Source organism: Streptomyces hazeniae (assembly GCF_031845485.1).
GTDB lineage: Bacteria > Actinomycetota > Actinomycetes > Streptomycetales > Streptomycetaceae > Streptomyces > Streptomyces hazeniae.
On sequence record NZ_JAVREQ010000013.1, the window covers coordinates 1 to 169,742 of the forward strand.

The 169,742-nt window shown below is 72.4% G+C and carries 155 protein-coding genes, 5 tRNA genes, 1 other RNA gene, 5 pseudogenes and 1 riboswitch; of the genes and pseudogenes, 83 read left to right on the top strand and 83 right to left on the bottom strand.

Annotated elements, in window-relative coordinates; translation table 11 throughout:
* Window positions 1-202: 202 nt before the first annotated feature.
* Window positions 203-1,189 (top strand): ArsR/SmtB family transcription factor, encoded by a 987-nt coding sequence (locus tag RM572_RS15385; RefSeq protein ID WP_311673926.1) that lies wholly within the window; start codon window positions 203-205, stop codon window positions 1,187-1,189.
* A 39-nt stretch (window positions 1,190-1,228) separates the two neighbouring features.
* Here the strand turns inward: RM572_RS15385 and RM572_RS15390 are convergent, their stop codons facing one another.
* The 5 genes from RM572_RS15390 to RM572_RS15410 form a co-directional block, all read right to left on the bottom strand.
* Window positions 1,229-1,675, bottom strand: a complete 447-nt coding sequence (locus RM572_RS15390) for an SRPBCC family protein (protein ID WP_311673927.1) — start codon at window positions 1,673-1,675, stop codon at window positions 1,229-1,231.
* A gap of 203 nt (window positions 1,676-1,878) precedes the next feature.
* The gene (locus RM572_RS15395; protein WP_311673928.1) at window positions 1,879-2,346 is read right to left on the bottom strand and encodes an NUDIX hydrolase; all 468 of its coding nucleotides are present in this window, start codon (window positions 2,344-2,346) and stop codon (window positions 1,879-1,881) included.
* 68 nt (window positions 2,347-2,414) lie between these two features.
* Window positions 2,415-2,999 carry a hypothetical protein gene (locus RM572_RS15400; RefSeq protein ID WP_311673929.1) on the bottom strand — a complete coding sequence of 195 codons (585 nt, stop codon included), beginning with the start codon at window positions 2,997-2,999 and terminating at the stop codon, window positions 2,415-2,417.
* A gap of 101 nt (window positions 3,000-3,100) precedes the next feature.
* Window positions 3,101-3,325, bottom strand: coding sequence for a cytidine/deoxycytidylate deaminase family protein (locus tag RM572_RS15405; protein WP_311673930.1), 225 nt, complete (start codon window positions 3,323-3,325; stop codon window positions 3,101-3,103).
* Between the two features lie 461 nt (window positions 3,326-3,786).
* Complete coding sequence (locus tag RM572_RS15410) at window positions 3,787-4,095, bottom strand: DUF7677 family protein (RefSeq protein ID WP_311673931.1); 309 nt, start codon at window positions 4,093-4,095, stop codon at window positions 3,787-3,789.
* 174 nt (window positions 4,096-4,269) lie between these two features.
* Here RM572_RS15410 and RM572_RS15415 point away from each other — a divergent pair, with 174 nt between their 5' ends.
* From RM572_RS15415 to RM572_RS15425, 3 genes are all read left to right on the top strand, one after another.
* Entirely contained in the window at window positions 4,270-4,680 is a 411-nt protein-coding gene (locus RM572_RS15415; RefSeq protein ID WP_311674054.1) for a VOC family protein, read from the top strand.
* Window positions 4,681-4,958: 278 nt separating this feature from the next.
* A complete protein-coding gene (locus RM572_RS15420; protein ID WP_311673932.1) occupies window positions 4,959-5,201 on the top strand; it encodes a type II toxin-antitoxin system Phd/YefM family antitoxin in 243 nt (80 codons plus the stop codon).
* The gene (locus RM572_RS15425) at window positions 5,198-5,602 is read left to right on the top strand and encodes a PIN domain-containing protein (protein WP_311673933.1); all 405 of its coding nucleotides are present in this window, start codon (window positions 5,198-5,200) and stop codon (window positions 5,600-5,602) included. Before RM572_RS15420 ends, RM572_RS15425 begins: the two co-directional genes overlap by 4 nt.
* A 777-nt stretch (window positions 5,603-6,379) precedes the next feature.
* Here RM572_RS15425 and RM572_RS15430 read toward each other — a convergent pair.
* A tRNA-Gly gene (locus RM572_RS15430) sits at window positions 6,380-6,453 on the bottom strand.
* A gap of 233 nt (window positions 6,454-6,686) precedes the next feature.
* Here RM572_RS15430 and RM572_RS15435 point away from each other — a divergent pair.
* From RM572_RS15435 to RM572_RS15450, 4 genes are all read left to right on the top strand, one after another.
* Window positions 6,687-6,872, top strand: a complete 186-nt coding sequence (locus tag RM572_RS15435; protein WP_078529493.1) for a hypothetical protein — start codon at window positions 6,687-6,689, stop codon at window positions 6,870-6,872.
* Between the two features lie 118 nt (window positions 6,873-6,990).
* Window positions 6,991-7,605 carry a dCTP deaminase gene (gene dcd / locus RM572_RS15440; RefSeq protein ID WP_311673934.1) on the top strand — a complete coding sequence of 205 codons (615 nt, stop codon included), beginning with the start codon at window positions 6,991-6,993 and terminating at the stop codon, window positions 7,603-7,605.
* On the top strand, window positions 7,598-8,095 hold the full coding sequence (locus RM572_RS15445) for a phosphoribosyltransferase (RefSeq protein ID WP_311673935.1): 498 nt from the start codon (window positions 7,598-7,600) through the stop codon (window positions 8,093-8,095). Before dcd ends, RM572_RS15445 begins: the two co-directional genes overlap by 8 nt.
* 384 nt (window positions 8,096-8,479) lie before the next feature.
* Window positions 8,480-10,021 carry a ricin-type beta-trefoil lectin domain protein gene (locus tag RM572_RS15450; RefSeq protein ID WP_311673936.1) on the top strand — a complete coding sequence of 514 codons (1,542 nt, stop codon included), beginning with the start codon at window positions 8,480-8,482 and terminating at the stop codon, window positions 10,019-10,021.
* A gap of 113 nt (window positions 10,022-10,134) precedes the next feature.
* Here the strand turns inward: RM572_RS15450 and RM572_RS15455 are convergent, their stop codons facing one another.
* The 3 genes from RM572_RS15455 to RM572_RS15465 all read right to left on the bottom strand — a co-directional run bounded on the left by RM572_RS15455 (window position 10,135) and on the right by RM572_RS15465 (window position 15,254).
* Window positions 10,135-11,103 (bottom strand): YIP1 family protein, encoded by a 969-nt coding sequence (locus RM572_RS15455; RefSeq protein WP_311673937.1) that lies wholly within the window; start codon window positions 11,101-11,103, stop codon window positions 10,135-10,137.
* A 147-nt stretch (window positions 11,104-11,250) separates the two neighbouring features.
* Window positions 11,251-12,702 (bottom strand): FG-GAP repeat domain-containing protein, encoded by a 1,452-nt coding sequence (locus RM572_RS15460; protein WP_311673938.1) that lies wholly within the window; start codon window positions 12,700-12,702, stop codon window positions 11,251-11,253.
* Window positions 12,703-12,923: 221 nt separating this feature from the next.
* Window positions 12,924-15,254: a (Fe-S)-binding protein gene (locus RM572_RS15465; RefSeq protein WP_311673939.1), complete on the bottom strand. Its 2,331-nt coding sequence runs from the start codon at window positions 15,252-15,254 to the stop codon at window positions 12,924-12,926.
* Between the two features lie 251 nt (window positions 15,255-15,505).
* On the opposite strand from RM572_RS15465, the gene RM572_RS15470 reads away from it, so the two are divergent.
* The 6 genes from RM572_RS15470 to RM572_RS15495 all read left to right on the top strand — a co-directional run bounded on the left by RM572_RS15470 (window position 15,506) and on the right by RM572_RS15495 (window position 21,541).
* A complete protein-coding gene (locus tag RM572_RS15470) occupies window positions 15,506-16,603 on the top strand; it encodes a PP2C family protein-serine/threonine phosphatase (RefSeq protein ID WP_311673940.1) in 1,098 nt (365 codons plus the stop codon).
* A gap of 202 nt (window positions 16,604-16,805) precedes the next feature.
* The gene (gene dnaK / locus RM572_RS15475; RefSeq protein ID WP_027765348.1) at window positions 16,806-18,671 is read left to right on the top strand and encodes a molecular chaperone DnaK; all 1,866 of its coding nucleotides are present in this window, start codon (window positions 16,806-16,808) and stop codon (window positions 18,669-18,671) included.
* A complete protein-coding gene (grpE, locus tag RM572_RS15480; RefSeq protein ID WP_311673941.1) occupies window positions 18,668-19,354 on the top strand; it encodes a nucleotide exchange factor GrpE in 687 nt (228 codons plus the stop codon). The genes dnaK and grpE overlap by 4 nt, the downstream gene beginning before the upstream one ends.
* A 39-nt stretch (window positions 19,355-19,393) precedes the next feature.
* Window positions 19,394-20,581 (top strand): molecular chaperone DnaJ, encoded by a 1,188-nt coding sequence (dnaJ, locus tag RM572_RS15485; RefSeq protein ID WP_311673942.1) that lies wholly within the window; start codon window positions 19,394-19,396, stop codon window positions 20,579-20,581.
* 1 nt (window position 20,582) lies between these two features.
* A complete protein-coding gene (locus RM572_RS15490; RefSeq protein ID WP_027765345.1) occupies window positions 20,583-21,056 on the top strand; it encodes a heat shock protein transcriptional repressor HspR in 474 nt (157 codons plus the stop codon).
* A 179-nt stretch (window positions 21,057-21,235) separates the two neighbouring features.
* Window positions 21,236-21,541, top strand: coding sequence for a hypothetical protein (locus tag RM572_RS15495; RefSeq protein ID WP_027765344.1), 306 nt, complete (start codon window positions 21,236-21,238; stop codon window positions 21,539-21,541).
* 197 nt (window positions 21,542-21,738) lie between these two features.
* Here RM572_RS15495 and RM572_RS15500 read toward each other — a convergent pair whose 3' ends face one another.
* From RM572_RS15500 to RM572_RS15515, 4 genes are all read right to left on the bottom strand, one after another.
* Entirely contained in the window at window positions 21,739-22,176 is a 438-nt protein-coding gene (locus RM572_RS15500) for an SSI family serine proteinase inhibitor (protein WP_311673943.1), read from the bottom strand.
* A gap of 322 nt (window positions 22,177-22,498) precedes the next feature.
* The gene (locus RM572_RS15505; RefSeq protein WP_311673945.1) at window positions 22,499-23,326 is read right to left on the bottom strand and encodes a YceI family protein; all 828 of its coding nucleotides are present in this window, start codon (window positions 23,324-23,326) and stop codon (window positions 22,499-22,501) included.
* A gap of 40 nt (window positions 23,327-23,366) precedes the next feature.
* Window positions 23,367-25,856 carry an MFS transporter gene (locus RM572_RS15510; RefSeq protein ID WP_311673946.1) on the bottom strand — a complete coding sequence of 830 codons (2,490 nt, stop codon included), beginning with the start codon at window positions 25,854-25,856 and terminating at the stop codon, window positions 23,367-23,369.
* A 19-nt stretch (window positions 25,857-25,875) separates the two neighbouring features.
* Window positions 25,876-26,397, bottom strand: coding sequence for a MarR family winged helix-turn-helix transcriptional regulator (locus RM572_RS15515; RefSeq protein WP_311673947.1), 522 nt, complete (start codon window positions 26,395-26,397; stop codon window positions 25,876-25,878).
* Between the two features lie 183 nt (window positions 26,398-26,580).
* Between RM572_RS15515 and RM572_RS15520 the strand changes: the two genes are divergently transcribed.
* Window positions 26,581-26,796: a hypothetical protein gene (locus tag RM572_RS15520; RefSeq protein WP_027765340.1), complete on the top strand. Its 216-nt coding sequence runs from the start codon at window positions 26,581-26,583 to the stop codon at window positions 26,794-26,796.
* Between the two features lie 106 nt (window positions 26,797-26,902).
* On the opposite strand, the gene RM572_RS15525 is transcribed toward RM572_RS15520, so the two are convergent.
* The 7 genes from RM572_RS15525 to RM572_RS15555 all read right to left on the bottom strand — a co-directional run bounded on the left by RM572_RS15525 (window position 26,903) and on the right by RM572_RS15555 (window position 31,355).
* Window positions 26,903-27,781, bottom strand: a complete 879-nt coding sequence (locus RM572_RS15525; protein ID WP_311673949.1) for an RNA polymerase sigma factor SigF — start codon at window positions 27,779-27,781, stop codon at window positions 26,903-26,905.
* Window positions 27,782-27,979: 198 nt separating this feature from the next.
* Complete coding sequence (locus tag RM572_RS15530) at window positions 27,980-28,909, bottom strand: RNA polymerase sigma factor SigF (RefSeq protein WP_311673950.1); 930 nt, start codon at window positions 28,907-28,909, stop codon at window positions 27,980-27,982.
* 212 nt (window positions 28,910-29,121) lie between these two features.
* On the bottom strand, window positions 29,122-29,283 hold the full coding sequence (locus RM572_RS15535) for a hypothetical protein (RefSeq protein ID WP_199779654.1): 162 nt from the start codon (window positions 29,281-29,283) through the stop codon (window positions 29,122-29,124).
* 205 nt (window positions 29,284-29,488) lie between these two features.
* A tRNA-Ser gene (locus RM572_RS15540) sits at window positions 29,489-29,575 on the bottom strand.
* 27 nt (window positions 29,576-29,602) lie between these two features.
* Complete coding sequence (gene tadA, locus RM572_RS15545) at window positions 29,603-30,118, bottom strand: tRNA adenosine(34) deaminase TadA (RefSeq protein WP_311673951.1); 516 nt, start codon at window positions 30,116-30,118, stop codon at window positions 29,603-29,605.
* 316 nt (window positions 30,119-30,434) lie between these two features.
* Window positions 30,435-30,974 (bottom strand): tRNA adenosine deaminase-associated protein, encoded by a 540-nt coding sequence (locus tag RM572_RS15550; protein ID WP_311673952.1) that lies wholly within the window; start codon window positions 30,972-30,974, stop codon window positions 30,435-30,437.
* Window positions 30,975-31,139: 165 nt separating this feature from the next.
* Window positions 31,140-31,355: a hypothetical protein gene (locus RM572_RS15555; RefSeq protein WP_311673953.1), complete on the bottom strand. Its 216-nt coding sequence runs from the start codon at window positions 31,353-31,355 to the stop codon at window positions 31,140-31,142.
* Between the two features lie 93 nt (window positions 31,356-31,448).
* Between RM572_RS15555 and upp the strand changes: the two genes are divergently transcribed.
* Window positions 31,449-32,084: a uracil phosphoribosyltransferase gene (gene upp / locus RM572_RS15560; protein WP_027765336.1), complete on the top strand. Its 636-nt coding sequence runs from the start codon at window positions 31,449-31,451 to the stop codon at window positions 32,082-32,084.
* An 81-nt stretch (window positions 32,085-32,165) separates the two neighbouring features.
* Here the strand turns inward: upp and RM572_RS15565 are convergent, their stop codons facing one another.
* The 5 genes from RM572_RS15565 to RM572_RS15585 all read right to left on the bottom strand — a co-directional run bounded on the left by RM572_RS15565 (window position 32,166) and on the right by RM572_RS15585 (window position 36,531).
* Window positions 32,166-32,879, bottom strand: a complete 714-nt coding sequence (locus tag RM572_RS15565; RefSeq protein WP_311673954.1) for a LytR C-terminal domain-containing protein — start codon at window positions 32,877-32,879, stop codon at window positions 32,166-32,168.
* Window positions 32,880-33,074: 195 nt separating this feature from the next.
* Complete coding sequence (locus RM572_RS15570; protein ID WP_027765334.1) at window positions 33,075-33,371, bottom strand: type II toxin-antitoxin system VapB family antitoxin; 297 nt, start codon at window positions 33,369-33,371, stop codon at window positions 33,075-33,077.
* Window positions 33,372-33,544: 173 nt separating this feature from the next.
* Complete coding sequence (locus tag RM572_RS15575) at window positions 33,545-35,080, bottom strand: M20/M25/M40 family metallo-hydrolase (RefSeq protein ID WP_311674055.1); 1,536 nt, start codon at window positions 35,078-35,080, stop codon at window positions 33,545-33,547.
* Between the two features lie 285 nt (window positions 35,081-35,365).
* Window positions 35,366-35,608 carry a hypothetical protein gene (locus RM572_RS15580; protein WP_037791435.1) on the bottom strand — a complete coding sequence of 81 codons (243 nt, stop codon included), beginning with the start codon at window positions 35,606-35,608 and terminating at the stop codon, window positions 35,366-35,368.
* Window positions 35,609-35,925: 317 nt separating this feature from the next.
* Window positions 35,926-36,531 (bottom strand): HhH-GPD-type base excision DNA repair protein, encoded by a 606-nt coding sequence (locus tag RM572_RS15585; protein WP_311673955.1) that lies wholly within the window; start codon window positions 36,529-36,531, stop codon window positions 35,926-35,928.
* A 224-nt stretch (window positions 36,532-36,755) separates the two neighbouring features.
* Between RM572_RS15585 and RM572_RS15590 the strand changes: the two genes are divergently transcribed.
* Complete coding sequence (locus RM572_RS15590) at window positions 36,756-39,077, top strand: terpene synthase family protein (protein WP_311673956.1); 2,322 nt, start codon at window positions 36,756-36,758, stop codon at window positions 39,075-39,077.
* A gap of 80 nt (window positions 39,078-39,157) precedes the next feature.
* On the opposite strand, the gene RM572_RS15595 is transcribed toward RM572_RS15590, so the two are convergent.
* Window positions 39,158-39,886, bottom strand: coding sequence for a siderophore-interacting protein (locus tag RM572_RS15595; protein ID WP_311674056.1), 729 nt, complete (start codon window positions 39,884-39,886; stop codon window positions 39,158-39,160).
* A 167-nt stretch (window positions 39,887-40,053) separates the two neighbouring features.
* On the opposite strand from RM572_RS15595, the gene RM572_RS15600 reads away from it, so the two are divergent.
* From RM572_RS15600 to RM572_RS15615, 4 genes are all read left to right on the top strand, one after another.
* Window positions 40,054-40,245: a hypothetical protein gene (locus tag RM572_RS15600; protein WP_311673957.1), complete on the top strand. Its 192-nt coding sequence runs from the start codon at window positions 40,054-40,056 to the stop codon at window positions 40,243-40,245.
* Between the two features lie 77 nt (window positions 40,246-40,322).
* On the top strand, window positions 40,323-41,567 hold the full coding sequence (gene cbiE / locus RM572_RS15605; protein ID WP_394813619.1) for a precorrin-6y C5,15-methyltransferase (decarboxylating) subunit CbiE: 1,245 nt from the start codon (window positions 40,323-40,325) through the stop codon (window positions 41,565-41,567).
* A complete protein-coding gene (gene cobM, locus RM572_RS15610) occupies window positions 41,564-42,403 on the top strand; it encodes a precorrin-4 C(11)-methyltransferase (RefSeq protein WP_311673958.1) in 840 nt (279 codons plus the stop codon). The genes cbiE and cobM overlap by 4 nt, the downstream gene beginning before the upstream one ends.
* A 96-nt stretch (window positions 42,404-42,499) precedes the next feature.
* On the top strand, window positions 42,500-42,697 hold the full coding sequence (locus RM572_RS15615; protein ID WP_037791429.1) for a hypothetical protein: 198 nt from the start codon (window positions 42,500-42,502) through the stop codon (window positions 42,695-42,697).
* Window positions 42,698-42,858: 161 nt separating this feature from the next.
* Here the strand turns inward: RM572_RS15615 and RM572_RS15620 are convergent, their stop codons facing one another.
* Complete coding sequence (locus tag RM572_RS15620; RefSeq protein ID WP_311673959.1) at window positions 42,859-43,968, bottom strand: cobalt-precorrin-5B (C(1))-methyltransferase; 1,110 nt, start codon at window positions 43,966-43,968, stop codon at window positions 42,859-42,861.
* Between the two features lie 26 nt (window positions 43,969-43,994).
* On the opposite strand from RM572_RS15620, the gene RM572_RS15625 reads away from it, so the two are divergent.
* Complete coding sequence (locus tag RM572_RS15625) at window positions 43,995-44,756, top strand: cobalt-precorrin-6A reductase (protein ID WP_311673960.1); 762 nt, start codon at window positions 43,995-43,997, stop codon at window positions 44,754-44,756.
* A 98-nt stretch (window positions 44,757-44,854) separates the two neighbouring features.
* Here the strand turns inward: RM572_RS15625 and RM572_RS15630 are convergent, their stop codons facing one another.
* From RM572_RS15630 to cobG, 3 genes are read right to left on the bottom strand one after another with little or no spacing between them, the layout of a single operon-like run.
* Complete coding sequence (locus RM572_RS15630; protein WP_311673961.1) at window positions 44,855-46,456, bottom strand: precorrin-2 C(20)-methyltransferase; 1,602 nt, start codon at window positions 46,454-46,456, stop codon at window positions 44,855-44,857.
* Window positions 46,453-47,121 carry a precorrin-8X methylmutase gene (locus RM572_RS15635; protein WP_311674058.1) on the bottom strand — a complete coding sequence of 223 codons (669 nt, stop codon included), beginning with the start codon at window positions 47,119-47,121 and terminating at the stop codon, window positions 46,453-46,455. The genes RM572_RS15630 and RM572_RS15635 overlap by 4 nt, the downstream gene beginning before the upstream one ends.
* Before the next feature lie 55 nt (window positions 47,122-47,176).
* Complete coding sequence (gene cobG / locus RM572_RS15640) at window positions 47,177-48,583, bottom strand: precorrin-3B synthase (protein ID WP_311673962.1); 1,407 nt, start codon at window positions 48,581-48,583, stop codon at window positions 47,177-47,179.
* Window positions 48,584-48,655: 72 nt separating this feature from the next.
* Window positions 48,656-48,807, top strand: a riboswitch (cobalamin riboswitch).
* Between the two features lie 35 nt (window positions 48,808-48,842).
* On the opposite strand from cobG, the gene cobN reads away from it, so the two are divergent.
* Entirely contained in the window at window positions 48,843-52,544 is a 3,702-nt protein-coding gene (cobN, locus tag RM572_RS15645; RefSeq protein ID WP_311673963.1) for a cobaltochelatase subunit CobN, read from the top strand.
* A 90-nt stretch (window positions 52,545-52,634) separates the two neighbouring features.
* Here the strand turns inward: cobN and RM572_RS15650 are convergent, their stop codons facing one another.
* Window positions 52,635-53,675, bottom strand: coding sequence for a GAF domain-containing protein (locus RM572_RS15650; protein ID WP_311673964.1), 1,041 nt, complete (start codon window positions 53,673-53,675; stop codon window positions 52,635-52,637).
* A gap of 398 nt (window positions 53,676-54,073) precedes the next feature.
* Between RM572_RS15650 and RM572_RS15655 the strand changes: the two genes are divergently transcribed.
* From RM572_RS15655 to RM572_RS15685, 7 genes are all read left to right on the top strand, one after another.
* Window positions 54,074-56,116, top strand: coding sequence for a beta-ketoacyl synthase N-terminal-like domain-containing protein (locus tag RM572_RS15655; protein ID WP_311673965.1), 2,043 nt, complete (start codon window positions 54,074-54,076; stop codon window positions 56,114-56,116).
* The gene (locus RM572_RS15660; protein WP_311673966.1) at window positions 56,113-57,705 is read left to right on the top strand and encodes an amino acid adenylation domain-containing protein; all 1,593 of its coding nucleotides are present in this window, start codon (window positions 56,113-56,115) and stop codon (window positions 57,703-57,705) included. The genes RM572_RS15655 and RM572_RS15660 overlap by 4 nt, the downstream gene beginning before the upstream one ends.
* 80 nt (window positions 57,706-57,785) lie before the next feature.
* Window positions 57,786-58,967 (top strand): NAD(P)/FAD-dependent oxidoreductase, encoded by a 1,182-nt coding sequence (locus RM572_RS15665; RefSeq protein ID WP_311673967.1) that lies wholly within the window; start codon window positions 57,786-57,788, stop codon window positions 58,965-58,967.
* A 337-nt stretch (window positions 58,968-59,304) separates the two neighbouring features.
* Window positions 59,305-61,467 (top strand): sensor histidine kinase, encoded by a 2,163-nt coding sequence (locus tag RM572_RS15670; protein ID WP_311673968.1) that lies wholly within the window; start codon window positions 59,305-59,307, stop codon window positions 61,465-61,467.
* A gap of 16 nt (window positions 61,468-61,483) precedes the next feature.
* A complete protein-coding gene (locus RM572_RS15675; protein WP_027765313.1) occupies window positions 61,484-61,912 on the top strand; it encodes a roadblock/LC7 domain-containing protein in 429 nt (142 codons plus the stop codon).
* Window positions 61,909-62,292, top strand: a complete 384-nt coding sequence (locus tag RM572_RS15680; protein ID WP_027765312.1) for a DUF742 domain-containing protein — start codon at window positions 61,909-61,911, stop codon at window positions 62,290-62,292. The genes RM572_RS15675 and RM572_RS15680 overlap by 4 nt, the downstream gene beginning before the upstream one ends.
* Window positions 62,293-62,296: 4 nt before the next feature.
* Window positions 62,297-62,878, top strand: a complete 582-nt coding sequence (locus RM572_RS15685) for a GTP-binding protein (protein ID WP_078529461.1) — start codon at window positions 62,297-62,299, stop codon at window positions 62,876-62,878.
* A gap of 67 nt (window positions 62,879-62,945) precedes the next feature.
* Here RM572_RS15685 and RM572_RS15690 read toward each other — a convergent pair whose 3' ends face one another.
* The 5 genes from RM572_RS15690 to RM572_RS15710 form a co-directional block, all read right to left on the bottom strand.
* Window positions 62,946-63,911, bottom strand: a complete 966-nt coding sequence (locus tag RM572_RS15690; RefSeq protein ID WP_311673970.1) for an aldo/keto reductase — start codon at window positions 63,909-63,911, stop codon at window positions 62,946-62,948.
* A 148-nt stretch (window positions 63,912-64,059) separates the two neighbouring features.
* Window positions 64,060-64,425: a PH domain-containing protein gene (locus RM572_RS15695; RefSeq protein WP_027765309.1), complete on the bottom strand. Its 366-nt coding sequence runs from the start codon at window positions 64,423-64,425 to the stop codon at window positions 64,060-64,062.
* A 100-nt stretch (window positions 64,426-64,525) separates the two neighbouring features.
* Entirely contained in the window at window positions 64,526-65,293 is a 768-nt protein-coding gene (locus RM572_RS15700) for a DUF72 domain-containing protein (protein ID WP_311674059.1), read from the bottom strand.
* A 41-nt stretch (window positions 65,294-65,334) separates the two neighbouring features.
* Entirely contained in the window at window positions 65,335-66,258 is a 924-nt protein-coding gene (locus RM572_RS15705; RefSeq protein WP_311673972.1) for a phosphorothioated DNA-binding restriction endonuclease, read from the bottom strand.
* Window positions 66,259-66,553: 295 nt separating this feature from the next.
* On the bottom strand, window positions 66,554-69,088 hold the full coding sequence (locus RM572_RS15710) for a SpoIIE family protein phosphatase (protein WP_311673973.1): 2,535 nt from the start codon (window positions 69,086-69,088) through the stop codon (window positions 66,554-66,556).
* Window positions 69,089-69,594: 506 nt separating this feature from the next.
* On the opposite strand from RM572_RS15710, the gene RM572_RS15715 reads away from it, so the two are divergent.
* The 4 genes and pseudogenes from RM572_RS15715 to RM572_RS15730 all read left to right on the top strand — a co-directional run bounded on the left by RM572_RS15715 (window position 69,595) and on the right by RM572_RS15730 (window position 73,025).
* Window positions 69,595-71,034: an FG-GAP and VCBS repeat-containing protein gene (locus RM572_RS15715; RefSeq protein WP_311673974.1), complete on the top strand. Its 1,440-nt coding sequence runs from the start codon at window positions 69,595-69,597 to the stop codon at window positions 71,032-71,034.
* Window positions 71,035-71,212: 178 nt separating this feature from the next.
* Window positions 71,213-71,458, top strand: a pseudogene (locus RM572_RS15720) (hypothetical protein); the annotation flags it as partial.
* A gap of 38 nt (window positions 71,459-71,496) precedes the next feature.
* A pseudogene (locus tag RM572_RS29770) lies at window positions 71,497-71,786 on the top strand (DNA-binding protein).
* Between the two features lie 486 nt (window positions 71,787-72,272).
* Window positions 72,273-73,025, top strand: a complete 753-nt coding sequence (locus RM572_RS15730; RefSeq protein WP_311673975.1) for a DUF6907 domain-containing protein — start codon at window positions 72,273-72,275, stop codon at window positions 73,023-73,025.
* 21 nt (window positions 73,026-73,046) lie between these two features.
* On the opposite strand, the gene RM572_RS15735 is transcribed toward RM572_RS15730, so the two are convergent.
* From RM572_RS15735 to RM572_RS15745, 3 genes are all read right to left on the bottom strand, one after another.
* A complete protein-coding gene (locus RM572_RS15735) occupies window positions 73,047-74,036 on the bottom strand; it encodes a hypothetical protein (RefSeq protein ID WP_311673976.1) in 990 nt (329 codons plus the stop codon).
* A gap of 87 nt (window positions 74,037-74,123) precedes the next feature.
* Entirely contained in the window at window positions 74,124-74,564 is a 441-nt protein-coding gene (locus tag RM572_RS15740) for a hypothetical protein (RefSeq protein ID WP_311673977.1), read from the bottom strand.
* Window positions 74,561-75,517, bottom strand: a complete 957-nt coding sequence (locus RM572_RS15745; protein WP_311673978.1) for a DUF6192 family protein — start codon at window positions 75,515-75,517, stop codon at window positions 74,561-74,563. The genes RM572_RS15740 and RM572_RS15745 overlap by 4 nt, the downstream gene beginning before the upstream one ends.
* Before the next feature lie 370 nt (window positions 75,518-75,887).
* Between RM572_RS15745 and RM572_RS15750 the strand changes: the two genes are divergently transcribed.
* Together RM572_RS15750 and RM572_RS15755 are read left to right on the top strand one after the other, a co-directional pair.
* The gene (locus RM572_RS15750) at window positions 75,888-77,429 is read left to right on the top strand and encodes a restriction endonuclease fold toxin-2 domain-containing protein (protein ID WP_311673979.1); all 1,542 of its coding nucleotides are present in this window, start codon (window positions 75,888-75,890) and stop codon (window positions 77,427-77,429) included.
* A 17-nt stretch (window positions 77,430-77,446) separates the two neighbouring features.
* Window positions 77,447-77,908 (top strand): hypothetical protein, encoded by a 462-nt coding sequence (locus RM572_RS15755; protein WP_311673980.1) that lies wholly within the window; start codon window positions 77,447-77,449, stop codon window positions 77,906-77,908.
* 430 nt (window positions 77,909-78,338) lie between these two features.
* Here RM572_RS15755 and RM572_RS15760 read toward each other — a convergent pair.
* A tRNA-Ser gene (locus RM572_RS15760) sits at window positions 78,339-78,423 on the bottom strand.
* A 119-nt stretch (window positions 78,424-78,542) separates the two neighbouring features.
* Here RM572_RS15760 and ffs point away from each other — a divergent pair.
* The 5 genes from ffs to RM572_RS15785 all read left to right on the top strand — a co-directional run bounded on the left by ffs (window position 78,543) and on the right by RM572_RS15785 (window position 83,374).
* Window positions 78,543-78,637, top strand: an RNA gene (gene ffs, locus RM572_RS15765) — signal recognition particle sRNA small type.
* Between the two features lie 78 nt (window positions 78,638-78,715).
* Window positions 78,716-81,268 (top strand): DNA polymerase III subunit gamma and tau, encoded by a 2,553-nt coding sequence (locus RM572_RS15770; RefSeq protein ID WP_311673981.1) that lies wholly within the window; start codon window positions 78,716-78,718, stop codon window positions 81,266-81,268.
* Between the two features lie 245 nt (window positions 81,269-81,513).
* Window positions 81,514-81,849: a YbaB/EbfC family nucleoid-associated protein gene (locus tag RM572_RS15775; RefSeq protein WP_311673982.1), complete on the top strand. Its 336-nt coding sequence runs from the start codon at window positions 81,514-81,516 to the stop codon at window positions 81,847-81,849.
* Between the two features lie 258 nt (window positions 81,850-82,107).
* Window positions 82,108-82,707: a recombination mediator RecR gene (recR, locus tag RM572_RS15780; RefSeq protein WP_027765302.1), complete on the top strand. Its 600-nt coding sequence runs from the start codon at window positions 82,108-82,110 to the stop codon at window positions 82,705-82,707.
* Entirely contained in the window at window positions 82,700-83,374 is a 675-nt protein-coding gene (locus RM572_RS15785) for a DUF5063 domain-containing protein (protein WP_027765301.1), read from the top strand. The genes recR and RM572_RS15785 overlap by 8 nt, the downstream gene beginning before the upstream one ends.
* Before the next feature lie 93 nt (window positions 83,375-83,467).
* Here RM572_RS15785 and RM572_RS15790 read toward each other — a convergent pair whose 3' ends face one another.
* The 3 genes from RM572_RS15790 to RM572_RS15800 all read right to left on the bottom strand — a co-directional run bounded on the left by RM572_RS15790 (window position 83,468) and on the right by RM572_RS15800 (window position 85,730).
* Window positions 83,468-83,935, bottom strand: a complete 468-nt coding sequence (locus RM572_RS15790; RefSeq protein WP_311673983.1) for a VOC family protein — start codon at window positions 83,933-83,935, stop codon at window positions 83,468-83,470.
* Window positions 83,932-84,867 carry a helix-turn-helix transcriptional regulator gene (locus RM572_RS15795; protein ID WP_311673985.1) on the bottom strand — a complete coding sequence of 312 codons (936 nt, stop codon included), beginning with the start codon at window positions 84,865-84,867 and terminating at the stop codon, window positions 83,932-83,934. Before RM572_RS15795 ends, RM572_RS15790 begins: the two co-directional genes overlap by 4 nt.
* Before the next feature lie 209 nt (window positions 84,868-85,076).
* Window positions 85,077-85,730: a TetR/AcrR family transcriptional regulator gene (locus tag RM572_RS15800; RefSeq protein WP_311673986.1), complete on the bottom strand. Its 654-nt coding sequence runs from the start codon at window positions 85,728-85,730 to the stop codon at window positions 85,077-85,079.
* A 105-nt stretch (window positions 85,731-85,835) separates the two neighbouring features.
* Here RM572_RS15800 and RM572_RS15805 point away from each other — a divergent pair, with 105 nt between their 5' ends.
* The 6 genes from RM572_RS15805 to snpA all read left to right on the top strand — a co-directional run bounded on the left by RM572_RS15805 (window position 85,836) and on the right by snpA (window position 90,435).
* A complete protein-coding gene (locus tag RM572_RS15805; protein WP_311673987.1) occupies window positions 85,836-86,909 on the top strand; it encodes an FAD-dependent monooxygenase in 1,074 nt (357 codons plus the stop codon).
* 112 nt (window positions 86,910-87,021) lie between these two features.
* Window positions 87,022-87,330: a type VII secretion target gene (locus RM572_RS15810; protein WP_311673988.1), complete on the top strand. Its 309-nt coding sequence runs from the start codon at window positions 87,022-87,024 to the stop codon at window positions 87,328-87,330.
* A complete protein-coding gene (locus RM572_RS15815) occupies window positions 87,330-88,280 on the top strand; it encodes a WXG100 family type VII secretion target (RefSeq protein WP_311674060.1) in 951 nt (316 codons plus the stop codon). The genes RM572_RS15810 and RM572_RS15815 overlap by 1 nt, the downstream gene beginning before the upstream one ends.
* A gap of 19 nt (window positions 88,281-88,299) precedes the next feature.
* A complete protein-coding gene (locus RM572_RS15820) occupies window positions 88,300-88,896 on the top strand; it encodes a hypothetical protein (RefSeq protein ID WP_311673989.1) in 597 nt (198 codons plus the stop codon).
* 66 nt (window positions 88,897-88,962) lie between these two features.
* On the top strand, window positions 88,963-89,526 hold the full coding sequence (locus RM572_RS15825) for a hypothetical protein (protein ID WP_311673990.1): 564 nt from the start codon (window positions 88,963-88,965) through the stop codon (window positions 89,524-89,526).
* 213 nt (window positions 89,527-89,739) lie between these two features.
* Window positions 89,740-90,435 (top strand): snapalysin, encoded by a 696-nt coding sequence (snpA, locus tag RM572_RS15830; protein WP_311673991.1) that lies wholly within the window; start codon window positions 89,740-89,742, stop codon window positions 90,433-90,435.
* Window positions 90,436-90,531: 96 nt separating this feature from the next.
* Here snpA and RM572_RS15835 read toward each other — a convergent pair whose 3' ends face one another.
* Window positions 90,532-90,912 carry a VOC family protein gene (locus RM572_RS15835; RefSeq protein ID WP_311673992.1) on the bottom strand — a complete coding sequence of 127 codons (381 nt, stop codon included), beginning with the start codon at window positions 90,910-90,912 and terminating at the stop codon, window positions 90,532-90,534.
* Window positions 90,913-91,038: 126 nt separating this feature from the next.
* The gene (locus RM572_RS15840; protein ID WP_311673993.1) at window positions 91,039-92,343 is read right to left on the bottom strand and encodes an MFS transporter; all 1,305 of its coding nucleotides are present in this window, start codon (window positions 92,341-92,343) and stop codon (window positions 91,039-91,041) included.
* Between the two features lie 191 nt (window positions 92,344-92,534).
* Between RM572_RS15840 and RM572_RS15845 the strand changes: the two genes are divergently transcribed.
* Window positions 92,535-93,353: an ArsR/SmtB family transcription factor gene (locus RM572_RS15845; RefSeq protein WP_311673994.1), complete on the top strand. Its 819-nt coding sequence runs from the start codon at window positions 92,535-92,537 to the stop codon at window positions 93,351-93,353.
* A 141-nt stretch (window positions 93,354-93,494) separates the two neighbouring features.
* Here the strand turns inward: RM572_RS15845 and RM572_RS15850 are convergent, their stop codons facing one another.
* Window positions 93,495-93,941, bottom strand: a complete 447-nt coding sequence (locus RM572_RS15850) for a nitroreductase family deazaflavin-dependent oxidoreductase (protein WP_027765293.1) — start codon at window positions 93,939-93,941, stop codon at window positions 93,495-93,497.
* A gap of 123 nt (window positions 93,942-94,064) precedes the next feature.
* On the opposite strand from RM572_RS15850, the gene RM572_RS15855 reads away from it, so the two are divergent.
* The 6 genes from RM572_RS15855 (at window position 94,065) to RM572_RS15880 (ending at window position 100,539) form a co-directional block, all read left to right on the top strand.
* Window positions 94,065-94,361, top strand: coding sequence for a hypothetical protein (locus RM572_RS15855; protein ID WP_311673995.1), 297 nt, complete (start codon window positions 94,065-94,067; stop codon window positions 94,359-94,361).
* Between the two features lie 293 nt (window positions 94,362-94,654).
* Window positions 94,655-95,944, top strand: coding sequence for an aspartate kinase (locus RM572_RS15860; RefSeq protein ID WP_027765291.1), 1,290 nt, complete (start codon window positions 94,655-94,657; stop codon window positions 95,942-95,944).
* Window positions 95,945-96,001: 57 nt separating this feature from the next.
* A complete protein-coding gene (locus tag RM572_RS15865; RefSeq protein ID WP_311673996.1) occupies window positions 96,002-97,054 on the top strand; it encodes an aspartate-semialdehyde dehydrogenase in 1,053 nt (350 codons plus the stop codon).
* Window positions 97,055-97,461: 407 nt separating this feature from the next.
* A complete protein-coding gene (locus RM572_RS15870) occupies window positions 97,462-98,124 on the top strand; it encodes a SigE family RNA polymerase sigma factor (protein WP_394813615.1) in 663 nt (220 codons plus the stop codon).
* Entirely contained in the window at window positions 98,121-99,590 is a 1,470-nt protein-coding gene (locus RM572_RS15875; protein ID WP_311673997.1) for a hypothetical protein, read from the top strand. The genes RM572_RS15870 and RM572_RS15875 overlap by 4 nt, the downstream gene beginning before the upstream one ends.
* A gap of 19 nt (window positions 99,591-99,609) precedes the next feature.
* Complete coding sequence (locus tag RM572_RS15880; protein ID WP_311673998.1) at window positions 99,610-100,539, top strand: SURF1 family protein; 930 nt, start codon at window positions 99,610-99,612, stop codon at window positions 100,537-100,539.
* Here RM572_RS15880 and RM572_RS15885 read toward each other — a convergent pair.
* Entirely contained in the window at window positions 100,469-102,286 is a 1,818-nt protein-coding gene (locus tag RM572_RS15885; protein WP_311673999.1) for a S9 family peptidase, read from the bottom strand. The two genes, RM572_RS15880 and RM572_RS15885, sit on opposite strands and share 71 nt — an antisense overlap.
* A gap of 170 nt (window positions 102,287-102,456) precedes the next feature.
* Here RM572_RS15885 and RM572_RS15890 point away from each other — a divergent pair, with 170 nt between their 5' ends.
* From RM572_RS15890 to RM572_RS15905, 4 genes are all read left to right on the top strand, one after another.
* The gene (locus RM572_RS15890) at window positions 102,457-102,879 is read left to right on the top strand and encodes a rodlin (RefSeq protein WP_136183073.1); all 423 of its coding nucleotides are present in this window, start codon (window positions 102,457-102,459) and stop codon (window positions 102,877-102,879) included.
* A gap of 46 nt (window positions 102,880-102,925) precedes the next feature.
* The gene (locus RM572_RS15895; RefSeq protein WP_311674000.1) at window positions 102,926-103,351 is read left to right on the top strand and encodes a rodlin; all 426 of its coding nucleotides are present in this window, start codon (window positions 102,926-102,928) and stop codon (window positions 103,349-103,351) included.
* 157 nt (window positions 103,352-103,508) lie between these two features.
* Entirely contained in the window at window positions 103,509-104,348 is an 840-nt protein-coding gene (locus RM572_RS15900) for an ATP-grasp domain-containing protein (protein ID WP_311674001.1), read from the top strand.
* A 215-nt stretch (window positions 104,349-104,563) separates the two neighbouring features.
* Entirely contained in the window at window positions 104,564-105,127 is a 564-nt protein-coding gene (locus RM572_RS15905) for a 2'-5' RNA ligase family protein (protein WP_311674002.1), read from the top strand.
* A 63-nt stretch (window positions 105,128-105,190) separates the two neighbouring features.
* On the opposite strand, the gene RM572_RS15910 is transcribed toward RM572_RS15905, so the two are convergent.
* From RM572_RS15910 to RM572_RS15925, 4 genes are all read right to left on the bottom strand, one after another.
* Window positions 105,191-105,934: a response regulator transcription factor gene (locus RM572_RS15910; protein WP_311674003.1), complete on the bottom strand. Its 744-nt coding sequence runs from the start codon at window positions 105,932-105,934 to the stop codon at window positions 105,191-105,193.
* A complete protein-coding gene (locus tag RM572_RS15915; protein WP_311674004.1) occupies window positions 105,927-107,222 on the bottom strand; it encodes a sensor histidine kinase in 1,296 nt (431 codons plus the stop codon). The genes RM572_RS15910 and RM572_RS15915 overlap by 8 nt, the downstream gene beginning before the upstream one ends.
* Window positions 107,223-107,286: 64 nt before the next feature.
* Window positions 107,287-108,066, bottom strand: a complete 780-nt coding sequence (locus RM572_RS15920; RefSeq protein ID WP_311674005.1) for an ABC transporter permease — start codon at window positions 108,064-108,066, stop codon at window positions 107,287-107,289.
* Window positions 108,063-109,043: an ABC transporter ATP-binding protein gene (locus RM572_RS15925; RefSeq protein ID WP_311674007.1), complete on the bottom strand. Its 981-nt coding sequence runs from the start codon at window positions 109,041-109,043 to the stop codon at window positions 108,063-108,065. The genes RM572_RS15920 and RM572_RS15925 overlap by 4 nt, the downstream gene beginning before the upstream one ends.
* A gap of 203 nt (window positions 109,044-109,246) precedes the next feature.
* Between RM572_RS15925 and RM572_RS15930 the strand changes: the two genes are divergently transcribed.
* Entirely contained in the window at window positions 109,247-109,906 is a 660-nt protein-coding gene (locus RM572_RS15930; protein ID WP_311674009.1) for a DedA family protein, read from the top strand.
* Window positions 109,907-109,990: 84 nt separating this feature from the next.
* Here the strand turns inward: RM572_RS15930 and RM572_RS15935 are convergent, their stop codons facing one another.
* The 3 genes from RM572_RS15935 to RM572_RS15945 all read right to left on the bottom strand — a co-directional run bounded on the left by RM572_RS15935 (window position 109,991) and on the right by RM572_RS15945 (window position 111,739).
* Entirely contained in the window at window positions 109,991-110,440 is a 450-nt protein-coding gene (locus tag RM572_RS15935) for a hypothetical protein (RefSeq protein ID WP_311674010.1), read from the bottom strand.
* A 200-nt stretch (window positions 110,441-110,640) separates the two neighbouring features.
* Window positions 110,641-110,714 (bottom strand) — tRNA-Pro (locus RM572_RS15940).
* 83 nt (window positions 110,715-110,797) lie between these two features.
* Window positions 110,798-111,739, bottom strand: a complete 942-nt coding sequence (locus tag RM572_RS15945; protein WP_311674011.1) for a metallophosphoesterase — start codon at window positions 111,737-111,739, stop codon at window positions 110,798-110,800.
* A gap of 117 nt (window positions 111,740-111,856) precedes the next feature.
* On the opposite strand from RM572_RS15945, the gene RM572_RS15950 reads away from it, so the two are divergent.
* A complete protein-coding gene (locus RM572_RS15950; protein WP_311674012.1) occupies window positions 111,857-112,321 on the top strand; it encodes a GatB/YqeY domain-containing protein in 465 nt (154 codons plus the stop codon).
* 64 nt (window positions 112,322-112,385) lie between these two features.
* Here the strand turns inward: RM572_RS15950 and RM572_RS15955 are convergent, their stop codons facing one another.
* The 4 genes from RM572_RS15955 to nth all read right to left on the bottom strand — a co-directional run bounded on the left by RM572_RS15955 (window position 112,386) and on the right by nth (window position 117,461).
* The gene (locus tag RM572_RS15955) at window positions 112,386-114,602 is read right to left on the bottom strand and encodes a transglycosylase domain-containing protein (RefSeq protein ID WP_311674013.1); all 2,217 of its coding nucleotides are present in this window, start codon (window positions 114,600-114,602) and stop codon (window positions 112,386-112,388) included.
* A gap of 55 nt (window positions 114,603-114,657) precedes the next feature.
* Window positions 114,658-115,860, bottom strand: a complete 1,203-nt coding sequence (locus RM572_RS15960) for a MarP family serine protease (protein WP_311674014.1) — start codon at window positions 115,858-115,860, stop codon at window positions 114,658-114,660.
* Window positions 115,861-115,872: 12 nt separating this feature from the next.
* Complete coding sequence (locus tag RM572_RS15965; RefSeq protein WP_311674061.1) at window positions 115,873-116,544, bottom strand: NUDIX hydrolase; 672 nt, start codon at window positions 116,542-116,544, stop codon at window positions 115,873-115,875.
* Between the two features lie 62 nt (window positions 116,545-116,606).
* Window positions 116,607-117,461 (bottom strand): endonuclease III, encoded by an 855-nt coding sequence (gene nth, locus RM572_RS15970; protein ID WP_311674015.1) that lies wholly within the window; start codon window positions 117,459-117,461, stop codon window positions 116,607-116,609.
* A 384-nt stretch (window positions 117,462-117,845) separates the two neighbouring features.
* Between nth and RM572_RS15975 the strand changes: the two genes are divergently transcribed.
* On the top strand, window positions 117,846-118,520 hold the full coding sequence (locus RM572_RS15975; RefSeq protein WP_027765274.1) for a Crp/Fnr family transcriptional regulator: 675 nt from the start codon (window positions 117,846-117,848) through the stop codon (window positions 118,518-118,520).
* Between the two features lie 44 nt (window positions 118,521-118,564).
* Here the strand turns inward: RM572_RS15975 and RM572_RS15980 are convergent.
* The 4 genes and pseudogenes from RM572_RS15980 to RM572_RS15995 form a co-directional block, all read right to left on the bottom strand.
* Window positions 118,565-119,281 (bottom strand): annotated as a pseudogene (locus RM572_RS15980) (MBL fold metallo-hydrolase); the annotation flags it as partial.
* A complete protein-coding gene (locus tag RM572_RS15985; protein ID WP_311674016.1) occupies window positions 119,278-120,180 on the bottom strand; it encodes an NUDIX hydrolase in 903 nt (300 codons plus the stop codon). The pseudogene RM572_RS15980 and the gene RM572_RS15985, both read right to left, overlap by 4 nt.
* Before the next feature lie 117 nt (window positions 120,181-120,297).
* Window positions 120,298-120,771, bottom strand: a complete 474-nt coding sequence (locus RM572_RS15990; RefSeq protein WP_311674017.1) for a RidA family protein — start codon at window positions 120,769-120,771, stop codon at window positions 120,298-120,300.
* Entirely contained in the window at window positions 120,768-120,923 is a 156-nt protein-coding gene (locus tag RM572_RS15995) for a DUF4177 domain-containing protein (protein WP_106965643.1), read from the bottom strand. The genes RM572_RS15990 and RM572_RS15995 overlap by 4 nt, the downstream gene beginning before the upstream one ends.
* A 90-nt stretch (window positions 120,924-121,013) precedes the next feature.
* Between RM572_RS15995 and RM572_RS16000 the strand changes: the two genes are divergently transcribed.
* Together RM572_RS16000 and RM572_RS16005 are read left to right on the top strand one after the other, a co-directional pair.
* On the top strand, window positions 121,014-122,003 hold the full coding sequence (locus RM572_RS16000) for an ArsA-related P-loop ATPase (RefSeq protein ID WP_311674018.1): 990 nt from the start codon (window positions 121,014-121,016) through the stop codon (window positions 122,001-122,003).
* Window positions 122,000-123,355, top strand: a complete 1,356-nt coding sequence (locus RM572_RS16005; protein ID WP_449657220.1) for an ArsA family ATPase — start codon at window positions 122,000-122,002, stop codon at window positions 123,353-123,355. The genes RM572_RS16000 and RM572_RS16005 overlap by 4 nt, the downstream gene beginning before the upstream one ends.
* Before the next feature lie 98 nt (window positions 123,356-123,453).
* Here the strand turns inward: RM572_RS16005 and RM572_RS16010 are convergent.
* From RM572_RS16010 to RM572_RS16035, 5 genes and pseudogenes are all read right to left on the bottom strand, one after another.
* A pseudogene (locus tag RM572_RS16010) lies at window positions 123,454-123,804 on the bottom strand (WhiB family transcriptional regulator); the annotation flags it as partial.
* Between the two features lie 742 nt (window positions 123,805-124,546).
* Window positions 124,547-125,482 (bottom strand): alpha/beta fold hydrolase, encoded by a 936-nt coding sequence (locus RM572_RS16020; protein WP_311674019.1) that lies wholly within the window; start codon window positions 125,480-125,482, stop codon window positions 124,547-124,549.
* Window positions 125,483-125,494: 12 nt separating this feature from the next.
* Window positions 125,495-125,959 (bottom strand): phage holin family protein, encoded by a 465-nt coding sequence (locus RM572_RS16025; protein WP_311674020.1) that lies wholly within the window; start codon window positions 125,957-125,959, stop codon window positions 125,495-125,497.
* A gap of 211 nt (window positions 125,960-126,170) precedes the next feature.
* On the bottom strand, window positions 126,171-128,135 hold the full coding sequence (gene acs / locus RM572_RS16030; RefSeq protein WP_311674021.1) for an acetate--CoA ligase: 1,965 nt from the start codon (window positions 128,133-128,135) through the stop codon (window positions 126,171-126,173).
* 125 nt (window positions 128,136-128,260) lie between these two features.
* A complete protein-coding gene (locus tag RM572_RS16035) occupies window positions 128,261-130,672 on the bottom strand; it encodes a SulP family inorganic anion transporter (protein WP_311674022.1) in 2,412 nt (803 codons plus the stop codon).
* 291 nt (window positions 130,673-130,963) lie between these two features.
* Here RM572_RS16035 and RM572_RS16040 point away from each other — a divergent pair, with 291 nt between their 5' ends.
* Window positions 130,964-132,235, top strand: a complete 1,272-nt coding sequence (locus RM572_RS16040; protein ID WP_311674023.1) for a polysaccharide deacetylase family protein — start codon at window positions 130,964-130,966, stop codon at window positions 132,233-132,235.
* Window positions 132,236-132,297: 62 nt separating this feature from the next.
* On the opposite strand, the gene RM572_RS16045 is transcribed toward RM572_RS16040, so the two are convergent.
* Window positions 132,298-133,293 carry an ATP-binding protein gene (locus RM572_RS16045; protein WP_311674024.1) on the bottom strand — a complete coding sequence of 332 codons (996 nt, stop codon included), beginning with the start codon at window positions 133,291-133,293 and terminating at the stop codon, window positions 132,298-132,300.
* A 105-nt stretch (window positions 133,294-133,398) separates the two neighbouring features.
* Here RM572_RS16045 and RM572_RS16050 point away from each other — a divergent pair, with 105 nt between their 5' ends.
* The gene (locus RM572_RS16050) at window positions 133,399-134,247 is read left to right on the top strand and encodes a Fic family protein (RefSeq protein ID WP_311674025.1); all 849 of its coding nucleotides are present in this window, start codon (window positions 133,399-133,401) and stop codon (window positions 134,245-134,247) included.
* 357 nt (window positions 134,248-134,604) lie between these two features.
* Here RM572_RS16050 and RM572_RS16055 read toward each other — a convergent pair whose 3' ends face one another.
* Complete coding sequence (locus RM572_RS16055) at window positions 134,605-135,444, bottom strand: HAD family hydrolase (protein ID WP_311674026.1); 840 nt, start codon at window positions 135,442-135,444, stop codon at window positions 134,605-134,607.
* Between the two features lie 431 nt (window positions 135,445-135,875).
* On the opposite strand from RM572_RS16055, the gene ssd reads away from it, so the two are divergent.
* From ssd to RM572_RS29775, 7 genes and pseudogenes are all read left to right on the top strand, one after another.
* Window positions 135,876-137,084: a septum site-determining protein Ssd gene (gene ssd, locus RM572_RS16060; RefSeq protein ID WP_394813616.1), complete on the top strand. Its 1,209-nt coding sequence runs from the start codon at window positions 135,876-135,878 to the stop codon at window positions 137,082-137,084.
* A 65-nt stretch (window positions 137,085-137,149) separates the two neighbouring features.
* On the top strand, window positions 137,150-138,304 hold the full coding sequence (locus tag RM572_RS16065) for a TadA family conjugal transfer-associated ATPase (RefSeq protein WP_311674064.1): 1,155 nt from the start codon (window positions 137,150-137,152) through the stop codon (window positions 138,302-138,304).
* Window positions 138,301-139,224: a type II secretion system F family protein gene (locus RM572_RS16070; RefSeq protein WP_311674028.1), complete on the top strand. Its 924-nt coding sequence runs from the start codon at window positions 138,301-138,303 to the stop codon at window positions 139,222-139,224. The genes RM572_RS16065 and RM572_RS16070 overlap by 4 nt, the downstream gene beginning before the upstream one ends.
* On the top strand, window positions 139,221-140,129 hold the full coding sequence (locus RM572_RS16075; RefSeq protein WP_311674029.1) for a type II secretion system F family protein: 909 nt from the start codon (window positions 139,221-139,223) through the stop codon (window positions 140,127-140,129). Before RM572_RS16070 ends, RM572_RS16075 begins: the two co-directional genes overlap by 4 nt.
* Window positions 140,130-140,203: 74 nt before the next feature.
* Window positions 140,204-140,479 (top strand): DUF4244 domain-containing protein, encoded by a 276-nt coding sequence (locus RM572_RS16080; protein ID WP_394813617.1) that lies wholly within the window; start codon window positions 140,204-140,206, stop codon window positions 140,477-140,479.
* Between the two features lie 46 nt (window positions 140,480-140,525).
* Window positions 140,526-140,954, top strand: coding sequence for a TadE family type IV pilus minor pilin (locus RM572_RS16085; protein ID WP_311674031.1), 429 nt, complete (start codon window positions 140,526-140,528; stop codon window positions 140,952-140,954).
* Between the two features lie 137 nt (window positions 140,955-141,091).
* A pseudogene (locus tag RM572_RS29775) lies at window positions 141,092-141,289 on the top strand (Rv3654c family TadE-like protein); the annotation flags it as partial.
* An 81-nt stretch (window positions 141,290-141,370) separates the two neighbouring features.
* Here RM572_RS29775 and RM572_RS16095 read toward each other — a convergent pair.
* Window positions 141,371-143,746 (bottom strand): DEAD/DEAH box helicase, encoded by a 2,376-nt coding sequence (locus RM572_RS16095; protein WP_311674032.1) that lies wholly within the window; start codon window positions 143,744-143,746, stop codon window positions 141,371-141,373.
* A 196-nt stretch (window positions 143,747-143,942) separates the two neighbouring features.
* Between RM572_RS16095 and bldG the strand changes: the two genes are divergently transcribed.
* The 11 genes from bldG to RM572_RS16150 all read left to right on the top strand — a co-directional run bounded on the left by bldG (window position 143,943) and on the right by RM572_RS16150 (window position 160,318).
* On the top strand, window positions 143,943-144,284 hold the full coding sequence (gene bldG, locus RM572_RS16100; protein ID WP_019547857.1) for an anti-sigma factor antagonist BldG: 342 nt from the start codon (window positions 143,943-143,945) through the stop codon (window positions 144,282-144,284).
* Between the two features lie 131 nt (window positions 144,285-144,415).
* Window positions 144,416-144,868: an ATP-binding protein gene (locus RM572_RS16105; RefSeq protein WP_027764166.1), complete on the top strand. Its 453-nt coding sequence runs from the start codon at window positions 144,416-144,418 to the stop codon at window positions 144,866-144,868.
* A gap of 498 nt (window positions 144,869-145,366) precedes the next feature.
* Complete coding sequence (locus RM572_RS16110) at window positions 145,367-147,766, top strand: sodium-translocating pyrophosphatase (protein ID WP_311674034.1); 2,400 nt, start codon at window positions 145,367-145,369, stop codon at window positions 147,764-147,766.
* A 221-nt stretch (window positions 147,767-147,987) separates the two neighbouring features.
* Entirely contained in the window at window positions 147,988-148,551 is a 564-nt protein-coding gene (locus RM572_RS16115) for a small secreted protein (protein ID WP_311674035.1), read from the top strand.
* Between the two features lie 64 nt (window positions 148,552-148,615).
* The gene (locus RM572_RS16120; protein ID WP_394813618.1) at window positions 148,616-150,175 is read left to right on the top strand and encodes a DUF7059 domain-containing protein; all 1,560 of its coding nucleotides are present in this window, start codon (window positions 148,616-148,618) and stop codon (window positions 150,173-150,175) included.
* Between the two features lie 191 nt (window positions 150,176-150,366).
* Window positions 150,367-150,564: a hypothetical protein gene (locus RM572_RS16125; protein WP_136183039.1), complete on the top strand. Its 198-nt coding sequence runs from the start codon at window positions 150,367-150,369 to the stop codon at window positions 150,562-150,564.
* A 223-nt stretch (window positions 150,565-150,787) separates the two neighbouring features.
* Complete coding sequence (gene topA, locus RM572_RS16130; RefSeq protein WP_311674037.1) at window positions 150,788-153,658, top strand: type I DNA topoisomerase; 2,871 nt, start codon at window positions 150,788-150,790, stop codon at window positions 153,656-153,658.
* Window positions 153,659-153,836: 178 nt separating this feature from the next.
* Entirely contained in the window at window positions 153,837-156,836 is a 3,000-nt protein-coding gene (gene tmk / locus RM572_RS16135) for a dTMP kinase (protein ID WP_311674038.1), read from the top strand.
* A 423-nt stretch (window positions 156,837-157,259) separates the two neighbouring features.
* Window positions 157,260-158,468 carry a DNA polymerase III subunit delta' gene (locus tag RM572_RS16140; protein WP_311674039.1) on the top strand — a complete coding sequence of 403 codons (1,209 nt, stop codon included), beginning with the start codon at window positions 157,260-157,262 and terminating at the stop codon, window positions 158,466-158,468.
* A gap of 83 nt (window positions 158,469-158,551) precedes the next feature.
* Complete coding sequence (locus RM572_RS16145; RefSeq protein WP_311674040.1) at window positions 158,552-160,147, top strand: alpha/beta hydrolase; 1,596 nt, start codon at window positions 158,552-158,554, stop codon at window positions 160,145-160,147.
* Window positions 160,148-160,241: 94 nt separating this feature from the next.
* Window positions 160,242-160,318: transfer RNA gene (locus tag RM572_RS16150), tRNA-Thr, on the top strand.
* Window positions 160,319-160,360: 42 nt separating this feature from the next.
* On the opposite strand, the gene RM572_RS16155 is transcribed toward RM572_RS16150, so the two are convergent.
* The 13 genes from RM572_RS16155 to RM572_RS16215 all read right to left on the bottom strand — a co-directional run.
* Window positions 160,361-161,746 (bottom strand): tyrosine-type recombinase/integrase, encoded by a 1,386-nt coding sequence (locus RM572_RS16155; RefSeq protein WP_311674041.1) that lies wholly within the window; start codon window positions 161,744-161,746, stop codon window positions 160,361-160,363.
* A 64-nt stretch (window positions 161,747-161,810) separates the two neighbouring features.
* On the bottom strand, window positions 161,811-162,014 hold the full coding sequence (locus RM572_RS16160; RefSeq protein ID WP_311674042.1) for a helix-turn-helix domain-containing protein: 204 nt from the start codon (window positions 162,012-162,014) through the stop codon (window positions 161,811-161,813).
* Between the two features lie 105 nt (window positions 162,015-162,119).
* On the bottom strand, window positions 162,120-163,364 hold the full coding sequence (locus RM572_RS16165; RefSeq protein WP_311674043.1) for a DUF3631 domain-containing protein: 1,245 nt from the start codon (window positions 163,362-163,364) through the stop codon (window positions 162,120-162,122).
* Entirely contained in the window at window positions 163,361-163,717 is a 357-nt protein-coding gene (locus RM572_RS16170) for a hypothetical protein (RefSeq protein ID WP_311674044.1), read from the bottom strand. The genes RM572_RS16165 and RM572_RS16170 overlap by 4 nt, the downstream gene beginning before the upstream one ends.
* Window positions 163,714-164,613 (bottom strand): bifunctional DNA primase/polymerase, encoded by a 900-nt coding sequence (locus tag RM572_RS16175; RefSeq protein ID WP_311674045.1) that lies wholly within the window; start codon window positions 164,611-164,613, stop codon window positions 163,714-163,716. The genes RM572_RS16170 and RM572_RS16175 overlap by 4 nt, the downstream gene beginning before the upstream one ends.
* 303 nt (window positions 164,614-164,916) lie before the next feature.
* Window positions 164,917-167,151: an ATP-binding protein gene (locus RM572_RS16180; RefSeq protein ID WP_311674046.1), complete on the bottom strand. Its 2,235-nt coding sequence runs from the start codon at window positions 167,149-167,151 to the stop codon at window positions 164,917-164,919.
* A gap of 89 nt (window positions 167,152-167,240) precedes the next feature.
* On the bottom strand, window positions 167,241-167,552 hold the full coding sequence (locus RM572_RS16185) for a hypothetical protein (protein WP_311674047.1): 312 nt from the start codon (window positions 167,550-167,552) through the stop codon (window positions 167,241-167,243).
* 2 nt (window positions 167,553-167,554) lie between these two features.
* Window positions 167,555-167,710: a hypothetical protein gene (locus RM572_RS16190; RefSeq protein ID WP_311674048.1), complete on the bottom strand. Its 156-nt coding sequence runs from the start codon at window positions 167,708-167,710 to the stop codon at window positions 167,555-167,557.
* Between the two features lie 3 nt (window positions 167,711-167,713).
* Window positions 167,714-167,932 carry a hypothetical protein gene (locus tag RM572_RS16195; RefSeq protein WP_311674049.1) on the bottom strand — a complete coding sequence of 73 codons (219 nt, stop codon included), beginning with the start codon at window positions 167,930-167,932 and terminating at the stop codon, window positions 167,714-167,716.
* A gap of 62 nt (window positions 167,933-167,994) precedes the next feature.
* Complete coding sequence (locus tag RM572_RS16200; protein WP_311674050.1) at window positions 167,995-168,138, bottom strand: pRL2-8; 144 nt, start codon at window positions 168,136-168,138, stop codon at window positions 167,995-167,997.
* Window positions 168,139-168,157: 19 nt separating this feature from the next.
* Complete coding sequence (locus tag RM572_RS16205) at window positions 168,158-168,316, bottom strand: hypothetical protein (RefSeq protein WP_311674051.1); 159 nt, start codon at window positions 168,314-168,316, stop codon at window positions 168,158-168,160.
* 88 nt (window positions 168,317-168,404) lie between these two features.
* Window positions 168,405-168,725, bottom strand: coding sequence for a hypothetical protein (locus tag RM572_RS16210; protein ID WP_311674052.1), 321 nt, complete (start codon window positions 168,723-168,725; stop codon window positions 168,405-168,407).
* Window positions 168,722-169,742 (bottom strand): conjugal transfer protein (locus RM572_RS16215; RefSeq protein ID WP_311674053.1); only part of this gene is annotated, 1,021 nt, incomplete at its 5' end. The genes RM572_RS16215 and RM572_RS16210, both read right to left, overlap by 4 nt.

Here is a 169,742-nt window from a genome sequence, read left to right on the forward strand (position 1 = left end):
CCCCCCCCCCCCCCCCCCGCCCCCCCCCCCCCCCCCCCCCCCCCCCCCCCCCCCCCACGTGCCTCGGTAGCGGCGCTCCGCGCGCGCCGTGCCGGGGCGCCGTGTCAGGACCCGTGAGCCTAGGCACGCGCTGCAACGGCGGCGGCCCCCGATTTCCGTCACAGTCGAAAACCCCAGGTAACCGGCCGCTAGCCTCGGCACCATGGCCGGCATGCTGCGCATCCACTTCAGCGACCGCGACTTCCGGCATGTGCAGCTCACGAAGTCCGCCGACCCGATGTGGGAGGTCGTCCTCGGGCTGCACGTGCTCACCACCCCCCTGTCCCGGCTCCCGGCGCGCCTGCGCCCGTGGCGCCGCCGCGCCGACGAGCGGCTGCAGGGCGACGACCTGCGCGCCGCCTGCCGGCTGCTGCGCGACCTCGCCCCGGCGAACGCCCCCTACTTCCCGGACTTCCTCACCCCGTCCGAGTCCTCGGAGGGACTGTCGGCGGCCCTGGAAGCCCTGCGCGCCACGCCCGGCCCGCGGCTCGTCCGCGAACTCCGCCTGGCCGCCCGGCACCGGCCGCTGCCCGGGTGGATACGCCGCCTGGCCTCCGGCGACCGGGCGCTGCTGGGCGGGGTCGCCGACGCCGCACGGCACTTCCACACCCGGCTGATCCTGCCGGACTGGAGCGAGGTCGAGGCCACCGTCGCCGCCGACCGCGAAGGGCACCTGGACGCGCTGGACGGCGGCCTCCCGGCGGTCCTGGGCACGCTGGAACCGTTCGTGTGGCGGGACTCCGTCCTCACCGCGCCGTATCCGGTGGACCACGACCTGCGCCTCCACGGCCGCGGCGTCCGGCTCGTGCCGTCCTTCTTCTGCCACACCGCGCCCATCGCGATCGCCGACCCCAACCTGCCGCCGGTCGTGGTCTACCCGGTCCGCAGCCACCCGCCGCGGGCGGAGAACCCCTCAGGGGCACCGGCGGCGCTCGCCGCCCTCCTCGGCACCGCACGCTCCCGCGTGCTGCACGCCCTCACCGCCACCGACACCACCGGCGCCATCGCCGCCCGCCTCGGCATGCCTGCCTCCACCGCCAGCGGCCACCTGAAGGTGCTGCGCGCGGCCGGCCTGGTCCACAGCCGACGCTCCGGCCCGCACGTGGTGCACCGCCTCACCGGCCGCGGCCGTCACCTGCTGGGCCGCTGACACCGCCGCCCATCGACGTGCAGGGGGCCGCCCCGGCACTCAACGGGCCTCCTCCACCGCTGCCTTGATGCGCCGCCCGAAGTCCTCGGCCTCCTTCCTCGCCGCCTTGAGCGCGGGGCCGACGATCAGCCTGCCCACCCCGTGGCCCGTCAGGGTGTTGAACAGCCGCACCCGCGTCCTGCCCTCGCCCAGCGGCTCCAGGTCGTAACCGCCCTCGCCGGTGACGAGGTTCTTCGACGTCTCCGTCCAGCGCATGCTGTGAGGCGCGTCGAACCCGGTGATCCGGAACTCCCGGCGGGTCTTCACCCCGGCGTCCTTCACCGTGCTCCGGTACACCGTCCCGACGCCCGTGGGGCCGTCGGTGGTCTTCTTCATCTCCAGCACCCGGGGACTGAACTTCGGGTCGTTCTCCCCGTCCGCGAGAAACGCGAACACCTCCTCGACCGGCCGGTCGACCTCCGTGACCACATCGAACTGTCCAGCCATCACATCTCCGGTGCACGTAGAGAAGAGTCCGAGGGAACAACTCCCACTTTGCGAAGGCTAGCCGCGAGGACCGACAGAGCCGCGTGACGACACCGCGCACCGACACGTGCACCGACGGCCGTCCGACCGGTGGGCACCCCGTCGAGCCGGGTGCACCAGCCCGGGCGGCCGGGCGGCCAGGTGGGCGGGTCCGGTCGGGAACCTCAGTGCTGAATCAGGCCGCCGACCGCGACCGGCGCCACGTGGCCGGTCGCGGGAAGGCTCCGCGCCAGGCCGAGTCCGACGTCCACCAGCGACGACCGGCGCAGGCGCGCGACCTCGGACAGCGGAGTCCAGACCGACCCGGCCGTCGCGCCGTTCGACTCGGCGCGCAGCCGGCCGCCCGTGATGCGGACCCGGTAGTAGATGCCGACGTTCTGGTGCTCGACGCCGGCGCGGGCGACGGCGGCCGGGATCATCCGCGAGTCCACCCCCAGCAGGCGTTCGGCCACCGCCCCGTATCCGGTCTCCTCGGCGACCTCCCTGATCACGGCGTCGACCGGATCCTCACCGTGCTTCACCCCGCCACCGGGAAGACTCCAGACATGCTCCTCTCCGGGCGGCACGCATCGGGTGAGCAAGACCTGCCCGTTCTCGAAGCACAGGGCATACGCCGCCAACCGGAAACTCATCCCTCGCACCTCCGAAAGGGCGGCACGGGCACACCGGCTCCGGCCGCTCCGACGCGTTCCCGTCCGGCTCACCCGGTGGCCGGCAGCTCCTCCACCCGCCCGTCGAACCGTGCGCCGGCGAACGCCAGCCCGGCGAGGGTCAGGTCGACGGAATCCCGCGGAATGGTGGTGGCCTTGACCACCGCCAACGCGCACCCCCCGAGTTCCGCGTCCCAGGCGGGCGTGCTCCCGGGATGGGCGGCCAGGAAGCTCTGCGGGTACAGCGGCCACAGAATCAGCCGCAGCATCTTCAGGCCGAGGAACGTCGAGTGCTGCACCTGCAGCGCCACGCGTCCCACCTCGCCCCAGGACACCGCGAGGGAGACCTCGGAACTGCCCTCCAGGCGGAAGCCGTTCGGGTCGAAGAAGTAGGCCGCGCCGGTCTCCCGAAGGGCCAGCGGTGCGTGGCTCATGGCGTTGACGCCCCGCGACGGATCCCGCCCGGGGTTGAGCACGGCCCGCCGGGAGCGCTTGGTGAAGGCGGATCCGGTGGCACCGCCGACGAACCCCCAGACCGCCTTCGCGAACGCCACGGGCGAGGGCCGCATCATCCGCACCGGCACCCGGACCACCCCGGCCGGGGGCCGCACGTCATCACGCGGAAGGAACGTCATGGCACTCCGATCCTACGGCCGATGAGCGGGCGAACAGGGAGGGACCAGCGCTCTCGGCGGAGCATCACCGTGCGCAAAGGGTCGCCTGGAGGCCCCTGGGGTCAGGCGGTCCAGCCCGGGTCGATCTCCTTGGGGAAGGCAGTCATCCAGTAGTCGGGGAGTATGTCCCTGAGGGGCTTCCACACGACGATGGTCGCATCGTCCCGGTCGGCGACGGCGACCAGGACCTCTGGACCGTGGACCGCCAGTCGTTCCCGGCAGACGCCGCACGGGCTGAGGACGACCATGCGCCCGCCGGGTTCGCGGTGGAGGCAGACAGAGGCCACGAGCGCTGGTTCAGACGGTGCGCACCGCAGTAGGGCTCGATCTCGTGGCACACCTCGACCGACGGGTTGAAGGCATCGGGAGCGGTGCCGGTAAGGATGGTCCCGTCCGTCAGAAGCATGGCCGCAGCGCCGTGACCGCCGTCGTCCGGGTAGCGCCGTTCGATGAGATCCCTGCAGGCGCCAACGGTGGCGGTGAGGACGGTTCGATCCATGGGCGGAGGCTATCCGCGTCCGCCCTCGGCCGGACGGAGTTTCTGCCCGGCGGTCGTCGTCGCCGTCCGCCCGGCGCCGGTTCAGCGGAGGCCGAACCACTCTGCAGAGCGGGCCGGAGGTGCCGCTGAGCTGCGGCGACAGCGCGACGCCGCTGTCACAGCACGTACCCACGTGGCCCGCCTCGACCGCCGTTCACCGTTCCTTCGGGAGCGCATCCGGTGCGGGGCCGCTTCAGCCGGCTGACCTTGTCACGGGCCGTGGAGTTCGGTCTCCCACGGCGCGAAGGGAGGCTCGACCTCGTAGCTCGGGTCGCAGTGAGCACGAATCCACTGCGCCGCACGGTACTCGGCGTCTCCGGCGTTCAGAACCTCACCGTGCTCGTTGACGCACAGGACGTTGGCGTAGAGGGCGAAGACCTGCTCCAGCGTGGAGCCGAACGCCATGAGACGGGGCCGGTAGTCGATTCCGTCCAGGAGATCCAGCTCAAGGGTCCCGTTGGCGAGGTAGAAGGCGAAGAACCGGAGCGAAGCCCGTACATCGACTGGTAGGTGTTCCATGGCGACAGTCTCCGCGCCACGTCGCCCTCCCTGTCGCCCGGCCCTCACCGGCGACCTCCTGGACTTGCCTGTCCGCTGCTCGACTTGGCGCGAGTTGCCCAGAAATCAGTGACCCACGCTGAGCGTGGGCGATAACCACAGGTCTTGAGCGTTGCTCTGTGGCAGGATCGCGGGATGCTGCGCCTCACCGATTTCATTATCGACTGCCCGGACCCGATGAAGCTGGCGGCCTTCTACTCCGAGGTGACGGGTCGTCCCATCAAAGAGGACAGCTCCGAGGACTGGGCCGGCATCCGGTTCGGCGAGATCGAGCTGGCCTTCATCCGGGTGGACGACTACCGCGCTCCGCAGTGGCCCGACAGCAAGCACCCCAAGCAGTTCCACCTTGACTTCGAAGTGGACGAGGTCGAGTCCGAGCAGCGCCGCGTCCTCGACCTCGGTGCGACGCTGAAGCAGGACTTCGTCGGCCCGGAAGGCTACGGATGGCAGGTCTACACCGACCCGATCGGCCACCCCTTCTGCCTGTGCCGTAACAAGGGCGTCATCTGGACCGACCAGGGCCCGATCTGGCCCGAGCGCGACTGATCAACCGCCTCCTTCCGCCCCCACCAGACCCCTCTGTCGACGTTCGCGATCTCCACGAACGTCGGGGCCGTCCAGGGGCAGGACGGGGCGGATCACTCCCGGCCCGGACGCCTGGGCGCGTCCGTGGACCGGGCAGCCGTGGACCTGAGCCGGGAACCGGGCCTGGTGCTCCTTCGTGCACCGGAGCGCAGTCGTCGGACGTCGGTCACCCGAGGGTAGCCATGGCGTCTCACTCTCGCCTACCACTGTGTTTCTGATATTCTGAATCCATGAGGACAATGAGTGCAAGCGAGGCCTCCCGGAGCTTCGCCTCGGTTCTGGACCAGGCGGAACACGGGGAGACCATCGTGATCACTCGCAATGGCAGGCGATTGGCGATCGTCGGGCCCGCGCCGTGCGGGAACGGTGCCGCGCTCGCTGATGTGCTCGAAGCGCACGCTGAAGCTCTGGACGAGGACTTTGCGTCCGATGCGCTGGGGACTCGCGACCTGCTGACTCTGGAGAACCCGTGGGAAGGGTGATCCTCGACACCGGTGTCCTCGTCGCAGTCGATCGCGGCCGGTTCGAACTGGCCAAGCTGCTGCGCGATCGGGATGACGACATCACCATCGCCGCCGTCACGGCAGCCGAACTGCTCCAGGGTGTGGAACTCGCGGCGGACGAGCTGTCCACTCGCCGTCGTCAGGGATTCGTCGACGCGGTCCTGGCCATAGTCCCGGTGGACGACTACACGCTGGATGTGGCGCGTGTGCATGCACGGTTGCTGGCGTACACCCGCAGGCTGGGCAAGCCCCGTGGCGCGCACGACCTGATCATCGCGGCGACAGCAGTCGCAACGAACCGAACTGTGATGACCACCGACACCAAGGCGAGCTTCGACGAACTACCCGGCGTGGCCATGGATATGATCCCAGCCCCGTAGCTCCGAGCTGGTTGTGAGGTTCAGCAGAAGAAAGGCCCAGGTCTGCGACCTGGGCCTTCGGGGTGGAGCGGGCGACGGGAAACGAATCCGCGCTATAAGCTTGGGAATCCCCGGCCGCCCGCGCCGACTCACGCACCGACCTGCACATATGGACGTCTCAGCCCCTCAGGGCTGGTTGACCCCACCGTAATGCCCCGCTGTCCGAGACCGTCAAACTCCGTCTCGCCCGGTGCGTCGTGGACGAGGAGTGGCCGCTGAGACGAGCTGCCGAACGGTTCCACTCCATGATCGGCAGTTCCACCGTTCGTTGTACACGCCGCAGCCTGAGCGCACAGCCGAGCACCCGAGCACCGGCGCCCCGACCGCCCTGGCTCACGTCAAAGCAGCGAGATCGACAGAAACCAGACACACCGCAACCAGACACCGCTCAACTTCGCCCAAACCTGGTACCGCAGCCGCCTCCGTACCTGCCCAGACCAGAAAGATTCACGATCTACAACTGGAGTACTAAATAAGCGAAGGATATCTACCCATATGACGCGCAACTTTATGGCGAGTTGGCTAGTTCTGTGTGGTCAGCCGCACCCTCCGCGATGCCACACCGCGGTCGGCATGACTGCGTTCGTCCGTGAACACGTCCACTGCAGGTCCCGCGAGTGGCTCGCCGCACTGAGAAGTGACGCCATGGGTGTCCCCGGTGAGGCGCGAGTGGCACGCCCGCCCGAATTGGTCTAGATATCGAACAAAGCCCAGGTCTGACGACCTGGGCCTTCGGGATGGAGCGGGCGACGGGAATCGAACCCGCGCTATAAGCTTGGGAAGCTCATGTTCTACCATTAAACTACGCCCGCGAGGAGCGGCTCGAAGAGCCTTCTCGACGCGGGACACTGTACCTCATGGCGGACCCCCGGCGCACAGGCCGGCGGGTCCTTTGTGCTGTTCGGGGGGTGGGTGCGGGGGGTGTGGCGGGGTGCGGAGGAGGGGGCCGCGGGCGTACGGTGGGTTGCGGAGTGCCGGGCTTCGGGTGGTGCGCTTCATCCCCTAACGTGGCTTTCGTCCACCACGTTGCCGTGAGAGGGAGACGATGGAGTCCACCGTCGTTCGGTGTGCCGAGGGGCACGAGTTCAGCACGTCCGTGTTCCCCCTGCAGAATCTCGGACCCGACCGGATCGGTCCCGGTCGGTTGCTGCGGTGTCCGCAGTGCGCGCGGTTGCGGCAGGCCGTGCCGGTGGGTGCCGGCGGGGAGGCCGGTGGCGCCCGTCGGCGCTGAGCAGCCGGAAGCGCGGAGGTTGCGGCTGTCGCGGAGAGCCGTCGACCAGCAGTCGTAGCGCGTGGCGGGGTCCGGTCCGGTTGGGCCGGGCCCCGCTCGTGCGCGTAGGCTCGCAGCCGTGCTTCTCTCAGACAAGGACATCCGGGCCGAGATCGACGCCGGGCGGGTGCGCATCGACCCGTACGAGGCGGGGATGGTCCAGCCGTCCAGCATCGACGTGCGGCTGGACCGCTACTTCCGGGTGTTCGAGAACCACCGCTACCCGCACATCGACCCGTCGGTCGAGCAGCCCGACCTGACGCGGCTGATCGAGTCGGTCGGCGACGAGCCGTTCATCCTGCATCCCGGGGAGTTCGTGCTGGCGTCGACGTACGAGGTCATCACGCTGCCGGAGGACATCGCCTCGCGGCTGGAGGGCAAGTCGAGCCTGGGGCGTCTGGGTCTGCTGACGCACTCGACGGCCGGTTTCATCGACCCGGGTTTCTCGGGGCACGTGACGCTGGAGCTGTCGAACGTGGCGACGCTGCCGATCAAGCTGTGGCCGGGGATGAAGATCGGGCAGCTGTGCATGTTCCGGCTGTCGTCGCCGGCCGAGCACCCGTACGGGTCGAAGCGGTACGGGTCGCGCTACCAGGGGCAGCGCGGGCCGACGCCGTCCCGGTCGTACCTCAACTTCCACCGCACGCCGATCCGGGACGAGGCCCGGGGGGAGGACCGACTCCGGGATGGGTGACGAGCGGGAGCACCTGACGTACGAGCGGTTCGGCGTGGCGGTCCGGGAGTTGGCGCGGGCCGTCGCGGGCGACGGCTTCGAGCCGGACATCATCCTGTCGATCGCGCGCGGCGGCCTCTTCGTGGCCGGCGGGCTCGGTTACGCGCTGGATGTCAAGAACGTGCATCTGGCCAGCGTGGAGTTCTACACCGGGGTCGGTGAGACGTTGCCGATGCCGGTGATGCTGCCGCCGGTGCCGAACGTGGTGGACCTCAGTGAGAAGAAGGTGCTGGTCGCGGACGATGTCGCGGACACCGGCCGGACGTTGAAGCTGGTGCACGACTTCTGCGCGGAGCACGTCGCGGACGTGCGGACCGCGGTGATCTACGAGAAGCCGCAGTCCGTGGTGAAGTGCGCGTACGTGTGGAAGCGGACCGAGGCGTGGATCGAGTTCCCGTGGTCGGTGGAGCCGCCGGTGGTACGGCGGGCGGGGCAGGTGCGGGACGCCTGACCCGGGGCGGAACGCCCGGGGACCCGGGGCTGGGACCGGCCCGTGGGGGGCGCGGACCCTCCAGGGCGGAACTCCGGAGCGCGGTGCGCGAGCGCGACTGCACGCTACTGCGCCGCGGCCCGAGCGGCTACGTGGGACCGCCCACCGCGGCTGGACGGCCGACGTCCACGGCCCGCAGCAGGCGGGTTGCCGCCGGGCGCGGGTGTACGGCGACCTGATGACGTGCCCGCGGACCTGCCGTTGCCGACGCCGAGGCGGGTGCCGGCGGCGACCGGCTCGGAAGCCGTAACTGGCCGGATTCTTGCGCCGGATGGGCTTCCCGAGAGGCGTACCTGCGAGTAAGAACCACGGGTAACACTGATGCCTCCATGACGGGAGCACCCCATGGCACGTGCGAGAAGTGCGGGACGCCTCGGCCGGACGGCGGTGACCGCGGGACTGCTGGCCGCGGTGCTGGCGTTCACCGGCGGCGGGCCCGCTGCGGCGCCGGCCGCCGCCGAGGAGCGGGCGGCCGACGTGGTGCCGCTGTCGGCGGAGTTGGAGGAAGCGCGGGCGGCGCAGGCGGAGACGCTGTACGGCGACGCGGCGATCCGGCCGATGGACGAGCGCAAGACGTCGCTGATCTCGCTGGGCGACAGCGAGATCAGCGGTGAGGGCGTCGGCACCTACGAGCCGGGCACGGACGGGCCGGACAACTGGTGCCACCGTTCGCCCGACGCGGCGATCCACCGCACCGGCATCCCGGCGGACGTTACCTTCAACGTCGCCTGCTCGGGGGCCTCGACGGTGAACATCCGCATCGGCGGCACACCGCAGTACGCGGACGAGCTGGTGCAGAGCGACAACCTGGCGATCAAGGCGCGCAACACCCGCATCCAGCAGATCGTTCTGGTCGCGGGCGCCAACGACGACCTGCGGTTCGGGCCGGTGATCACGGACTGCGTGGTGCGCTGGTTCACGTTCCAGGGCGCCTGCCACCCGAAGTACCGGCCCGGTTGGCAGGCGCGTGTGGACGGTCTGCAGCCCAAGGTCGTCGCGACGGTCGGCGACCTGAGGACCGTGATGCGGCAGGCCGGTTACGCCGACGACGACTACCAGCTGGTCGTGATGGGCTATCCCGGGCCGCTCGGCCCGGACGTGTACGACAACCCCGACTATCCCGGCAAGCTGTTCGGCGGCTGCACCGGCTACGACAGCGACGCCGCCTTCGCCCGGAACTTCGCGGTGCCGGTGTTCGAGAAGGGCATGCGGGAGGCGGCGCGCCAGGCCGGCGCCACGTACCTGGACGCGTCCCGGCTCTTCCACGGCCACGAGGTGTGCATGGAGAACACCTGGGCGCGGGGCCTGTACGTCGACCTCACCAACCCGTTCCCGCCGGACTCCAACTCGGTGCGCCAGTCCTTCCACCCCAACAAGCGCGGCCACGGCGCCTTCGCCGCCTGCTTCACGGCCGTCTACCAGGCCGGGCAGCAGGGCGTGCGGGAGGCGTCCTGCGCCGATCCGAGCGGCGCGGGGCAGCCGCGGCTGTACGAGCTGGCGTGGGACGACGTCTTCGGGCCGCTGCGCAACGAGGCGACCGGCAGCTGCCTGGACGCCGAGGGCGCGAGCAGCCGCAACGGCACGGCCGTCGGCGGCTGGAGCTGCAACGGCGAGCGCAATCAGGGCTGGTGGCTGGACCCGGAGACCCGTCAGCTCTACACGGAGCTGTCCCACGACCGGTGCCTCGACGTGCCGGACGGGGAGTACGAGGCGGGTGCCGGGCTCGCCCTGTGGAACTGCCACGGCGGCGCCAACCAGCAGTTCGTGCGGGACGGTGCCACGCTCCGCCCGGCCGGGGCGACCGCGCTGTGCCTGACGCTGGCCGGGGCCACGGAGCCGGTGCGGCTCCAGGAGTGCGACGGCTCGGCGGCGCAGCGCTTCGCCTGACGCACTGAGCGGCGGGCTCCGGGCGGTGAGTTGCGAGCCGTGAGTTGCGAGCCGTGAGCTGCGAGTGCGGTGCTTCGGGGCGGGGCGGCAGGGCCCGGCCCCGAAGCGCGCCGTCAGAGAGTGCCGAGCTTGACCAGGGCGAGCAGTGCGATCAGCTGAATCGCCGAGGCGCCCAGCGCGCGCGGCCACGGCAGGTCGTGCGAACGGCTGACCATCGAGGTGAACAGCGCGCCGGCGGCGATCCAGGTGATCCAGCCGACGACCTGCACGGCGGTCGCGGTGCCGCCCATGAACATGGCGAGCACCAGGCGGGGTGCGTCGCTGAGCGACATGATCAGCATGGACAGGCCGATGGTCGGCGCCCACATCCCGTTGCCGCCGAACTGGCGCGCCAGGGTGTGCGTGACCGCGCCCAGCATCAGCCCCATGATCACCATGGCGATGCCGGTGCCGGCCACGTACTGGAGAGCGGTGCCGAGGGTCGCGTCGATGACGCTCTCGCGCGTCTCGTCGAGGCCGAAGACGGCGAGCAGGCCGTAGACGAAGGTGACGGTCAGTGCCGGGCCCCACACGGGGTAGTCGCGCATCTGGTAGAAGGTCGCGTTCGGGCGGAGCACGATGCCCTGGAGCAGTTCCTTCCAGTGCAGCCGCGGGCCGGCGGGCGGCGCGTGTCCGGCGGAGTGCACGCTGCCGTCGGAGTAGCCGCTGTCGTAGCCGTGCCCGTCGCCGGGGCCGCCGTCGTGTCCGTACGGCGAGGGGTCGTGGATGCTGAACGCCCTGGTGTGGCCGGGGTTATCCGCGCGCGAGCGGCTGTCGCCGGGGTGGCCGCTCTGCGGGCCTCCGCCCGGGTAGCCGTAGCCGCCACGCTGCGGCTCGCCGAAGTACTCCGGTTCCCCCCGGCCGCCGCCGCCTCCGGCGTGCCAGGTCTGGCCGCCGCGACCGCCCGAGGCCGGTCCCTGGTGCTGTCCCTGTCCGTACGCTCCCGGGCCGGGCCCCGGCTCCGGGGCCTGGCCGTGCGGGGGGTACGGTCCCTGCTGCGCGTTGCGGGAGTTCCTGCCGCGTCCGATCCTGAATCCAGCCACGTCTTCGAACGTACCGTGTCCGCGCGGTTGTGGTGACGCTCCGGCAGCAAACGGCCGGACATCGCGTCTGACCTGTGACATCCCCTAGGGGAACCCGTACGCGTCGCCCCCACCGAGGGGGTGGGGGCGGCCGTCGTGCTTCCGGGGTCAGCCGGCGAAGTTCACGCCGAACAGCGGTCGGCCGGAGGTGGAGACGCCGGCGGAGGTGGTGCTCATCCACTGGGCTCCGCTGGTGGTGATCTTCGCGCCGTCGGAGCGCAGCGCGGTGACGGCGCCGTTGTCGCTGTTCTCACCGCTCGCGCCGATGGTGAGGTCCGCGTTGCCGTCCCCGTCCACGTCGGCGAGGTGGACGTCGCTGCCGAAGAAGTCCTCGTCCTCGTTGCTGCCCGGGACGCCGGGGACGTCCTGGTTGAAGTACTGCGCGCCGGTCGAGGTGATGCCGGTCGGCGAGCCGTAGAGGAGGTGCACGGCGCCGGTGTCGAAGTCCTCGCCGAGGTTCTCCGCCGCCGAGCCGATGACCAGGTCCATGAGGCCGTCGCCGTTGACGTCGCCGAGGTCCAGCTCCGCGCCGAAGGCGTCGTCCTTCTCCGAGCCGCCCGCGATGCCGCCGGAGTCCTGGGTGATCTCCTTCACGACGCCGTTGGGACCGTCGGGCGTTCCGTAGCGGATGCTGACCTTGCCGCCCTTGACCGCGCCGGGCGCGCCCTCGTCCCAGGACTCGCCGATGACGAGGTCGCCGTGGCCGTCGCCGTTGGTGTCGCCGATGCCGGTGATGATGCCGGGGGTCATGCGGTCGGCGGAACCGGCGATGCCCGTGCCGGCGACGCCGCGGTAGTAGAAGTTGGCGTTGTAGTGGTAGCCGTCCTCGATCTCGGAGTCGAAACCGTTGACGACCAGGTCGTCGGCGCCGTTGCCGTCGACGTCTCCGGCGGTCAGGAAGAAGACGCCGCCTTCGCCGTCGAGGATCGGGGTCCGCACCGAGCGGGACTCGGTGGCGTCCCCGGCCCGGTCGATGCCCTGCTGGTAGAAGACCACCGTGCGGGAGGAGCTGCCGGCGGCCAGGTCGGTGACGCCGTCGGCGTCGAAGTCGCCCGCGACGACGGCCTTGCCGAAGAAGTCGCCGTCGAACTTCGTGGGGTTCGCGAGCGTGTCGCCGCTGACCAGGCCGGACGCGGAGCCCCAGAGCACGGTGAGCATCCCGCTGTCCTTGTCGCCCGTCAGGTCCTCGCCCGGTGCACCGACGGCCAGGTCGGTCACGCCGTCGCCGTCGAAGTCCCCGGCGTACGTCATGGCGCCGAAGCCGTCGCCCTCCTCGGGGGAGCCGGGCACGCCGCGCGAGTCCTGGTGGATCGGCGAACGGCGGTCGGGCTGCAGACCGTCGGGGCCGCCCCAGTAGACGACGATCTGGCCCGCGCCGAAGTCGCCGCCGACGCGGGCGTTCGAGGCGGAGACGACCACGTCGCGGTAGCCGTCGGCGTTGAAGTCGCCGTGCAGTGTGGCCTCTTCGGCGACGGCGGGCGCGGCGACGGTGATCAGGCCGCCGGTGACGGCGGCGGCGACGGAGATGGCGAGGGCGGATCTGCGGTAGCGCTTGGGCACTGCGTGAGTCTCCTGGGCACGAGAGCGGATGCCGGGAGCCGTCAGGGCGCCTGGCGGGGACGTTGGGGGAGACCTCCGACGGACACCAAGGGTTGTACGGCCGTTCACGTGCGGTGCATCGCACGTGACGCGCGCGGGCGGAGAGGCGGACGCACGACGACGGCGGGCCCCGGGCAGGGGCCCGCCGTCGAGGGGGCGTCGCGCGGCGCGGGTCCGTACGGCTAGGACGCGGGAGTCGGGTCCGGCTTCGGCTCGGGGTCGCGGTCGGGCTGCGGCTCCGGGTCGGGCTCGCCGGCCGTGTCCTCGCCGCCCGCGGGCGGCGGGTCGGAGGGCGTCCGCACCGAGTCCAGCAGGAGCTGTGCCACGTCGACGACCTGGAGCTCCTCCTTGGCCTTCCCGTCGTTCTTCTTGCCGTTGACCGAGTCGGAGAGCATCACCAGGCAGAACGGGCAGGCGGTGGAGACGATGTCCGGTTCGATGGCGAGGGCCTCGTCCACGCGCTCGTTGTTGATGCGCTTGCCGATCCGCTCCTCCATCCACATCCGGGCGCCGCCGGCGCCGCAGCAGAAGCCGCGCTCCTTGTGGCGGTGCATCTCCTCGTTGCGGAGGCCCGGGACCTTGCCGATGATCTCGCGCGGCGGCGTGTAGACCTTGTTGTGGCGGCCCAGGTAGCACGGGTCGTGGTAGGTGATCAGGCCCTCGACGGGGGTGACGGGCACGAGCCGGCCCTCGTCGACGAGGTGCTGGAGCAGCTGGGTGTGGTGGATCACCTCGTAGTGCCCGCCGAGCTGCGGGTACTCGTTGGCGATGGTGTTGAAGCAGTGCGGGCAGGTGGCGACGATCTTCTTCTTCGCCGCGGGCTTCTTCGTCGCCTCGTCGTCCTCGTCCTCGCCGAACGCGGCGTTGAGGTTGGCGACGTTCTCCTCGCCGAGCTGCTGGAAGAGGAACTCGTTGCCCAGCCGTCGCGCGGAGTCGCCCGTGCACTTCTCGTCGCCGCCCATGATGGCGAACTTCACGCCCGCGATGTGCAGGAGTTCGGCGAACGCCTTGGTGGTCTTCTTCGCCCGGTCCTCCAGGGCGCCGGCGCACCCGACCCAGTACAGGTACTCGACCTCGGTGAGGTCGTCGACGGTCTTGCCGACGACCGGCACCTCGAAATCGACCTCCTGAACCCAGGCCAGGCGCTGCTTCTTGGCCAGGCCCCAGGGGTTGCCCTTCTTCTCCAGGTTCTTGAGCATCGTCCCGGCCTCGCTCGGGAACGCCGACTCGATCATCACCTGGTAGCGGCGCATGTCGACGATGTGGTCGACGTGCTCGATGTCCACGGGACACTGTTCGACGCAGGCGCCGCAGGTGGTGCAGGACCACAGGACGTCGGGGTCGATGACGCCGCCGGCGGCGAGGTCGCCGACCAGCGGGCGTTCGGCCTCGGCCAGCGCGTCGGCGGGGACGCCGCGCAGCTGTTCCTCGGTGGCCTTCTCCTCGCCCTCCATGGACTTGCCGCCACCCGCGAGGAGGTACGGCGCCTTGGCGTGCGCGTGGTCGCGCAGCGACATGATCAGCAGCTTGGGCGAGAGCGGCTTGCCGGTGTTCCAGGCCGGGCACTGCGACTGGCAGCGGCCGCACTCGGTGCAGGTGGAGAAGTCCAGCAGGCCCTTCCAGGAGAAGTCCTCGACCTGGGAGACGCCGAAGCGGACCTCCTCCTCGTTGTCCTCGTCGAGCGCGGTCTCGAAGTCGATCTCCTTGCCGCCGGAGGTCATCGGCTTCAGTTCGCCCAGCGCGGTCGCGCCGTCGGCGTTGCGCTTGAACCAGATGTTGGGGAAGGCGAGGAAGCGGTGCCAGGCGACGCCCATGTCGGTGTTGAGGCCGACGACGATCATCCACACGAACGACGTGCCGATCTTGAGCATCGCGACGAGGTAGACGAGGTTCTGCACGGTCGTGACGCTCAGCCCGTCGAACGCGGCGACCAGCGGGTAGGTGACGAAGTACGCGGCCTCGTAACCGTGCACGTCGTGCAGCACGCCCTCCAGGCCGCGCAGGGTGAGGATGGCCAGGCCGATGACGAGGATGACGGCCTCGACGAAGTACGCCTGCCAGGTGGTGGAGCCGGCGAAGCGGGACTTGCGGCCCGGGCGGTCGGGGCGGCTCAGCTGGCGGATGACGATCAGCGTGGCGATGCCCAGGACCGTCATCAGGCCGATGAACTCGATGAACATCTCGTACGGCAGCCAGGTGCCGATGATCGGCAGTACCCAGTCGGCCTGGAACAGCTGGCCGAAGGCGTTGACGAGGGTCAGCACCAGGGTGAAGAAGCCGACGGCGACGAACCAGTGCGCGAAGCCGACGATGCCCCAGCGGTTCATCCGGGTGTGCCCGAGGAACTCGCGCGCCACCGTGAGCGTGCGTTGCCCGGGGTCGTCGGTGCGGGTGCCGGCGGGCACCGCCTGCCCGAGCTTCACGTGCCGGTAGATCTGGGCGATGGCGCGCGCGAACAGCGCGGTGCCGACCACGGCCAGCACCAGCGAGACGACGATCGCGGCGAGTTGCATGACGGCTCCTCGGACCTGCGGGCGAGCCTGCGCCGGCACGGCGACGGCTCATTTACTAAGCAGTAACTTATCTGGTTCGTACGAGCCTACCCAGTATCACGGGAGTGCTGCACCCGATGCTGCGGTGATCTGCGTCGCCCGACCTCCTGCGATACCGTTTCGGCATAAAAGTGATTCTGGGGGCGAACCGGATGGCGGGCCGAGTGAGCAGCAGGTCACGGGATGTGGTGGGGCGCGGGTTCATGTGGGCCGTGCTCCCCTGGATTCTGCTGGTCGTCGTCGCCCTGATGGAGGTCGGCGACGACATCGGCGACGCGCCGAATCTGCGCGCCGGCTCGCTGCTCTCTCCCGTTCCGGCCCTCGCGGCGATCCGCGGGTCGCCGCGCCGGGTTCTCGCCGTGTCCGTCGTCGCGCTGTTCGTCGGACTGGCTGCCACTCTCATCGACGCCGACGACGGCCCCTTCTACCACGGCACGGTCGTGGGCGCCGTGTTCGTGGTGAGCGTCGCTTCCCTGATGGCTGCCAGCGCCAGAGAGCGTCAGGAGGCCCAGCTCACCCAGGTGCAGCGGGTGGCCGAGGCCGCCCAGCTCGCGCTGCTGCCGCCGATGCCGCGTCAGGCAGGCGGGCTGCGCTTCGAGGCGCGCTACGTCGCCGCCGAGTCCGAGGCCCGGATCGGCGGCGATCTCTACGAGGCGGTGGTCGAGGGCGACCGGATCCGGCTCATCATCGGCGATGTCCGCGGCAAGGGTCTGCCCGCCATTCGTACGGCCTCCGCCGTGCTCGGCGCGTTCCGCGAGGCGGCGCATCACGAGCCGAACGTGTCGCGGGTGGCGCTGCGCTGCTCGGAGGCCGTCGCGCGGCTGGAGAAGGAGCCGGGCGACTCCTACACCGGCACCCAGGACGGCAGTGAGCTGTTCGTGACCGCCGTGCTGCTGGAGATCGACGGGCCGAAGCTGTGCATGGTGAACCTCGGGCACCCGCCGCCGCTGCTGATGAACGGGCGCGCCGCACGCTTCGTCGGCCCCGAGGACGCGCTGCCGCCGCTCGGGCTCGCGCACCTGTTCGCCGGCGACTTCCCCGCGTCCGTCCGGGAATGGGAGCCGGGGGAGCGGCTGCTGCTGTACACCGACGGCATCGACGAGGCGCGGGACGCCGGCGGGCGGTTCTTCCCGTTGCTGCCGGTGGCGGAGACCTTGCTGAGAACGCCGATCGAGGTGCTGCCGGACCGGCTGCTGGCCGCCGTGGACCGGCACACGGGCCGGGAGCTGCGGGACGACGCCGCCGTGGTCGCGGTGGAGTGGTGCGAGGCGTCGGACCGCCTGCCGCACTCGCAGGCCGCTCCGGGCTGACGGGATGCCGCGGGCCCGGCCGAAGTGCGGGGGCTCCCAGCATCGGGAGGACCTGGGGGTGCTCTGAACTGCGGTGATGCCGGTGTGCACATAAGTGCAGCATAAGAGTTGAGCGTGCACGACTCAGGTCCTTTGACAGATCCGTGGGCCTCATGCACTCTTGAGCCATATCCACTCAAGGCATCAGCTGGAGGAACCCGAAATGGCACGAGCGGTCGGCATCGACCTGGGTACGACGAACTCCGTCGTCAGTGTTCTCGAGGGCGGTGAGCCCACCGTCATCACCAATGCCGAGGGCGCCAGGACCACGCCGTCCGTCGTCGCCTTCGCCAAGAACGGCGAGGTGCTCGTCGGTGAGGTGGCCAAGCGCCAGGCCGTCACCAACGTGGACCGTACGGTCCGCTCGGTCAAGCGCCACATGGGCACCGACTGGAAGATCAACCTGGACGGCAAGGACTTCAACCCGCAGCAGATGAGCGCGTTCGTGCTCCAGAAGCTGAAGCGGGACGCCGAGTCCTACCTGGGCGACAAGGTGACCGACGCCGTCATCACCGTCCCCGCCTACTTCAACGACCACGAGCGGCAGGCCACCAAGGAGGCCGGTGAGATCGCGGGCCTCAACGTCCTGCGCATCGTCAACGAGCCGACCGCCGCCGCGCTCGCCTACGGCATGGAGAAGGAGGACCAGACCATCCTGGTCTTCGACCTCGGTGGCGGTACGTTCGACGTCTCGCTGCTGGAGATCGGCGACGGCGTGGTCGAGGTCAAGGCGACCAACGGCGACAACCACCTCGGTGGTGACGACTGGGACCAGCGCGTCGTCGACCACCTGGTCAAGCAGTTCCACTCCGGCCACGGAGTCGACCTGGCCAAGGACAAGATGGCGCTCCAGCGTCTGCGCGAGGCCGCGGAGAAGGCGAAGATCGAGCTGTCCTCCTCCTCGGAGACCACGATCAACCTGCCCTACATCACCGCCTCCGCCGAGGGCCCGCTGCACCTGGACGAGAAGCTCACCCGCGCCCAGTTCCAGCAGCTCACCCAGGACCTGCTGGACCGCTGCAAGACGCCGTTCCACAACGTGATCAAGGACGCCGGCATCCAGCTGTCCGAGATCGACCACGTGGTCCTGGTCGGCGGCTCGACCCGCATGCCCGCCGTCGCCGACATGGTCAAGGAGCTGACCGGCGGCAAGGAGGCCAACAAGGGCGTCAACCCGGACGAGGTCGTCGCCATCGGCGCCAGCCTCCAGGCCGGTGTGCTCAAGGGCGAGGTCAAGGACGTCCTGCTGCTCGACGTCACCCCGCTGTCCCTCGGCATCGAGACCAAGGGCGGCATCATGACCAAGCTGATCGAGCGCAACACCACGATCCCGACCAAGCGTTCGGAGATCTTCACCACGGCCGAGGACAACCAGCCGTCCGTGCAGATCCAGGTCTACCAGGGCGAGCGCGAGATCGCGGCGTACAACAAGAAGCTCGGCATGTTCGAGCTGACCGGCCTGCCCCCGGCCCCGCGCGGTGTGCCGCAGATCGAGGTCACCTTCGACATCGACGCGAACGGCATCATGCACGTCGCGGCGAAGGACCTCGGCACCGGCAAGGAGCAGAAGATGACCGTCACCGGCGGCTCCGCGCTGCCGAAGGACGACATCGAGCGCATGATGCGCGACGCCGAGCAGTACGCCGACGAGGACTCCAAGCGCCGCGAGGCCGCGGAGACCCGCAACCAGGCCGAGCAGCTCGTCTACACGACCGAGAAGTTCCTCAAGGACAACGACGAGAAGGTCCCCGGGGACGTCAAGACCGAGGTCGAGGAAGCACTCACCGACCTCAAGGAGAAGCTGAAGGGCGAGGACACCGCCGCCATCCGCGAGTCCTCCGAGAAGGTCGCGGCCACCAGCCAGAAGCTGGGCCAGGCGCTGTACGCCGACGCGCAGGCCGCCCAGGGCGGCGACGGCGCCGAGGCCGGCGCGGGAGCCGGCGCCGGTGAGGCCAAGGCCGACGGTGACGACGACGTCGTCGACGCCGAGATCGTGGACGACGACAAGCCGAAGGACGGTGCCGCGTGACGGAGGAGACCCCGGGCTTCGCGCAGGAGCCCGACGTCCCCGCCGACGCCGAAACCGACGCCGCGTCCGACGACGCGGCAGCGGCCGCCGGGTCCGCCTCCGAGGAGGAGGCGGCCCCGGCCGGCCCGGCCGGGGACGCGACCGACGGGCAGGGTGCGGCGGCCGGGGGCGCGGCGCTGACCGCGCAGCTCGACCAGACCCGCACCGCGCTGAACGAACGGACGCAGGATCTTCAGCGGCTCCAGGCGGAGTTCCAGAACTACCGCCGCCGGGTCGAGCGGGACCGCGTCTCCGTCAAGGAGATCGCCGTGGCGAACCTCCTGACGGAACTGCTGCCGGTGCTCGACGACATCGGCCGCGCCCGGGACCACGGCGAGCTGGTGGGCGGCTTCAAGTCGGTCGCCGAGTCGCTGGAGATGGTCGCGGCCAAGATGGGCCTGATGCAGTTCGGCAAGGAGGGCGAGCCCTTCGACCCGACCGTGCACGAGGCGCTGATGCACTCGTACTCGCCGGAAGTCACCGAGACGACGTGCGTGCAGATCCTCCAGCCCGGGTATCGCATCGGCGAGCGCACCATCCGTCCCGCGCGGGTGGGTGTCGCCGAACCGCAGCCGGGCGCGCAGGGGGAGCCGGACGAGCAGGCGGCTGACGACGAGGACGACGGTGGCCCGGACGAGGGCTGACGTCGGGTACGGAGACGCAGGAGAGGAGGGACGTCGGGGATGAGCACCAAGGACTTCATCGAGAAGGACTACTACAAGGTCCTCGGCGTCCCGAAGGACGCCACCGAGGCCGAGATCAAGAAGGCCTACCGGAAGCTCGCCCGGGAGAACCACCCGGACGCCAACCGGGGCGACGCGTCCGCCGAGGAGCGCTTCAAGGACGCCTCGGAGGCGTACGACGTCCTCGGTGACGCCAAGCGGCGCAAGGAGTACGACGAGGCGCGCGCCCTCTTCGGGAGCGGCGGCGGATTCCGCCCCGGGCCCGGGGCGGGCGGCGGTTCGTTCAACTTCGACCTGGGCGACCTCTTCGGCGGCACCCAGGGCGGCCCGGCCGGCGGACCCCAGGGCGGCGGCTTCGGCGGCGGTCTGGGCGACGTGTTCGGCGGCCTGTTCAACCGCGGCGGTACGGGCGGCCGTACGCAGCCGCGGCGCGGGCAGGACGTCGAGTCCGAGGTGACGCTCAGCTTCACCGAGGCCGTGGACGGCGCGACGGTGCCGCTGCGGATGTCCTCCTCCGCCGCCTGCAAGGCCTGTTCCGGGACCGGCGACAAGAACGGCACGCCGAGGGTGTGCCCGACCTGTGTCGGCACCGGCCAGGTCAGCCGGGGCGGCGGCGGTGGCTTCTCGCTCACCGACCCGTGCGTGGACTGCAAGGGCCGCGGCCTGATCGCGCAGGACCCGTGCGAGGTCTGCAAGGGCAGCGGGCGGGCGACCTCCTCGCGCACCATGCAGGTCCGCATCCCCGCGGGCGTCACCGACGGGCAGCGCATCCGGCTGCGCGGCAAGGGCGCCCCCGGCGAGCGCGGCGGCCCCAACGGCGACCTGTACGTCGTGGTCCACGTCGACAAGCACCCCGTCTTCGGGCGCAGGGGCGACAACCTCACGGTCACCGTGCCGGTCACCTTCCCGGAGGCCGCGCTCGGCGGCGAGATCAAGGTGCCGACCCTCGGCGGCCCGCCGGTCACGCTCAAGCTGCCGCCGGGCACCCCGAGCGGCCGCACCATGCGGGCCCGCGGCAAGGGCGCCACCCGGAAGGACGGCACCCGCGGCGACCTGCTGGTCACCGTCGACGTGGCGGTGCCGGGTGACTTGGGCGACAAGGCGCGGGACACTCTCGAGGCCTACCGCGACGCCACCGCGGACGAGGACCCGAGAGCGGCGCTGTTCAAGGCAGCGAAGGGAGACTGAGATGCCCGGCCGAGGCGGCAACAGCCAGCGTTTCGGGGGGCGGCAGCCGTACGAGCTGACCGACGACTCCCCGGTCTACGTCATCTCGGTGGCGGCGCAGCTCTCCGGGCTCCACCCGCAGACGCTCCGCCAGTACGACCGTCTCGGCCTGGTCTCCCCGGACCGTACGGCCGGCCGCGGCCGGCGCTACTCGGCCCGGGACATCGAGCTGCTGCGCCAGGTGCAGCAGCTCAGCCAGGACGAGGGCATCAACCTCGCCGGCATCAAGCGCATCATCGAGCTGGAGAACCAGGTCACCGCGCTCCAGTCGCGGGTCGCCGAACTCCAGCAGGCCGTGGAGGGAGCGGCGGTGGCGATGCGTCAGCGCGAGCAGCAGGTGCACGCCTCCTACCGCCGGGACCTCGTGCCGTACAGCGAGGTGCACCAGTCGAGCGCGCTGGTCGTCTGGCGGCCCAAGCGCTCCCGCCGGGACTGAGCGGCCCCGCACACCGACGGCCTCCGTCGCCTCCGCACCTGCGGAGGCGACGGAGGCCGTCGGCGTCCCGCTCGGTCCGGCGTCCCTGCCCGTCCCGCCGTGCCGGTCGCCGCGCGCGGGCGCAGGATGGAAGGAGGGGGCGAGCATCATCGGAACCGGTCTTCGAGAGAGTGATGGCGATGACGTTCATCCAGGTCATCGAGTACGACACGAAGCGGCCCGCGGAGATGGAGCTGCTCTACGACGAGTTCCTCCGGGCGACCGAGGGGAAGCGCACCCTCACGCACGAGTTCCACACCCACGACCGCGAACGCACCGACCACTACGTCGACATCGTGGAGTTCCCCTCCTACGAGGCGGCGATGCGGAACAACGACCTGCCGGAGACGCAGGAGGTCGCGGCCCGCATGCGCGAACTCTGCACGGGCGAGCCCCGCTTCCTCAACCTCGACGTCATGGACGCCCAGACCTACCCCCGCGGCTGAGCGGCCGCCCGCCCGGAGGGCGGGGTGACGCGGGTCCGGAAGGAGCCGGGAAGGGGCCGGGAAAGAGCCGGGAAGGAGCCGGGAAGGAGAAGCCGGGCGGACATGGGGCACGGGGGGACCCCACGTCCGCCCGGTGGGCCGGGTGGCCCGTCCCGCCGCGGGGAGGCGCTCGCGGGACGTCTGGGCGGAGAGCCTGCCTAGAAGGCGAAGACCGCCGTGCCGGAGGCTCCCATCTCGCAGGCGTTGCCGTAGGTGCGTTCGAAGTCGACTCGGCGACCGTCGTACACGCCGGTCGCGGTGACGACGACCGGGTCGTGGACCAGCGGGCAGAAGCGGTCGGAGCCGCCGGTGCCGATCGAGGCGAAGTTCCCGCCGGCCGAGGCGAGTTCACCGCAGGCGGCGGCCGCGGCCGGGTGGGAGCCCGCGGCCTGCGGGCCGCAGGTGAGGGTGACGGCGCGCAGCGGCACCGCGGTGGCGGCGCTCTCGCCGTCTCCCACGGTGAGGACGAGGGCCGAGGGGGCGTAGAGCGAGTCGGGCGCCGTGGGCGCGGCGGTCGCCGTGCCACTGAGGAGACCGACGAGAGCGCCTGCGGCCAGCAACGGGATCGCCGCTGCGGACTTCACGAGGTGACGCATGGTGACAGACCTTCCGCTTGGTGTGACGGACAGCGGTCGAGAGTCTGTCGGGAAGCGGCGCCGGATGCACGTCCGACCATCCGTTTTCAGTAACGTTGAGTGTTGAATCAGCTGCACGTGGTGACGGTGACGCCGGTCACCTTCCGCGCGAGCGGGGGAGGCCCACCAGCGGCGCCGCACCCGTCCGTCACCCGTGCGCCGCCCGCTGTTCGCGGCGGAGGGCCGTCGACCGCCGCGGAACGGGTACGGAACCCGTCCGGAACCCGCCCCCGGAAGGGCGGGTTCCGCCCGAGTCACGTGGGGTGTGCCGGTCCGGGCGCTGCTACTCCGGCGTCGACGGCAGCGACTCGCCCTGCACGGCCTGGATGTCCAGCTCGACCTTCAGCGTGGTGCCGATGGCCGCGATGCCCGCCGCGACGACCTGGTTGTAGGTCATCGCGAAGTCGTGCCGGCGCAGTTCGGTCGTGGCGCGGAACGCCGCCCGCTGCGCGCCTGCGGAGTCCGGGCCGGTGCCCAGGCAGGTCAGGTCGAGGTCCACGTTCCGCACCAGGCCGTGCATGGCCAGCTGCCCGCGCACGGTCCACCGGTCGGCGCCGGCCGCCTCGACTCCGGTGGTGCGGTAGGTGATGTCCGGGTGCTCGGCGACGTTGAGGAAGTCGGCGGAGCGGATGTGCCGGTCGCGCAGCGCGTTGCCGGTGTCGATGCTGTCCGCGCGTATCACCGCCTCCACGCGGGACTTCTCCGGGTCCTCGGCGATGTCGATACGGCCGCCGAACGCGGTGAACCGCCCGTGCACGCTGGAGATCCCCAGGTGCTGGGCGGTGGCGGCGACCCGGGAGTGCGCCGGGTCGATGGTCCACGGGCCCGGCGCGGGCAGCCGGGTGCCGTCCTGCCGGGCCAGCTCCAGGGTGCCGACGTCGGCCCGCCCCGACGCGGTCACCAGGGCGGTGACGGCGGCGGGGGCGTAGCCGACGGCGGTGACGAGGACCGTGTACGAGCCCGCGGGCAGCGGCTCGTCGGTACGGACGGAGCCGTCGTCGTCGACGGGCGCGCGCAGCACCTGCTCGCCCGCCGCGTCCGTGACGGTCAGCACCGCGTGCCGCACCGCCCAGCCGTCACGGGTCCGGATGTCCGCACGTACGCCTGCCATCAGCTCGTGTTCCTTCCTTCCGCGCCTCGTCGCGCGCCGTTCAGGACTCGGGATGGAACAGCTCGACGTCGTAGCCGTCGACGCCGCGGCCGTCCACCTTCAGCGCGCTCGCCGCCGGCGGGTAGCCGCTGGCGACGACGGTGTACTCGCCCTCGGCCAGGTCGGTGAACGCGTAGGCACCATCCTCCCCCGTCGTCGATGTGGCGACGACGCCGCCCGCCTCGTCGACGAGCGTGACCCGCGCGTCGGCCAGCGGACGGCGGTCCGCGCCCGCCCGGACGCTGCCCTGGAGGCGTGCGCCCGGGGCCAGCGCGATCTCGACACAGCGGGCGCCGAGCGCGTCGACGTCGACCGGCCGGGCGGCCGGCCGGTGCCCGGGCGCGTTCACGGCGACGGTGAAGGTGCCGGCCGGCAGCTCGTCGAAGGTGAAGTCGCCCTGCTCACCGGTCTTGCCGGTGGCGAGCACATCGCCGCGCACGTCGGTCACCACGACCCTCGCCTCCGGCACCGGGCGGCCGTCCGTGGCGCTGCGCACCTGGGCGGTGAGGCCCGTGGTGCCCGCCAGCACCGGGTCGTGACGGACCCGGCCCTCGCCGAGGGCGACGGTGGACGCCTGCGGCTGGTGGCCGTCGGCGGCGGCGATCACCACATAGCTGCCGACGCCGGGGGCGTCCAGCGCGTACGAGCCGTCGGCGTGCGTGACGCAGCGGCCGAGCTGCCGTCCGTCCAGGGAGATCAGGGTGACCCGGGAGGCGGGGAGGCCGGTGCCGTCCGCGGCCCGCACCGTGCCCGCGAGCCGCGGCGCGGGCGTGGCCGGGGCGCTCGCGGCGTCGAGCGTCACCGGGGCGGCGGTCACCGGGGCGGCGGTCACCGCGTCGCCGGTCACCGCGTCGCCGGTCACCGGGGCGGCGGGTGTCTTCGTCAGGGACGGCTCTTCCTGCGCGGCGTCCTCCTCCATCGCGGACCTGGTGCGCAGCGGCACCTCCGCGATGAACACCACCAGGAGCAGCGCGACCAGCGCGATCGGCGCCGCGTACAGGTAGATGTCGGCGATGCCGTGTCCGTAGGCGCTCTCCACCACCGCCCGTACGGGGGCGGGGAGTTCGCTCAGGTCGGGGATGCCGCCGGCTGCCCCGCCGGAGCCGCCGGCCGGGGCGCCCAGCTCCGCCATGCCTTCGCGCACGTAGTCCGCGATGCGCTCGGCGAGCACGGCGCCCAGCACGGAGACGCCGACCGCGCCGCCCAGCGAGCGGAAGAAGGTCACGACGGAGCTGGCGGCGCCGAGGTCCCGCGTGTCCACCTGGTTCTGGGTGCACAGGACGAGGTTCTGCATCATCATGCCGACGCCGAGGCCGAGCAGGCCCATGAACACCGCGACCTGCCAGTACGCGGTGTCGTAGCGCACGCCGCCCAGCAGGGCGAGGCCGCCGGTGAGCAGCACGCCGCCCGCGACGAGCCACGCCTTCCAGCGCCCGGTCCGGGTGATGATCTGCCCGGAGACGGTCGAGGAGACGAACAGCCCGCCGATCATCGGTGTGGTCATCAGCCCGGCCATGGTCGGCGACTCGCCGCGGGCCAGCTGGAAGTACTGGGCCAGGAAGACCGTCGCACCGAACATCGCGACGCCGACGAACAGCGACGCGAGCGAGGCGAGCGTGATGGTGCGGTTGCGGAACAGCCGCAGCGGGACGATCGGCTCCTTCGCCCGCGACTCGACGAGGAGGAAGAGCAGCGCGAGCGCCACCGAGCCGCCCACCATGGCGTAGGTCTGCCACGACAGCCAGGCGTACGAGTCGCCGGCCAGGGTCACCCACACCAGCAGCAGCGAGACGGAGGCCGCGAAGACGCCGGAGCCCAGCCAGTCGATCCGGACGCCCTGGCGCTTGACCACGGGCAGGTGCAGGGTCTTCTGGAGGACCAGCAGCGCGATCACGGCGAACGGGACGCCGGCGTAGAAGCACCAGCGCCAGCCGAGCCAGGCGGTGTCGGTGATGACGCCGCCGAGCAGCGGGCCGCCGACGGTCGCGACGGCGAAGGTGGCGCCCAGGTAGCCGTTGTACCGCCCGCGTTCGCGCGGCGAGATCATGGCGGCCAGGATGATCTGCGCCAGGGCGGTCAGGCCGCCCATGCCTATGCCCTGCACCGCGCGGAAGGCGATCAGCGTGCCGGTGTTCTGTGACAGGCCGGCGCCGCAGGACGCCAGCACGAAGACGACCAGCGACGTCTGGACCAGCACCTTCTTGCTGGTGAGGTCGGCGAGTTTGCCCCACAGCGGGGTGGTGGCGGTCATCGTGAGCAGGGTGGCGGTGACCACCCAGGTGTAGGAGCTCTGGCTGCCGTCCAGGTCGGCGATGATCTGCGGCAGTGCGGTGGAGACGATCGTCGACGACAGGATCGCGACGAACATGCCGAGCAGCAGCCCGGACAGGGCCTCCATGATCTGGCGGTGCGTCATGGGCGGCGCGGCCGCGGACCCGTCCGTCCGGGGTCCGCCGGCGCGGTGCGCGTGGGGGCGCGTGCTGGTTGCCATGCGAGGGGTCGCTTCTCTCTTACGTGCGGCTGGTGGCGGGGTCGGGTGCGGCGTCCGTGCCGGGCGGGGGGCTGTGGCCGCCCCGGGCGCGGCAGTCGCCGAAGGTCCGGCCGAGGCGTTCCAGGAGCGAGCTCAGGGTGGCGACATCCTCGGCGCTCCAGTCGCCGAGGAACTCGCGCATGGTCTCGGTGGCCAGCTCGCTCAGCTCGTCGAGACGGCTCTCGCCGCTGTGGGTGAGGCGCAGCAGCCGGGATCTGCCGTCGTGCGGGTCGGGGAGGCGTTCGATCCAGCCGCGGTCGGCGGCGTGCGCGACGTGGCGGCTGGTGACCGAGAGGTCGATGCCGAGCAGTTCGGTGAGCCGGCTCATGCGCATCTCGCCGTGCCGGCGGAGCAGGGTCAGCAGGCCCGCGGACGCCGGCGGGCAGTCGTGCGGCAGGCGCCGGGCGAGCTCGCGGTTGACGACGCCGACGGAGCGCAGCTGGCGGGCCAGCTCGCGGTAGTGGCGGAGGTCCGGCTCCGCGTCCTCCGGTTCCCCGGACACCTTGGTGACCTCCTCCACCCGTCTTTCGTTGCTTAGGGCAACCATAAGACCGATTGGTTGTTGCACGCAAGTTGATCTGCGTGCGGATGACCCCTCCCGACGGGTTCCGGGGGCGCGCGACGGCGTTCTCCGGCGGGGACCGGGGCTGTTTCGGCCGGGCGCGGTTCGCTAGGGTCCTGACCCATGGCTCATAACCCTCACGCACCCCAGGGCCCGAATCCGGGCGGACAGCCCGACCCCGCGGGCAGCACCCAGATGTTCCGCGCCTTCGTCGACGAGGGCGCGCCGCAGCAGCGTGCCGCCGCGACCGGCGGTTCCGGCCCGCGTCTCGGCATGATCCTCGGCATCGTCGTGGTCGTCGCCGTGCTGGCCGGGGTCGCCTGGCTGGCGCTCTCCTGACGTTCCGTCGCGCCGGCGCGGCCGGCCCCGTCACGCCGTCCCGCGGCCGCCGCCCGGCGGACGCGGTCCGTCGGCGCGCGGGCCGGCCGCCCGCGCGCCGGACCGCTCACTCCTCCGAGATCAGGCCCTCGCGCAGCTGCGCCAGCGTCCGGGTCAGCAGCCGGGAGACGTGCATCTGGGAGATGCCGACCTCCTCGCCGATCTGCGACTGCGTCATGTTCGCGAAGAAGCGCAGCATGATGATGCGCCGCTCGCGGGCGGGCAGCCGGGCCAGCAGCGGCTTGAGCGATTCGCGGTACTCCACGCCCTCCAGCGCGGTGTCCTCGTAGCCCAGGCGGTCGGCGAGCGAACCCTCGCCGCCGTCCTCCTCGACCGAGGGCGTGTCCAGCGACGAGGCCGTGTAGGCGTTGCCCACCGCCAGGCCGTCCACCACGTCCTCCTCGGACACCCCGAGGCACGCGGCGAGTTCGGAGACGGTCGGCGAACGGTCCAGGATCTGCGACAGCTCGTCGCCGGCCTTGGTCAGTGCCAGCCGCAGCTCCTGGAGGCGGCGCGGCACCCGCACCGACCACGAGGTGTCGCGGAAGAAGCGCTTGATCTCCCCGACGACGGTGGGCATCGCGAACGTCGGGAACTCGACGCCGCGTTCGCAGTCGAAGCGGTCGATCGCCTTGATGAGCCCGATGGTGCCGACCTGGACGATGTCCTCCATCGGCTCGTTGCGGCTGCGGAAGCGGGCCGCGGCGTACCGCACGAGCGGGAGGTTGAGCTCGATCAGGGTGTCGCGGACGTATCCGCGCTCCGGGCTGTCCGCGTCCAGCGCGGCGAGCCGCAGGAACAGGGAGCGGGAGAGGGTGCGGGTGTCGATCGCCGCGCTGTCGGCGGGGGGTGCCGTCTCCTCGGGCACCGCGGGAAGGCCGTGCAGTGCGTCGTCGTCGGTCGTGGTCTCGGTGAGCACCTTCGAGCTGCCCAGTTCTACGGACATGCCACCCCCTTGAGGTCGCGGACGGGTCGCGGCGGCGCCCTTCGGGTGAGAGGCACCTCCTCTTCCATACCTTCGGGTGCGGCCGCATCAAACGCGCTACTCGCAGAATGTCACAAGTCAGCAACACGACGTAGCGCCAAGTCGACAAAGTTTGCCGATCAGAGACCTGCCGTCCGCTCAGCGGGTCCTTCGAAAGAGTTACGCGTCGATCCGGTTTGCGGCCCTCAGGCGGGCGAAGCTCCGGGACAGCAGCCGTGACACGTGCATCTGCGAGACGCCGAGCTCGGCGCTGATCTGGGACTGCGTCAGGTTGCGGTAGTAGCGCAGCAGCAGGATGCGCTGCTCGCGTTCGGGCAGCTGCACCAGCAGGTGCCGTACCAGGTCGCGGTGTTCCACGCCGTCCAGCTCCGGGTCCTCGTAGCCGAGCCGGTCCAGCAGACCGGGCGGCCCGTCCTCGCGCTCCTGCGCGGCCTCCAGCGACGTCGCCCGGTAGGAGCGTCCGGCCTCGATGCAGGCGAGCACGTCCTCCTCGCTCAGCCGCAGCCGCTCCGCGATCTCCGCGGTGGTCGGCGAGCGGCCGTGCAGCACCGTCAGATCCTCGGTCGCCGCGCTGACCTGCACCCACATCTCGTGCAGTCGGCGCGGCACGTGCACGGTCCGCACGTTGTCCCGGAAGTACCGGCGGATCTCCCCGACGATCGTCGGCATCGCGAACGTGGGGAACTGGACGCCCCGCTCCGGGTCGAAGCGGTCGATGGCGTTGATGAGCCCGATGGTGCCGACCTGGACGACGTCCTCCATCGGCTCGTTGCGGCTGCGGAAGCGGGCGGCGACGTAGCGGACCAGCGGCAGGTTGGCCTCGATCAGCGCGTCCCGCACCCGGTTGTGCGCGGCGCTCCCGGCCTCCAGGCCGGACAGTTCGTCGAAGAGCGCCTGCGTCAGCGCACGGGCCGCCGCGCTCCGGCTGCGGGGTGCGGCACCGGCCCGGCCGGTGGTCCCGGCGGCCGTCCCGCCGGTACCCGCCGGGCCGCTCGGCGCGCCGCCGGCGTCCGCCGCGCCGGTTCCGGCGGCGTCCGCCGCCACGGGATGCCCGGGCGACGCCTGGGGGAGCGTCGGTGACCGGTCCACTCGGCAACCACCCTTCACGCACTCTTCGCGGGTGCGGGTCCGTCCACGGTTCCGGCAAAAGCGGTCATAGCATCACAAGACAGGCGCATGGCGTGCAAGCACCCGAAAGCTCCGTGTTGCTGGGCAGTTGGGCCAGATGCACGACGAACACGGGTCCGGACGGAACCGCGCGCGGGCGGTCCCGGGCCGGGGCCGGCGGCCCGCCGTCGCCGTCAGTCGACCAGTTCGGTCATGAACTCGCCGACACTCTTGGCGGCGGTGGATATGCCCTCGAAGCCGACCCCGACGAACTCCGTGGCCCGTGCGGGCGACGTGATGATCGTCCACAGGACGAAGACGACGACGACGTAAACCACGACCTTCTTGATGTCCACCGCTTGCGCCTCCCGGCCCTGCCGGCCCCGTGTCGATCTCGTGTGCGATCTGCCGTTCGATCGCGCGAGTCTAACCACCCGGGACCGCCCGCGGCCCAGTCCCGGGACGGAAGCGCGCGGAGCGACGCGGGGGAGGGGCCGGGAGTGGAGCGGACACGGCGAAGGGCCGGACCCGTCGGGTCCGGCCCTTCGCCGTACTGCGGAGCGGTAGCGGTGGGATTTGAACCCACGGAGGAGTTGCCCCCTCACTCGCTTTCGAGGCGAGCTCCTTCGGCCGCTCGGACACGCTACCGAGAGGAAGCCTATCCCACCGTCGCCGTCAGCCGAAATCGGTATCCGGGCGGGGGCGTGAGCCGGGGTGCGGCGTCTCCCGGGCCCCGCGGAAGAAGTCCGTGAGGAGCGCGCCGCAGGCATCGGCCAGGACGCCGTGCACCACCTCGGGGCGGTGGTTGAGACGGCGGTCGCGCACCACGTCCCACAGCGAGCCCGCCGCACCCGCCTTGGGATCGAGAGCGCCGAACACCACCCGCTCCACGCGGGAGAGCACCGCGGCGCCCGCGCACATCGTGCACGGCTCCAGGGTGACGACGAGGGTGCAGCCGGGCAGGCGCCACTCGCCGCGGGCGCGGGCCGCGGCGCGGAGCGCGAGGACCTCGGCGTGGGCCGTCGGATCTCCGGTGGCCTCGCGCGCGTTGCGGGCGCGGGCGAGCGGCGCGCCGTCCGGGCCGAGGACGACGGCGCCGACGGGGACGTCGGCGGTCTCCAGGGCGAGGCGCGCCTCGGTGAGCGCCTGGCGCATCGGCTCCGCCCACGGGTCCCGCACGGGGTCGTTCATGAGCCCGTTCTACCGCACCCGCCGGATGCCCCGGCGCGCGGCGACTCCGCAGCCGTCCCCCGGAGCCCGCGCCGCCCGCCGGCCGCGGGTGCGCAGTGCCGGTACCGCTCATCGGGGCCCCGCGCACGGGAGGGCGGGCACGACGATGCCGGCTCCGCCGGGACGGTGGCCGGGACCGCCACGCGCCGAAGCCCGGCCCGAGGGGAGGGGCCGGGGCGGCCCGCGCTCCGTCGCACGGGCGTCGCACCGGAGCCGCACACCGGGCCGGGCGAAGCGCCACCGGCGCGCCCCGGACGTCGGCCGCCCGCGGCGGGGCTCAGCGCACGGCTTCGAGCATGTCCGTGCAGCCGAGGGCGTCGGCGATCTCCGTCAGCGCGTCCTCCGCGGTGAGGGACAGCACCGCCGCCGGGTCCATGCCGAGGTCGGTGAGCAGTTCCGCGTCACCCAGCGGTCCGGCCGGCACCTGCTCGGACCCGGAGTCGTCGGCCGGGCCGTCCGCCGTCGCGGACTCCGGCTCGCCGTCCTCCGTCCCGTCGAGGTCCACGAGCTGCTCGAGGGCGGCGAGGTCCTCCGGTTCACGGCCGAGCAGCTCGTCGGAGAGCAGGATCTCGCCGTAGGCGCTGCGCATGGCGGCCGCGGCGTCGGAGACGAAGACGCGCGGGTCGTCCTCCCCGTCCACCCGGACGACGCCGAACCAGGCGCCGTCCTGTTCGATGCAGACGAGCACCGTCTCCTCGTCGCCCACGGCCTCCCGGGCCAGGTCGGCGAGATCGGTGAGCGTCTCCACGTCGTCGAGTTCTGTGTCGCTCGCTTGCCATCCGTCGTCGGTGCGAGCGAGCAGTGCGGCGAAATACACCTGACTCTCCCACTGGTTTTCCGTGTGCCCGAGTTGGTGACGAGGACCGTGCGATCGCGACCGTGCGGTCCCAGTCGAATCGTGGCAGAAACAGCGGCTTCGCGAAGCCTCTTCGACGTGGCGTCGTGTCGGGTTTCCGGGGGAGGGCGTCCCGACCCGCCGATCTCACCAGCGAAAGGTCCGCATTCGCATCTGGTGCCGCATACGTGCCACCCGGGCGCGCCGCGGCTGGACGCGCTCCCGGAGCTCCTTGGCCTCGTTCAGCTCGCGCAGGAAGCGGGCGCGCCGCCGCAGCCGCTCGTGGTCGATCTCGGGGCTCGCGCCCTCGCCGGCCGTCTCGGCGGCCGGTCCCCGCTCGCGGGCTCTCCCTTTGTCGGGCATATGCACACCTCCGGCGTACACGACCACTGTCTCCCCCGGTGCCGGGCGTACGCCACTGCTGGGCGTGCAGATGCCTCCGTTACTGTCGAGGTCATGCAGACCCACGTCGTCGACCACCCGCTGGTGGCACACAAGCTGACCACCCTGCGCGACGAGCGCACCGATTCCCCCACCTTCCGCCGCCTCGCCGACGAGCTGGTCACGCTCCTCGCGTACGAGGCGACGCGGGACGTGCGCACGGAGGAGGTGGACATCACCACGCCGGTCACGTCGACGAGCGGGGTACGGCTGTCGCACCCGCGCCCGCTCGTGGTGCCGATCCTGCGTGCCGGGCTGGGCATGCTGGAGGGCATGGTGCGGCTGCTGCCGACGGCGGAGGTCGGCTTCCTGGGCATGATCCGCGACGAGGACACCCTCCAGCCGTCGACGTACGCCACCCGGATGCCGGACGACCTGTCCGGCCGGCAGGTGTACGTGCTGGATCCGATGCTGGCGACCGGTGGGACGCTGGTGGCCGCGATCCAGGAGCTGATCCACCGCGGTGCCGACGACGTCACGGCACTCTGCCTGCTGGCCGCGCCGGAGGGCATCGACCTGATGGAGCGGGAGCTGGCGGGGGCGCCGGTCAGGGTCGTCACCGCGGCGATCGACCGGCGGCTGAACGAGCACGGCTACATCGTGCCGGGGCTCGGCGACGCCGGCGACCGCATGTACGGCACCGCGGGCTGAGACCCGCGCGGGGTGCCCGGACCGGTGCCCGTGGCGCCCCGGTGGCCGCACCCGGGCCGTCGGCCGCCTTCGCGGCGGGTGTCAGCAGCTCGGCGACGGCTTCGGGGAGGGCTGCGCCAGCGCGGTCAGCGCGCGGTCGGCGTCCTTCTCCTTCGCCAGCCCCTTGAAGTCGTTGCCGATCACCAGGTCGACGTCGTCGCCCTCACGGGCGTCGTGGCGGGTCTTCGCGTCCTCCAGCTGCGTGCCGAGCACCTTCATCCGGGCGAGGGTCTCGGTGCCCGCGGCGCCGATCAGCAGGCCGGGGGCGTCGACCTTGTGGTCGAGGTGCGCGGGGGCGTTGGCGATCTCCCCGACGGCGAAGCCGCGCTTCTTCAGCTCCTTCGCCGTCTTGGCGGCGAGGCCGCTGCGCGAGGTCGCGTTGAGCACGTTCACGGTGACCTTGCCCGGCTTCGGCACGGCCGTCGGGGCCTTCGCCTCGCCGGCTTTCCCGTTCCGCTGCGCGCCGGGCCGCGCGGAGGCGGACGCCTGCTCGGCGTTGCGCCCGTCGGCGGATGACGTGCCGTCCTGGGCGCGGCACTGGTCCCCGGTGCGGCCGGCGGCCTGGGCGGAGTCGCCGTTGCCCGCGAACACGCCGACGATCTGCAGCGAGCCCCAGCCGACCAGGCCGAGGGTCATCGCCGTCGCCACGCCGGCGAGCACGATCTTGCGGCGGTTGCGCGGGCGCCGCATGCGCGGGTAGCGATCACCCTTGATGCGGTACTGGCCGCCCATGCCGGGGGGAGTGAGCATGCTCATGAGCGCAGGGTAGTGCGCGCCGGGTGCATTGCCTATTGGATGATCAACGGTGTGCCGTAACGAATCGGCCGTACGGCGCAGTACAACCGCTCGTACGGCCGTCGTCGCTGTTGACCCGGACGGGTGGCGCCGTGCGGTGCCGCGCGCCGTGAGGCTGCGGTGGAGCGCTCACAGAGCCGTCACGCGGGCGGGGGCTCAGTCGAGTTCGAGGACGCGCGCGTGGAGGATCTGCCGCTGCTGGAGCGCGGCGCGCACGGCGCGGTGCAGGCCGTCCTCGAGGTACAGGTCGCCCTGCCACTTCACGACGTGGGCGAACAGGTCGCCGTAGAAGGTGGAGTCCTCGGCGAGCAGAGTCTCCAGGTCGAGCTGGCCCTTGGTCGTGACGAGCTGGTCCAGGCGCACCGGACGTGGGGCGACGTCCGCCCACTGGCGGGTGCTTTCCCGGCCGTGGTCCGGGTACGGCCGCCCGTTTCCGATTCGCTTGAAGATCACACGGAAAGCCTACCGGGCGACCGCCGTCGTACGCAGCCTCGGTGCGTGGGCAAGGTGCGAGGAGATCGCGCGCGCGGGGGCGTGCGGTAGGCGTGAACGTGCGCGCGGCGCGGACTGTGCGCCCGCGCCGCGCGCCGTCCCGGGCCGGTGGCCCGTCCGGTCTCCCCGGTCCGTTACTCGGTGACCTGACCGCAGCCGGCGTGGGCGCCACCGTGGGCGTGCTCGCCCTCGGCGCCGTTCTCCGGCGAAGGGGACGTCAGCGACTTCGACTTCGCCTCCGCCTCCGTCGCGCCCTTCGCCACGGCGGCGTCCACGGCGCTGGTGTCCCAGGCGTAGGTGCCGACCGCGTGCGCGATGACGTTCACGTTGGCGTCGAAGGCCGCCATGCTGATGTTGTCCAGGTCGTCGCACGCCGCGTGGTAGCACGGGTCGTACGCGACGCCCGCCTCGCCGCCCCACAGTTCGGCCTGCTCCGGGGACTTGACGCCCTCCGCTCCGGTGAAGGTGCCGCCGGAGGGGATGTCGACCTCGATGAAGGGGCCGTAGTCGCTGCGGCCGGTGAAGTCGGTACCGCGCGGCGCGTACCCGGCCCGGTCCATGAAGCCGTTGATGCCCGCCTCGATCTCGGCGGAACCCGCCGGGCCCGGGCCCGCGCCGACGCCGTCCGAGTCGTCGCCGTCGTAGACGAACAGGCCGTAGTTCGGGGACGCGATCATGTCGAAGTTGAGGTAGAGCGCAATCTCCTCGCGCTGTGCCTCGGACAGTTCGGCGACGTAGTGCTCGGAGCCGATCAGGCCCAGCTCCTCCGCCGACCAGAACGCGAACCGCACCTTGTTCTCATGCTTGCCGTGCCGGTCGGCGCGGGCCAGTTCCAGCGCCGCCTCCAGCAGGCCGGCCGTGCCGGAGCCGTTGTCGTTGATGCCGGGGCCCTCGGACACGCCGTCCAGGTGGGCGCCGAGCATCACCGTGTGCGCCGCGTCGCCGCCGCGGGTCTCGGCGAGCACGTTGGAGGTGGTGCGCTCCTCCTGGAGTTCGCGCACCTCCAGGTTCACCACGACCTCGCCCTCCGCGGCGGCTGCCGCCAGCGCCCGGCCGTCCGCCCGGCTGACGCCGCCGGTCGGGACGCGGGCCGCGTCCGGGCCGCCGAGCGTGCCGTTCAGCTCGCCTTCGGTGTTGTTGTGGATGAGGGCGCCGGACGCGCCGGCGTCCGCGGCGTTCTGCTGCTTCTGCGCGAACGTGCAGGCGCCGCGCTGGATCAGAGCGATCTTCCCGGTGTAGTCGCCGTCGGCGAAGTCCGCGGCCTCGCAGCCGGTGCTGTCGTCCTCCGGCACCGCCGCCACCGGGGCTTCCAGGCCGCCCTCCGGCGTGCTCTCGGTGTACGTCATGAGCCGGACGGGCACCTCGCGGGCGTCCGGCGACACCACGTGCAGCTTCTCGGCGAGCGTCTCCACGTAGGTGAACTCGAACTCCTGGTACGTCACGTCGTAGCCGGCGCCGCGCAGCAGCGTCCCCACGTACCAGGCGGACAGGTCGTGACCCTGCGAACCGGCGGCGCGGTTGCCGTTGCTGATGTCCGCGAGGGCCTGGAAGGCGCGCAGGTGCCACTTGGCGTCGTTGGCCTCGGCCCGCTTCACGAGCGTCCGCGCGAGCTGTTCCCCCTTCTTCGCCGGGGCGGGCGAGGCGCCGGCACCGGTGGAGGAGACCAGCATCAGGGGTGCGGCGAGCGCCGCGGCGGCGAGTGCCGCGACGCCGCGGCGTCTGAGGGATCGGGATACGTGCACAGCCAGGGTCCTTTCGTGGGCGGCGAACCGGACTGTTCGACGTGAGGGGCCGCATGCCCGCGATGCGGTCGCGGCGAGGGAGACCGTAGCCACGGGCGGCGGCCCGCCGGGAACGCCTGCGGCACACATCCGCTTCCCCCGGCCCGCGCCCAACACCGGTGGGACGCCGGAACGTTCGCCTTGCCCGGCTCCCTCCCCGCCCGGGCCGGGACCTCACCAGCGGTTCGGGTCGTCGTAGTACCGGTCGTCCGGCGGCGGGTTGTACGGCGGGTTGCGGTCCCCGTCGTGCCTTCGTTTCGTCCAGGTGAGGAACAGGCCGATGAGCAGACCGGCGGCACCGCCCCAGATGAGGATCGTCCCGAGGATCTGCAGGTCGATGCCCTCCGGGTTCCAGGTGATGGCGTACTTCAGGATCGCGCCGATGATGATCAGCGCGAGCCCGCCGGCTGCGGTCATGGCGGAGGGGCCTCCTTGGCTGCGCGTGCGGGCCGCCGTACGCCTGCCGCAGACGGCCGCTCCCTCCAGTCGAGAGCACACCGGCCCGCGCCGCGACCGCTGCTACTGCACGGGGGTGACGCAGCGTCGGCCACCACTTGCCATCGGCTCCGACACGGAGGAGGTCCGGTCGACGGGCGTCCGGCCGTGCGCGGCGGCCCCCGTCCAGGCCGGGGAGCGGAGAACCCGGTGACGGAGAAGCCCTGCGTAGCGTGGCGAACGCGACCGGTCGGCCGGAGGAGACCGGCGACGCGGCGGTCAAGGGCTGAGCGCCCGGGTCAGGAGTCCTTCGCCCGGGCGGCCTTGGCCGCCTTGGCGGCGGCTTTGGCCTCCTGCTTGGTGGCGCGAACACGGTCGAGGGACTCGGGGCCGGTGACGTCGGCGACGGAGCGGTAGGAGTGCTCCTCGCCGTACGCGCCGGCCGCCTCGCGCCAGCCCTCCGGGGTGACGCCGTACCGCTTGCCCAGCAGCGCGACGCAGATCCGCGCCTTCTGCTCGCCGTAGCCCGGCAGCGCCTTGAGGCGCGTGAACAGTTCGGCACCGCTGCCCGCGCCGGACCACACGGACTCGGCGTCGCCGTCGTAGTGCTCGACCAGGTAGGCGCAGAGCTGCTGCACCCGCTTGGCCATCGAGCCGGGGTAGCGGTGCACGGCCGGCTTCTCGGAGAGCAGCGCGGCGAACGCGTCCGGGTCGTGGGCGGCGATGCGGTGGGCGTCCAGGTCGTCGTCGCCCAGGCGCCGCGCGATGGTCCACGGTCCCTTGAAGGCCCACTCCATCGGCACCTGCTGGTCCAGCAGCAGCCCGACGAGGGCGGCCAGCGGACTGCGGGAGAGCAGCGCATCGGCGTCGGGGTCCTGAGCGAGATGCACGGTGTGGTGGTCCATGGCCCCATGATCTCTGTCGCGCCGGAGGGGTGCGAGTCGGGGCGTGTGCCGGCCGGGGCTTGGGAGCGACGCGGTGGCTCAGGGGCGGATGTCGAACGGTTGTCCCAAACCCGCTCGTACGGCGGCCGCCCCCGCCGGATGCGCGCCGGCCGTGCGGGTAGCTCTCGGCAGGCCGCACCTTCGCGGGCCGCTTTCCGCACGTCGCCGAGGAGTGAACGGGTCCCGTGGATCAGCCCTTCGACCTGCCCGACTTCTACCTCCCCCACCCCGCCCGACTGAACCCGCACGTCGACACGGCGAGAGCGCACTCCACCCGCTGGGCCCGCGAGAGGGGGATGCTGGAGGGCTCGGGCGTCTGGGAGGAGGCCGACCTCCTCGCCCACGACTACGCCCTCCTCTGCGCCTACACCCATCCCGACGCCACCGCCGACGACCTGGCGCTGGTCACCGACTGGTACGTGTGGGTGTTCTTCTTCGACGACCACTTCCTGGAGCTCTACAAGCGGCCACAGGACCGCGAGGCGGGCCGCGCGCACCTGGACCGCCTCGCGCTGTTCATGCCCACGGACCCCGCCGACCCGGCGGCCGGGACGCCCGAGCCGCGCAACCCCGTCGAGGCGGGGCTGGCCGACCTGTGGGCGCGCACGGTCCCCGCGATGTCCGCCGACTGGCGAGAGCGCTTCGCGCTGAGCACCGAGAACCTGCTGCGCGAGTCGCTGTGGGAGCTGTCCAACATCAACGCCGGCCGCGTCCCCAACCCGGTCGAGTACATCGAGATGCGCCGCAAGGTGGGCGGCGCGCCCTGGTCGGCCGGGCTGGTGGAGTTCGCGGCACGGGCCGAGGTCCCGGCGGAGCTGGCCGCCACCCGGCCCCTGTGCGTGCTGCGGGACGCCTTCTCCGACGCGGTGCACCTGCGCAACGACCTGTTCTCCTACGAGCGCGAGACGCGCGACGAGGGCGAGCTGAGCAACGGCGTGCTCGTCCTGGAGACCTTCCTCGGCTGCTCCACCCAGGAGGCCGCCGAGTCGGTCAACGACCTGCTCACCTCCCGGCTCCAGCAGTTCGAGTCGACCGCGCTCACCGAACTCGGCCCGCTGCTCGCCGAGAAGCACGTCCGGCCGGACCAGAGCGCGGCCGTGCTGGCGTACGTGAAGGGGCTCCAGGACTGGCAGTCGGGCGGCCACGAATGGCACCTGCGGTCCAGCCGCTACATGAACGGCGGCGGCGCCGCGGCCCCGTCCACGGCGGCTACGGGCGGGCCGCTGTCGCTGCTCGGCGTCGCCGGGACGGCCGGGCTCGGCGGGCTCGGCGGTCCCGGCGGTCCCGGCGGTCCCGGCGGGCTCGGCATGTCCGCCGCCGCGCTGCCGTCCACCACCCGCCGGGCCGAGGAGGCACGGGCGCGCTCGCGCAGCCACGTGCTGTTCCAGCGGGTCGGGCCGTCCGAGATCCCCGCGCTGGACATGCCGTTCACCGCCCGGCTCAGCCCGCACCTGGACGGCGCCCGGGAGCGCCTGGTCGGCTGGGCGCACCGGACGGGCATCCTCCAGCCGCAGCCGGGCGTCCCGCACTCGCACGTGTGGGACGAGGCGCTGCTCCGCGACATCGACCTGCCGTTGTGCGCGGCAGGCATCCACCCGGACGCGGACGAGGACGGCCTCGACCTTTCGTCCGGCTGGCTCGCCTGGGGCACGTACGGCGACGACTACTATCCCGCCGTCTTCGGCCGGACCCGCGACCTGGCGGGGGCGAAGGCGACCACCGACCGCCTGCCGGCCTTCATGCCGGTGGAGAACGACCTGATGCCGCCGCCCACGAACGCCCTGGAACGCGGGCTGGCCGACCTGTGGTTGCGTACCACGGCGACGATGGACACCGCGGCGCGGCGCACGTTCCGGCGGGCGGTCGAGGTGATGCTGCAGAGCTGGCTGTGGGAGCTGGACAACCAGTTCCACCACCGCATCCCCGACCCGGTGGACTACCTCGAGATGCGGCGGATGACGTTCGGCTCCGACCTGACGATGAGCCTGTGCCGGCTCGGGCACGGGCCGGGCATCCCGCCGGAGGTCTACCGCAGCGGGCCGATGCGTTCACTGGAGAACTCCGCCGCGGACTTCGCGATGCTCGTCAACGACGTGTTCTCCTACCAGAAGGAGATCGAGTTCGAGGGCGAGGTGCACAACCTGGTGCTCGTGGTGCAGGACTTCTTCGACTGCGGACGGGCGCAGGCGGTGGCGGTCACCGGCGATCTGATGAACTCCCGCATGCGGCAGTTCCAGCACGTCGTGGCGCACGAACTGCCCGTGCTGTACGACGACTTCGGGTTGTCCGACGACGCGCGGCGGGTGCTGGACGGGTACGTGACCGACCTGGAGCACTGGCTGTCCGGCATCCTCGTGTGGCACGAGGACTGCCGCCGCTACCGCGAGGAGGACCTGCTCCGCCACGCGGCCCACCCGCCCGGCGCGTCCGCCCTCCCCCTCGCGCCCACCGGGCTGGGCACCTCCGCGGTGCGTCTGGCCCGCACGGCGGCCGCGGCCCGGGGGTGACCGTGCCCGGACCGGCCCTCCCCCCGGCGGGCCGGTCCGCGCCCGGCGGAACGGTCCGGCCGCGCGGCCGGACCGGGGACCTACGCCGCCGCGGACGCGGGGCCGGGGTCCTTCGGGGGCTGCCAGTAGCCGAGGGCGTCGACGCGCTGTCCGGGCACGCCGAGTTCCCTGCGGACGTACGCGCCCAGCGCGCGGGTCGTCGCCGTGTCGCAGGCGATCCACACGTACGCGCCCGCCGGGCCGCCGTGCTCCTCCAGCAGCGCCGGAAGCGCGGCCCTGACCTCGGCCACCAGGCGCCCGCCCGCGTCCTCGCGCGGGACGCGGTGCACCTCGTGCCGGGCCGGGTCGTGGCGCAGCGGCAGGTCGTCGTCGGAGACGTGCTGGGTCTCCAGCCAGAGCGTGGCGGGGGTCTGGGGGAGTGCGTCGAGGAGCGAGTTGACCGCCGGGAGCGAGGCCGTGTCACCGATCACGACCATCCGCTGCGGCAGCGGGTCGGGCGCGGTGAAGCCGGTGCCCTGCACGGTGGCCTCGACGGTGTCCCCGGGCTGGGCCTTGCGCGCCCAGTCGGCGGCGGGGCCGTCGTGCAGTGCGAACTCGACCGTGAACGTGCCGGCTTCGGTGTCCGGGTCGACCAGGGTGTACGCCCGCTGGTGCGGCTTCCCGGCGTCGGTGAACCACATCCGCACCCACATCGTCGGGTGCACGCCGGTGGCGGCGAGCATGCCGCCGTCGGTGAACCCGAGCCGCCGGTAGTGGTCGGTGACGTCCTCGGTCCCGGTCACGGTGAACGTGAAGTCCTTGCCGCGCATCAGTTTGAGGACGACGCCCTCCCAGCCGTGCTTCGCCACGTTCCCCTCCTCGTCTTCCCGGTCTCGCCGCACGTGGCCGGCCTTCAGTCCGTGTGAATTAGGTTAGCCTTACCTTAATCGCCGGGGGAGGGTTTGGCCACGAGGGTCCACGGCCGCCTTTGCCCGTCATGGGGGAGGAAGCACGCAGGACGCTCGTCCTGGGCGGTGGAGCGCTGAACGGCGAAGCCCGGGCCATCGGCATCCTCGCCGGGCTCGCCGACGCCGAGCTCGAACTCGGGGACGCGGACCTGGTGAGCGGCGCCTCGGCTGGGGCCGTCATCGGCACGCAGTTGAGTATGCGGACCCTGGCCCGCGGGTGAGACCGGCCACAGGGGTGGGGGCACGGGGGACGGGCGGGGCTAGAGTCGGCCGTCGTGGCTGGTCGTCGGCGGGAGAGCTGTCCGTGGGTGTGACCGTCGTCGGGATCGGGGCCGACGGGTGGGGCGGGTTGCCCGAGGCGTCGCGGACGGCGCTCCGGGAGGCCGATGCGGTCCTCGGCGGCGTACGCCAGCTGGAGTTGCTGCCCGCGGAGTGCCGCGGCGAGCGGGTGGCGTGGCCGTCGCCGTTGCGGCCCGCGGTGCCGCGGCTGCTCGCTGCGTACGCCGGGCGCCGGCTCGCCGTGCTGGCCAGCGGCGACCCCTTCCACTACGGCGTCGGCCGGGCGCTGGCCGAGGAGGCCGGACCGGGCGGGCTGCGGGTGCTGCCGCACCCGTCGTCGGTGTCGTACGCGTGCGCGCGGCTCGGCTGGCCCCTGGAGGACACCGAAGTGGTGAGCGCCGTGGGCCGGCCCCTCGCGCGGCTGGCCGTCGTCATGCACCCCGGGCGCCGCCTGCTCGTACTCGGCTCGGGAGCCGGCACCCCCGTCGAGGTCGCGGCGCTGCTGCGGGAACGCGGCTACGGCCCCAGCCGGGTGCGTGTGCTGGAGCAGCTCGGCGGCGCCGGTGAGGTCGTCCGTGACGGGACCGCGGACGACTGGCCGCACCCGCCCGGCGACCCGCTGAACGTCGTCGCCGTGGAGTGCCGCCGCGCGCCCGGTGCGTTGCCGCTCGGTGCGGTGCCCGGGCTCCCCGACGAGGCGTACGAGCACGACGGCCAGCTGACGAAGCGCCACGTCCGCGCCGCGACGCTGGCCGCACTGGCACCTGCCCCCGGCGAACTGCTGTGGGACGTGGGCGGAGGTTCCGGTTCCGTCGGGGTGGAGTGGATGCGCGCCCACCCGTCCTGCCGTGCCGTCGCCGTCGAGCGCGACCCGCATCGGGCCGAGCGCATCACCCGCAACGCGCACACGCTCGGCGTCCCCGCCCTGCGGGTGGTGTCCGGCGCCGCGCCGGAGGCGCTGGCCGGACTGCCCACGCCGGACGCGGTGTTCGTCGGCGGCGGGCTGACCGCGCCCGGGCTGCTCGACGCCTGCTGGGACGCCCTGCCGCCCGGCGGCCGTCTCGTCGCCAACACCGTCACCCTCGAGTCCGAGGCGCTGCTCGCCGAGCGCCGCCGCCGGCACGGCGGGGAACTGGTGCGGCTCGCGGTCGCGCACGCCGTCCCGGTGGGCTCGTTCACCGGCTGGGGGCAGGCCATGCCCGTCACCCAGTGGGCGGTACGCAAGCCGCTCACATCCGACTCCCCCTCCGGAGCCCAGAGTTGACCGTCCACTTCATCGGCGCCGGTCCCGGCGCCGCCGACCTGATCACGCTGCGCGGCGCCCGTACCCTCGCCGCCTGCGACGTCTGCCTGTACGCCGGCAGCCTGGTGCCGCGCGAGCTGCTCGACGAGTGCCCGCCGCACGCACGGCTGGTGGACACCGCGCAGCTCGACCTGGACGAGATCACCGCGGAGTTCGTCCGCGCGCACGAGGCCGGACACGACGTGGCACGCCTCCACTCGGGTGACCCGTCCGTGTTCAGCGCCGTCGCGGAACAGATGCGCCGCCTGGACGCGGCGGGCGTGCCGTACGAGGTGGTGCCCGGTGTGCCGGCGTTCGCCGCGGCGGCCGCGGCGCTGCGGCGGGAGCTGACGGTTCCGACGGTCGGTCAGACCGTGATCCTCACTCGTGTCGCGCAGCGCGCCACCGCCATGCCGGAGGGAGAGGACCTGGCGACACTCGGCCGCAGCGGCGCCCTGCTGGTGCTCCACCTCGCAGCGGCGTACGCCGACCGCGTGGTGGAGGAGCTGCTGCCGCACTACGGCGCGGACTGCCCTGCCGCCGTGGTCGCCCTGGCCAGCCGCCCGGACGAGGTGATCCTGCGCGGCACCCTCGCCGACATCGCGGACCAGGTGCGGGCGGCCGGGGTGCGCCGCACCGCCGTCATCCTCGTCGGCCGTACCCTGGCCGCGGAGAACTTCCCTGACAGCCACCTGTATTCACCCGCTCGCGTGCGGCACGCGTGCGCGCCGGAGGGCGGCGCGGGACGGCCGGGGGGCCGTGCGGGAGGGCCGGAGGCCGGTGCTGACGGGCCGCCACCACGGATGGACGCCGGCTGATGACCCGTCCGGAGGCGCAAAACGGGCACCGGCTTCTGCGGGCTGCGTGAATGTTCGTGCGAAGACATTCCGCTTCGCCCGTACAAGGAGGTTCTGATGTCCGTTCGTACCGTTGCCGCTGCTGCGGCCCTCGCCGCCACCGCCCTGTTCGCCGGTGCCGGCACCGCCGCCGCCTGCGCGAACGGCGGCCCGGAAGAGGTCGAGGTCACCGTGGCCTGCAACCAGTGGCTGGAGCAGGAGGAGGGCATCAACACCTCCTTCGCCGGGCCGGTCTGCATCGACTTCGGCGACTGACACGGGCCGACTGCGGTTGAGCGGTCGTCCTCTGCATGCGTGGCCGTCCGGGCTTCCCGGGCGGCCACGCCGCTGGGTGCGGGGCCCGGATCGCACCGGACGCGGCGGACCGCCCAGCCGCGCGGCGGACCGCCCAGCCGCGCGGCGGACCGCCCAGCGGCTCAGCGGACCGTACTGCGGCCCACCACCGTGCCGGCCCGGTCGACGCACACCACGTCCACCGCCACCGGCGCGCCGCGCAGCACGTGCAGCGCCTGGTCACGCGCCGCGACCGCGACCAGGTCGCCCAGCGGAACGCCCGCCGCCGCGCACAGCTGCAGGGCCGCCAGGCCCGTGTTCGCCGAGGCCACCTCGGCGGCCAGGGCCTCCCCGGCACCGCCCTCGCGGGCCAGCGCCGCCAGGAACCCCTTGTCGACCTGGGAACGCGCCGAGTGCAGGTCCAGGTGACCCGCCGCCAGCTTCGACAGCTTGGCGAAGCCGCCGCAGACCGTCAGCCGCTCCACCGGGTGCCGTCGCACGTACTTCAGGACCGCCCCGGCGAAGTCGCCCATGTCCAGCAGCGCGTCCTCCGGCAGCCCGTACTCCGCGACCACGGTCCGCTCCGACGTGGAGCCGGTGCACCCGGCGAGGTGGGTACGCCCGGCCGCGCGGGCGACGTCCACCCCGCGCCGGATCGAGTCGATCCAGGCGGAGCACGAGTACGGCACCACGATCCCGGTAGTCCCGAGGATCGACAGGCCGCCGAGGATGCCCAGGCGCGGGTTCCACGTCGAGCGGGCGATCTCCTCGCCGTGGTCGACGGACAAGGTGAGCTCCACGTCCCCGCCGCCGCCGTGCGCGGCCGCGACCCGCGCCACGTGGTCCCGCATCATCTGCCGCGGCACGGGGTTCACCGCCGGTTCGCCCACCTCCAGCGGCAGGCCCGGCCGGGTGACCGTGCCGACGCCGGGCCCGGCGCGGAAGACGACGCCGGAGCCGGCGGGCAGCGGCCGTACGGTGGCGCGGACCAGCGCGCCGTGCGTGACGTCCGGGTCGTCGCCGGCGTCCTTCACCACCCCGGCGGTGGCCCATCCGTCGCCGGCCTCCTCCACGGCGAGGGCGAACGACGGGGTCTGCCCCTTGGGGAGGGTGATGGTCACCGGGTCCGGGAACTCGCCGGTCAGCAGCGCCGTGTACGCGGCCGTGGCGGACGCCGTCGCGCAGGCGCCGGTCGTCCAGCCGGGGCGGAGACCGGTGTGCTTCAGTTGGGCGTCCCGCCCGCCCTCACTCACGGCGTCACCCACGAGAGGAGCCCCGCGTGCACGTGCTGATCCTGGGCGGCACGACCGAGGCCCGCGGCCTCGCCGAGCTGCTGGCCGACCGGGCGGTCTGGCCCGGGCTGCGGGTGACCTCGTCGCTGGCAGGCCGGGTACGGCGGCCGGTGCCGCCGCCGGGTGAGGTGCGCGTCGGGGGCTTCGGCGGCGCGGAGGGCATGGCGCGGTGGCTGCGCGAGCAACGGGTCGACGCGCTCATCGATGCCACCCATCCCTTCGCCGGCACCATCGGCTTCCACGCGGCCCGGGCGGCCGCCACCACCCATGTTCCCCTGCTGGCGGTGCGCCGGCCCGGCTGGGCCCCGGGTCCCGGAGACGACTGGCACCCGGCTGCCGACCTCCCGGCCGCCGCCGCGCTGCTGCCCACGCTGGGCCGGCGCGTCTTCCTCACCACGGGACGCCTGGGTCTGGCCGCTTTCGCCGGGGTCCGCGACGCCTGGTTCCTGGTGCGTACCGTCGACCCGCCCGAGGGGGCGTGCCCGCCGCGCGCGGAGGTGCTCCTGGATCGCGGCCCCTTCACCCTGGCAGGGGAGCGCGAGCTGCTGCGGAGGCACCGCGTGGAGGTGCTGGTCACCAAGGACAGCGGCGGCTCCGCCACCGCCCCCAAGCTGGCCGCCGCCCGGGAGGCGGGCGTCCCGGTGATCCTCGTGCGCCGCCCGCCCACCCCGGAGGACGTTCCCGAGGTGTCCACCCCCGACGCCGCCGCGGCATGGCTGCGCACCACCCTCCGGGGCGGGGGCGGGTGAGGGGGTGGGGGCGGTACCCGCCCTCCGCAGCTGCCCGCGGCCCGCGACCGGCCACCGCACCGCGACCGGCCACCGCACGGCGACCGGCCACCGGGCCCTCAGCTTTCCGGGTACCGCCGGGGGGTCCAGACGACCTGGTGACCGGTGCCGTCGCCCCTGCCCTCACCGATCCCGTCACCGATCCCGTCACCGATCCCGTGGCCGCGCGTGGCGACGCGGGTCTGGGAGGAGCCGACGATGAGCAGGGTGCGCATGTCCACCGTGGCCGGGTCGAGGTCGGCGAGGCGGACGACGCGGACGCGTTCGCCCTCCCCGCCCACGTCGCGGGCGACGACCACCGGGGTGTCCGGCGCACGGTGCTCCAGCAGCAGTTCGCGGGCCTTGCCGACCTGCCAGGTGCGGCTGCGGGAGCCGGGGTTGTACAGCGCCAGCACGAGGTCGGCGGCGGCTGCGGCGTGCAGCCGCCGGGCGACGACCTCCCACGGCTTGAGCCGGTCGGACAGGGAGAGCGCCGCGTAGTCGTGCCCCAGCGGCGCGCCCGCGCGCGCGGCGGCCGCGTTGGCGGCGGTCAGGCCGGGCAGTACCCGCACCGGCACGTCGCGGTAGGGCTCCTCCGCCGCGGCCTCCAGCACGGCGGTGGCCATGGCGAAGACGCCCGGGTCGCCGCCGGAGACCACCGCCACCCGGCGCCCGCGCCGGGCCAGGTCGAGGGCGAACTCGGCGCGCTCCGCCTCCACCTTGTTGTCCGAGCCGTGGCGGAGCTGACCCGGCCGGACGGGCACCCGGTCCAGGTAGGTGGTGTAGCCGACCAGGTCGTCGGCCCCTGCAAGGGCGCCGCGGGTCTCGGGGGTGAGCCATGAGGGCCCGGCCGGGCCGGTGCCGACGACCACCACCTCGCCGTCCCCGGCGGCGCGTTCGGGCCGCGGCGCGTCCACCCGGCTGGGCAGTACGGCCAGGGAGAAGTAGGGCACCGTGCCGGCGTCGGTGCCGGCCAGCCGCCCGGTGCGTTCGCCGGGCATGGTCGCCCGCTCGACGTACAGGGCCTCGTCCAGCCGGCCGGAGCGTTCCAGCGCGCGGCGCACGTGCGGGAAGGTGCGGCCGAGCTTCATCACCGCCGCCGCGTCGGTGGCGGCGAGCCGTGCCGTCAGCTCTTCCTCCGGCAGGGTGCCGGGCAGGATCGTCAGCACCTCCTCGCCCTCGACCAGCGGGGTCCCCAGGCGGGCGGCCGCCGCGCTGACCGAGGTGACGCCCGGGATGACCTCGGTCGGGTAGCGGTGGGCGAGTCGCTTGTGCATGTGCATGTAGGAGCCGTAGAAGAACGGGTCGCCCTCCGCGAGCACGGCGACCGTCAGACCCGCGTCCAGGTGTGCGGCGAGGCGTGCGGCGGCCTCGGTGTAGAAGTCGTCCAGCGCCCCGCGGTATCCGCCGGGATGGTCGGTCCCCTCCGTCGTGACGGGGTAGACCAGCGCCTCCTCGACGTGGTCCTCCCGGATGTGCCGTGCGGCGATGGAACGCGCGATGGAACGGCCGTGGCGGGCGCTGTGGTAGGCGACCACGTCGGCGGCCGCGAGGGCTTCGACGGCGCGCATCGTCATCAACGACGGGTCGCCGGGGCCGAGTCCGACGCCGTACAGCCGTCCCGTACCGGAGGCGGCGTCCACGGGGACGGGGTAACCGGAGGCGGGGGTGGGGGCGTTCACTCTTCCTCGCTCGCGATCGCGTTGAGCGCGGCCGCGGCGAGCGCGCTGCCGCCGCGCCTGCCGCGCACCACCAGGTGTTCCAGGCCGGCCGGGTGGGCGGCGAGGGCGGCCTTCGACTCGACGGCGCCGACGAAACCGACCGGCACGCCGATGACGGCGGCGGGGCGCGGGGCTCCCGCGTCGATCATCTCCAGCAGCCGGAACAGGGCCGTCGGCGCGTTGCCGACGGCGACGACGCCGCCGTCCAGCCGGTCGCCCCACAGTTCCATCGCGGCGGCGCTGCGGGTGGTGCCCAACTGCGCGGCCAGCTCCGGCACGGACGGGTCGGACAGTGTGCACACCACGTCGTTGCCGGCGGGCAGTCGTTTGCGGGTCACGCCGCTGGCCACCATCTGCACGTCGCAGAGGACGGGCGCACCGGCACGGAGGGCCGTGCGGGCCCGCGCGACGGCGCCGGGGGAGAAGGCGAGATCGCGGACGAGGTCGACCATGCCGCAGGCGTGGATCATGCGCACCGCGACCTGCGCCACGTCCGGGGGGAGCCCGTCGAGGTCCGCCTCCGCCCGGATGGTGGCGAAGGACTGCCGGTAGATGGCCGCGCCGTCCTTCTCGTACGCGTAGGCGCCTGCGTGGCCTGCGCCACGGTGGTCGTCGGTCCCGTGCATGTGGGTGGCCCCGCCCCTCTCGATGGTCCCGGTCGTCTGGTCGCCGCTCATCTGGTCACCCGTCGGCGGTGGTGCGTGCCGCCGCGGTGGCGGTGAGCGCGGCGGCGAACTCCCCCGCGTCGTCCGTGCCGGGCACGGACACCTCGTAGCGGCTGTCGCCGGTGGCGACGGCGTCCACGTGCGGGCCCTTCGGACGTCCGCACCGCCGGGTGCAGCCCGACAGGTACACCGGCAGCGGCGGCCGGGAGTCATGGCCGGCGGCCGCGGCGCGGGCGTCCGCGCGTACGTCGGACAGCGACGCCGCGCAGCCCGGGCGTCCCGCGCAGGCACCGAGGCCGAACCACGGCGAGGCGGCCGAGGTGACCAGGCCGGCCGCTCCGGTCTCCGCGAGCGCGGTGGGCGCTGCGGCCGACGCGAGTCCCGGCACGACGACGCCGCGCCACGGGGTGACGCGGAGTACGCGGGTGCCCCGGGTGAGCGCCAGGTCGGCGAGCAGGCGCGCCTGCGCGGACGTGAGGGTTCCCAGCGGCGCGGTCACGCACAGGGCGGCGTGCACGCCCCCGGGCGCCACGACCACTCCGGGCGCGGGCCCCGCCCCTTCGACGTGCACGCCCGGGGTTGCGCGGCCCGCCCCGGCGGCGTCGCGTACGCGTGGGGCGCCGGCGTCGTGCCCGTCACCCGTGGCGGGGCCCGCGCCCGGTACGGGGGACGGCCGTCCGAAGCGGGTGCGGAGCGCCTCGGTGACGGCGGCGGCCGTGTCCGGGGCGTCGGAGACGCGCCAGGCGCCGGTGCCGAGGGCGAGGAAGGTCTGCGCGGCGTACAGCGCGGCGCCGGGGGCGTCCGCCGCCGGGACGGTGACCGCCGCGCCGGAGGTGCCGACCCGGACCACGGCCGTGCCGGACGCGTCCGCCGTGCCGTCGGCACCCGGCGCGGGCGTCGCCGCCGTCACCGTCACGTCGGCACCCAGGGCGGCGACGTCGCCGCGGCCGTCGTCGAAGGCGAAGAGGAAGCGCCCGGAAAGACCGGTGGCACCCGGGTCGGCGCACAGCAGGCGGTCCAACTCCCGGACCCACGGCCTGACGTCGGCGTGCCCGCGGGCGTCCAGGCCGGACAGGGGGGTGGCCACCACGTTGCGCACCCGTTCGTGCGCGGCGGAGGGCAGCAGCCCCGCCTCCCGCAGCCGGGCGGCGAGTTGGGCGCCGCAGCCGGCGGCGAGTCCGCGGAGCTGGACGTTGCCACGCGAGGTGAGGTGGAGGGCGCCGTCGCCGAGACGGTCCGCCGTGTCGGCGAGCAGGTGTGCCTGCGCGGCGGTGAGCGCACCGCCGGGCACCCGTACCCGTGCCAGGGCGCCGTCGTCCGCGGCGTGCAGCCGCAGCGCGCCCGGGCAGGCGTCGTGACGGCCCCGGACGGGGGCCGTCACGGGGGCAGGGCTCGCTGAGGTGCGGCCACGGGGCGTCGGCATCGCGGCGAGCATACAGACGGACGACGCCCGGACCGTATGCCCCGGATCACGGCCCGGAGCACCCGCGTTGCGCTTACGATGCTGGTCGGCGGGTCGTATGCCCGTCATCGCCGTTGACGGCGACAGGGGAGGAAGCCCGGTGCGACTCCGGCGCGGTCCCGCCACTGTGAGTCCGGTGAAGAGGAACCGGACGAGCCAGGAACTCCCGCCGTCCGACACCGCCCGGGGCGTGGACACCCCGAGGAAGGCTTCACGTCGCATGCCGCTTTCGCCCGCGGAACGAGACCCGCAGCCCGCCGACTCCCCCGGATCCGCACCCGACTCCTCCGACTCCTCCGACCCGTCCGGCTCCCCCGCCGTCCTGCTGCTGTCGACGTCCGACACCGACCTGCTCAGCGCCCGCGCGGCCGGCGGTCCCGTGCGCTACCGCTTCGCCAACCCCTCCCGCCTGGACCTGGACGACCTGCCGGGGCTCCTGGACGGCACCGGCCTGGTCGTCGTCCGGCTGCTGGGCGGGCTGCGGGCCTGGGAGGACGGGCTGGACGCGCTGCTCGCCGGGGACCGGCCGGTGGTGGTGCTGACCGGTGAACAGGCCCCGGACGCCCAGCTGATGGCGGCGTCGACGGTGCCCGTCGGGATCGCCGCCGAGGCGCACCGCTACCTCGCGCACGGCGGTCCCGGCAACCTCGAGCAGCTCGCGCGGTTCCTGTCCGACACGGTGCTGCTCACCGGACACGGCTTCGAGCCGCCCGCCGCCGCGCCGACCTGGGGCCCGCTGGAACGCACGGCCCCCGCACCCGCCGACGGCGCCCCCACGGTCGCCGTCCTCTACTACCGGGCGCATCACATGAGCGGCAACACGGCCTTCGTGGAGGTGTTGTGCGCTGCGCTGGAGGAGGCGGGCGCCCGCGCGCTCCCCCTGTACGTGGCGTCCCTGCGTGCTCCCGAGCCGGAGCTGATCGACGCACTGCGCGCGGCCGACGCGCTCGTCACCACCGTGCTGGCGGCGGGCGGCACCCGCCCCGCCGAGGCGTCGGCGGGCGGCGACGACGAGTCCTGGGACGCGGGCGCGCTCACCTCGCTGGACGTGCCGATCCTCCAGGCGCTGTGCCTGACGGGTTCGCGTGCCGCCTGGGAGGAGAACGACGAGGGCGTGTCCCCGCTGGACGCGGCCGGCCAGATCGCCGTCCCGGAGTTCGACGGGCGGCTGATCACCGTCCCGTTCTCCTTCAAGGAGATCGACCCGGACGGCCTGCCCGCCTACGTGCCCGACCGCGAACGGGCCGCCCGCGTCGCGGGGATCGCCGTCCGGCACGCCCGCCTGCGCCACGTGCCGCCCGCGGACAAGCGGATCGCCCTGGTGCTGTCCGCGTACCCGACGAAGCACTCCCGGATCGGCAACGCGGTCGGCCTCGACACGCCCGCCAGCGCCGTGGCGCTGCTGCGCCGGCTGCGCGCCGAGGGCTACGACTTCGGCGACGCCGAGATTCCGGGGCTGGCATCCGGAGACGGCGACGAGCTGATCCGCGCCCTGATCGACGCGGGCGGCCACGATCAGGACTGGCTGACCGAGGAGCAGTTGGCCCGCAACCCGGTGCGCATCCCGGCGGCCGACTACCGGCGCTGGTTCGCCGAGCTGGACCCGGCGCTGCGGGAGGCCGTGGAGGAGCACTGGGGGCCGCCGCCGGGGGAGATGTTCGTCGACCGCAGCCGCAACGACGAGGGCGACATCGTGCTCGCCGCGCTGCGGTTCGGGAACCTGCTGGTGCTGATCCAGCCGCCGCGCGGCTTCGGGGAGAACCCGGTCGCGATCTACCACGACCCCGACCTGCCCCCGTCGCACCACTACCTGGCCGCGTACCGCTGGATCGCCGCCCCGGACGGGGAGGGGGGTTTCGGCGCGGACGCGATGATCCACCTGGGCAAGCACGGCAACCTGGAGTGGCTGCCCGGCAAGAACGCCGGCCTGTCCGCGGGCTGCGCGCCCGACGCGGCGCTGGGCGACCTGCCGCTGGTGTACCCCTTCCTGGTCAACGACCCGGGCGAGGGCACGCAGGCCAAACGTCGGGTGCACGCCACGCTGATCGACCACCTGGTGCCGCCGATGGCCCGCGCCGACTCCTACGGCGACATCGCGCGCCTGGAGCAGCTCCTCGACGAGTACGCGCAGATCTCCGCGATGGACCCGGCCAAACTGCCCGCCATCCGCGCCCAGATCTGGACGCTGATCCAGGCCGCGAAGCTCGACCACGATCTCGGGATGGCGGACCGTCCGGACGACGACGGCTTCGACGACTTCCTGCTGCACGTGGACGGCTGGCTGTGCGAGGTGAAGGACGCGCAGATCCGCGACGGCCTGCACGTCCTGGGCGGTGCCCCGACCGGACCGGAGCGCGTCAACCTGGTGCTGGCGGTGCTGCGGGCCCGTCAGATCTGGGGCGGCACCTCCGCCCTCCCCGGCCTGCGCGAAGCACTGGGCCTGGACGAGGCCGCGGCGACCCGTACGGCCGCCGACGCGGCGGAGGAGCGGGCGCGGGCGCTGGTGCAGGCCATGGAGGACGCCGGCTGGGAACCGTCCGCGGTCTCCGGGGTGGCCGCGGGGGAGAACGAACAGGTGGCCCGCATCCTGGGGTTCGCCGCCCGCGAGGTGGTGCCCAGGCTGGCCGCCACGACGGACGAGATCGACCACGCGGTGCACGCGCTGGCCGGCGGGTTCGTGCCGGCCGGGCCGTCCGGCTCACCGCTGCGCGGGCTGGTCAACGTGCTGCCGACCGGCCGCAACTTCTACTCCGTGGACCCCAAGGCCGTGCCCTCGCGCCTCGCGTGGGAGACGGGGCAGGCGCTCGCCGACTCGCTGCTGGAGCGCTACCGCACCGACAACGGCGCGTGGCCGGCCTCCGTGGGCCTGTCGCTGTGGGGCACCAGTGCGATGCGCACCGCCGGGGACGACGTGGCCGAGGCGCTGGCGCTGCTGGGCGTACGGCCCGTGTGGGACGACGCGTCCCGGCGCGTCACCGGCCTGGAACCGGTGCCCCTGGAGGAGCTGGGGCGCCCGCGCATCGACGTGACGCTGCGCATCTCGGGCTTCTTCCGGGACGCGTTCCCGCACACCGTCGGCCTGCTGGACGACGCCGTCCGGCTCGCCGCGTCCCTCGACGAGCCGGACCAGGACAACCACGTCCGGGCGCACACCCGCGCCGAGATCGCCGAGCACGGCGACGAACGCCGCGCCACCACCCGCATCTTCGGCTCCCGACCGGGCACGTACGGCGCCGGCCTGCTCCAGCTGATCGACTCCCGCGACTGGCGCACCGACGCCGATCTGGCCGAGGTCTACACGGTGTGGGGCGGATACGCCTACGGCCGCGGGCTGGACGGGGCGCCGGCCCGGGAGGCGATGGAGAGCGCCTACCGGCGCATCGCGGTGGCGGCGAAGAACACCGACACCCGCGAGCACGACATCGCCGACTCGGACGACTACTTCCAGTACCACGGCGGCATGGTGGCCACCGTGCGTGCGCTGCGCGGCAGCGCGCCGGAGGCGTACATCGGGGACTCCACGCGTCCCGAGACCGTACGCACCCGCACCCTGGTGGAGGAGACCTCACGCGTCTTCCGCGCCCGCGTGGTCAACCCCCGCTGGATCGCGGCGATGCGTCGCCACGGGTACAAGGGCGCCTTCGAACTGGCCGCCACGGTCGACTACCTCTTCGGCTACGACGCCACCACGGGCGTGGTCGCCGACTGGATGTACGACAAGCTGGCCGAAACCTACGTACTGGACCCGGAGAACCGGGAGTTCCTCCAGCAGGCCAACCCGTGGGCGCTGCACGGCATCGCGGAGCGGCTGCTGGAGGCCGAGTCGCGCGGCATGTGGGAGAAGCCGGACCCCGCCGCGGTCGCGGCGCTCCGGGAGGTGCTGCTCGAAGCCGAGGGCGACCTCGAGGGCGACGCCGACTGACCCCCGCCGCACCCGCCCGGCGCAGCCGAACGGTTCCGCGCCGGGCACGCGGCCGGGGTGCGGGGCTTCGCCCCGCACCCGAGGACGGCCTTACCGCAGGTACATGCCGCTGGGGCCGCCGTGCTGCTGCGTCCACCCGTCGCCGGTGCCGAACTGCGCGAGCTGCTGGGTGAACTCGGCGGCGACCTGCTGCGGGTCCTCCGTCGCCGGGCGCGAGGTGATGTTCATCGCGACCGTGAGAATGCCGCTGACCGGCGCGTTCGGGGAGAGGCGCACCGGAGTGCAGGTGAAGGAGTACGTCTGCGGGGTGTCGGCGTCCCGCGTGATGAGGCGCGCCTCCGCCAGGGTGGTCGTCTGGCCGGTGCGGTACGCGTCGTCCATCGCCTTGAAGACGCCGACCGTGTCCAGGCCGGGCAGCACCGTACGGCCCTCGCTGAGGCGCTGGACGCGGCCGAACGCGTCGCCCTGGCGGCCGTTGGCGTAGCGCAGCACGTGCTTGGGGCCCTCGGTGAGCATGATGGGCCAGGGGGCGCCGTCGAAGACGGCGAACATCTCCTCCTGCTGCGTGAGCAGGCTGTCGCGCAGGCGGAACTCCGACAGCAGCGTCTCGGCGAGCTGCTGCATGCTCTCCTTCACGCCGCGGTCCCACTCGCGGGGCCGCATGTCGGCGACGCACACCGTGCCCAGGATGACGCCGGTGTGGTCGCGCAGCGGCGTACCGAGGTAGGCCCGCACGCCCATCTCGTTGACCAGCGGGTTGCCCTTGAAACGGGGGTAGTCGAAGACGTCGTCGAGGGCGAGCTGTGCGCCCTGTGCGACGACGTGCGGGCAGAAGCCGTAGTCGGTGGGGGCGGAGCGGGGGATGTCCGGGATGTCGCTGAGGTCGAAGGAGACGGCGCGGCGCTCCTGGCCGTCGTCGTCGCCGGACCGCGGGGCGTACATGCCGCGGAACATCTGCTGCTTGTCGTTGATGAAGTTGACCATGGCGAGCGGAGCCTGGGTCAGGCTTGCGGCGATCCGCGCCGTGCGGTCGAATTCGGCCTCGGGGTCCGGTGCGTTGAGGCCGAGGCGCTGCAGGCGTCGCCGACGCCGCTCGGCGTCATCAGGCTGATCGGGCGTCAGGGGGTCCATGGCCGCCCATGAAACCAGAATATCGTCTTCCGCACCGCCCCCCGGGCAACATCAGGGACAAGCGGTGACTGCTGCCGCAGGCACATGCCGGTATCAGTTGCCGTGTGGTCAATCTCTCAGGCTGTCCACAGTCCTGCGTGTTTAACCGACACCCGGTGACTTTGCGCCAGTTGGCTTCATGTCGATGGGCCTGATTCGTCCTTGCGTAGGACAATCGGCCCCCCAGGTAAAACCGGAGTGTGTGGTTCAGCTCGCGTCCTCCGGGTTCACGTATGCGCTTCCGTCATTGATCATTGGCGGGTTCGCTTGTCGACGGCCGGTCAAGAAACAAGCACACAACGCAGCGAAGGAGAGTTCCGATGGGTGGCAGGTCCGCAGGAGATGTCGATGAGCGCTCCGTGGCTGTCATCGGCCTGGCCTGCCGGTTCCCCGGTGCGGCGGATGCCGATCGGTTGTGGGAACTACTCGAGGCCGGCATCGACGCGACGAGCGAGACCCCGGCGGAACGCTACGACGTCGAAGCCCTCTACTCCGCCGGATCCGAGCCCGGTACCCTCGCCGCCCGCCGGGCGGGCTACGTCGAAGGGGCCGGCGACTTCGACGCCGAGTTCTTCGGCATGTCCCCCACCGAGGCCGCCGAACTCGACCCGCAGGCACGCCTGCTGCTCATGACGTCCTGGGAGGCTCTGGAGGACGCCGGACAGTGCGCCGGCACCCTCGCGGGGAGCCGCACCGGCGTCTACGTCGGCAACACCCGGGCCGACTACCTGGAGAACCAGTTCCGCCAGGGCCTCCAGTCCGTCGCGCCCTCCTACTTCCACAACTTCCGTCCCCTGCTGCCCGGACGCGTCTCCCGCGCCCTCGACCTGCGCGGCCCCAGCATCCTGGTCGACACCGCCTGCTCCTCGTCGCTCTCCGCCGTGCACTCCGCCGTGCAGGCGATGCGCGCCGGGGAGATACCCCTCGCCCTCGCCGCAGGGGTCAACATCCCGCTGCGTCCCGACGAGGGCGTGATGATGACCCAGGCCGGCACCCTCGCCCGCGACGGACGCAGCAAGTTCGGCGACGCGGGCGCCGACGGCTACTCGCCGAGCGACGGTGTCGGCGTGGTCGTCCTCAAGCCGCTGGCCGCCGCGCTCGCCGACGGCGACCGGATACGCGCCGTCATCCGCGGCAGCGCCGTCGGCAACGACGGCGGCACCGGCGACTCGCTTCTGCTGCCCTCCCTCGAGGGGCAACTGGACGTACTGCGGTGGGCGTACGAGGATGCCGGGGTGAATCCGGCGGACATCGACTTCGTGGAGGCGCACGGCACCGGCTCGCCCTCACTCGACCACCTCGAACTCGGCGCGCTCGGCCGCGTCCTGGGCGAGGGCAGGCCCGCGGAGCGGCCCTGCCTGGTCGGATCGGTCAAGACCAATATCGGGCACGCCGAAGCGGCCGGAAGCATCGCCGGCCTCATCAAGACGGTGCTGTGTCTGGAGCACGAGCAGGTCCCCGGAAACCTGCACTTCGACACCCCCAACCCCCTGGTCCCCTGGGACGAACTGCCGCTGGAGCTGCCCGCCAAACCGCAGGACCTCTCCGGCCGTGAACGGCCGCTGCTGGCCGGTGTCTCCGGTCAGGGCGCGTCCTGCCTCAACGCCCACCTGGTGCTCAGCCAGGGCCAGACCCGTGCGATCGACCCGGCGCTGGCTCCCGCACCGGAACACGTCGCCGAGCCGCAGCTGCTCGCCGTGTCCGCGCGCTCGCCGCAGGCGCTCGCGGACCTCGCCGAGGCGTACGTCCGCTACCTGTCCCCCGGCGGGCGCGGCTCGGTCCTTCCGCTGGCCGACGTCTGCTTCAGCGCCGCCACCCGCAGAGAGCACCACCAGCACCGGCTCGCCGTGATCGGGGCCACCCACGAGGAGCTGGCGGAAGCACTTCAGGTCACCGCCGTGCCGGACGCCGTCCCGCCGGCCGAACCGCCCGCCGGCCAGGACCGGCGCAAGGGCGCGCTGGCCAGCATGGCGGAGCGCTACCTGGGCCTGCGGTCCGCCGACGTCAAGCGCCGGGAGCTGCTGGAGGCCGCCGCCGAGCAGTACCGGGCCGGCGTACTCCCGCCCTGGGCCGAGGTGTTCCCGCAGGCCGGGCGCTTCGTGCCGCTGCCGCACTACGCCTGGCAGACGCGCCGCTACTGGGCGGGCGAGACCCCCGATCTGGACGCGGACGGCGAGGCACCGGACCTCGCCGGCCGGGTGCTGCGCGAACACGCCCGTACCGCCTACTCGGACGACTCGCAGCTCGCGGAGATCGGCATCGACTCCCTCGCCCGCCTCGGCATCGTGCTCCAGCTGGCCGAACAGCACGGGCTGGAGGTCGACATCGAAGACCTGGCGGAGCTGCGCACCGTGCGCGCCTTCCGCGCGTGGATCTCCGGCCTGGAGGCGAAGGTCGCATGACCGCCGCGAGCACCACCGCGAACACCACCGCGCCGAGAACGCTCTACGAGGTCTTCTCCCGCGCGGCGGCCGCCCACCCCGACGCCACCGCCCTGGAGATCGGCGACGAGCGCCTGACGTACGCCGAGCTGCGGCATCTCGCCGACCGTGCCGCCGCCCGTCTCACCGCCGCCGCCGGCGGAGCGCCGCCCCGCCGGGTGGGCCTGCTCGCCGGACGTACGGCCGCCGCCTACGTCGGCTACCTCGCGATCCTGCGCACCGGCGCCACCGTGGTGCCGCTCAACCCGGGCTTCCCGCCCGGCCGCAACGCGGCCGTCGCGGGGGCGGCCGGCCTCGACCTGACGATCGCCGAGGACGCCGAGGCCGGGAAGGAGACCGGCGTACCGCTGCTGCTCCTGGACCGGGACGACGTCACTCCGGGCGCCGACCACGCCGCCACCGTCGCCGCCGAGCCCGGACCGGCGGGACCGGACGACGTGGCGTACGTGATCTTCACCTCCGGCTCCACCGGCACTCCGAAGGGCGTGCCGGTCCTGCACCGCAACATCTGCACCCACCTGGCGCACATCGCCCAGCGGTACGCCATCGGTCCCGGCTCCCGGCTCTCCCAGTCCTTCGAGCTCACCTTCGACGGCTCGGTGCACGACCTGTTCGTCGCCTGGGCCTCCGGCGGCACTCTGGTCGTCCCGACCCAGGCGCAGCTCATGGCGCCGGTGAAGTTCGTCAACTCCCGCCGCCTCACGCACTGGTTCTCGGTGCCCGCGATCGCGTCGTTCGCCTCCCGACTGGGAACCCTGCGCCCGGACAGCATGCCGGACCTGCGCTGGAGCATCTTCGGCGGCGAGGCGCTGCCCGCGCCGCTGGCCCGCGCCTGGCAGGCCGCCGCGCCCCGCTCCACCCTCGAAGTGCTGTACGGGCCGACGGAGACCACCATCTCCTGCACCCAGTATCGTCCCGGCCCACGCGTCGAGGACTGGCCGCAGACGCCGAACGGCACCATGCCGATCGGCGAGCCGTACCCCACCACCGAGGTCGTGGTGCTCGACGAGCAGGGCCGGCCGGGCGACGTCGGGGAGCTGTGCGTACGCGGTCCGCAGCGCTTCCCCGGCTACCTGGACGCCGCCGACGACGCCGGACGCTTCCTCGCCATCGACGACGACGGCACCGTCCACCCGTACGACGGCAACGGGCCGCTCACCGAGGCGCACTGGTACCGCACCGGCGACCGGGTGGCCCGGGAGGACTTCGGGCTGGTGCACCTCGGCCGCACCGACCACCAGGTCAAGGTCCGCGGCTACCGCATCGAACTCGGCGAGGTCGAGGGCCCGTTGCGCACCCGGCCCGGTGTGACCGAGGCCGCCGTCGTCGCCGTCCCCGGACCGGACGGCCAGCAGGAACTGGTCGCCGCCGTCAGCGGCACCGGCCTCGACGCGGACACCCTGTTCGCCGGGCTGCGCGACAGGCTGCCGGAGTACATGCTGCCCCGGCGCATCGAGGTGCTGGCCGAGATGCCGCACAACACCAACGGCAAGATCGACCGCCACGCGGTGCTCGCCCGGGTCGGGCAGTCCGCGCCGACGGCCCGGTGAAGCCCGGCCGGACCACGTGAACCGCGAGAGCACTGCGAGCACGCCCCGTGAGCACGCCCCGAAGACCTGTGAGGCCGTACATGTTCGACGCCATCGTGGTCGGCGCCCGCTGCGCGGGCTCCCCGACGGCCATGCTGCTCGCCCGCGCCGGATACCGGGTGCTGCTGATGGACCGGGCGGAGTTTCCGTCCGACACCCTCTCCACCCACCTCATCCACCAGCCCGGAGTCGCCACGCTCGCCCGCTGGGGTCTGCTCGACCGGCTGCGCGCCACCGGCTGCCCGCCGCTGGAACGTGCCGTCTACGAGGTCGCGGACGTCCGCCTGGAGGGCTGCGGCCACGGCGTCGACGGCCAGCGTGCGGGCTACGCCCCGCGCCGCCGCGTGCTCGACGCCCTGCTGGTGGAGGCGGCGGCCGAAGCAGGCGTCGAGGTCCGTGAACGCTGCTCCGTGAACGCCCTCCTGCACGACGAGACCGGACGCGTCGTCGGCGTGCAGGGCACCTACGGCGGCCGGCGCTTCACCGAGCACGCGCCGCTGGTCATCGGCGCGGACGGGATGCGCTCCACCGTCGCCCGGCTCGTCGAGGCCCCCTTCACCGTCGAGGACTCGCGCCTCACCTGCGCCTACTACTCCTACTGGGACGACGTCCCCGCCTGCTTCGAGCTGTACGAGCGCCCCGGCGCCTGGGTGGCCGCCGTCCCCACCAACGACGCCGCGACGCTGGTGCTCGCCTACTTCCCGCAGGACCGCTTCGACGAGGTGCGCACCGACGCGCAGCGCGCCTATCTCGAGCAGATACGCACCACCGCGCCCGCCCTCGCCGACCGGCTGCGCGGCCGGCTGCCGATGGAGCGGCTGCGCGGTACCGGCGACCAGCAGAACTACTTCCGGCAGGCCGCCGGCCCCGGCTGGGCCCTGGTCGGCGACGCCGGTCACCACAAGGACTCCATCACCGCGCGCGGCATCAGCGACGCCTTCTTCCAGGCCGAGTGCCTGGTCCGGCACGTCGGCGCCGACCTCCACGACCCCGCCGGGCTGGACGCCGCGCTCGCCGGGTACGCGCTCGAGCGCGACGAGGCACTGAGCGACGGCTACCAGGGCACGCTGTCCGCCGCCCGGCTGGAGGTGCACGACCAGCGGCTCACCCTGCTGCGCGCCGTCGCCAAGGACGCGGAGCTCACCGCCACCTACTTCGACATCGTCGCCGGAGCCGCCACCATCAAGGCGCTCTACACCCCTCAACTGCTGGCCGCCATGTGAACGGAAGGTGAGCGGACGGCGTCGTTCACGCACACATGCGTCACCGGTCGTGTCCGTGTGGCGTCGCTATCCGGGCGAATGGGACCCCCGTCTACCGAGCTCTCCTCTTACTGTCGAAGGCGCACTACGACCCTGATACGGTTCGGCAGTCAGTCGGTACGCGACGATGACCGGTCAACCGACGCTGCGCGAAAGGCGCTTGGCGTGGGCGGAACCCACTGAAACTCCTTGCTGACACCTTCGCACGAGGACCCAGATGCCAGGTTTGTCAAGTAGGCCTACGGCACACAGAGCCGTGCACGGTAAGTCCCTGACACACTCGCTCGTCCTGCTGACAGTGACACCTGTCATCGTTCTCGTCGGGCTCTGGGCGTTCGCGGCCACCGCGCTGGTCGTCGAACGGCAGACGGAGGAGAACCCGGCGCGCGCCGACGAGCTGGTGATGTGGGTCGCCATCGGCAGCATCATCGCCGGCGCCGTGCTCATCACCACCTGTCTGCTGGTCTGGCGGTACTCCCGCGGGCTCACCGGCCGCCTCCACCGGCTCCACCGGGAGACCGTGGAACTGGCCGGAACCGGACTGCCGCAGCTCGTACGGCAGCTCACCACCGGCGACAAGAAGCTCCCCGAGGAGCCCGCACCGGACCGCAGCCACGGCGACGACGAGGTCGGCGCCATGGCCTACGCGCTGCACCAGCTGCGCAAGTCCGTCGGCGACACCCTCGCCGAACAGGCCCGCGGCCGCGAAGGCTCCGAGCAGGTGTTCCTCGGACTGGCCCGCCGCACCCAGGTGCTGATCTCCCGACTCATCCCCAAGCTGGACGAGCTGGAGCGCAAGCACCACGACTCCGACCTGCTGAAGGACATCTTCGCGGTCGACCACCTCGCCACCCGCGTCCGCCGGCACACCGAGAACCTGGTGATCCTCGGCGGCGCCCCGCCCGTGCGCCGCTGGAGCCGGGCCGTACCGATCTACGAAGTGCTGCGCAGCGCGATATCCGAGACCGAGGACTACCGCCGCGTCGACGCCCAGCCCGCTCCCCAGGTGTCCCTGGTCGGTCCGGCCGTCGCCGACGTCGTGCACCTCCTCGCGGAGCTCATCGAGAACGGCACCGCCTTCTCCCCGCCGGAGACCAAGGTCTCCGTAAGCGCTTCCCACGTCGCCAACGGCCTCGCCCTCGAGGTCGAGGACCGCGGCCTGGGCATGCCGGAAGCCAAGTACGCCCACATCAACCGGCTGCTGTCCGAGCCGCCCCGCCTCGACATGATGTCGCTGGGCGAGACTCCGCGCCTCGGCCTCTTCGTGGTCGCCCGCCTCGCCCGCCGCCACCACCTCGAAGTCTCCCTCCGCCGCTCCCACTACGGCGGCACGCTGGCCATCGTGCTGCTGCCGCACGAGCTGCTGGAGGAGACCAAGTCGCTGCTGTCCAGCATCGTGGACCGGCGCCAGGAGAGCGCCGACCGGCCGATGCCGGCCGGTGCCGGGCTCCTGGGCGCGTCCTCCTCGGTGAGCGAGACCGCGCTGCCCGCCGAACCGGCGGCAGCCTCCGCGCTCCCCGCCGCCGCCGCGGCCCCGGCCTCCCCGGCCCCGGCCGCAGCGGCATCCGTCGGACCGGCACCCGCGGGGGCGGGGAGCGGATCCGGCATGACCATGGCCGCCGTGGCGTCCGCGAGCGACGACAGCGACGGCTTTCCCTCGTACGGAGGTGCAGGTCTTCTGCCAAGCACTGACGAACCGGCCGCGGACGCGGGCCTGTCGGAGGCGGCCGCGCGCTCCGAGCAGCCCCCGGCCGCAGATCCGGCACCCGCACCACACGCCCCGGCCCCCGCCGCCTCGTACGGCTCCGGCCCCTCGCTCGAACCCGCCTACGCCCGGACCCCCGGGCACGCCCCCGGACTCCCGTCCGGGCAGGGCCCCGAGCAGGGTCACGACCGCGCCTACGGCGGTGGCTACGACCACGGTTCCGCCCGCATGTCCGGCGGTGCCGGCCTCTACCCGGGCCCTGAGGACGGACCCGGGCACGGCCCCGGTGCCGCACCCGAATACGGCCGCGACCACGGCCGCGGGCCCGACCACGGCAGCGGTACCTCCGCCGCGCCGCCTCCGCCTCCCCTTCCCCAGCGCACCTCCGCACCGTCGGCCGAGCGGGCTCCCGAGCCCTCCGCCGCCTCTGCCGACAGCCCTCCCGGGCCGGACGGGATCGCCATGCCGAAGACCCTCCCGACCCGGGTCCGGGGCGAGAACCTCGCCGCCCCGCTGCGCCGTTCGCCGAACGAGTCGCCGGAGAGCGCCGGCCCGCCGTCCCCCGACAGGGCGGGCGCGGCCATCGGCGCGATCCAGTCGGCCAACCGGCGTGCACGCAACACGCGGCCCGTTCCGCCCCCTCCGCCCCCATCGCCCGCTTCGTCGTCCACGCCCTCGACGCCGGCACCCCCCGCCGGCGGTCACGAGGCGCCGATGGACAGGCCGGAGTACGGCACCGGTTCCCAGGAATCTTGAGGAAGAACACACGACGATGACCCAGCCCACCGCCAGCGGCGACCTGAACTGGCTTCTCAACAATCTGGTGGCCGGTGTTCCCGAAGTGCACCACGCCATCCTGCTCTCCCAGGACGGTCTGACGCTGGCCTGGTCGGAGGGCATGGCCCGTGACGACGCCGAGCACCTCTCCGCGGTCGCCAGCGGACTGCAGAGCCTTTCGCACGGCGTCGCCCGCCACTTCTCCGGCGGCCAGGTCCGGCAGACCGTGATCGAGATGGACAACGCCTTCCTCTTCGTGACCAATGCCGGATACGGTGCCCGACTGGCCGTCCTGGCATCGGATCAGGTGGACGCGGGGATAGCCGCGTACGAGATGGCGATGATCGTTCAGAAGGTCGGGGAATACCTCAGTGCCGCACCACGCACGGAGGTCGCCTCCCACGGGCACAGCAGGGGGAATTGAGCATTCCGAAGGACAGGCCGTGGTTCGACGAGGGGGCCGGCTACCTCGTCCGGCCCTACACGGTCACCCAGGGACGCACCAGCCACGACCGGTCCGACTTCACCCTGATCACGCTGGTCAGAGCCACCGGACCCTCGATGCTGCCGCCCGGGTACGTGGACCAGTCGGAGTCGGCGGCCATCCTCGAACTCTGCCGGGAGCGGCCGCTGGCGGTCGCCGAGGTCGCCGCCCGTCTGGACCTCCCCCCGAGCGTGGTCAAGGTGCTCTGCGGCGACCTGCTCGACAGATCGATGATCACCATCAAGGTGCCCGGCACGGAGTCCGGCGCACCGAGCGTGGAACTACTGGAAAGGGTCATTCGTGGTATACGCGAACTCTGACCGGATGAATGGCCCCGTCGCGATGCCGACGGCACTGAAGATCCTCATCGCGGGCGGCTTCGGCGTCGGCAAGACCACCATGATCGGCTCGGTCAGCGAAGTGGCGCCGCTGGAGACCGAGGAGTACATGACCACGGCGAGCCTCGGCGTGGACGACCTCGCCGGCACGCCGGACAAGAAGACCACCACGGTCGCCATGGACTTCGGCCGCATCACTTTGGACGCCGACCACGTCCTGTACCTCTTCGGCACCCCCGGCCAGGACCGCTTCTGGTTCATGTGGGACGACCTCTCGCTCGGCGCCATCGGCGCCGTCGTCCTCGCCGACCCCCGCCGGATGAGCGACTGCTTCGCCTCCGTGGACTTCTTCGAGCAGCGCGGCATCCCCTTCGCCGTGGGCGTCAACTGCTTCTACGGACGCCGCGAGTTCAGCACCGACCAGATCCGCACCGCCCTCAACCTGCGCACCCCGGCGCCGGTCATCATGTGCGACGTCCGCCACCGCAGCTCCAGCAAGAACGTACTCCTCGCCCTGCTGGAGTCCGCCAAGGCCGCCGCCGCCAACCGCCTCGTCGCCGGCCCCTGACCACCCTCCCCGGGCGGCGCGGCAGGGGCGCCGCTCAGGGGGCGCGGGCGGCCCCGGGGTCCGCCGCTCAGGAGTAGAAGTTGCGCGGCCACCGGTGCTTCCGGAGCACGGCGAGCTTCCCGGCGGCCAGCGCGCGCCCGTCGCTGACCGCCACGTTGCGCTCGACGTTCCGCACGGTCCGCATGCCGGGGATGACGGTGGACACCGCAGGCGAACTCAGTACGAAGCGCAGCGCGTGCTCGGCCGTCTCGTCCCGTCCGATGCCGAGGTCGGTGGTCAGCGCGTCCACCCGCCGTTCGACCTGCGCCGGCCTGTCGTCACGGAAGTAGCGGCGGCGGAAGTCACCTTCGGGGAACGTGCTGTCCGCCGTGATCCGACCGGTGAGGCCGCCCTCGTCCAGGGCCACCCGCACGACGACGCCCACGCCGTGCTCCACGCAGGCCGGCAGCAGTTCGTCCTCCGGCGACTGGTCGAAGACGTTGTAGATCACCTGCACGCTGTCCACGGCACCGGAGCGCACCAGGCCGACGGCATTGCCCGGCTGGTGGTCGTTGACGGAGATGCCGAACAGGCCGATCTTCCCTTCCTGCTTCAGCGCGGTGACCGTCTCCAGCCAGTCGCCGCGCCCGACCCACTCGTCGCTCCACACGTGGAACTGCAGCAGGTCGAAGTGGTCCAGCCCGCTGCTGCGGAGACTGGTCTCCAGGCTCGCGCGAATGTGCTCCCCGGGGAACGTCTCCGCCGGGTCGAGCCCGTCCGGGGCGGGCCACACCCCGTTCAGCGGCGGCACCTTGGTGGCGACCCGCACCTCGTCGCGTCGCCGCTCCCGGACGACGCGCCCGACGATCCGCTCGCTCTCGCCGTAGCCCCGGGCCGTGTCGACGAAGGTGACGCCGAGGTCGAGGGCGCGGTGCAGCGCGCGCAGCGACTCGTCCTCGGTCGCACCGACCCAGCCGGATTCCCCGATGCCCCAGGCGCCGTACCCGATCTCGGAAACCGTCACTCCGCTCGTGCCCAACCCGCGGTACTGCACGCATCCACCCCTCCGGCCGACGCGCCCCGGCCCCGGCCGCACTCGGCTCTCCGGAACGTCCCCCGCGACCCTAGAGCGGCCCGCGCCCCGCGGCATCCGGTTTTCCCCCAGGCGGCCGCTGCACGCGGGGCGGGCGGGGCGACTGCGGCTACCGGGCCACGAACTGGGTGAGGACGGCCTGCACCTCGTAGATGTCGACGCCCTTGGTGAACGTCTTCTCGATCGGCGCCGGGCTCCCGGACAGCCAGATCTTCAGCTCGGCGTCCAGGTCGAAGGTGCCGGCCGTCTCCACCGAGAAGTGCGTGATGCTCCGGTAGGGCACCGAGTGGTACTCCGTCTTCTTGCCGGTGATCCCCTGCTTGTCGACCAGGATCAGCCGCCGGTCGGTGAAGAGGATGACGTCCCGGACCAACTGGTACGCCACGTGCACCCGTTCGCCGTTCCCCAGCAGCCGCCCGTAGTCCTGCTGCGCCTTCCCCGCGTCGATGGTGTGCGCGTTCCCGAACAGCGCCACGTCCGCCCCCTCTCGTCGAAGTTCACCCGATCTCGGGTAGAGACGCGGACGCGGCGGCCGTGGTTGCCGACGGGGTGACGGGCCCGTTCCGTGGGCCACCTCACGGAACGGACGCGGGAACCGGCGTCGTCGTGCGGCCCGCGGCTGCCGCGCTCCGGGCGAAGTGGACGGCGTCGAGGACCGCCGCGGCGCCGGGATCGTTGTTGAAGTAGACGAACACGTCGTCCCGGTCGGCGTACGCGTCCGCGATCCGTTCCGCCCAGGCGCGAAGCGCCTGCCGGCCGTGCCGCGGCCACGGTCGCGCGGCGCCCTCGTGCAGGCGCACGTACCCCCAGGAAGCCGTCCGCCACAGCGGGGTGACGGGACGCGACAGGCGGTCCGCCCAGCACAGCGGGCTGTCGTGGCGCTCCAGCACCGCCCGCAGGGCATGCCGCTCCTCCCGCCAGGAGGCGTGCCGCAGCTCGACGGCCACCCGCACCCCGCGCGGGAAGCACCGCAGGCACGCGTCGAGCGCGTCCACGTCCGCGCGGAAACCGGGCGGCAACTGCACCAGCACCGGCCCCAGCCGGTCGCCCAGCCCTTCCACGGCCCGGCCCATCAGCCGCGCCACCGGCTCGGACGGCTCCCGCAGCCGCCGGATGTGCGTGAGATACCGGCTGGCCTTGACGGTCATCACGAACCCCTCCGGCGTCCGCTCCCGCCAACCGGCGAACGTCTCCGTGGCGGGCAACCGGTAGAAGGCGGAGTTGTTCTCCACCGTGGCGAACCGCCGCGCGTACTCCTCCAGCCAGAGCCGCTGCGGCACCTGCGCCGGGTACAGCACTCCGCGCCAGTCCCGGTACTGCCACCCGGACGTCCCGACCCACATCACGCGTCGGCGGGTACCCCCGCCCCGGCCGGCGGAACCGGCTACTCGGCGCGGACGGCCTGCCGGGGCGCGCCGCGGAACACGTTGCGCGCGTGCCAGTCGCGGTGGTCCGCCGCGACCGTCGCCGCGCCGCGCTGCGGCCCGATCAGCGGCCGTCCCGCCAGCTCCAGTACCTGTTCCCGTGCCGCCCGTCCCCGTCCGACGAAGTGCTGGGACACCATGACCTCCCGGCTCACGCCGACGCCGAGCACCCCCTTGTCGAACAACCGGTGATGCAGCGAGCACAGGCAGAGACCGTTCTCGACGGCGTCCGGCCCGTCGAACGCCCACCACCGCACGTGCGCCGCCTCCAGCCCGACGGGCACGGCGCCGATGCTGCCGTCGTAGCCGCAGAACGCGCACCGGTACTCGTACGCGGTCAGCACGGCATCCCGCATCCGACGGTCGCGTGTCCGCCGGTCCCGCCGCCCGCGCGCGGACGGCACCACGTCCGTCACCACGTCCGTCACGCCCGCCCCCGTCGCGAGGCCCACCGCATCCAGCAACTCCTCGTGCAGCGACGGAGGGAAGTGCAGATCCAGCAGCACGGCCGCCAGCCGGTCGGCGAGTCCCGCGTCATCCGCCAGCGCCTGCCGCAGCCCGGGGGCCAGCCGCCCGGTCGCCCCCGACTCCCGCAGCGCGCCCACACCCGTGCCCGGGCTGCCCTGCCCGCCGTCGGTGCGCACCTCCCACACCCCGTCGCCGGCCAGATGGTGGAACGGGTACGCCGGCGTCGTCCGGTGCGCGGGGCCGTACTCCGCGAGGAGCCGTTTCAGGTCGTTCTCCACGGCGCTGTACCGCAGCCCCGCGTCCGCGTCCTCCTGGAACCGCCCCAGTGCGTACAGCAGCAGCAACGGCTTGTGCGGCGCCCGCACCCCGTTCGCGCTCCACTGCCGCAACTCCCCGACGCGCCCCACCCAGTCCACGAACGACGATCCTAGGCCCTGTCCGGCGGATCTTTGAGGGTCAGCCCGCGGCGTCGGATGCATGGGGTCTCCCCAGGTCCGCCAGGACCGTGGGGACGCATCGCAAGGCGGAGGATCGCAGCGCGTACGTGTCGTACTCGCGCGATGCGACAACGGTGGGGGCACCCCCGTGCCCGAAGGGCCACGGGGGAGAGGTGCCCGTAGCCGTCGTCGCGGGCCCGAGAAGATCCGTCGGACAGGTCCTAGGCGGAAGCGGAACCTCGAACACCCCGAGCAGCCGCCGCTGGACGGGGTGTCAGGCGTCGCGTGCCTCCGGAGGGACGGGCTGTTCGCACCAGATCGTCTTGCCGTCGCGGCTGTGCCGGCTGCCCCAGCGCTGGGTCAGCTGTGCCACCAGGAGAAGGCCGCGTCCGCCTTCGTCGAAGACCGGGGTGCGGCGCAGATGCGGGGCGGTGCTGCTGGTGTCGGAGACCTCGCAGATGAGGGCGTTGTCCTTGATCAGCCGGAGCTGGATGGGGGGAGTCCCGTAGCGGATGGCGTTGGTGACGAGTTCGCTCACCACCAGTTCGGTGACGCAGGCCATGTCCTCCAGGCCCCACCCGGCCATCCGGCGGGTGGCCCAGGACCGGGCGTCGGCGACGACCGCCGGGTCGGCGGGCACGTCCCACGTGGCGACCCGGTCCTCGTCGAGGGCGTGGGTGCGGGCGATCAGTACCGCCACGTCGTCCTCGGGGTGCTCCGGCAGAAGGGCCCGGACGACCGCGTCGCAGCGGGCGTCCACGGAGGAGGCCGGGCGGGCCAGCGCGCGACGCAGCCGTTCCAGGTTCTCGTCGATCTCGCCGGCGCGGGTGCTGATCAGCCCGTCGGTGTAGAGGACGAGTTCGCTGCCGTCCCGCAGCCGCAGCTCGCTGGTCACGTAGGGCAGGCCGCAACCTCCCAGCGGGGGGCCGCATTCGACCGCCGGGAACGTGACGTCGCCGTCCGGGGTGAGCAGCGCCGGCGGCGGCTGCCCGGCGGAGGCGACGGAACAGTTCCGGGTGACGGGGTCGTACACGGCGTACAGGCAGCTCGCCGTCGCCTCGGAGGTGTCGGACCCTTCCGGTGCGCCCGCCTCACCGGCGTCGAGATGGGTGACCTGGTCGTCGAGGCGGGTCAGCAGTTCGTCGGGGGCGAGGTCCACGTCGGCGAGGGTGCGTACGGCCGTGCGCAGGCGGCCCATGGTGGCGGCGGCGTGGATGCCGTGACCGACCACGTCGCCGATCACCAGGGCGACACGGCCGCCCGACAGGGGTATCACGTCGACCCAGTCGCCGCCGACGCCGAACTGGGAACTCGCGGGCAGGTACCGGAAGGTGGCCTCCAGCGCGGGACGGCGCGGAAGCTCCCGGGGGAGCAGGCTCCGTTGGAGGGCGAGCGCGGCGGTGTGCTCGCGGGTGTAGCTGCGGGCGTTGTCGAGGGAGATGGCCGCACGGGTCACCACCTCCTCGGCGAGGAGCAGGTCGTCGTGCTCGAACGGCTGGTTCGGCCAGGAGCGGCAGAACACCGTCAGACCAAGGGTCACTCCCCGCGCGCGGATGGGGACCAGCAGCCACGAGTGGAAGCCGTACTGCTCGGCGCGCTCGGCCCGCACCGGGTCGTCCGCGAACCACCGGCTGACCCGGGAGTCCCTGCACCTGAGCAGCAGCGGGCGGCCCTCGGCGAGGCAGCGGACCGGGGGCGAGGACGGCGGGTACGTGTCCACGGCGCCGGGCGCGGCCGTGGCCTCCGGGGCGCCTTCGTTCACGGACTGGTGCGCCATGCGGCGCAGCGTGACGCCGGTGACGACGGGGCCGGGTTCGTCGCCGCGGAGCAGCGGCTCCAGCAGGTCGACGCTCACGAAGTCGGCGAGCCGGGGCACGAGCACGTCGGCGAGTTCCTGGGCGGTCACGCTCAGGTCGAGCGTGCTGCCGATGCGTGCGCCGGCTTCGTTCAGGAGGGCCAGCCGCTCCCGGTAGGCGTGCGGCTCGGTCACGTCGTGCACGGTGGCGCACACGCCGAGTATCCGGCCCGCGCTGCCCCGCAGCGGGGAGGCGGTGGCCAGCAGGACGCGGTCGTGGTCGGGGTCGGCCCGCGTGCGCGCGTGCATCGTGCAGGGGGCAGCGTCGGTGCCGCTGCGCATCGCCTCGCGCATGCACGCCTCCCACCGGGCGATGTCCGGGCTGGTCAGGACGTCACCCGGCCGTGTCCCCCGCCGTTCGCACTGGGAGGTGCCGGTCATCCTGCTCATGGCGGTGTTCTGCCAGACGCAGCGCAGGTCGGTGTCGTACACCGTGAGCGGCACGGGGGACGCACTGAACAGCCAGTCCAGCATGGCCGGGCCGTCGGGGAGCGCGAAGACCTCCGCGACGTCGTGGGTGACGTCGTGTGTGACGTGGTGCGTGCCGTGGTGCGGTCCGGCTGCCGTGTCGGCCGCGGTGCCGTGGGCCGTGCCGTCCGCCGCGTCGTCCTCCGGTGCGACGGCCAGCAGTGCCCGCTGACCCGCGCCGCCGTCGGAGAGGCGGCACGCCCGCACCGGAACCGTCAGCAGGCGCCCGCTCGCGTGCCGCAGGGTGACGTCGCCGTCCCATTCCTCGGTGACCGACGACAGGACTCCGGGGTCGGAGGCGATGAGGCGTCCCACCGGCACGCCCACGACCTGGTCGGCGAGGTAGCCCAGGAGGTACCGGGCGCCGGGACTCCAGCCCGTCACCACGTCCGCCTCACCGAGGGTGATCACGGCGACCCGGCGGGTGGTGGGCGGGTCCGCCAGAAGCCGGTGGTGATCGCTCCGGTGCTGGTCGGGTACGTTCATAGCGCCTACCTCGCTCCTGTGGAACGCTTCCGGCGTTCCACCGCAGGCATGCCCTCCAGCGTCCCCCCGGATCGGCTCGCGCACAAGCACAGCGACCCGTTCCGGCGACCCGCACGGCCCGCGGCAGGCCCTCGAAGCCCTCGAACGCCTCACCGATCTCGTCGTCACCCTGCGCGTTCACCGTGTCGTCCTCACCTGCACCCCGGAATGCGGTCTGCCCGGTGCCTCTCGGTGTGTCGGTGATCAGGCGCGCACCGCGGTGGGGGGCCACAGGAAGGCGGCTCTTACGGGGCGGCGGCCTGGGCCGGCCAGGCTCGTTTCGTCTGCCCCGTCCGTACAACTTTTCGCCGCCGCAGTGAGTCTCGTCCCTACGGCCCCGGAGTACTCAGGGGACCTTCAACAGCGGTACACCTCCCTCCGGTTCACCGGCCAGGGTGCTCTCGCCCAGAGACCGTTCCCGCCCTGCGCAACGGAGCGGCACCGGTCCGTCCGTCCGATCCACAGGAATGACAGGAAAGACACGCACGATGCGCAACTTCTCCCGCACGGCTCTCGCCCTTTCCGCTGCGGCTTTCGCCGCAGGGCTGCTCGCCGTGCCCTCCGCCGAGGCCGCCCCCTCCGCCGTGCCCAGCGGGCAGAGCGACGTCAACGGCGATGGCTACGGCGACCTCGTCACCGGGTCGGAGGCCACTGTGTCGGGTGCCGAGCACGCCGGCGCGATCGTCGTGAACACCGGTTCGTCCAGGGGCATATCGTCCGGACGGAATCAGATCGTCTCGCAGAACTCCGCCGGGGTACCCGGCGCCTCGGAGACGAACGACCGCTTCGGATCGGCGCTCGCCACCGGAGACCTGAACGACGACGGTTACACGGACGTCGTCGCCGGGACTCCGAGAGAGAAGGTCGGCGGAGACGTGGACGGCGGCACCGTCGCCGTCCTGTGGGGTTCGACCTCCGGACTCGCCGGCGGCACCACGCTCTCCGACCCGGCACCGACCGCCCACGACCACTTCGGCAACCGCCTCGCCGTCGGTGACTTCGACGGCGACGGGCGCCCCGAACTGGCCGTCGGCACCAGCGACGAGAACGTCTGGATCTTCGACGGTATCTCCAAGGCGGGAGCCGGTTCCCACCGCGAGCTGAGCACGGCGATCGCACCGGGCAGTCCGGACTACTACCGCTCCCTGGCGGTCGGTGACTTCGACGGCGACGGCTCGGACGACCTCGTCGTCGGTGGCCGCTACGACGAGGACGGCAGCTTCGACGGGGCCGCTCTCGTCCATCCGGGGGCGGGCGGCGCGTACACGGTCCTGCCCGATGAGGCACCCGTGGCCACCACGGGCGACTTCGACGGCGACGGCCATGACGATCTGCTGCTCGGCTCCCCCGACGAGAACGCGGTCACGGCCTACCCGGGCGGCACGGAGGGTCTTCGTGCCTCCGTGCGGCGCACGCTCACCCAGGACACCCCGGGCGTTCCCGGCGTCACCGAGCCCTCGGACTACTTCGGAGAAGGAGTCGCGGCAGGCGACGTGGACGGCGACGGATACGACGACGTCGCCGTGGGCGCCGAGTACGAGACCGTCGGGTCGGTGCCCAACGCCGGCTCGGTCGTCGTCCTGCGCGGCTCGGCCGACGGACTCACCGGTACCGCCGCCCAGGCTGTGCACCAGGGCACCAAGGGCGTGCCGGGCGTGAACGAGCCCTACGACCGTTTCGGACCCGACGTACGCCTCACCGACACCAACGGCGACGGCAACGCCGACTTGGCCGTCGGAGCGCCCATGGAGAACACGAGCAACGGCGCGCTGTGGAGTCTGCGCGGCTCCGCCGACGGTGTGACCTCAGCGCACGCCGTGAGCTTCTCGGCGGCCACGGCGGGTCTGTCGAAGGACCCCTACCAGTACTTCGGCCGGTCCATGCCGACCAGCGCACACGGATCCTGACCCCACACGCGGCGCTCTCGCTGAGGCAGGAGCGCCGCACGGGACGGAACGGCTCCGCCCGGCCTCTCGCCGTTTCTCGTCCTTGTCTGTCGCCCGGTGACCTGGACGGCGAGGTCGGTGGACGAGCGGATTCGGACGTGGGAGGTGACGCGCAGCGTGGAGGATCTCGGCTGCCGCTTTGGGCGAGATCCCTTACGGCGTCGGCGAAGGACCCGCCACCAGGGTCAGTCTCTCCCTCCCCGAGGGGACGGCGGAGGCGATCCGTCTACGAGACGGCAAGCGTGAGTTGCATGGTCGGATCTTGATGAGTACCTGGCCGACTACGAGCGCGGTCAGGGGGCGATCTCCGAGCGCGAGCGGGAGCGGGCGCGCCTGGTCTTCGACGAGGTGTTCGCCCGAGGAGGGGCAGTGGCCCGCCGCAAGCCGAGCCACGAAGGCACCCTCGTTCTCGACTGCGAGGGCCTGTCGAAGTTCGTCAGTGATCACGACCCGTCGTCGCCCTCATCGCCGAACCGACAAGGCGCGGCTGGCGTGGGTCCTGTCCGGCATGCGGATCGTGCACATCGGGGACGAGGAAGCCGAGAACGCCTCAGCCATGCTGGTCCATGCCGGAAGGCATGGTCACGCATACGCCATCGACGTCGCCGTGGCCGAGATGGCGCTGCGTCAGCGCCGCCCCGTCGTCATGCTCACCTCGGACATCGACGACATGACCAAGCTCTGTGGCGAGAGTACGCCTCGTCGCCGTGTAGCCCACGTCGAGTCGCGTGCTCGACATGTCATGGGGCATCTGAAGCAAGGCAGACCGAAACTGGGACACCAACTACGTAGGGCCCCACCGCCGGAGCGGTGGGGCCCTACGTTCAGCCCGGTGAGGCTGGGCGGAGGATACGAGATTCGAACTCGTGAGGGGTTGCCCCCAACACGCTTTCCAACTCTCCGCCCGTCGGTCCACGGGTCGCCGCTCACGTCCTGACCTGCACCGCAGCGGGCGCGCTAGCACTGTCCGGACAGGGGTGGACGGGACCGAATGAGACCGGAACTGAGACCATGCATCGGACCTTCTTCCCTCTGTTCCCTCGGGCAGGTGGATTGGTGCTCATCAGGCATGATGGTCGACGGGGATGGCAAGCACCTCTGGCATGACGATCACTGCTGTTGAGTCTGCTGCCACGACTTCGCCGGCTCCCTGCCCCGTTTACCGTTGGTGCAAGGACACCGGCGATCACTCTTCACATATGGGACGCGTCGCCGAGGTCCCGTCGGGCGACTCGCACTGGCCTCACTATCTGGCTGCCTGGGTTCACGATCTTGAGGGCGATGGTGAGTTGACCACCAGCTTCACGCACTACGGCGACAGTGACGACTTTGACGTTGCCGGGCTGCGAGCCCACGCAGCTCGTATCGCTACTTTTGCTCGCCAGGTCTTGCTGACAGCCGACGAACTCGATGCGGGGGGCGGCCGGCTGGGAGCCGACCCCGAATCAGCACAAGAGCGGCGTACGTGGACTATCGCCTTCGAGGAGGGCGGCAACATCTCCGGCTACCTCCCCCCGTGGATCGAGCGGAGCAGCACCGACGACTACACAGAGAAGAAGCTGCGCGCTGACCGACTTGGCCTTCTGGTCGACATCGATCACTGGCTTAGCGTCGAAGGTGTCGAAATGAACGTGACCGGGCCCGGGTTCGATGACCCGGCAGAACCCGAAGAGCTGTTCCGCGGACACCTTCAGGTTCGTCCGTTCGACAAGGAACCAGGGGCACGCGTACCGCACGTGGATCTTGAGGTCGTAGAGGGCCGTTGGATGCAGAACTTGGTGCCTGCCGACCTGGCCGGAATCTCCGACAAGCTCAGGCTACAAGCCGAACGACTCGACAACCTGCGTGCGCAACTCGTTTGCGCCCGGGCCGACTGGGAGGCCAACGCTTGCCCAACCCGGGAGGCTGGGCAAGAAGACCGCTCCTCCTCGGCCCGTTGCGGGGTCCTGTGAGCGGGGTCCGATCGATTCATCTCAATCGAGCGCTGCCGCGATCACGTCCACAGCCCCACCGCCGCTCGCCTCGATGTCTACACAGCGAATCTCCGGTAGGGCAATCGGCGCCGTCTCCTTCACCCGCTGCAAAGCCCGGACGAAGCGCCGGTCCTCGGAGAGGAAGACGTCGCAGTCCGGCAGATAGCAGGCCAGTTGGTTGTCGCGGCCAGTGCTCTTGGTGACCTTGTGCTCGAGCAGCGCGACGCCTGAGACCCAACGCAGCCAGTTGCGGGGCATGCGTGCCTCGATGATGTCCGTAAGCCAAAAGCGGGTGAAGTCCTCCAGGTCGCGCATCACGCGGTCGAGGTAGAGATACGGTGCGAGCCAGTCACCGTAGGTAGTGTCGCGTCCCGCCCATGTCTTGAGGTCGTGCCGGTCGAGGGCGTGCCGGAATACGTCACGCCCCTCGACGCGCCATCCCGGGGCGGGACTTCTGTGTCTCCAGCCCGCGAGGTAGGAGTCCGGGGCCTCTTCTGTGGCCACGTAGGTCACCTTGGCCAGATCCTCCCCGCGCCAATCGGAGTGACGCATCGCGAGACTGTTGTCCTTGAGGATGCCGAATACATGGTCTTCGACTTCGCCCGTGAGGTCCGGTTGGCGGGCGGCCAGCGGAGCGCTGTCCCTTGCCGCCTCCCGCCAAATTTGGCGTGTCCAGAAATCCCGCAGCGCGGCGGGCCGCCCGGGCCGGGGCAGCTGGCGTACCCACTGCGGGCGCAGTCGGCGCGCCTCCGCTACGAACTCCTCACATTCCATGTCGGCTTCGGTACGTAGCCGCACCCAGTGTCTCGACGTCATCGCATCTATGATGCGGTCCCGCTTCTCCGCGTCTTTGGTGCGCAGGACCTCGAGCAGAGTGGCCGGCGGCGTCCGTACGGACAACCGGCGGCTTCGAGCAAGGGATTCGAGCTCGGCCTTGCACCCATCGATGCCTACGTAGGACCACACATTGCTGTCCAGGATCACCCTCATGCACCCATGGTGGCCGTCCGACCGCTGACGTGGACACAGGTTTCCGTCAGACGACGCACCGTGTCGACGATCAAACGGGGTGTTGGGTCAGCGATCCGTGCCGTTCCTGACAGCGGCTTCCGCCGAGAATCCTGCATGGCGCAGCGGGGCGGCGGCTTCGATCATGCTCGCTAGGGTCGTGTGTACCACCCTGAGCTGGGGCACCTGCTGTTCCGCCTCTGTCAGCGGGGCGATGGCGCTACGGTGCAGCCGGACGGCGCGACGGTACAGCAGCTCTATTTCGCGATTGAGGGCGAGGACAGAGAGTTGCGGATCGCGGGAGATCACGTACTGGCCCAGTACGTAGAGGAAGCATTCGCCCTCGCGTGCGCACATCTCGTCGCGGTCCCAGACTTTTGCGACTTCGAACTGCGCGGCGCTCATGTGTCCCAGGGCGGTCTCGCGCGGCATGCCGTCTTCGCCTGCGTCCTTGACAAGGTCCCAGAGCTCGAGGCCGAGGTCGGATGGTGACCTGCGTCGGAAGTTCACTGGTCATCCCCTCCGTTGTCGAGAAGCCGGACGAGCTGCTCGTCCATGTCCGTCTGGCCAGTCGTCACCGCATGCTCGCACCAGTCGCAGACCGCACGGACCTTCTTGATGCTGTCGAGGACGGCTTCCAGTTCCTCGGTGGAGAGGTGCTCCTCCTGGATCAGTACGACGGCACTCTGCATCGAGACGCAGAAGCTGGTGCACTGCCCGAGGATCTTGAGCGCCGCAGTGGGCGTCTCGCGGTAGTTGACCTTCGGCGTCGTGGGCTCGGGATGGCGTTCTTCGGAGTGGCCCTGCAGCTTCGGACCGTCGGCGTAGTCGGTGGTCTCTGGCCACTGCGCTCTGACGCTCTCCTCCAGCCGCCTTGCTCGGTCGCGGTTGGCGTCCCGGACTGCACGCCGGAAGTCCGGGTTCTCGACGGCCCGGTTGATGACTTCCGTTCGGTCGACGAGCTGTGCGACGGCATCAGCTGCATCCTCCGTCGCACGCAGTAGGCGCTTCGCCTGGCCGACTCGTTCCTCTGGGGTGTTCGGGGAATGGGGAATGGAGTGACGCGCTCTCAGCGCTGCGTCCTCGTGCCACACTCCGCGGTCCTGCGGGTCGAGCTCGTCGGAGGGCTCTTCCCGGATCAGAGCGAATCGGTTGGGAACGGCTGCCAACCTTGCGTGCACGCTCCACGGAACGTCCAGGCGTCGCATCTCCGCGGGCCATGCCCGTGCGACGTAGCGGTAGAAGTTGAGTGTGCTCTCCTTCGACCGGATGTGATCCGCGAAGAGTGACACGATGCGGCTCACCTCTCCGTTGCCGCGTGGTCGACCTTCCAGCATCTCGTTGAGGGTGTCGCCCATCTCGAAGTTGCTCGCGCTCTTGGTGCGCATGATGCGCCGGCCGCGCTTGACGTAGTCCAGCCACTCCTCCCGGGCATAGCCGGGAGGTACTTCGATCTTTGCCATGCTGGCCCCTTCTGTCGATCGAAGGCCAGGTGCGCTACGTCCCCAGGCGGCGCTCGTCACGTATACGAGTTCCTGGCCGTATCTTTTCGCCTACGGTGACGCCGTCGGCACAGCGCGGGAAGGCGCGGACACGGGCGCTCGGATGCGCCGGCAGATCTCGAAGCTGTGTTGCGGACTACGGCGCGCGCCCATGCCAGGCGCCTCGCGACTCGGGAGGCGCGGCTTGTACCAGAGGGGCACCTACGTCACTGGTCAAGGGGTAGCGGGCAGGTAGACGACTCGTGGACGGAGAGCCGGTCCGTCGACCGCGGATGAAACAATGGCCCCCAGTTGCGGTACAAGGGGGGCGGGGCGGTTGCGTGTTCATGCAGTGGATCTGATCAACGCTTCGTGGGGGATGCACAGCCTGAACGAGTGGTACACCGAGGCGGTCCATGCGCTGGCGCGCGAGCTCGATGAGCAGGCGGGGATGGCGGGGGATGACGAGGCGGGGCGCGCGTTCGCCACGATGTACGACTCCGCCGCGCGCACCACGGTGAACCAGATGGGCGAGGCGACGTACATCGTCGGGCGGGGCAGCGAAGGGCTCCTGGAGAACGCCAACAACTACATGGCCACCGAGAGCAAGATCGCTTCTGACATGCTGGAGGCCATCGGCCAGTCCGGGGCCGCTCCCTCTCCCGGGACCGCCGGCCAGAGGTGTTCCCCGGCGCCCCTCGGACGTGGCAACTACTTGCCGGACCTCATCGGTGAGACCAGCTTTGTCACGCAGTACCTGGTCGGCGACCGCTTCCGCGGCTCGCCCGAGAAGCTCCGGGACGTCGCCGCGACGTGGCGCAAGGCACGCGGGATCGCACTGCAGATCTTCTACGACGCCCAGGACTGCTGGCGGCGCGCCACGCGGAATGGCGAGGGCGAGACGGCGGACGCCATCGACAATTTCTTCACCAAGTTCGTTGGCCGTGCCGGGCCGCCCAGTCAGGTGTCCGACCAGGACACCCTGCTCGCGAACCTGCCAACCGCGTGTCAGCAGATCGCGACGGCCTGCGAGCACTACGCGGACCACATCGTGACAGCCAGCGAACGCTCCTGGGGTGACACCCTCAGCGACGCATTCTTGAAGGCAGGCGGTGAATCCCTCTGGGACACCCCCGTGTTCGGCGGCAACGGCGAAGACGGAGGGCTGCACGAGGCCATATCCGGCGACGGCAAGATACTCAACCTGGCCAGCCTCGGCCACCACCTGGACTCGTCCCAGAAGCGCGTCCCGGTCCCTCAGCCGAAGGACAAGTGGTGGGTCCCGGACGGACCGCTGATTCCGCCTCTTGTGCCGCTTCCCGTGCCGCGCATCCCGCGTCTGGTGCCAGCCGGGTACACCCCGCCCGACCCCAGCCTGTACCGTCCGGCGATGCCTCCGCCCTCGCCGCCGGACCCTCGCTTCCCACCGCTGACCCCTATGCAGCGGAACAGCTTCGACCGATGGGCGGACAGCCTGCGTGACGGCGGATTCTCCGGCGGCACGAAAGCCGAGCGGGACTACCAGCGGCGCACCGCCGGCTACCCGGAGAAGGAGGTGCCCATCGACCCGCGGAAGTCAGCGCGGGGCACCTTGATGGTGGACGGTCTGCGGCACACCGACGGCATGGCCGTCGAAGCGAAGTTCGTCAAGAAGCCCGGGTGCACCTTCCGAAACCTGGACGACCTGCAGAGCCCCTCCAACTTCCAGGAGAAGGTCCTGCACAAGAAGGACGAGCAGGAGCTGTTCAAGTACAAGTCGGCCATCGAATACCCGGGCAACGCCGACCGACTGCGCGGCGTGGAAGTGGCCACGAACGACCCCGACGCGGTCCCCTACTGGAACGCTCTACTCGTAGCCCATGAAGTCCCCGGCTACGGCCGCTACGCCCCGTAAACCACGGAGAGTCCCAAGTGACGAGCGAGGATGTCGACACCTTCCGCACCATGTTCATGTTCAGCCCGCCTGACGATCAGCCGACAGGTTGGTCCCTGACCTTCGAGGGCTTCGCTGACGCCCTGCGGACCCGCGAGGCCGACGCACCCACCGAGCAGTGGAGCGGCGTTTTCTCCGGCGAGACCCTGTCCTTCATCTACACCACCACTGCCGGCGGTGAAGCGGAGGGAATGGCCAGCGTCGAGCCCAACGGGGTGTCCATCGACGGCTGCACCTGCACCGAAGCGGCCGAGTTTGTGCACTGGCTGCAGGCGGCCGTGATCCCGCCGGACGCCCCCGTGCAGGTCAACATGACCGAGGGCGTGGAGTGGGAACTGCCAGCCATCGAGCTGCCCCGCGACCAGCAAGAGCCTCTTCGAGATGTCCTCACCGGCCGGCTCCGGGAGATCCTCGATCACGAAGAGGAACACTTGGGATAGTCCTCCTGCGCGGTCTCAGCCGCCCCGGGGGTACGGCGGGGGTTATGCTGTGCCGGCTGACTCACCTGCTTCCTGCAGAAGGTCATCCCAATCGGTGCGCGCGAGCCACGCCTTGCCCATGAGATGGGCCGTCCACAGGACGAGGTCTGCCCACCCGCGGCAACGATGAACTTCGATGGCGTACGCGTTGGCGTCCGGAGCCGGATCACACGAGGTGTGGTGAAGTCGGTCCCAGTCCTGACGAAGACGACGGCGAACCACGACACAGATCAGGTGCTACGTGCCTGCCTCGGGTCGTCCTTCTCGGACGACCGTAGTGATCGCCGTGTCTACCGTCCCAGGGTCAACTGAGACCAAACTGAGACCAGTGACGACGTAGGGCCCCACCGCCGGAGCGGTGGGGCCCTACGTTCAGCCCGGTGAGGCTGGGCGGAGGATACGAGATTCGAACTCGTGAGGGGTTGCCCCCAACACGCTTTCCAAGCGTGCGCCCTAGGCCACTAGGCGAATCCTCCGCCGCAAACCATACAAGACATCGAGGGGTGCTCGCGAACCCGCTCCCCGGGGTCGGCCGGTTGGCCGGAGGGGTGGGTGGGCGGTTCGTTCGCAGCTCGGGGCATCGGGTAGGCTGAGCGCAGCCCCTCACGTGGCGCTAACTCTCTGAACTCCCCCAGGGCCGGAAGGCAGCAAGGGTAGGGGGGCTCTGGCGGGTGCGTGAGGGGCGCCTTGCGTTCCGGCCGCGGCGTCCGCGCGCCGCTGTGTCCTCGGGGTTCCTGTGATGTCGGTGGGGGCCGATATCGTCGGGGTGTGTCGTCCCTCGCTCTGTACCGCCGCTACCGCCCGGAGACCTTCGCCGAGGTCATCGGGCAGGAGCATGTCACCGACCCGCTGCAGCAGGCGCTGCGCAACAACCGGGTCAACCACGCGTATCTCTTCAGCGGGCCCCGCGGCTGCGGCAAGACGACCAGTGCGCGCATCCTCGCCCGCTGCCTGAACTGCGAGCAGGGCCCCACGCCGACGCCGTGCGGCGCGTGCCGGTCCTGCCTGGACCTGGCGCGCAACGGGCCCGGGTCGATCGACGTGATCGAGATCGATGCCGCCTCGCACGGCGGTGTGGACGACGCCCGTGAGCTGCGCGAGAAGGCGTTCTTCGGGCCGGCCTCCAGCCGTTACAAGATCTACATCATCGACGAGGCGCACATGGTCACCCCGGCGGGCTTCAACGCCCTGCTGAAGGTGGTCGAGGAGCCGCCGGAGCACCTCAAGTTCATCTTCGCGACGACGGAGCCGGAGAAGGTCATCGGCACCATCCGGTCGCGTACGCACCACTATCCGTTCCGGCTGGTGCCGCCCGGGACGTTGCGGGACTACCTGTCGGCGGTGTGCGAGCGCGAGGCGATCCCGGTGGACGAGGCCGTCCTGCCGCTCGCGGTGCGCGCGGGCGCCGGATCCGTACGTGACTCGATGTCCGTGATGGACCAGCTGCTGGCCGGGGCCGGCGAGGACGGCGTGACGTACGCCATGGCCACCGCGTTGCTCGGCTACACGGACGGCGCGCTGCTGGACGAGGTCGTGGACGCGTTCGCGGGCGGCGACGGCGCGTCGGCTTTCGAGATCGTGGACCGCGTGATCGAGGGCGGCCACGACCCGCGCCGTTTCGTGGCCGACCTCCTGGAGCGTCTGCGTGACCTGGTGATCCTCGCGGCGGTGCCGGACGCGGCGGAGAAGGGGCTGATCGACGCGCCGGTGGACGTGGTGGAGCGGATGCTCGACCAGGCGCGGAAGTTCGGCGCGGCGGAGCTGAGCCGTGCGGCGGACCTGGTGAACAGCGGCCTGACCGAGATGCGGGGGGCGACCTCCCCGCGGCTGCAACTGGAGCTGATCTGCGCCCGCGTGCTGCTGCCCGCGACGTACGCGGACGAGCAGTCGGTGCAGGCGCGCCTGGACCGGCTGGAGCGGGGCGCCACGGTGGCGGGTGCGGGTGGTCCGGTGGCGGGCCTCGCCCCGGCCGGCGCGGGCGGTGTGCCGGGAGCGCCCGGAGTGGCCGGGCCGGCAGCGGCGCGTGCCGCGCTGGGCGGCCCGCCCGCGGCGCCGCCGCAGGCGGAAGCCCCGAGCGGGCAGGCCCCGCAGACGCACGCCCCGCAGACGCACGCCCCGCAGGGACCGGTGGACCAGGGCGGCGGTGCGCCGGGACAGCCCGCCCAGGTGGCCGAAGCGGACGAGGGCGAGGTCGGCCCCGACGGGTGGCCGGTCGGAGCCGCACCCGCCGCAGGCCCGGAGCAGGGGCGCCGCCCCGGCGCGTCCCCCGCGGGGGGCACGGCGCCACAGGAGTCGGCCGGTCGCCCGGGGGCGGGTGGCCCGGGAGCCGAGACGCCGGCACGGCGTCCGGGCGCGTGGCCGACGGGCACCGGGCCCACCGAGGGCGGCCAGGAACCACGGCAGCCACAGCAGCAGAAGCAGCAGGCGGAGCGGCGGCCGGGCGAGTGGCCCGGCGCGGGCGGGGGTGCGGGCTCCGCGGCCCCGTCCGCCGAGGCCGCCCCGGAGCAGGGGCGGGCGGCCGGGCCGCCCGCAGCAGAGCCGCAGCAGCCCCAGGCCCACCCGCAGCCCCAGGCGTCGGCCCAGGACAGCGCGCAGGGCGCGGCTCAGGTGCGGCAGCTGTGGCCGCAGATCCTCGAGGCGGTCAAGAACCGTCGCCGCTTCACCTGGATCCTCCTCAGCCAGAACGCCCAGGTCGTCGGCTTCGACGGCACGACGCTCCAGGTCGGGTTCTCCACCTCCGGCGCGCGGGACAGCTTCGCGAACGGCGGCAGCGTCGAGGTGCTCGTGCAGGCACTGAACGACGCGGTCGGCGTGCAGTGGAAGGTCGAAGCGGTCGTCGATCCGTCCGGCGGCGCCGGTTCGGGACCGGCGGGCGGCGGCGGCCGTGGCCCGGGTCCGGGTCCGGGTCCGGGTCCGGGGCAGGGCGGCCACGGCGGGCCCGGAGGCGCAGGTGGTTCCGGGTGGGGCGGCGGCGGTACGTCGCCGGGCCCCGGCGCGGGAGCGGTCCCGCACCCGTCCCCACCACCCGGCGCCGGTGACGGCGCGGGGCACGGAGGGGGAGGTGGCGCGTCGGCCGCATCCCCGTCGGCGGGCGCGCGCCAGGCCCTGGCGTACGCCCAGACCGCGCCGGGGGGAGCGGAGGCGGGCGCGGCTCCCCGTCCGTCGGCATCGGTGGCGGCACCTGCGGCCAAGCCCTCGTCCATCGAGGACGACCTGCCGGCGGACGACGACGCCGACCTGGACGAGAGCGCCCTCTCCGGCTACGACCTGATCGTGCGGGAACTGGGCGCCACGGTGATCGAGGAGATCCCGCACGACTGACGGGCTCGCGCCGGTCAGCCGGACGAGTCTCCCGGGCGGGCCGTGCAGCGGGTCGTGCGCCACGCCCCTGCGGTCCGGGCCGGGTGCGGGGTCGCGCGGGGGAGCAGGCCCACCGAGCACCGGCCTCCCCGCTCCGTGCGTCGGGGCGCGGTGTCGGCGGGCGGCTGGTGGGGAGGGCCGCGAACGCGGCGCCGAACACGTAGGCTCGGGCGCGTACACACGTCCTCGACGACCAGGAGCCAGTCGTGATTCCCGGTGGTGGCCAGCCCGACATGCAGCAGCTGCTGCAGCAGGCGCAGAAGATGCAGCAGGACCTCGCGGCGGCGCAGGAGGAGCTCGCGCAGACCCACGTCGAGGGGTCCGCGGGCGGTGGCCTGGTCAAGGCGACGGTCAACGGTTCCGGTGAGCTCCAGGGTCTGGTGATCGACCCCGGGGCCGCGGACCCGCAGGACACGGAGACCCTGGCCGACCTGGTGGTCGCCGCCGTGCGGGACGCGAACAACGAGGCCCAGGAGCTGGCGCAGCAGAAGCTCGGCCCGCTGGCACAGGGTCTGGGCGGCATGCCGGGCATGCCCTTCTGACGGACGCACGGGGTGACGTGCGGGCGTCCGCGCCGGCGGTACCGCGGCGTGGGCGCCGCGTCGTCCCGTCCTGGTCCTCCGCTTCGGTGCCACGCCGGGACCCACCCCTGCGTGAAGCGTGCCCCGAACCGCCCGGGCGACCTGCGGCGGTCCGGTACGACAACCGCCGAGGCGGTAGCAGCCGCGCGCTGCGGGCGACTACCGTACGGCGTACGGCAGAGCCGGGATCCGGTTCCCGGGGAGTGAGAGCAGGCATCCGTGTACGAAGGCGTGGTCCAGGACCTCATCGACGAGTTGGGCAGGCTGCCCGGCGTCGGTCCGAAGAGCGCGCAGCGGATCGCCTTCCACATCCTCCAGGCGGAGCCGACCGACGTCCGGCGTCTCGCGGCGGCCCTCACCGAGGTGAAGGAGAAGGTCCGCTTCTGCGCGGTCTGCGGCAACGTCGCGCAGGCCGAGCAGTGCCGGGTCTGCCAGGACCCGCGTCGCGACCCCGCGCTGATCTGCGTGGTGGAGGAGCCGAAGGACGTCGTCGCGATCGAGCGGACCCGGGAGTTCCGCGGCCGGTACCACGTGCTGGGCGGGGCGATCAGCCCGATCGAGGGCGTGGGCCCGGACGATCTGCGTATCCGTGAGCTGATGACCAGGCTCGCGGACGGTTCGGTGACGGAGCTGATCCTGGCCACCGACCCCAATCTGGAGGGCGAGGCCACGGCCACGTACCTCGCGCGCCTGGTCTCCGCGATGGGCCTCAAGGTCACCCGCCTGGCCAGCGGCCTCCCCGTCGGGGGGGATCTCGAATACGCCGACGAGGTCACGCTGGGGCGGGCCTTCGAGGGGAGGCGAACGCTGGATGTCTGACGCCACGCTCAACTCGATCAAGGACGACCCGAACGACTTCGCCGTGCAGATCTCCGACCAGGTCGAGAGCTTCCTCGTCTCGGTCGTGGAGGTCGCCAAGGGCGACGAGCCGGACAGCGCCGTCCCGTACCTGCTGCTGGAGCTGTCCCAACTGCTCCTGGCGGGGGGCCGGTTGGGCGCGCACGAGGACATCGTTCCCGAGGAGCGCTACGAGCCGGACATCGGTCCGGAGGCGGACGTGGACGAGCTGCGCGAGCGCCTCGCGGGCCTGCTGGAGCACGTCGACGTCTACACCGAGGTCTTCGACCCGTACGAGCCGCACAAGGCTCCGGTGGCCTGCCGGATCTCCGACGACGTGGCGAACATCGTGACCGACCTGCGGCACGGCATGGCCCACTACCGCGCGGGTCGCGTCAGCGAGGCCCTGTGGTGGTGGCAGTTCTCCTACCTCACCAACTGGGGTACGGCCGCCTCGGCGTCGCTGCGGGCACTCCAGTCGCTGGTGGCGCACGTACGGCTGAACCAGCCGCTGGGTGCGCTCGACGGGCTGGACACCGACAGCGACACCGAGAGCTACGACGGTGAGCTGGAGGCGGAGGCCGGTGCGGTGATGGCCGCGGAGATCGGCGAACCGCTGGGCATCCGGCCTAACGGCAGCCCGGCCTGACCAGCGGGTGGGCCGGACCGTCCCGAACGGACCGGACCGGCCCGCCGGATCAGCCCGGCCCGCGCTCCCGCCGTCGCCCCCGGCCCCGGCTTCTCAGCCCTGCTCGGCCGGCGGCACGGGCTCGCCGCGGTAGACCCCGAAGCACCAGAGGTTGCCCTCGGGGTCGGTGATCGTGAAGTCGCGGTTGCCGTAGTCCTGGTCGGTGAGGGCGCGCCCGATGGTGACCCCGGCCGCCTTGACCCGTGCGTACAGGCCGTCGACGTCGTCGGTGACCACGTAGGCGCCGAAGGTGCCGGGTGCCACGTTCCACTCGCCGTCGGGCTTGTGGGAACCGAGCATCACGCCGCCGCCCTCGGGCCAGCTGAGCTGGGCGTGCGCGACCCGGTCGCCGTCGGTGTAGACGGCGGTGCGGTGGAAACCGATCTTCTCCACCAGGAAGTCGATCAGGCCGAGCGCGTCACGCGCCGCGAGGGTGGGCCAGACGGTCGGCGCGGGGGCCTGAGGTGTGGGCTCTCCGGTCTGTGGTGTGCCGGTCTCGGTGCCGGTGTGCTGTGCGTTCATGCGTCCCACTCTTCGCCGTTCCGGTGTCCTCCGGCTTGGATATTCCGGTGCTCCTCGCAGATCCACCCGGTCGGGCTCAGCCCGGTGTACTGGCGGAAGTCCCGCACCAGGTGCGAGTGGTCGAAGTAGCCGCAGCGGGCGGCGATCCGCGACAGGTCGGGCGCCCGCCCGGCGGTGACGGCCTCCGTCACGGCGCGCTGCGCCCGTTCGAACCGCATCAGCCGGCTGACCTGCTTGGGCCCGGCTCCCACCTCGCGCTGGAAGAGGGTGGTGAGCTGCCGCCGGCTGAGTGCGACGTGCCGGGCCATGCCGTCGAGCGAGCCCGCGCCGCCGTGCCAGGCCATCCAGCGCCACGCCTCCGCGATCTCCGGGCGCACCTCGGCCCGCCGTCCGGCGTCCTCCGCCTGCCGCCGCAGGTACGCGGTCAGCGTCGCGAAGCGTTCCGCCCAGCCGGCCTGCTCGCCGAGCTGCTCGCGGATCTCCACGGCCCGCACGCCGAGGACGTCTCCGCCGTCGCCCGCCAGTTGCGTGAGCTCGGCCGCCGGCATGCCGAAGAGGGCTCGCGCGGCCAGCGGGTGCACCGCCAGCTGCACGCCCTCCTCGTGGGACGGCTGCACGACGTAGGCCGGCCGCTGGTGCAGGCCGCCGAGCACGATCTCGGTCCGGTACGCGTCCGCCGAGCGCGCGTGCTCGGGAGACTCGCCGGCCACCACCGGGCCGTCGAGGGAGAAGATCAGCGTGAGGTGGGGGGACGGCAGCCCGCGGTGCAGCTGCGGTGTGGCACCACGGCTGCGGTAACCGGTCGTCGAGGCCACCATGGCGCCGAGGGTGCGGGGGGCGCGCGCGAACTCGTACGTGCCCCCCAGCGGCGGGTCCGCCGGGGGCGCGGTCGGTGCGGCAGCGGTCGTGGCGCTGCGACGGCCGGAGCCCATGGGGCCAGTATGCGCGCCGCCGCCGACAGCCGCCGCCGACAGCCGCCGCGCCCGGTGGTCCGTCCGGCTCGGGCGCCGGTACGGCTCCGCGCCGGCACGTCCGCCTGGCCGGCAGCCTGCCGTCGCGCGGCCCTGCGGAAGAGAGGGCCGGCGGCGTGGCCCAGCCACGTGTTCAGGCCGGCGAACGACCCGCCCCGGGACGATCCCGCTCAGGCTGTGGCGGGGGTCGCTCCGGCACGGCCGGCGGGTGCGTCGTCCGCCGTCTCGGGGAGCATGGCGCGCACCGCCGTACGGATGCTCGGCAGCGGGTCGAAGCCGTCCTCCGGCAGGGCCACCTGCTGGAACATCAGCCCTTCGAGCAGGGCGGCCAGGGCCCGGCTGTGCTCCTCGGGCTGGGGGGAGCCCATCGCCTTGAGGATGCGGGCGCCCCAGTCGAGGAGCGAGGCGTGGCCGCGGCGCAGCGCCTCGCCGACCGCGGGCCGCGCGATGGCCTCCAGCGTGAGGGCGTACCGGGCGGTGGTGCGGTGCCTGCCCGGCCCGACCAGGTGCCGGACGAGCCCCTCCAGCGCGGTGGCCAGTTCTTCGGGACCGGACGGGACCGAGGGGTCGTCGGGCGCCGGCGTCCCGGCGGGCGCGGCCGGGAGGGTGCCGACGCCGCGCTCCCAGTCCTCGCGGTCCAGGGCTTCGAGGTGCGCCACGATGCCGTCGAGCAGCGCCTCGCGGTTCCGGAAGTGGTTGGAGGTGGTGCCCGGTGGTACGCCCGCCGTCGTGTCCACCGCCTGGTAGGTGAGCCGACGCAGTCCCCCGGTGGCCAGCACCTCCACGGCTGCGTCCAGGACTTCTCGTCTGCGGCCGCCGCCCATCGTCGCTCGTCTCCCTCCGCGTACCGATCTCCTCCGGAACGGAGAACTCTACGGGTGCGGGCCCGTCGCGAGCCCTCCTACTATAAACGTAGTACGGTGGGGCTCATGACGCGGAGCGCACTGATCATCGGCGGCGGCATCGGCGGGCTGGCCTGCGCGGCACGGCTGGTCCAGGACGGGTGGGACGTGGAGGTGCGGGAACGTGCCGCCGGCCTGCCGCGTACCGGCACCGCGCTGGGCATGTGGCCCAGCGCCCTGAGGGCTCTCGACGCCGTCGGCGCCGGCGACGAGATCCGCGCGCGCGGCCATGTGCAGCGCGGCGGTGCCCTGCTGCGGCCCGACGGCCGCCGCATCGCGTCCGTCGACGTGTCCGCACGCTCGGGCACGCACGACGCGGTCCGCCTCGTCGCCCGGCCGACCCTCCTCCGCACGCTCGCCGGCCGGCTGCCCGACGGCGTCGTCCGCTTCGACTCCGAGGTCCCGGACGTCACCCTCGCCGGCGGCGCCCACGACGTGGTGATCGCCGCCGACGGGCTGGGCAGCCGTGCCCGGCAGGCGCTCTTCGGCGACGCCTACGGCATCCGGTACACGGGCGTCACCTCGTGGCGCGGCACGGTCGACGGCGCGGCCGAACACGCGTCGGAGACCTGGGGCAACGCCTCGCGCTTCGGCATCACCCCGCACGAGGAGGGCCGTACGAACTGGTTCGCCTGCGTCCGGGCGCCCTGGCGGGCCGTCGCCAAGGGCGGCGATCCGGCGGCGCTGCGCACCGCCTTCGGCGGCTGGCACGCGGACGTGCGGCGCGTACTCGACGCGGTGGAGAAGGCGGGCGGCGAGGACGTGCTGCGGCACGACCTGTGCGACCTGGAACGGCCATTGCCGAGCTACGTGCGCGGGCGGGTGGCGCTGATCGGCGACGCGGCCCACGCGATGACGCCCGACCTCGGCCGCGGGGCGTGCGAGGCGCTGGTCGACGGCGTCACGCTGGCCCGCGAACTCGCCGGCCACCGGCACGTCGAGGACGCCCTCGCCGCCTACGACGCGCTGCGCCGTCGCCCCACGCAGCGGATCGCCCGCGCGGCGGCGGTCATGAACCGCGCCGTCCACACCCCGGGCGTCGCACCCTTCCGGAACGCGGCCCTGCGCCTCCTCCTCACCGTCGGCAACCCGCCTGCGTAGGCGCCGTGTTCCGCGGATTGTGACGGTATCCGCACACGACCGTCGCCTCTTCGCCCCGACGGGCCGTCTAGCGTCGGGCGTGACGACCAGAACGGGGCGACGGGGGGCAACGGTGTCTGCGCAGTTCGAGGTGGAGCCTGAGGCTCTGCGGACCTACGCGAGGAACGTGGGCAAGGAAGTCGAGCGGATCCGGCGCATCCGCAACAAGATCAACGGGGTGACGCTGTCGCCCGGGGCCTTCGGGAAGCTCCCCGAGTCGGACGAACTGGCGACCGACTACGAGAAGCAGCGCACCGATGGGCTGGAAGACCTCAAGGACGCGGCCTCCACGCTGGAGGACCTCGTGGATGCGGTGAAGGACACCGCCAAGGCGTACGACCGGACCGAGGACGACGTCGACGTGACCTTCGGCGGCCGGTGATGGACCTTCTCGGCAAGCTCGGGATCAGCATATCCGGGCCGTTCTCCGACGTACTGGACGAAGCCGTGCGCGGGATCATCGCGCAGTTCGGCCTCGAGGACGACCTGGAGAAGGTGTCCGGCGACAACGAACGGCTCATGGAGGTCGCCGGGGACTACCGCGAAGCCGCCCGCGACCTGCGCGGAGTCGTCGACGACCTCAAGTTCGAGCGCAAGCGCCTGAACGGCAAGTGGGCCGGGGAGGCCGCGGACGCCTTCCACGACCAGATGGGCGCCTACGAGGACGCCCTCTCGGGCGAGGCCGACGACATGGACCAGATCGCCGACCTGCTGCAGCTGGCGGCGGAGGCCTGCGCCGAGGCCGAGCAGCTGATGATCGACCTGATCGTGGAGATCGTCCAGGCCGTCATCGCGGCGGCCGCGACGACGGCCGTCCTGTCCTTCCTCACCGCGGGAGCTGCGGCCGTCATCGGCCCCCTGATCACCGCCGCGGGCGTCGCGCACAAGGCGATGAAGGCCGTGCGCATCACGGCCAAGCTGGCCGACACCCTGTCCGACCTGGCGAAGCGCATGCAGGCGCTGCGCAAGATGGCGAAGCTGCGCAGGACGCTCAGGGCCTTCAACGACAAGAAGAACCCGATGAGTCACCGCAACGCGCTCAAGCGCTATCGCGGGAAATTCGACGACATCGAGGGTGGCTCGATGAGCGATCTGCGGGACGCGGGCGCGTACTGGCTGGCGAAGCGCACGGTGAAGAAGGAAGTCGTGTATCCGCTGCTCGGCGTCGAGACCGGCGACGTGATCAAGGAGGGCTATGCGACCTACGGCCCCGAGGGAGCCCCCGGCGTCGCGTCCAAACAACCCCTCCCGCAGGATGAATCGAGCAGGTTCGAAGACCGTATGAACGACGGGCTCTCGCCCAAACAGAAGGTTGAGAACGACTTCGGCTGATGGCTGAGCAGAGAGTGTGATGAGCGAAAAGACCGAGCAGAGCGCGCAGGAGTTCGGCCACCAGATCGAAAAGGCGCTGGCAGGCGTGGACCGGCCGGTGGTCTTCGGCCTCAGCAGTGGTTCCCAGCGCGCGAGAACACCACCGCGCCGCCGATGGCCGAACCCCTCGGTGATCCGCAAGCGGAAGAAGACTTTCGGGGACCGCGTCTTCTCCTTCGTCGTCACGCCCGTCTACTACCTCAGCGACCCCATCGGGACGCTCTACGACTGGCTCGTGAGCAAGTTGTTCTTCTGGCGGAAGCGTGCACTGCGCGGCGGCTGGGGGAGCACTGCCGGCTCGCTGCATGCGGCTCACCACACATCCGCACGGCGCTTCCTCGTAGTCGGGCGAACGGGGCTGCACCTCGTGTACGTCGGCGAGCTGGGCTCGGAGACGGGCTGGTCCGTGACGCGGGAGAAGGTACGCGGTATCGAGCACCTCGAAGGGGAAGGCGGAACGCCGCACAAGGCCACGCTCCGCTTCCACTTCACGGACCGATCCTGGGGCGACCTCGTCGTCATCGGTCCGGCGTGGCAGCAGATGCTTTCCCAGTTTCCCGCGACCACGGACAGGTGAGCCGGGGGCGAGGGCTGTCGAGGCAGGGATCATGCGGGGCGACGAGCCGGAAAAGCAGACCAGAAGGTGGCTGCGCAGGTCGCTGCGGCCCTGTGCCACGTCGATGCACCCGCGGTCGTCGTGCAGGTGTCGTCCGGGACCGACGCGCGGAGGGTGCCGAAGAGGCGGAGGCCCGAGCCGACGGTGGCGGTGAAGCGGCGGAAGCAGGCGCCACCCTGGTGGGGCCGGCTGGTCCTGATCATCATCTGGGCGACGGATGTGCCGCAGGTCCTCTACGACGCGATCGCCGACTCGCTCACCCTCCGCCGCAGGCGCAGGCCGCTTCGCGGTGGCTGGCGCAGCCACGCGGGCGGGCTGCTGGCCGCGTGCGACGCCGACGTGCGGAAGTACCTCGCGGTGGGTCGCTCGGAGGTCCATCTCGTCTACGTCGGCGACCTCGGCTCCGAAGTCGGCTGGTCGCTGCCGCGCAAGCACGTCCGCAGCGCCGAGAGCCTGAAGTGGGCGGAGAAATGGCCCCACATGGCGCATTCCCGCCTCCACTTCGTCGACGGATCCTGGGCCGGCCTCCTCGCCTCCGGTCAGGACCGAGCGCAGCTGCTTTCCCAGGTCCCGTCCGTTTCCGGGCGGTAGAGCGCGCCGTCGGGCGTCGTTCGCCCCAGCGACCCGACGCACCCGCGCCGGGCGGTGATTGCTGCGGGCTATGACCGCATGACATCTCCCCTCGCGGATGTGACCGGCCGCACACTCGCCGGGACATCACGTTCCAGCGCGAGGTTCGGCCGCCGCCCCACAGCCCCACCCACTCGGCGGTCGCGGCTCGCGTTCGACGAGAGGATCCCCCGCATGAGCCGCTACAGACGTTCGGCCCGCACCGCGAAGGCCCTGTCCGCCGCACTCGGACTGGGTCTGGCCGCCGCGACGATGGCCGCCGTCCCCGCCACCTCGGTCGCCGCCGCACCGGCGCCCCAGAGTGAGGGAACCTTCGCCGCCTACACCGGCGAGGGCGTCAGCGCCGAACAGCGCGCGCAGAGCAAGGCCTTCTTCGACGCGATCGCGAAGAAGGCGGAGCAGCGCCAGGCCGCCGAGCCCGGCATCCAGGCCGTCACCGTCACCTACGACGACGACCAGGCCCCCTCGTTCAACTACGAGATCGACCGCAGCGCCCAGATCTGGAACGCGGCGGTCAGCAACGTCACGCTCGTCGAGGTCTCCTCCGGCGCAGACTTCGACTACTACGAGGGCAACGACTCCCGCGGCAGCTACGCCTACACCGACGGGCGCGGCCACGGGTACGTCTTCCTCGACTACCAGCAGAACCAGGTCTACGACGCGCTCCGTGTCGTCACGCACGAGACCGGCCACGTGCTCGGCCTGCCGGACAACTACTCCGGCCCGTGCAGCGAGCTGATGTCCGGCGGCGGCCCCGGCCCGTCGTGCACCAACGCGTACCCGAACGCCAACGAGGCGTACCGGGTCGACCAGAACTTCGCCTTCGGCTTCGCGCCGGCGGCCGACAAGGGCTTCAGGACGGTCCGCTGAACAGCGTGACCTGACCTGACGAGCTCCGGCCGAGGGCCCGTGGGTGCGCACCGGTGCGCACCCACGGGCCCGACGCGTTGCCGGGGGCTGCTGTCCTCAGCCGCCGTAGGGGCGGGTGATGATCTCCATGTTGTGCCGGTCCGGGTCCTCCCAGTAGACGCCGCGGCCGCCGTCGTGGTGGTTGATCTCGTTCACCCGGTGGTGGAACGGGTCGGCGTAGTAGGTGAGGCCCGCGTCCTTGATGCGCGCGAAGATCGCGTCGAACTCGTCCTCCGAGACGAGGAACGCGTAGTGCTGCGGCGTCACGGGACGGTTCCCGGCGTCGGCGTAGTCCAGTGCGACGCCGTTCTCCGTGACGACCGGCAGGAACGGCCCGTACTGCGGCTGCACCTCCAGGCCGAGCAGGTCGGCGAGGAACCGCGCGGACCGCTCCTTGTCGGTGGCGGCGACGATCGTGTGGTTGAGCTGCACGGGCATGACGTGTCCTTCCGGCGGCCGTGGTACGCCTCCAGCGTCGCGCTCCGGTTCCTCCCGGACAATCCGCCACATTGCGTGTCGCACTCCTCCGCTGGGCGTAGGCCTGCGGAGCGCCCGGGCGCTCCGTCAGCGGGACGCGCGCTCGCCACCCGGCTCCGGTGCCGCCGGGGCGTGCCGGTCGCCCCCGCCGCCGCGCAGGTGCCGGGCCCGGCGGCCGACCAGTGCGACGAGGGCGGCGCTCACGATCAGGCAGAGCAGTGCCCGGCGCAGGCCGGCCGCCGCGGAGAGAGCGCCGATCACGGCCGGTGCGGCGACGAAGGAGACGTAGCCGCACGCGGTCACCAGGGACGCGGCCGCCCCGCTCCGGGCGCCGCTGCGCCGGGCGGCGAGTGAGTACGCGATCGGCACGAGCGGCGCCGCGCCGACCCCGGCGAGGAGGAGTCCGGCCACGACCAGCGGTGCGCGGTCCGTGCTCAGTGCGAGGACGAAACCGGCGGCCGCGATCACGCCGCCACCGGTCACCACGCGCCCCTCGCCGAACGCGCCGATCACCCGGTCGGCGACCATGCGCCCGGTCATCGTCGCCAGGTGGAAGGCGGCGATGCCGACTCCGCCGACCAGCGCTCCGGCCTCCAGTACCTGGCGGAGGTAGAGGGAGCTGTAGCCCTCGACGGCGCCGTCGTTGAAGAACTGGAGCGTGACGAGCGCGGCGGCCGCCCCCACGCCCGGCAGGGCGAGGACGGAGAGCAGCCCGCGCCGCGCCGGCCGCTCCTCCCGGCCGTCGGCCTCCTCGGCCGCGCCGGCCTCGGCCGCGCCGGCCTCGGCCGCGCCGGCCTCGGCGTCGTCCGCCGCGGGCGGCGGCGGCAGGGGCACGGCGGTTCCCGCGAGGCCGAGCAGCACCAGCAGCCCGCCCGTGGCGACGAACACCGCTCGGTGGCCGCCGCCGAGGCCGACCGTCGCCGCCGCCGCGAGCGCCCCCGCGGCCCCCGCGCCGCTGAACACCGCGTGGAGGCGCGGCATCATCACCCGCCCGGTGCGGCGCTCGTAGTCGCCGCCGAGCACGTTGACCACCACGTCGTACAGGCTGCACAGCACCCCGAAGAGCAGGAACAGCCCGATCATCGCGCCGTACGAACCGACCGTGCTCAGCGCGGCGAAGGCCAGCCCGGAGCCGGTGCAGCCGACCACGACGCCCGTACGCCGGCCCAGGCGGTCGACGATCCGCCCGGAGACGAGGACGGACGGCACCGCGACGCAGGCCAGCGCGGTCAGCGCGGCGCCGAGGCGGGGCGCATCCGTGCCGGTCACCCGGGCCAGGTCGGCGAGCAGCACCGCCCACACGCCCGCCTGGGCGCCCAGCAGGGCGAAGGCCGCGAAGGCGAGGCGCAGCAACCACCGATCGGCCGTCTCGGCGTGTCCGCTCCGCTTCACGTGCCGTTCCTCCGTCCTCGCGCCGCTCACGTCGGCTCGCCTACGGGGCGCACCATCCCAGTGCGGGGTGTCCAGGAGCCAGCCGTTTTCCCGGCCGCCGCCCGCCGCGGGCTCACCTTGACGTGCAGCCGAGTGGCTGCCTATCGTCAAACATGCAGCCGCACGGTTGCATGAATGGAGGAGCGGTGGGGATGGACGACGAGGTCTTCAAGGCGCTGGCGGACCCCGGCAGGCGCCGGCTGCTCGACAGTCTCAACGCCCGGAACGGGCAGAGCCTGCGCGAACTGTGCGCGGAACTGGACATGACCCGCCAGTCGGTCAGCAAGCACCTGGCCGTGCTCGAGGACGCCCGTCTGATCACCACGCTCCGGCGCGGCAGGGAGAAGCTGCACCACCTCGACGCCGAGCCGATCAACGCCCTCGCCGGCCGCTGGATCAGCCGCTACGACCGCGAGCGGGCGCAGGCGCTCGCCGACCTGAAGACCGCACTGGAGGCCCCCGGCATGAACCGCGACGACACCGGCGACGCGTTCGTCTACACCACCTACATCGCCACCACGCCCGAGAAGCTCTGGCAGGCCCTGACCGACCCGGCGTTCACCCGCCGCTACTGGGGCGTCGAGTTCGGCACGGACTGGAAGCCCGGCTCGCAGATGACCTGGGCGGAACGCGGCCACGCCACCGCCGACCCGGAGCAGGTCGTGCTGGAGTCCGAGCCGTACCGGCGGCTGTCGTACACCTGGCACACGTTCACGCCCGAGTGGGCACGGGCCGTGGGCGGGACCCAGGCCCTGGAACGGCTCACCGCCGAGCAGCGCTCGAAGGTGACCTTCGAGCTCACCCCCATGGACGGCCTGGTCCGGCTCACCGTCGTCCACGACGGCTTCGAGCCCGGCAGCACCGTCCGCGGGATGGTCCAGGAGGGCTGGCCCGCCCTCCTCGCGGCCCTCAAGTCCCTCCTCGAGACGGGCGACGTCCCCCCGGCCCTCGCCCCGGGCGCACCGGACTGAATCCGCCGCGTCCCGCCTGCACCCGCCCTACGTGCCTTCGGCCGTGCTCTCCGGCACTGCCGAACGCCGCGGCCTGCGGGGGCCTGCGGGGGGAACGGCAGGCGGCCCGCCGTTCCCCCGCAGGCCACGGGACGGCAGGCGTCAGTGCGGGGCGTCGGCGCGCTCGAGGAGGAAAAGGGGGATCTCGCGGTCGGTCTTCTCCTGGTACTCGGCGTAGGGCGGGAACGCCTCGACCGCGCGGCGCCACCAGACGGCCTTCTCCTCGCCGGTGACCTCGCGGGCGTGCATGTCCTGGAGGACGGCGCCGTCCTGGAGCTCGACGCGCGGGTCGGCGACGATGTTGTGGTACCAGCGCGGGTGGTCGGGGGCGCCCCCGACGGAGGCGACGGCCGCGTAGGCACCCTCGTGCTCGACCTTCATCAGCGGGGTCTTGCGGATCTTGCCGCTCTTCGCGCCGCGCGTGGTCAGGACGATGACCGGCAGGCCCTTCATCGTGGTGCCCTTGGTGCCGCCGGAACTCTCGTACAGCTCGACCTGGTCCCGCACCCACTTCGCCGGGCTCGGCTCGTACTCACCCTTCAGGGGCATGCCGTCCGTCCTCTCGTCGATGATGGTCCGCCGTGTGGAACGTGCGACGCGCTGTCACTGTTCCCCACCGCGAGGTTACGGAACGTGTGCGCCGGGGGATGTACAGCGGGGGAGGGGGAGCGGATGGAGCGGAAGAAGGACCACACCGCGACGGCACAGGTCGTCGGTGCTGCGGGGACGCTGCAGGTCTGGGCCGCGTGGGGGCTGCAGGTCGCCGAGCCTGCGTCGGCGCTCACTCTGTTCGTCACCGGGGTGCTCACCTGGGGCGGATGCGTGTACTTCGCGGTGAAGGCGTCCCGGGAGGCGTCGAAGTCGCCGTTCGAGGCGGAGCGCGAGCGCGAGCGGAAGCAGGCCCGGGTCCCGGCCGACGTGCGCGGTGCGGCGGCGGCCTCGGACCCGCCCCGTGATCGCGTTCCGTGAGGAGGGGAGCGACCTTCACCCGTTCGGCGCAGCGCCCCGACGCCGGGTCCACATGTGAGGTGCCGCACGTTTCCGTGTGCGGGCGGGGGCATCGGGCAGGTGAACCTTCGCTGGGCGGGTCAGACACGAGCACTCGTCCAGTTCGCTGTGTGCGCGGCCGCCTGCCGACGGCGGGCCGGGCGCGGTCTCACAGCGTGAGAGCGGACGGTCGGATCCCGGCTGCTCGGTAAAATGGGCCGAACGCGGGGCTCCGGCCGAAATGAGCCCCGGTGAGACTCGAGGAGCGAGCACACGTGGGCCTTGTCGTGCAGAAGTACGGCGGCTCCTCCGTTGCCGACGCCGAGGGCGTCAAGCGCGTTGCCAAGCGGATCGTCGAAGCCAAGAAGAACGGCAACCAGGTTGTCGTGGTGGTTTCTGCGATGGGCGACACGACGGACGAGCTGATCGATCTCGCTGGAGAGGTGTCCCCGGTAGCGGACGGGCGCGAGTTCGACATGCTGCTGACCGCCGGAGAGCGCATCTCCATGGCTCTGCTGGCCATGGCGATCAAATCCCTCGGCCACGAGGCGCAGTCCTTCACCGGAAGCCAGGCGGGTCTGATCACGGACTCCGCGCACAACAAGGCGCGGATTCTCGACGTGACCCCGGGACGCATCCAGGCGTCCGTCGACGAGGGCAACATCGCGATCGTCGCCGGCTTCCAGGGTGTGTCCCAGGAGAGCAAGGACATCACCACCCTGGGCCGCGGCGGTTCGGACACCACCGCGGTGGCGCTGGCCGCCGCCCTGGACGCCGAGGTCTGCGAGATCTACACCGACGTGGACGGCGTGTTCACGGCCGACCCCCGGGTCGTCAAGTCGGCGAAGAAGATCGACTGGATCAACTACGAGGACATGCTGGAGCTGGCCAGCTCCGGTTCCAAGGTCCTGCTGCACCGCTGCGTCGAGTACGCGCGGCGCTACAACATCCCGATCCATGTACGGTCGTCCTTCTCCGGCCTGGAGGGCACATGGGTCAGCAGCGAGCCGCAGGGCGGCTACAGCGGACAAGGGGAAATGCCAGTGGAACAGGCCCTCATCTCGGGTGTCGCGCATGACACCTCGGAGGCCAAGGTCACCGTCGTCGGGGTGCCCGACAAGCCGGGTGAGGCCGCGGCCATCTTCCGGGTGATCGCAGAGGCCGAGATCAACGTCGACATGGTCGTGCAGAACGTGTCCGCCGCGACCACCGGCCTGACCGACATCTCCTTCACCCTCCCCAAGGCCGACGGCAAGAAGGCCATCTCCGCGCTGGAGAAGGCCAAGACCAGCATCGGCTACGCCTCGCTCCGCTACGACGACCAGATCGCCAAGATCTCCCTCGTCGGCGCGGGCATGAAGACCAACCCCGGCGTCACCGCGACCTTCTTCGAGGCGCTGTCCAACGCCGGCGTGAACATCGAGCTGATCTCCACCTCCGAGATCCGTATCTCCGTGGTCACCCGCGAGGACGACGTCAACGACTCGGTCGTCGCGGTGCACACGGCGTTCGGTCTCGACAGCGAGACCGACGAGGCCGTGGTCTACGGCGGCACCGGTCGCTGAGGCAGGTGCACGGCAGGTCCGGCACGTGAGGCGGACGTGGACGACCGGGAGGTCCCGGTGAAGACAGGCGGGGAACCGACCCTGGCGGTGCTCGGCGCGACCGGGGCCGTCGGGTCGGTGCTGCGCGGACTGCTGTCCGAACGGCGGGACGTGTGGGGCGAGATCAGGCTCCTCGCGTCCCCGCGGTCCGCGGGCCGCAAGCTCCCCGTTCGCGGCGAGGAGGTCGAGGTCCTGGCGCTGGACGAGGAGGCGCTGGAGGGCGTCGACGTGGCGCTGTTCCACCTCCCGGACGACGCCGCCGCGCAGTGGGCGCCGGTCGCCGCCGCCAAGGGCGCGGTGGTGATCGACTCCTCCGCGGTGTTCCGGGCCGAGGACGACGTGCCGCTGGTGGTGCCCGAGATCAACGCGCACGCCGCCCGCGTGCGGCCGCGCGGCATCGTCGCCTCCCCCGACTGCACGACGCTGGCGCTGATCGTCGCGGTCGGCGCACTGCACTCCGCGTGGGGCCTGGAGTCTCTCGTGCTGTCGACCTACCAGGCCGTCTCCGGGTCCGGCCGGGAGGGCGTGGACACCCTGCGCAGGCAACTCGCCGAGGTCGCCGGCACCGACCTGGGCACCAAGCCCGGCGACGTGCGCCGCGCCGTGACCGGCGCCGGCCCCTACCCTGCGCCGATCGCCCTCAACGTCGTCCCGTTCGCGGGCGCCGGGACGACCGACGGCTGGACCACCGACGAGATGGCCGTACGCGCCGAGACGCGCAAGATCCTGGGGATGCCGCAGCTCCCGGTGAGCGTCACCTGCGTCCGCGTGCCGGTGGTCACCGGGCACTCCGTCGCGGTGCACGCGCGGTTCGAGAACGAGGTGACCGTCCCCCAGGCGCACGAGATCCTCGCCGCCGCACCCGGTGTCGTGCTGTGCGACGCCCCCGGCGAGGGCGAGTTCCCCACCCCGGCGGACGCGGTCGGCACCGACCCGACGTGGGCCGGCCGGGTGCGCCGCGCGCTGGACGACCCGCAGGCGCTGGAGTTCTTCGTCTGCGGCGACAACCTCCGCAAGGGCGCCGCGCTCAACTCGGTACAGATCGCGGAACTCGTCGCATCTCCGGGCTGACGGCACCTACCGGACCAGCCGTACCCGACCGGGCCGATGAGGCTGATCGGGGCGAACAGCCTTGATACGGCACGGATTTACCCCGCCGTGTGGTCCCGAGCGCGCCGTTCCGGTTTCTGTGAAGAAATTGTGATCGGTTGATGGTCCAGGCCACTAGCTAGCAGCCGTTGGTTGAAAGAGAATCGACCCCCCGGCCACCGCAACCGACTGTGGGCGGGGAGCGTCTCTGTGTGCATCGCCGACCCGGACGACCGGGCGCCGGAGCCCTGGGTCGCTTGGAGATCGGGACGACGGCGGACTTGAGGGATGGGGCTGGTACGCATGGGACTTCACCGAGCATGCACACTCCGCCCCGACGCCTGGGAATCCGCGTACAACCCTGACGGGGGGATGCGTGTCCAACCAGCGTGGCAGAGGCACTCGGAATCGCGACAGCACCCGGCCCCGGCGTCCGCAGCCTGCGGCGCCCCGGCTCGGCAGGCATGCCCGTGATGGCGCCCTGGTCGGCGCCGCAGACGGCGACGACCCCCGCGCGGGTCGCGTCCGGATGCGGAGGCGCTGACGAGGCGATGACCCTGGGCACCACCGTCGATCAGCTCACCGAGACCTACCGCACGCACTACCGCTCCCTGCTCGGCCTCGCCGCGCTCCTGCTGGACGACACCGCCTCCTGCGAGGACGTCGTCCAGGAGGCGTTCATCCGCGTGCACTCCGCCCGCAAACGCGTACGCGAGCCGGAGAAGACCCTGGCCTACCTGCGGCAGACCGTGGTGAACCTCTCCCGGTCCACGCTGCGCCGCCGCATTCTCGGCATGAAGCTGCTGTCCAAGCCCATGCCGGACATGGCCAGCGCCGAGGAGGGCGCCTACGACCGCATGGAGCGGGACGAGTTGAAGCAGGCGCTGCGCGGGCTCCAGCGGCGCCAGCGCGAGGTCCTGGTGCTGCGGTATTTTGCCGACATGACAGAGGCGCAGGTCGCCGAGGTCCTCGGCCTCTCGCTCGGTTCCGTGAAGGCGTACGGCTCGCGCGGCATCGCCGCGCTCAGGGTCGCCATGGAGGCGACCGCATGAGCACGTCGCACGACCGGCACGACCCGTTCGACCCGCACGAACCGCTCGACGGTGCCGGGCGGGCGGCGGACGACGCCGCCCCCGGGGGCGCGGCGGAGCACGCCGAGCCCTCCCCCGAGCAGTGCGCCGGAGAAGAGCGGTCCGAGCGGCCCGACGAGCAACCGCCCGCCGTGAACGAGGGCCCGGCGGACGACGCTTCGTTCCCGGAAGCCGGCCGCACCGACGGCGGCCCCGACAGCGAGGGTCACGCAGAGGCAGAGGCAGAGGCAGAGGCAGAGGCAGACTCCGGCGCCGCGCTCGACCTCGAGGGCATGGACGAGGTCGCGCTGCGGCGCCTGCTGCAGGACAGCGTGCGCGACATCGAACCGTCCGCCGGCACACTGGAGCACCTCCAGCACGCCGTGCCCGCCCGCCGCGCCCGGCGGCGGAACGTGATGGTGGGCGCCGCCGCGGCGGTTCTCGCCTGCGGCGTCGCCGTGCCGACCGTGCTGCACGCCGACTTCGTGCCGGGCGCCGGCAAGCCCATGCACAACGCCGGCCACTCCCAGGACCACGTGCCGGCCGAACAGCGCGGCGGCGTGAACCAGGGCGACGGCACGGCCGGCGGCGACACGACTGTCGGCGGACACTCCGGCGCGGGGCGCGGCACCGGCGAAGCCGGCGCTCCCACCACCGGGTCCTCCACGGGCCCCAACCCGAGCAGCAGCCTCGGACCCGTCTCGCCCACCTGCACCCGCGCACAGCTCGGCGCCTCGGAGAGCCGCCAGGAGGCGCCCGACGCGCAGGGCCACGTCTACGGCTCGTTCCGGGTGGTCAACGTCTCGGCGGACTCCTGCACGGTCGAGGGCGGCGGCATCGTGATGGCCACCGCGCAGGGCACGGCCGACAGCAGCATGATCCAGGTCGTCGACCACACCAGCGGCGACGTGGCCACCGGCCTGCCCGATCCGGTCGCCGTGGACGACGAGGTGGTGCTGGAACCGGGTGCCGCGTACGTGGTGCGCTTCGCCTGGGTGCCGACGGCCGGCAGCGGATGCTCCCCGACCACGCCGCCTCCCGGCGAGGGCGGCGACGGTGCTCAGGGCGGCGCACGGCCGATGGGCAGCTCCGGCGACGTGGTCGACGCAGGCACCTCCGGCGGCACCACCGGCGGAGGCGCCGAGGGCGGCGACGGCACACCCGAAGAGCCTGGCACCGGTGGCTCCAGTGGCTCCGGTGGCTCCGGTACCGGCGGCTCCGGCGGGTCCGGTTCCGGCGGCTCCGGCGACGGCGGTTCGGACACCGGCGGTTCCGGCTCCGGTGGGACCGAGGGCGGCTCCACGGGAGGCGGCGGCGAGCCCGTGCCCCCGTCCGCGGTGCTGTTGTCCCACACCCCCGAGGCCGGTGAGCCCACCGTGGACCCCGTGCAGCTCGACGGCGCCTGCGCCGGCACGGTCTACCGGACCGGGGTGCTGCCCGCGGCCTGAGGCCGCGTACCGTTGACGCGTGTACCGGTTCCTGCTGACCCCGCGATGGTGGGGGATCAACCTCTTCGTCGCCCTCGCGATCCCGGTCTGCCTGTCCATGGGCACCTGGCAGCTCAGCCGCTTCGAGGCGCGCGTCGACAGCCACCAGCAGCAGGAGAAGGCGGCCGAACGGGCCGCCGACGCCACCCCCGAGCCGCTGGCCGACCTGCTGCCGCTCACCACGGAGACCGTCGGCCGCACCGCCGAGGCCACCGGCCGCTACGACACCGGCCGTCCGCTGCTCGTCCCCGACCGCCGCGTCGACGGCGAGCGCGGGTTCTACGTGCTGACCCTGCTGCGTACGGACTCCGGGCCCGCGCTGCCCGTGGTGCGCGGCTGGCTGCCCGGGGACGCCGACCCGGCGAAGGTGCCGGCGCCCCCCGGGGGCGAGGTGACGGTCGCCGGGGTGCTGCAGGTCTCCGAGACCGAGGGCAGCGCCGGCGTGAACCCGGCGGGCGGCCTGCCCGAGGGGCAGCTCGGCATGATCAGTGCCGCCGCGCTGGTCAACGTGGTGCCGTACGACGTGCGTGACGCGTGGATCACCGTGCAGCGGCCCGAGGCGCCGCTGAGGCCGGTGCCGCCGGTCGCGGCCGCCGGCACCGGCCTGGACCTCCAGGCGTTCCAGAACCTGGGTTACACCGCCGAGTGGTTCGCCTTCGTCGGCTTCGTCCTCTTCATGTGGTTCCGGCTCTTCCGGCGGGACGCCGAACTGGCGCGTGACGCCGCGCTCGGCCTCCCACCGGAGGACCCGACGGGCCGCCGTACGCCGGAGAACGCTCCGGCGACGGGCGGCCCGGCATCCGGGGAGCCCCGGGAGGTCGGGGACCCCGGAGAAGGCGTCACGCCGGAGCCGAGGGAAGCCCCGGAAGATGCCGCTGGGCGAACTCGATCTCCAAGCGGAGCTGCTTGATCCGCTCCTCCACCACCAGCGAGCCGTGCCCGGCGTCGTACCGGTACACCTCGTGCGGGTGGCTGCGCGCCTCCAGCCGCTCGACGTAGTTCTCCACCTGCCGGATCGGGCAGCGCGGGTCGTTGACCCCCGCCGAGACGTACACCGGCGCGCGCACGTCGTCCACGTACGTCAGCGGCGACGAGGCCGCGTACCGCTCGGGCACCTCCTCCGGGGTCCCGCCGAGCAGGGTGCGGTCCATGGACTTCAGCGCCTCCATCTCGTCGTGGTAGGCGGTGACGTAGTCGGCGACCGGGACGGCGGCCAGGCCCAGCGCCCACTTCTCCGGCTGGGTGCCCAGGCCGAGCAGCGTCAGGTAGCCGCCCCACGAGCCGCCGGCCAGCACCAGCCGCTCCGGGTCCGCGAGCCCGGTCTCCACCGCCCAGTCGCGCACCGCCGCGATGTCCTCCAGCTCGATCAGGCCGACGCGGTGCTTGAGCGCGTCCGTCCAGGCCCGGCCGTAGCCCGTGGAACCGCGGTAGTTGACCCGGACCACGGCGAAGCCGTGGTCCACCCAGGCGGCGGGCTGGCCGGCGAACGCGTCGCTGTCGTGCCAGGTCGGGCCGCCGTGCACGTCGAACACCGTGGGGAACGGGCCCTCGCCCGCGGGGCGCTGCACCAGCGCGTGCACCCGCCCGCCCGGGCTCTCCACCCAGGCGTCCTCCACCGGGACCGAGCCGGGTGCCTTCATGCCCGGCGGGTCGAGGACGACCGCGCCGGTCGTGGACCGCACCTGCGGCGGCTCGGCGGCCGACGACCACAGGTACTCCACCGAGCCGTCCGGGCGGGCGGTCGCCCCGGACACCGACCCCTTCGGCGTCTCCACCCGCTCCGGCGTGCCGAGCCCGTCCGGGGTCAGGGCGCACCGCCACATCTCGCTCCGCGCCTGGTGGCTGTGCACCACGAGCAGCGCGCTGCCGTCCGGGTACCACTCGGCGCTCACGTCGCCGGGCAGGCCCAGGTCCAGGTCGGTGGTCGTGCCGGTCAGCGGGTCCCACACCATGGGCTCCCAGCGGCCGCGCCGCTGGTGCCCGACCAGGAGCCGGGAGTCGCCGGCGGCCGGGGCGAAGCCCAGTACGGTCAGCCCCAGCTCCTTCGTGCCGCCTTCGCTGTCGTCCAGTTCGGCGACGGTGCCGCCGTCGGTGCGGACCACGCGCAGCGCCGAGTGCATGGCGTCGCCGTGCTCGGTGTGCTCGACCGCGATCAGGTCCCCGTCGTGACTGAGGTCGCCGACACCGGCCGACTCCTGGTGCCGGTAGATCTCCACCGGCTCCGCGCCCGGCCGCACCACGTGCAGCGTGGATCCCTCCTCGTCGGTGGAGCGCCCCACCACCGCGCTGCCGTCCCGGCCCAGCGCCAGGCCCGCGGGGTAGGACGGCTCCAGGCCGGGAGCGGCGGGCTCGTCCGGGCCGCCGCCGAACGGCTGCCGCATCCACACGCCGAACTCGTCGCCGTCGGTGTCGGAGAACCACCAGATCCACTCGCCGTCGGGCGTCAGCACCCCGTCCGTGGTGCCGTTCGGCCGGTCGGTGGCCTGCCGCTGGATGCCGGTGGCCCGGTCCCAGGCGTACAGCTCGAAGGTGCCGGTGGCGTTGGAGACGAACAGGGAACGGTCGGGCGCGTCCTCCGCCCACTCCGGCAGCCCCACGCGGGGTGCCCGGAACCGCTTCTCCCAGTCCGGCATGGCGTCGTCCGTGTGCGTCGTCATGCCCCCATTCTGTGCTCCTCGCCGGGGGTCACGGCCTGCGGGGGGAAGATCGTCCATATAGGTGTCCAAACGCGTCCGGACGGGTGAACCGCAACAACCTCTCGGAGGCTCCGGAGTTGTCCAGGGTGCTCCGGCACCGGGGCACCCCCATGATCCGGAAGGAAAGACTCGTGCTCAAGAAGGTTTTCGCGACCGCTGCCGTCGCTGCCTCCGTCGTCGGCGCCAGCGGTGCCGTGGCCGCCCCCGCCATGGCCGTCGGTGACGGCAACGAGAACGTCACCACGCAGAACGGCAACGGCTCGAAGCAGGTGTACGGCAACACCACCACCGGCGGTCACATGAGCCCGAACATGGCGCTCGTGAACGGCTCGCTGAACAAGCCGTGCATCGCGGTGCCGGTCACCAAGACCAACGTTCTGAACGGCATCGGTGCCGTCGGCGTCAACGTCAACGACATCCTGACCAGCCAGAACAACCAGAACTGCACCGAGAACTCGACCCAGGTCGACGGCGACGACCCGCTGTCGCACCTGCTGAGCGACGGCATCCCGGTCCTGTCGCAGAACGGTGCCGGCAACGGCAACGGCGACTGACCAACCCCCGTCTGACGGGCACTTCACACTCCGGAAGGAAAGACTCGTGCTCAAGAAGGTTTTCGCGACGGCCGCCGTCGCCGCATCCGTCGTCGGCGCCAGCGGCGCCGTGGCCGCCCCCGCGATGGCGGTCGGTGACGTCAACGAGAACGTCACCACGCAGAACGGCAACAACTCGGACCAGGTGTACGGCAACACCACCACCGGTGGCCACATGAGCCCGAACATGGCGCTCGTGAACGGCTCGCTGAACAAGCCCTGCGTGGCGGTGCCGGTCACCAAGACCAACGTGCTGAACGGCCTCGGCCTGATCGCCGGCGTCAACGTCAACGACGTGCTGACCAGCCAGAACAACCAGAACTGCACCGAGAACTCGACCCAGGTCGACGGCGACGACCCGCTGTCGCACCTGCTGAGCGACGGCGTGCCGGTCCTCTCGCAGAACGGTGCCGGCAACGGCAACGGCGAGTAACCAGCCTCCCGGCTGATCCGGTCCCGGCCCGTTCCCGGTCCGGGACCGACCGACCCTTCGAAGGCCCCTCCCGGCGCGCACGCGCCGGGAGGGGCCGCGCGTCGTCCCGGCCCCTCCCGGCTACCTTGGGCCGCAGCACACCCGACCCGGGAGAACCATGCCGGCACCGTTCGCACGCCCCCGCCTGCTGTACGTCAGCGACCTGACCTACCCGGCGCGCGGCCGCCGCTACGGCGACGAGGACGCCCACCTCTCCGCACGGCTCCGGGACGTCTACGACGTCGCGCTGTGCCACCCGCTGGACGCCGCCGCGCTGCTGGACGCCTTCGACCTGTGCCTGATCCGCAACAGCGGCCCGGTGATCCACTACCAGGAGGCGTACGAGCGCTTCCGCGAAGTCGCCCGGCGCACCGGCGCGCCGGTGCACAACCCGCTGACCGGGCGGGGCGACATGGCCGGCAAGCAGTACCTGGTGGACCTCGCCGCCGAGGGCTTCCCCGTCATCCCCACCGTGGACCGGCGCGCCGACCTGGGACGGCTCCCGGCGGCCCGCCGCTACGTGGTCAAGCCGAAGGCCGGCGCCGACTCCATCGGCCTGGAGACCCTCGGTCACGCCGACCTGGACACCCTCGCCTTCGACGACGGCGCCCTGCTGGTCCAGCCGCACGTCGACTTCCGCTACGAGGTGTCGTTCTACTTCGTCGACCGCGTCCTCCAGTACGCGCTGCACGCGCCGGATCCCGAGCGCCGCTGGGAGCTGCGGCCGTACGAACCCACCGGCGCCGACCGCGAGTTCGCCCAGCGCTTCGCGGACTGGAACACCCTGGAGCACGGCATCCAGCGCGTCGACGCCTGCCGCACGGCCGACGGCGGGCTGCTGCTGGTCGAGCTGGAGGACCTCAACCCGTACCTGTCCCTGGACCTCGTGTCCGAGGACGTCCGCGACCGCTTCGTCGCCGCCCTGCACGCCTCGCTGCGCGCCGTGCTGGAGGCGTGAACGCCCCTCGGCCCGGGGGGCTTCCGGCGTCGGGCACCGAGCTCCGCGAACGCGCCCCCGCACGCCTGCGCCACCCGTACGGCGGCTCGCGGGCCGGTGCACGGGCAGGAAGGATCGCCGGTGGTGGCAGCTCGGCAGGCCCGGCATGTGTGCAGCACCCTCCGGAGCGCTGCCGGGCTCCTCCCCGTACACGCCGATGGACAAGGAGCCCGCCCATGAGCCGGACCGTTGACGCCTTCGTCGCGCTGGGCATCCCCAGCGCCCTCGTGGACGCTCTCGTCGAGTTGCAGCAGGAGTGCCGCGACCGTGTCACCCCGCAGCACCCCGAGCACCTCCACATCACCCTCGCATTCCTCCACGGCGCCGACGAGCAGAAGCTGGCCGACGTCCACCGCCTGATCGAACGGGGGGCGTGGCCCGCTCCGGCCATCCGCCTCACCGGCGAGGTACGGCACGGCAGCTGGAGCCTCCGGAAGGACCCGTCCTACCGCTATGACGACGACGTCGTCCAGAAGGACGAGCAGGTCCGCCTGGGCATCGGACACAACCAGGAACTCGCCGCCCTCCAGGAGGAGATCACCCAGCGCCTGGGCATCACCGAAGACGGCTTCTGGCCCCACGTGACGCTCGGTCTGGCCCGGGAGGACTTCCCCGTCGCCGAGGCCAAGGCACTCGAGCTGCCCGCGGTGAGCGGCCCCGCCCCCTGCGTGGACGCCCGGCGCGAGGTGTCGGCCACCGAATTCACCACCCTCGTCCGCAAGGACCTCATGCCCGCCTGACGCGCCGTCCCCGGACTCCACCGCCGCCCGTCCGCCGGGCTCGCCGGCGTCGCGACGCGCGCCCTACGGGGCGGGGGAGCCGCCGCCGAGGATGCCGCGTTCGTAGCCCACCGCCACGGCCGCCGCCCGGTCGTTGACGCCCAGCTTGGCGTACAGGTGGGTGAGGTGCGTCTTCACCGTGGCCTCGCTGATGAAGAGGCGGCGTGCGATCTCGCGGTTCGCGGTGCCCGCCGCGACCAGCGCCAGGACCTCGCGCTCCCGGGCGCTGAGCGGCGTGCCCGTGCCTGCGGGGTCCCCGCCGTTCCCGCCGCTGCCGTGCGTCGCCCGCATCCGGGACACCAGCCGCGACGCCACCGCCGGGGACAGCACCGTGCGGCCCGCCGCGGCGGCGCGTACGGCCGTGAACAGCTCGTCGCGCGGCGCGTCCTTGAGCAGGTAGCCGGTGGCGCCCGCCTCGATCGCGGGCAGGGTGTCGGAGTCGGTGTCGTAGGTGGTGAGCACCAGGACCTTGCTGCGAGAGCCGCGCCGGGCCAGCTCGGCGATCGCGGCGACCCCGCCGCCGCCCGGCATCCGCAGGTCCATCAGCACCACGTCCGGGTCCAGGCGGCCGGCCAGTTCGACGGCCTCCTCGCCGCTCGCCGCCTCGCCCAGCACCTCGAAGCCCGCCGCAGTGCCGGTGCCTGCGCCTGCGGTCGTGCCGGTGGACGCCGCTGCGGTGCCGGCCGCCGCCTCGAACATGCCGCGCAGCCCGTCCCGTACCACCGGGTGGTCGTCGACGAGAAGCAGCGTGATCGGGCGCTCAGTCATGGCGCACCAACGGTACGCGGGCCGACACCGCCGTGCCCTGGCCCGGCTCCGACTCGACGTCCACGCGCCCGGCCAGACGTTCCGCGCGGGCCCGCATGCCGGCCAGCCCGAACCCGCCGGACCGGGTGCGCGGCGGCACGGCCGCCGGATCGAAACCGCAGCCGTCGTCCCGTACGTCCAGGACGACCTCGCCGTCCATGAAGGACAGCGTCACCCCGACGCGGGACGCCCCGGCGTGCCGGGCGGTGTTGGCCAGGCTCTCCTGCGCGATGCGCAGCAGGCTCGCCTCGATCTCGTCGTGCAGCTTCTCCGCCGCCCCGGTCAGCGTGAACTCCGCCCGCACCCCGGCCTGCACGCCCCACCCGGCCACCGCCTTCTCCAGCGCGGCGGGCAGCGCGTCCTGCGCCAGCGCACTCGGCGCCAGGTCGTGCACCGACCGGCGGGCCTCGCCGAGGCTGTGCCGGGCCAGCGCCTGCGCGCGATCCAGGTGTGCACGGCGTACGGCGGGATCGTCGGCGTCCCGGACGACCTGCAGCTGGGTGACGATGCCGGTCAGGCCCTGGGCGAGGGTGTCGTGGATCTCGGCCGCCAGCCGGCGCCGTTCGTCGCCGACACCGGCCTCGCGGGCCTGCACGAGGAGCTGGGCGTGCAGGCCCGCGTTCTCCCGCAGGGCCTGCTCCAGGCGGGCGTTGGTGCGTTCCAGTTCGGCGATGGTGGCGGCCTTGGCCGCCGCCTCCTCGGCCTCCTTCTCGCCGAGGTGGCCGAAGACGACGCCGAGCCCGGCATTCAGCAGGTACAGCGCGCCGAACACCCCCCACTGCGTGGCCGATCCCGGCGGCAGTCCGCCGGACTGCGACCCGGCCATCGTCACGGCCGTGGCGAAGAGGCCCGGCCGCACCCAGCGCGGCGGCAGCAGCTTCGGGGCGTCGAAGTAGCCGATCAGGGCGTAGATCGCGGCGAACGGGTTCAGCCAGCTCATCGCGAACCCCAGCACGGTGCGTACGGCGTAGTAGCCGCAGCTCGCCGCCGAGACCGGCTGCCGCCCGTACCGCGACCAGGACAGTTCCAGGGCCAGCGCGGCCACCAGCAGCGCACCGCCCGCCCACCGTTCGGCGGGCGCCAGGAACACGGTCGCGGTCGCCGCAGACAGCACCGCGGCCAGCCCCAGCAGGCCGTACGGGCCCCAGCGGTAGAACGTCTCCCAGCCCTCGCCCGTGGCGAGGACCGGGAGGTCGGGGGCGGCCCGCCGCGCCCCCTCGGTGCTCTCCCCCGCTGCTTCCGTGGCCATGACGCCCAGCATGCCCGCCTCCCGTTCCCGCGTCACTCCGCTCGCGCGTCACTCCGCTCGCGCGTCACTCCCAGCGGAACCAGCGGACCGCGGCCGCCCAGAGAACTCCCGCCCACAGAGCGATCACCAGCAGCTGCCACCACTGCGGCCAGCCCCCGCCCGCGGTGTCGTGCAGCGCCTGGGACGCCGCACCGAACGGCGTCAGTTCCACGACCTGGCGCAACGTGTCCGGCATGGTCTGCACCGGAAGGTAGACCCCGGCGGAGAACATCGCCGGAAAGAACGCCACCGTGCCGATCGTCTGCGCGGCCTTCGAGGTGCGCGAGAGCGCGGCGATGGTGCCGCCCGATGCCGTGCCGGCGAGCGCGGTGAGCACGACGGCGAGCGCATACCCGAACGGCTGCCCGGGCAGCGGAACCCCGAAGGCGATCCGGCCGACCGCCAGAGCCAGCACGATGGCCGCCAGCACCGCCACCCCGTGCAGGACCAGTTGGGCGCCGATCAGCGCCTTCGGGTCGACCGGAGTGACCGACAGCCGCCGCAGGATGCCCCGTTCGCGGTAGCCGGTGAGCACCGCCGGCAGCGTCTGCACGCCGGCCACCACGATCGACAGCAGCACCGCCACCGGCACGTACAGGTCGATGACGCGCAGCCCGCCGAGCGACGCGTCCGGTTCCCGGAAGCCCGGGATCAGGCCGAGGACGGTGACCAGCAGGGACGGGAAGGCCACGATCCAGAACAGTGCGCCCGGCTCGCGGCGGAACAGCCGCGCCTCCGCGCGCAGGACGGCCCGGGCCGCCTGCGCAGCCGGCGGCGCGGTGTCGGGTGCGGTCGTCGTGGTCATCCTCGCGCCTCCGTGCGGCTCGTGTGGCTGGTGCGGTCGGTGTCGCTCGTGCTGCTCGTGGAGCCGGTCGAGCCGGTCGCGTCGGCCCTGGTCAGGTCGAGGAAGGCGTCGTCCAGCGTGCCGTCCGTGACCCGCAGGTGCCGTGCCGTGATGCCGTGCCGGGCCAGCAGCGAGACGACGGCGTTCACCGTCTCGTCGCTGCCCGTCAGTTCGACCCGGCCCGCCGTGACACGCACCGGGCCGGCGTCGGGGAGTGTGGACAGTTCACCGTCCTCCAGCGGGCGTGAGGGCGTGAACGCGATGACCGTCGACGCGGCCGCCCGGCTGATCAGCCCGCCCGGGGTGTCCAGCGCGGCGAGTCGTCCGCGGTCGATGACCGCCACCCTGTCGCACAGGCGCTGCGCCTCCTCCATGAAGTGCGTGACCAGCAGCACCGTCACCCCCGACGCCCGCACCTCCTCGATCAGCTGCCAGGTGTCCCGGCGGGCGCGCGGGTCCAGCCCGGTGGTCAACTCGTCCAGCACCACGACCCGAGGGTTGCCGATCAGCGCGAGGGCGATGAACAGCCGCTGCTTCTGACCACCGCTCAGCTGGGCGAAACGGGTGCCCAGCTTCTCCTCCAGGCCCAGGCGTTCGGCCAGTGCCAGCGGGTCCGCCGGGCGGGCGTGGAACGCCGCGTACAGCTCCAGCGCCTCCCGCACCGTGAGCTTCGGCTGAAGCTCGCTCTCCTGGAGCTGCGCCCCGAGAAGGCGCGTCACCCGGTCGTGGTCCGCCACCGGGTCGAGCCCCGCCACCCGCACCCTTCCCGCGTCCGGAACGCGCAGCCCCTCCACGCACTCGACCGTCGTCGTCTTCCCGGCGCCGTTCGGGCCGAGGACGCCGAAGATCTCGCCCTCCTCGACGGTGAAAGTCACCCCGTCGACCACGCGGCGTCCCCCGTAGGACTTCGCGACATCCTGCACTTCGATGATCCCCATGCCCGTCAGGATCGCGTCGAGCCGCCCCCGCGCACATCGCCCGTTCCGCCCGAAGCGGCATCGACCGATCGGCTGATGCGGCCGTACGACCTCCCGTTCCCGGAATCGGAGGAGACCGGGTGTACGGCAACCGCGCACCACTCCTTAGGGTCGGGGGGTAGCCGTACGACCGCCCGCCGCGTCCACCGACCCCGAGGTGCCCCGTGACGACCGTCCTCCTCTCCGCGTCCGACCAGTCCCCCGGCGGCATCGCAGGATGGGCCACCAGCCTCGTCGACACCCTCGGCGGACCCGGGGCGGGACTGGCCATCGCCCTGGAAAACCTCTTCCCGCCGCTCCCCAGCGAGGTCATCCTCCCCCTCACCGGCTTCGCCGCCGCGCAGGGCGTACTCAGCCTCCCCCTCGCGATCTTCTGGACCACCCTGGGCTCCGTCGTCGGCGCCGCCGCCCTCTACTGGATCGGCGCGCTCCTCGGGCGCGACCGCGTGCGCCGCATCTGGGCCCGGATGCCGCTCGTCAAGGCGTCCGACCTGACGCGCACCGAGGAGTGGTTCGAAAAGCACGGAACCAAGGCCGTCTTCTTCGGCCGCATGGTGCCCATCTTCCGCAGCCTCATCTCCGTCCCGGCCGGCGTCGAACGGATGCCCCTGCTGGTGTTCCTCGGCCTCACCACGCTGGGCAGCGCCATCTGGAACACCGTGCTGATACTCGCCGGCTACCTGCTCGGCGACCAGTGGCACCTGGTCGAGCAGTACGCGGGGATCCTCTCCAAGGTCGTCCTCGGCCTGGTCGTCCTGGCCGTCGTCGTCTTCGTCGTCAAGCGCCTCCGCGAACGCAGCACCCACCCCGACCGCGCGAACTGACCCGCGCGGGGCCGCCTTTCCGGTACGACGGTGACGTCCCGCCCGAGCCGGGGGCCGGGCGGGACCCGCAGGGACGCAGGTGCGTCAGCGGTTGCGGTGGAGGCGGCCGCAGGTGGTGCGGAAGCCCTCACCGCTCTCGGTGTAGCAGTAGTCGAGCGTGTTCCGGTCGAGCAGTTCGAAGCTGTACGTGCCCTCGGCGTCCGCGCCGGCCATCAGCTCGGCGCCCGGCGTGAACGCGCCGACCAGCCGGTCCTGGCGCGGGCCGTCCGGGGTGGACCAGCGCATCACCCCGCGGAACGTCTTGCCCTGCTGCTCCCGCACGGTGAGCGTGACGGGCCCGTTGCGGTAGCCCTCGACGTCGGCGATCCGCTCCCGGAACCCGCTCCACTTGCCGAGCAGCGACACGTGGCGGGAGCCGCCGCCGTCCGCCGCTGACCCGCCTGCGGCAGCGGATCCGGCGGTGACCGGCGCCATCAGCAGCGCGGCGGCGACGACCACGGCGCCTCTCGTCAGCGCACGCTTCGTGGGGGCCATGACCTGTCCTCTCGTCGTCGGCCGGAGACGGCCGGGAACCCCCCTGGGCGTGATCAACCTAGGCAGACCGCCCCTGCACCGCATCCCCTGCGCGCCACCCGGGCGACGCGCATCCCTCCTGGCCTGACCGGCGACCCATGAGAGGACATGCCGAAGGGCCCGTACTCAGCCGAGTACGGGCCCTTTGCGGTGTTCTCCAGTCGGGGTGGCGGGATTTGAACCCACGACCTCTTCGTCCCGAACGAAGCGCGCTGCCAAGCTGCGCCACACCCCGAAGCAACGGGGACTACTCTAGCCCAGGTCCGCCCGGACGCGAAATCCGGTTTCTGCGGGGGCGGCGGGGCCGTTCCGGGCTGGTCAGGAGGCCGGGGCGAGGGTGAGCAGCGTGGCCTCCGGGGGGCAGGCGAAACGGATCGGCGTGTACCGGTTGGCGCCGCAGCCCGCTGAGACGTGCAGGTACGAGGTGCGGCCCCCGGCGCGGTGGGTGGAGAGGCCCTTGACCCGGTCGGTGTCGATGTCGCAGTTGGTGACCAGGGCGCCGTAGAAGGGGACGCAGAGCTGGCCGCCGTGCGTGTGGCCGGCGAGGATCAGCGGGTACCGGTCGGCCGTGAAGGCGTCCAGGACCCGCAGGTAGGGGGCGTGGACGACGGCGAGGGAGAGGTCGGCGCCCTCGTCCGAGCCGCCGGCGACCTGGCTGTAGCGGTCGCGCTTGATGTGCGGGTCGTCCAGACCGGTGAGGGCGACCTCCTGGCCGGTGGCCAGCTTGAGGCGGCCGCGGGCGTTGGTCAGCTCCACCCAGCCCGCGGAGTCGAAGCCGTCCCGCAGGTCCTCCCACGGGTTGTGGACGGCGTCCTTCACGGGAGCGTTGCCGTTGAGACCGTGCCGGCCCTGCGCCTTCTCGACGAGGTAGCGGGCCGGGTTGCGGAAGCGGGGCCCGTAGTAGTCGTTGGAGCCGAAGACGTACGCGCCGGGGAAGTCCATCAGCGGGCCGAGCGAGTCCAGGACTTCGGGGACGGCCTCGGTGTCGGAGAGGTTGTCGCCGGTGTTGATCACGAAGTCCGGACGCAGCCCGGCCAGCGAGCGGAGCCACTGCTGCTTCTTGCGCTGCCCGCACACCATGTGGATGTCGGAGATCTGGAGGAGGCGGAGCGGGGGCGCTCCCGCCGGCAGGACGGGCACGGTCACGCGGCGGAGCCGGAACGCGCGCGGCTCGACCGCCACCGCGTACGTCAGGGCGGCCGTGCCGGCAGCCAGCACCCCGGCCGTCGCTTTGAGGGGGATTCCGTATCGCGCGCGCATCCGACCATGGTCGCAGACGCGGCACGCTCCGTGCACGGCCGCGGACGGGGGCCGGGCCGCCGCTCGCCCGGGAATGCGGTGGGCGGCCGGCGGGTGGGGCTGGCAGACTCCTGTGCCATGACCACGCTCAAGTCCCGGCTGCAGGACGACCTGACCGCAGCGATCAAGGCGCGCGACGAGTTGCGCTCCGCCACGCTCCGGATGACCCTCACCGCGATCACCAAGGAGGAGGTGGCGGGCACCGAGTCCCGTGCGCTCTCCGACGACGAGGTGCAGAAGGTGATCACCCGCGAGGCGAAGAAGCGGCGCGAGGCCGCCGAGGCGTTCGAGAAGGGCGGCCGCGCGGCCTCGGCCGAGCGCGAGCGCGCGGAGGGCGAGGTGCTCGCGGACTACCTGCCGAAGCAGCTGTCGGACGACGAGCTGGAGCAGATCGTCGCCGAGTCCGTGGCCGAGGCGAAGGGGCAGGGCGCCGAGGGGCCGAAGGCGATGGGCGCCGTGATGAAGATCGTGAACCCGAAGGTCGCCGGGCGGGCCGAGGGCGGTCGCGTCGCCGGCATGGTGAAGAGGCTGCTCGCAGGCTGAAGCACGCGAGGACGAACCGCCGAGGGGGCGCTCCCGACGGGAGCGCCCCCTCGCGCGTGTCCGGTCAGTCCCGGCCGCGGCCCCAGCCGCCGCCGTTGTCGTTGCCGCCGATGAGGTCCGGCGGGATGGTGAAGTCCGGGAACGGGTTCCCGCCGCCGTCGCCGGGCCGGTCCTCGTCGTCGCGATCCTCGTCCCGGTCGTCCTCGGGCTTCTTCTGCTCGGCGCGCGGCACGTCCACGTCCTGGAACGGCGTCGCGGGAGCGCCCTCCAGGGCACCCGCGATCCCGCCCTTCCAGATGGGTGCGGGAAGGCACCCGCCGCAGACCTTCGGGTAGTACTGGCCGCCCACCGTGATGCCGTACATCTCGACCTGGTGGTTGACGTCGCCGACCCAGACGGCACCGGACGCCTCCGGGGTGTAGCCGACGAACCAGGCACTCTTCATGCCGTCGGTCGTGCCGGTCTTCCCGGCGTTGTCCCGGTCGGCCAGTTTGGCGGAGGGGGCGGTACCGCTCGTCACCACGCCGGTCAGCATCTCGTTGAGGGTGTCCGCGATCTTCTCCGGCATCGCGCGGGAACACGTGGACTCCGGCACGCCGAGCTTCCGCCCCTTGTCGTCCGTGACGGCCTCGAGCGCGATCGGTGTGCAGTGCACGCCGCGGTTGGCGAAGGTGGCGTAGGCGGTGGCCATCGTCAAGGGGGAGGCGCCTTGCGTGCCCAGGGTGAGGGAGGGGACCTCTTGCGTCGGGTTTCCGTCCGCGCGGTGGAAGCCCGCCCGCTCAGCCGTCTTCTTCGCCGCGCAGACGCCGGCTTTCTCCTCCAGCAGCACGAAATACGTGTTGATCGACTTGGCCAGGGCCGAGCTCATGTCCCAGGTGCCCTTTTCGCTGTCCAGCTCGTTCTGCAGGGACCACGGCCCGGCCCCAGGCGCTCCGTTGCAGTCCGTGAACCTGCTCTTGTCGATCTTCAGCTTGCTGCCGGTGGTGAAGGTCTGCGCGGGGCTGATGCCCTTCTCCAGGGCGGCGGCCGCCGTGAAGGCCTTGAACGTCGAGCCGACTTGGTAACCGTTCTGCGGGCCGCCCATGTCGTGGTCCACGGAGAGGTTGAGCGTCGTTTCGTTCTCCGCCGGTCGTGTGCCGTACGGGCGTGACTGGGCCATGCTCAGGATGCGTCCGGTTCCGGGCTCGACGACGGTCATCGCGGAGGCGACGCTGTCCGACTGGTCGACGCGGGAGGTGACGGATTCCTGCGCCGAGGTCTGGGCCTGGGGGTCGAGCGTGGTCTTGATCGTGAGGCCGCCGCGATTCCACCGGTCACGCCGGTCCTGGGCGGTCTTCCCGAACGCCGGGCTGGCGAGGAAGACCTCCTTCACGTAGTCGCAGAAGAAGCCGGCGCCGTTGACGGCGGTGATGCAGCCTTGCTGGGGCTGGCTGACGTCCAGGCCGAGGTCCTGCGCCGCGGCGGCCTTCGCCTCCTCGCGGGTGACGTCGCGACTGCCGGCCATGCGGGACAGGACGGCGTTGCGGCGCTGCTTCGCGCGGTCCGGGTTGATCGTCGGGTCGTAGTAGCTGGGCGACTGGACGAGGCCGGCGAGCAGGGCGCTCTCGTGGAGTTCGAGGTCCTTCGCGGGCTTGGAGAAGAACCGCTGGGCGGCGGCCTCGACACCGTACGCGCCCTGCCCGAAATAGGTGATGTTGAGGTAGTTCTCGAGGATCTGCTTCTTGGTGAGCTCCTCCTCGATCTGGATCGCGTACTTCAGCTCGCGGATCTTGCGGCCGATGGTCTGCTGCTGGGCCTCTGCGACGGCTTCGGGGTCGTCCTTCGCGGCCTCGACGAAGACGTTCTTCACGTACTGCTGCGTCAGCGTGGAGGCGCCCTGGCTGATCTGGCCGGACTGGGCGTTCTCGTTGAGTGCCCGGAGCACGCCCTTGAGGTCGACGGCGCCGTGTTCGTAGAACCGGGAGTCCTCGATGGCGACGATGGCCTGCTTCACGTACGGCGACATCTGCGCGATGTCGACGACGGTGCGGTCGCGCGAGTAGACCTTGGCGATCTCACCGCCCTCGTTGTCGAGGATGGTGGTGCGCTGGCTCAGCGGCGGGCGCTTCAGCTTGGCGGGGAGCTCGTCGAAGCCCTCGACGGATCCCTTCGCGGCCAGGCCCATCAGCCCGAAGCCGGGGAGGGCGATGCCGGCCGTGACGGCGCCCGCGAGGACGCTGACGCCGATGAATCTCGCGACCTGTTGGGGCATGGACAGCCCACCCGCGCGCTTGGAAGCCATAAGGGGCAGCGTAGACGACCGCCGAGAACGGCCGGGAGGGGACGGCCGGGCGCTGTCAGAGGGCGCAGCTCTGGCTGTCGACGGGGCCGAGGTTGTCCGTGCTGCCGGCCTTGATGTCGGGGAGGACCTCGTCGGCGGTGAGGGCGTAGCCCGTGCGGTCGTTCTCCAGCGACTTGGCGAACACCACGCCGTAGACCTCGCCCTGCGGGGTCAGCAGCGGGCCGCCGGAGTTGCCCTGGCGGATCATCGTGTAGAGCGAGTAGACCTCGCGGCGGACGGTGCCGCGGTGGTAGATGTCCGGGCCGTTGGCCCGCAGCGTGCCGCGGACGCGGGCGGACCGTACGTCGAACGCGCCGTTCTCCGGGAAGCCGGCCACGATCGCGCCGTCGCCGCTCCCCGCGTCGCCGTCGGCGAACTCCAGGGCGGGGGCGTCCAGGCCGGGCACGTCGAGCACGGCGACGTCGCGCTCCCAGTCGTAGAGGACCACGGTGGCGTCGTAGAGGCGGCCCTCGCCGCCGATCTGCACGGTGGGTTCGTCGACGCCGCCGACGACGTGCGCGTTGGTCATCACCCGCTGGTCGTCGAAGACGAAGCCGGTGCCCTCGAGGACCTTGTCGCAGCTGGTGGCCGTGCCGACGACCTTGACGATGGACTCCTTGGCGCGGGCGACGACCGGGCTGTTCGCCAGGGCGGGGTCGGGCGGCGGGACCTCGGCGATGGGCTCGTTGGAGAAGGGGGAGAAGACCTGCGGGAGGCCGTTCTGCGCGAGGACGGAGGAGAAGTCGGCGAACCAGTTGTTGGCGTCCTCGGGGACGACCTGGGAGACGCCGAGCAGTACGCGCGAGCTGCGCACCTCCTTGCCGACGGTGGGCAGTGCGGTGCCGGCCAGTGCGGAGCCGATGAGCCACGCGACCAGCAGCATGGCCAGCACGTTGACCAGCGCGCCGCCCGTGGCGTCCAGCACCCGGGCGGGGGACCAGGTGATGTACCGCCGCAGTCTGTTGCCGAGGTGCGTGGTGAACGCCTGGCCCACGGAGGCGCACACGATGACGACGACGACGGCCGCCACCGCGCCGAGCGTGCCCGGGGGCGCGTCGTCGGTCAGTTCGCTCCACAGCGGGGGCAGCACCAGGATCGCCGTGAGCCCGCCCCCGAGGAAGCCGATCACGGACAGGACGCCGACGACGAAGCCCTGCCGGTAGCCGACGAAGGCGAACCACAGGGCCGCGAGCACGAGCAGTATGTCCAGCACGTTCACCGCGTCACCGTCTCATGCCTGCCAATCGAGCGGGACGAGGTTTTCCCGGTCCCACGGCTGCTCCCAGCCCGCGAAGTGCAGGATGCGGTCGATGAGTCCGGCCGTGAAGCCCCACACCAGCGCCGAGTCGACGGCGAATGCGGGCCCGCGGTAGCCGCGGGGGTGGACGACGGTGACGCGGTTGGCCGGGTCGGCGAGTTCGGAGACGGGCACGGTGAACACCCGGGCGGTCTCCGCCGGGTCGACCGGCGAGACGGGCGTCGGCCGGTGCCACCAGCCGAGGACGGGCGTGACGACGAAGCCGCTGACCGGGATGTAGAGCGCGGGCAGCGTGGCGAAGATCTGCACGCCCGACGGGTCGAGCCCGGTCTCCTCCTCGGCCTCGCGCAGCGCCGCGTACAGCGGGCCGTCGCCGTCCGGGTCGCCGTCCTCGGGGTCGAGTCCGCCGCCGGGGAACGACGGCTGGCCGGCGTGGGCACGCAGGCTCGAGGACCGTTCCATCAGCAGCAGCTCGGGTCCGTGCGCGCCCTCGCCGAAGAGGATCAGCACGGCGGACGGCCGCCCGCCGCCTTCGGGCGGCAGGAAGCGGCTCAGCTGCTCCGGACGGACGGTGGAGACGGCCCGCAGCACGGGCGTCAGCCACTCGGGCAGGCCGTCGGGGCGGATCTCGACGTCGAGGGGCACGGTGCCGTTCCGGCCGTGCGCGGACGCCTCGGCCCCCGGGCGGGGGCCGGGGGAGGGGCGGGTCACCGAGCCCCCAGCGGGGGCGCGGGCTCGCCCGGGTAGTCGGCCGGGGGCTTCAGGCGCTGGCCCGGCTTGCCGCCCATCTCGTACTTGAGCAGCTTCCGGGCCTTGTCCGGGTCGGTCTCGCCCTCGCCGTACGCCGGGCAGAGCGGGGCGACGGGGCAGGCGCCGCAGGCCGGCTTGCGGGAATGGCAGACGCGGCGGCCGTGGAAGATCAGGCGGTGCGAGAGCATCGTCCATTCGCTCTTCGGGAAGATCTCCGCGATCTCCTTCTCGACCTTGTCCGGGTCGGTCTGCTCGGTCCAGCCGAAGCGGCGCACGAGGCGGCCGAAGTGGGTGTCGACGGTCAGGCCCGGCACACCGAACGCGTTGCCGAGTACGACGTTCGCCGTCTTGCGGCCCACGCCGGGCAGGGTGACCAGGTCCTTCATCGTGCCCGGCACCTCGCCGCCGAAGCGGTCCCGCAGCGCCGCCGACAGGCCCAGCACCGAGCGCGCCTTGGCGCGGAAGAACCCGGTCGGGCGCAGCAGCTCCTCCAGCTTCTCCGGGTCGGCGGCGGCCATGTCCTCCGGTGTCGGGTAGGCGGCGAACAGCGCGGGCGTCGTCTGGTTGACCCGCAGGTCGGTCGTCTGGGCGGAGAGGACGGTGGCGACGAGCAGCTGGAAGGGGTTCTCGAAGTCGAGCTCGGGGTGGGCGTAGGAGTAGACCTCGGCCAGCTCGCGGTTGATGCGCCGGGCACGCCGCACCATGGCGAGGTGCGACTCCGGCTTCCGCGCCGCCGCTCTCCGTACCGCCGTCTGCCGCGGCGCGGCCCGCTCCGCGGTCTTCCGTGCGGTCTTCTCCTCGGCCTTCTTCACGGCTGCGGGCTCCCTTCCGGAGCCTCTCCCGGCCGCGCCGGCCGCCGTGTCCTTCGCTGCGCTCTTCTTCGTCGATCTCACCGAGCGTGTACCCTCCGTCGCCCCAGTGTGCTGCCCGGATGCCTGTTCGCCCAGAGCGGAATCGTCCGCCTCCGTCACCCGCCCGGCCCCCTTCCTGCGCGTTCGACCGGGGTATCAGCCACCCGGCCAGACTAAAGGGGGCGACTGACATTCGCCCCGCACGAGCGCAATTCGCGGCTCAATCGGCCCCCTGCCGTAGGGGTGGGCGGGTACGTACGTCAAACTTGTGACTGATCGCACCGCTTTACCGTCCGGCATCATGGGGCCACAATCCCCATGGGCAGGTCGACAAGGAGAGAACTCGTGGACGACGTTCTGCGGCGCGCCCCGCTCTTCGCGGCGCTCGATGAGGAGCAATCCGCCGAGCTGCGCGCCTCCATGACCGAGACGACGCTCGCCCGCGGCGAAGCACTCTTCCACGAAGGGGACCCCGGCGACCGGCTCTACGTGGTCACCGAGGGGAAGGTGAAGCTGCACCGGACCTCACCGGACGGGCGGGAGAACATGCTGGCCGTCCTGGGCCCCGGCGAGCTCATCGGAGAGCTGTCCCTCTTCGACCCCGGCCCCCGTACGGCAACCGCCTCGGCGCTGACCGAGGTCAAGCTGCTGGGCCTGGGCCACAACGACCTCCAGCCCTGGCTGAACGTGCGCCCCGAGGTGGCCTCCGCGCTGCTGCGGGCCATCGCCCGGCGGCTGCGCCGCACCAACGACTCGATGTCCGACCTCGTCTTCTCCGACGTGCCGGGCCGTGTCGCCAAGCAGCTCCTGGACCTGTCGCGCCGCTTCGGCGTGCAGTCCGAGGAGGGCATCCACGTGGTGCACGACCTCACGCAGGAGGAGCTGGCCCAGCTCGTCGGCGCCTCCCGGGAGACGGTCAACAAGGCGCTGGCGGACTTCGCCGGCCGCGGCTGGCTGCGTCTGGAGGCCCGAGCGGTGATCCTGCTGGACATCGAGCGGCTGGCCAAGCGCAGCCGCTGACACCGGCGGCCTCCCGAGGCCCTCGCGCCCCGTGCCCCGAGCGCCGTGCGGTGTCCGGACTCCACGGCCGTCTCCACCTGGGCGAGCCGGTTCGCGCGGTGCGCGAGGTAGAACTCGACGGCGCCCTGCGCGTCCTCCAGCACCGGCCCGTGCCCCGGCAGCACGGTCGCGACCCCGTCGTCCACGGTGAGCGACCGCAGCCGGCGCAGCGAGTCCAGGTAGTCGCCGAGCCTGCCGTCCGGGTGCGCCACCATGGTGGTGCCGCGGCCCAGCAGGGTGTCGCCGGTCAGGACCGCACGGTCGGCCGGCAGGTGGAAGGAGAGCGAGTCCGCGGTGTGCCCGGGGGTCGCCACCACCCGCAGCTCCAGCCCGCCGGTCGTGATCACGTCGCCCGCCGCCAGGCCCTCGTCGCCGAGCCGCAGCGCCGGGTCCAGCGCGCGCACCGGCGTGCCGGTCAGCTCCGCGAAGCGGGCCGCGCCCTCCGCGTGGTCCGGATGGCCGTGGGTGAGCAGGGTGAGGGCGACGCGCTTGCCGGCCCGCTCCGCCGTCGTGATCACGTTCCGCAGGTGGCCCTCGTCGAGCGGGCCGGGGTCGATCACCACCGCCAGGTCGGAGTCCTGCTCGCCGACGATCCAGGTGTTGGTGCCGTCCAGGGTCATCGGCGACGGGTTCGGCGCCAGCACGCACCGCGCGCGCGGGGAGCCCGAGCCGTCGATCGGGCCGCCGAGCGGACGTCCGGGGAGAGCGGCGGGGTCGGTCACGGCGCCACCCGCTTGGTGAACTCGTCGTGGCCCGGCCAGCTCAGTTCGATGCGTCCCTGCTCGTCCAGCCGGGCCTGAGCCAGGACCGGGTCCAGGTCGCGTTCCGCGGAGCCGGCGAGCGCCGCGGCGGGAGAGCCGTACTCCTGAAGCTGCCGCAGGGTGGCGATGGTGGGCGGCATCATCAGCAGGTCGCCGCGGTCGTAGCCGGCGGAGGCGTCCGCGGGGCGGATCCACTCCGTGCGGTCGGCCTCCGAGGAGGCGTTGCGGGTGCGCTGCCCCTCGGGGAGGACGGCGACGAAGAACCAGGTGTCGTAGCGCCGTGCCTCGAACTCCGGGGTGACCCAGCGGGCGAACGCGCCCAGCAGGTCGCTGCGCAGCAGCAGGCCGCGGCGGGCCAGGAAGTCCGCGAACGACAGGTCGCGCGCCACGAGCGCGGCCCGGTCGGCCTCCCAGTCCTCGCCCGTGGTGTCGGCGACGACGGTGTCCGCGTCCGGGCCGGCGAGCAGGACGCCCGCCTCCTCGAACGTCTCCCGCACGGCCGCGCAGACGATGCCCTGCGCGGTCGCCTCGTCGGTGCCGAACCGCACGGCCCACACGGAGCGGGCCGGGCCCGCCCAGCCGATCTCCGCGTCCTCGGCCTCGTCGCGCGGGTCGACGGACCCGCCGGGGTAGGCGTACGCGCCGCCGGCGAACGCCATGGACGCGCGGCGGCGCAGCATGTGGACGGCGAAGCCGCCCGCCGCACCGTCCCCGCCCGTGGCACCGTCCCCGGGGGTCTCCCGCAGGAGCATCACGGTGGCCGCCCGGCGCGGCGTGACGGGCGTGAGGTCGCCCGCCGCGAGCGCCCGGATGCGCTCCGGCCACTCCGGCGGGTACCACTGGCCGTTCTTGGTGGTCATGGGGCGGATGCTACGGGTCGGCGGCCGGATGTTCGAGGGCGCCCGGTGGCGGCACCGCCCCGGTGGCGGCACCGCCGGACGACGCGCGCACCGCCCGTCAGCCGGCCGTCACGCCGTTCAGTCCGCCAGCTCGACCTGGATCTCCACCTCGACCGGCGCGTCCAGCGGCAGCACCGCGACGCCCACCGCGCTGCGCGCATGGACGCCCTTGTCACCGAGGACCTCGCCCAGCAATTCGCTGGCTCCGTTGATCACACCGGGCTGCCCGGTGAAGTCCGGCGCGGAGGCCACGAACCCGACGACCTTCACGACGCGCGCGATGCGGTCCAGGTCGCCGACCACCGACTTGACCGCGGCCAGCGCGTTGAGTGCGCACACCCCGGCCAGTTCCTTCGCCTGCTCCGCGCTCACCTCGGCGCCGACCTTGCCGGCGGCGGGCAGCTTGCCGTCCACGAACGGCACCTGGCCGGCCGTGTACACGTACGACCCGGTCCGCACCGCCGGCACGTACGCGCCCGCCGGGGCGGCGACCTCCGGCAGCGTCAGGCCGAGTTCGGCGATCCGCGCCTCGACGGTGCCGCCCGCGGTCACGCCTTCTCCCGCTTGAGGTAGGCCACCAGCTGCTCGGCGTTCGGGCCGGGCACCACCTGGACGAGCTCCCAGCCGTCCTCGCCCCAGGTGTCCAGGATCTGCTTCGTCGCGTGCACGAGGAGCGGCACGGTCGCGTATTCCCACTTCGTCATGGCACGACCCTAGCCTCTACGGGTTCGGGGAGGGACGCGGCACGGGGGCGCTACGCGTGCGGGGGGCCGGTCCTGGTTAGGCTCCGACACGTGAGCAGGCTGCACGTAGTCACCGGCAAGGGCGGGACCGGCAAGACGACGGTCGCCGCCGCACTCGCGCTGGCGCTGGCCGCCGACGGCAGGCGCACGCTGCTCGTCGAAGTGGAGGGACGCCAGGGCATCGCACAGCTCTTCGAGACGGAGGCGCTGCCGTACGAGGAGCGGAAGATCGCCGTCGCGCACGGCGGCGGGGAGGTGTACGCGCTCGCCATAGACGCCGAACGGGCCCTCCTCGACTACCTCCAGATGTTCTACAAACTGGGCGGTGCCGGGCGGGCGCTGCGCAAGATAGGAGCCGTCGACTTCGCCACCACCATCGCCCCCGGGCTCCGCGACGTGCTGCTCACCGGCAAGGTGTGCGAGGCCGTGCGGCGCCGCGACAAGCGCGGCAGGTGGGCGTACGACGCGGTGGTGATGGACGCGCCGCCCACCGGGCGCATCACCCGCTTCCTCGGCGTGAACGACGAGGTGGCGGGGCTGGCGCGGGTCGGCCCCGTGCACCGGCAGGCCCAGGCCGTGATGGGCGTCCTCAAGTCCGCCGAGACGGCCGTGCACCTGGTGACGTTGCTGGAGGAGATGCCGGTGCAGGAGACGGTGGACGGCGTCGCCGAACTGCGGGCCGCCGGACTGCCGGTGGGCGGTGTGGCGGTCAACATGCTGCGCCCCCGGCTGCTGGACGAGCCGGCCACCGCGACCGTGGCGGCCGGCGAGGACGTCGTACCGGCAGGGCTGGCGCGGGCGTTCGCAGCCGCGGGCCTCGGCGGCGCGGGGCGCGGCGGACGGGCGGAGCAGCTCGTCGCACCGTTGCTGAGACAAGGACGCGAGCACGTCGAACGGGTCGCCCTGGAGCGGGCCGAGCGCGCCGAGGTCGACGCGCTGGGGCTGCCCGTGTGGGAACTGGAGCTGCTGGACGAGGGCGTGGACCTGGCGGGCCTGTACGGGTTCGCCGCCGACCTGGCGGACCAGGGGGTGCGGAAGTGAGCACGGGAACGGGCGCCACGGGCGGCGCTGCGCGGAGCCACGGAGCGCTGGAGGACGTGCCGGTGCTCGAGATCGACCCGCTGCTGGACGACACGGACACGCGCATCGTGGTCTGCTGCGGCTCCGGCGGGGTCGGGAAGACCACCACGGCCGCTGCGCTCGGACTGCGGGCGGCCGAACGCGGCCGCAAGGTCGTGGTGCTGACCATCGACCCGGCACGGCGGCTGGCGCAGTCCATGGGGCTGACCGCACTCGACAACACCCCGCGCCGGGTACCGGGCGTCGCCGAGGACAAGGGCGGCGAACTGCACGCCATGATGCTCGACATGAAGCGCACCTTCGACGAGGTCGTCGAGGCGCACGCGGACGAGGAACGCGCCCGCGCCATCCTGGAGAACCCCTTCTACGCCTCGCTCTCCGCCGGGTTCGCCGGCACCCAGGAGTACATGGCGATGGAGAAGCTCGGTCAGCTGAGGGCGCGCGACGAGTGGGACCTGATCGTCGTCGACACCCCGCCCAGCCGCTCCGCGCTGGACTTCCTGGACGCACCCAAGCGACTCGGGTCCTTCCTGGACGGGAAGTTCATCCGGCTCCTGACCGCGCCGGCCAAGGTCGGCGGCCGGGCCGGTATGAAGTTCGTGAACCTGGGCGTGGCCGGCCTGTCGATGTTCACCGGGGCGCTGGACAAGCTTCTCGGCGCGTCCCTCCTGCGCGACGTGCAGACGTTCGTCGCGGCCATGGACACCACGTTCGGCGGCTTCCGCACCCGCGCCGACGCCACCTACCGGCTGCTCCAGGGTTCCGACACGGCGTTCCTGGTGGTCGCCGCACCGGAACGGGACGCGCTGCGCGAGGCGGCGTACTTCGTGGAACGGCTGGGCGCCGAACGCATGCCGCTGGCCGGGCTGGTGCTCAACCGGATGCACGGCAGCGGCGCGCGCAGCCTCAGCGCGGAGCGCGCCGCGGCGGCGGCGGAGGCTCTCGAGGCCCCGGGTGTTACGGCGTCCGGGGCTTCTGAGGCGTCCGCGGCTCCTGAGGCGTCCGGGGCGTCCGGGGTGGACGAGGTGGACGAGGCGGGACCCGTGGCGCCGGAGGACGCCGCCCTGGCGGCCGGCCTGCTGCGGCTGCACGCCGAACGGATGCGCGTCATGGCGCGCGAACGCCGTCAGCGCGACCGGTTCGTCGCCCGGCACCGCGAGGTGCCGGTGGCGGAGATCGGCGCACTGCCCGGCGACGTGCACGACCTGGAAGGCCTGCGTGCCGTCGGCGGTCGTCTGGCGGCCCACCCGGGCGCGGACGGACCAGGTGGTGCGGAGACGCGCGGCCGGCCCGCCGGTCCGCCTGCGGACTAGCCCGCGGCAGCCGCGGCGTAGCGCCGGTACTGCGCCTCCGCGTGTGCGATCACCGCGGTCGGACCGTCCACCACCGCGGCGGTGGCGTCCACCACCGGGCCGTCGGCCGCGGCGCCGTGCATCACGCCGTCGTCGACCGGGCCGCCGAGTTCGTCCGGCAGGACGCCCGTGCTGCGCTCGTACTCCGAGCGTGCCGTCTCCAGAAGGCGGCGCCACGAGGTGACGGTCGGGCGGCGCCGGAGCAAGGCTCTGCGCTCCCGCTCCGTCATCCCGCCCCACACGCCGAACTCGACGCGGTTGTCGAGGGCGTCGGCCAGGCACTCGGTGCGCACCGGGCACCCCGTGCAGACCGCTTTGGCGCGGTTCTGCGCCGCGCCTTGTACGAACAGTTCGTCCGGATCGGTAGTGCGACAGGCGGCCTGTGCACTCCAGTCGGTAACCCAGCCCATGCCGGTGCCGTCCTCTCCCGAATCGAGGCTCCCCCACGGCGGCAAGCGGCATATTCACCGTTGCCAGTTGAGGACGTTACGGAAGCCTGCCCTCGGCGCAACACCCCCTGCGGGTCCAATCTTGAATGGCCCGATCGGACTATGCGTACGCGGCAGATCACCCAACGGAGTGACGGGACGGCAACCTGCGCTTTTCCGGCGGTGCGGGACGATCGGCGCGCCCGGTACCCGGGCGCGGTGCACGAGGACCGGTCCGCGCCGGCAGCATGAGGGCAGCCGCGACGGCAGTGTGAGGGTGGTCGGCGCCCGCCTCGAAGGTGCCCGTGAGAGCGCCCTGCTGACGGTGTGTCGACCTCCGCAGGGCGTCGCGGTGTCCGTCCCGCTCGCCGGCGGGCGGCGCGGCGCGGGGGCGGTCGCGCGGACGCCTCGACTGCACGGACGGCCTGCCCCAGGTGGACGCTTCAGGCGCGTGGATGCCTCAGCCGCGCGCCGAACCAGCGCGCCCGGCGGCCCAGGATGCGCGGGATGCCCAGTGCGGGCTCTCGGGGGTCTCGGAGAGCGAGCCGGTCCCCGCCCCGTACGGGACGCCCCCTTCTCGGACCCTTGTGCTCGCGTGCCACGTCACGATGGTCGTGCGTCAAGCCCATACTTCGGTCTCTGCCCGGCGTCCATGGTCGGTAACCGCACTTCGTTCACTCGTCCGGGGCTTTCCTCGGGCATATGTGCGGGGGCCTTCCGGAGCTCAGCGATCTGGTTCGGGGTCGCGCAGCCAGTCGATCAGCTCCGCGGAGAAGACCTCCGGGTCCTCCTCGTGCGGAAAGTGCCCGAGACCGTCGAACAGGCGCCAGCGGTACGGCGCTTCGACGTACTCGCCGGAGCCGGCCGCGCTGCGGGTCCGCAGCACCGGGTCGAGGGAACCGTGCAGATGCAGCGTGGGCACCCGGACCGGCCGCTTCATGCGGCGGTTGAACTGGAAGCCGTCCGGCCGGGCCATCGACCGGACGAGCCAACGGTACGGCTCGACCGAGCAGTGCGCGGTGGAGGGGATGCACATGGCCTGGCGGAAGCGGTCCAGCGTGTCGTCGTCCAGGGTGCCGTCCAGCTTGGGCCCGGACCACTCGCGGATCAGCCGGGCCACCAGGGCGCCGTCGTCGGCCGTGAGCCGGCGCTCCGGAATCCACGGGCGCTGGAAGCCCCAGATGTGGCTGCCGGCCGCGCTCTGCCGCATGTCGGTGAGCATCGCGGCCCGCCAGCGGCGCGGATGCGGCATCGAGGCGACGGCCAGCCGGCGGACCAGCTTGGGACGCATCACGGCTGCCGTCCACGCCAGGTAGCCGCCCAGGTCGTGGCCGACCAGCGCGGCGTCCGGCTCGCCGAGCGACCGGATGACCCCGGTGACGTCGAGGGCCAGGTTCGCCGGGTCGTAGCCGCGCGGGGTGCGGTCGCTGCCGCCCACGCCGCGCAGGTCCATGGCGACGGCGCGGTAGCCCGCGTCCGCCAGCGCGGTCAGCTGATGCCGCCAGGTCCACCAGTACTGCGGGAAGCCGTGCAGGAGCAGCACCAGCGGTCCCTCGCCGGCCTCGGCGATGTGGAACCGCGCGCCGTTCGCCGCCACGTCCCGGTGGGTCCACGGCCCGTCGGGACGTACGACGGCGGCGGTGCTGTCAGGGTGCGTCATGGCCTGAGCGTGTCACACCCCGGACTTCTCCATGGACACCGAGGAGCGGACGACCTGCTTGTCCACGGACACGGAGGGACGCGGATGCGGCTTGACGTTCTGGAGCACGGCCGCGGACTCCTTGGCCGACGTGATGGCTCGCTTCGGCGGCTCGATGCGCTTGAGGGCGGCCTTCGCCACGAGGGCGAGCAGCAGTGCAAGGACGATGAAGGCTCCGCCGACGATCAGGAACGACCAGGCGAGGCCGAGCCCCAGGTTGTGGATCCCGTAGGCGGCGGCGAAGGACAGCACCGGCAGGGAGAACAGCAGCAGGACCGCGGCCACGATGCCGGCGCCGCCCCCGATGGCGCCGCGCTTCACGTCCTGGCGGATCTCCGCCTTGGCGAGCGCGATCTCGTCGTGGACCAGGGCGGACAGCTCGGTGGTGGCCGAGGCGACCAGCTGGCCCAGGCTCCGGTCGTCTGCGGCTGTGCTCATCGCTCTCTCCCTCTGGTTGGGTTACCGGTCGGTCATCCGATGATGCCGGACCATCGTCCCCCTGCGTGTACCCACGCGCGTTGCGGGGGCACCGGAAGGCCTTCCGCCTGCCGGTGCCCCCGCGACGCGTGCACCGCCGCCCGCCGGGCCGTGCGGGCACGGCCCGGTGACGGCGCGTCGGCGGCGCCGCCCCCCGCCGGGCGGTCGTGGCTCAGTCCTCGCTCGGGGCGCTGGGCATCTTGGCCTCGATGAGGTCCATCACCGAGGAGTCGGTGAGCGTGCTGACATCTCCCCGCTCACGGTTCTCCGCGACGTCACGCAGCAGACGGCGCATGATCTTGCCGGAACGGGTCTTGGGCAGCTCCGCGACGGCCAGGATCTGCTTCGGCTTCGCGATCGGTCCGAGCTGCTTGGCGACGTGTTGCCGCAACTCCTCCGAGAGCCCTTCGTCCTCGGCCGCGGAGCCGCGCAGGATCACGAACGCCACGATGGCCTGCGTGGTCTGCGGGTCGGTGGCGCCGACCACCGCGGCCTCGGCGACCTTGGGGTGCGCGACCAGCGCGGACTCCACCTCCGTGGTGGAGATGTTGTGGCCCGAGACGAGCATGACGTCGTCGACCCGGCCGAGCAGCCAGACGTCGCCGTCGTCGTCCTTCTTCGCGCCGTCGCCCGCGAAGTACGTGTCCTGGAAGCGGGACCAGTAGGTGTCGAGGAAGCGCTTGTCGTCGCCCCAGATGGTGCGCAGCATCGACGGCCACGGCTCGGTGAGCACCAGGTAGCCGCCCCCGCCGTCGGGGACCTCGTGCGCCTCGTCGTCGACGACGGTCGCGGAGATGCCGGGCAGCGGCACCTGGGCGGAACCGGGCTTCGCCTCCGTCACGCCGGGCAGCGGGCTGATCATCATGCCGCCGGTCTCCGTCTGCCACCAGGTGTCCACCACGGGCGTACGGTCCCCGCCGATGTGGTGGCGGTACCAGACCCACGCCTCGGGGTTGATCGGCTCGCCGACCGAACCGAGGATGCGCAGCGACGACAGGTCGAACTTGGCCGGGATGTCGTCGCCCCACTTCATGCACGCGCGGATCGCGGTGGGCGCGGTGTAGAGCAGCGTCACGCCGTACTTCTGGACGATCTCCCACCAGCGGCCCTTGTGCGGGCTGTCCGGGGTGCCTTCGTACAGCACCTCGGTGGCGCCGTTGGCCAACGGCCCGTAGACGATGTACGAGTGTCCGGTCACCCAGCCCACGTCGGCGGTGCACCAGAACACGTCGGTCTCCGGCTTCAGGTCGAAGACCGCGTGGTGGGTGTAGGCGACCTGAGTGAGATAGCCGCCGGTGGTGTGCAGGATGCCCTTCGGCTTACCGGTGGTGCCGGAGGTGTAGAGGATGAAGAGCGGGTGCTCGGCGTCGAAGTCCTGCGCGGTGTGCCGGTCGGACTGCCGGTCGACGAGGTCGTGCCACCACACGTCCCGGTCGTCGTGCCAGGCGATGTCCTCCTGGCCGGTGCGGCGCACGACCAGCACCGAGCGCACGTTCTCCGTGCCCGGACGGGTCAGGGCCTCGTCGACGGCCGGCTTCAGGGCGCTGGCACCGCCCTTGCGGTACCCGCCGTCGGCGGTGATGACCACGCGGGCGTCGGCGTCCTGGATGCGGGTGGCCAGGGCGTCCGCGGAGAACCCGCCGAACACGACGGAGTGCGGGGCGCCGATGCGGGCGCAGGCCAGCATGGCGACGACGGTCTCCGGGATCATCGGCATGTAGACCGCGACCCGGTCTCCCGCCTTCACGCCCAGCTCGGTCAGGGCGTTCGCCGCCTTGCAGACCTCACCCTGGAGATCCGCGTACGTGAGTGTGCGGGTGTCGCCCGGCTCGCCCTCGAAGTGGAAGGCGACCCGGTCGCCGTTGCCCGCCTCGACGTGCCGGTCGACGCAGTTGTAGGCGACGTTGAGCTTGCCGTCGGCGAACCACTTGGCGAAGGGCGGGTTGGACCAGTCGAGCGTCTCGGTCGGTTCGGTGCCCCAGGAGAGGCGACGCGCCTGCTCGGCCCAGAAGCCCAGCCGGTCGGCCCTCGCCTGCTCGTACGCCTCCGCTGCCACGTTGGCGTGGGCGGCCAGCTCAGCGGGAGGAGCGAATCGACGCTCCTCCTTGAGAAGATTGGCCAGGCTCTCGTTACTCACGACATCTCCCTTTCCCAGGGTGTCCGTTGTGTCCCATGCCTAGCTCATCAGCCCGTGCGCCCCCATGACAAGGGTTGACGCGGAATATTGGTTTAGACCTATTGAGGTCATCTCCTCGTGCGGTCTCACGAGGGTCCTGCTCCCCCTGCGGAGGCGTGGGCAGCGCATCCCGAGCGGGCGGGCGCGTCCTGTCCGCCCACCTCTCCGTTCATCTCTCCGTCCTCCGGCTGTACCGGGAGGAACACGGGCCGCGCCTCGCGAAGGGACGGTGCGAGATCCATGACGTACGCCTGCGCCTCCCCGACGTGGAAGTACATGCCGTGCAGCTCCAGGGCGCCCCTCGCCACGCGCTGGGCCACGCAGGGGTGAGCGACGAGGTGCTCGAGCTGCTGGACCACGTTGGCCAGACACAGCGCCTCCAGAGCGTCCGAGGTGCGGCCCGGAATGCTCGGCACCGAGCAGGGCTGCTCGGCCGCCCGGCGCACGCTCGACGCGCCGTGCCGCAGCCACCTGCCGAGCGAACCGTCCACGGAGGCCCCGTCGGCGGTGTGCAGTGCCTGCATCGCCCCGCATCCGGAATGCCCGCAGACGGTGATCGACTCGACCTCGAGCACCTCCACCGCGTACTCGATCGCCGCTGCGACCGAGTCGTCCCCGCTCTCCTCGCCGGGCAGCGGCACCAGATTGCCGATGTTCCGCACGGTGAACAGGTCTCCCGGACCGCTGGAAGTGATCATGCTGGTGACCAGCCGGGAGTCCGCGCAGGTGAGGAACAGTTGCGACGGACGCTGCCCCTCGGCGGCCAGCCGGGCCAGCTCCTTGCGGACCCGTGGCGCCGTGGACCGCTGGAAGTTCCGCACGCCGCCCAGCAACTGCCCCCGCCGCACGGTGTGTTCCGGGCGCTCGTCGGACGTCGGGCGGGTGCACTGGTGGTTGCGCCACGGCATCCAGGGCGAGCATCCGTGAGCGGCGGAGGGCTCGGCGATCTGCCTGCCCTCCCGGCCCTTGACCTCCACGCCGCCTCCGCGCGCCTCCTGGGTGGCGCGCCACTCCTGCAGGGTCTCGAAGGCCGCGTGGTCCATGAACGACCCGTCCAACTCGACCACCGCGTCGGCTCCTTCCGGAACGCGCGCGAGTGCCCGGCTGAGCCGGGGCACGGCGAGGAACGTGAGCTGCCCGCGCACGTGGACCCGGTGGACGTCGCCCTCTGCCCGGGTGGTGATCCGCGTGTGGGCCAACCTGTTCAGCGCGACGGCCACGGCGAGGACGATGCCGATGCCCACGCCCTCCAGCACGCCGAGCAGCACCACCCCGGCGAACGTCGCCGCGTACACCAGTGCCTCCCGGTGCCGGGTGACCGTCCGGATGTGGGAGATCTTCACCATCTGGACGCCGACCACCATCACCAGGGCGGCCAGTGCCGCGAGGGGGATCCGTTCCAGGATCGCGACGGCCAGACCGGCTGCGAGCAGCACCCATACGCCGTGCAGGATGGAGGAGTTGCGGCTGACCGCTCCCGCCGCGACGTTGGCCGAGCTGCGCACCGCCACTCCCGCGACGGGGAGGCCGCCGAGGGCACCGGAGACCACGTTGGAAGCGCCGAGGCCGCGCAGCTCCCGGTCCAGGTCGGCGCGCGGCACCTGGTCGTCGCCGGTCCGGGCGGCGGTGAGCTTGTCCATCGCCACGGCGGAGAGGAGCGTCTGCACGCCGGAGACCATCATGATCGTGAGCAGCCCGGCGAGCAGCCCCAGCAACGGCCCTTCGGGGAGCTGGGGAAGTGCGTGACTCCGCCACGAAGGCAGGTCGACCCTGGCCAGACCGAGACCGGCCGCCGTCGCCACTATGGTGGCCAGGCCCACGGCGGCGAGCGGTCCGGGCACCTTCGCCAGCACGCCGCCTGCCCCGCCGGGAAGCCGGCGCAGCCACGGCCAGCCCAGCAGCACGCCGACGGTGAGTGCGCTGACCGCGAGGGCCGTCGGGCGGGTGCCGGCGAGCTGCCCCGGGAGTGCGGCCAGGTTCGCCACCGCGGAACGCTCCGGGCTTCCGCCGAGGACGATGTGCAGCTGTGCCAGGGCGATCGTGACGCCGATGCCCGCCAGCATGCCGTGCACGATCGCCGGGCTCACGACGAGCACCGACCGGGCGACCCTGAGCCGGCCGAGAACGAGTTGCACCAGGCCCGCGCCCACGGTGAGTGCGCAGGTGGTGCGCCAGCCGTAGACGTTGATCAGGTCCGCGGTGACGACCGTGAGACCGGCTGCGGGTCCGCCGATCTGGAGCGGTGCGCCGCCGAGCCGCCCCCCGACGATGCCGCCGACCGCGGCGGCGACGAGTCCGGCCTGGAGTGGAGCCCCCGCCGTCAGCGCGATGCCGAGAGAGAGCGGCAGGGCGATCAGGAAGACCGTGACGGACGCCGACAGGTCGGCGACACGGCGGTTTCGACGGCGAATCCGGTCCGGGTCACGGGAAGCGTGGCTCTTCTCTCCGAGGGCTTCGCCGGCGCTGCGTGGAGTGCGTGCGGGGGTGGTGGACGGCATCGTTCGGTCACCTCCGGGCGTATGGCGTATGCGTCGTCACCTGCGCAGACGCGACAAGCGAAAGATCATGACTACTCTCAGTAGTGGTAAATGAAGCGTAAGGGAACGTAAAGACTTGGAGAAGTCGGCGGTGATGATCACTGCGAATGTTCCGCCTTGCGAGTGAAAAAGTCAGCAAGTCCGCTTGTCATACCGGCTCTTCCCTCCTCCCGGTGTCACGTTGGGGCGGCGTCCGTCGCGCACATCAGCCGGACGGCTGTTCTTCCCGACTTGTGAGGATGAGGTGAGCCCATGACCGTCAGGAGACGCCGGGCCGCGGGTACGGCCACGCTGACCGCCCTGGCACTGCTGCTCGGCGGATGCGCCGGCCCCGCGGGCGAGGACACCGACGACGGCCGGTCGTCGCGGAGCTCCGACGACGAGGCGCCCCGCACCAAGCCCCGGTTGCTGGGGGACGGCTCCACCGCCGTCACCGGCCGGCAGCCGCACCAGCCGGTTCCGGCCAGGATCGAACCCGGCGCGAAACCGCCCCAGTTCGTCGTGTTCTCGTGGGACGGCGCCGGCGAGGACGGGAACCGCCTCTTCTCCCGCTTCCGCAAGCTGGCGAAGGAGTACGACGCCTCCATGACCTACTTCCTCAGCGGCATCTACCTGCTGCCCGAAGAGGAACGCGCGCGCTACCACCCGCCCGGACACTCGGTGGGCGCGTCCGACATCGGCTACCTCGACGACGAGGACATCCGGGCCACCCTCGAACAGCTCCGCCTCGCCTGGCTCGACGGAAGCGAGGTCGGCACCCACTTCAACGGGCACTTCTGCGGTCCGGGCGGCGTCGGCAGCTGGTCGGTGCAGGAGTGGAAGAGCGAGATCAGGCAGTCCAAGTACTTCGTCCAGCACTGGAAGACCACCACCGGCTGGAAGGGGATGCCCCCGCTGCCCTTCGACTACGACAAGGAGCTGATCGGCGGCCGCACCCCCTGCCTCGAAGGCCGTGACAACCTGCTCCCCGCAGCCAGGGACATGGGGTTCCGCTACGACTCCAGCGGCAACGGCACCCAGGTGTGGCCCGGCAAGGAGGAAGGGCTGTGGGACCTGCCCCTGCAGCAGATCCCCATGCCCGGGCGTGCGTTCGAGACCCTGTCGATGGACTACAACTTCCTCGCCAACCAGTCCGGCACGGTCAAGGGCGACCCCGCCAGGCGGGCGTACTGGGAGCGCCAGTGGCACGACGGGCTCCTGCAGGGCTTCCGCCGCGCCTACGAGGGCAACCGCGCCCCGATGATCATCGGCAACCACTTCGAACAGTGGAACGGTGGCATCTACATGGACGGCCTCGCCGAAGTCATCAAGACGGTGTGCCCGTTGGAGGACGTGCGCTGCGTCTCCTTCAAGCAGCTCGTCGACTGGCTCGACGTCCAGGACCCGCGCGTGCTGGCGAAGCTGCGCACACTGGGCGTCGGCGAGAAGCCGAAGGGTGGATGGGAGCAGTTCCTGGCCGGGAAGGCCGCCCGGCCGGTGGCGCCGTCCGCCGCCGCTCCCCCTGCGGCGCCCGACGCCAGGTAGACCGGTCGGCTCCGCCCGACCGCAGCCGACCGCAGCCGACCGCAGCCGACCGCAGTCGGCGGTCAGACCGGCTGCGGTGCGCCGACCGTGAGCGCGGACTCCCGGAGCACGAAGCCGGGGTCGACCTGGGCGGCCAGGTCGACCCCGGTTCGTGCGTTCCCCCAGCTCTCCGCGTTGCGCAGGTGGAAGTGCACCATCTGCTGGGTGTACCGCTCCCAGTCGCGACGCTCGTACGTCTCGTCCGCGGCGATGTGCAGGGCCGCGAGCGCGGCGGCATCGGTCTCGCCGAGTGCGCTGAAAGGGTGCGGACGACCCCGTTCGGCGGACCTCACCCAGTCCGAGTGTCCGAGGACGGTGAGCAGGTCGTCGCCCACTTCCGATCGGAGGAATGCAAGGTCGTCGGCGTCCTGCACCTTGTTGCCCACCACGTGCAGCGCGACGCCGAAGTCCCGTGCGTACTCCTTGTACTGCCGGTACACCGCGATGCCCTTGCGGGTCGGCTCGGCCACCAGGAACGTCACGTCGAAGCGGGTGAACAGGCCGGAGGCGAACGAGTCGCTGCCGGCGGTCATGTCGACCACCACGTACTCGTCACGACCGTCCACCAGGTGGTTCAGGCAGAGTTCCACCGCGCCGACCTTGGAGTGGTAGCAGGCGACGCCGAGATCGGACTCGGTGAACGGTCCGGTGACGAGCAGCCGGACCGTGCCTTCGTCCAGCGTCACCCTGCGGGCGCAGGCGTCGAAGACCGGGTTGTCCTCGGTCACCCGCAACAGGCGGGAGCCCTCACCCGGAGGCGTCGTCTTGATCATCTTGTCGGCGGACGGGATGCGGGGGTTCGACCCGCGCAGGTGTTCCTTGACCAGGGGCAGGTGCGCGCCCATCGCGGGCAGCGCCGCGGCAGCCTCCTCGTCCATGCCCAGGGCGACCCCCAGGTGCTGGTTGATGTCGGCGTCGACGGCGAGGACCGGGAGACCCACGGCGGCGAGACGGCGGATGAACAGGGAGGACAGCGTGGTCTTGCCACTGCCGCCCTTGCCGACGAAAGCGATCTTCATGTTCATCAGCGTAACCGTATGACCACAAGGAGTGGTGAAGGTGAGTGAACAAGACCACTCGATCGAGGGGTATGGGCCACGGCGGGGGTGCGTAGGCTCATACGCATGAGTAACCCCGCCGGTCGTCCTGCCGAAGATCCCCTGGCTCCGCTCGCCGAACTGCCCGGCGTCGCCGAGGCGGTGGAATCGGTGCGGAAATCCGTCGACCGGGTCTACCGGCACCGGGTGATGCGGCGCCGCAGCGCCGAGATCCGCTCCGAGGCGGCTCTGCGCGGGGCGCGGGCCTCCGCGGCGCTGGCAGGCGCGGACTGGGCGCTGGAAGAGGTCCGGCGCCGCAGCGACTTCGGCGTCGAGGGGGAGGCCCGCACCGTGGGCGGGGCGCTGCGGGTGACGGCGGAGTGCGGGCAACTGCTGAGTGTCTGGCGTCAGTCGCCGTTGCGGGTACTCGCCCGGCTCCATCTGGTCGCCGCCGGCGGAGCCGGAGGGAACGAGGCCGTGGGGCGTCCGCGGCTGGCGGGCGAGTCGGTCGACTCCACGCGCGATCCGGCCGTGCCGGGCGTGCCGCTGCCGGACGCCGACGAGGTGGCCGGCCGCCTGGACGGTCTCGGGCGGCTTCTGGTCGCCGGATCGTCCGCCCCTGCGCTGGTGACCGCGGGGATCGTGCATGGCGAGATCCTGGCGCTGCGTCCGTTCCGCTCGCACAACGGGCTCGTGGCCCGCGCGGCGGAACGGATCGTTCTCATCGGCAGCGGGCTGGACCCGAAGGCGGTGTGTCCGTCGGAGGTCGGGCATGCGGAGGTCGGCGCCGCCGACTACCTGGAAGCGCTCGCCGGCTATGCGTCCGGCACACCCGAAGGCATGGCGGAGTGGCTCGCCCACTGCGGGAAGGCCGTCGAACTGGGGAGCAGGGAGAGCACGGCGGTGTGCGAGGCGCTCCAGCGCGGTGCCGCCTGACCCTCCGCCCCGGAGGCTCGCGGTGACCGGGGTTCTCCGGTCCGCGACAGCAAGCACGTCGGGTGCAAGGATGCGGCGGCACCGCGAACGGTACCGCCGCTGGCATGTTCACCGAGTTACCAGTGCGTGCTCCACATAGCGTCCATCAGGTCGGGACTTTGCCCGTCTCCTGGTGCGACTGGCCCGAATCGCGGGTCGGCTGCGCGTGGGTGCCCGGTGTTCATGCGTCCGGTCCGTGGGGCCATGTTGCGTGAACGGGATCCTCTCGGATGCCGCCGGTCTCGCGGGCCGTTGACTCCTTTGTACCGCTGGCGGAGATCGAGTGGAACCCCCGCCCGGACATCTTTACTTTCGCCTTCAAACAGTCTCAAAGCGGGCACGCCGTCTGCCGCTGTACCACACCGCGGCGGCCGTGGCGGCGCCCGCGAGCAGGGCGGCACCCGCCACGGCGAGCGTCGGGCGGGAGGGCAGGGAGAACGAGGGCAGGCGCTGCTTCAGCCGTACCGGGCGGCTGAAGCCCAGCACCGGCCAGCCCCGTGCGAGCGCCTCCCTGCGCAGCGCGCGGTCCGGGTTGACGGCGTGCGGACGGCCGACCGATTCCAGCATCGGCAGGTCCGTGGCCGAGTCGCTGTAGGCGTAGCAGCGGCCCAGGTCGTACCCCTCCGACGCAGCGAGCTCCGCGATGGCCTCCGCCTTGGTCGGCCCGTACGCGTAGTACTCCACCTCGCCGGTGAAGCAGCCGTCCTCCACCACCATGCGGGTCGCGACCACCTTGTCGGCGCCGAGCATCTCACCGATGGGCTCCACGACTTCGGCGCCCGAGGTGGAGACGATCACCACGTCACGGCCGGCGAGATGGTGCTGCTCGATGAGGGTGGCCGCCTCGTCGTAGATGATCGGGTCGATGCGCTCGTGCAGGGTCTCCGCAACGATCTCCTTCACCTGCTGCACGTTCCAGCCGCGGCAGAGGGCGGACAGGTACTGCCGCATCCGCTCCATCTGGGCATGGTCGGCGCGACCCAGAAGAAAGACGAACTGGGTGTAGGCCGTGCGCAGCACCGCCCGGCGATTGATCAAGCCACCTTGGTAGAAGGACCTGCCGAAGGTGAGCGTGCTCGACTTCGCAATGACCGTCTTGTCCAGGTCGAAGAAGGCGGCCGTACGGGGCAGCGACTGGATTTCCACGGCACTGAGCATAGGGGCCCACCATTCGGCGTAAGCTGTGGCGCGTGGGTTTGCCTGAGAAGGCTCTCGGGTACACCATGGAAGTCACGGATCGTTCGCGACCGTGCTAACCCGGCCCGACTCCTCCCCCCCGAGTCGGCCGTGGAGACGACCCCCGCTCTCCCCCCCGGCGGGGGTCGTCGCATGTCCGGGTGTCTTCCCGTCAGCGGTTCCGTCCGCTCTTCTCCCCGCCGCGCGCCGGTTCCGGGCCGGCGTCTCGCCCACCAGTGAACCGTCACCGTGCGTGATCGCGTGGTTCTTCTGCGAAAGTCACCGGTTCGGGGCCCGGAGTTATTCACAACTGCCGGGTAGTCCACCGTTTCCCACCATGATCCACACGATTCTCCGGTGCGCGGCACGTTGTTTCCCGCAAGCCGTCCGCAGCCGTTTGCGGACGCGACGAAATGACGTGGGAAGGGAGCTGCGAAGTGGCGGAGAACGTCTTGATCGTCACGGAGGACGACGGCCTGCTGGACGATCTGCTGCGGTTGTGCGCCGCGGCCGGTGCGGAGGCTCAGGTCGCACACGGAGTGCCCACCGACCGCGCCGCGTGGGCCTGCTGGGCCGCGGCCGAAGCGTGGGAGCGCGCACCGCTGGTGCTGGTGGGCGACGACTGCGCGGGCGTCGCCGGGGGGCTCGCCGGGGCCGGCACCGGCCCGCCGCGTGGCGCCCGCCGGGCCGGGGTGCTGCTCGTCGGCCGGGACATGGACGACCCGGGTGTGTGGGAGCGCGGCGTGCGCATCGGTGCCGAGGGCGTGGTGCTGCTGCCCGATGCGGAGAGCTGGCTCACCGGGAGGATCGCCGATGCGGCGGAAGGCGTCGGAGATCCCGCGCTGACCGTGGGCGTCTTCGGCGGGCGCGGCGGGGCGGGAGCCTCCACCCTCGCCTGCGCGCTGGCGCTCTCCTCGGCGCGCGCCGGCCGGCGGACGGTTCTGATCGACGGGGACCCGCTGGGCGGCGGACTCGACGTCCTGCTCGGCGGAGAGAGGACGGAGGGACTGCGATGGCCGGCGTTCGCCGAGTCGCGGGGCCGGGTGGGCGGCGCCGCGTTCGAGGAGTCGCTGCCGAGGCTGCACGGCTTGAGCGTGCTCAGCTGGGACCGCGGGGACTCCGTAACGATCTCCGGGGACGCGATGAGGTCCGTCCTCGGAGCAGCCCGGCGGCGTGGTGGTGTGGTGGTCGTCGACCTGCCGCGGCGGATGGACGAGGCGGTGACCGAGGTCCTCGCCCAACTGGATCTCGGACTGCTGGTGGTACCGGCCGAACTGCGCGCCGTCGCGGCCTCGCATCGTGTCGCCGGACGGGCCCGGATGGTGCTTCGTGACCTGCGCGCCGTCGTCCGGCCCCCGGGCGGCCCGCAGGGCGGGAGGTACGGCCGCGGGCTGGACGAGCACGAGACGGCCCGGCTGCTCGGGCTGCCGCTGGCCGGCGAACTCCCCTGGGAGACCGGGCTGACCGAGGCCGTGGACCGCGGCGTACCGCCCGGTGACGACGAGCGCGGGGCGCTCTCCCGCTTCGCCCGGGAGTTCTGGGACCGTGCGCTTCCCGTCGGAGCCGGCCGGACCACCCCCGGCGGACACGGCGAGGGCCGTGACGGAGGTGCGACGGCGTGAGCGGTCTGCACACCGCCGAAGAATCCGGCGCCCGCAGCGGGCGTCGCCGCAGGCCTGCCCCCGGAGTGGACAGCTCCCTGCTGGACGCCGTGCGGCTGCGGCTTGCGGAAGCCGGGGCCGAGCCCACACCGGCCGGAGTGGCCGCAGCCCTTCGCGCCCAGGGCCGTCTGCTCGGCGACAGCGCGGTGCTGCGGGTGGTCGAGGTGCTGCGGTCCGAAATGGTCGGCACCGGGCCGCTCGAGCCACTGCTCGCGGATCCCCGGGTGACCGACGTGCTGGTCACCGGGCCGGACGAGGTATGGGTCGACCGCGGTGCCGGCCTGGAACGCACCCGGGTGCGATTCCCCGACTCCGAGGCCGTGCGGCGCCTGGCGCAGCGGCTCGCGACTTCGGCCGGCCGACGCCTGGACGACGCCCGGCCCTGGGTGGACGCCCGGCTTCCCGACGGCACCCGGCTGCACGCCGTCCTGCCGCCCGTCGCCGTCGGCACGACCTGTCTCTCCCTGCGAGTGGTACGGCACCGGCCCTTCGACCTCGACGAGCTCGCCGCGGCGGGCACCCTGCCACCCGGCGGCGACAGGCTGCTGCGCGCCATGGTCGACGCGCGCCTCTCCTTCCTGGTCAGCGGCGGCACCGGCACCGGCAAGACCACGCTCCTCTCCTGCCTGCTCGGGCTGGTGGGGGCGCGTGAGCGCCTCGTGCTGGCGGAGGACTCGGCGGAGCTGCGCCCCGACCATCCGCACGTCGTCCGGTTGGAGACCCGGCCGGCCAACCAGGAGGGCGCCGGCCGCGTGGGGTTGCGCGACCTGGTGCGCCAGGCGCTGCGCATGCGTCCTGACCGCCTCGTGGTCGGCGAGGTCAGGGGCGCGGAGGTCACCGACCTTCTGATGGCTCTCAACACCGGCCACGAAGGCGGGTGCGGGACGGTGCACGCCAACGCCGCCGGCGACGTCCCCGCGCGGCTGGAAGCGCTGGCAGCGACCGCGGGGCTCGATCGAGGGGCTCTGCACAGCCAGTTGGCGGCGGCCCTGGACGCGGTCGTTCACCTCGTCCGCGAGCGCGACGGTGCCCGACGCGTCGCCGAGATCCATGTTCTGGAACGGGACGAGGCCGGCCTCGTCCGCACTCTGCCTGCGGCACGTTGGGGTCCCCGCGGCTTCGTCGCCGGACCGGGGGCGCCGCGTCTCGATGACCTGTGCCGACGGGGAGGTGCACTGTGAGGGGCGGCCCCTGGTCCACGGAGGTGTCCGCCGCGTTCGCCGCCGCGCTCGCCTGTGCCGCGCTCCTCGCCTGGCTGTTGTGCGACCGGCGGGATCCCGGACGTGCCCGATTGCTGCTCGCCACCGGTGCGGACCCGGCGCCGCGGCCCCTCGGAGGCGACCGCGCGCGGCTGCTCGGGGGTGCGTTGCGGGAGCGCCTGCCGAGGGGCGCCGTCGCGGCTCTCCAGCGGTCCTGGGCCCGCGCGGGGCGAGCCTGGTGGTGCCTGCCGGCAGGTGGCCTGGTCGGCGCCCTGGGCGAGTCGTGGATTCCGGCCGTGCTGGGCCTGTTCACGGTCCCGGTGGCCGGACGGCTCGCGAGGAGACGCCGGGCACGGGAGGCCGCCGAGCGCACCGAGAACGCGGTCATCGACCTGTGCGCCGATGTCGCGGGGGAACTGCGCGGGGGCCGTCTCCCCGCGGGCGCTCTTCTCAGCGCGGGGGCCGGTCGACTGGGGAAGGAGGGCGCGGCGCTGCTGGCCGCCGCGCGGTTCGGCGGCGACGTACCGGCTGTGCTGCACAGGGCGGCGCGACTGCCCGGTGCGCACGGCCTCACGGGAGTGGCGGCCTGCTGGCAGGTCGCCACCGACGGTGGGGCGGGCCTCGCCGACGGTCTGGACCGGGTCGCCGACGCGCTGCGAGCCGAACGCGACCAGCGCGACGAACTGCGCGCACAGCTTGCCGGCCCGCGCTCCACCGCCGTCGTACTCGCGCTGCTTCCGGCCTTCGGGCTGCTGCTCGGCACCGCCATGGGAGCCGAACCGCTGCACGTGCTGCTGCACAGCCCGGTCGGGCTGGGCTGCCTCGCGGTCGGCGGACTGCTCGAGTGGGCCGGGCTTGCCTGGGTCGCCCGGCTGGTGCGGACGGCTGAGGAGGAGTCGTGAGGACGGCGGCCGAGGTGCTCGGGGCGGCCTCGTCGGCGGTGATGACCCAGGCGGTGATGACCGGGGCGGTGGAGGCGTTGGTGTGGTGGGTGATGGCCGTGCTCATGGCGGCCGGAGCCGTCGTCGCCGTGCTGCTGGGCTGGCGCGAGCAGCGGCAGCGGGGCGACCGGGCGCGTCACCTCGCCGGGGCGGAGACCGGGCGACCACTCCTCCCGCGCCGTCGGGACCGCACTGACGGCCGACGGCACGGAGCACGTGGTACCCGCCGTCCGTCCGACGGCCCGTCGCGCCCCGACCGACGATGGGGTCCGTGGGCGGGGGCGCTGAGCGCCGCCGTCGTCGTGCGCCTGCTGAGCAGCGGCCCGGGCGGGTGGCCGGCGGCCGTGTCGGCGGGGGTGGCCGTGTGGTGGTGGCTGCGCCGAAGAGCCGTGCGTGCGAGGAAGGACGCGGTGTCCAGGACGGCGGTACGGGCGGTGGATCGGCAACTGCCCCTGGCCGCCGAACTGCTGGCCGCCTGCCTCACCGCCGGGTCCGGTCCCGCCCAGGCGGCGGAGGCCGTGGGCCGGTCCACCGGAGGACCGTTGGGCGACCGGCTGGTGCGCGCGGCAGCGGAACTGCGGCTGGGCGCCGAACCGGCGGCGGTGTGGGGCAGGTTCGGCGCCCAGCCGGGGTGCGACGGGCTCGCCCGGTGCATGGAGCGGGCCGGCACGACGGGTGTGCCGCCGGTGCAGGCGGCGGCCCGGCTGGCGGCCACCTGCCGGGCACGGCGGGCGCGGGCGGCGGGCGTCCGGGCGCGCCGTGCCGCCGTCCTGGTCACCGGACCGCTGGGGCTCTGCTTCCTGCCCGCGTTTCTCGCGGTGGGCGTCGCGCCCGTCGTGCTCGGTCTCGCCCGCTCCCTGCTCTGAACGGCCCAGCCCGTACGACCCGAGAGAAACCCGGGCGTCGGAGACGGAAACCGACCTCGGACACGAAAGGACGGATGGAACAGATGAAGCGAACCAGCAGGCGGGCCACCGCCGGCCGAGAATGCGGCACCACGCCGCGGCGGCGCCAGTGGCTTCGGCGCTACCGGAAGCGCTGGGCGAGCGCCGTGCGCGGCAGGAGCGGCGACGCCGGCATGAGCACGGCGGAGTACGCGGTCGGCACGATCGCGGCCTGCGCGTTCGCCGCCGTGCTCTACAAGGTGGTCACCAGTGGTCCGGTGAGCGAGGCGTTGCAGAAGCTCGTCGAGAGGGCTCTCGATGCGACGTTCTGACCGGAGTCGTCCGTGGCGCTTAGGACCTGTCCGGCGCCGGGGCGTCGTGGCGCGCGGCAGAGACGCCGGTTACGTCACCGCGGAGACGGCCGTCGTCGTGCCGTCGCTCGTGGCGGTCGTCGGGATGCTGCTGTGGGGGCTGGTGGCCGTTGCCGGGGCTCTCCAGACCCAGGACGCCGCTCGGGCGGGTGCTCGTGCCGCCGCCCGGGGCGAACCGCCGTCCGTGGTCCGGGAGACCGCTCGCTCGGCGGCCCCGTCCGGGGCCGCCGTCGCGTGGTCGCGGGAGGGTGACCTGGTCCGGGTGCGGGTGGAGGCGCGCACGGCAGGGCCCGGCCCGCTGTCCCTCCCCTTGGAGGCCGAGGCGGTGGCGCTGGCCGAGGACTCCCTGGCGGGAGCAGCCCTTCCGGCGACGGGTTCTCCGGCAGAGGCGGCCGCCACGGCGACCGGCCGATCGGCCTCCGGAGACGACCGGTGATCCTGCGCGTGCGGCGGCGCGCCGACCGACCGCGTGGTGACCGGCCGGGGGCCCCGTGCCCGCGGTGCGCCCTGCCGCGGGACGACCGTGGCTCCGCCTCGGTGTGGGGGGCTGCGTGCGCCGCTCTGGTCTGCCTCGTGTTCGGGGCGCTGCTGGCACTGGGTCAGGTCACCGTCGCCCGCCACCGCGCCGCTGCCGCCGCAGACCTCGCGGCCCTCGCCGCGGCGCAGCGAGTCCTGCACGGGGAGGAGGAGGCGTGCGCGGTGGCCCGGCAGGTGGCCGGGGCCCAGAAGGCCCGGCTGGTGCGGTGCGCGGTGGCCGGTGAGGTCGCGGACGTCTCGGCGGCCGTCCGTACCGGGCCGTACACGACGAAGGCCCGTGCCCGCGCCGGACCGGCCCGGGCGCGGCCGCAGGCGTCACCGGGGAGGTCCGCCACCCGCGTTCTGCGGGGAGGCGCCGTCCGGGGAGGGCGCACCGGCGAGCAGTTCGCGCAGCAGGCGGAGGGCGCCCGCCTTGTGCAACGGCTCGTTCCCGTTGCCGCACTTGGGCGACTGGATGCACGAGGGACAGCCCGCGTCGCACTCGCAGGAGGTGATCGCCTCGCGTGTGGCCGTCAGCCATGCGCGCGCCGTACGGAAGGCGCGTTCGGCGAACCCCGCGCCCCCGGGATGCCCGTCGTACACGAACACCGTGGGCAGCAGGGTGTCGGGGTGCAGGGGGACGGACACGCCCCCGATGTCCCACCGGTCGCAGGTGGCGAAGAGCGGGAGCAGGCCGATGGAGGCGTGCTCGGCCGCGTGCAGCGCGCCGGGCAGGATCTCGGGGCCCACGGCGGCCGCGTCGAGCTGGTCCTCGGTGACGGTCCACCACACCGCGCGGGTCCGCAGGGTACGCGCCGGCAGGTCGAGTTTGGTCTCGCCCAGGATCTCGCCCGTGACGAGCTTCCGGCGCAGGTAGGAGACAACCTGATGGGTGACCTCGACGGAACCGAAGTGCAGCCGCCCCCGGCCCCAGGGAACTTCCTTCTCGGTCTCCAGGACGGAGACCGAGGTGGTGTCGCGGGCCAAGGTGGTCCAGGGCGGCGACGACTCCTCCACAAGGGCGACGGACTCGTCCAGGTCCAGGCTCCGGACCACGTAGGTGCGTCCCTGGTGGAGGTGGACCGCCCCGTCGTGCACGGTGGTGTGGGCCGCCCCGGCGTCCACGGTGCCGAGCACACGGCCGGTGCCGGACTCCACGACCTGCACCGGGGAGCCGCCGCTGCCCCGGATGTCGGTGAGGTCCGCCGCACGCTCCCGCCTGGTCCAGTACCAGGCCGCGCCCCTCCGGCGCAGCAGACGGCGCTGTTCGAGCTGGGCGACGAGGTCGCCGAACTCGGCGCCGAACAGTTCCGCGTCCCGCTCGGTGAGCGGGCTCTCCGCCGCCGCGGCGCACAGATGCGGCGCGAGCACGTACGGGTTGTCCGGGTCCAGGACGGTCGACTCGACGGGGTGGGAGAAGACCGCCTCGGGGTGGTGCACGAGATAGGTGTCCAGCGGATCGTCCCGTGCGACGAGCACGGCCAGAGCCCCTTCGCCCGTACGGCCGGCCCGGCCCGCCTGCTGCCACAGCGAGGCGCGGGTCCCGGGGTAGCCCGTGATCAGGACGGCGTCCAGTCCCGCGACGTCGACCCCGAGCTCCAGCGCGTTCGTCGCGGCGAGGCCGAGGAGTTCGCCGCTGTGCAGCGCCCGCTCCAGCGCCCGCCGTTCCTCGGGCAGATACCCGCCCCGGTACGCGGCCACCCGGGGCGGGAGGGACCGGTCGACCTGTGCCAGCCGGTCCTGCGCGATCAGCGAGATCAGCTCGGCCCCGCGCCGGGAGCGCACGAACGCCACCGTGCGCACCCCCTGGACGGCCAGGTCGGTGAGCAGTTCCGCCGTCTCCGCGGTGGCGGTGCGGCGGACGGGGGCGCCGCGTTCGCCGGACAGCTCGGTCAGTGGCGGCTCCCAGAGCGCGAAGAGGAGTTCGCCGCGTGGCGAGGCGTCCTCCGTCACGGCGGTGACCGGGAGGCCGGTCAGCCGGCCGGCCGCCTCGGCGGGGTCGGCCGAGGTCGCGGACGCCAGCAGGAACACCGGGTCGGCGCCGTAGCGGGCGCACAGGCGCCGCAGCCGGCGCAGGACCTGCGCGACGTGGGAGCCGAACACGCCCCGGTAGGTGTGGCATTCATCGACGACCACGTAGCGCAGCGCGCGGAGGAAGGAGGACCAGCGGGTGTGCTGGGGGAGGATCCCCCGGTGCAGCATGTCCGGGTTGGTGAGGAGGTAGTTCGCGTACAGCCGGGCCCACTCGCGCTCCTCCGGCCCGGTGTCCCCGTCGTGTACGGCGGCCCGCACGGCGTCGCCGAGCGGCGTGGCGAGCGCGCTCGCCTTGCGGCGCTGGTCGGCCGCCAGCGCCTTGGTGGGGGCGAGGTAGAGCGCGGTCGCGCCCCGCCCGTTCGGTGCTTCGGCGCCCTCGACCAGGGCGCTGAGGGTGGGGATCAGATAGGCCAGCGACTTGCCGGAGGCGGTGCCGGTCGACACGACCGTGGACCTCCCGTCGAGGGCGAGGGAAGCCACTTGAGCCTGGTGTTCCCAGAGGCGGTCGATACCGGTGAGCCGCACGGACTCCACCACTTCCGCACGGATGCGAGCAGGCCAGTCTGCATGACGACCCGGCCGCGGGGGCACATGCTCCGTATGAGTGACGCGCGCGGCCCGGTCCGTCCCGGCGGCAAGCCTGCCGAGCACCGTCTGCGGGTGGTGAGTGTTGGCCATCGGCACCGAGTGTGTCACTGGCACGACGGACAATGGACGCAAGCCGTCGTGCACGGCTGGCGGTAAGTGATTGAATGCTTCTGCGGCTGCCGATCCGTCCCCTGTGCCGCTCCGCCACGGCGGGGTGCCAGGACGGGGCTCTCCACACGGGGATTCCCGGGGGCGGACCGCTCGATAGCAAGGTGCTGGAGGATCAGTGGACCTGTCTCTGTCGACCCGTACTGTTGGCGATCGCACGATCGTCGAGGTCGGTGGCGAGATTGATGTATACACCGCGCCCAAGCTGCGCGAGCAGCTCGTCGAACTCGTGAACGACGGCAGTTACCACCTCGTTGTGGACATGGAGGGCGTGGACTTCCTCGACTCCACCGGTCTCGGTGTGCTCGTCGGCGGACTGAAGCGGGTGCGCGCCCATGAGGGCTCGCTGCGCCTGGTCTGCAACCAGGAGCGCATTCTCAAGATCTTCCGTATCACGGGCCTGACCAAGGTGTTCCCGATCCACGGATCGGTCGACGAGGCCGTCGCGGCCACCGACTGACACCCATCACGCCCCGTCCGGCCGTGCGTCCGCCGCGCACGGCCCGGACCGTCGGATGACGGGGTCCCGCGCGCTGCCGACGGGCGGCCGCGGTGCCCGTGAATGCACACCTGTCGACCGAGAGGGATGGCATGGCCACCGTCGAACTCCGCTTCAGCGCGCTTCCCGAGCATGTGCGGACAGCGCGTCTGGTGGCCGCCGCCGTGGCGCGGCGCGCCGGGGTCGACGAGACCGTGCTCGACGAGGTGCGGCTCGCTGTGGGTGAGGCGTGCACCCGTGCCGTCGGCCTGCACATGAGCAACGGCGTCGGCAGCCCGGTCAGGGTCGCGCTGATCGAGGACGAGAAGAAGTTCTCGATCGAGGTCGGCGACGACGCGCCGGGCCGGGGCGGCGCCCTGGTCCCGGGTGCCCGCGACGAGATCCCGGGCCCCGCCACGGAGGAGGACGAGGCCGAGGGGGACATGGGTCTCGCGGTCATCAGCGGTCTCGTCGACGACGTGGAGATCACCGCCGACGACACCGGTGGCACCATTCGCATGAGCTGGCCCGCCACGGCGGTTCCGCCCACGCCCGCCGCCCCCTGACCCGGCCGACCTGACCGGAGCCCGACGGGCTTCGGACGGGCCGGCGCCGGCCCGTCCGTCCGCGGACGACCGGCGCCCGCGGACGGCACCTGCGGATCCCACCGCCCTGGTTGCCCGCCGCGCGGCGGCACCGATCCCGCCCCGCCATACGGCTGTCGGGCACCGCCGCCCACGCGTGCCGGCTCAGGACGTCTACCTGGCCGTAAACCGCGGTGCCGCGCCTTTCTTGTGATCTTTCACCTGTCATTTCTCTGAAGAATGTAAAGACCTTTGTGATCATCGGCGGAGATCATTTTCTGTCGTCGGTCAATTTGCATGGGTCCCTCGCGCGGGCGAAATTTCGCGCCCCTTTCATTCGATCTTCGCTGTTGACGGCGAATTCCTGGTCTCGCACTCTGTTTGGAAGCGGATCAGCTCCCTAGAATCCGTCCACATCTTTGCTGCAGGACGCCTGAGCGTGCTTGCGCGCGCCCATGTGCCAAACGTCAAGGAGGACGAATGGCGGGGCATCTCACCCCTCTCCAGACCCACCAGCATCAGCAGCTCGCCGATGCCGTGCTGACCGCGGGGAACCGCGGTCTCGTGATCGTGATCGCGCTCGTCGCCCTGGCCGCACTCGGCGTGGCGGTGGTGCTCGTCAAACAGGTTCTCGCCGCCGGTGAAGGCACCGAGAGCATGAAGAAGATCGCCGCCGCGGTGCAGGAGGGCGCCAACGCCTATCTCGCGCGGCAGCTGCGCACCCTCGGCGTTTTCGCCGTGGTGGTGTTCTTCCTGCTGATGTTGCTGCCCGCGGACGATATGGCGCAGCGCATCGGCCGATCGTTGTTCTTCCTCGTGGGAGCCGGTTTCTCGGCCGCCACCGGATACATCGGCATGTGGCTGGCGGTGCGCAGCAATGTGCGCGTGGCCGCTGCGGCCCGTGAGGCGACACCCGAGGGCGAGGACGCGAGGTCGGGTTCTGTCGATCTCACCGCAGTCGCCCACAAGGCCACGAAGATCGCCTTCCGCACGGGTGGTGTGGTCGGCATGTTCACCGTCGGCCTCGGCCTGCTCGGTGCCGCGGTCGTCGTCCTCGTCTATGCGGCCGACGCGCCGAAGGTGCTGGAGGGCTTCGGCCTCGGCGCCGCGCTGATCGCCATGTTCATGCGTGTCGGCGGCGGCATCTTCACCAAGGCCGCCGACGTCGGTGCCGACCTCGTCGGCAAGGTCGAGCAGGGCATCCCCGAGGACGACCCGCGCAACGCCGCCACCATCGCGGACAACGTCGGCGACAACGTGGGCGACTGCGCCGGCATGGCCGCGGACCTGTTCGAGTCCTACGCCGTCACCCTGGTCGCCGCGCTCATCCTGGGCACGGCGGTCTTCGGCGACGCCGGCCTGGCGTTCCCGCTGCTTGTCCCCGCCATCGGTGTGATCACCGCGGTGATCGGCGTCTTCACCGTCGCCCCGCGCCGCAGCGACCGCAGTGGAATGACGGCCATCAACCGCGGCTTCTTCATCTCCGCGGTGATCTCCCTGGTGCTGGTGGCCGTGGCCGCGGTCCTGTACCTGCCGTCCAGCTACGCGGACCTGGACAACGTCCCGGCCGCCATCCAGGGCCACGAGGGCAACCCGCAGGTCCTGGCGATCGTCGCGGTCGCCATCGGCATCGTGCTGGCCGCGGTGATCCAGCAGCTCACCGGCTACTTCACCGAGACCAGCCGGAAGCCGGTGCGCGACATCGGACGGACCTCGCTCACCGGCCCGGCGACCGTCGTGCTGTCCGGCATCTCCCTCGGGCTGGAGTCGGCCGTCTACACCGCGCTGCTCATCGGCCTCAGCGTCTACGGGGCGTTCCTGCTCGGCGGCGGCACGCTGCTGCTGGCGCTGTTCGCCGTCGCGCTGGCGGGCACCGGCCTGCTCACCACGGTCGGTGTGATCGTCGCCATGGACACCTTCGGTCCGGTCTCCGACAACGCGCAGGGCATCGCCGAGATGTCCGGCGACGTGGAGGGCGCCGGCGCCCAGGTCCTCACCGACCTGGACGCGGTGGGCAACACCACCAAGGCGATCACCAAGGGCATCGCCATCGCGACCGCGGTCCTCGCCGCGGCCGCGCTGTTCGGCTCGTACCGCACCGAACTGTCCTCCGCCCTGGCCGAGGCCGGCGAGGGCGCGGGGGAGATGCTGACCGTGCTCGACATCGCGCAGCCCAGCACGCTGGTCGGCCTGATGCTCGGCGCGAGCGTCGTCTTCCTCTTCTCCGGCCTCGCCATCAGCGCCGTGTCCCGTTCCGCCGGGTCGGTGGTCTACGAGGTGCGGCGCCAGTTCCGGGAGAAGCCCGGAATCATGGACTACACCGAGAAGCCCGAGTACGGCCGGGTCGTCGACATCTGCACCAAGGACGCGCTGCGCGAGCTGACCACCCCGGGCCTGCTCGCCGTGTTCGCGCCCATCGTCGTCGGCTTCACGCTCGGCGTCGGGGCGCTGGCCGCGTTCCTGGCGGGCGCGATCGGCGCGGGCACGCTGATGGCGGTCTTCCTGGCGAACTCGGGAGGTGCCTGGGACAACGCCAAGAAGCTGGTGGAGGACGGTCATCACGGCGGCAAGGGCAGCGAGGCCCATGAGGCGACCGTGATCGGCGACACCGTAGGCGACCCGTTCAAGGACACCGCGGGCCCCGCGATCAACCCGTTGCTGAAGGTCATGAACCTGGTGGCGCTGTTGATCGGTCCGGCTGTGGTGCAGTTCAGCTACGGCGAGGACAAGAGTGTCGGCATGCGCGTGGTGATCGCGTTGATCTCCGTGCTCGTCATCGTCGGTGCGGTGTACGTCTCCAAGCGCCGCGGCATCGCGATGGGTGAGGAAGGCAACAACGAGCGCACCGCGAAGTCGCAGGACGCGGTCGCCACTTCCTGACCGATACCTGACAGCGAGCGGCTGACCTGCTTCAACAGGCGGGCGGGCGAGGGCTCTTGAGCTCCCGCCCGCCCGCCTCGTCGTGCACGGAAACGCCGGAGGCGGTGCTGCACGTACTGTGGCGAACAGCTCAATCGGGTACAGAACGGTCGCCCGGCTCGTCACGGATGCCGTCTTGGCGTGTAAGTTCCGGGCCGGAAGAGCCACGAAGGGACCGATCGGTGAACAAGAAGCTCGCGGCCGCACTGACCGGAAGTGCGGCACTCGTCCTCACGCTGACCGGCTGCGGCGACGACGGCGCGGACACCGCGGCGTGGGCCAAGAAGGTCTGCGACAAGGTCAAGCCGCAGGTGGACAAGATCCAGCAGGCCAACAAGTCGATCAACGAGGCCTCGCAGCAGAAGAAGTCCCCCGAAGAGGTCCAGAAGACCGACTCGGCGGCATTCCAGGACATCTCCGAGGCCTACAAGGCCCTGGCGGACGCCGTCGACGACGCCGGCGTCCCGCCGGTCGAGAACGGCGAGAAGCTCGAGACGAACGCGGTCGACGAGCTCAAGGGCCTGTCCAAGTCCTACGCCGGCCTCAAGAAGACCGTGGACGAGCTCGACACCGGCGACCAGTCCGAGTTCGCCGAGGGCCTCAAGGGGCTGGCGCAGGAGCTGGGCCGCCTCGGCGAGAGCGGGGACAAGTCGCTGCAGAAGCTCCAGTCCGGCGAACTCGGCCAGGCCATGTCGGAGCAGGAGGGCTGCCGCAAGGCCTCCCCGGGCAGCACGCCGACCACCTGATCCGCGTCCGCTGCCCGCCCGGGTGCCGCCGGGGGCTGCCTCACCGGCGGACCCGGGCGTCACAATGGACGCCGTGGTCAACTCTGAAGGGTCCGCCGGCCCCGCCCCCGTCCCCGCGCCCGACTCCGCCGAACGGATCCGCGAGGCGCTGCTCGCCGCCCGGTTCACCCCGGACGGACTGCTGGAACTGCTGGGCGCCTCCGCGTACGCGGCGCTCGCCCGCAACGAGACCGTTCCCGCCCGCCGCGCCCTGCGCGCGGAAGGCCCCCTGGAGACCCTCGTCCGGCTGTTCCTGCTCCAGCGGCCCGTCCCCGAGGAGCAGGCCCGCGGTGCACTGCCCCTCGACGCGGCGCTGAACGACGGCTGGCTGGTCCGCACCGACCCGTCCGCGGCGCCGCCCGGGGGTCCGGCGGTGCGCGCCGCCGTCGACATCCGCCCGTACGGCGGTCCGGACGGCGAGGACTGGTGGATCGTCTCCGACCTGGGCTGCGCCGTGGGCGGCGCGTCCGGCATCGCCGGCCAGTACGAGGACGTGGTCCTCGGCGTGGGCGGCGCGTCCACCACGCTGGCGGGGCTGACCGTACGTACGCCCGTCGCGCGTGCCCTGGACCTGGGCACCGGCTCCGGCATCCAGGCACTGCACGCCACCCGCCACGCCGCGCGGGTCACCGCCACCGACGTCAACCCGCGCGCCCTCGCCTTCACCCGCCTCACCCTCGCCCTCTCCGGCGCGCCCGAAGCCGACCTGCGCGAGGGGTCGCTGCTGGAGCCTGTCGCCGACGAGGATCCGTACGACCTGATCGTCTCCAACCCGCCGCTGGTCATCTCGCCGGACAGCCGGTTCGAGTACCGGGACGGCGGCATGGGCGGCGACGACCTGTGCCGCACTCTCGTGCAGCAGGCCGCCGGGCACCTCGCCGAGGGCGGGCATCTGCAGCTCCTCGCCAACTGGGAGCACCGCGACGGCGAGGACTGGCGCGACCGGCTGAGGTCCTGGGTACCGGCCGGATGCGACGCGTGGATCCTGCAGCGCGACGTGCAGGACGTCAGCCAGTACGCCGAGCTGTGGCTCCGGGACGCCGGCGACCACACTGCGGGGCAGACGGCGTACGAGTCCCGCTACGACGCCTGGCTGGACGAGTTCGAGGCCCGCGGCACCACGGCTGTCGGCTTCGGCTGGATCACCCTGCGCGCCACCCGCGCGCCGGAACCGTCGGTCGTCATCGAGGAGTGGCCGCATCCGGTCGAACAGCCGCTCGGCGACGTGGTGCGCGCCCACTTCGCGCGGCAGGACTTCCTGCGCGCCACGGACGACGCCGCCCTGCTCGGCTGGCACTTCACGCTGGCCGACGGGGTCGTCCAGGAGCAGGTGGGGTTTCCCGGGGCCGAGGATCCGGAGCACGTGGTGCTGCGCCAGAACCGCGGCCTGCGGCGCGCCACCCAGGTCGACACGGTCGGGGCCGGATTCGCAGGCGTGTGCGACGGGTCGCTGCCGGCAGGGCGGATTCTGGACGCCATCGCCCAGCTGCTCGGCGAGGACCCGGTCCGCTTGCGCGACCGCACGCCGGAGGCGATCCGGCTCCTGGTCGGACAGGGCTTCCTGGAACCGGTCCCGGCGCCCTGACGCCGCCGTGCCCGTGCCGGACCGGCGCCCCGGCCTGCGGCCGCTACGCCCGCACGCTCCGCGCCGGGGCCCGTACGGGGTCCGGGTGTGCGCCATGCGGGCCACCGGGACGACACCGTTCGGGCGGTGCCGTTCATCCGACGTTCGTCGTACGGTCGCCCGCGGCTGCGAGCGTGCGCACCATGGGCGGCATGGAGAGTGGATCCGCAGCCTTCGCCGGTACGGCCCTCGCGGTCTTCGGCGTCGCGCTGCTCCTGTGGACCTCGACACGCACCCGGCTGCGGCAACCCGTGGCCGAGGGTGTGCACCCGGTGGCGGCGATCGCGCTCGCCGCCGGATTCGGCCTGCTCTCGGTGGTGCTCGGCTTCCTTCTGCTGACCCCGGCCTGAACCGCCGACGAGGGTCTTCCGGGCCCGCCGCCTGCCGCTCGGCCCCTCGCCCGAGGCGGCCGGTGCCGTGCCCGGGAGCGCGGCAGGGCGGCAGGAAACCCGGTTGTCGGGTTACCGTTCGAGTGGCGCTGGAGCATTTTCCCGTTTGACACGGGGGCGGGCGGTACCGTCACACTCCGCAAGCGTCACCGAGACCGATGCCGACCGGAGAGAAGAGCCGAAGTTGTCCCCGACCAGCGAGACCACCAAGGGCGGGCGCCGACTCGTGATCGTCGAGTCGCCCGCCAAGGCCAAGACGATCAAGGGCTATCTCGGCCCGGGCTACGTGGTCGAGGCCAGCGTGGGACACATCCGTGATCTCCCGAACGGCGCCGCCGAGGTTCCGGCCAAGTACAAGGGGCAGCCCTGGGCGCGCCTCGGAGTCAACGTCGAGCACGACTTCGAGCCGCTCTACGTCGTGAACAGCGACAAGAAGGACCAGGTCAAGAAGCTCAAGTCGCTGCTCGCGGAGTCCGACGAACTCTTCCTCGCCACCGATGAGGACCGCGAGGGCGAGGCCATCGCCTGGCACCTTCAGGAGGTGCTGAAGCCGAAGGTCCCGGTGCGCCGGATGGTCTTCCACGAGATCACCAAGGACGCCATCCGCGAAGCCGTCAACAACCCGCGGGACCTGAACCAGAAGCTGGTCGACGCACAGGAGACCCGCCGCATCCTCGACCGCCTCTACGGCTACGAGGTCTCGCCGGTGCTGTGGAAGAAGGTCATGCCGCGGCTGTCGGCGGGCCGTGTCCAGTCGGTCGCCACCCGGCTCGTGGTGGAGCGGGAGCGCGAGCGCATGGCGTTCCGCTCGGCCGAGTACTGGGACCTGACGGCCAGCTTCGCCACGGTCGCGGGGGGCGGGGCGGACTCCTCGGACCCCGGCACCTTCGGGGCGCGGCTCAGCGCCGTCGACGGCCGCCGCGTCGCCCAGGGCCGCGACTTCGGCGCCGACGGGCAGCTCAAGACCGCCTCGGCGTCCGCGCAGGTGCTCCAGCTCGACGAGCAGGCAGCCCGCGCGCTGGCCGACGGCCTGGCGCGCACCGACTTCTCCGTCCGCTCGGTCGAGTCCAAGCCGTACCGCCGCTCGCCGTACGCGCCGTTCCGTACGACCACGCTGCAGCAGGAGGCCAGCCGCAAGCTGGGCTTCGGTGCGAAGGTCACCATGCAGGTGGCGCAGAAGCTGTACGAGAACGGCTTCATCACCTACATGCGTACGGACTCCACCACGCTCTCCGACACCGCGGTGGCCGCCGCCCGCGCCCAGGTCACGCAGCTCTACGGCGCCGACTACCTGCCCGAGCGGCCGCGCACCTACGCCGGCAAGGTCAAGAACGCGCAGGAGGCGCACGAGGCCATCCGCCCGTCCGGCGACCGCTTCCGCACGCCGGCCGAGACCGGCCTGACCGGCGAGCAGTTCAAGCTGTACGAGCTGATCTGGAAGCGCACCGTCGCCTCCCAGATGAAGGACGCCGTCGGCCAGTCCGTGACCGTGAAGGTCGGCGGACGCAGCGCGGACGGGCGGGACGCCGAGTTCAGCGCCACCGGCAAGATCATCACCTTCCACGGCTTCCTCAAGGCCTACGTCGAGGGCGCCGACGACCCGAACGCCGAACTCGACGACCGCGAGCGCCGCCTGCCCCCGGTCCAGGAGGGCGACGCGCTCACGGCCGACGACCTGACCGCCGACGGCCACGCGACCAAACCCCCGGCCCGCTACACCGAGGCCACGCTGGTCAAGGAGCTGGAGGAACGGGAGATCGGCCGCCCGTCGACGTACGCGTCGATCATCAGCACCATCCTCGACCGGCGCTACGTCTTCAAGAAGGGCACCGCGCTGGTGCCCTCCTTCCTCTCCTTCGCCGTGGTGGGACTGCTGGAGAAGCACTTCGGCCGCCTGGTCGACTACGACTTCACCGCGAAGATGGAGGACGACCTCGACCGCATCGCCGCCGGCAACGCCGAGGCGGTGCCGTGGCTGCGGCGCTTCTACTTCGGCGAGGACGGCGCCGGTGACGGAGCGGCGAACTCCGCCGCCGACTCCGGGAACGGCGACGGCGACCACCTCGGCGGCCTGAAGGAACTGGTCTCCGACCTCGGCGCCATCGACGCCAAGGGCGTCTCCTCCTTCCCCGTGGGCGAGGGCATCGTGCTCCGCGTGGGCCGCTACGGGCCGTACGTCGAGCGGCTCTCCGAGGACCCGGAGCAGCAGCCCGGCAAGCGCGCCGACGTGCCCGAGAACCTGCCCCCGGACGAACTGACCGTCGAGCTGGCCGAGGAGCTCCTCGCCAAGCCCAGCGGCGACTTCGAGCTGGGCGAGGACCCCGAGACCGGACGGCCGGTCGTGGCGCGCGACGGCCGCTACGGCCCGTACGTCACCGAGGTGCTGCCCGAGGGCACACCGAAGACCGGCAAGAACGCCGTCAAGCCGCGTACCGCCTCACTGCTGAAGTCCATGTCGCTCGATACGGTGACGTTGGAGCAGGCTCTGCGGCTGCTGTCGCTGCCGCGCGTGGTGGGCGAGGACCCGGAGTCCGGCGAGGCGATCACCGCACAGAACGGCCGCTACGGGCCGTACATGCGCAAGGGCACCGACTCGCGTTCGCTGGAGTCGGAGGAGCAGATCTTCTCCATCACGCTCGACGAGGCGCTCGCCATCTACGCCCAGCCCAAGCAGCGGGGACGAGCCGCCGCGAAGCCGCCGCTGAAGGAACTGGGCACCGACCCCACCACCGAGAGGCCGGTCGTGGTCAAGGACGGGCGGTTCGGCCCGTACGTGACCGACGGCGAGACCAACGCGACCCTGCGCACCACCGACGACGTCGCGACGATCACGCCGGAGCGCGGGTACGAACTCCTCGCCGAGAAGCGGGCCAAGGGGCCGGTGAAGAAGAAGTCGACGGCCAAGAAGTCGACGGCCAAGAAGACGGCGGCCAAGAAGACGGCGGCCAAGACCGCTTCCAAGACTGCGGCCAAGAAGACTGCGGCGAAGAAGTCGACGGCGAAGAAGACCGCCGCCAAGAACGCCGCGGCGAAGGAGAGCACCGCCGGGAAGTAGCCCGGGAAGTACCCCGGGACCGGGGGCCCGGGACATACCGCCGGTCGTGGAGCCGCGTGTCGGCGCATCGCCGGGGCGTTCCCGGGCCGCCCGGCGGCGCGACCCGTCCGGCCTGCGGAGGCGTGCGAATGTTCGGGCGGCCGCTCGTGCTGTCGGCGGCGCCCTATACGCTGGCAGGATGACGCGTTCAGAGCAGCCGACTGGCGTGGACACGGACAACTCCGCCGCGGACGACGCCCTCGCCGCGGACTCACGCGAGCGTGCCGTCGGCGCACTTCTTCGCTACGGCCCGCTACGGCGGTTGTGGAGCGCCCAGTTCACCGGCGGCGTCGCCGATGTCCTCGGACTGCTGGTCCTGTTGCTGCTCGCACTCAAGGCCGCCGTGATCGCCCCCGTCGTCGGCGGCGACCCGGTCTTCGGCGGCGGCTACCGCGGGGTCGCCTTCGTCGTGGCCGCCGTGTTCGGGGCACGCCTACTGGCCACCCTGCTCTTCGGCGCCGTGCTGCTCGGCCCGCTCTCCTCGCTCACCGCCTCCGGCGGCCCGCTGGACCGGCGCTGGACGATGATGGTCGCCGACGGGCTGCGTGCGGTCGTGCTGATCATCGCCCCGCTGTGGAACGACTGGGTGCCCAGGACCGCCTTCGTCGCGATCCTGGCGACCGTCTTCGTCACCGGCGCCGCGGAGCGCGTGTTCGCCGTGGCCAAGGACAGCACCGCCCCCGCGCTGCTGCCCGCGCCCCCGCCGGAGGGCGCCGCCGTGCGCCCGCTGCCCGACCACGCCGACGCGCTGCGCCGCCTGTGGACACGCACCGGCTTCGTCGCCTTCCCCATCGCCGCCGCCGGACTGGTGGTGATCACGCTCGTCTCCAACCTGCTCGGTTCCGGCATCGACTGGTTCACCACCCACCAGGCAGCGCTCGGCGGGTACGTCGCCGCCGGTCTCTTCGCCGGTTCGCTGTCCGTCCTGGCCTTCCTCGAACTTCCCGACTCCGCGACGCCGCGCCCCCGTTCGCCCCTCCAGGGCCTGCGCCGCCCGCGCAGGGACGACGCCCGGGAGAAGGGCCGCACGGGCGCGGTCCCCCTGCTCGTCCTCGGCTGCGCGGCGCTCGCCGGCGCCATCGGCGCGGCCGTCTCCGTGGCCGCGCTGGAAGCCGCCAGCCTCGGCGGCGGTCCGGTGGCGTTCGGCCTGCTGGTGCTCGCCCTCACCGGCGGCACCGCCCTCGGCATCCGGCTCGCCCCGCGCGTGCTGCCCGCCCTGTCCCGCCGCCGCCTGTTCGCCGTCGCCGTCGCCGTCACCGGCGTGGCCCTGCTCGCGACGGGCCTCACGCCGGACACCGCGACGATGCTCGGCCTGGCTCTGCTCTCCGGCCTCGCCGCCGGCGTCGCCGCGCACACCGGCCACACCCTGCTGGACCAGGAGACCGAGGAGCCCCGCCGCGCCCGTCTCACCGCGCACCTCCAGGCCGTCGTCCGCGTCACGGTGGCGCTGACCGCGGTCGTCGCACCCGTGCTGGCCGCGTTCATCGGCCCGCACCGCGTGCAGGCCGGCGACTTCGTCTTCGAGCACGACGGCGCCGCGTTCGTGCTGATGCTCGCCGGCGCCCTGCTGCTGCCGGTCGCCGCCCTCGTGCTCGGCCGCACCGACGACCGCCACGGCGTACCGCTGCGCCGCGACCTGCGGGAAGCCCTGCGCGGTGCCGAGCCGGCCCAGGCACCCGCCGCGAGCGGCTTCTTCATCGCCGTCGAAGGCGGCGACGGCGCCGGCAAGTCGACCCAGGTCGAGGCGTTGGCGGAGTGGATACGCGGCAAGGGCCACGAGGTCGTGGTGACCCGAGAGCCGGGCGCCACCCCCATCGGCAAGCGGCTCCGCGCGATCCTGCTGGACGTCTCCTCCGCCGGCCTCTCCGACCGCGCCGAGGCCCTGCTCTACGCGGCGGACCGGGCCGAACACGTCGACACCGTCGTCCGGCCGGCGCTCGAACGCGGGGCCGTCGTCCTCTCCGACCGCTACATCGACTCCTCCGTCGCCTACCAGGGCGCCGGACGGGACCTCTCGCCCACCGAGATCGCACGGATCTCCCGCTGGGCCACGGACGGCCTGGTGCCCCACCTGACCGTTCTGCTCGACATCTCGCCGCAGACCGCGCGGGAACGCTTCACCGAGGCCCCGGACCGGCTGGAGTCCGAGCCGGACGCCTTCCACCAGCGCGTCCGCTCCGGCTTCCTGTCGCTGGCCGCCGCCGACCCCGCCCGGTACGTCGTCGTCGACGCCGGTCAGGAGCCCGAGGCCGTCACCACCGTCGTACGTCACCGGCTGGACCAGGTGCTGCCGCTCTCCGAGCAGGAGGTGCAGGCCCGCGAGGACGCCCGCAGGGCGGCCGAGGAGGAGGCCCGCCGCCGCGCCGAGGAGGAGGCCGCCCGCAAGGCCGAGGAGGAACGCCAGGAGCGGGAGCGGCAGGAGCAGTTGCGCAGGCTCCGGGAGGCCGAGGCGGAGGAGAAGCGCCGCCAGGAGGAGCAGGAGCGGCAGCAGGAGGAGGCCCGCCGCGCGGAGGAGGCGCGGCGGCGTGCCGAGGAGCAGCGCCGTCGTGCGGAGGAGGAGCGCGAACGCCGCGAGGCGGAGGAGCGCACCCGCCGCGAGGAGGAGGAACGCCGCCGCCGGCTCGCCGAGGAGGAGACCCGCCTCCGTGCCGAGGCCGAGGAGCGCCGCCTGGAGAAGCAGCGCAAGGCGGAGGAGTCGCTGATGCGGGCGGAGCAGGCACGGGAGGCCGAATCCACCCGCCGCGAGGACGCCGCCGGGACCGCGCCGATGCCGCGTATCGACATGCGCAAGGACACCGCGTCCGGACCGGCCCGCGACGGCGACCCGGACAGCGAGGAGACGACCCAGCTCCCGCAGCAGACACCCGGGGCCGATGCGCCGGCCGAGGACGAGACGACCGTCCTCCCCGCCGTCTCGCCGGACGAGGAGACCGCGGAGGTCCCCCAGGTCGAACGCACCCGGGAGATGCCGCGCGTCGAGGACGAGTCCGGCCAGGAGAACGGCGGGCGGAAGGGCCGTCGTCGGCGCCGCGAGTGGGCGGAGGAGACCCCGCTGGACGACATGCCGACGCTCGCGGACGAGCTGCTCGGCTCGCGCGACGAGGACGAGGACCGGGGCGACCGCCGCCGCGACCGCTGACGCGGCCGCGGCCGGTGCCGGTGCCGGTGGCTCACCGCGCCCGCGTCCGCCGCGGCGATGCGCGGCGGACGCCGGGCGGAGGCACGCACGGCGCCACCCCGGCACGCACGCCGGTGAACCGCAGAGCACGTCGGCCCCGCGTTCCCCGGCGGTAGCGGCAGGCCCGGGGGCATTGCACCGTGCCCGCGACGCCCCGGCCCGGGGGAAGGTCCGCGGCGCGGGACGGACGAGCCCGTTCGGTGGCCCCCGACGGATCCGCCGTCGCCCCACGGCCGTTCCCCTCCCCGGAAGCGCCCCGCCGAAGGCCGCGCGCCGTTCCGGTCGACGGGGCATGTTGCCCGGCACCGGCAAGGAGCTGTCACAGGCGTCCCGCACAATGGGAACCGCACAGCGCAGCGCACGTCGCGGAGAGGACGGCCCCACATGCCCGTATGGGACGACGTCGTCGGCCAGGCGCGGGCCGTCGAGCAGCTCGCCGCCGCCGCCCGGGACGCGGACGCGTACGTCACCGCGGAGGCGACCGGCGAGCCGGTCGCCCTGTCCGGCTCCGCCATGACGCACGCCTGGCTGTTCACCGGCCCGCCGGGCTGCGGCCGTTCCACCGCCGCCCGCGCCTTCGCCGCCGCGCTCCAGTGCGTCAGCCCGGACCGTGCCCTGGGCGGGCAGCCCGGCTGCGGCTTCTGCGACGGCTGCCACACCTCCCTCGTCGGCACGCACGCCGACGTCGAGGTGGTCCGCACCGACCTGCTCACCATCGGCGTCAAGGAGACCCGCGACCTGGTACGCCGCGCCCAGATGTCGCCGGCCGGCGGACGCTGGCAGGTGATCGTGCTGGAGGACGCCGACCGTCTCACCGAGGGCGCGGGGAACGTGCTGCTGAAGGCCGTCGAGGAGCCCGCGTCGCGCACCGTGTGGCTGCTGTGCGCGCCGTCCACCGAGGACGTCCTGCCCACCATCCGTTCCCGCTGCCGCACCCTCTCCCTCCGTACGCCGCCGGTGGACGCCGTCGCGGACGTGCTGGTCCGACGGGACGGCGTCGAACCGGGCCCCGCCGCGGCCGCCGCCCGCGCCACTCAGGGACACATCGGCCGGGCGCGCCGCCTCGCCACCGACGAGCGGGCCCGCGCCCGCCGCGCCGCGGTGCTCCGCCTCCCGGAGCGCGTCGCGGACATCGGCGGCGCGCTCAAGGCGGCCCAGGAACTGGTCGACGCCGCGGCCGAGGACGCCAAGCAGGCCGCGGAGGAGAGCGACGCCAAGGAGACGGAGAAGCTGCGGGCCGCCCTCGGCGCCGCCGAGGGGAAGCGGCTGCCCCGCGGCACCGCGGGCGCGATGAAGGAGCTGGAGGACCGCCAGAAGCGCCGTGCGACCCGCACCCAGCGCGACTCCCTCGACCTGGCCCTCACCGACCTGACCGGCTTCTACCGCGACGTGCTGGCCAGACAGTTCGGCTCGGCCGCGGCCCTCGCCGACGAGGAGACCGGCGACGCCGTCGCGCAGCTCGCCGCGCGCTCCCGGCCCGAGCAGACGCTGCGCCGCATCGACGCGATCCTGGAGTGCCGTACGGCCCTGGACCGCAACGTCGCGCCGCTGCTCGCGGTGGAGGCGATGGCGATGTCGCTGCGCGCGGGCTGACCACTTGTCCGGATACGCTCCGAAGATCGGCCCGTATCCGGTTCGCTCCCGCGACCCGCCGCCAACCAAGGGAAACGTTCGTCATGGAATTCAGGCGTGTGCTCCGTTCCTCCACAGCCGTCGTGGTCGGCGCCGCGCTGCTGGTCTCCGGCTGCACCTCGGACGACGGCGGGTCGGACAAGTCGGAGAGCAAGCAGCCGCTGCCCACCAGCACCCGTCCACCGGGCGGTGACGCCGCTCCGCTGCGTCCCCTGCCGAAGAAGATCCCCGCCGGACTGCAGACGTACTACGAGCAGGACCTGAAGTGGGGCGAGTGCGGCACCATCGGCTTCGAGTGCGCGAACCTCACCGTGCCGCTGGACTACGACGACCCCTCCGCGGACTCCGACCTCCAGCTCGCGGTCTCCCGCAAGAAGGCGCCGGGCGGGGGCGACCCCACCGGCTCCCTGATGGTGAACCCGGGCGGCCCCGGCGGGTCCGCGATCGACTACCTGCAGCAGGCCGCTGCCGTGGGCTTCCCGGCCGAACTCCGCGAGAACTACGACATCGTCGGCATGGACCCGCGCGGCGTCGGACGCAGCGAGCCCGTCGAGTGCCTCTCCGACCGGGAGATGGACGGCTACACCCGCACCGACCAGACGCCCGACGACCCGGGCGAGGTCGACAAGCTGGTCACCGCGTACAAGAACTTCGCCGAGGGCTGCGAGCAGCGCACCAGCGGCCTCCTCGCTCACGTCTCCACCCGCGACGTCGCCCGCGACATGGACGTCCTGCGCGCCGCCCTGGGCGACGAGAAGCTCTCCTACTACGGCGCCTCCTACGGGACCTACCTGGGCGCGACCTACGCGGGCCTCTTCCCCTCCCGCACCGGCCGCCTCGTGCTCGACGGCGCGATGGACCCCTCGCTGGAAGCCGTCGACATCAACCGGCAGCAGACGGGCGGCTTCGCCACCGCCTTCCGCGCCTTCGCCGAGGACTGCGTCGAACGGCGCAACTGCCCGCTCGGCAACGGCACCACCCGGCAGGCGGGCAAGAAGCTCGGCGCGTTCTTCGAGAAGGTCGACGACGAGCCGCTGGAGACCGGCGAGTCCCGCACGCTGACCGAGTCGCTGGCCACCACGGGCGTCATCCAGGCCATGTACACACAGGTGTACTGGCCGCGTCTGCGCGCCGCTCTCGCCGACGGGATGGAAGGCGACGGCGCCGGCCTGCTCACCCTCGCCGACGCCTACTACGAGCGCGCGGCCGACGGCTCCTACGGCAACATCATGTTCGCCAACCCGGCCGTGAACTGCCTCGACCTCCCGCCGGCCTTCTCCGGCCCGGCAGAGGTCAGGGACGGGGTGGCCTCCTTCGAGAAGGTGTCCCCCGTCTTCGGCCGCACCTTCGCCTGGGCCTCGCTGAACTGCGCCTACTGGCAGGTCGAGCCCACGGGCGAGCCGCACCGCATCGCGGCGAACGGGGCGGCGCCCATGATCGTCGTCGGCACCACCCGCGACCCGGCCACCCCGTACGCCTGGGCCCAGGGCCTCGCCGGCCAGATGAAGACCGCCGACCTGCTGACCTACGACGGCGACGGCCACACCGCCTTCATGCAGGGCAGCCGGTGCATCGACGAGGCGATCACCCGCTACTTCGTCGACGGCGACATGCCGCCCGAGGGCAAGCGCTGCTCCTGACCCCATCAGCACCCGGGGTGCCCCCGGTCCGGGGCACCCCGGCAAACCCTGTAGACTTCATCCCGCTGCTCACGCCACCATGGCACGAGCGCACGCCGCCTTAGCTCAGTCGGCCAGAGCGACGCACTCGTAATGCGTAGGTCAGGGGTTCGACTCCCCTAGGCGGCTCCACTGAAGCCCAGGTCACACCCAATGTGACCTGGGCTTTTCTCGTCAGCGGATGCGGCGGCGACGCCGTGCGCGGGCGGTCCGCGCGTCGGTGGTCTCAGTTCTGGTCTCAGTCGGGGCCTGCGGGCGGGGGAGGAAGGCGTCCCCCATGCGCCGCATGGCGTCCTTCGAGAGATGAGACCGGCCCTTCACGTACCGGCGGGTCTGGCTGATCTGGGTGTGCCGCAGGATCTCCATGATGGTGGGCATGTCGACGCCCAGCTCGTTGAGGATCGTGCCGGCGGTGTGACGGCTGCCGTCGTACAGGCGGCGGTCATCGATGCCCGCCTCTGCGAGCAGGTCCTTGAACTCCTCCCAGTCCTGCCGCGGGTCGATGGGGCGGCCGTCAGGGCGGGCGAACACCACGTCGTTGTCTTCCCAGAGATCGGCCATCGCCTCTCGCTGGGCGTCCTGCTCGGCCTTGTGATCAGTGAGCAGCGGGATGAACGCAGGAGGGATGGGCACCGCATCGCGGCTCTTCTTGGTCTTGGGCCGGGTGAACACCAGACCGCCGCCCTTCCGGTCCGGGCAGGCACTCGCGTGGCGGGTGCAGCCCTTCGGGCAGGGACTCGGGCAGCCGCGCTTGTAGCTCTTGTGCTGCGTGCAGTCCTTCGGGCATGCCTCGAAACGGTGCAGGCGCTCACCGCACGCATGAGCGTCCGCGCAGCCGTGGCGCCAGGTGAGGCGCTGAAGCTGCCATTGAGGGTGGAACAGGCCGTTCTCCAGGTCCACGTAGGACCAGCGCAGGCCCAGGGACTCGCCCTGCCGGAAGCCCATCCCGACCCCGATCACCCAGCGGACGAAGGTCGGTCGCTTCAGCGCCGCCTCGAGGAAGGCTTTGGCTTCTGCCTGGCTGAAGGGGTTCGCTTCCGTCTCGTCCACCGACGGAGGGTCGACCAACGTGGCGACGTTCTCGCTGATCATCCGCCTGCGGTGAGCGATCTTCAGTGCGCGGGACAGGATGCGGTGGACCTTCAGGACGTGGGAGGGGGCGCGACCGGCGTCCAGCATCTTGCGGTACATGCGCTGCAGGTGTTCCGGCGCGAGCTTGTCGAGCCGGTGCTGGCCGACGCCGGGGATGATGTCGTTTCGCGTCTTCGACCAGTAGTCGTCCAGGGATCGCGGTCGCAGCTTGAGACTGGCGATGTCCGTCAGGTAGGTCGTCATCCACTGCTCGACGGTGGGTGCGCGCCCGGCCTTGGGGGCACGTCCGGCGTCGCGCTGCTTCTCCAGTGCGCGGACTTTGCGGCGTACCTCGGCTTCGGTGCGTGCGCGTCGGTGCCGGCGGTCTGGGCTTCCGTCGTCCTTGGCGCCCATCGTGACGCGGCCGTGCCACCAGCCGTCCGTCCCCAGGTAGATGCTGGACTCCATGTTGGCCTTGCGAGGGCTCACGTTCGGTTCCTCCATGCGCAAGGGCGGCCCCAGAGGAGGGGCCGCCCTTGCACGGGTTGTTCGTTCAGCGGGTCACGATCGCGAGGTTGGCGACGTAGTGTTCGAGGTCGCTGCGGCGGATGCGCATGGAACCGCGGACCTTCGTGGACTTCAACACGCCTTCGGCCACCAGCTCGTAGACGGTGGACCGGCCGACACTGAGGACTTCTGCGGCATCAGCGGGCTTGTAGAGCAGTCGCTCGGCAGGCGTGGTGAGGGCGGTACTCACTGGCTTCCTCCTCCGGAAGTCGGTTACGGGGGTTACGCGGTTACGTCGCAGGTCAGCGGCCGGTTTTCTGTAACCGGTGCTGGGGGTGTAACCGGAACGGTGCGGCTACGGCGCGGTGGTGGCGGGTGCCTGCGAAACGGCACCGTTACGGTTACAGGCTCCTTCCGGGGTTACTGCTTCGTCGCTGGTCAGCGTGGGTGTGAGGGGGGTTGTAACCGGTGTAACCGAGTTCTGCGGGCCGCCCCCGGGAGGGGCGGGGCAGTAGCGGGCCCAGGCGTCCGCGAGGTCTTCGACGTGGTAGCCCTTGGTGGGCTGTCCGCCGATGCGGATGGTGCGGGACCTGATCCGCTTGCCCCGGCCAGTGACGTACTCCCCGAGCATCCGGGAGAGCCCCCGCGCGGTGAGGGGGCGGCCGTCCAGGTCGCCCCAGGGGGCGTCTTCCATGGCGTTGAGCAGGTGCAGGATCTCCACCGTCGACACGGCGCTCTCGCCGGGGAACACGGCGTCGCGCAGGTCGGTGAGCAGCTTCACCCCCAGCGACGCGCGGTCGTCCTCGTCCACAGCCGTGACCAGCTCCACGCAGGCGGCGCGGGCTCGTTCGGGCCAGCGTCCGCCTGCGGCGTCGGCGACGGCGAGGAGGGGTTCCCACACGTCGGCCGGGCGGTCGGTGATGCCGTCGGGCATGACGGGCCACGCGCCGTCGACCTTTTCGGTGATTTGCTCGGCCCACTGGGCGAGCTGGTCCCGCAGTTGATTGCCTTCCTTCTCGTGGATGCGGGCGCGGAAGGGCTCCACGGTCTCGTGGCGTGCGCGGCGGCGCATGCGGACCACGATGGAGCGGGCCAGGATCGTGTCCGGCAGCGTGCCCAACCCCCCGAGGGCGACGGCGCAGTACGAGGGGAAGGGCACCACGGACTGGTTTCCCTGCCCGTCGGCCACGCACCGGTAGGAGACTCCGGAGCGGCGGTGCCCGGCGTTCAGCAGCCCGCGCAGGTCCTCGTTCGCGTCCTTGGCCTTGGCACCGAACACGGTGTCGATCTCGTCGAAGAGGATCACCGGCCGCCCGGTTTCGTCCGCGACCGCGCGGAAGAGGGCGGCTGGCGAGGCGTTGACGGCGTGCATCGGCCGGGGCACCAGGGTGGCGATGACCTCCAGGGCGCGGGTCTTGCCCGACCCCGGCTCCGGGGAGAGGAACGCCAACCTGGGGGTGGAGTCGAAGCAGTCGAGCAGGTGGGTGTGCGCGTCCCACAACACCGTGGCCACGTACGCAGCCTCGGAGGGGAAGGCGTTGAAGCGGCGGTGGAAGCGCTCGATCTCGTCCAGCAGGGCCGGGCCGTCGATGGCGGTCATGCGGCAGTCTCCTCAGTACGGCCCACCAGCAGCGGGCAGGCGGTGCGGTGGGCGGTGTGCTCTTCGACCAGGGCGGGGACCTTGCGGTGTCCGACGGCGCTGCGGTCGCGTCCGCAGGCGCACCACGAATGCGCGGTCGGCACCGCCCCGCGACCCGGCGCGGTGATCCGCAGCCACCCCATGGGCTGAGGCCCGGCTGCCGGGTGCGGGTCAAGGCGAAGAGCTACTACGACGCCTTCGGCGGCGTCCTTCTCGGCGCCCACGGCCGGTACGTCGTCCGGTCGTTGGGCGGGTGCGGCCGGGTCGTGGCGGCCGGTTGGGCTCTTAGGACGGGGAGTTCCGGGGGCGGTCATGCCGCCTGCCCGGGGTTGTGGGCGATCGACCAGTTCAAAGCGCTGGTGATCACCCCGTCGCAGTAGCGCGGGCGCAGGCCGGCCGACTCCCCCGCCTGCCTAAGAGCCTCCTCCACCACCTCGCGGGCGAGGTCGCCGGACGCCACCAGCCGACCCAGCGCGCGGGCGGCTCGGGTGAGCGTCCAGTTCCGGCAACCCTCCCCCGCAGCAGCGACGTTCGCCGTCTCGTTCCGCAGCGCCGCCAGCGCGTACCGAGACGCGTCCCGCGCCACCGGAGCTACGACGGGCCGCATGGGCCGCTGAGCGGGCGTGAGCGCGTCCCGCAGCCAACCGGGCAGCGGTACGACCGGGGCGTCGTCGGTCACCTCGTACGCGCCTGCCGGGGTGGTGCTGCCGGGGGCGACGACGTATCCGCCATGGGCGCGGGTGTCGATCAGCTTCCCGAGCCTGCCCGCGCTGTTGCCGAGCCGCACTCCCTCGGGGGCGGTGAAGTACAGGTGCTCCCCACCGCTTGCAGTCCGCACCGTGCGCGTCACCGGGACTACGTGCTCGGTGCGCTCGCAGAGCGCCTCGAAGGTCGCCCTGCCGTCAGGCAGGTCGGTCTTGCTCTTGTCCTTGGGCTTGTCCATGTCGATGACGACCAGCCCGGCCGGGCCGGTGGCGATCCCGACGTTGAACCCGCCCGCAGCCCAGCAGGCCCGGATGCGGTCGGGGTCGGTGGTGGCGCGCTGCTCCCACTTCGCGTGGCCGGCCGCGCAGTCCCCGGTGCGGGGGCAGCGCTCCTCACCGTGCAGCGCCGGTGCTTTGGCGCCGGGGCGGAGGGGGAAGACGGGCCAGCCGCGGGCGGCGGCATCCAGCGCTGCCGAGACCAGCGCGGTGGGTGGGTGATGGGTCATGCTGGGAGACCTCCTCAGTCTCTTGGGGCTGTGCAGGAGGGCCGGGGCGACCGCGCATTCTTTGGCGAGAGGGGCGGTCGCCTCTGCCCTGCCGTGGAAGCGGAATGTGTCGTGGTGGTGGTTCAGGGAGGTTGGGGCACCCCCTGTCGGGGTGCGTGTGGAGGGGGTGCGGGGCATGCCGCCGGGGGTGCCTCCCTGCCTCCCTGGCAGGTCGTTTGTGCTGATCAACCACAGGGAGGCGGGTCCAGGGAGGGGGGTAGGGAGTTCTCCCTGCCTCCCTGGACCCGAAGGGTGCGGCTCCCTCTATCCGAGAGCGGAAGCGGAATCGTCCTCGGGCCGGTTGGCGAGTGCGCGGTGAAGGCGTTCGCGGCTGATGTGCATGCGCCCGTCGGACTTGTAGGGCTCCGCGCCGGTGCCGTCCAGGGCGCGCTTGAGGTCGATGAACGACCACTGGCCGTAGACGCTGCCGCACAGGGCCGCCAGCCGCTTGAGCACGTCCTGGGTGAGCAGCTTCGTCGCGTCCCCGACGACATGTGCGATGTCGGCCAGGTGGTCGCGTTCCTCAACGGTGGCGACGGCGTGGGCGGTGGTGACCCCGTCGCGCACCGCCTTGGCCCTCACGGCGAGCTGTTCGGCTTCGTCGTCGTTGATGTAGTGGGTGCGGATGGTGGTGGAGGACTGGCCCGGCGCGAGCTTCACGCCGTCACCGGCCACCACGACGGTGCCCTTGTCCAGGCCCTGGCGCAGCTTGTGCGGGGCGGCGCCGCCGTCGACGGCCTTGTCTCCCAGCGCCATGCAAGCCTGGGACTCGGTGCCCAGCACGAGGGATGCGCGGATGTGGGCGCCCTCGCGCACGAGCTTGGGCAGGTTCTGGTCGGTCGGGTCCTGGGTGCCCTGCCACAGCAGCACATCCACCGCACGGCCCTGGTTGTGGAGCTTCCGGGCGGCCTGGAAGTACCGGCTGGTGGCCTTGGTGCCGCCCAACGGCCGCTTGTCCGCGGCTCCGATGGGCTTGCCGTTCTCGTCCAGCGGCCGGTTGTCCGCGCTGACGGCGGGGCACATGAACGCCACCTGCGCCTCATCGACCAGCAGGATCAACGGCCGGAACTTCGTACCGGCCGGTGCCAGGATGCGGCGCTCCATCTCTGCGACGCCCTCTTCGACCATGTCCACGACCTGGGCCACGTGCTCGTCGGTGGGACCCTCGATCAGGACGGTGGCGATGCCCTCGAAGGGCTTCCAGTCCCCCACACCCTTCAGGTCTCCGATGCGGAACTCGACCGTGGGGTCGAGCGCGAGCCACAAGGCCAGGGCCCGCAGGGAGGCGGTCTTGCCCTGGTTGGACAGGCCGGTGATGAGCATGTGCCGCTGGTAAAGGCTGATCAGCGCGCCGTCGCCGCGCAGGTCCTGGCCCCACGGTGCGCGGCCGGACTTGTAGTCGCCGCTCGCGTCGGGGTCGGTGACCAGCGGGGACGGGCCGATCGGCTCATCCAGTGCGCCGGAATCCGCGATCCACAGCCGCACCGTGCGAGCGGCTTCGGGGATGGTGATGAACACCTCGTGTTCGTGCCGGGAGAGGTTCTCGGCGAGCTTCCGGCGCCGGTTTTGCACCTCATCGGTGGACACCCCCGAGGGGAGAGTGACGTCGACTTCGACGCCGCATCCGGCGATCCGGATCGGTCCCAGCATCCCGGCGCCGGCGTCGCCCATCTCCTTGATGGCGTTGCGCAGCGCGGCCACCCCCAGGTGGCGCAGGGCCTGCACCACGATGGAGGGGGTGATGGGCTCACCACCGGAGTTGTTCCGCGCGGGGAGGGCCCACTGGGGTGCGGCCTGACGGCGCTGCCCGACGGCCCACAGGCCCAGCAGCGCGGCCCAGGGGGCGATGGCGACCAGCGGCCCCCACACCACCGCCACGACGAAGATCAGCAGGTTCACGGCCTCGATCACCGCCATCGTCGGCGCGATGACGTCGGACCACTGTCCGGAGGAGACGGCCATCATCCCGCCCAGGACGAGCAGGGCGCCCTGGGTGGCGGCGGCGCCAATTCCCAGGCCCTTGGCGGCCTTCTGCGGGGCCTTGAGCAGGTCCATGCGCCGCTGGTGCCGCGCGGAGCGGAACGCCGCCGCACGGGCCTCCCACTCCAGGGCCCGATCGGGCTGCCCGGCCGCTTCGGCGGCGCGCATCATCCGCTCATACCGTGCGGTGGTGCGGCCGTCCCACGCCCGCTTCGCGACGATCCGCGTGCCGCCGACCACGTACATGCCGTGCCGGGCGACCAGGCGTCCGGCGGTGCGGGTGCGCTCGTCGGTCAGCGCGGCGCGCACCGCACCGGCGGCGTGCCGGGCCCGCAACCGGCGCCGCCGCACAGCGGGCTCTATGCGGGCCGGTTCGACCGGCACGGGCACCAGCACCGGCGGCACCGTCGCGGGCGGCGCGGTCGCCTCGTCGGGGGTGGTGCTGGTGTTCTTGACCAGGGACAGCCGCGGGGCGGCCGGGGGTGCGTCGGCCGCCTCGGCGGCGTGGGTGTCTGCCATCGTGGTGCTCTCCTGATTCCTTCGATGAGGGGTTGGGGCCCGGCGGGGCGGCCCGGATGCTTGCCGGCGTGGGCCGCCCCGACCGGGGCTTAGCGGGCGGCGCGCTCCACGGCCCGCAGCCGCTTCTCCGCCTCCCGCCGCTCGCCCTTGGCGCGCTGCCGCTCCTCGCGGGAGGTGGCGGTGCGCTCGGCGACGCGGGCGGCGGCGAGGGCGTCCTTGGCCTCGTTCAGCCGACGGGCGTGCGCCTCGTGCTCACGCCGCCCCCGGTCGGCGGCGGCCTGGTCGATCCGCTCGATCTGCGCCTCGATCCGCGAGACGTCGCCGGAACAGTTCTTGGCGCCCTTGAGCAGCAGCCGGGCGCGCTGGGCCTTCTCGGAGCGGGTGTAGACGGGAGTGGTCATGGTCAGTCCTCCTGCTTGGTCTCGCTGATGGCGGCGGAAACGGCGAGCCGGGCCCACACGGCGGCCTGCTCGACGCGTTCAGGCGTGGGGTTGAGGCAGTGGCGGGGGGCAAGCAGTTCGGCGGCCTTGGCCCGGTACTCGGCTGCGGTCAGGTCCATCGGTCAGCCCTCCTGCTCGATGTCGGTGCCGGTCTCTTCGTCGTCGAGTCGGCCGCCGGTGAGGCGGTCGACGGTCAGGAACGCCACCATGGCGACGCAGGCGAGCCCGACGGCGTCGTGCCAGGGCAGGCCCGGGGTGGCCACGGCAGCGGCGGCGCTGGCCACCCCCAGGGCGGCGGCCGGCGGGGCGACGGCGGCGAGAACGTTGGCAATGCGGGACATGCGGACTCCTCCACGGGGTTCGGCGGTTCGCGGGTTGGCCGGATGGTCGGGGCCGGGGCTGGTCACCACCAGCGGATGCGGCGTTCGCGCTTGTGCAGCTCCAGGTGCTCCAGGCAGTCGGGGCAGTCCTCCTTCGGGCCGATCCCGAAGAGGTCGGCGTGCTTCTTCGCGTGCTCCTCGCACTGCTTGCAGGACTCCTGCGACATCAGGGGGTCTCCTCTCGGGTCACTTCTTGCGGGTCTTGCCGGAAGCGACGGCGTAGGCCATGAGCCCGCAGGCGATGCAGGCCCAGCCGCGGCCGAGGTGGCCGTCACCACCGACGACGAACACGGCGCCGGCGGTGACGAACAGGACGATCGCGAGGGCGTAGAAGAACTTCGGCATGGCGTCCTCTCTCGGGGTGGCGTGGCCGGGGCTGTCCCGGCTCCCCTCACCGCCCGGCCGGGGTGGGCCGGGCGGATCGGGCAGCCGGTCAGCGGCCCTTGCGCACGTCCGCCAGGACGGAGCGCAGGATGAGCAGGCACACGGTGACCGCCACGGCGGAGACCGCGACCGCGACCGCCGAGACGGCGACGGAGAGCAGGAGGGCGGATCCACCCATGCCGACCGCCAGCCACTTCACCCCGCCCCCACCCGAGGTGGCGGGTGCCGGGGAACCGTGGTGCCGGCACGCCGACTGCTCGTGCTGGTGGTGTTGCTGTGCGGCGTGGACGGCGGCGAGGGCAATGGCGAACTGGTCGGACTGGCGGGCCGCCTCGGTGGCGTCCGAGGACGCGCGGATGATCTCGCTCACGCTTCCACTCCGTTCACGACGTCGCGGCGCAGGTCGGCCGCATCTCGGCGGGACAGGCCCAGCTCCTCGCGGAGCTGGTCGATGGTCACCCCGCGACGCCCGGCGGTGACCGCCTTGCGGTGCAGGGAACGGGCCTTCTTGCGCAGGTCAGACGGCGTGAGCGTCACCTTCTCGGTGACCACCTCCCGCCCCTCGGCGGCCGGTACCGCCACCGGCTCACGCCCCGGTGCCGGGGCGTCGTCGTGCTCGGTGCCGGTGGTTACCTCGGCGGTCGTGGCGGTGACCAGTTCCCCGCGCGGCTGGTCGAGGCGTTCGGTGGTCACCTCGTAGTGCGGGTTGCTGGTCGCGCCGAACGTGTCGGGGGTGCACCATCCGATCTCCTCCAGAACGTCCGGCAGCGACCGCACCGGAACCGGCGCCGGGGTGGTGGTCTCCTCCTCGGCGGCCGGGAGTTCCGGGCGGTCGGTGCCGGGGAGGGTGAACATCTCGCCCAGCGCGGTGTCCGCGCCCGCGGTGACGCGGGAGCGCTGGACGCCCAGGAGTTCGGTGTTCAAGGTGGTGTCCCCGGCGCCGGCCTTCCGCGCCAGCCGCCATGAGGTCTTGTCCGACCGAGCCCGGATCTTCTCGTCCGGGTGGTTCGCCGCGCGGGCCCGGTGATAGGCGAGTGACCGCATGAGGGCGGCGGCGGATGCTTCGGCCTCGGCGTCCCGGCCGGTCTGGAAGACGACGATGCGGCGGGCGACGAACGCCATGCCCTCGGCGGCCACGCACATCCCCAGCGGCGTCACCGCATAGATCACGGTCGTGGCGGGGTCGTCGGCGGCCATGGCAGCCATCACCGATGCCGCGACCGGCGTGGCCCACAACCCGAGGCGGACCACGGCCGGGGCCGACTGCCCCAGCAGCGTCAACGCGAGCATGATGACGGCCAGCACGCCGGTCGCGCCCTCACCGGCCGCCACCGCACCCAGCGCCGTGCCCTTGCCGTAGGCGCCCGAGATGTTGGTGTAGGTGCCG

Excerpts from the sequence above, each read along its gene's own strand:
- RM572_RS15820 (WP_311673989.1), top strand. The coding sequence starts at position 88,300 with ATGAGCGAAAAGACCGAGCAGAGCGCGCAGGAGTTCGGCCACCAGATC.
- RM572_RS15875 (WP_311673997.1), top strand. The coding sequence starts at position 98,121 with ATGAGCACGTCGCACGACCGGCACGACCCGTTCGACCCGCACGAACCG.
- snpA (WP_311673991.1), top strand. The coding sequence starts at position 89,740 with ATGAGCCGCTACAGACGTTCGGCCCGCACCGCGAAGGCCCTGTCCGCC.
- RM572_RS16125 (WP_136183039.1), top strand. The coding sequence starts at position 150,367 with ATGGAGAGTGGATCCGCAGCCTTCGCCGGTACGGCCCTCGCGGTCTTC.
- RM572_RS15730 (WP_311673975.1), top strand. The coding sequence starts at position 72,273 with ATGGGACGCGTCGCCGAGGTCCCGTCGGGCGACTCGCACTGGCCTCAC.
- RM572_RS15565 (WP_311673954.1), bottom strand. The coding sequence starts at position 32,879 with ATGAGCATGCTCACTCCCCCCGGCATGGGCGGCCAGTACCGCATCAAG.
- RM572_RS15650 (WP_311673964.1), bottom strand. The coding sequence starts at position 53,675 with ATGGACCCCCTGACGCCCGATCAGCCTGATGACGCCGAGCGGCGTCGG.
- RM572_RS15915 (WP_311674004.1), bottom strand. The coding sequence starts at position 107,222 with ATGGCCACGGAAGCAGCGGGGGAGAGCACCGAGGGGGCGCGGCGGGCC.
- RM572_RS16095 (WP_311674032.1), bottom strand. The coding sequence starts at position 143,746 with ATGGCCAACACTCACCACCCGCAGACGGTGCTCGGCAGGCTTGCCGCC.
- RM572_RS16190 (WP_311674048.1), bottom strand. The coding sequence starts at position 167,710 with ATGGACCTGACCGCAGCCGAGTACCGGGCCAAGGCCGCCGAACTGCTT.
- RM572_RS15995 (WP_106965643.1), bottom strand. The coding sequence starts at position 120,923 with ATGACGAAGTGGGAATACGCGACCGTGCCGCTCCTCGTGCACGCGACG.
- RM572_RS15785 (WP_027765301.1), top strand. The coding sequence starts at position 82,700 with ATGTCTGACGCCACGCTCAACTCGATCAAGGACGACCCGAACGACTTC.
- RM572_RS16180 (WP_311674046.1), bottom strand. The coding sequence starts at position 167,151 with ATGGCAGACACCCACGCCGCCGAGGCGGCCGACGCACCCCCGGCCGCC.
- RM572_RS16105 (WP_027764166.1), top strand. The coding sequence starts at position 144,416 with ATGGCCACCGTCGAACTCCGCTTCAGCGCGCTTCCCGAGCATGTGCGG.
- RM572_RS15700 (WP_311674059.1), bottom strand. The coding sequence starts at position 65,293 with ATGTGGGTCGGGACGTCCGGGTGGCAGTACCGGGACTGGCGCGGAGTG.
- RM572_RS15520 (WP_027765340.1), top strand. The coding sequence starts at position 26,581 with ATGGCTCATAACCCTCACGCACCCCAGGGCCCGAATCCGGGCGGACAG.
- RM572_RS15400 (WP_311673929.1), bottom strand. The coding sequence starts at position 2,999 with ATGACGTTCCTTCCGCGTGATGACGTGCGGCCCCCGGCCGGGGTGGTC.
- RM572_RS15555 (WP_311673953.1), bottom strand. The coding sequence starts at position 31,355 with ATGCCCGACAAAGGGAGAGCCCGCGAGCGGGGACCGGCCGCCGAGACG.
- RM572_RS16170 (WP_311674044.1), bottom strand. The coding sequence starts at position 163,717 with ATGACCGCCCCCGGAACTCCCCGTCCTAAGAGCCCAACCGGCCGCCAC.
- RM572_RS16120 (WP_394813618.1), top strand. The coding sequence starts at position 148,616 with ATGGACGCCGTGGTCAACTCTGAAGGGTCCGCCGGCCCCGCCCCCGTC.
- RM572_RS15920 (WP_311674005.1), bottom strand. The coding sequence starts at position 108,066 with ATGACCACGACGACCGCACCCGACACCGCGCCGCCGGCTGCGCAGGCG.
- RM572_RS16195 (WP_311674049.1), bottom strand. The coding sequence starts at position 167,932 with ATGTCCCGCATTGCCAACGTTCTCGCCGCCGTCGCCCCGCCGGCCGCC.
- RM572_RS15575 (WP_311674055.1), bottom strand. The coding sequence starts at position 35,080 with ATGCTGGTCTCCTCCACCGGTGCCGGCGCCTCGCCCGCCCCGGCGAAG.
- RM572_RS15410 (WP_311673931.1), bottom strand. The coding sequence starts at position 4,095 with ATGGAACACCTACCAGTCGATGTACGGGCTTCGCTCCGGTTCTTCGCC.
- RM572_RS15900 (WP_311674001.1), top strand. The coding sequence starts at position 103,509 with ATGCCGGCACCGTTCGCACGCCCCCGCCTGCTGTACGTCAGCGACCTG.
- RM572_RS15985 (WP_311674016.1), bottom strand. The coding sequence starts at position 120,180 with ATGACCACCAAGAACGGCCAGTGGTACCCGCCGGAGTGGCCGGAGCGC.
- RM572_RS15795 (WP_311673985.1), bottom strand. The coding sequence starts at position 84,867 with ATGGGCTCCGGCCGTCGCAGCGCCACGACCGCTGCCGCACCGACCGCG.
- RM572_RS15845 (WP_311673994.1), top strand. The coding sequence starts at position 92,535 with ATGGACGACGAGGTCTTCAAGGCGCTGGCGGACCCCGGCAGGCGCCGG.
- RM572_RS16165 (WP_311674043.1), bottom strand. The coding sequence starts at position 163,364 with ATGACCGCCATCGACGGCCCGGCCCTGCTGGACGAGATCGAGCGCTTC.
- RM572_RS15955 (WP_311674013.1), bottom strand. The coding sequence starts at position 114,602 with ATGGCTTCCAAGCGCGCGGGTGGGCTGTCCATGCCCCAACAGGTCGCG.
- cobN (WP_311673963.1), top strand. The coding sequence starts at position 48,843 with ATGCCGCTTTCGCCCGCGGAACGAGACCCGCAGCCCGCCGACTCCCCC.
- RM572_RS15925 (WP_311674007.1), bottom strand. The coding sequence starts at position 109,043 with ATGGGGATCATCGAAGTGCAGGATGTCGCGAAGTCCTACGGGGGACGC.
- RM572_RS15885 (WP_311673999.1), bottom strand. The coding sequence starts at position 102,286 with ATGACGACGCACACGGACGACGCCATGCCGGACTGGGAGAAGCGGTTC.
- RM572_RS16080 (WP_394813617.1), top strand. The coding sequence starts at position 140,204 with ATGGAACAGATGAAGCGAACCAGCAGGCGGGCCACCGCCGGCCGAGAA.
- RM572_RS15910 (WP_311674003.1), bottom strand. The coding sequence starts at position 105,934 with ATGACTGAGCGCCCGATCACGCTGCTTCTCGTCGACGACCACCCGGTG.
- RM572_RS15950 (WP_311674012.1), top strand. The coding sequence starts at position 111,857 with ATGACCACGCTCAAGTCCCGGCTGCAGGACGACCTGACCGCAGCGATC.
- RM572_RS15395 (WP_311673928.1), bottom strand. The coding sequence starts at position 2,346 with ATGAGTTTCCGGTTGGCGGCGTATGCCCTGTGCTTCGAGAACGGGCAG.
- RM572_RS16175 (WP_311674045.1), bottom strand. The coding sequence starts at position 164,613 with ATGACCCATCACCCACCCACCGCGCTGGTCTCGGCAGCGCTGGATGCC.
- RM572_RS16185 (WP_311674047.1), bottom strand. The coding sequence starts at position 167,552 with ATGACCACTCCCGTCTACACCCGCTCCGAGAAGGCCCAGCGCGCCCGG.
- RM572_RS15580 (WP_037791435.1), bottom strand. The coding sequence starts at position 35,608 with ATGACCGCAGCCGGCGGGCTCGCGCTGATCATCATCGGCGCGATCCTG.
- tmk (WP_311674038.1), top strand. The coding sequence starts at position 153,837 with ATGACGCGTTCAGAGCAGCCGACTGGCGTGGACACGGACAACTCCGCC.
- RM572_RS15675 (WP_027765313.1), top strand. The coding sequence starts at position 61,484 with ATGACCCAGCCCACCGCCAGCGGCGACCTGAACTGGCTTCTCAACAAT.
- RM572_RS16140 (WP_311674039.1), top strand. The coding sequence starts at position 157,260 with ATGCCCGTATGGGACGACGTCGTCGGCCAGGCGCGGGCCGTCGAGCAG.
- RM572_RS15510 (WP_311673946.1), bottom strand. The coding sequence starts at position 25,856 with ATGGCAACCAGCACGCGCCCCCACGCGCACCGCGCCGGCGGACCCCGG.
- RM572_RS15745 (WP_311673978.1), bottom strand. The coding sequence starts at position 75,517 with ATGGCAAAGATCGAAGTACCTCCCGGCTATGCCCGGGAGGAGTGGCTG.
- RM572_RS15450 (WP_311673936.1), top strand. The coding sequence starts at position 8,480 with ATGGCACGTGCGAGAAGTGCGGGACGCCTCGGCCGGACGGCGGTGACC.
- RM572_RS15465 (WP_311673939.1), bottom strand. The coding sequence starts at position 15,254 with ATGCAACTCGCCGCGATCGTCGTCTCGCTGGTGCTGGCCGTGGTCGGC.
- RM572_RS16200 (WP_311674050.1), bottom strand. The coding sequence starts at position 168,138 with ATGTCGCAGGAGTCCTGCAAGCAGTGCGAGGAGCACGCGAAGAAGCAC.
- RM572_RS15805 (WP_311673987.1), top strand. The coding sequence starts at position 85,836 with ATGACGCGGAGCGCACTGATCATCGGCGGCGGCATCGGCGGGCTGGCC.
- RM572_RS15660 (WP_311673966.1), top strand. The coding sequence starts at position 56,113 with ATGACCGCCGCGAGCACCACCGCGAACACCACCGCGCCGAGAACGCTC.
- RM572_RS15615 (WP_037791429.1), top strand. The coding sequence starts at position 42,500 with ATGTCCGTTCGTACCGTTGCCGCTGCTGCGGCCCTCGCCGCCACCGCC.
- RM572_RS16050 (WP_311674025.1), top strand. The coding sequence starts at position 133,399 with ATGAGTAACCCCGCCGGTCGTCCTGCCGAAGATCCCCTGGCTCCGCTC.
- RM572_RS15500 (WP_311673943.1), bottom strand. The coding sequence starts at position 22,176 with ATGCGTCACCTCGTGAAGTCCGCAGCGGCGATCCCGTTGCTGGCCGCA.
- RM572_RS15595 (WP_311674056.1), bottom strand. The coding sequence starts at position 39,886 with ATGCGCGGCAAGGACTTCACGTTCACCGTGACCGGGACCGAGGACGTC.
- RM572_RS15525 (WP_311673949.1), bottom strand. The coding sequence starts at position 27,781 with ATGTCCGTAGAACTGGGCAGCTCGAAGGTGCTCACCGAGACCACGACC.
- RM572_RS15635 (WP_311674058.1), bottom strand. The coding sequence starts at position 47,121 with ATGCACGGGACCGACGACCACCGTGGCGCAGGCCACGCAGGCGCCTAC.
- RM572_RS15710 (WP_311673973.1), bottom strand. The coding sequence starts at position 69,088 with ATGAACGTACCCGACCAGCACCGGAGCGATCACCACCGGCTTCTGGCG.
- RM572_RS15420 (WP_311673932.1), top strand. The coding sequence starts at position 4,959 with ATGAGTGCAAGCGAGGCCTCCCGGAGCTTCGCCTCGGTTCTGGACCAG.
- RM572_RS15435 (WP_078529493.1), top strand. The coding sequence starts at position 6,687 with ATGGAGTCCACCGTCGTTCGGTGTGCCGAGGGGCACGAGTTCAGCACG.
- RM572_RS15490 (WP_027765345.1), top strand. The coding sequence starts at position 20,583 with ATGCCCGGCCGAGGCGGCAACAGCCAGCGTTTCGGGGGGCGGCAGCCG.
- RM572_RS15735 (WP_311673976.1), bottom strand. The coding sequence starts at position 74,036 with ATGAGGGTGATCCTGGACAGCAATGTGTGGTCCTACGTAGGCATCGAT.
- RM572_RS16145 (WP_311674040.1), top strand. The coding sequence starts at position 158,552 with ATGGAATTCAGGCGTGTGCTCCGTTCCTCCACAGCCGTCGTGGTCGGC.
- RM572_RS15495 (WP_027765344.1), top strand. The coding sequence starts at position 21,236 with ATGACGTTCATCCAGGTCATCGAGTACGACACGAAGCGGCCCGCGGAG.
- RM572_RS15585 (WP_311673955.1), bottom strand. The coding sequence starts at position 36,531 with ATGGACCACCACACCGTGCATCTCGCTCAGGACCCCGACGCCGATGCG.
- RM572_RS16025 (WP_311674020.1), bottom strand. The coding sequence starts at position 125,959 with ATGAGCACAGCCGCAGACGACCGGAGCCTGGGCCAGCTGGTCGCCTCG.
- RM572_RS15855 (WP_311673995.1), top strand. The coding sequence starts at position 94,065 with ATGGAGCGGAAGAAGGACCACACCGCGACGGCACAGGTCGTCGGTGCT.
- RM572_RS16045 (WP_311674024.1), bottom strand. The coding sequence starts at position 133,293 with ATGAAGATCGCTTTCGTCGGCAAGGGCGGCAGTGGCAAGACCACGCTG.
- RM572_RS15390 (WP_311673927.1), bottom strand. The coding sequence starts at position 1,675 with ATGGCTGGACAGTTCGATGTGGTCACGGAGGTCGACCGGCCGGTCGAG.
- RM572_RS15935 (WP_311674010.1), bottom strand. The coding sequence starts at position 110,440 with ATGGCCCCCACGAAGCGTGCGCTGACGAGAGGCGCCGTGGTCGTCGCC.
- RM572_RS16040 (WP_311674023.1), top strand. The coding sequence starts at position 130,964 with ATGACCGTCAGGAGACGCCGGGCCGCGGGTACGGCCACGCTGACCGCC.
- RM572_RS16110 (WP_311674034.1), top strand. The coding sequence starts at position 145,367 with ATGGCGGGGCATCTCACCCCTCTCCAGACCCACCAGCATCAGCAGCTC.
- RM572_RS15665 (WP_311673967.1), top strand. The coding sequence starts at position 57,786 with ATGTTCGACGCCATCGTGGTCGGCGCCCGCTGCGCGGGCTCCCCGACG.
- RM572_RS15945 (WP_311674011.1), bottom strand. The coding sequence starts at position 111,739 with ATGCGCGCGCGATACGGAATCCCCCTCAAAGCGACGGCCGGGGTGCTG.
- cobG (WP_311673962.1), bottom strand. The coding sequence starts at position 48,583 with ATGCCGACGCCCCGTGGCCGCACCTCAGCGAGCCCTGCCCCCGTGACG.
- tadA (WP_311673951.1), bottom strand. The coding sequence starts at position 30,118 with ATGAACGACCCCGTGCGGGACCCGTGGGCGGAGCCGATGCGCCAGGCG.
- RM572_RS15850 (WP_027765293.1), bottom strand. The coding sequence starts at position 93,941 with ATGCCCCTGAAGGGTGAGTACGAGCCGAGCCCGGCGAAGTGGGTGCGG.
- RM572_RS15790 (WP_311673983.1), bottom strand. The coding sequence starts at position 83,935 with ATGAACGCACAGCACACCGGCACCGAGACCGGCACACCACAGACCGGA.
- RM572_RS15835 (WP_311673992.1), bottom strand. The coding sequence starts at position 90,912 with ATGCCCGTGCAGCTCAACCACACGATCGTCGCCGCCACCGACAAGGAG.
- RM572_RS15415 (WP_311674054.1), top strand. The coding sequence starts at position 4,270 with ATGCTGCGCCTCACCGATTTCATTATCGACTGCCCGGACCCGATGAAG.
- RM572_RS16055 (WP_311674026.1), bottom strand. The coding sequence starts at position 135,444 with ATGCTCAGTGCCGTGGAAATCCAGTCGCTGCCCCGTACGGCCGCCTTC.
- RM572_RS15505 (WP_311673945.1), bottom strand. The coding sequence starts at position 23,326 with ATGGCAGGCGTACGTGCGGACATCCGGACCCGTGACGGCTGGGCGGTG.
- RM572_RS15685 (WP_078529461.1), top strand. The coding sequence starts at position 62,297 with ATGAATGGCCCCGTCGCGATGCCGACGGCACTGAAGATCCTCATCGCG.
- RM572_RS16205 (WP_311674051.1), bottom strand. The coding sequence starts at position 168,316 with ATGCCGAAGTTCTTCTACGCCCTCGCGATCGTCCTGTTCGTCACCGCC.
- ssd (WP_394813616.1), top strand. The coding sequence starts at position 135,876 with ATGACGTGGGAAGGGAGCTGCGAAGTGGCGGAGAACGTCTTGATCGTC.
- dnaJ (WP_311673942.1), top strand. The coding sequence starts at position 19,394 with ATGAGCACCAAGGACTTCATCGAGAAGGACTACTACAAGGTCCTCGGC.
- RM572_RS15800 (WP_311673986.1), bottom strand. The coding sequence starts at position 85,730 with ATGGGCGGCGGCCGCAGACGAGAAGTCCTGGACGCAGCCGTGGAGGTG.
- RM572_RS16035 (WP_311674022.1), bottom strand. The coding sequence starts at position 130,672 with ATGCCGTCCACCACCCCCGCACGCACTCCACGCAGCGCCGGCGAAGCC.
- RM572_RS15905 (WP_311674002.1), top strand. The coding sequence starts at position 104,564 with ATGAGCCGGACCGTTGACGCCTTCGTCGCGCTGGGCATCCCCAGCGCC.
- upp (WP_027765336.1), top strand. The coding sequence starts at position 31,449 with ATGCAGACCCACGTCGTCGACCACCCGCTGGTGGCACACAAGCTGACC.
- RM572_RS15385 (WP_311673926.1), top strand. The coding sequence starts at position 203 with ATGGCCGGCATGCTGCGCATCCACTTCAGCGACCGCGACTTCCGGCAT.
- RM572_RS15715 (WP_311673974.1), top strand. The coding sequence starts at position 69,595 with ATGACAGGAAAGACACGCACGATGCGCAACTTCTCCCGCACGGCTCTC.
- RM572_RS15600 (WP_311673957.1), top strand. The coding sequence starts at position 40,054 with ATGGGGGAGGAAGCACGCAGGACGCTCGTCCTGGGCGGTGGAGCGCTG.
- RM572_RS16020 (WP_311674019.1), bottom strand. The coding sequence starts at position 125,482 with ATGACGCACCCTGACAGCACCGCCGCCGTCGTACGTCCCGACGGGCCG.
- RM572_RS15445 (WP_311673935.1), top strand. The coding sequence starts at position 7,598 with ATGGGTGACGAGCGGGAGCACCTGACGTACGAGCGGTTCGGCGTGGCG.
- RM572_RS15815 (WP_311674060.1), top strand. The coding sequence starts at position 87,330 with ATGGACCTTCTCGGCAAGCTCGGGATCAGCATATCCGGGCCGTTCTCC.
- dnaK (WP_027765348.1), top strand. The coding sequence starts at position 16,806 with ATGGCACGAGCGGTCGGCATCGACCTGGGTACGACGAACTCCGTCGTC.